The organism is Leuconostoc falkenbergense, assembly GCF_045801155.1.
GTDB classification, from domain to species: Bacteria; Bacillota; Bacilli; order Lactobacillales; family Lactobacillaceae; genus Leuconostoc; species Leuconostoc falkenbergense.
This window is the reverse complement of sequence record NZ_CP174386.1, coordinates 1198963-1429648: the sequence shown is the minus strand read 5'-3', so window position 1 is coordinate 1429648 and position 230686 is coordinate 1198963. Positions and strand designations below refer to the sequence as shown.

At 38.6% G+C, this 230686-nt stretch carries 222 protein-coding genes, 2 tRNA genes, 1 pseudogene, 2 riboswitches and 2 other annotated features (2 of these 229 running past the window's edge); of the genes and pseudogenes, 188 read left to right on the top strand and 37 right to left on the bottom strand.

The features are described 5' to 3' along the window. From rplT to ACI3ES_RS07040, 8 genes are all read left to right on the top strand, one after another. Nucleotides 1-201, top strand: the 3' end of a protein-coding gene (gene rplT, locus ACI3ES_RS07075) for a 50S ribosomal protein L20 (protein ID WP_004914648.1). The gene continues 219 nt to the left of window position 1, outside the view; only the last 201 of its 420 coding nucleotides appear in the window; its start codon lies off the left edge, out of view; it ends in the stop codon at nt 199-201. 363 nt (nt 202-564) lie between these two features. Continuing rightward, nucleotides 565-1917: a branched-chain amino acid transport system II carrier protein gene (gene brnQ / locus ACI3ES_RS07070; RefSeq protein WP_114666814.1), complete on the top strand. Its 1353-nt coding sequence runs from the start codon at nt 565-567 to the stop codon at nt 1915-1917. Nucleotides 1918-2056: 139 nt separating this feature from the next. Continuing rightward, nucleotides 2057-2686, top strand: coding sequence for a uracil phosphoribosyltransferase (gene upp, locus ACI3ES_RS07065; RefSeq protein WP_010296403.1), 630 nt, complete (start codon nt 2057-2059; stop codon nt 2684-2686). Between the two features lie 120 nt (nt 2687-2806). Next, nucleotides 2807-3769 carry an LCP family protein gene (locus ACI3ES_RS07060; RefSeq protein WP_004914642.1) on the top strand — a complete coding sequence of 321 codons (963 nt, stop codon included), beginning with the start codon at nt 2807-2809 and terminating at the stop codon, nt 3767-3769. A gap of 84 nt (nt 3770-3853) precedes the next feature. Then, nucleotides 3854-4642 carry a type I methionyl aminopeptidase gene (gene map / locus ACI3ES_RS07055; protein WP_142511635.1) on the top strand — a complete coding sequence of 263 codons (789 nt, stop codon included), beginning with the start codon at nt 3854-3856 and terminating at the stop codon, nt 4640-4642. A gap of 133 nt (nt 4643-4775) precedes the next feature. After that, nucleotides 4776-5366 carry a sugar transferase gene (locus ACI3ES_RS07050; protein ID WP_114666812.1) on the top strand — a complete coding sequence of 197 codons (591 nt, stop codon included), beginning with the start codon at nt 4776-4778 and terminating at the stop codon, nt 5364-5366. Nucleotides 5367-5368: 2 nt separating this feature from the next. Beyond that, on the top strand, nt 5369-6448 hold the full coding sequence (locus ACI3ES_RS07045) for a glycosyltransferase (RefSeq protein ID WP_317212406.1): 1080 nt from the start codon (nt 5369-5371) through the stop codon (nt 6446-6448). Between the two features lie 63 nt (nt 6449-6511). Continuing rightward, entirely contained in the window at nt 6512-7483 is a 972-nt protein-coding gene (locus tag ACI3ES_RS07040; RefSeq protein ID WP_407631957.1) for a stealth family protein, read from the top strand. On the opposite strand, the gene ACI3ES_RS07035 is transcribed toward ACI3ES_RS07040, so the two are convergent. Further along, nucleotides 7431-8351 carry an IS30 family transposase gene (locus tag ACI3ES_RS07035; protein WP_012268558.1) on the bottom strand — a complete coding sequence of 307 codons (921 nt, stop codon included), beginning with the start codon at nt 8349-8351 and terminating at the stop codon, nt 7431-7433. The genes ACI3ES_RS07040 and ACI3ES_RS07035 overlap by 53 nt on opposite strands. 633 nt (nt 8352-8984) lie before the next feature. Here ACI3ES_RS07035 and rfbA point away from each other — a divergent pair. The 22 genes from rfbA to ACI3ES_RS06925 all read left to right on the top strand — a co-directional run bounded on the left by rfbA (nt 8985) and on the right by ACI3ES_RS06925 (nt 32216). Then, entirely contained in the window at nt 8985-9857 is an 873-nt protein-coding gene (rfbA, locus tag ACI3ES_RS07030; RefSeq protein WP_010292140.1) for a glucose-1-phosphate thymidylyltransferase RfbA, read from the top strand. Between the two features lie 5 nt (nt 9858-9862). Next, nucleotides 9863-10456 (top strand): dTDP-4-dehydrorhamnose 3,5-epimerase family protein, encoded by a 594-nt coding sequence (locus ACI3ES_RS07025; protein ID WP_114666809.1) that lies wholly within the window; start codon nt 9863-9865, stop codon nt 10454-10456. Nucleotides 10457-10470: 14 nt separating this feature from the next. Further along, nucleotides 10471-11508 carry a dTDP-glucose 4,6-dehydratase gene (gene rfbB, locus ACI3ES_RS07020; RefSeq protein WP_010291266.1) on the top strand — a complete coding sequence of 346 codons (1038 nt, stop codon included), beginning with the start codon at nt 10471-10473 and terminating at the stop codon, nt 11506-11508. 39 nt (nt 11509-11547) lie between these two features. Further along, on the top strand, nt 11548-12381 hold the full coding sequence (gene rfbD / locus ACI3ES_RS07015) for a dTDP-4-dehydrorhamnose reductase (protein ID WP_114666808.1): 834 nt from the start codon (nt 11548-11550) through the stop codon (nt 12379-12381). 292 nt (nt 12382-12673) lie between these two features. Further along, complete coding sequence (locus ACI3ES_RS07010; RefSeq protein WP_258551964.1) at nt 12674-15232, top strand: GBS Bsp-like repeat-containing protein; 2559 nt, start codon at nt 12674-12676, stop codon at nt 15230-15232. 11 nt (nt 15233-15243) lie between these two features. Continuing rightward, nucleotides 15244-15687 carry a hypothetical protein gene (locus tag ACI3ES_RS07005; protein WP_080519147.1) on the top strand — a complete coding sequence of 148 codons (444 nt, stop codon included), beginning with the start codon at nt 15244-15246 and terminating at the stop codon, nt 15685-15687. Nucleotides 15688-15809: 122 nt separating this feature from the next. Further along, nucleotides 15810-16790, top strand: coding sequence for an ABC transporter ATP-binding protein (locus ACI3ES_RS07000; protein WP_114666806.1), 981 nt, complete (start codon nt 15810-15812; stop codon nt 16788-16790). A 16-nt stretch (nt 16791-16806) separates the two neighbouring features. Next, entirely contained in the window at nt 16807-17625 is an 819-nt protein-coding gene (locus ACI3ES_RS06995; RefSeq protein ID WP_235193500.1) for an ABC transporter permease, read from the top strand. A 12-nt stretch (nt 17626-17637) separates the two neighbouring features. Further along, nucleotides 17638-18741: a glycosyltransferase family 2 protein gene (locus ACI3ES_RS06990; RefSeq protein WP_114666805.1), complete on the top strand. Its 1104-nt coding sequence runs from the start codon at nt 17638-17640 to the stop codon at nt 18739-18741. A 12-nt stretch (nt 18742-18753) separates the two neighbouring features. Then, nucleotides 18754-19890 carry a polysaccharide pyruvyl transferase family protein gene (locus tag ACI3ES_RS06985; protein WP_114666804.1) on the top strand — a complete coding sequence of 379 codons (1137 nt, stop codon included), beginning with the start codon at nt 18754-18756 and terminating at the stop codon, nt 19888-19890. Between the two features lie 37 nt (nt 19891-19927). Further along, nucleotides 19928-20542, top strand: a complete 615-nt coding sequence (locus tag ACI3ES_RS06980) for a sugar transferase (RefSeq protein WP_080519151.1) — start codon at nt 19928-19930, stop codon at nt 20540-20542. Further along, the gene (locus ACI3ES_RS06975; RefSeq protein WP_114666803.1) at nt 20542-21309 is read left to right on the top strand and encodes a DUF4422 domain-containing protein; all 768 of its coding nucleotides are present in this window, start codon (nt 20542-20544) and stop codon (nt 21307-21309) included. Before ACI3ES_RS06980 ends, ACI3ES_RS06975 begins: the two co-directional genes overlap by 1 nt. Beyond that, nucleotides 21309-22499, top strand: a complete 1191-nt coding sequence (glf, locus tag ACI3ES_RS06970) for a UDP-galactopyranose mutase (RefSeq protein WP_114666802.1) — start codon at nt 21309-21311, stop codon at nt 22497-22499. The genes ACI3ES_RS06975 and glf overlap by 1 nt, the downstream gene beginning before the upstream one ends. Nucleotides 22500-22550: 51 nt before the next feature. Next, entirely contained in the window at nt 22551-23504 is a 954-nt protein-coding gene (locus tag ACI3ES_RS06965; protein WP_114666801.1) for a glycosyltransferase family 2 protein, read from the top strand. Further along, nucleotides 23504-24466, top strand: coding sequence for a glycosyltransferase family 2 protein (locus tag ACI3ES_RS06960; RefSeq protein ID WP_407631956.1), 963 nt, complete (start codon nt 23504-23506; stop codon nt 24464-24466). The genes ACI3ES_RS06965 and ACI3ES_RS06960 overlap by 1 nt, the downstream gene beginning before the upstream one ends. Next, nucleotides 24429-24869 carry a GtrA family protein gene (locus ACI3ES_RS06955; RefSeq protein WP_080519155.1) on the top strand — a complete coding sequence of 147 codons (441 nt, stop codon included), beginning with the start codon at nt 24429-24431 and terminating at the stop codon, nt 24867-24869. Before ACI3ES_RS06960 ends, ACI3ES_RS06955 begins: the two co-directional genes overlap by 38 nt. Continuing rightward, entirely contained in the window at nt 24859-25719 is an 861-nt protein-coding gene (locus tag ACI3ES_RS06950; protein ID WP_114666799.1) for a glycosyltransferase, read from the top strand. The genes ACI3ES_RS06955 and ACI3ES_RS06950 overlap by 11 nt, the downstream gene beginning before the upstream one ends. Nucleotides 25720-25742: 23 nt before the next feature. After that, nucleotides 25743-27926 carry a hypothetical protein gene (locus ACI3ES_RS06945; RefSeq protein ID WP_114666798.1) on the top strand — a complete coding sequence of 728 codons (2184 nt, stop codon included), beginning with the start codon at nt 25743-25745 and terminating at the stop codon, nt 27924-27926. Nucleotides 27927-28136: 210 nt separating this feature from the next. Then, complete coding sequence (locus ACI3ES_RS06940) at nt 28137-29951, top strand: LTA synthase family protein (RefSeq protein WP_242029721.1); 1815 nt, start codon at nt 28137-28139, stop codon at nt 29949-29951. A gap of 1 nt (nt 29952) precedes the next feature. Next, nucleotides 29953-30828, top strand: a complete 876-nt coding sequence (locus tag ACI3ES_RS06935) for a fucose 4-O-acetylase (RefSeq protein ID WP_407631955.1) — start codon at nt 29953-29955, stop codon at nt 30826-30828. Between the two features lie 9 nt (nt 30829-30837). Continuing rightward, entirely contained in the window at nt 30838-31773 is a 936-nt protein-coding gene (locus tag ACI3ES_RS06930; RefSeq protein WP_114666795.1) for a glycosyltransferase family 2 protein, read from the top strand. Beyond that, nucleotides 31761-32216 (top strand): GtrA family protein, encoded by a 456-nt coding sequence (locus ACI3ES_RS06925; RefSeq protein WP_114666794.1) that lies wholly within the window; start codon nt 31761-31763, stop codon nt 32214-32216. Before ACI3ES_RS06930 ends, ACI3ES_RS06925 begins: the two co-directional genes overlap by 13 nt. Here the strand turns inward: ACI3ES_RS06925 and ACI3ES_RS06920 are convergent. Then, complete coding sequence (locus ACI3ES_RS06920) at nt 32187-32639, bottom strand: flavodoxin (RefSeq protein ID WP_004911776.1); 453 nt, start codon at nt 32637-32639, stop codon at nt 32187-32189. The two genes, ACI3ES_RS06925 and ACI3ES_RS06920, sit on opposite strands and share 30 nt — an antisense overlap. A 266-nt stretch (nt 32640-32905) precedes the next feature. On the opposite strand from ACI3ES_RS06920, the gene larD reads away from it, so the two are divergent. From larD to brnQ (ACI3ES_RS06900), 4 genes are all read left to right on the top strand, one after another. Further along, the gene (gene larD, locus ACI3ES_RS06915; RefSeq protein WP_004911774.1) at nt 32906-33625 is read left to right on the top strand and encodes a D/L-lactic acid transporter LarD; all 720 of its coding nucleotides are present in this window, start codon (nt 32906-32908) and stop codon (nt 33623-33625) included. 211 nt (nt 33626-33836) lie between these two features. After that, nucleotides 33837-35132, top strand: a complete 1296-nt coding sequence (purB, locus tag ACI3ES_RS06910; RefSeq protein ID WP_114666793.1) for an adenylosuccinate lyase — start codon at nt 33837-33839, stop codon at nt 35130-35132. Next, complete coding sequence (gene hpt / locus ACI3ES_RS06905; RefSeq protein WP_004911768.1) at nt 35129-35692, top strand: hypoxanthine phosphoribosyltransferase; 564 nt, start codon at nt 35129-35131, stop codon at nt 35690-35692. The genes purB and hpt overlap by 4 nt, the downstream gene beginning before the upstream one ends. Nucleotides 35693-35749: 57 nt before the next feature. After that, nucleotides 35750-35997, top strand: a binding site (T-box leader). Between the two features lie 143 nt (nt 35998-36140). After that, complete coding sequence (gene brnQ / locus ACI3ES_RS06900; protein ID WP_114666792.1) at nt 36141-37532, top strand: branched-chain amino acid transport system II carrier protein; 1392 nt, start codon at nt 36141-36143, stop codon at nt 37530-37532. 11 nt (nt 37533-37543) lie between these two features. Here brnQ (ACI3ES_RS06900) and fni read toward each other — a convergent pair whose 3' ends face one another. Genes fni through mvk form a run of 4 tightly spaced genes read right to left on the bottom strand, consistent with a single transcriptional unit; the run spans nt 37544 to nt 41489 of the window. Beyond that, nucleotides 37544-38599: a type 2 isopentenyl-diphosphate Delta-isomerase gene (fni, locus tag ACI3ES_RS06895; RefSeq protein ID WP_114666791.1), complete on the bottom strand. Its 1056-nt coding sequence runs from the start codon at nt 38597-38599 to the stop codon at nt 37544-37546. 1 nt (nt 38600) lies between these two features. Beyond that, nucleotides 38601-39620 (bottom strand): phosphomevalonate kinase, encoded by a 1020-nt coding sequence (locus ACI3ES_RS06890; RefSeq protein ID WP_114666790.1) that lies wholly within the window; start codon nt 39618-39620, stop codon nt 38601-38603. After that, nucleotides 39613-40575, bottom strand: coding sequence for a diphosphomevalonate decarboxylase (mvaD, locus tag ACI3ES_RS06885; RefSeq protein ID WP_181809832.1), 963 nt, complete (start codon nt 40573-40575; stop codon nt 39613-39615). Before mvaD ends, ACI3ES_RS06890 begins: the two co-directional genes overlap by 8 nt. Continuing rightward, nucleotides 40557-41489 carry a mevalonate kinase gene (mvk, locus tag ACI3ES_RS06880; protein ID WP_004913227.1) on the bottom strand — a complete coding sequence of 311 codons (933 nt, stop codon included), beginning with the start codon at nt 41487-41489 and terminating at the stop codon, nt 40557-40559. The genes mvaD and mvk overlap by 19 nt, the downstream gene beginning before the upstream one ends. 155 nt (nt 41490-41644) lie before the next feature. Here mvk and ACI3ES_RS06875 point away from each other — a divergent pair, with 155 nt between their 5' ends. The 5 genes from ACI3ES_RS06875 to ACI3ES_RS06855 all read left to right on the top strand — a co-directional run bounded on the left by ACI3ES_RS06875 (nt 41645) and on the right by ACI3ES_RS06855 (nt 47880). Further along, nucleotides 41645-44038: an exonuclease domain-containing protein gene (locus ACI3ES_RS06875; protein WP_114666789.1), complete on the top strand. Its 2394-nt coding sequence runs from the start codon at nt 41645-41647 to the stop codon at nt 44036-44038. Nucleotides 44039-44104: 66 nt separating this feature from the next. Then, the gene (locus ACI3ES_RS06870; RefSeq protein ID WP_004913220.1) at nt 44105-44632 is read left to right on the top strand and encodes a hypothetical protein; all 528 of its coding nucleotides are present in this window, start codon (nt 44105-44107) and stop codon (nt 44630-44632) included. Nucleotides 44633-44647: 15 nt separating this feature from the next. Further along, nucleotides 44648-45838, top strand: a complete 1191-nt coding sequence (locus ACI3ES_RS06865) for a pyridoxal phosphate-dependent aminotransferase (protein ID WP_114666788.1) — start codon at nt 44648-44650, stop codon at nt 45836-45838. A gap of 7 nt (nt 45839-45845) precedes the next feature. Then, entirely contained in the window at nt 45846-47153 is a 1308-nt protein-coding gene (gene asnS, locus ACI3ES_RS06860) for an asparagine--tRNA ligase (RefSeq protein ID WP_142511627.1), read from the top strand. 91 nt (nt 47154-47244) lie between these two features. Continuing rightward, nucleotides 47245-47880 carry a DnaD domain protein gene (locus tag ACI3ES_RS06855; RefSeq protein WP_114666786.1) on the top strand — a complete coding sequence of 212 codons (636 nt, stop codon included), beginning with the start codon at nt 47245-47247 and terminating at the stop codon, nt 47878-47880. Here the strand turns inward: ACI3ES_RS06855 and ACI3ES_RS06850 are convergent, their stop codons facing one another. Continuing rightward, complete coding sequence (locus ACI3ES_RS06850; RefSeq protein ID WP_242029719.1) at nt 47881-48159, bottom strand: hypothetical protein; 279 nt, start codon at nt 48157-48159, stop codon at nt 47881-47883. A 22-nt stretch (nt 48160-48181) separates the two neighbouring features. Between ACI3ES_RS06850 and ACI3ES_RS06845 the strand changes: the two genes are divergently transcribed. The 4 genes from ACI3ES_RS06845 to ACI3ES_RS06830 all read left to right on the top strand — a co-directional run bounded on the left by ACI3ES_RS06845 (nt 48182) and on the right by ACI3ES_RS06830 (nt 51960). Then, nucleotides 48182-49315, top strand: a complete 1134-nt coding sequence (locus ACI3ES_RS06845; protein ID WP_114666784.1) for a class I SAM-dependent RNA methyltransferase — start codon at nt 48182-48184, stop codon at nt 49313-49315. 115 nt (nt 49316-49430) lie between these two features. Continuing rightward, nucleotides 49431-50633 carry an aminotransferase class I/II-fold pyridoxal phosphate-dependent enzyme gene (locus tag ACI3ES_RS06840; RefSeq protein WP_114666783.1) on the top strand — a complete coding sequence of 401 codons (1203 nt, stop codon included), beginning with the start codon at nt 49431-49433 and terminating at the stop codon, nt 50631-50633. A gap of 56 nt (nt 50634-50689) precedes the next feature. After that, entirely contained in the window at nt 50690-51220 is a 531-nt protein-coding gene (locus ACI3ES_RS06835) for a GNAT family N-acetyltransferase (protein ID WP_114666782.1), read from the top strand. A gap of 134 nt (nt 51221-51354) precedes the next feature. Further along, entirely contained in the window at nt 51355-51960 is a 606-nt protein-coding gene (locus ACI3ES_RS06830) for a nitroreductase family protein (RefSeq protein WP_114666781.1), read from the top strand. A gap of 13 nt (nt 51961-51973) precedes the next feature. Here ACI3ES_RS06830 and ACI3ES_RS06825 read toward each other — a convergent pair whose 3' ends face one another. Next, nucleotides 51974-52357, bottom strand: coding sequence for a ribonuclease HI family protein (locus ACI3ES_RS06825; RefSeq protein WP_080519167.1), 384 nt, complete (start codon nt 52355-52357; stop codon nt 51974-51976). 167 nt (nt 52358-52524) lie between these two features. Here ACI3ES_RS06825 and ACI3ES_RS06820 point away from each other — a divergent pair, with 167 nt between their 5' ends. From ACI3ES_RS06820 to ACI3ES_RS06795, 6 genes are read left to right on the top strand one after another with little or no spacing between them, the layout of a single operon-like run. Then, nucleotides 52525-52914, top strand: coding sequence for an EbsA family protein (locus ACI3ES_RS06820; protein WP_114666780.1), 390 nt, complete (start codon nt 52525-52527; stop codon nt 52912-52914). Beyond that, nucleotides 52904-53842 (top strand): RluA family pseudouridine synthase, encoded by a 939-nt coding sequence (locus tag ACI3ES_RS06815; protein ID WP_114666779.1) that lies wholly within the window; start codon nt 52904-52906, stop codon nt 53840-53842. Before ACI3ES_RS06820 ends, ACI3ES_RS06815 begins: the two co-directional genes overlap by 11 nt. Further along, nucleotides 53832-54359, top strand: coding sequence for a bifunctional pyr operon transcriptional regulator/uracil phosphoribosyltransferase PyrR (pyrR, locus tag ACI3ES_RS06810; RefSeq protein ID WP_004910867.1), 528 nt, complete (start codon nt 53832-53834; stop codon nt 54357-54359). The genes ACI3ES_RS06815 and pyrR overlap by 11 nt, the downstream gene beginning before the upstream one ends. A gap of 59 nt (nt 54360-54418) precedes the next feature. Then, on the top strand, nt 54419-55498 hold the full coding sequence (locus tag ACI3ES_RS06805; RefSeq protein WP_036067859.1) for a carbamoyl phosphate synthase small subunit: 1080 nt from the start codon (nt 54419-54421) through the stop codon (nt 55496-55498). After that, nucleotides 55479-57992: an ATP-grasp domain-containing protein gene (locus tag ACI3ES_RS06800; protein ID WP_142511625.1), complete on the top strand. Its 2514-nt coding sequence runs from the start codon at nt 55479-55481 to the stop codon at nt 57990-57992. Before ACI3ES_RS06805 ends, ACI3ES_RS06800 begins: the two co-directional genes overlap by 20 nt. After that, entirely contained in the window at nt 57973-58269 is a 297-nt protein-coding gene (locus ACI3ES_RS06795; protein WP_114666777.1) for a hypothetical protein, read from the top strand. The genes ACI3ES_RS06800 and ACI3ES_RS06795 overlap by 20 nt, the downstream gene beginning before the upstream one ends. Nucleotides 58270-58301: 32 nt before the next feature. Here ACI3ES_RS06795 and ACI3ES_RS06790 read toward each other — a convergent pair whose 3' ends face one another. Continuing rightward, on the bottom strand, nt 58302-59513 hold the full coding sequence (locus tag ACI3ES_RS06790) for an MFS transporter (protein ID WP_114666776.1): 1212 nt from the start codon (nt 59511-59513) through the stop codon (nt 58302-58304). A gap of 342 nt (nt 59514-59855) precedes the next feature. Here ACI3ES_RS06790 and ACI3ES_RS06785 point away from each other — a divergent pair, with 342 nt between their 5' ends. Both ACI3ES_RS06785 and dtd read left to right on the top strand, forming a co-directional pair. Next, entirely contained in the window at nt 59856-62093 is a 2238-nt protein-coding gene (locus ACI3ES_RS06785) for a bifunctional (p)ppGpp synthetase/guanosine-3',5'-bis(diphosphate) 3'-pyrophosphohydrolase (RefSeq protein WP_114666862.1), read from the top strand. Between the two features lie 221 nt (nt 62094-62314). Next, complete coding sequence (dtd, locus tag ACI3ES_RS06780) at nt 62315-62761, top strand: D-aminoacyl-tRNA deacylase (RefSeq protein ID WP_114666775.1); 447 nt, start codon at nt 62315-62317, stop codon at nt 62759-62761. Nucleotides 62762-62767: 6 nt separating this feature from the next. Here dtd and plsY read toward each other — a convergent pair whose 3' ends face one another. Continuing rightward, complete coding sequence (gene plsY, locus ACI3ES_RS06775) at nt 62768-63385, bottom strand: glycerol-3-phosphate 1-O-acyltransferase PlsY (protein ID WP_114666774.1); 618 nt, start codon at nt 63383-63385, stop codon at nt 62768-62770. A 177-nt stretch (nt 63386-63562) separates the two neighbouring features. On the opposite strand from plsY, the gene parE reads away from it, so the two are divergent. The 19 genes from parE to ACI3ES_RS06680 all read left to right on the top strand — a co-directional run bounded on the left by parE (nt 63563) and on the right by ACI3ES_RS06680 (nt 83364). Beyond that, nucleotides 63563-65629 carry a DNA topoisomerase IV subunit B gene (parE, locus tag ACI3ES_RS06770; protein ID WP_114666773.1) on the top strand — a complete coding sequence of 689 codons (2067 nt, stop codon included), beginning with the start codon at nt 63563-63565 and terminating at the stop codon, nt 65627-65629. 51 nt (nt 65630-65680) lie between these two features. Further along, nucleotides 65681-68119 carry a DNA topoisomerase IV subunit A gene (gene parC / locus ACI3ES_RS06765; RefSeq protein ID WP_407631954.1) on the top strand — a complete coding sequence of 813 codons (2439 nt, stop codon included), beginning with the start codon at nt 65681-65683 and terminating at the stop codon, nt 68117-68119. Nucleotides 68120-68168: 49 nt separating this feature from the next. Continuing rightward, entirely contained in the window at nt 68169-69077 is a 909-nt protein-coding gene (locus ACI3ES_RS06760) for a manganese-dependent inorganic pyrophosphatase (protein WP_114666771.1), read from the top strand. Between the two features lie 161 nt (nt 69078-69238). Beyond that, the gene (gene rpmG / locus ACI3ES_RS06755; RefSeq protein WP_002815032.1) at nt 69239-69388 is read left to right on the top strand and encodes a 50S ribosomal protein L33; all 150 of its coding nucleotides are present in this window, start codon (nt 69239-69241) and stop codon (nt 69386-69388) included. Further along, nucleotides 69388-69657 carry a 30S ribosomal protein S14 gene (rpsN, locus tag ACI3ES_RS06750; protein ID WP_004910882.1) on the top strand — a complete coding sequence of 90 codons (270 nt, stop codon included), beginning with the start codon at nt 69388-69390 and terminating at the stop codon, nt 69655-69657. The genes rpmG and rpsN overlap by 1 nt, the downstream gene beginning before the upstream one ends. Nucleotides 69658-69916: 259 nt before the next feature. Then, nucleotides 69917-70393 (top strand): ribosome maturation factor RimP, encoded by a 477-nt coding sequence (gene rimP, locus ACI3ES_RS06745; RefSeq protein ID WP_114666770.1) that lies wholly within the window; start codon nt 69917-69919, stop codon nt 70391-70393. Nucleotides 70394-70416: 23 nt separating this feature from the next. Continuing rightward, complete coding sequence (gene nusA, locus ACI3ES_RS06740) at nt 70417-71517, top strand: transcription termination factor NusA (RefSeq protein ID WP_004910886.1); 1101 nt, start codon at nt 70417-70419, stop codon at nt 71515-71517. A 57-nt stretch (nt 71518-71574) separates the two neighbouring features. Then, entirely contained in the window at nt 71575-71871 is a 297-nt protein-coding gene (gene rnpM / locus ACI3ES_RS06735) for an RNase P modulator RnpM (protein WP_010295225.1), read from the top strand. Beyond that, nucleotides 71861-72181 carry a ribosomal L7Ae/L30e/S12e/Gadd45 family protein gene (locus ACI3ES_RS06730; protein ID WP_114666769.1) on the top strand — a complete coding sequence of 107 codons (321 nt, stop codon included), beginning with the start codon at nt 71861-71863 and terminating at the stop codon, nt 72179-72181. Before rnpM ends, ACI3ES_RS06730 begins: the two co-directional genes overlap by 11 nt. Then, entirely contained in the window at nt 72182-74689 is a 2508-nt protein-coding gene (gene infB, locus ACI3ES_RS06725; RefSeq protein WP_036067849.1) for a translation initiation factor IF-2, read from the top strand. It abuts the gene before it with no gap. 44 nt (nt 74690-74733) lie between these two features. Next, the gene (gene rbfA / locus ACI3ES_RS06720) at nt 74734-75087 is read left to right on the top strand and encodes a 30S ribosome-binding factor RbfA (RefSeq protein ID WP_114666768.1); all 354 of its coding nucleotides are present in this window, start codon (nt 74734-74736) and stop codon (nt 75085-75087) included. A gap of 93 nt (nt 75088-75180) precedes the next feature. Continuing rightward, nucleotides 75181-76368, top strand: coding sequence for an aminotransferase class I/II-fold pyridoxal phosphate-dependent enzyme (locus ACI3ES_RS06715; protein ID WP_036067847.1), 1188 nt, complete (start codon nt 75181-75183; stop codon nt 76366-76368). Then, nucleotides 76365-76904 carry a PTS sugar transporter subunit IIA gene (locus ACI3ES_RS06710; RefSeq protein ID WP_114666767.1) on the top strand — a complete coding sequence of 180 codons (540 nt, stop codon included), beginning with the start codon at nt 76365-76367 and terminating at the stop codon, nt 76902-76904. The genes ACI3ES_RS06715 and ACI3ES_RS06710 overlap by 4 nt, the downstream gene beginning before the upstream one ends. Then, entirely contained in the window at nt 76882-77790 is a 909-nt protein-coding gene (truB, locus tag ACI3ES_RS06705; RefSeq protein WP_114666766.1) for a tRNA pseudouridine(55) synthase TruB, read from the top strand. The genes ACI3ES_RS06710 and truB overlap by 23 nt, the downstream gene beginning before the upstream one ends. Nucleotides 77791-77792: 2 nt before the next feature. After that, on the top strand, nt 77793-78740 hold the full coding sequence (gene ribF / locus ACI3ES_RS06700; protein ID WP_114666765.1) for a riboflavin biosynthesis protein RibF: 948 nt from the start codon (nt 77793-77795) through the stop codon (nt 78738-78740). A 121-nt stretch (nt 78741-78861) separates the two neighbouring features. After that, entirely contained in the window at nt 78862-79887 is a 1026-nt protein-coding gene (gene hrcA / locus ACI3ES_RS06695; protein WP_114666764.1) for a heat-inducible transcriptional repressor HrcA, read from the top strand. A gap of 17 nt (nt 79888-79904) precedes the next feature. After that, the gene (gene grpE / locus ACI3ES_RS06690) at nt 79905-80465 is read left to right on the top strand and encodes a nucleotide exchange factor GrpE (protein ID WP_004910909.1); all 561 of its coding nucleotides are present in this window, start codon (nt 79905-79907) and stop codon (nt 80463-80465) included. A 79-nt stretch (nt 80466-80544) separates the two neighbouring features. After that, the gene (dnaK, locus tag ACI3ES_RS06685) at nt 80545-82392 is read left to right on the top strand and encodes a molecular chaperone DnaK (protein WP_142511623.1); all 1848 of its coding nucleotides are present in this window, start codon (nt 80545-80547) and stop codon (nt 82390-82392) included. A 66-nt stretch (nt 82393-82458) separates the two neighbouring features. Continuing rightward, nucleotides 82459-83364, top strand: coding sequence for a DnaJ C-terminal domain-containing protein (locus ACI3ES_RS06680; RefSeq protein ID WP_114666762.1), 906 nt, complete (start codon nt 82459-82461; stop codon nt 83362-83364). Nucleotides 83365-83429: 65 nt separating this feature from the next. Here the strand turns inward: ACI3ES_RS06680 and def are convergent, their stop codons facing one another. Next, nucleotides 83430-84008: a peptide deformylase gene (gene def, locus ACI3ES_RS06675; RefSeq protein ID WP_114666761.1), complete on the bottom strand. Its 579-nt coding sequence runs from the start codon at nt 84006-84008 to the stop codon at nt 83430-83432. 55 nt (nt 84009-84063) lie between these two features. On the opposite strand from def, the gene ACI3ES_RS06670 reads away from it, so the two are divergent. The 5 genes from ACI3ES_RS06670 (at nt 84064) to ACI3ES_RS06650 (ending at nt 87763) form a co-directional block, all read left to right on the top strand. Further along, nucleotides 84064-84336 (top strand): UPF0223 family protein, encoded by a 273-nt coding sequence (locus ACI3ES_RS06670; RefSeq protein WP_114666760.1) that lies wholly within the window; start codon nt 84064-84066, stop codon nt 84334-84336. Further along, entirely contained in the window at nt 84333-85118 is a 786-nt protein-coding gene (locus ACI3ES_RS06665) for an inositol monophosphatase family protein (protein ID WP_004913991.1), read from the top strand. The genes ACI3ES_RS06670 and ACI3ES_RS06665 overlap by 4 nt, the downstream gene beginning before the upstream one ends. Nucleotides 85119-85180: 62 nt before the next feature. Beyond that, nucleotides 85181-87019, top strand: coding sequence for a translational GTPase TypA (typA, locus tag ACI3ES_RS06660; RefSeq protein ID WP_004913990.1), 1839 nt, complete (start codon nt 85181-85183; stop codon nt 87017-87019). 50 nt (nt 87020-87069) lie between these two features. Further along, nucleotides 87070-87158 (top strand) — tRNA-Ser (locus tag ACI3ES_RS06655). 329 nt (nt 87159-87487) lie between these two features. Next, complete coding sequence (locus ACI3ES_RS06650; RefSeq protein ID WP_004913014.1) at nt 87488-87763, top strand: hypothetical protein; 276 nt, start codon at nt 87488-87490, stop codon at nt 87761-87763. Between the two features lie 209 nt (nt 87764-87972). Here the strand turns inward: ACI3ES_RS06650 and ACI3ES_RS06645 are convergent, their stop codons facing one another. After that, nucleotides 87973-88629: a DUF4767 domain-containing protein gene (locus ACI3ES_RS06645; RefSeq protein WP_114666759.1), complete on the bottom strand. Its 657-nt coding sequence runs from the start codon at nt 88627-88629 to the stop codon at nt 87973-87975. A 636-nt stretch (nt 88630-89265) separates the two neighbouring features. Beyond that, nucleotides 89266-89339: transfer RNA gene (locus tag ACI3ES_RS06640), tRNA-Arg, on the bottom strand. A 98-nt stretch (nt 89340-89437) separates the two neighbouring features. Between ACI3ES_RS06640 and ACI3ES_RS06635 the strand changes: the two genes are divergently transcribed. Further along, nucleotides 89438-89956 carry a hypothetical protein gene (locus ACI3ES_RS06635; RefSeq protein WP_004910802.1) on the top strand — a complete coding sequence of 173 codons (519 nt, stop codon included), beginning with the start codon at nt 89438-89440 and terminating at the stop codon, nt 89954-89956. Between the two features lie 58 nt (nt 89957-90014). Here ACI3ES_RS06635 and ACI3ES_RS06630 read toward each other — a convergent pair whose 3' ends face one another. Continuing rightward, entirely contained in the window at nt 90015-90182 is a 168-nt protein-coding gene (locus ACI3ES_RS06630; protein WP_181809831.1) for a hypothetical protein, read from the bottom strand. A gap of 383 nt (nt 90183-90565) precedes the next feature. Between ACI3ES_RS06630 and ACI3ES_RS06625 the strand changes: the two genes are divergently transcribed. The 8 genes from ACI3ES_RS06625 to ACI3ES_RS06590 all read left to right on the top strand — a co-directional run bounded on the left by ACI3ES_RS06625 (nt 90566) and on the right by ACI3ES_RS06590 (nt 96083). Further along, complete coding sequence (locus ACI3ES_RS06625; protein ID WP_004911530.1) at nt 90566-91144, top strand: TetR/AcrR family transcriptional regulator; 579 nt, start codon at nt 90566-90568, stop codon at nt 91142-91144. Nucleotides 91145-91196: 52 nt separating this feature from the next. Next, nucleotides 91197-91280 (top strand) — a sequence feature (ribosomal protein L21 leader region). Nucleotides 91281-91291: 11 nt separating this feature from the next. Then, complete coding sequence (gene rplU, locus ACI3ES_RS06620) at nt 91292-91591, top strand: 50S ribosomal protein L21 (RefSeq protein ID WP_004911533.1); 300 nt, start codon at nt 91292-91294, stop codon at nt 91589-91591. Nucleotides 91592-91622: 31 nt separating this feature from the next. Then, entirely contained in the window at nt 91623-91940 is a 318-nt protein-coding gene (gene rpmA, locus ACI3ES_RS06615; protein ID WP_002814840.1) for a 50S ribosomal protein L27, read from the top strand. A 73-nt stretch (nt 91941-92013) separates the two neighbouring features. Further along, nucleotides 92014-93108, top strand: a complete 1095-nt coding sequence (locus tag ACI3ES_RS06610) for an aminopeptidase P family protein (protein WP_407631953.1) — start codon at nt 92014-92016, stop codon at nt 93106-93108. 1 nt (nt 93109) lies between these two features. Beyond that, on the top strand, nt 93110-93556 hold the full coding sequence (locus ACI3ES_RS06605; RefSeq protein ID WP_004911539.1) for a hypothetical protein: 447 nt from the start codon (nt 93110-93112) through the stop codon (nt 93554-93556). A gap of 24 nt (nt 93557-93580) precedes the next feature. After that, nucleotides 93581-94198, top strand: coding sequence for a metallophosphoesterase family protein (locus tag ACI3ES_RS06600; protein WP_080519234.1), 618 nt, complete (start codon nt 93581-93583; stop codon nt 94196-94198). Between the two features lie 10 nt (nt 94199-94208). Then, the gene (locus tag ACI3ES_RS06595) at nt 94209-95549 is read left to right on the top strand and encodes a bifunctional UDP-sugar hydrolase/5'-nucleotidase (RefSeq protein WP_114666758.1); all 1341 of its coding nucleotides are present in this window, start codon (nt 94209-94211) and stop codon (nt 95547-95549) included. Between the two features lie 3 nt (nt 95550-95552). After that, nucleotides 95553-96083, top strand: coding sequence for a YutD family protein (locus ACI3ES_RS06590; protein WP_114666757.1), 531 nt, complete (start codon nt 95553-95555; stop codon nt 96081-96083). 28 nt (nt 96084-96111) lie between these two features. On the opposite strand, the gene ACI3ES_RS06585 is transcribed toward ACI3ES_RS06590, so the two are convergent. Both ACI3ES_RS06585 and ACI3ES_RS06580 read right to left on the bottom strand, forming a co-directional pair. Beyond that, a complete protein-coding gene (locus ACI3ES_RS06585; RefSeq protein ID WP_114666756.1) occupies nt 96112-96549 on the bottom strand; it encodes a pyridoxamine 5'-phosphate oxidase family protein in 438 nt (145 codons plus the stop codon). Nucleotides 96550-96654: 105 nt separating this feature from the next. Beyond that, on the bottom strand, nt 96655-97698 hold the full coding sequence (locus tag ACI3ES_RS06580) for a branched-chain amino acid aminotransferase (RefSeq protein WP_004911548.1): 1044 nt from the start codon (nt 97696-97698) through the stop codon (nt 96655-96657). A 156-nt stretch (nt 97699-97854) separates the two neighbouring features. Here ACI3ES_RS06580 and ACI3ES_RS06575 point away from each other — a divergent pair, with 156 nt between their 5' ends. From ACI3ES_RS06575 to ACI3ES_RS06520, 12 genes are all read left to right on the top strand, one after another. Further along, nucleotides 97855-98799 (top strand): NAD(P)-dependent oxidoreductase, encoded by a 945-nt coding sequence (locus ACI3ES_RS06575; protein ID WP_114666755.1) that lies wholly within the window; start codon nt 97855-97857, stop codon nt 98797-98799. A 92-nt stretch (nt 98800-98891) separates the two neighbouring features. After that, nucleotides 98892-100184, top strand: a complete 1293-nt coding sequence (locus tag ACI3ES_RS06570; RefSeq protein WP_114666754.1) for an alkaline phosphatase family protein — start codon at nt 98892-98894, stop codon at nt 100182-100184. Between the two features lie 151 nt (nt 100185-100335). Then, nucleotides 100336-101661, top strand: a complete 1326-nt coding sequence (locus ACI3ES_RS06565) for a folylpolyglutamate synthase/dihydrofolate synthase family protein (RefSeq protein WP_114666753.1) — start codon at nt 100336-100338, stop codon at nt 101659-101661. Continuing rightward, nucleotides 101661-102251 (top strand): non-canonical purine NTP pyrophosphatase, encoded by a 591-nt coding sequence (locus ACI3ES_RS06560; protein WP_114666752.1) that lies wholly within the window; start codon nt 101661-101663, stop codon nt 102249-102251. Before ACI3ES_RS06565 ends, ACI3ES_RS06560 begins: the two co-directional genes overlap by 1 nt. A gap of 72 nt (nt 102252-102323) precedes the next feature. Next, nucleotides 102324-103439: a tRNA-dihydrouridine synthase gene (locus ACI3ES_RS06555; protein ID WP_114666751.1), complete on the top strand. Its 1116-nt coding sequence runs from the start codon at nt 102324-102326 to the stop codon at nt 103437-103439. Between the two features lie 207 nt (nt 103440-103646). After that, nucleotides 103647-105110, top strand: a complete 1464-nt coding sequence (gene murE / locus ACI3ES_RS06550) for a UDP-N-acetylmuramyl-tripeptide synthetase (protein WP_181809834.1) — start codon at nt 103647-103649, stop codon at nt 105108-105110. Between the two features lie 101 nt (nt 105111-105211). Then, a complete protein-coding gene (locus tag ACI3ES_RS06545; protein ID WP_114666749.1) occupies nt 105212-106222 on the top strand; it encodes a lipoate--protein ligase in 1011 nt (336 codons plus the stop codon). Continuing rightward, entirely contained in the window at nt 106215-107351 is a 1137-nt protein-coding gene (locus ACI3ES_RS06540; RefSeq protein WP_114666748.1) for a thiamine pyrophosphate-dependent dehydrogenase E1 component subunit alpha, read from the top strand. The genes ACI3ES_RS06545 and ACI3ES_RS06540 overlap by 8 nt, the downstream gene beginning before the upstream one ends. A 1-nt stretch (nt 107352) precedes the next feature. Continuing rightward, the gene (locus ACI3ES_RS06535; RefSeq protein WP_114666747.1) at nt 107353-108333 is read left to right on the top strand and encodes an alpha-ketoacid dehydrogenase subunit beta; all 981 of its coding nucleotides are present in this window, start codon (nt 107353-107355) and stop codon (nt 108331-108333) included. Then, nucleotides 108326-109624, top strand: coding sequence for a dihydrolipoamide acetyltransferase family protein (locus ACI3ES_RS06530; RefSeq protein ID WP_142511619.1), 1299 nt, complete (start codon nt 108326-108328; stop codon nt 109622-109624). The genes ACI3ES_RS06535 and ACI3ES_RS06530 overlap by 8 nt, the downstream gene beginning before the upstream one ends. A gap of 2 nt (nt 109625-109626) precedes the next feature. After that, nucleotides 109627-111036, top strand: a complete 1410-nt coding sequence (lpdA, locus tag ACI3ES_RS06525) for a dihydrolipoyl dehydrogenase (protein ID WP_114666745.1) — start codon at nt 109627-109629, stop codon at nt 111034-111036. A 62-nt stretch (nt 111037-111098) separates the two neighbouring features. Continuing rightward, nucleotides 111099-111884 carry an alpha/beta fold hydrolase gene (locus tag ACI3ES_RS06520; protein ID WP_114666744.1) on the top strand — a complete coding sequence of 262 codons (786 nt, stop codon included), beginning with the start codon at nt 111099-111101 and terminating at the stop codon, nt 111882-111884. A gap of 20 nt (nt 111885-111904) precedes the next feature. Here the strand turns inward: ACI3ES_RS06520 and ACI3ES_RS06515 are convergent, their stop codons facing one another. The 5 genes and pseudogenes from ACI3ES_RS06515 to ACI3ES_RS06495 all read right to left on the bottom strand — a co-directional run bounded on the left by ACI3ES_RS06515 (nt 111905) and on the right by ACI3ES_RS06495 (nt 118310). Then, nucleotides 111905-112048 (bottom strand): hypothetical protein, encoded by a 144-nt coding sequence (locus tag ACI3ES_RS06515; RefSeq protein ID WP_010294197.1) that lies wholly within the window; start codon nt 112046-112048, stop codon nt 111905-111907. Nucleotides 112049-112067: 19 nt separating this feature from the next. Next, nucleotides 112068-113711, bottom strand: coding sequence for a glycoside hydrolase family 13 protein (locus ACI3ES_RS06510; protein ID WP_407631952.1), 1644 nt, complete (start codon nt 113709-113711; stop codon nt 112068-112070). 18 nt (nt 113712-113729) lie between these two features. Beyond that, nucleotides 113730-115361 (bottom strand): annotated as a pseudogene (locus ACI3ES_RS06505) (glycoside hydrolase family 13 protein). A 10-nt stretch (nt 115362-115371) separates the two neighbouring features. Next, nucleotides 115372-117156, bottom strand: coding sequence for a glycoside hydrolase family 13 protein (locus tag ACI3ES_RS06500; protein WP_407631951.1), 1785 nt, complete (start codon nt 117154-117156; stop codon nt 115372-115374). Between the two features lie 50 nt (nt 117157-117206). Beyond that, nucleotides 117207-118310: an ABC transporter ATP-binding protein gene (locus ACI3ES_RS06495; RefSeq protein WP_260353967.1), complete on the bottom strand. Its 1104-nt coding sequence runs from the start codon at nt 118308-118310 to the stop codon at nt 117207-117209. 356 nt (nt 118311-118666) lie between these two features. On the opposite strand from ACI3ES_RS06495, the gene ACI3ES_RS06490 reads away from it, so the two are divergent. The 9 genes from ACI3ES_RS06490 to pgmB all read left to right on the top strand — a co-directional run bounded on the left by ACI3ES_RS06490 (nt 118667) and on the right by pgmB (nt 129811). Next, the gene (locus ACI3ES_RS06490) at nt 118667-119899 is read left to right on the top strand and encodes an extracellular solute-binding protein (RefSeq protein ID WP_142511563.1); all 1233 of its coding nucleotides are present in this window, start codon (nt 118667-118669) and stop codon (nt 119897-119899) included. A gap of 61 nt (nt 119900-119960) precedes the next feature. Next, the gene (locus ACI3ES_RS06485; protein WP_287078985.1) at nt 119961-121322 is read left to right on the top strand and encodes a carbohydrate ABC transporter permease; all 1362 of its coding nucleotides are present in this window, start codon (nt 119961-119963) and stop codon (nt 121320-121322) included. 2 nt (nt 121323-121324) lie between these two features. Beyond that, the gene (locus tag ACI3ES_RS06480; RefSeq protein ID WP_114666737.1) at nt 121325-122173 is read left to right on the top strand and encodes a sugar ABC transporter permease; all 849 of its coding nucleotides are present in this window, start codon (nt 121325-121327) and stop codon (nt 122171-122173) included. A gap of 62 nt (nt 122174-122235) precedes the next feature. Further along, entirely contained in the window at nt 122236-123231 is a 996-nt protein-coding gene (locus tag ACI3ES_RS06475; protein WP_114666736.1) for a LacI family DNA-binding transcriptional regulator, read from the top strand. Next, nucleotides 123225-124181 (top strand): LacI family DNA-binding transcriptional regulator, encoded by a 957-nt coding sequence (locus ACI3ES_RS06470; RefSeq protein ID WP_114666735.1) that lies wholly within the window; start codon nt 123225-123227, stop codon nt 124179-124181. The genes ACI3ES_RS06475 and ACI3ES_RS06470 overlap by 7 nt, the downstream gene beginning before the upstream one ends. Nucleotides 124182-124391: 210 nt before the next feature. Then, entirely contained in the window at nt 124392-125744 is a 1353-nt protein-coding gene (locus tag ACI3ES_RS06465) for an SLC45 family MFS transporter (RefSeq protein ID WP_114666734.1), read from the top strand. Between the two features lie 94 nt (nt 125745-125838). Further along, complete coding sequence (locus ACI3ES_RS06460) at nt 125839-128097, top strand: glycoside hydrolase family 65 protein (RefSeq protein ID WP_114666733.1); 2259 nt, start codon at nt 125839-125841, stop codon at nt 128095-128097. A 56-nt stretch (nt 128098-128153) separates the two neighbouring features. Beyond that, a complete protein-coding gene (locus ACI3ES_RS06455) occupies nt 128154-129137 on the top strand; it encodes an aldose epimerase family protein (protein WP_114666732.1) in 984 nt (327 codons plus the stop codon). Nucleotides 129138-129139: 2 nt separating this feature from the next. After that, nucleotides 129140-129811: a beta-phosphoglucomutase gene (pgmB, locus tag ACI3ES_RS06450; RefSeq protein WP_080519216.1), complete on the top strand. Its 672-nt coding sequence runs from the start codon at nt 129140-129142 to the stop codon at nt 129809-129811. Between the two features lie 50 nt (nt 129812-129861). Here pgmB and ACI3ES_RS06445 read toward each other — a convergent pair whose 3' ends face one another. After that, nucleotides 129862-130854 (bottom strand): LacI family DNA-binding transcriptional regulator, encoded by a 993-nt coding sequence (locus tag ACI3ES_RS06445; RefSeq protein ID WP_114666731.1) that lies wholly within the window; start codon nt 130852-130854, stop codon nt 129862-129864. 116 nt (nt 130855-130970) lie between these two features. On the opposite strand from ACI3ES_RS06445, the gene ACI3ES_RS06440 reads away from it, so the two are divergent. The 6 genes from ACI3ES_RS06440 (at nt 130971) to ACI3ES_RS06415 (ending at nt 140052) form a co-directional block, all read left to right on the top strand. Further along, a complete protein-coding gene (locus tag ACI3ES_RS06440) occupies nt 130971-132647 on the top strand; it encodes an alpha-glucosidase (RefSeq protein ID WP_114666730.1) in 1677 nt (558 codons plus the stop codon). 70 nt (nt 132648-132717) lie between these two features. Then, nucleotides 132718-134061, top strand: coding sequence for an SLC45 family MFS transporter (locus ACI3ES_RS06435; RefSeq protein ID WP_114666729.1), 1344 nt, complete (start codon nt 132718-132720; stop codon nt 134059-134061). A 15-nt stretch (nt 134062-134076) separates the two neighbouring features. Then, nucleotides 134077-135759 carry a glycoside hydrolase family 13 protein gene (locus tag ACI3ES_RS06430; protein ID WP_407631950.1) on the top strand — a complete coding sequence of 561 codons (1683 nt, stop codon included), beginning with the start codon at nt 134077-134079 and terminating at the stop codon, nt 135757-135759. Between the two features lie 349 nt (nt 135760-136108). Continuing rightward, on the top strand, nt 136109-137410 hold the full coding sequence (gene hisS / locus ACI3ES_RS06425) for a histidine--tRNA ligase (protein WP_114666727.1): 1302 nt from the start codon (nt 136109-136111) through the stop codon (nt 137408-137410). After that, complete coding sequence (gene aspS / locus ACI3ES_RS06420; RefSeq protein WP_080519213.1) at nt 137407-139182, top strand: aspartate--tRNA ligase; 1776 nt, start codon at nt 137407-137409, stop codon at nt 139180-139182. The genes hisS and aspS overlap by 4 nt, the downstream gene beginning before the upstream one ends. 3 nt (nt 139183-139185) lie before the next feature. Continuing rightward, nucleotides 139186-140052: a YitT family protein gene (locus ACI3ES_RS06415; protein WP_004910034.1), complete on the top strand. Its 867-nt coding sequence runs from the start codon at nt 139186-139188 to the stop codon at nt 140050-140052. Nucleotides 140053-140097: 45 nt separating this feature from the next. Here the strand turns inward: ACI3ES_RS06415 and ACI3ES_RS06410 are convergent, their stop codons facing one another. Further along, nucleotides 140098-141516, bottom strand: a complete 1419-nt coding sequence (locus ACI3ES_RS06410; protein ID WP_114666726.1) for an amino acid permease — start codon at nt 141514-141516, stop codon at nt 140098-140100. Between the two features lie 98 nt (nt 141517-141614). Beyond that, nucleotides 141615-143162, bottom strand: coding sequence for a PucR family transcriptional regulator (locus tag ACI3ES_RS06405; RefSeq protein ID WP_114666725.1), 1548 nt, complete (start codon nt 143160-143162; stop codon nt 141615-141617). Nucleotides 143163-143296: 134 nt separating this feature from the next. Here ACI3ES_RS06405 and ACI3ES_RS06400 point away from each other — a divergent pair, with 134 nt between their 5' ends. From ACI3ES_RS06400 to ACI3ES_RS06325, 16 genes are all read left to right on the top strand, one after another. Next, entirely contained in the window at nt 143297-144571 is a 1275-nt protein-coding gene (locus ACI3ES_RS06400) for an MFS transporter (RefSeq protein WP_114666724.1), read from the top strand. Between the two features lie 42 nt (nt 144572-144613). Then, nucleotides 144614-146116 carry a carboxypeptidase M32 gene (locus ACI3ES_RS06395; RefSeq protein ID WP_114666723.1) on the top strand — a complete coding sequence of 501 codons (1503 nt, stop codon included), beginning with the start codon at nt 144614-144616 and terminating at the stop codon, nt 146114-146116. A gap of 78 nt (nt 146117-146194) precedes the next feature. Beyond that, nucleotides 146195-146380, top strand: a complete 186-nt coding sequence (gene rpsU / locus ACI3ES_RS06390) for a 30S ribosomal protein S21 (protein ID WP_004899901.1) — start codon at nt 146195-146197, stop codon at nt 146378-146380. A gap of 105 nt (nt 146381-146485) precedes the next feature. Next, on the top strand, nt 146486-146935 hold the full coding sequence (locus ACI3ES_RS06385; RefSeq protein ID WP_114666722.1) for a GatB/YqeY domain-containing protein: 450 nt from the start codon (nt 146486-146488) through the stop codon (nt 146933-146935). Between the two features lie 58 nt (nt 146936-146993). After that, complete coding sequence (locus ACI3ES_RS06380; RefSeq protein ID WP_114666721.1) at nt 146994-147857, top strand: S1 RNA-binding domain-containing protein; 864 nt, start codon at nt 146994-146996, stop codon at nt 147855-147857. Continuing rightward, complete coding sequence (gene xerD, locus ACI3ES_RS06375) at nt 147854-148750, top strand: site-specific tyrosine recombinase XerD (RefSeq protein ID WP_114666720.1); 897 nt, start codon at nt 147854-147856, stop codon at nt 148748-148750. Before ACI3ES_RS06380 ends, xerD begins: the two co-directional genes overlap by 4 nt. Before the next feature lie 3 nt (nt 148751-148753). Further along, nucleotides 148754-149128 carry a hypothetical protein gene (locus ACI3ES_RS06370; protein ID WP_036066185.1) on the top strand — a complete coding sequence of 125 codons (375 nt, stop codon included), beginning with the start codon at nt 148754-148756 and terminating at the stop codon, nt 149126-149128. Beyond that, a complete protein-coding gene (locus ACI3ES_RS06365) occupies nt 149095-149862 on the top strand; it encodes a ScpA family protein (protein ID WP_142511681.1) in 768 nt (255 codons plus the stop codon). The genes ACI3ES_RS06370 and ACI3ES_RS06365 overlap by 34 nt, the downstream gene beginning before the upstream one ends. A gap of 2 nt (nt 149863-149864) precedes the next feature. Next, on the top strand, nt 149865-150449 hold the full coding sequence (gene scpB / locus ACI3ES_RS06360; protein WP_114666718.1) for an SMC-Scp complex subunit ScpB: 585 nt from the start codon (nt 149865-149867) through the stop codon (nt 150447-150449). Between the two features lie 8 nt (nt 150450-150457). Next, complete coding sequence (locus ACI3ES_RS06355) at nt 150458-151207, top strand: pseudouridine synthase (RefSeq protein WP_114666717.1); 750 nt, start codon at nt 150458-150460, stop codon at nt 151205-151207. A gap of 28 nt (nt 151208-151235) precedes the next feature. Further along, nucleotides 151236-151376: riboswitch (FMN riboswitch) on the top strand. 90 nt (nt 151377-151466) lie between these two features. Next, on the top strand, nt 151467-152054 hold the full coding sequence (locus ACI3ES_RS06350) for an ECF transporter S component (RefSeq protein WP_142511682.1): 588 nt from the start codon (nt 151467-151469) through the stop codon (nt 152052-152054). 75 nt (nt 152055-152129) lie between these two features. Further along, nucleotides 152130-152672 carry a peptidoglycan-binding protein LysM gene (locus ACI3ES_RS06345; protein WP_407631949.1) on the top strand — a complete coding sequence of 181 codons (543 nt, stop codon included), beginning with the start codon at nt 152130-152132 and terminating at the stop codon, nt 152670-152672. 12 nt (nt 152673-152684) lie between these two features. Further along, on the top strand, nt 152685-153362 hold the full coding sequence (cmk, locus tag ACI3ES_RS06340) for a (d)CMP kinase (RefSeq protein ID WP_114666714.1): 678 nt from the start codon (nt 152685-152687) through the stop codon (nt 153360-153362). 95 nt (nt 153363-153457) lie between these two features. Next, the gene (gene rpsA, locus ACI3ES_RS06335) at nt 153458-154651 is read left to right on the top strand and encodes a 30S ribosomal protein S1 (RefSeq protein ID WP_004910088.1); all 1194 of its coding nucleotides are present in this window, start codon (nt 153458-153460) and stop codon (nt 154649-154651) included. A 72-nt stretch (nt 154652-154723) separates the two neighbouring features. Further along, nucleotides 154724-156034, top strand: a complete 1311-nt coding sequence (der, locus tag ACI3ES_RS06330; protein WP_114666713.1) for a ribosome biogenesis GTPase Der — start codon at nt 154724-154726, stop codon at nt 156032-156034. A 176-nt stretch (nt 156035-156210) separates the two neighbouring features. After that, nucleotides 156211-156486, top strand: a complete 276-nt coding sequence (locus ACI3ES_RS06325) for an HU family DNA-binding protein (RefSeq protein ID WP_004910092.1) — start codon at nt 156211-156213, stop codon at nt 156484-156486. A gap of 294 nt (nt 156487-156780) precedes the next feature. On the opposite strand, the gene ACI3ES_RS06320 is transcribed toward ACI3ES_RS06325, so the two are convergent. Continuing rightward, the gene (locus ACI3ES_RS06320) at nt 156781-157893 is read right to left on the bottom strand and encodes an AraC family transcriptional regulator (RefSeq protein ID WP_114666712.1); all 1113 of its coding nucleotides are present in this window, start codon (nt 157891-157893) and stop codon (nt 156781-156783) included. A gap of 492 nt (nt 157894-158385) precedes the next feature. Here ACI3ES_RS06320 and ACI3ES_RS06315 point away from each other — a divergent pair, with 492 nt between their 5' ends. The 6 genes from ACI3ES_RS06315 (at nt 158386) to ACI3ES_RS06290 (ending at nt 166668) form a co-directional block, all read left to right on the top strand. Continuing rightward, on the top strand, nt 158386-161025 hold the full coding sequence (locus tag ACI3ES_RS06315) for a SpaA isopeptide-forming pilin-related protein (protein ID WP_407631948.1): 2640 nt from the start codon (nt 158386-158388) through the stop codon (nt 161023-161025). Beyond that, entirely contained in the window at nt 161022-162113 is a 1092-nt protein-coding gene (locus tag ACI3ES_RS06310; RefSeq protein ID WP_114666710.1) for a prealbumin-like fold domain-containing protein, read from the top strand. The genes ACI3ES_RS06315 and ACI3ES_RS06310 overlap by 4 nt, the downstream gene beginning before the upstream one ends. Continuing rightward, nucleotides 162110-163636: a SpaH/EbpB family LPXTG-anchored major pilin gene (locus ACI3ES_RS06305; RefSeq protein ID WP_114666709.1), complete on the top strand. Its 1527-nt coding sequence runs from the start codon at nt 162110-162112 to the stop codon at nt 163634-163636. The genes ACI3ES_RS06310 and ACI3ES_RS06305 overlap by 4 nt, the downstream gene beginning before the upstream one ends. A gap of 136 nt (nt 163637-163772) precedes the next feature. Then, nucleotides 163773-164951: a class C sortase gene (locus tag ACI3ES_RS06300; RefSeq protein WP_114666708.1), complete on the top strand. Its 1179-nt coding sequence runs from the start codon at nt 163773-163775 to the stop codon at nt 164949-164951. Further along, nucleotides 164944-166137, top strand: coding sequence for a class C sortase (locus tag ACI3ES_RS06295; protein ID WP_317211607.1), 1194 nt, complete (start codon nt 164944-164946; stop codon nt 166135-166137). Before ACI3ES_RS06300 ends, ACI3ES_RS06295 begins: the two co-directional genes overlap by 8 nt. Before the next feature lie 189 nt (nt 166138-166326). Further along, nucleotides 166327-166668, top strand: a complete 342-nt coding sequence (locus ACI3ES_RS06290; RefSeq protein ID WP_114666706.1) for a hypothetical protein — start codon at nt 166327-166329, stop codon at nt 166666-166668. Nucleotides 166669-166899: 231 nt separating this feature from the next. Here ACI3ES_RS06290 and ACI3ES_RS06285 read toward each other — a convergent pair whose 3' ends face one another. Beyond that, a complete protein-coding gene (locus tag ACI3ES_RS06285; RefSeq protein WP_114666705.1) occupies nt 166900-167304 on the bottom strand; it encodes a type II toxin-antitoxin system death-on-curing family toxin in 405 nt (134 codons plus the stop codon). A gap of 3 nt (nt 167305-167307) precedes the next feature. Next, on the bottom strand, nt 167308-167523 hold the full coding sequence (locus ACI3ES_RS06280; protein ID WP_114666704.1) for a hypothetical protein: 216 nt from the start codon (nt 167521-167523) through the stop codon (nt 167308-167310). Between the two features lie 82 nt (nt 167524-167605). Between ACI3ES_RS06280 and ACI3ES_RS06275 the strand changes: the two genes are divergently transcribed. Continuing rightward, nucleotides 167606-168010, top strand: coding sequence for a hypothetical protein (locus tag ACI3ES_RS06275; RefSeq protein WP_371866760.1), 405 nt, complete (start codon nt 167606-167608; stop codon nt 168008-168010). 248 nt (nt 168011-168258) lie between these two features. On the opposite strand, the gene ACI3ES_RS06270 is transcribed toward ACI3ES_RS06275, so the two are convergent. From ACI3ES_RS06270 to ACI3ES_RS06255, 4 genes are all read right to left on the bottom strand, one after another. After that, the gene (locus ACI3ES_RS06270; RefSeq protein WP_114666703.1) at nt 168259-169149 is read right to left on the bottom strand and encodes a GIY-YIG nuclease family protein; all 891 of its coding nucleotides are present in this window, start codon (nt 169147-169149) and stop codon (nt 168259-168261) included. Nucleotides 169150-169360: 211 nt separating this feature from the next. Further along, on the bottom strand, nt 169361-170281 hold the full coding sequence (locus tag ACI3ES_RS06265; protein ID WP_012268558.1) for an IS30 family transposase: 921 nt from the start codon (nt 170279-170281) through the stop codon (nt 169361-169363). A gap of 122 nt (nt 170282-170403) precedes the next feature. Beyond that, nucleotides 170404-170739, bottom strand: a complete 336-nt coding sequence (locus ACI3ES_RS06260; protein WP_114666702.1) for a hypothetical protein — start codon at nt 170737-170739, stop codon at nt 170404-170406. Continuing rightward, nucleotides 170732-171031: a type II toxin-antitoxin system RelB/DinJ family antitoxin gene (locus ACI3ES_RS06255; RefSeq protein WP_198913092.1), complete on the bottom strand. Its 300-nt coding sequence runs from the start codon at nt 171029-171031 to the stop codon at nt 170732-170734. The genes ACI3ES_RS06260 and ACI3ES_RS06255 overlap by 8 nt, the downstream gene beginning before the upstream one ends. Before the next feature lie 622 nt (nt 171032-171653). Between ACI3ES_RS06255 and dnaG the strand changes: the two genes are divergently transcribed. The 6 genes from dnaG (at nt 171654) to ACI3ES_RS06225 (ending at nt 178941) form a co-directional block, all read left to right on the top strand. Then, entirely contained in the window at nt 171654-173516 is a 1863-nt protein-coding gene (gene dnaG, locus ACI3ES_RS06250) for a DNA primase (protein ID WP_114666953.1), read from the top strand. Nucleotides 173517-173550: 34 nt separating this feature from the next. Continuing rightward, nucleotides 173551-174849, top strand: a complete 1299-nt coding sequence (gene rpoD, locus ACI3ES_RS06245; RefSeq protein ID WP_010295445.1) for an RNA polymerase sigma factor RpoD — start codon at nt 173551-173553, stop codon at nt 174847-174849. 102 nt (nt 174850-174951) lie between these two features. After that, on the top strand, nt 174952-175509 hold the full coding sequence (locus ACI3ES_RS06240) for a QueT transporter family protein (protein WP_114666954.1): 558 nt from the start codon (nt 174952-174954) through the stop codon (nt 175507-175509). Then, a complete protein-coding gene (locus ACI3ES_RS06235; protein WP_181809838.1) occupies nt 175509-176243 on the top strand; it encodes a 3-oxoacyl-ACP reductase in 735 nt (244 codons plus the stop codon). Before ACI3ES_RS06240 ends, ACI3ES_RS06235 begins: the two co-directional genes overlap by 1 nt. Nucleotides 176244-176372: 129 nt before the next feature. After that, nucleotides 176373-177374 (top strand): alpha/beta hydrolase, encoded by a 1002-nt coding sequence (locus ACI3ES_RS06230; RefSeq protein ID WP_114666956.1) that lies wholly within the window; start codon nt 176373-176375, stop codon nt 177372-177374. 160 nt (nt 177375-177534) lie between these two features. Next, nucleotides 177535-178941: an NAD-dependent succinate-semialdehyde dehydrogenase gene (locus ACI3ES_RS06225; protein WP_114666957.1), complete on the top strand. Its 1407-nt coding sequence runs from the start codon at nt 177535-177537 to the stop codon at nt 178939-178941. Nucleotides 178942-178999: 58 nt separating this feature from the next. Here the strand turns inward: ACI3ES_RS06225 and ACI3ES_RS06220 are convergent, their stop codons facing one another. Further along, nucleotides 179000-179833: an aldo/keto reductase gene (locus ACI3ES_RS06220; RefSeq protein WP_114666958.1), complete on the bottom strand. Its 834-nt coding sequence runs from the start codon at nt 179831-179833 to the stop codon at nt 179000-179002. 233 nt (nt 179834-180066) lie between these two features. Here ACI3ES_RS06220 and ACI3ES_RS06215 point away from each other — a divergent pair, with 233 nt between their 5' ends. From ACI3ES_RS06215 to ACI3ES_RS06145, 15 genes are all read left to right on the top strand, one after another. Further along, entirely contained in the window at nt 180067-181116 is a 1050-nt protein-coding gene (locus ACI3ES_RS06215) for a 2,3-butanediol dehydrogenase (protein ID WP_114666959.1), read from the top strand. A gap of 142 nt (nt 181117-181258) precedes the next feature. Next, complete coding sequence (locus tag ACI3ES_RS06210; protein WP_407631947.1) at nt 181259-182176, top strand: aldo/keto reductase; 918 nt, start codon at nt 181259-181261, stop codon at nt 182174-182176. Nucleotides 182177-182362: 186 nt separating this feature from the next. After that, a complete protein-coding gene (locus ACI3ES_RS06205) occupies nt 182363-183139 on the top strand; it encodes an EAL domain-containing protein (protein WP_051000479.1) in 777 nt (258 codons plus the stop codon). 91 nt (nt 183140-183230) lie between these two features. Next, nucleotides 183231-184289 carry a GGDEF domain-containing protein gene (locus tag ACI3ES_RS06200; protein ID WP_258552010.1) on the top strand — a complete coding sequence of 353 codons (1059 nt, stop codon included), beginning with the start codon at nt 183231-183233 and terminating at the stop codon, nt 184287-184289. Between the two features lie 81 nt (nt 184290-184370). After that, nucleotides 184371-185144, top strand: coding sequence for a Firmicu-CTERM sorting domain-containing protein (locus ACI3ES_RS06195; RefSeq protein WP_242029700.1), 774 nt, complete (start codon nt 184371-184373; stop codon nt 185142-185144). Nucleotides 185145-185276: 132 nt separating this feature from the next. Continuing rightward, nucleotides 185277-185735, top strand: coding sequence for an exosortase family protein XrtG (gene xrtG, locus ACI3ES_RS06190; protein ID WP_407631946.1), 459 nt, complete (start codon nt 185277-185279; stop codon nt 185733-185735). Next, nucleotides 185732-187078, top strand: coding sequence for a TIGR03111 family XrtG-associated glycosyltransferase (locus ACI3ES_RS06185; RefSeq protein WP_407631945.1), 1347 nt, complete (start codon nt 185732-185734; stop codon nt 187076-187078). The genes xrtG and ACI3ES_RS06185 overlap by 4 nt, the downstream gene beginning before the upstream one ends. Further along, nucleotides 187071-187451, top strand: coding sequence for a 6-carboxytetrahydropterin synthase (locus tag ACI3ES_RS06180; protein ID WP_114666963.1), 381 nt, complete (start codon nt 187071-187073; stop codon nt 187449-187451). Before ACI3ES_RS06185 ends, ACI3ES_RS06180 begins: the two co-directional genes overlap by 8 nt. A gap of 17 nt (nt 187452-187468) precedes the next feature. Then, nucleotides 187469-189052 carry a TIGR03766 family XrtG-associated glycosyltransferase gene (locus ACI3ES_RS06175; RefSeq protein ID WP_114666964.1) on the top strand — a complete coding sequence of 528 codons (1584 nt, stop codon included), beginning with the start codon at nt 187469-187471 and terminating at the stop codon, nt 189050-189052. 107 nt (nt 189053-189159) lie between these two features. Beyond that, entirely contained in the window at nt 189160-189615 is a 456-nt protein-coding gene (locus tag ACI3ES_RS06170) for a Fur family transcriptional regulator (protein WP_114666965.1), read from the top strand. Nucleotides 189616-189852: 237 nt separating this feature from the next. Beyond that, entirely contained in the window at nt 189853-190758 is a 906-nt protein-coding gene (locus ACI3ES_RS06165) for a metal ABC transporter solute-binding protein (RefSeq protein ID WP_114666966.1), read from the top strand. Nucleotides 190759-190762: 4 nt separating this feature from the next. Continuing rightward, nucleotides 190763-191446, top strand: coding sequence for an ATP-binding cassette domain-containing protein (locus ACI3ES_RS06160; RefSeq protein WP_114666967.1), 684 nt, complete (start codon nt 190763-190765; stop codon nt 191444-191446). Beyond that, on the top strand, nt 191439-192227 hold the full coding sequence (locus ACI3ES_RS06155; RefSeq protein ID WP_114666968.1) for a metal ABC transporter permease: 789 nt from the start codon (nt 191439-191441) through the stop codon (nt 192225-192227). The genes ACI3ES_RS06160 and ACI3ES_RS06155 overlap by 8 nt, the downstream gene beginning before the upstream one ends. A 139-nt stretch (nt 192228-192366) precedes the next feature. Then, nucleotides 192367-192849 (top strand): MscL family protein, encoded by a 483-nt coding sequence (locus tag ACI3ES_RS06150; RefSeq protein ID WP_114666969.1) that lies wholly within the window; start codon nt 192367-192369, stop codon nt 192847-192849. 104 nt (nt 192850-192953) lie between these two features. Then, the gene (locus ACI3ES_RS06145) at nt 192954-193949 is read left to right on the top strand and encodes an AI-2E family transporter (RefSeq protein ID WP_004914052.1); all 996 of its coding nucleotides are present in this window, start codon (nt 192954-192956) and stop codon (nt 193947-193949) included. 46 nt (nt 193950-193995) lie between these two features. Here the strand turns inward: ACI3ES_RS06145 and ACI3ES_RS06140 are convergent, their stop codons facing one another. After that, nucleotides 193996-195606, bottom strand: coding sequence for a ParB/Srx family N-terminal domain-containing protein (locus ACI3ES_RS06140; RefSeq protein WP_407631944.1), 1611 nt, complete (start codon nt 195604-195606; stop codon nt 193996-193998). Nucleotides 195607-195897: 291 nt separating this feature from the next. On the opposite strand from ACI3ES_RS06140, the gene ACI3ES_RS06135 reads away from it, so the two are divergent. From ACI3ES_RS06135 to ACI3ES_RS06035, 21 genes are all read left to right on the top strand, one after another. Next, nucleotides 195898-196326, top strand: coding sequence for a PTS sugar transporter subunit IIA (locus ACI3ES_RS06135; RefSeq protein ID WP_004914059.1), 429 nt, complete (start codon nt 195898-195900; stop codon nt 196324-196326). 14 nt (nt 196327-196340) lie between these two features. Beyond that, nucleotides 196341-196835: a PTS sugar transporter subunit IIB gene (locus ACI3ES_RS06130; RefSeq protein ID WP_114666971.1), complete on the top strand. Its 495-nt coding sequence runs from the start codon at nt 196341-196343 to the stop codon at nt 196833-196835. A gap of 24 nt (nt 196836-196859) precedes the next feature. Beyond that, nucleotides 196860-197720 (top strand): PTS sugar transporter subunit IIC, encoded by an 861-nt coding sequence (locus ACI3ES_RS06125; protein ID WP_084013703.1) that lies wholly within the window; start codon nt 196860-196862, stop codon nt 197718-197720. 1 nt (nt 197721) lies between these two features. Then, the gene (locus ACI3ES_RS06120; RefSeq protein ID WP_004914067.1) at nt 197722-198564 is read left to right on the top strand and encodes a PTS system mannose/fructose/sorbose family transporter subunit IID; all 843 of its coding nucleotides are present in this window, start codon (nt 197722-197724) and stop codon (nt 198562-198564) included. A gap of 17 nt (nt 198565-198581) precedes the next feature. Continuing rightward, nucleotides 198582-198866, top strand: coding sequence for a PTS sugar transporter (locus ACI3ES_RS06115; protein ID WP_114666972.1), 285 nt, complete (start codon nt 198582-198584; stop codon nt 198864-198866). A 204-nt stretch (nt 198867-199070) separates the two neighbouring features. After that, entirely contained in the window at nt 199071-199781 is a 711-nt protein-coding gene (locus tag ACI3ES_RS06110; RefSeq protein ID WP_080519353.1) for a hypothetical protein, read from the top strand. A 196-nt stretch (nt 199782-199977) separates the two neighbouring features. Further along, nucleotides 199978-200844, top strand: a complete 867-nt coding sequence (locus tag ACI3ES_RS06105; protein ID WP_080519354.1) for an ABC transporter ATP-binding protein — start codon at nt 199978-199980, stop codon at nt 200842-200844. A gap of 1 nt (nt 200845) precedes the next feature. Continuing rightward, entirely contained in the window at nt 200846-201712 is an 867-nt protein-coding gene (locus ACI3ES_RS06100) for an ABC transporter permease (RefSeq protein ID WP_407631943.1), read from the top strand. Nucleotides 201713-201733: 21 nt separating this feature from the next. Then, on the top strand, nt 201734-202189 hold the full coding sequence (locus tag ACI3ES_RS06095; protein ID WP_114666974.1) for a LytTR family DNA-binding domain-containing protein: 456 nt from the start codon (nt 201734-201736) through the stop codon (nt 202187-202189). Nucleotides 202190-202199: 10 nt separating this feature from the next. Further along, nucleotides 202200-202604 carry a DUF3021 family protein gene (locus ACI3ES_RS06090; protein WP_114666975.1) on the top strand — a complete coding sequence of 135 codons (405 nt, stop codon included), beginning with the start codon at nt 202200-202202 and terminating at the stop codon, nt 202602-202604. Between the two features lie 183 nt (nt 202605-202787). Further along, the gene (locus ACI3ES_RS06085) at nt 202788-203090 is read left to right on the top strand and encodes a DUF2316 family protein (RefSeq protein ID WP_114666976.1); all 303 of its coding nucleotides are present in this window, start codon (nt 202788-202790) and stop codon (nt 203088-203090) included. A 22-nt stretch (nt 203091-203112) separates the two neighbouring features. Next, complete coding sequence (locus tag ACI3ES_RS06080) at nt 203113-204540, top strand: deoxyribodipyrimidine photo-lyase (protein WP_114666977.1); 1428 nt, start codon at nt 203113-203115, stop codon at nt 204538-204540. Nucleotides 204541-204668: 128 nt separating this feature from the next. Next, a riboswitch (TPP riboswitch) is annotated at nt 204669-204757 on the top strand. A 104-nt stretch (nt 204758-204861) separates the two neighbouring features. Then, nucleotides 204862-205560 (top strand): hypothetical protein, encoded by a 699-nt coding sequence (locus ACI3ES_RS06075; RefSeq protein WP_114666978.1) that lies wholly within the window; start codon nt 204862-204864, stop codon nt 205558-205560. Nucleotides 205561-205681: 121 nt separating this feature from the next. Continuing rightward, complete coding sequence (locus ACI3ES_RS06070; protein ID WP_114666979.1) at nt 205682-206176, top strand: NUDIX domain-containing protein; 495 nt, start codon at nt 205682-205684, stop codon at nt 206174-206176. A gap of 37 nt (nt 206177-206213) precedes the next feature. Beyond that, nucleotides 206214-206735: a 2'-5' RNA ligase family protein gene (locus ACI3ES_RS06065; RefSeq protein WP_188353863.1), complete on the top strand. Its 522-nt coding sequence runs from the start codon at nt 206214-206216 to the stop codon at nt 206733-206735. Between the two features lie 235 nt (nt 206736-206970). Then, nucleotides 206971-208617, top strand: coding sequence for a peptide ABC transporter substrate-binding protein (locus ACI3ES_RS06060; RefSeq protein WP_114666981.1), 1647 nt, complete (start codon nt 206971-206973; stop codon nt 208615-208617). Further along, a complete protein-coding gene (locus ACI3ES_RS06055; protein WP_181809839.1) occupies nt 208607-209434 on the top strand; it encodes a serine hydrolase in 828 nt (275 codons plus the stop codon). Before ACI3ES_RS06060 ends, ACI3ES_RS06055 begins: the two co-directional genes overlap by 11 nt. After that, nucleotides 209418-210068: a M15 family metallopeptidase gene (locus ACI3ES_RS06050; protein WP_114666983.1), complete on the top strand. Its 651-nt coding sequence runs from the start codon at nt 209418-209420 to the stop codon at nt 210066-210068. Before ACI3ES_RS06055 ends, ACI3ES_RS06050 begins: the two co-directional genes overlap by 17 nt. A gap of 19 nt (nt 210069-210087) precedes the next feature. After that, the gene (locus tag ACI3ES_RS06045) at nt 210088-211518 is read left to right on the top strand and encodes a Sapep family Mn(2+)-dependent dipeptidase (RefSeq protein WP_114666984.1); all 1431 of its coding nucleotides are present in this window, start codon (nt 210088-210090) and stop codon (nt 211516-211518) included. Continuing rightward, nucleotides 211515-212615, top strand: coding sequence for a dipeptide epimerase (locus ACI3ES_RS06040; protein WP_114666985.1), 1101 nt, complete (start codon nt 211515-211517; stop codon nt 212613-212615). Before ACI3ES_RS06045 ends, ACI3ES_RS06040 begins: the two co-directional genes overlap by 4 nt. Continuing rightward, nucleotides 212605-213408, top strand: a complete 804-nt coding sequence (locus tag ACI3ES_RS06035; RefSeq protein ID WP_114666986.1) for a serine hydrolase — start codon at nt 212605-212607, stop codon at nt 213406-213408. The genes ACI3ES_RS06040 and ACI3ES_RS06035 overlap by 11 nt, the downstream gene beginning before the upstream one ends. A 56-nt stretch (nt 213409-213464) precedes the next feature. Here ACI3ES_RS06035 and ACI3ES_RS06030 read toward each other — a convergent pair whose 3' ends face one another. Further along, the gene (locus ACI3ES_RS06030) at nt 213465-214061 is read right to left on the bottom strand and encodes a hypothetical protein (RefSeq protein WP_114666987.1); all 597 of its coding nucleotides are present in this window, start codon (nt 214059-214061) and stop codon (nt 213465-213467) included. Between the two features lie 175 nt (nt 214062-214236). Here ACI3ES_RS06030 and ACI3ES_RS06025 point away from each other — a divergent pair, with 175 nt between their 5' ends. The 9 genes from ACI3ES_RS06025 (at nt 214237) to ACI3ES_RS05985 (ending at nt 225393) form a co-directional block, all read left to right on the top strand. Continuing rightward, nucleotides 214237-217239 (top strand): mucin-binding protein, encoded by a 3003-nt coding sequence (locus ACI3ES_RS06025; protein ID WP_188353864.1) that lies wholly within the window; start codon nt 214237-214239, stop codon nt 217237-217239. A gap of 69 nt (nt 217240-217308) precedes the next feature. Beyond that, complete coding sequence (locus tag ACI3ES_RS06020) at nt 217309-218682, top strand: class II fumarate hydratase (RefSeq protein WP_114666989.1); 1374 nt, start codon at nt 217309-217311, stop codon at nt 218680-218682. 15 nt (nt 218683-218697) lie between these two features. Then, complete coding sequence (locus tag ACI3ES_RS06015) at nt 218698-220305, top strand: malolactic enzyme (protein WP_114666990.1); 1608 nt, start codon at nt 218698-218700, stop codon at nt 220303-220305. A 113-nt stretch (nt 220306-220418) separates the two neighbouring features. Beyond that, the gene (locus ACI3ES_RS06010) at nt 220419-221270 is read left to right on the top strand and encodes an NAD(P)H-binding protein (RefSeq protein WP_114666991.1); all 852 of its coding nucleotides are present in this window, start codon (nt 220419-220421) and stop codon (nt 221268-221270) included. A gap of 89 nt (nt 221271-221359) precedes the next feature. Then, nucleotides 221360-221794: an Rrf2 family transcriptional regulator gene (locus tag ACI3ES_RS06005; protein WP_114666992.1), complete on the top strand. Its 435-nt coding sequence runs from the start codon at nt 221360-221362 to the stop codon at nt 221792-221794. 308 nt (nt 221795-222102) lie between these two features. Continuing rightward, the gene (locus ACI3ES_RS06000; RefSeq protein ID WP_004913832.1) at nt 222103-222225 is read left to right on the top strand and encodes a hypothetical protein; all 123 of its coding nucleotides are present in this window, start codon (nt 222103-222105) and stop codon (nt 222223-222225) included. Nucleotides 222226-222369: 144 nt separating this feature from the next. After that, nucleotides 222370-223743: a sugar porter family MFS transporter gene (locus tag ACI3ES_RS05995; protein WP_114666993.1), complete on the top strand. Its 1374-nt coding sequence runs from the start codon at nt 222370-222372 to the stop codon at nt 223741-223743. A 24-nt stretch (nt 223744-223767) separates the two neighbouring features. After that, complete coding sequence (locus ACI3ES_RS05990) at nt 223768-224799, top strand: polysaccharide pyruvyl transferase family protein (RefSeq protein ID WP_114666994.1); 1032 nt, start codon at nt 223768-223770, stop codon at nt 224797-224799. Nucleotides 224800-224943: 144 nt separating this feature from the next. Then, nucleotides 224944-225393 carry a GNAT family N-acetyltransferase gene (locus tag ACI3ES_RS05985; protein WP_114666995.1) on the top strand — a complete coding sequence of 150 codons (450 nt, stop codon included), beginning with the start codon at nt 224944-224946 and terminating at the stop codon, nt 225391-225393. 25 nt (nt 225394-225418) lie between these two features. On the opposite strand, the gene ACI3ES_RS05980 is transcribed toward ACI3ES_RS05985, so the two are convergent. Both ACI3ES_RS05980 and ACI3ES_RS05975 read right to left on the bottom strand, forming a co-directional pair. Continuing rightward, a complete protein-coding gene (locus ACI3ES_RS05980) occupies nt 225419-225988 on the bottom strand; it encodes a GNAT family N-acetyltransferase (protein WP_114666996.1) in 570 nt (189 codons plus the stop codon). Between the two features lie 107 nt (nt 225989-226095). Then, nucleotides 226096-226626: a GNAT family N-acetyltransferase gene (locus tag ACI3ES_RS05975; RefSeq protein WP_114666997.1), complete on the bottom strand. Its 531-nt coding sequence runs from the start codon at nt 226624-226626 to the stop codon at nt 226096-226098. A gap of 125 nt (nt 226627-226751) precedes the next feature. On the opposite strand from ACI3ES_RS05975, the gene ACI3ES_RS05970 reads away from it, so the two are divergent. Beyond that, nucleotides 226752-227954 (top strand): ATP-binding protein, encoded by a 1203-nt coding sequence (locus ACI3ES_RS05970; protein WP_181809840.1) that lies wholly within the window; start codon nt 226752-226754, stop codon nt 227952-227954. A gap of 77 nt (nt 227955-228031) precedes the next feature. Here ACI3ES_RS05970 and ACI3ES_RS05965 read toward each other — a convergent pair whose 3' ends face one another. Then, the gene (locus ACI3ES_RS05965; RefSeq protein WP_114666999.1) at nt 228032-228712 is read right to left on the bottom strand and encodes a YjjG family noncanonical pyrimidine nucleotidase; all 681 of its coding nucleotides are present in this window, start codon (nt 228710-228712) and stop codon (nt 228032-228034) included. Between the two features lie 90 nt (nt 228713-228802). Between ACI3ES_RS05965 and ACI3ES_RS05960 the strand changes: the two genes are divergently transcribed. Together ACI3ES_RS05960 and ACI3ES_RS05955 are read left to right on the top strand one after the other, a co-directional pair. Next, a complete protein-coding gene (locus ACI3ES_RS05960) occupies nt 228803-229477 on the top strand; it encodes a cyclic nucleotide-binding domain-containing protein (protein ID WP_114667000.1) in 675 nt (224 codons plus the stop codon). 436 nt (nt 229478-229913) lie between these two features. Further along, a protein-coding gene (locus ACI3ES_RS05955; RefSeq protein ID WP_114667001.1) for a zinc-binding dehydrogenase crosses the window boundary here: on the top strand, nt 229914-230686 show its 5' portion. The gene runs 241 nt beyond the window's last position; only the first 773 of its 1014 coding nucleotides appear in the window; the start codon lies at nt 229914-229916; its stop codon lies off the right edge, out of view.

Below are 230686 nucleotides of genomic sequence, written 5' to 3'. Positions count from 1 at the left end.
TCATACTCAAAGTTGATGCATGGTTTGACATTGGCCGGTGTTGAATTGAACCGTAAGATGTTAGCTGATCTTGCTGTTTCTGATTTTGACACATTCTCAAAGTTGGCTGAGCAAGCAAAGTCTGCATTGTCATCAGAAAATGTTTTGGTACAAGAACGTACTGCAGCAACAACTGAAACGACAGTAGCCGTACAACGCTAATTTAAAAAAACGCGATAAGCGTTTTTTTTTGACTAAAATTAGAGGTTGACAAAACAAATGATATTTGGTTTAATATTGTTAATAAATAAATGAGAAAATAATATGACAAATCAATTCGCAACAACAAAACAAATTATTATCAGCATTATTATCATTAGTTAGTGATAAGTGCTGAAATTTTTTGCGCCTATCAGATAAAACATGATAGGTAGCTGATTTGATATGTTGAAAGACTAGCTGCTAAAAAATTGTAGCTAGTCTTTTTTATTTTCATCATACAGAGGGAAGAGGAATTGGTATGAATATTCAAATGATTTAGTGAGTAAATTGAAGCAATAACGTATACTACTAGGGAGAAAAGAAATGGACGAAAAAAAATTAACGTGGCAAAAGTTAGTATTAGTGGCGTCACTAATATTTGGAATGTTTTTTGGAGCAGGAAACTTAATTTTTCCTGTCCAGTTAGGTCAATTATCAGGTGGTAATTGGTTACCAGCGACGGTTGGATTTTTGATTACTGGTACTATCGTGCCATTTTTGGCAATGATGGCGGTGAGTGTCACCAATAGTCAAAGTGTTTACGACATTGCCAGACCAGTCGCACCTTGGTTTGGAACAGTATTTTTAGTTGCAATTCACATGACAATCGGACCTTTTTTTGGAACACCGCGTACAGCAGCAACGGCGTTTTCAATGGGCGTATCACCATTTGTGCCTGTTAAATATCAAGGATTAGCAATGTTAGTTTTCTCGGCTGTCTTCTTTGGATTGGCTTACTTCCTAACAGTTAAAGAATCAGGCTTATTGAAATGGGTGGGACGATATCTTAATCCGCTATTCTTGGGACTATTGTTATTAGTGTTGGTATTATCGTTAGTTATGCCAATGGGTAACACGCATCAAACGGTATCTGCGGCGTATCAAAGTAATGCCGCTTTTCAGGGAATTTTAGATGGGTATAATACAATGGATGGCATAGCCTTGTTGGCATTAGCCGTTTCAGTTGTATATGCTGTCAAAGGCTTAGGATTCCACAAAAAGCAAGTATCGACTGTATTAGCAAAGGCTGGTTTGTTAAGTATTGTCGCGGAAGCGGTGATTTACGCAGCACTAGTTCTGGTTGGCACTAGTAGTTTGGGATTGTTCAAACCATCAGCAAATGGTGGTGATGCCTTTGCTCAAATTGTTGGTCATTATATGGGTAACTTTGGGACGGCGTTGACTGGTGTTATCGTGACCTTAGCGGTTTTCACAACAGCTATGGGACTGTTCGTCTCATTCTCACAAGATATGCACCGTGTTTTTCCAAAAGTGAGTTATCTTTGGTGGTTGCGTGTCATTGCGTTTGGATCATTTGTCACAGCTAACGCAGGTTTGACCAATATCGTAGCTTGGTCAGTACCGATTTTGATGCTATTGTATCCATTTGCTTTGGTACTTATCTTATTGTCGCTATTCAGCAAATATTTCAAGCAATCAGCGCTAGTTTATCGTTTTGTTGTGGCTGCTGTCACTTTACCTGCTGTTTTAGATGCCCTTGCTAGCTCACCTTTAGTGTCGTTGGCTAGCGTACAGCGTGTTGTGAATGGATATCATCAATTTGTGCCATTTGCCTCACTTGGCTTTGGATGGGTTGTACCAGCTGCTCTTGGTGCACTTGTAGGTTTAGGAGCCTATCTTGTTACTAATCATCAAAACGCAACTGTGCTTGATTAATTGTCCAATCTTCTTGTGAATGATATTTTTATCCGGATAACGTTATTTTTTGGTATAATTTAAGATAGTAAATTGAATTGGAAGGAAATAATGAATACGGCGTTTTCAGTCGATTCGTTTGTGTTCATTCAAAACTATCATGGGAAAATTTGTTGAAATGGATCATCCGTTGATCCAACATAAGCTCACAATGATTCGTAACAAGAATGTCGGCACTAAGGACTTTCGAGCACTAGTGGACGAAATCGCGATGTTGATGACTTATGAAGCCAGCCGCGATTTGCAATTGGAAGATGTTGTTGTTGAGACACCAGTAGCAACAACAACTAAAAAGCAATTAGCAGGTAAAAAATTAGCTGTCGTCCCAATCCTACGTGCTGGATTGGGAATGGTCGATGGTATTGTACAATTAATTCCAGCAGCCAAAATTGGTCATATTGGTATGTATCGTGATGAAACAACCCTCGAGCCAGTTGAATATTTCATTAAATTGCCTGAAGATATTGATCAACGTGACGTATTGTTGGTTGACCCTATGTTGGCAACTGGTGGATCAGCTAAGGATGCTATTTCTGCTTTAAAGAAGCGTGGTGCTAAGCATATTAAGTTAATTACACTGGTGTCAGCTCCAGAGGGTGTTAAAGCAGTTCAAGATGCACATCCAGATGTTGATATCTATACAGGATCATTAGATGAAGGACTGAATGAACATGGCTATATCGTTCCGGGTCTAGGGGATGCGGGTGACCGTTTATTTGGTACAATGTAGTATTTATACCTAATGAAGAGTTCATGTGTTGTGGACTTTTTTGTATGGATTGATTATTAAGATTCATTTTGTGTTATACTATTTTACAATTATGTAACAAACAACAAAGGGGAATTGCTCATGCAAAGGCGTTCAAAAATGCGTCCAAAAAAGCGACACACAGTACGAAATATTATTTTAACGATTATTGGACTACTCGTAGTTGGGGGAATTGCAACAGGTTCATACGCGTACTATAAAGTTAATAGCACAATTACGAAAATGCAGAAATCGTCCAAAACGACAAAATCTGCTGACAAACTTACCAGTAGCAAAAAACCAGTTTCTTATTTATTGCTTGGAACAGATACTGGCGAACTTGGTCGTAACTACAAAGGTCGTACAGATACAATGATCGTCATGACTATTAATCCCAAAACTAATGTCACGACAATGACATCAATCCCACGCGATACGTTGGTAACAGTCAGCGGTCAACAAATGAAGATTAATGCTGCATATGCCTATGGATCAGCTGATTCAGCGGTGTCAGCTGTTGAAAATCTGTTAAATATTGATATTAACGGTGGTTATATCTTGATTAACATGGGTGGTTTGGTTAAAATGGTTGACGCCGTTGGTGGTGTTGATGTCACATCACCTTTGACGTTCACCACGACAGGTGACACAACACAAGCTGATTCTGAGAGTCAATATTCATTTGTTTCCGGTAAGACTTATCACATGGATGGCAATGAAGCATTGGCGTTCTCACGTATGCGACATGAAGACCCCAATGGTGATTATGGTCGTCAAATGAGACAGCAACTCGTTATCAAGGCTGTCTTGAAAAACTCAGCTAAAGTTGGCACATTGTTTAATGATTCACTGCTAACGACAATTTCTAACAATGTTCAAACAGATGTTTCAACAACTTCTATGAAAAATCTTGCCCTCAGCTATCGTAAAGCATTCGGAACGGTTAAGCAGGATCAACTAAAAGGAACCACCCAAAGTATTAGTGGGTTAGGGTCAACTGAAGTGATGAGCCAAACAGAGATTGAACGTGTTCACACATCAATAACACAACAAATGGCACAGTAGTAGACAGCACTCAATTGCGTGCTTTTTATTTTGGGGTGAAATGCTATAATAAAATGGAGTATTAAAAATGGAAAGAAGTCAAAAATGATTCAGTTAAAATCACCACGAGAAATTGAAGCAATGCGTCAATCAGGCGCTATTATTGCCGGCATGCACCTCATGTTGCGCGACTTAATTAAGCCAGGTATCGATACTTGGGAAATTGAAACAAAATCGCGCGAGTATATTGAAAGTCATGGTGGCGTGCCACTTCAAATCGGTTTTGAAGGATTCAAATATGCCACGACAATTAGTATCAACAACGAAGTTGCCCATGGATTGCCTCGCAAGGGCTTGAAGCTCAAGAATGGTGACTTGGTGAAGGTGGATACAGTTGTCGGTTTGAATGGTGCCGTGTCAGATTCAGCTTGGTCTTATGCAGTCGGTGAGGTCACACCAGAGATTAAAGACTTGATGGCTGTTACTAAAAAAGCAATGTACTTAGGCATTGACCAAGCCGTTGTTGGTAATCGCATTGGTGACATCGGGAATGCAATTCAACAATATACAGAAGTTGAACATCATTATGGTGATGTGCGTGAGTATATTGGTCATGGCGTTGGTCCAACAATGCATGAAGAGCCAAATGTGCCACATTATGGCACGCCAGGTCATGGCGTTCGCTTACGTGAAGGCATGGTAATTACAATTGAGCCAATGATTAACATTGGTGGCTGGAAAGTTAACACAGATCATACCGAAGAAGATGGTTGGACTGTTACGACGGCTGATGGTTCATGGTCAGCACAATATGAACATACTTTGGCGATTACTAAAGCTGGCCCAAAAATTTTGACTAGTCAAGATCCTGAATTTGATACAAAATACCTTTAAAATTATAAAAGTAATATATATATATATATATATATATTACGACAATAATGTGAATTTTATGATAGAATAATAAGGAATTAGTATATCCTCTGGGGAGAGGGAAAATTTAGGATTTTAGGAGATTGAGAGAAGTTTGTATAGAGAACATGTAAAGCCAATTTTAGACATTTTCTTTGCCTGCTTTTTAGTGATTCTTTTTTTACCTACATTTATTATTATTGCGTTTTTGTTGAAAATCACGACGCAAGACAGCGTAATCTATCAACAGCAACGTATTGGTAAAAATGGGCAGGAATTCAATATATACAAATTTCGTTCGATGACAGGTGATGCACCAATATTAGTAGGTGCAGAGAGAGCAGCTATTCGCAAAAAAGTGACCAAAGTTGGACGCTTTTTGCGTAATACGTCATTGGATGAATTGCCACAATTATTCAACGTGTTACAAGGTGACATGAGTTTAATTGGACCGCGACCAGTGGTGGCAGATGAGCAAAAACTCTTGGATTTGCGACGTGAATCAGGAGTGGATAGCTTAATGCCTGGAATTACAGGTTTGGCACAAATAAACGGCAGAAAAAAGTTAACAGATGAACAAAAAGCGGAGTTCGACGCAGAATATGCACGAGAAGTCTCGCTATTTTGCGACCTGTCAATTATTTTCAGAACAATACCTGTCATTATTGTGAGAGAAGGTGTTCAAAAATTATTCAAAAAGCACTAATTATGGCCTCAACGGCCTCTTTCATCGCACAATTTAATCATCGTAACATCAAAATATTGCAGAGTATGGGTTATGAAGTGCACGTCGCAGCTAACTTTACCCATTATGGCACCTTGTCTGCTAAGAGTAATCAACAATTCATGGATTGGTTGGCATCCAAAAAATTTGTTATACATAATATTCCAGTTGAACGTGGTTTGGGGAAGTTTCGCCAAAATGTTGCAGTGTTGTTTCTCTTGAATCGTTTAATGAAAGAAAATCAATTTAAAATTATTCATGTTCATACACCGATTGCTTCGGTATTAGGACGATTGGCAGCTTTGAAAAATCATGTGCCAGTCGTTTATACAGCACACGGATTTCATTTTTCTAAAACGAGTGCTTGGATAAATTGGTTGATTTTTCCTATTGAATGGTTATTCTCATTTTGTACGTCTGAGTTGTTACTGATTAATCAGGAAGACTTTTTATTAGCTAAACGTTGGTTACACGCTAAAAATACGCAATATGTGCCAGGGGTGGGAATTAATTTCAGACTACTGGATCAATACAACCTCTCAGATCATCTGTCGGCCAAGCAAGAATTGTTAGCAACATATCACTTACCTGAAAAAAGTCGGATTTTAATTTCTGTTGGTGAACTATCAAAACGGAAAAATCATCGTATTGTGATTGAAGCGCTAGCAATGCTTGATTTGCCAGATATTCATTTCGTGATTGCCGGTCGTGGTTCACAAAAAAAGAATTTAACCGATTTAGCCAAACATTTGGGTATTGAGAACCAAATTCATTTTTTAAATTATACAAAAAATATTCGACATCTACATTTGGCAGCTGACCTAGCTGTGCTACCGTCACTGAGAGAGGGCTTATCGCGTGCCGGTTTGGAAGCAATCAGAGATGGTGTCTATCTACTCGGAGCCGATATTAGAGGCATCAAAGATTACATTCTAAATGAGGAAATTGGACGTGTATTTGATCCCCTTGATGCTAAAGCATTATCAATATTGATTAAGAACAATATTCAGCGGCCAAGACAGAATCTGACTAATACGACCGTACAAACGTACAAAGGCTTATGATGTTTGATAGGGCAGCGGTTGATAAACAAATGAGAGAGATATACCAAAGCATAGGAGAATAATATGCCGATTGACTTTGTGTTGTTATGGGTAGACGGTCAGGACGAAACTTGGCTGAAAGAAAAAAATAAATACGCTATTCATGATGACACATTGAATGGGGATGAACGATACCGAGATTATGGGACGTTAAAATATTGGTTCCAAATGGTCGCGACAAATGCACCGTGGGTAAATCACATCTTTTTGGTGACTGACAATCAAATTCCAGAGTGGTTAAACCAGACACATCCCAAATTAACCATTGTCAGACACGCAGACTTCATGCCTGCTGATACATTGCCAACGTTTAATTCCAACGCGATTCAAATGTATATACATAAAATTAAAGGTTTGTCAGAACATTTTGTATTGTTCGATGACGATATGTTTATCAATCGACCCATTAAACCTTCTGTTTTTTTCACACAAGCAGGTACACCACGTGACATCTTAGGCTTTAATGTCATCAATCCGGTAGACCAATTTGCACATTTGTTTGTAAATAATTTAGCCTTAGTCAATCAAAATCATCAAAAAAAGGACCTCCTAAGGCAACATTTTTTCAAATTATTTAATTGGCGTTATGGTGTTCTTAACGTTCTCAACTTATACTTATTACCTTGGCGGTCGTTTACCCGATTCTTTGATCCACATCTGCCGTATGCCTACTTGAAGTCAGAATATCAAATGGTGATGGCAACTTATAGTCAGCAGCAAGTTGAAACAGGGCAGCATCGTTTTCGTGAAATTAGCGATATTAGTCACTGGTTAGTGAGATACGAGCGATTAGTGACAGGTAATTTTAGTCCGATGAGTCGTAAAATTGGTGCGTTGGTTTACTTAGGTGACCCTATTCCTGAGCAAAAAGCGTTGATTACGATTGGTGATAAATCACTTTCACGGTCACAATTTGAACTTAGAATACGGCAGATTGCAAGAATCATCCGAACACCGCATGTTTCTGAAAGACTTTTCGTGGTGATTGCCAGTTGAGCGTTTTCATTGGCCTGGCATTAATCCAATGATTAATTTGATCTAATTCTTTCTGACTGATGGTTTCAATTTTGCGTTCTTTTGGGATAAAACGACGGACATATCGATTTAGCACTTCATTACTACCACGTTCTTCTGGTGAATATGGGTGTGCAAAATACATCGGTATGCCTAGCTGTTCTTCTATTTCATCATATTTTGCAAACTCTCGACCGTGATCAACTGTAATTGATTTAGCATTTTTTATACCCTTGAAAAACCTAATAATAGCTGGTGTCACTGCCTGACTATTGCGCCCACTGACATGTCTCATGATATGTTGTCGACTCAATCGTTCTGTGATGGTCACTAAAACATCGCCACGTGTTTTACCAGATTGCATCGTATCAACTTCAAAATGACCAAATTCTTGTCTTAATTGGACAGCTTTTGGTCGTTTTTCAATTGAACGGCCATGAGCAAAAACACGTCTACGGCCGTCAGATTGACGTTTACGTCGAATACCTTTATCAGGTAAATCTGATAACTTAATTTTAAGCAAACCATGATGAATCCAGTTGTAGATGGTCTTGAAAGCAATACCCAATACATGAGCAGCCGTTTCTGGTGACCACTTCAAGATACCAATGTGATGGTTCAAAAAAGCTGATATTTCAGGTGTTAGGGTCGGATGGCGACCGTGTTTGTGCCGATTACACTGGGCTAAATGATGAGCCTGTTGTGCATTGTATGGTTTAATTCGATTTAACTCGTAGGTAATAGTTGCAGGAGAACGCTTTAAGAAACGGGCTATTTCTCGAGTTGAATGATTAAGTTTGATCATTGTTTCAATGACAGAACGTTCGTGAGCTGATAAACTAGAAGACATAAGCTGCAGATCCTTTATGGTTGATTTTAGTCAATTACCATTAAAGTCTCTGCAGTTTTTTTATGCAAGGTGTTCGGTTTAATTTTACAATCTGCCATACTCAAAATCAGGCAATATTTTCAGAATAAATATTCAAAGTCTGATTTTGAAAAATAGTTGTAACACGTTTATGGCATAATAAAACTACAATTATTCATTCGTCATGGTATACCGCCGGTAGGAAACACGAGGCGGTTGTGCCCACGAATCACAACAACTATTGGGAGTTAAGCACCAAACCCGAATATCATTTTTTTCACTGTACAGGAAAATAATACTACGTTAGCAGTTTAACAGCCGGCAGTTAATCTCAAAACATACAACGATCAATTCCGTGTTATTGTTGATTATCGGTCGATGAGTGGTAAGCGTGACAAATTCGCTTGGACTCGTGAGTCGACAGATTATTATCAAGATAACAGTGATTTTACTTAAATAATGTAAAGAATTGGCAGCTCGCAAGTTTGATACTTGCGGGTTTTTTTGGTGATATCACAGATATGTACAAAATATAGTATTTATATACGATATAAATACGCTATAATATTAAACGTATATAGTTTGTAACTAAAAAGCATGAAAAGGAATTACAACATGAAAGGCATTATCCTAGCCGGAGGGTCCGGCACAAGACTTTATCCAATTACCAAAGCAACTAGTAAGCAATTGGTGCCAATTTATGACAAGCCAATGATTTATTATCCGTTGTCTGTTTTGATGTTAGCGGGTATTACGGATATTTTGTTAATTTCGACGCCAGAATATGTTGGACAATTTGAAGAATTATTCGGTAATGGTCATGATCTTGGGTTAAAGATTGACTATGCCATTCAAGAAGAACCTCGTGGCTTGGCCGATGCATTTATCGTTGGTGCTGACTTTATTGGCAATGATTCGGTAGCGTTGGTACTGGGCGATAACATTTTCTACGGTGCTGGGCTATCAGAGAAGTTACAAGCAGCCGCTTTGAAAACAACTGGTGCGACAGTGTTTGGTTATCAAGTGAAAGATCCAGAACGTTTTGGTGTGGTTGACTTTGATCAAGCTGGTAAGGCAATATCGATTGTCGAAAAGCCTGCACAGCCGCAATCAAATTATGCGGTGACTGGTCTTTATTTCTATGACAATGACGTGGTCGAGATAGCTGCCAATGTGAAACCATCAGCGCGTGGTGAAATTGAAATTTCTGATATTAACCAAGCTTACTTAGAGCGTGGTGATTTGGATGTTCAGGTCATGGGTCGTGGTTATGCTTGGCTAGATACTGGCACACATGATTCTTTGTTGGAAGCTTCCTCATTCATTGCCACAATCCAAAAGCAACAGAACTTAAAAGTGGCTTCCTTAGAAGAAATTGCTTACCGGATGGGGTATATCGACATCGCGCAATTAGAGAAGCTGGCGCAACCATTGAAAAAGAATGATTATGGCCAATATTTGTTAAGAATTGTGGCGGAAGAAGGATAAATTTGATGAGTGATAATTTTTTTGAAAAAGCGCTAGCCGGCCGAATGACTGACGCGATTCCCGGTATGATAGAATTTGACATTCCAGTTCATGGTGACAATCGTGGCTGGTTTAAGGAAAACTTCCAGAAAGAGAAAATGTTGCCTTTAGGCTTTCCGGAGTCTTTCTTTAAAGAGAATAAGTTACAAAACAATGTGTCCTTATCAAGAAAAGGTGTGCTACGTGGTCTACACGCCGAACCTTGGGATAAATATATTTCTGTCGCTGACAACGGTCGTGTTTTGGGGTCGTGGGTTGATTTACGCGAAGGCGCTTCCTTTGGTCACGTTTACCAAACTGTTATTGATGCTAGTAAAGGCATTTATGTCCCACGTGGTGTTGCTAATGGTTTCCAAGTATTGAGTGACACCGTGTCATACTCATACTTAGTTAATGACTACTGGGCACTAGATTTAAAGCCTAAGTATGCTTTTGTAAATTACGCCGATCCTGCTTTGGGTATTGAATGGGATGATGTTGAAAATGCTGAGGTGAGTGAAGCAGACAAAAATCATCCTTTGCTCAAAGATGTCGTGCCACTAACAAAAGCACAATTGTAATTGGGAGAAACAAAATGACTGAATACAAAAATATTTTAGTAACCGGTGGCGCCGGCTTCATTGGTGCTAACTTTGTGCGCTATATTGTAGCGGAACACCCAGACGTGTTTGTCACGGTGCTTGATAAGTTAACTTATGCCGGTAATAAAGAGAACTTGGCTGGATTACCAGCAGACCGTGTCAAGCTGGTGGTTGGCGACATCGCTGATGCGCCATTAGTTGATCAATTGGTCTCTGAAACCGATGCGGTGATCCATTATGCTGCCGAAAGTCATAACGATAATTCACTGAAAGATCCATCACCATTCGTGCAAACGAACATCATTGGAACTTATACATTAATTGAAGCAGCACGCAAGTACAACAAGCGCTTCCATCATGTTTCAACTGATGAAGTGTATGGTGATTTGCCCTTACGAGAAGATTTGCCCGGACATGGTGAAGGTGTCGGCGAAAAGTTTACGCCTGAATCACAGTATCGACCATCAAGTCCCTATTCATCAACCAAGGCTAGTTCTGATTTGTTAGTCCGTGCTTGGGTGCGTTCGTTTGGTTTGCAAGCCACGATTTCTAACACTTCTAACAATTATGGTCCTTACCAACATATTGAGAAGTTTATTCCGCGACAAGTTACCAATATTATTTCTGGCATTAAGCCTAAATTATATGGTTCTGGGAAGAACGTCCGCGATTGGATTCACACCTATGATCATGCCACAGCTGTTTGGGCAATTTTGACTAAGGGTACAATTGGCGAGACTTATTTGGTTGGCGCCGACGGTGAAAAGGATAATATCACGGTCCTCCATGCGATTTTGAAAGACATGGGTAAGGACGAAAATGACTTTGAGTTTGTTCAGGATCGCTCAGGTCATGACTTGCGTTACGCCATTGATGCTACAAAGATTCGTGAAGAATTAGGTTGGGAACCAAAGTATACGGACTTTGCGACTGGCTTAGCAGATACGATCAAGTGGTATGAAGACCATCAATCATGGTGGCAAGCGGAAAAAGCTGCAGTAGAAGCGAAATACGCGCAGAATAATCAGTAACTAAAGGTCAGCGGAAGCGGCCTTTTTTTCGGAGGGAATATGAAATACTTAATAACAGGCGCGCATGGACAGTTAGGTCAAGAATTGCAAAAGTTGTTACGCGAGCGTGGGTTAACATTTGTTGCCTATGATTCAAAGGCGTTAGATATTACAAATCGTGAAGCAGTGATGGCAACTTTTAAAGCAGAACAACCGGACGTTGTGCTCCATGCGGCTGCGTATACAAAAGTGGACTTGGCCGAAGATGAAGGACGCGCCATGAATTGGCAGGTTAACGTAACAGGCACCAAGAATATCGCCGACGCTACCAAACAATATGGCGCCAAACTAGTGGCAGTGTCGACAGACTATGTTTTTGATGGGCTGAATGTTGGAGAATATCGCGAGACAGATCCAGTTAATCCAAGAAACGCTTATGGGCGTGCCAAATTAGCTGGTGAATTAGCTGTCATAGAGAGTGGGGCAGCAGCGTATATTGTTAGAACGAGTTGGGTGTTTGGCGAATTTGGAAATAACTTTGTCTATACGATGCAACGATTGGCAGAAAGCCATCCTAAACTGACGGTAGTTAATGATCAATTGGGCCGACCAACGTGGACCAGAACATTAGCCGAGTTCATGTTGCATTTGATAGCGGTCGAGGCGACATACGGAATATATCATTTGTCGAATGATGAGACTGCGACATGGTTTGACTTTGCAAAAGAGATCTTAAAAGATACCACAGTGGTGGTCGAACCAGTGACTAGTGCAGAATTTCCACAAAAAGCGTATCGGCCAAAGCATTCAGTGATGAATTTAGAGAAGGCAAAGGCAACAGGATTTGAGATAGCAAGTTGGCGCGAGACATTGGCGTTGTTTTTGAAGCGATAGAGGTGAAGAATAAGCTTTTCAGTGAGAGTGTGAGAGTTAACGGACTTAGTTAGACGATTGCATGATAAGGCTTTATCAAAAGTAAATGTTGTAACGGAGAAAGTAAATAGTGAAGAGAAAAGTCAGAACTTTTATAATAATATTTTTGGCCAGTTTTTGCGTTGGCATAAATCATATTAGTGCAGATAGTGCGGTGAATAACTACATTTTAAACAATAATATCGCACCTGCAAAAGAACAAATTAACTATAGAATCAACATGCAAGACGCTTCGAAAAATGGTGGTATTAACATGAATTTTTCTAACGGTAAGCCACAGTTAGTTATTATTCATGATGTAGGAGTCGAAAATAGTAAGATTGACAATGAAATCAATTATATGGTCAGAAATCAAACTAGTGCTTTTGTGCATAGTTTTGTTGATGGCAGCCAATTAAAAACAATCGCTGATACTAGTAAGATTGCGTGGGGGGCCGGGCCATTTGGTAATCGCTATGCGGATCAAATTGAGCAAGTGCGGGTCAATAGCAAAACTGAGTTTGCTCACCAAATCTCCTCTCTTGCTAATTGGACGGCACAACAAATGATAAAATATCAAATGGGTGCGCCTAAGCTAATTTCAACAAAAAGTAAAAGCTTGGATGGGAACTTAGCAAGTCACGAAAATATTAGTTATAAGTGGGGAGGAACAGACCATGTTGATCCAGTCGAGTATTGGAATAAACGTGGCAGAAACTATTTTGGTCAAGCCTACGATATGGCACAATTTAGGGATTTAGTAGCAGTTTATTATGCGAGAAGTCAAGCACCGAAAATTACCAGTGCAACGATTGTAGGTAATCCAAGTACTGGACGATTTGATGTCAATGTTAAAACGACTGGTCTAGCTGGTGAAACAGTAAAAGTACCTATTTGGTCGGATGCAAATGGGCAGGACGATATCATTTGGTATTCTGCTGAAAAAATAAAAAATGGTCAATATATTGCCCATTTTAATGTGAACGAACACCACAATGAAATGGGTCGATATCATGTAAGAGTCTACGCTTATGCAAACAGTCAGACATCTGAAGTAGCAATAGCAAATGATAATTTGAATGTTAATGTTTCAACGAATCCAAATGTTAACTATAATACACAAGTTCAAAATATTGGATGGCAAACGTATGTTCAAAATGGGCAACAATCAGGTACTACCGGCCAACAAAAACGACTGGAAGCTATCAAAATGTATATTACAGGAGGTGTGTCAGGCGGCATAACTTATCAAACACACGTACAAGACATAGGTTGGCAGTCCCCAACTTCGAATGATAATGTTTCAGGTACAGTTGGACAATCAAAAAGACTGGAGGCAATCCGAATCTCATTAACAGGTAGTTTGGCGCAACAATATGATGTTTATTATCGTGTTCATGCGCAAAATTACGGTTGGCTTGATTGGGCCAAAAATGGGGATTCAGCAGGTACTGCAGGTATGGGTCTTCGGCTAGAAGCTATCAATATTAAATTAGTTAAAAAAGGAGATTCAGCTCCTGGATCTACCTCACGTCCATATGTTGAAGCTGCACCCATTATTCAATATAATTCACATGTTGAAAATTCTGGATGGCAATCTCCAGTTGACAATGGGCAACAATCAGGTACTACCGGCAGTGGCTTGAGGTTGGAAGGTATTAAAGCGGCTATTAAGTCTTCTGCAATATCGGGTGGTGTTTCATACCAAACGCATGTACAAAATATTGGTTGGCAAAATACAGTCAAGGATGGTCAGTTAAGTGGCACAACTGGTAAATCCTTAAGATTAGAAGCAATAAAAATGAGTCTCACTGGTCAGTTAGCTCAAGAATATGATATATATTACCAAGTTCATGCACAAAATTATGGTTGGCTAGGATGGGCAAAAAATGGTGAAGTGGCTGGCACAACTGGATTAGGCTATCGACTAGAAGCTATTAAAATACAACTTGTCAAGAAGGGTACTGCGTTTAATGCTGGTGGGCCGAGTTCAGTAACAGAAGTGACACCACAAATTTTAAAAACTTCAATCACTGGTACACCGGAACGCGGTAAATTCAAAGTCCTCGTTGAGACAAATGTGTCGGATGTAATCACTGTTAAAATACCGGTTTGGACGACAAAAGGTGGTCAAGACGATATCAAATGGTACAATGCAACTAAAACAGGACCTGGGCAGTACGCTAGTGATATTGATATTGTGAATCACAACAATCAAACTGGTCAATATCAGATTCATGCTTACGCTTATAGCCTTACCAAACAAACTTGTCAGGTGGTTAATAATAATTTGATGGTTGCGACCAAGCCAATACTAAATGGTGTTAATACAAATCAACTTACTTGGTTTAATAGTATTAAGAGTTCATTAGTTGATTTGGCAAATAAGAACGACATATTTCCTTCAGTAATGCTTGCTCAAGCAATTACTGAAAGTTCTTGGGGGCAAAGTGAACTAGCACAGAAAGCAAATAATTTGTTTGGAATCAAGGCTACTAGTGACTGGAAAGGAGATATATACAAAGTAAAAACGCAAGAGTTTTCTGATAAAGATCAATATGTAATTGATTACACTGGGCAAAAAATATTTGTTAAAAAAGGGCAAGGCTACTATGTATATGCTAACTTTAGAAAATATGCATCCCAGTTAGATAGTCTAAATGACTATGTAAGAAAAATTAGAAATAATTACGCTGCTTCGTTACGTAGTAATTCTCATACTTATCAAAATGCTATCTTTTTGCTGCAAAAGAATGGATATGCAACCGATCCTAACTATGCCAAAAGTATGATTGCTAGAGTTCAGAATTACGTCTTAGAATCACTTGACTAGGAGAGATACACATGAAAAAATACCTCAAAATATTTTCAACGCTACTAATATTACTAATAATAGTAGGTTCAGTTTATTGGTTATGGTCAAGTGATTCTACTTCAAATAAAGATGGTGTTGCCATTTCGTCTAAAAAAATAAAAAGTAGTACAACGTCAATGACTTCTGAAAAGTCCTCAAGTAGTGACAATGCATCTTCAAAAGAGGAAGAGGCAATGTCAAGTAGTTCTTCTTCAATAAGTTCCAATAACGGACATCAAAGTGAAGAATCAGCAATTAATAGTACTGCGAGTGAAGCGGCCAAAATTATGTCAGTTGATCAAGCACGAAATTTAATGAGAGATTCAGGAATTAGCGATGGTGCGTTTTCAAACAACGACATTAACAAATATATAATTGAGGCTAACAAAAAGCATAAAGACTTTATTGAATATTTAAAAAGTCTTGGATTTTAAAAACGTAGAAATTTTCTACGTTTTTTTTTTGTGATTTACTATAAGTCGTAATCGGACTTTTATGAGAGAATATGGTAATATAGTACTATGTGGTTTTCACTCTCACCACAATTAGGATAATTATGGATAATACAAAAAAACAATATATGGTTAGCGCCAAATCAATTACTAAAAATTTTCAATTATATGCTAACCAATCAGAAAAGCTTAAATCAACTTTTTTAGGAAACACTGCAGATGCTAATTTCTGGGCATTACGTGGACTGTCATTTGATGTTGAGCCAGGTGACGTTGTGGGTATTGTTGGCACCAATGGTTCCGGTAAATCTACTTTGCTAAATATTTTAAGTGGTGTCATTCCACAGACATCTGGTACTTTGGAACTAAACGGTAGCATTGGTGTTGTAGCTATCAATGAAGGCCTGAATTGGGATCTTACTGGGCGTGAGAATATTCGTTTGAAACAACTGATGATGGGGAAAACGAATAAAGAAATCGATGAGGCAATGCCTGATATTATTGAATTTTCAGAGCTTGGTGAATTTATTGATCAACCAGTTAAAGACTATTCCAACGGTATGCGAGCCAAATTGGGATTTTCGATTGTAACACATAACGATCCTGATATTTTGATCGTTGATGAGGCTTTGTCAGTTGGTGACTCTAACTTCTCAAACAAAGCACTTAGTAAAATACGCGAGTTTATTGCCGAAAAAAAGACAATTTTTTTTGTGTCTCATGACTTAGAGCAGGTTCGTGAATTTACTAATAAAGTCATGTGGATTCAGTATGGTGAATTGCGTGATTTTGGCCCAATGCAACAAGTTACGGATGAATATGAAGCGTTTGTCAAAAAGTTAAACGCGATGTCAGATGAGGAACGTGATAGTTTTGTGTCTGATCAAAAGCATAACCAACAAATTTTTACGTTAGCGCAATTGCAAGATAAATTGTCATTGAATGGTCATAACAAAGAAGATGTTGAAGCAAGAACTGCAATCAGAAGTTTTCAAGGGTTTAAGGCGCTACCGCTCTATTCTGCTTTAGTAGTTTTGTTTGGTTTAATGGCAGTAGTTGTATATAACTATTTGTTGAAGGGATGATAGCTCGATGTGGATAATGATCAAATCAATATTTAGTTTAGTTGTTGAGCAGGTTAACTACTTAGGTATGGCCATTAGGTTAGCAATTTATGACACCAAGGCTAACAATGCGCACAAATACCTGGGTAATTTTTGGGAAATTTTGGACCCTTTATTTCAAGTTTTAACTTATGCGATTATTTTTGGTGGCGGATTTCGGCAATCAGCGCCTGTTGAAGGGACACCCTATTTTGTGTGGATGTCAGTTGGATTTTCTGCTTGGTATTTAGTCAACCAAGGATTTAGTGACACTATCCGTTCTATTCAGACACAAATTTTTATGGTGAAAAATGTTAAATTTCCGGTTTCTGTGTTGCCAACAATTCGTGTTTTACAGGTCTTTCCTGCAGTTTGTTCAATTTCAATTGTTGCATTTATTAGTATGGCTTTGACAGGACATTTTCATGTCTCTATCTACTGGATTCAAATCATCTATTATATGTTTGCTGCGCTGGTGATGTTGTTTTTCTTGGGAATTTTTAGTGCAACAATTAATATCTTAATTCCGGACTATGATTTAGCAATTCGACAAGTGCTGCGTTTGCTTTTCTTCGTTTCAGGAATTTTATTCGAACCTGCAAAAGGTAATGCATTTAATTCATTAATTTATTACATTTCTCGTGTTAATCCGTTCTATTATATTGTTAATGGTTGGCGTGATACATTTCTGTTCGATCGATGGTTTTGGAATTCACCACTGCAATTAACAATGTTTTGGTTAGAAATTGGTATATTTGCTATAATAGGTACCCATCTGTACTTGAAGTTCAAAGATCAATTGATTGATTTTATTTAAAATGGAGATATTATGACTGGTAAAAAAGTGTCGGCAGCGGTTGTTACATACAATCGACTAGATTTGCTGAAAGAATCTTTGGGTGCCGTATTAGGACAAACAAAGTATTTAAATCATGTTATTGTAATTAATAACAAATCTAATGACGGGACAAAAGAGTATTTATCATCTTTAACAGATGAACGACTCGTTGTTTTCAATTCGGAAGACAATTTAGGTGGCGCTGGTGGATTTAATCAAGCTGTACGCCTTTTCGCTGAAAAAACAGACGATGATTACGTTTGGCTGATGGATGATGATACAATTGTGCAACCTGATGCGCTTGAACACTTGGTGGATTTTGCTGAAGAACATGATCATGTTGGATTCGTGAACTCCCAGGTTCGTTGGGGTAGTCTCGAGGGAAATCCCTCATGGATGAATGTACCAGCACCACGTGGCTTTACATGGCAAATGTATATGACGCAGAAAAATCCCGCTGTCGAGGTTGTAAATTCAACATTCGTTTCGGTAATGTTTTCTCGCAAAATGGTAGCAATGATTGGATTGCCACAAAAGGAATACTTTATTTGGGGCGATGATATGGAATATACTAATCGTATCGCTGATGTTGATCGTGGTTACACAGTTTTAAACTCAATTGCCGTTCACAAATCAAAAGAAAACTCAATGCCTGGTGATATTGTGAAAGAAAAAGATGAATCACGTCTTTGGCGTTACGACTTTGAATTTAGAAATCGTGTGCTGACTGCAAAACGTATTTCAAAACATGAATACATGCGAACTATCATCAATGCCTTTATATTTGATTTAAGATTTGTGTTGTTTAATAAGAATGTTAAGTTCCGATTTACTAAAGCAAAAATGATTATTCGCGGTATTTTCAAGGGAATGCTCTTTAATCCAGAAGTTGAGTACGCAGACGGCCTTTCGAGAGTACCAAAACGATCAATTAATGCGCTATTTAAAGCGCGTCATCTTGCAATGCCAACAGATATATTTACTTTAGATGATGACATAAAAGTTATTCATGAATCGAAATTGACTGATTTCAAAGGACACACAGTTGCTGCAGATAGATTTATTGAACAGCAGATGGGTGATTTTCGACAATAAGTTGAGGATTTTATGGCAACACACTATTTAATTTCCACTGCTGGATTTCCAAATTATGGTGATGAGCAGATAGTGAGAACATGGCTTGCTTTTTTTAAAAAGGTGCATGCACATGACCGAATTATACTTGATGTTCCATTTCCATCACGGGCGCAGTTTCTTTTTAAAGATGAATTTCCAGATTTACTAATAGTAGATACTATTTGGAATTTGATTTATTTGGCTGAATCAAAGGGTATCACTTTGGACGATACTAATTCATTGTTTGAACTATTGCATGGTGGTGATCCGCGCAATGCTGTTCCTATAAAAGCAATGTGCGATGCTGATTCGCTGCACTTACTAGGTGGAGGCTATTTTTCTGTTGATCATATTGAGTTTAAAAGAACTTTTTATTTTTTTGCCTTATTGTCAATTATCAAAGATAAAAATCCTAAAACCAAAATTTTTGCAACAGGTTTAGGCTTGACGCCAATTAATTCGGATATAGTTTCTGCCATTAAAGAATATGTAGCGAATTTCGATTATTTTGGGGTGCGAGATCGAGTTAGTGATCTTTTTCCAAATGCTACATTGGAAGTCGACGATGTATTCTTGTCAAAATCTTTAAGGGCGATTAAAATAAACAAAGCTGATGACAATCCCGATATCCTAGTATCAATACAACCAATTTTTGATGATAAGATTCGAAAAGTAGTTATTGAAAACTTAATATTTTTCTTGAAACAGCATAAAAATGCTAAAATAGGTATACTGGAAGCTATGGTTCCGGACGATAATTGGCTATATTTCGGAGATGTCTTTAATCAAGAGCCTGACATAAAAGAAAGATTGATATTTTATGATTTTTGGACCCTTTGGACGGATGGTATTCCTTTCAAAAAAAATCAACTTTGGATTAGCACTCGTTTTCATTTTCATTTAATTGGTGCATTATTGGGTGCTAAGGGAACTGCCATTTCTATAGGGACACAATACTACGATGTTAAACATCAATCCTTAATTGATTGGGGTACAGGATGGCAATTTCAAAACTTTACAAAAAAGTATTCGGTAATTGAACCAAAAATCAATTGCTTTTTCCAAGTGAAGTCCAAACACTTGGCAGAACAAAAGATAAAACGAGTTGAACGGATGTTGTATCCGTAATTTAGAGAAGGAGGGGCATACTGTGGCTAATAGAAGTATGGGTTACACTATTTCTAAAAAAATATTAGATTTGTCAGTGTCTTCATTTGCTTTGGTGTTTTTGTCACCACTTTTTCTGATTATTGCGGTTGTCATTAAATTTGATAAAAAAACGAGTCGTGTTCTTTATCAGCAAGAGCGCGTTGGTAAATTTGGAAAAAAGTTTAAAATTTATAAATTTCAAACGATGGTTGATAATGCTGAATTAATTCTAGAGCAAGACGCAAAGTTACATGCGGAATTTATTAGCAATGGTTATAAATTAGCGACTCGTGAGGATCCTAGAATCACAAAGTTTGGCGTCTTTTTGAGAAAAACATCACTTGATGAATTACCTCAGTTTTGGAATGTGCTAATCGGTGAGATGAGTATTATTGGACCACGGCCTGTCGTTGAAGACGAATTGCAAGAATATGGTGATCAGGTTGACAAGTTTTTGTCGGTGACTCCGGGAATTTTTGGTCTCTGGCAGGCAAGTGGACGAAGTAATATAGTGTACCCAGAACGGGCGCATATAGAATTAGAGTATGTGGATAAGGCCAACTTGAAGTTTGACTTTTACGTTTTGTTTAAGAATGTTATTGCAGTGTTTAAGCAGGATGGTGCGTTTTAATGATATATATCGCAACACACAAAAAATATGTGATGCCACCATTTGATGGCTATCAACCCATTCTTGTTGGCGCGGCACGTCACTCTGAATTGCCAAGTGGCTATATGTCTGATGCAACTGGTAAAAATATATCTCTGAAAAATAGTAATTTTAGTGAAGTAACAGCTATCTACTGGATCCGATATAATACTGATGATGAAGTTGTTGGTTTAATGCATTATAGAAGGTATCTGGGGTTAAAAAAAAGTCATAGACTTGAAGATATTCTTCAGAATCAGCAAATAAATCATTTGTTAAGCAAATATGATATTATTTTGCCTAAGAAAAGAAATTATATCATTGAAAATCAAAAAGACCATTATTTGCATGCCCATTCGACAGAACCGTATGTTATCATGAAACAGGTGATTACAACGAAATATGTTGAATATTTACCAGCATTTGAGCAGATGGAAAGTTCTACGTCGGCACACTTATTCAATATGTTTATTATGCCAAGGAATTTGTTTGATGATTATGCTGATTTTTTGTTCGGTGTCCTTGAAGAAGTTGAGAAAAACATCGATATTGAAAAGCTTGAAGGACAAGAAGTAAGGGTCTATGGTTTCTTGTCAGAGCGACTGATGGATACTTGGGTAAATACAAAAAGACTATCCGTGGCTGAATGTCCTGTGATAGGACTTGAGCGGACAAATTGGTTGGATAAAGGGTATAATTTTCTTAAGCGGAAGTTTTTTCCAAAATCAAAAAAAAAGGTACATTTCTAATGACAAAAAAATACAATACAAAGAATTATGATTATCTTGTAGTCGGTGCTGGGCCATTTGGTATGATTTTTGCATACGAGGCAGCCAAACGGGGTAAAAAATCTCTGATTGTGGAGAAACGTCCATATATTGGTGGTAATATGCATACGCATACTGAACATGGTATCACAGTGCATGATTTTGGCGCACACATTTTCCACACTGATAACAAGGAAGTATGGGATTATATTCGTCAATTTGCTTCTTTCAATGGTTATCAAAACCAAGTTGTCGCAAATTACAAAGGCACATTGTATAATCTTCCCTTCAATATGAATACTTTCTACCAGATGTGGGGAACGAAAACACCTGACGAAGCACATGCAAAAATTGAAGAACAAAAGAATGCGGCCTTGAAAGATCTGGGTGATCGACAACCTCGTAACTTAGAAGAACAAGCAATTAGCTTAATTGGTACAGATATTTATAATAAGTTGATTAAAGGTTATACGGAAAAACAATGGGGTCGTAAAGCAACAGAATTACCCGCTTTCATTATTAAGCGATTGCCAGTGCGCTTTATCTATGATAACAATTATTTCAACCACCGTTATCAAGGAATTCCAGTCGGCGGTTATACACAGATTTTTGAGCGCATGTTGGAGCAGTCAAATGGACTGGTCGACGTTTTAACCGACACAGATTTCTTTGATGACAAAGAAACATTACTATCAGAATTTCCTCGTGTGTTATACACGGGTATGATTGATCAGTTCTTTGATTATAAGTTTGGTGAATTAGAATATAGATCTTTGCGATTTGAGCATGAGGTGATTGATTCAGACAACTATCAAGGTAATTCAGTAATCAATTATACTGACGCTGAGACGCCATATACACGTGTTATGGAATGGAAACATTTTGATGGATTAGCCGATGAGGGTAAGACAATTATCACTAAAGAATACCCACAAGAGTGGGATCGCTCAAAAGAGGCATATTATCCTGTCAATAATGATGAGAACACACGAATTTACAAGGCTTACGCCAAAGAAGCACGTGACAATCATCCAGAAATTATTTTTGGTGGCCGCCTAGGCAAATATCGTTACTTCGATATGGATCAAGTATTTAATGATGCTTTTAATACTGTCCGCCAAGAATTTGATATCAATCAAAATTTTAATTTTGCTCACGATGAAGTTAAATAAACATGCCCGTTAGGGCGTACATAATATTATTTATAGGGAGTCACAGCAGTTTTGGAATTGCATAAAAACAATTTAAAAAATACGTCATTATCTATTGTGGTACCAGCGCACAATGAAGAAGACTCTATTCAACCTTTTTATGATGCAGTGACAGAACAAATACAAAATATAGATGCAATCGTATACTTTCACTTTATCGATGATGGATCAACAGATCATACGTTAGATAAAATCAAATATATATCTGACAAAGATAGTAATGTTCATTATGTTAGTTTTTCTAGGAAGTTTGGTAAAGAAGCTGCAATGTATGCCGGGATGCAACAGGCATCTGGCGATTATGTTGCAATAATGGATGTGGATTTACAAGATCCTCCTGAATTATTGCCCAAAATGTTTGACATGGTGTCTGGCGAGGATTGGGAAGTCATTGGCACTAGAAGAATTAATAGGGGTAGTCGGTACAAATTGCGGTCCTTTTTTGCTAAATTATTTTATAAACTGATTAACAAAGTAAGCGAAAGTCGCCTTGTTGCTGGAGAAAGAGATTATCGTATAATGAAACGCAATGTTGTCAGCGCAATTTTATTACTGGGTGAAAGCCAAAGATTTAGTCGGGGTATATTTTCTTGGGTGGGATTTCGTACTAAGTATCTGGCGTTTGATAATATTGAAAGATATAAAGGCAAGACCTCATGGACATTTTGGGGATTAATCAAATATGCGATAGATGGTATTGTCTCTTTTTCGACACTACCGCTAGCATTTGTGACGGGATTGGGGTTGTTTTCTTTCACCTTATCACTACTAGGTGCGTTGGTGATTATTGTGAGAGCTATTGTGGATAAAAGTACCAGTGTAGCTGGTTGGCCATCAATGGTCACAATTATGCTGTTTATTAGTGGCATTCAGTTGCTAAGCTTAGGGGTGATAGGCAGATATATTTCTGCAGTATTTTTGGAAGTAAAGCATCGCCCTATTTATATAAAGAAAGAAGAAAAGTGATGTCGAAAAAATTAGTTATTGTTATTCCAGCTTATAATGAAGAACCTGTCATCGAAAAAACGACAGCAATTTTATTGTCTATTTTGTATAAATTAATTAACGATGATAAAATTAATGCAGAAAGTAAAATATTGTATGTTGATGATGGTAGCAAAGATAACACTTGGTCAATGATTGAGAAATTGCATGAACAAGATGGTCACGTGGTTGGTGCTAAATTAGCACATAATGCCGGTCATCAAAACGCATTGATTGCTGGGGTCGAAATTGCAAGGGATTCAGATTATATTGTTTCAATTGATGCTGATTTACAAGATGATCCCAATGCTATCATAGAAATGGTAAACCAAGCAAATAACGGTAAAAATGTGGTGTTTGGCATACGCAATAATCGTGATTCAGATACGTGGTTTAAGAAAACAACGGCTGGTGCATTTTATAAAGTTATGAACTTGCTAGGGGTAGAATCCATACCCAATCATGCAGATTTTAGACTAATTGATCAGCGCTTGATACAAGCTTTTCTTTCGTATCCAGAGCGTGAAATGTTTTTGAGAGGAATTTTTCCACAAATTGGTTTTCAGCAGGGAAAGGTCTTTTATGCTCGAGCTGAGCGGGAAGCTGGTGAAACTAAATATCCTTTGCGAAAAATGCTTTCTTTTGCCATGGATGGCATTACCAGCTTTTCAATTGTACCAATCAAGATGATCAGAAATTCTGGTTTGATTATTGCGTTTATTTCATTCTTGTTCATGATATGGGCTGTCGTTGGTCGATTGTTCGGACATACGACATTGGGTTGGCCATCTATTATTATCTCAATTTGGCTTTTTGGTGGTTTACAGTTAGTGGCACTGGGCGTAATAGGTGAGTACATTGGCCGAATATTTATGGAAGTGAAACATCGTCCAAGGTATGTTTTAGATGTTACTAATTATTCACAAGAGGGCGAAGATGTTTAAAAAGTTGATGGACTATCAAAAGTTTAGATTTATGGTTGTTGGCGTATTAAATACTGGCCTCGGATATATTATTTATCTTGGTATGAATCACCTTTTGCATAATATCAGATTTGGATATATGATAGCTTATACAGCGTCCTATATTTTATCATTAGCGTTCGCCTTCGTGTTACATAGAAGCTATGTGTTTAAAGATAGTGGTAACATTCTAATTGCGTTTTTAAGGTTTGCATTAGTTAATGGTATGAATTATGGCATTAACTTGATTTTATTGCCTTTTCTAGTCGAAATTGTAAAAATAAATTCAGATTTAGCACAACTCCTCATAACTTTTTTGACGTTGTTTGTGAGTTATTTTGGCAATAAATATTTTACATTTAGGAGACAACAAAATGGGAAGTGAAGTACTTGTATCAATAGTTATTCCGACATATAAAGGGGAAAAATTTATAAAACAGACAGTTGAGTCGGTTATGAACCAAACTTATAGTAATTTTGAATTGATTATTGGTGACCAAAATCCAGATGACGAGACAAAAAAAATTCTGAAACCATTTGAACATGATAGTCGAGTAAAAATTGTTAATGTGCCCAAGGGAGATGGTGCCAGTACAAACTGGAATTATGTTTCTGAGTTGGCTACTGGCGAATATTTTAAATTACTACCACATGATGACATACTTAAAAGTGATATGATACAGCGTCAGGTAGAATTGTTAAATGTTAATCCTAAAGTTGGAATGACATCTTCGAAGAGAGAAATAATTTCTGATCATGGCGAGATACTGAAGAGCAATTGGGGCTTAGACGGTATTAAACATTTAACTGACGGTCGAGAGGTTGTCAGAGAAACAATTAAAAAAGGTAGAAATGTAGTTGGCGAACCAGGATCAGTCTTAATGCGTAAGAGCATATTTGACAAGATTGGAGGTTGGGATTTTTCACATCCTTATGTTGTTGATTTGTCTACATTTTTTCATATTTTAATGGTATCGGATTTTATTGCTGATGATTATAATGGCGTCCAGTTTAGGGTTAGTCAAACGCAATGGAGTAGCGTATTACGTGATTCACAAAGCGAGGATGTAATTGCATTGAATCATCAAATTGCGGAAAAACATCCTAAGTTTCTGAGCAAAAAAGAGTTGTTTATAGGTGATAATAAGGCAAAATTGATGGCATCAGTAAGAAAAGTATTTTTTATTGTCGATTCTTTGAAACAAAGAAGCAATTTGAAATTACGCTATAAGTAATAATTTAAATAAGGACATGATTAATGCAAAAAAGTAATAGAATAAATCATTTTATTGGCATACTTATTGTTACTTTAATAGTTTTGATTACCGCTGTTATTCCACTTTTCTTTAATGAACATTATTATTTTATTGATGATACCCAGAATGGCGCAATTGGACAATGGTTCGAGTTAGGAAAAAGTTTGGTTCATGGTAAATTTCCTATTCTTAATTTGTCAGCTCAATCAGCGGGGAACTACATCATGGAGGGACAGTGGGGAGTTGTAAATCCTCTCACTTGGGTTGTAGCAATTTTTGTTTACTTGACGCCAAACTTCCTAATTTCTGCAACAATCATCAAAATCTTTTTTTTGTTGCTATTAGGAGTGGGGACGTTCGAACTAACAAGAACTTTTACTAAAGACGTTAAGTTGCAAATTTTAGCTGGTGCGATACTACCAACCGTTGCTTTCACGGCATACATTGATGCAAGCTCTTGGGTCACGGGATTAATTGTATTTGCATTATTACCGTGGTTTTGGTGGTCTTTCAGGATGTTTTTAAAGTACCAAAAGGCCTATATTTTTGTCGTGTTTGTGGTTGGATATTCTCTAATCGCAACAGGATATGTCTACGGGACTATTTATGTTGTTTCGATACTAGTTGGATCCTTTATACAAAATCTGTTAGAAAAAAATTGGTCAGTGTTTTTACGGGTTACTTTGATATCTATAGTATTAGCGGGAGTTACTTTCGCAATATATTTACCAGGTATATTAACCAGTGCTGCTGGCATTACAGCGCGTGATTCTGGATTAAGCAATAATGATTTCATGTCACCAAATATGTCGAGTTTGTTCAACTCATTTATCCCAAACGCGCTCGGTGATGTGACAAACTATTGGGGTGGGGATATATGGGGAGCTCCGGTACTGTATATATCTTGGATTTTACCAATTGTTGCGTTTATCGACTTTAAACGTAATCCGTTTACTAATATTAAAAATTCATTTACAGGTGAATTGATTGCAATGGCTGTTGTTTCAATATTTTTGACTTTTGCTCCCTCAGAAATGGGACCAATTAGATTTCCAATTAGAAATTATAGCTATGTGGGATTTACCGTTATCATCTTAATTATTTTCCTACTTAGTAAAGGCAAAATAAAATTCAATAAAACACGAATTATTCTTTCTGGAACTATTATTCTTTTTGGGGTATACCTTTCATGGTCTCAAGTCCCTGGAAATGGATTATCGTTTCTGAAATATGGTATTTTTATTTTTCTATTAATAAATATGTTGGTTTTTGTTGCCGTAAAACGCAGTGAAAGGCGAATGCTATTTGTTGCTTTAATTGTGATGGGACAGATTTTTATAACAATTCAACAACATAAGCAATTATCAGTTTCCACAATGGGGGATCAACAGAGTTTACAAACATATACTGCTGTGAAAAAAACAACTTCAGTATTTGGCAAAAATCCCGGAAATGTTTGGATTGCTGGCAGTATGAATCCCAGCAGTTCGTGGAAGTATACACTGTACTCAAATTATTGGTATATTGGTAGCATAAAAACCGGTGCCGTTTACACACCAATTGGTTACGCAAAATACAACACGGATTTAAAGCGTCAATGGGCTCAAGGAACGTTTGCAATTCAATCTGTTGATCGCTTGTTCACTGTGGATAAAACTACTCACATGCGTATTGTGGATTTGCTTTCTATTGATACGATTCAAATTATCAAGAGTGGTGATAAACAGGATATAAAGGACTATAATAGAATAACTAAAACTACCCCGACTGGTTGGCATCTGTATAAAAAGGAAAGCCAATATGTTATATGGAAGAAAGATAAGATTACAAAAAAAGTAGGGTCAGTTGTTTGGCACAGCAATAATATTTCAGTTCGTCAAGTAGTAAATACTTCACGAACGATTAAATTGAAAATTGAGAAGCTGCGTGGGAAGAGTGGTAAAGTAGTATTGTCTCGGCTTTCATGGCCAGGATATGAGATTAAAAATAGTGGTGCAAAGAGTCGTATATCTACTCCTTTGAGAGGATACTTACTGAAAACTATTATAAACAAAAATGATGTTGGAAAAACAATCACGATACATTTTACGCCACCATTTTTTAATATAGGAATAATGTTGATTTTCATCGATATTGTTATTATTACTGTTTGGACAATTTTTAGCTTTAGAAGAAAGTTTATGTGAATGTAAAGTTTATATTGTTATTCTTTACATTTAGCATAAAATTTATGCTAAAATATTGTTTATGAATAAATACGGAGAGGGAACACTTTTTAGTGTCCCTTTTTATGTTGGAATAGCTGGTGTCATATGAAAAAAATAAAATGGAACAAGCCTTTAAATTTTTTAAAAATAAATTTTTTATTTCTTTGGTTTGCAATAATAGGCGTTATTGTGATTCAACTTGGTATTTACTTAGCTGAATACATGGGTTACGGTCAAACCCCAACTGCTAATTTGTTGGCGTTTATCAATAATACATCAGCCGCAGGAATTAATGTATTGTTCATGATGTTAATTATGTGGTTCATAACTATTGTAAGCAATCGACTTCCAGTCACTTTAATTTTGACGACTGTGCTATCGTTGGTGTGGTCAGTTGCCGAGTATCAAGTAATAGTCGATCGACAAGAAGCTATTACTGAAGCAAGCTTGCAAGAAGTCACCGCTATTGGTTCACTATTAAAAATGATAGACACTAAAGTGCAGGTGTTTGCTTTTGTATTGATAGTATTAACAATATCTTTTTTGTTTGTGATTTATCGGCGTTCGCGGTGGAGTGTTTTTAAATCTATACGTTTCCGATCACTGGCGTTGATAATTAATATACTTCTGCTAGTTCCATTTTTGGAGGTGAATTCTGATAGTTATAGTACGTCATTTCAAAAACTTGGAAATTCTCCAAAATTATGGGATTCATTATTTGATGCTAGCTCTAACGGTGGTATTTTAGCTGTTTTGAACTCGAGGACAACCGATGCAATGGTTGAGCCCAAAAATTATAATGAAAAAGCCATTAAAAATTTGGTTATAAAGTATAAAAAACAGGCTTCAGCTATTAATCAGACACGTCAAAATAGCAACTTTAAAAAGCAAACCGTTATTTACACATTAAGTGAATCGTTGACTAAACCTAGTTATGTTCCTGGCTTAACAATTAGCGATGATCCACTTTCTAATATCGGTAGTATTATGGATAATACAAGTTCTGGTCATATGGTATCATCTGGCTATGGGGGCGGAACAGCGGGAATTGAATATTCAACGCTTACGGGTTTTAATATTACTGCCTATAAACCAACTATTACAATGCCTTATTCACAAATGAGTAGCAGTATCAACAAAAAAGCAACGGTTATGGGACAATTTGATAGTAAAATTGTGCTGCATCCATATGTGGGGTCGTTTTACAATAGAAGAGCAGTGTACAATAATATGGGAGTTAATTATTTTTACACAACGGATAGTAAAGTTCCAATTAGATATCAAAGATCGGTTGATAGTGGATCTTATATCAGTGATGAATCTGCCTATAAAAATGTTCTAAGTAAAATTAGTAAAAAGAATAATAGTCAGTTTATTCAACTGCTAACAATGCAAAATCACACGCCCTGGACTTTTAAAGGGCGAGATTATAATATGATTGAACCAACTAATTCTAATGCTGATGAAAATACAATTGAATCCTACTTGCAAGGGCTTCATTATACTGATGAGGCAACTCAAACGTTTTTGGATAAGTTGAATGATTTAAGCCGTCCGATTACATTGGTTTGGTATGGGGATCATTGGCCAGGAATATTTAACTTTGTCAATACCACTACGGATGCCTTATCAGCACACTCAACACCTTACTTTATGTGGCAAAATGACGCTGCGAAGAAGGCGAATGGGACCGTCAATGTCTCGGCCAACTATGCTGACCCATCTGACTTCACGGCCATGATGATGAAAATGAATGGTATGAAAGTTGATGCTTATTGGGCACTGAAAACAGAGATGTTAGAAAAAGTGCCAACAATCAACAACTACACACGCGACGATAAAGGAAAATTGACATTTCTTGATCAACGGGGTAATAAAATTGACGAAAAGTCGTTAACCAAAGAGCAACGAGAAATTGTTAACGACTTTAAATTAGTACAATATGACATTACAACGGGTAAAAGTTATCTGCTCAAAACTAATTTTTTTCAGAAAGTGAAATAACATGGCGACAAAGAAATATTTAAGTGCATTTTTGATGTCACTAGTAGCACTTGTGGGTGTGCTTTATTTGACTAAAGTGCAAGGCGATTTGCATGCACATTTTGGTGCCGGAAAACTTGTTATCTATTTTGCATGGCCATTACTTTTGGTTGGAGTCAACAAATTGCTGAAAATTGAAAAGCGTAAAACGGGGACACTATTTGAAGTTTATTTAATGATATCGACATTTTTTGCCTTTTTAGGTTTTATAACTGTGTTAGAAGTTATAAAAATCTCGGCACCATTTCAATTTTCAATGGGAAATTGGTGGGACGCCATTACAGCAGGAGCAATAGGTAATGAAGGAAATATGAAGACACCATTAGGTGATATTTGGACGAATTACCGAGTTGGCTGGTTTTTGATGATGGCGCCGATCGCCATTAAACTTTCTGATTATATTGATCACAAAATTACAACGAAATGTGTACGGATTTTAGTTGCAATTATTTTGATGATTTTACCACAATATATTAGTCGCATTATTGATTTACCATTTAGTCTTAATGCTGCCATGCTTGGTGCAGGGCTAGTATCAATCACCAGTTTAATTACCATAGATTCAAAAAAGTGGCGTCTATTATGGATTGGCTTTGGTGCCGCTGTTGTGATTATTGCTGCTAAAATTAGTGGTGTGTACTTTAGTTACGGTAACGCAGAAAATATATTTGTTACAATCATTGGTTTGATCATTGCAATAAAACTCATAGAATTTTTATTAGATTTTGTATTAGTTCGTGTACAATGGAAACAATCGAAATTTTCATTACTTGCAATTATATTGTTTTTATTGTCAGTAGTCATATTATTAGCAAACTTAACTGTTGTATTAAACTAAGAGGAATATATGAATCAAAAGGTCAGTGCGGTAATTGTAACCTTCAATCGGCTTACATTGTTGAAAGAAGTAATTGAAAGTTTGAAGCAGCAAGAAACCACGATATCACATCTTATTGTAGTGGATAACGCCAGTGAATCAGATACACAATCTTATTTGGAATCATTGGGCAGTCAAATTGAGTACGTTCGTTTACCAAATAATATTGGTGGTGCGGGGGGGTTCAATGCAGGAATACGTTACTTTATGGCGCATACTAATGACGACTTTGTATGGTTAATGGATGATGACACAGTGCCACAAAGTGATACATTATCTCAATTACTTGCGTTTTCTAACGTTAAAAAACATTTTGGATTTTTGGCTAGTGATGTACGATGGACTGATGGTCATCGCGCCCTTATGAATCGGCCAGCTCCAATGAATCGGCTTAAAAAAGTACCTGAAGATTTAACTGAACCGATACAAGTCCAGAATGCAACTTTTGTTTCCTTATTGATGAGAAGGTCTGTTGTTAAACAAATTGGTTTACCAATTACCGATTTTTTTATTTGGGGTGATGATATTGAGTATACTGAGAGGGCTGCCCGTGTAGCACCGGGATATTTTGTACCCAGCGCGAAAGTGGTTCATAAAATGGCTACAAATGTTGGTAGTAGTTTATTAAATGATGTGTCGGAACGAACCCCTAGATATTTTTATTCTTATAGAAACAAAGTTTATTATGCTAGGAAAAGAGACAGTTATCGCAAATATCGCGCGTTTTTGCGTATATTTTTGGAATATTTACAAATCAAGTTTTCTAGAACTGAAAGAAAGCAAGAAAAATTATCAACTCTTAAACGTGGTGTATCAGCAGGATGCCGATTTAATCCGAATATAGAGTTTGCAGACGATTTTAATGACAATACTACTAATAGCGAGGAACTTTCATGGAAAAAATAAAAAAACTACTCATTCAGTATCAAGCAGCCATTTTATATTTGATTTTTGGTGGTTTGACGACCATCGTAAACATTATTATTTTTGCAATATGTTACAAAGTTTTGCATGCTGATTATTCGTTTTCTTATGCTGCTTCGTGGTTTTGGGCTGTATTATTTGCTTATTTGACGAACCGTAAATGGGTGTTTCACTCGACAGCTACTAATGTCAAATCAGTGATAAATGAGATTTGGCAATTTATTGTTGCGAGAATTTTGACAGCATTACTCGGTTATGCTATTTTGTCTCTTGGCGTTGTGATCCTAAAACAAGATGCGCAAATTTGGAATTTAATTCAAAATGTATTTGTTATTGTGACCAATTTTATTTTAAGCAAATTAGTGGTATTTAAAAAGAAGGCTTACGCCTTCTTTTTAATGTCTTTCATTAGCAACCTGAATTAGATCAGATACAAACTTATTTAAGGTAACGACATCATCAGCATCAGGACTAAGGTTGATCTTAACGCCCTCAGCTCCTTTAATACCGCCTGTCTTCGCAAATTGTGCTTCAAATTTTGGTACTGCCAAGCCAAAATCGCTGAGATAATAAGTGTCACCAGAGCCAGCCACGCCATATACAACACCTGTTAAATCGTCATGAGCAAGGTCTTCAAAAAAGTCTAGACCTTCATCTGGAAGTGAACCCTTATCATACGTGTACGGGACAACGATGGCGATGTCAACATTTTCTAATTCATCAGCCTCGGTTTGGCTAATTTCTGTTTTTTTGACTGATACGTTTGCTGCGACTAAGGCGTCAACAATGACGTCAGCGACTTGTTCATTGTTACCCGTGATAGTTGCATACACAACTTGTGCATTCATTTAAAAATCCTCAATTCATTATCTTCAATACTATTATAACGATTTATTGACACATTGCACAGCATTCGTTTGTGCAAAATGTAACGAATTGTGACGGTTTCTTGACAAAACAACAAAAACGCTTTACTTAGTGGGTTAGTGGCCTTATTATATTAAGAGTATTCGAAATAAAAACCGCAATACAATGCAAATTTTCAACTGCCACTTGCGTGAATTAGTTGTTTTATCACAAGCATAATAACTAGCACGCCAATAGGAGATTAAAAATGATACATCAGTTGTTGGCTGAATTCATGGGTACAGCACTCATGATAATTTTTGGGGTTGGCGTTCACGCCGACGAAGTGTTGAACCGTACAAAATATCACGGTTCTGGGCATATTTTTTCGATTACAACTTGGGGATTCGGTATTGCCATGGTGTTGTTCATCTTTGGGGATGTCTATATCAATCCGGCGATGGCTTTGGCACAGTATGTTTTGGGGAACATTGATTTACCTTATTTTATAATTGTCAGCTTTGTAGAAATTTTTGGGGCTATTATAGGGTCATTGATTGTATACGTTATGTATGCTGATCAATTCAAATTATCAGAAAAAGATATTGATCCAGTTATTGTCCGTAATATCTTTTCGACGGCACCAGCCATTCGTAATTTGCCACGTAATTTTTTTGTTGAAGCATTTGCCACGTTTATCTTTCTAACCGGTATTTTGTCTATTTCTGCTCATGCGGGTGATGTGCCAGGAATGGTGCCATTAGGTGTTGGTTTTCTTGTTTGGGCAGTCGGTATGGGATTAGGTGGTACAACCGGATTTGCAATGAATCAAGCACGAGATATGGGACCAAGAATCGCATATACAATTATTCCATGGCAAAAACGGACTACGAGTGATTTTAAATATGGTTTGCTCGTTCCAGGTATTGCACCATTTATTGGCGCCATTTTTGCGGCGCTATTTGCTAAATTCTATCTCGGAATTTAAACGCTTAAAATCCTAACGTTCGTTTTTGTTTCTCATAAATCAGCTTTTGTTCGGAATAACCGAACTTTTTTTTGTTTTGTGAGAGAAGGTTAATATGATTACGAACGCATTGACTGCAATAACTGGTAAACTAGATATTGGAAACAGTTATTCATTTTCCATCAGGACAATCGCGGGTATTGTCTAAATTCACTTTAAAAGGACAGAAATTATGCTTGAACGATATTCACGACCAGAGTTGCGCACAATATGGTCATTGCAAAATCAATACCAAACATGGCTTGATGTAGAAATTGCGGTTGATGCTGGTTGGGTTGCAGAAGGGCACATACCAGCCGATGATTTGGCTAAGATACGCGCTAATGCGACTTTTGATGTTGACCGTATTGCCGAAATCGAATTATCTACACGTCATGATGTGGTTGCTTTTACACGTAATGTGTCTGAATCCTTAGGTGATGAACGGAAATGGATTCATTACGGTTTGACTTCAACAGACGTCGTTGATACTGCGCAAGCCTTACGTTTGCGTCAGGCAAATGACATTATTAAACAAGATTTACATGATTGGCGCGAAGCCATTAAAGTTCTAGCATTAAAATATAAAGATACAGTCATGATGGGACGTACTCATGGTGTTCATGCCGAACCCACAACATTTGGTTTGAAAATGGCTCGTTTTTACGCTTCAGCAACACGGGCAATCGAGCGTTTTGAGCGTGTGGCAAAAGAAGTTGAAACTGGTAAATTATCTGGCGCAGTTGGTACTTTTGCTAATGTACCACCACGAGTTGAAGAAGTGGCAATGGCTGAATTAGGGTTAACACCACAACCAATCGGTTCACAAGTCCTGCCAAGAGACTTGCATGCCGATTATATCCAGACCATTGCTTTGATTGGTACGCAAATGGAAGAGCTTGCTACCGAAATCCGTTCATTACAACGTTCAGAAATTCATGAAGTCGAAGAAGGCTTTGCTAAGGGTCAAAAAGGATCCTCGGCTATGCCACATAAACGTAATCCAATCGGGGATGAAAATATTACCGGATTAGCTCGCGTATTGCGTGGTTACGCAGTAACAGCGCTGGAAAATGTGACATTGTGGCATGAGCGTGATATTTCACATTCATCTGCGGAACGTATTATTTTGGCTGACGCAACTGCTCTCATTGATTATATGCTGCACCGCCACACTGGTATCTTAACTAATCTTGGTGTTTTCCCAGATACAATGCGTAAGAATATGGACCGGACGTACGGCTTAATTTATTCGCAAAGATTGCTATTGAGCTTAATTGATGCGGGGCTTTCACGTGAGCAAGCCTATGATACTGTACAGCCATTAACAGCACGTTCATGGGATGAGCAACTCATGTTCCGTGATCTGGTTGATGCTGATTCGACGATTCAGGCTAATTTAACGCCTGCACAAATTGATGATGCGTTCGATTATCACTATCATTTGCGTCATGTGGACGAGATTTTTAAGAGAGTAGGCTTAGCATGAACAACTTGATTAGTCATCCAGCGATAAAAAAAGTGCTTTTAACTGAAACGGACATACAGGCACAAGTTCAGCGTGTTGCCAATGAATTAACAGAAAAGTTTCAAGATAATGAACAACGCCCAGTATTTATAGCTGCTTTGAAAGGTGGGGTTATTTTCGCCACAGACTTGTTGCGGAAAATGCCCCTTGATGTGGACTTTGACTTTATTGATGTTAAAAGTTATAGTGGCTCTGCTTCCACTGGTCAAGTTAAAGTCGTGCATGATGTGAATATGGATTTAGCCGGACGTGACGTGGTTGTCATAGACGACATTATTGACACAGGTCGTACGATGCAATGGCTTAGTGATTATTTCGCTCTTAAAGGTGCCAAATCAGTCACCACTGTTGCCTTAGCTGATAAACGTGAAGCCCGAGTAGTTGATTTTGATGTTGACAACTACGGTCTCATTGTACCCAATGAATTCGTTGTCGGCTACGGTATGGATTATAATAATTATTTCAGAAATTTGCCAGTCATTGCCGTTATTGATTTTGACAAATTGAATTTAATTGGTTGATAAAAAAATTATAAAGTAAGTGTTGTTATTATTTTATCATTTGTTTATAATATAAATAAGATTTCAGTGAAAGAAAGAGTACATTACTTTTTAATGATATAGAAAGCGCTAGTTGATGAGAAAGCGTCATTAAAAGTATTGGAAAGTAGTTCTGGAGAGAATCAGTGTTTTGGATAATGAAGCATTGATCGGTCACGACCGTTATATCGTATGGCTATCGGCATTGCGCCCGTAGTTAAGATAGAGATAGCTAGTTTAGTTTTGCTAGTTAAACGACGGTGGTACCGCGAGAATTCGCCCGTTAATTGTTATGATAACAATTAGCGGTTTTTTTATTGGAAAAATTAGTGAGGATGACAATATGGAAAATTCAGTTGGTGGCTTGTATCGAGTCAGGCACAATAGCACATAATCACAAATAGCATTTAAACGTAATGGAGAGAACAGTATGACAACAAAATTAGATATTAAAAAGACTTTATTATTAGCATCATTGATTTTCGGCATGTTTTTTGGCGCAGGTAACTTAATTTTCCCTGTTCATTTGGGCCAGTTAGCTGGTCTGAATTGGGGCCCCGCCACGATTGGTTTCTTACTTAGCGCAACTGTTATTCCGCTAATGGCACTCATCTCGCTATCACAAACGCGGGCGTCAGGTATTTATGACTTGGCTAAGCCGTTGGGACGTGGCTTTGCGATATTTTTCCTGATTGCTGTCCATGTTTCGTTGGGGCCAATGATTGCCACACCTCGTACAGCAACGGTTGCGTATTCATTAAGTTTCGCTAACTGGATTCCGAGTAGTTGGCAGTCAATTGCGCAGTTAATATTTTCAGCAATTTTCTTTGGCATTGTTTATTTTTTGGGATCGCGTGAACAAAATTTGACGAAATATATTGGTCAATATTTAAATCCCATTTTCGTTATTTTGTTGGTTTTGATTTTTTTGTTAGCGATTTTCAATCCCATGGGCACTCTAAATCATACGGCTGAAGCTGCTTATCAAACAAAAGCATTCTCATCGTCATTTATTGAAGGTTATAATACGCTTGATGCCATTGCAGCTCTAGCATTTGGCATTACGATCGTTCGTGCTATTGAAGCCATGGGCTTTAGTGGCCGTCGACAAATCGCGCAAATCACTGTAAAAACCGGTTTTATTGCAATTGCTGGTATTGCGATTGTGTATATTGGTTTAATCTTGCTAGGCGCTACGTCGTTGTCGCATTTTAAATTATCAGAAAATGGTACAACTGCTTTGATGCAAATTACAAATCATTATCTTGGTTCCTTTGGAGGCGCGTTCTTGGCTGTGATGGGCACAATAGCTGTTTTGACAACAGCGATTGGATTAACAGCAAGTTTTGCGCAAGACTTTCACCGTATTTTTCCAAAGATTAGTTATAAAAAATGGTTGATTTTGACGATTGGACTTTCGTTCATGGCTGCAAATTTTGGATTAGATAATATTATTGCTTGGGCTGTGCCAATCCTCATGTTTTTATATCCAATTGCAATTACGCTGATTTTGTTGGGATTATTATCACCATTGTTTAATAATGCAAGTGTCGTTTATCTATCAACAATGATTTTTGCAATGATACCAGCAATCATGGATGGTATTGCTAATTCACCATTTGCAGGATTATTCAAAGGGTTGGTTGGATATCATGACGCCAAAGGAGTACTGCATTTTGGTGCTTATCAAAATTTGTTGCCATTTGCAGACATGGGTTTTGGTTGGATTACGCCAACGATACTTGGATTTTTGATTGGATTTACCCTGTATAAAATTAAGTTAAATCATATATTGAAACCTGTTAGTGATACAATGCAGTAAAAAAAGCGATCTTAAGATCGCTTTTTTTGTTGGCTGATAAAATTTTGTAAACTGTCTGAATAAAGCGGGTGACTTTGTTGCAATTCGGCAATATTTTTTGCGCCCAATAAAGTGAATAATCGTGGTAGTGCTTGTTGCCAGTCTATGATTTGTTTGGTCAAATCTGATTCCCCATGATCCACCAAAGTTTGTAGCATGAAACCGGCACTTGAGGTCAAATTTGCGCCAAGCATTAGACTTGTCATAATATGATTAGCGTTTTGAATGCCACCAGTTGCTATGAGTGGTAGCGTATTTTGTGCTAGTCGTGCTGAAATAAGGCTTTCAACTGTGGAAAGACCATAATTGTCTAAATTAAATGAGTCGTCGTTACGATTACGCCGACGTTCAATGACCGCAAAGTTTGTGCCATTTGCGCCCCCAACATTGATTGCGGCGGGATGGAGTTGTGCTATTGTTTGATAAGTCGCAACGCTCATACCGAAGCCAACTTCTTTAATAATGACTGGAACAGGCGATTTTGCAATGACTTCGGCTAAATTATCAAGCCATTTAAATTGGCGATCTCCTTCAGCCATAACAAGTTCTTGTGCAACGTTAACGTGCATTTCAATGGCATTAGCATCAATCATGTCAATCGCATCTCTGACATTTGCAATAGGGTGATCAGCACCTAAATTTGCAAAAATGAACCCCTCGGGGTTGCGTTGTCGTACAATTTTAAACGTTGGCGCTTTTGAGGGTTCTTTAAGTGCAATTGATTGGGAGCCAACTGCCATTGCCAGACCAGTATTAGCGCTAACAGTAGCCAGCTGTCCATTAATACGACCAGTCAGAGCAGAACCGCCAGTCATAGCCTCAATATAAAATGGCCAATTAAATTGATGTTGGAAGAGATTGGTAGTCATATCGACCTCTTCAATGTCCATTTCAGGAAAAGTATTTGGCAACCAACGGATATCGTCAAAGGAAGCGCCAATTTGTTTTTTGGTCGTCGTATCACGCCATAAACTGACCCCAAGGGATAAATGTTCATCTTTTCTATGTGCTTGTGGCGATTCAGTCATATTAACCTCGATTCTGTGGTGCAATGTTAATCATGTGGACGTCGATACCTGCAGCTAACCATTGGTCACTAATGGTTGACGGTGAGTTAATGACGGCGAAACCATTGTCACCAAAGCCAGCGCCACTAATTTTGCCAGCTGTATGATTTAGCGTGCTAAGTAAGTACTTTAATTTAGGTGTGATATAGCCTTTAGGTAGTGTACGTGTGAGCAAGTCTTGGTTGTTATGTAATTCTTTAGCAAATTCATGATAATTTTGGTGTATTAAGTTAACAATGACTTGTTGTACAATTGCTTGACTTGTTTTTAAAAAACGTGAATCAAGGGTGTTATTAGCGACTGCTTTAGCCGTATCTGCGCTTTCATGTGTTGCGCCTAAAACCAATTGCCAATCAGTTGGCCAAGGTAGTGGGGTGATGCTTAATAATGGCCATGATTTGTCGACAAAGACTGGATTCAACCATTGATGATTATTGTCATTCAATGACGATAAATTTGGGCTTGTGTAAGCAATGGCACCACCAAAAGTAATCGCAGCAACATCACCTAGTGAGCCATTTTGTTGGACATGCAGATGTGCGAGTGCTGCTAATTTAAATTGTGTGAGTAGATCCAATTTTAAATCGAAATGTTGGGTGATAGCTTTGACAACTGCAACAGTGACTGCTGCAGATGAACCGAGTCCTAATTTTCCGGTTGCAATATTTAGGTCGCTCGAAATCGTTATATTGATGTTATTAAAGTTTGCAATTAAATCATTGAGATAAATGTAATCATGCATGATTTGGATGGCAGCACGGACAAAACGCCATTCATCATGATAATCATGAGATAAATGGTCAATATCAAAAACGAGCGGGGTTGCTATAATATTTGACTTTATGATTGAATTGTCGTTTGACGTTTCGATTGTAATTGTCAGTCCGGTTTCGACAGCGACAATAAGTGCTAAATTACCAGGTTGTGTAATCGCATATTCGCCAGCTAAAAATAATTTTCCAGGAACAAATATTTTAGTCATAAGTAATACCAGGTCCACTATGTGCAACATCAAGTTTGAGTTGCGGTAAGTGATCATGAAGCAATGCCACAATTTCAGGTGCTTGGGTTATCGTCGTGACGATTTTGACGTTTGGACCGGCGTCTAGTGTTGCATAGGCCAGTATACCCTGACGTCGCATGTCTTTGATTAAGGACAAAATCAATTGTGTTTCATCTGTAAAATAGGTGAATGGTTGGCGGGTGGCAGTTAAATTGAGCGTGTGCATGGCCAAGGCATTTTTTTCGGCAATAGCACCAATTTTTTCGATATCTGCATTTGCCACGGCAGCAGTCATATCATCAAATTGATTTGCAGATTGCTTGATCCAATCATCATAATTGGGTGAAGTCATTGCGCGCATCATACCTTCAGAGGAACCAACTTTTTTACTCTGACCGGATACTTCGGCAACAATCAGGGCAATCGGCATATCAGGTGCCTGTAAACTTTCAGCAAAAGATGAGTCATCGTCCACGCCTTCATGCCAAACTGCAAAGTGACCAAAAAAAGACCGGCTAGCAGATCCAGATCCACGTCTTGCTAATCGTGAAAGTGTTTCGTTAGGCAAATCAAGCCCTAAATGTGTAACAACCGCACCCGTCAAAGCTGCAAATGCCGAAGCAGAGGACGCTAGACCAGCACTTGTCGGCACATGATTATCAGATGAAACATGTAAAGCTGGGAAATCACCTAATTGGGTTCGTAATATGTTTAAAAACGTGTGCACGCGCGTAGCGTCAGAAACTTGATTGTTTAAAACAAACGTATCTGTACCAGCGTCAGTTGGTGTAACACTAGTCGTTGTATAAAAACGATCAAGTGTTAATGAGAGAGAACTGGTAGTTGGTAAATTAAGAAATGAATCTTTTTTTCCCCAGTATTTAATGAGGGCAATATTGGTGTGTGCAGTAGCTGTCATAAAGGTTGAATCCATGTATTCTGAGCGCCAGCTTTTGTTAGCGCATTAGCAATAGTAATCGCGTCATTATTATTTTTGGCTAAGGCAAACATTGCACCACCGATACCAGCACCTGTCAATTTAGCACCAAGTGCGCCGGCGTGCGTCGCTGCGTTTACCAACTTATCCAATTTTGGGTGAGAAATGCCCAATGATTGCAGTTCATGATGAGCTGCAGTGAACATCATGCCGAGATGTTCAGGATTATTTTCAGAAATATCAAGCCGAATTTTTTCGGCAATTTGTCCAAGATGGGTGATTGATGCCCAAGCACGATCATGATCTGTCAACAAAAATTCTTTGACAATACTGATGGCGTGGACTGTTTGTCCGTGAATACCAGTATCAGCCAAAACAAGCGTACCCGTTAAATTCATACCAAAAGTTGTCATGCCTTTATTCTTAATAAACCAAACGGGATTATCAGCATTAACTGTCGTCGTATCTAAGCCGGATGGAGAGCCGTGTGAAATCACTTCTTCGATATTGGTAAAGTAGGCTAACTCCTCATCGCTCAAATCCGTATCAAAATAATCAAAAAAAGCTTTTGTAATTGCTGTTGCTAAAGCAGCAGAAGCGCCGAAGCCACGTTCTTGCGGAACGTTTGAGTCAATCGCTAGATGAAAGGGCGTATTAATCATATCGAATTTATCTAATAGACGTAGTAAGAGTTGCCGTGCCCCCTCAACATTGGCACCTAACTCACTTAAATCGCCGTGGAATTCGGCCCCGTCAATCGTCTGACCACGAAATGCAGGACGTAGGGTGGCTGTAACAGTCATATTTGGCAAAGGGATTGCAATCGCAGGTTCACCATAAACAACGGCATGTTCGCCAATCAAAATCGCTTTTGCGTGGGACTTACCAACACCATTCATTTGACTTAACATAATTTCCTCCAGATGTTCTTTACTATTGTACCGCACGAGGGCATTTAGTGTAAAATATAAAGAGAATGACGTTGTTTAGTGCATGTAATGCATGTAGTAAACAGCGCCATTCAAAATATAAAGTGCTAATGAGCACACCGAAGAAAGGTATTTTTATGAACGCCAACAATACATTTGTGGTTTTGGATCTAGAAACCACAGGACAAAGTGTGGCAAAGGGCGGGCGCATTATCCAAATTGGCATGACATTTATTCGGCAAAGAAAAATTGTTGACCATTTTGAGTCTTTTGTGAATCCAGGACAGTTGATTGATCGGCAAATTCAACAATTGACACATATTAGCCAAAAAGATGTACAACATGCGCCGTATTTTGATGAAATCGCGCCAATGTTGCAGAGTTTACTATCAGATGCTGTGATTATTGCGCACAATATTAATTTTGATTATCCTTATTTAAACGACGAATTTGAAAGAACTGGTTTTCCTACTTTACAGACTTCAGCAATTGATACTGTACAGTTAGCGCAAATTTTGCTGCCGACCGCACCTGGATATCGTTTACTGGATTTGACAACGTATCTGGATATTAACTTGGTGAATGCCCATCGCGCCAACGCTGATGCGCATGCCACAGCTTTACTTTTCTTAGAAATGTGGCGTCGTGCTGAACAGTTGCCGTCTGTGGTATTACAGCAATTACAAACTGGAGATTGGCCACTTTTAAGGCAAACCCAGCAGTTTTTAAAGTTAGTTCGTCCTAAAGGCACCCAGCAATTTGATGTTCAAGACAAGGTGGCGTTGCAAATTAATCAACAGGTTTCATCTGCAAACCTTAAAGATATCCAACCGATTGACTATCCAGTGAGTGTGGCTGAAAAGCGTACCTTATTTGGTGAATGGCTAAGTCAAAATGAAGCGCAAGAATTTCTAATGGATCGAACACATCGTTTTTTAACAAAGCGATCCGATGGCTTATTAACGGTTTTGACAGCACCACGGATGGGCAAAACAATTGCCTATTTAATTCCGGTCATTTTAAGCCAACAAAACACTGTGTTACTCACAAATGATGATAGTTTACAAATGCAACAATTAGCCTTGCTAGAAAAGTTATCATCTCTATTTGATGTGCCATTTAGAAGCGCTATATTATACGATCCTTCTGCTTATATTGATCTGCCAAGTTTCGTTAAAACGTTAGCTGTTCATGATTCATCACAAATACAATTAGCCAAAGCTCGGTTGTTAGTTTGGCTAACTCAAACTAAAACGGGATTATTGCAAGAAATCAGTATTGGATTGCATAATTTAGACATTATTCAAGACATTCGTGGCAATGAAAAATCTGAATTTTTCAAAAGGGCGCGTCAAAATGCGGATGTCGCTAATGTGTTGATTATGAACTTTCAAACGTTTTTCACTCAGGATCAATCACTACGTCAAAAAAGGCATATTCAACAATGGCCATTAGTTGTCATGGAAACACCAGCGCAATTTGTTGACGATTTGCGTCAATATTTCCATGTGTCATTTAATGTGACCGCACTCAAAAATGACTTAAAAGGCATTGCACATCAAGAAATTACTGGATTGACACATAAACAACGATTGTTTATTAGGCAAAGTACGAGTGAAGCACTCAAAATTCTGAAACAATTGACACAATCAGAGAGCATTAAAACTAACTTGAAACGGGCTGAACGTTTAGCCTTGGTAATTTCTCATATTAGTCAATTGCTTGCTCTGACAGACGCCCATTTACCACAAGAATTCCAGTTACTTGAAAGTCAGCTGGATAAAATTACAAGGCTTCAGGCGCAAGACGATGTGGTGAGTGGCAGCGAGCAGATTTCTGAAAATGGTCAGTCACAAACAATATTGAGTTTTGATGTGTTAGAACGCGCCATTTATCACAAAAAATTTGTTGCACATATTCGTAAACTATTAGTAGTAAGTGAATTTTTACCCACTGCTGTGACAGACTTCTTGCGTGATGTGCCAGATACGTGGACAATGGAGCGAGATTTTGTGCATGACGACCGCAAACCAGTCCAATTAGTCCAATTACAAAAAAAGTCGCCCATTCTGCATTTGCAGGCGATGACTCAAGAGGATGTTGGTGAAATTATGATCATTGTGCCAACTGAAGAGCGTGTGAACCACTGGTATCAAAAAATAAAATATGCTGTGACAACGAATTATAATATCGTAGCCGAGGGTGTTACTGGTTCTTTGGAAAAAATTCAACGTCAAAGTCAAACAAACCGCCAAAATATTGTGATTGTAACGCCAAAAATTTTTGGGACAATGTGGCAGCGAGATCAGGAGTTGCCAGCAATTGTGCTCGTTCCAGAGCGTGATGTATGGCAGCCCGTTGCAAGACTTGCTTCCGTATTAAACCAAATGCAAAGGCACCAATCAGCTATGTTAGTGACACAATTAAATGCCATGCAGCGTAATCGATTCAAACAACAGCTATCAATAGTGCCCTTTGATGTTGATCATGATTTAGTGACGCAATATCATGAAATTTTTAGTCATCGTTAATTTTCACGGCCAAGGGCGACATTTATTTGGTACAATATATTTGTATGTGCGTAAAGGAGTAACATCATGATGCAATTTAAGGACGACATTCGAATTCGTCAGCGTCGCCGTCAAACTCGCATTCATTGGGCAAGAGTTTGGTTTTTAATTATTGGTGCTGCTATTGTGTTGGGGACATTGACACTTGGCTATTTCTATCTGTCTTTATCACCAATGCGGCAGGCGGAATCACGTATCGAAGCACTGGTTCGTCAGAAATCAGACATTGTTACCGTAACGCAAGTTTCAGTTGATTACCGGGACCGTACGACCTATGCAGCGTCAGGTGAAACTGCCAGTGGTGCGAAGAAAGTTGCAATTGTACAAGATAACAAAGTAAAAACTTATAGTCGTTCTGAAGGTATGTCAAATGCGCAATTACGATCACTGTTGCTTAAAACTTATCACCCAAAAAAATTATATAGTGCTAATATTAGCCGCTATAAAAAAGTTTTAGTCTGGGAAATCAGTTACAAAGCGCAAAATAATAAGCTCAACTATTTAACGCTAGATTTTAAAACAGGTAAGGTGTATCGCGCCATATCTGGCATGTAATTAAGGAATGATGAAATGAATTTATCAGATAGAGTAACAGCTATTACCGCATCACCAACATTATCAATGAATGCTTTGGCAAAAGAAATGCAGTCACAAGGCATCGATGTCATCAATTTGGGTGTTGGCGAACCGGACTTTCAAACGCCTCAAAATATTGCCGAGGCGGCAATTGCGGCAATAAAGGCAGAAAAGACAAGTTTTTATACGCCATCAAGTGGCTTACCTGCACTGAAACAAGCCATTACGGATCGTATGTACGCTCGCTATCAAGTACGCGTTGGTACGGAAAATGTGACGGTTACTACTGGCGCAAAGTTAGCATTATATACGTTGATGCAAACTTTACTCAATCCTGGAGATGTTGTTGTAACTGCAGCGCCAGAATGGGTGAGTTATGTTGAGCAAGTTAAATTAGCTGGTGGAAAGTTGTTAGAAGTTCATTCTAAGAATGATGCTTTAAAGTTGACTGTTGCAGATTTGGTAAATCTTTCTGAACCAGTTAAGGCAGTTATTATTAATTCACCTACTAATCCAACTGGTCAAGTTTATTCTCGCGAAGAAATTCAACATATTCTTGATTGGGGATCAGAAAATGATGTATTTATTATTCTAGATGAGATATATGGCCAATTAGTTTATAATGGCGTGACCTTCACCTCCGGGCTCCAATTAGCTGACATTCACACAAGTAATATGATTATTGTAGATGGTGTTTCAAAAGCCTACGCTATGACAGGGTGGCGGATTGGTTGGACAATTGCTCAGCCAAAAATTATTCAGGCAATGAATAAGTTGCTTGGACATTTGACATCGAATCCTACGGCTGCAGCACAATATGCTGCTATTGAAGCGCTCAATGGTGATCAAACAACAGTTGAAACAATGCGACAGGCATTTGAAAACAGATTAAATAAAACATTTGACGAGCTGAATCGTGTGCCAGGTCTGCATGTTGATGTGAAACCCCAAGGCGCGTTTTATCTGTTTCCAAAGGTTGACGCACAAGCGTTATTGGCTGTTGGTGTTGCTAATACGACAGAATTATCCACTAAAATTTTGCAAGAAGCACACGTGGCGGTGCCTGCAGGAGAAGGATTTGGTATGCCTGGGTATTTCCGTTTGAGTTATGCTAAGGATCAAGCGACTTTAGATGAAGCAATAAATAGATTAACCGATTTCTTTAAAAAATATATGAAAGAATAAGAGACAGATGACTGAAGAGATTCCGACAATTCAAATTATTGATGCCAAAAACTATGTTGGCAAGACCGTTAAAATTGGGGCTTGGTTGCGCCAAAAAAGAGGTAGTGGTAAAATTGCCTTTTTGCAATTGCGTGATGGGACTGCTTTTTTTCAAGGTGTTGTTGCTAAAGCGGATGTATCAGAAACTGTTTTTGAAACCGCAAAAGGGTTGAAGCAAGAAACAAGCTTGTACGTTATTGGAGAAATTCATGAAGATTCACGGTCATCATTTGGTTATGAAATAGCCATTTCTAATCTTGAAGTGATTGGTGAAAGTCATGATTATCCGATTACACCAAAAGAGCACGGTACGGATTTTTTGTTTGATGAACGACACTTGTACTTGCGTCATTTAAAGCCATTCGCAACATTAAAAATACGTAACACATTGATTGCGGCTTCTTATGAATTCATGAATCAAGAAGGATTCACAAAATTGGATGCGCCATTTTTGACAGGTTCTGCCGCCGAAGGGACAACTGAACTATTTGAGACAGACTACTTTGGCGAATCGGCGTTTTTGGCACAAACTGGTCAATTATATGCGGAAGCTGGTGCAATGGCATTTGGTAAGGTCTTTACTTTTGGTCCAGCTTTTCGTGCAGAAAAGTCAAAAACGCGTCGTCATTTGACTGAGTTTTGGATGATTGAGCCAGAAATGGCGTTTATGCACCAAGAAGAAAGTTTGGTATTCCAAGAACGGTATATTGCCTTCTTGATTTCAAAAGTACTTGAGAAAAACGAGCAAGAATTGGACATTCTTGAACGTGATAAGGACGTTTTGCGTTCCTATACACAATTGCCTTATCCGCGTGTGAGTTATGATGACGCAATTAAGCTTTTGCAAGACAATGGTTTTGATGTTGAGTGGGGTGTTGATTTTGGTTCACCTGAAGAAACATTTTTGGCCAATCATTTTGCTAAACCAGTGTTCATCATTAATTATCCAAAAGCAATTAAAGCGTTTTATATGAAAAAGCACCCAACGCGCGATGATGTGGTGATTTCTGCTGATTTGTTAGCCCCTGAAGGATATGGTGAAATTATTGGTGGGTCTGAACGTGAAGATGACTACGACACATTGAAAGCTCGCATTGAAGAGCAAGGGTTAGACATGTCTGAATATGAATGGTATTTGGATTTGCGTCGCTACGGTTCAGTACCACATTCTGGATTCGGACTTGGCCTTGAGCGCATGGTCACATTTGTTACGGGTGAGGAACATATTCGTGAAGCAATTCCTTTCCCACGTATGACAAATCGTTTGAGACCATAAAAGATGATATCAATAGTGTATAATTATGGTACACTATTGATGAAAAAGAAACGTCCAAGATATTCTTGGACGTTTTTAAAACAGAGGGAATATGACGTTAGAGCAAAGACTACAACAGTATATTCAGGCTGGTAACAGCAGTATAAGCAATGAATTATTACAGCATTATCAAGACATTGGGCTGGATAATGACGATCTCGTGCTGTACCTTCAAGTTCAGAGAATTCAAGATCGTGGTGATCAGGCGACGCCCGCTGCTGTGGCGCAGATTATGCACACCACTGAAAAAGTAGTGATTAAACGTTTACAAAGTCTGATTAAACGTGAGTTGATGCAAGTAAAAGGTGGCGCTATTCAAACTGAAGTTTACGATTTTACACCGCTATTTGATAAATTATTAGGTGGTAAAATCGTTGAACATAATGAATTGCTATCAGATGGTAAAAGCACCCGCCGGCAAATCATGCAGACACTTGAATCAGAGTTTGGCAGGCCACTATCACCAATGGAAATGCAAACAATTGGCCATTGGTTTGACCAAGATCATTTTGAGCCAGTTATGATGATGCTTGCTATTCAAGAAGCGGTTGCTAACAACGCCCGAAGTTTACGTTATATTGAGACTATCTTGATTAATTGGCAACGTGACAATATTACAACGCCTCAGGCGGCTGAAGTTGCAAAACAAAGGCGTCGTGGCGTCACATACACTAATTTTATTGATTGATTATTTAAAGACGATTTGATAACGATCATCTAAGTGAAAGCCAAATATTGGCTGTTTGTTTGGTGCTAATAATGTCGTGTGAGATGATGAAGCTTTTAAACGGGAAAATAGCTGTCCCAAAGTCATTGATTTACTGCCTAAAACAAATAACACCTTCTGATGGGTATCATCGGCGTAAGCTAATGTTGTGACTGGATAACGATTAGCATCGTTTTCCCAAAATAAGCGTGTTTTGGTTGACATGTAGCGTGTTAAATCTTCTAAGTCTGATAATTTCATAAATTCATTATAAAGGAAAATCATGGAAAAAACATATCATTTAATGGCGACTGCAGCCGCCGGTCTAGAATCACTGGTTGGTAAAGAGTTAGAAAGGTTGGGATACGACCACCAAGTGGAGAATTATCGCGTCAGGTTTGATGGCACGCAGCGTGATATTTTAAATACCAATATCTGGTTGCGTACTGCGGATCGGATTAAAATTATCGTAGGTGAATTTGATGCCACGACATTTGATGATTTATTTGAAAACGTTAAAGCGCTGCCTTGGGAAGACTATCTCAATTATGATTCTGAATTTCCTGTGGCCGGCCGTTCCAAAAAGTCAGAATTATTTAGTGTACCGGATGTTCAAGCGATTACCAAAAAAGCGATTGTGAATCGTTTGCAAGATGCCTATCATATCAGAACTCGTTTGCCTGAAAATGGTTATTTTGCACAATTAGAAGTGATGATTGATAAAGACCATGTAATTGTCACGTTGGATACGACAGGGGAATCATTATTCAAACGTGGTTATCGTGTGAACAAGGGTGGTGCGCCATTAAAGGAAAACTTTGCTGCTGCACTAGTTTTGCTGACTAATTGGCACCCTGATCGACCATTTGTTGACCCTACTACTGGTTCCGGAACAATTGCAATTGAGGCTGCATTGATTGGGCGCAATATCGCTCCGGGCTTGATTCGTGACTTTGATGTTGAGCAAATGGATTGGTTTGATAAGTCTCTGTCAGATAGTGTACGTGATGCGGCCGAAGCCCAAGCAGACTACGACAGAACGCTAGATATTGAAGGCTTTGATATTGATGAAAATATGGTAGCAATTGCCACAGAAAATGCGAAACATGCGGGTCTTGGTCATGACATTACGTTCAAACAATTGGCAGCTAAGGATTGGACGACAGACAAAGTTAACGGTGTATTAGTGGCTAATCCGCCTTATGGGGAACGTTTAGGAGAATTAGATGCTGCTCGAGAACTATACCAACAAATGGGGGACGTTTATCGCAAACTACCAAGTTGGAGCAAGTATATTTTGACTAGTGATCTGGAATTTGAACAAAGTTATGGTGAAAAAGCCACAAAGCGTCGCAAGTTATATAATGGTGCTTTACGCGTTGACTATTTCCAATATTGGGGTAAACGTGTGAAATAAAAAACAACGATTGTGCACAATGTATAATCGTTGTTTTTATTTTTGTTCATAGTTGGCATGACGTGCTATCATCTCATTGTTAAAATAAATTAATAATGAAATGAGGATAATGTTAATGATTGAAAAAAATATTGATGCTAGCAAACTTTTCGCCAGCGCGCTTGCAGATGTCAAGCCAAGTCCGATTCATGCTTTTGATGAAAAAGTGAGTGATTTACCAAATATTCTGAAATTGACGATTGGTGAACCAGATTTTTCAGTGCCAGATCATATCAAACAAGCTGCGGTGGCAGCCATTTTGGCAGATGATTCTCATTATTCTGTTTCTGCTGGGACAAACCAGCTGCGTCAGGCTGCTAGTCACTTTCTAGCAGATAGATATGACATTCATTATGATGCCAATACTGAAATCTTAACGACAATTGGTGCTACCGAAGGACTTTATGCTATTTTGTCAGCTATTTTAGATGAAAATGATGAAGTGATTATTCCAACGCCAGCTTATCCCGTTTATGCTGCAATGACAAGATTAAATAAAGGTAAGCCGCTATTAGTTGACATATCGCAAGATGATTTTATATTAACGCCTGATCATCTCCGTGATATTTTGGCAAATCACAATCATGTCAAGGCACTTATTTTGACTAATCCTTCAAATCCCACAGGCGTGACTTATTCTGCAGAAGCCTTGTCGGATCTTGCTGACGTTTTGCGTGGCACAGATGTTTTGGTAATATCTGATGAAATTTATAGTGAATTGCGTTACGATGATCACCATGTGTCAATGGCAACATTTTTGCCTGACCAAACATTAGTCATTAATGGTGTGTCAAAATCTCACGCAATGACAGGCTATCGTATTGGTATTATTGCTGGTCCGGCCGCTTTAATCACACCAATCAACATGGTTCACAGCTTTATTATTATGACGCCATCCAATCCAGCAATGGCAGCGGCAACGGAAGCTTTTGATAGTAGTTTGAGTGAAAGTGATACTGAAACAATGAAAAAAGCGTACCGTGATCGACGTGATTTTTTGGTCTCGAAAATGAAAGCGCTTGGTTTTGAAATGGCGACACCAAATGGCGCTTTCTATATTTTTGCTAAAATTCCTGAAACTTTGAATCAAGATGATGTGGCTTTTGCGTATGATTTAGTTGATCAAGAAAAGTTAGCAGTGGTACCTGGATCAGGATTTGGTCCTGGTGGTGAAGGCTATGTCCGCTTGAGTTATGCAGCTTCAATGGCAATGCTGACAGATGCCATGGATCGATTATCGTCATACTGTGCGAATAATAGTGCAATAAAAATAAGTTAGTTTTATCTGTGGCAGTTATGATAAAATGAATAATTATAACTAAAAGGATAATGACTATGACAACAGTTTTCATGCGGCCAGCCATCAAGTCAGATTTAAAAGCAATTGCAACTCTTATTGATGGCGCCCGTCAATTTCTCAAATCGCAAGGCCTATCACAATGGCAATCTGGCTATCCAAATGAAGAAACCGTTGCAACAGATATCGCATTAAATCGTGGCTATGTATTGGTTGTGGGCAGTGAAGTAGCTGGGTACACAGCATTACTTGCAGGAACAGACCCAGTATATGAAGCAATTACAGATGGCCAGTGGCTTTCTGAAGCTGACGATTATATCAGTATTCACCGTTTTGCTATCTCGGATGGTTTTCGTGGTCAAAAGTTGGCGCAACGCTTTATGACAGCTATTTTGACATTATGCTATGACAAGAAACAATTCGATGTGAGAATTGATACTCATCCAGGAAATCATCCGATGCAGTCCGTTATTACAGGCAATGGTTTTGAAAAACGAGGCGTTGTCTATATTAATGAAGGGCAAGAAATTAATGGTGAACGATGGGCTTATCAATTGATTTTGTCATGATGATTAACCATAAAAGTGCCACACGTCTCAAAACGTGTGGCACTTTTAAAATGTAAAAAATTCATATTTGCTATTTACTTACTTAAAATAAGCGGTTATAATAAAACTATATTAATTTGATAAGGGGTCAACAGATGACATCATTTACAGAATTACAACAACAGCGGCGGACAATTTACGGACTGGGTCGAAATGTTCAGCAAACACCAGAAGAATTATTTGACCTCGTCAAGTCAGCAGTTCGTCAAGCGCCAACTGCATTCAATAATCAAACGGTGCGCAGTATTGTTTTGACTGGTGATGCCCATGAAAAGCTTTGGGACATTGTCGCAAAACGTTTAAAACAAGAAGTACTCGATGAAAGCGCTTATCAAGCAACTTTAGCAAAAATTAATGCGAGCTTTAAGGCTGGATTTGGTACCGTATTGTTTTTCACAGACACTTCGATTGTGAAGTCATTTGAAGAAAATATACCACTTTACTCAGAAAATTTTCAGGATTGGTCTGAACAAGGTCATGGTATTGCGGAATACGCTACTTGGTTAGCATTAACAGAAGCAGGATTGGGCGCTTCCTTGCAACATTATAATCCATTGATTGACGATGAAGTGGCCAAAGCTTTTGATGTCCCTAGTACATGGCGTTTACGTGCGCAATTAGTATTTGGATCTATTGAAGCACCAGCTGCTAATAAAGATTTTGTCGAAGATAATGAGCGTTTTAAACATTATAGTAAGTAAAAAAGCAAAACGATTAGCGTTTTGCTTTTTTTAACGCTTGCATTGCGAGCTGATGAGCGCCCTGATTTTGCTTTTCAGGTATCCAATTGACTAGAACCAAAGGATATTCAGTTAATAAGGTCATAATTTGATCAACATAAGACTGATAATGTTTGGCGTATTTTTTTTGAATGGCGTCAGCGACGATTTTTGAATCGGTATAAATCTGTAAATTATCAACCATAGGTAGCTGTTTGATACTCCAGATAAGTCCCATAAATTCGGCTTCATGGTTATCAGCGCTTTGAGGTAAAGCCTTTTTGAGTTGTTGCTGTTGTTTGTTAATAATTAAAACTGCGCCAACTGCTGATTGTCCGTCATGCACGTTTCGGGCGGCGTCAACATAAAGTGTCATCATGTCCAAAATCCTCTAAAATTGTTTACAATCCCTAGTATAACAGAAGTTAGGTGTCTAAAAAATTATCGCTTTGATATTGGCGAGCTAACTTTTGTTTGTCATCATTTTTTTAATATCAAAAATCTGGTAGAATAGGTTACGAATACGTTTATAGAAAAGAGTTTCACATGGTACCAAAACGCGGTTATTTTCAGCCAATTGATTCTGTCGGCCTCATGAGTTGGTTATGGTGGGGCGTATTTTTAATGTTAAGCTTCATTATTTGGAATGAAATTGGCTTCAAGTTTGATATTTTTCCAATTGCTAGCATTTTAGTAGTGGTCTTAGTGGGCCTGTTAATGATTATTCGTAGGCGCGTTTATTTGGCCGGCTCACAAATTTTTTTGAGGCGTATTTTAATGGCTGAATACGAAAAAGTTAAGTTAGAAGATATTGATAATTGGCAAATAAAGGGACGAATTTTGTCTTTTGAACGCGCAGATCGCAAAAGAAAATACCTATTAAGTCGCAATGTTGCAGAACAAATTAAAGGATATAAAGATACGAATGGTAGATAACATAACGATTAACATTGTTGATCAGGTTGGGCGTATTGATGGTGTTTTGGCAAAAGAAACGTTACCATATTCTAGGACAACACTTTCAGAATGGCTGGTAAATGGCAATATTTTAGTCAATGGCAAACAAGTGAAAAGATCTTACAAAGTATCTTCAGGTGATGTTGTCACAATTACGCCGCCAGAAACTAAAGACACTGAAATTTTGGCTGAAAATATACCGCTTGATATTGTATATGAAGATGATGATTTGTTAGTCGTTAATAAACCACAGGGCATGGTTGTGCATCCGGCTGCCGGCCATACAAGCGGTACCTTGGTGAATGCTCTAATGTATCATTCACCACTGTCTACTATTAATGGTGAATTGCGGCCGGGCATTGTGCACCGCATTGACCGCGACACCAGTGGTTTGTTGATGGTTGCTAAAAATGATGTTGCTCATCAAGCACTGTCAGCACAATTAAAGGCTCATAAAAATCAACGTATCTATATTGCACTAGTTCGCGGCGAATTTCAGGAAGATACTGGCACCATTTCGGCACCGTTAGCGCGTCATAAAGTTGATCGTAAAAAGCAGGCTGTGACTGAAGGCGGACGAGAAGCCATTACACATTTTCAAGTCTTAAAACGGTTTGTCGGCTATACACTATTGCAAGTTCGTTTAGAAACCGGACGTACACATCAAATTCGTGTTCACATGACTTATATTGGGCACCCTATTGTCGGTGATCCGGTGTATGGTAATGCACAAAAGTTAGCAAATGTTACACTGAATGGTCAGCTATTACATGCAAAGACCTTGTCATTAACGCAGCCAACGACAGGTGAACAGTTAACGTTTGATAGTGTACTCCCAGATTATTTTGATAAAGCGTTAGCAACATTAACACCTATTATTCGAAAGGATGAAAACAATGGCAAATAAAGAAGTTTTAGATAATGCCTCTTTGCAAAGAGCGCTAACTCGTATTACATATGAAATCATTGAGCGAAACAAAGGTGGAGAAGACCTCGTTTTGGTTGGTATTAAAACACGCGGTGAGTTTTTGGCACATCGCATTGCCGATCGACTAGAACAACTTGAAGGTGTTCGTATACCAGTGATGGCGATTGATATTACTAATTTTCGTGATGATATCCCAGATCATCATGATGATCTGGGACTGAATCAAGCTGAACGGTTAAACATTTCTGAAAAAAATATTGTGCTGATTGATGATGTACTGTTTACTGGACGAACAATTCGTGCAGCATTGGACGCCTTAATTCATATTGGTCGTCCAAAAACGATTGCCTTGGCTGTTTTAGTGGATCGTGGTCACCGAGAATTGCCAATTCGTGCAGACTTTGTTGGAAAAAATATTCCAACAGCTCAGAATGAAAAAATCAAAGTATTTGTACAGGAAATTGATGGCAAGGACGCCGTGGAAATTGTCCACTAAATTGTAATTTGTTGGTTATCTTGATGTTAGATCATGACAACTTTGGAGTGTGGTATTTTATGAAAAGACATTTAATCTTAGAAGACGGGACTGTTTTTGAAGGTCTTGGTTTTGGTGCACCTGCTACGACGTTTGGTGAAATCATCTTTCATACTGCCATGACTGGTTATCAAGAAATCATTACAGATCCGATATATGATGGTCAAATGATTGTATTTGCTATGCCTGTTATTGGTGCGGCAGGTATTCATGCTGAAGCTTATGAGTCTGTCAAGCCCGCCATCAGGGGAATGATTGTGCACGATTTGGCGGAAGTTTCGGTTAATCGACAGCGCCGTATGAATTTAGACCGTTTTTTGAAGCAACATAACATACCTGGTTTATATCAGGTTGATACACGTAAATTAATTCGTCATTTGCGAGAGACTGGCCCACAAAAGGCTACCATCGTTGATTTTGCAGACGATCACGCGGTGGATCAATTGGTCGCTACGGTGTTGACAAACAAGCAAGTACAAAATACGGCAACACTCAAACCTTATGCTAATCCAGGGCGTGGACGACATATTGTTGTCATTGACTTCGGTTTAAAACATGGCATTCTGAGAATGTTGGGTGATTATGATGCCAATGTTTCTGTATTGCCATATACAACAAGCGTTGACGAGGTGCTCACACTGGATCCTGACGGTATCATTTTGTCCACGGGACCTGGTGATCCGCGCTCATTACCAGATAGTGTATTGACACTAATTCGCGTTTTGCAAACAAAGGCACCATTACTAGGCATCGGGTTAGGTCATGAGTTATTTGCACTAGCCAATGATGCCACTTTGGCACCGCTATCGTCGGAACATCATGGGATGAATCATCCAATACAAGAAATCATTTCGAGACAGATTTTCTTTGCGATGCAAGGGCAAGGTTATGCTGTTGATAATGACTCAATTGATCGCAAAAAGTTATTTGTTACTTATCGCGATTTAGTAGATGGCGCCGTGCAAGGTTTGAGACATCGTGAATACCCCGCTTTTAGTGTACAATTCTTCCCTGATGCAGCGCCTGGCCCCTTAGAAGCCACAGCAGTCTTTGCAGATTTTTTTGAAACGGTGGAGGACTATGTCGAACATCACAGCTAACAATGTATTATTTATCGGTGCAGGTGCTAACGATTTTGGTCGTGAAGCAGAGTATGATGCAGCCATTTATCAAGTCATGCCAGAACTGCGTGGTCATGGCGTTAATGTCTACCTGATTGATGAAAACCCTTACTCATTGTCGTTGGAAAGTCTTGCGGCAACGGCTATTTGGCAACCTCTAACTGTTGAAAACATTAAGGCGGTCATTAAACAGTATCAAATTGATACTGTGTTACCACTTTTCGGTGGTGAAAGGGCGTTACGTTTATGGTCGCAAACAGTGCAGGCGTGGTCACATGGCGATGGCCCAGTTCCTCAAACACTTGGACTAACCATTGACATGTTATTGCGTGTTAATAACGTGGCCGTTTTGACAAGTATGATGGCCGATGCTGGTTTACCGGTAATTACGAATCACGTTGCCAAGGCACAAGAAGACGCTAACGAACTATTACGTGAAATCAAGTTACCATTGATGGTACGTGCCTTGCACCCAAATCAGGCCAACACACGACAAATTGTTGAGCGATTAGATGAATTTGAAACGGCTGTCAAGAGTGCTAAGAGTCAGTCAATGACACAAGAAATCGTGATTTCAAGAGCTATTAATGGCATGAAAGAAATCAGCCTTGAAGTGTTACGAGATTTTCGAGGCAACAAAATGCAAATTGGAGCTAGTGAAGATATGGATCCAATTGGGATTCACACTGCTGATTCCTTGAGTGTATCACCGACACTAACGCTTTCAGACCAAATTTTAGAAAAAATGAGATTTTATGCCTTTCAGGTTGCCGATTTATTGGAACTAAGGGGTGTACTGCATGTCCAGTTTGCTGTTGATGATTTGACGAATGCTATCTATATTATCAAGATATCACCTTATATAGATCAAATGGCCAGCCGCATGGCGTTGGTAACAGGATACCCTGTTATGCTGGTTGCAATCAATTTGGCAATGGGTGTTGCCCTTGAAGAAATTGTTTTATCCCATGATTTTGGCAAAAAAATGGCGATGATGGAACCGATGATGGATCACGTCACTGTTAAATTACCGATTTTTCCCTTCGGTGAATTGGAACAAGCAGGCGTTTCAGTTAATCGTCAGCTCAATAGTATTCAAAAATCTGTCGGATCGACAATTGGTTTTGGACGAACATTTATCGAAGCGCTTGAAAAAGCCATTCGTTCAGCCCACTTTAATAACGCAAGTTTTTCACCAACCAATATGAGTCATAGCTCAGATGATGCATTGATTCAACAATTGATTCATCCGGAAGACAATCGTGTTTTACTCTTAGTTGAAGCCATTAAGCGTGGTTATGAAATTGATGAATTGGCTGAATTAACTAATATTGACGAATTCTTTTTCTACCAATTACGCCATTTGTTAAAGTTAGAATTAGAAGTTGAACAACAAGTTGAAAGTGTTGAGGCGTTGCGACGTGCGAAAAAATATGGTTTGTCAGACGGCTTGTTAGCACGATTCTGGCGGACTAATTTCAAAAATATTGCAACATTAGCACTCGAAAATCATATTGAACCAACTTTCAAAGCATTAGAACCATCTGCTGGTGAATTTCCAGAAAATGCCAGACAATATTATTCAACTTATGAAGAGGAAAATGAATCATTGCCAGTTAGTGAAGATACTGTCTTAGTGATTGGTAGTGGTGCATTCCGAATGGGTGATGCCGCCGCTGGTGGTTATGCAACCACGATTGTTTTGTCGGAATTAAGACGTTTACAATATCACACCGTGATTATGAATAATAATGCAAGCGATGCCACCTTACTACAAAATCTGGCTGACAAGCAGTATTTGGAACCCTTAGAAATATCAGATGTTATGAAAGTAGTGGCACTTGAAAAGCCAATTGCTATCATTGTGCCTGGCAATCGACGTAAATTGATTGATGCCTTAGCTGATTTGAAGCAAAATGTTTTAATTTTGCCAAAAGAAAAGCACGTACCGAATGGACCAGATGACACTGAAACGGAATTCGCACTAAATGTCTTTTCCGATGGGCATAACATTTATCCAATCAATATTACGCAACACATGACTGGTGAGCTACGTATTGTACCAGAAATTGCGCAACTGCCGATTCAACTGGCGCAAACACATTTAGAAAATCCTGGTGTTTACCAAGTAATTTGGTATCAGGATACTTCAGAATGGGTAAAACATGTTGATGTGCCTGATATTTCACATGATACATGGTTGCGACCAATGCCATTTGGCCAAATGGCATTCATGAGTAAGGTGATGCAGGTGCAATGGTTGCGTATGACAGTGAGAGCATTGTTGGCAAGAATGACGTCGCAGGACAGTGAACTATTAACTAATGTCAATAAATTAACTTTACAAGCAGATGTTGCTATGATTGCTTCAGACATTAACTATGCCTTACACTTGCAGCCAACACAGATGATTGATGGCACGCGTTTTGAGATTGGGGTAGGTATTAAATACGATGAGCAAATCAAAATATGAGACATACTTATACACAGGTGTTTTAGTTGAACAGGATGCTTCTGGACGATACATGCCAAAAAATGGTGCCAAGCCAAATATTTGGCGAACAGGTAAGCATACAAAGGGTAAATATGCTAATTTTGGACAAGTTTTTTTGACTGAAAATAACCAAACTATCGCTGTTATAGCAGTAGAAAAATTACCTTTCAATCAACGTCATAATTACACGCCAATGCAACGATGGACATCAGAAACTGTTGATAGCGATTTGTTATTACCATACAAAAAAGCGTAAACACGACATGTGTCTACGCTTTTTTTGAAGTCTCATTTTTTTTGAGTAATTTTGACGTTAAAATTAAATAAAATAGCATTGAGGATAATTAGTAGGGCACTGAAAATAAAAATGCCTCGGTAATCAAACATACTAGCAATCAGGGCACCAAACATAGGGCCCATCACACTACCAAGAGCTTGAAAGCTTTGATTATAACTGAAAATGCGGCTAGTCATGGCCATTGGTGAATTTTTAGAGAGTAGCGTTTGTACGGCAGGCAACATCGTAGCATCACTAATACCGACAATAAATCGAAAGACCATTAACATAAAAATACTCGTGACAAATGCTGTTGGGACAAAGGCCACAACGGCAATCATGAACCCGATTTTAATCATGCGGTCAGTACCGACACGATCACCAATTTTACCAAATTGCGGGGCGGCTATAACCGTTGCCACACCAGGCATGGCCGCGACCACACCAGCTATGAACGTTGTATTAGAAGCATTATGAGTTAATTCACGAACGAACAAACTCACAATAGGATTAATTGACGTGTTCACAGTTTGAACTAACATGGTCGTAATGAACAAACCTAGAATGAGTTGTTTATTTGGAACGGCGTGCCAAAGTTGTGCTGTGGAAGCACGAGCGGTTCGAGGCGATATTTTAACAGGTTCTTCCTTGACTAAAAATAGTGTCAGTAGAAAAACGAGGAATAAAATGACACCTGTGATGTGAAATGACATGCGATAAGAGACTAGCGAAGCTAACGTGCCACCAAACAATGGACCAAGTAAGTTACCAGCTGTCATACCAGTAACTAAAATACCTAAAGCGTGACCAGCATGCTCTTTTGGCGTTTGGGTGGCAATCAAAGCATTTGAGTTAGAAACAAAACCACCCATGACGCCTTGCAACGCCCTTAAAGCAAATAGTTGCCAAACATTACTGACATAACCCATCAAAAATAATACAATTGCCATACCTAGCGCAGCGCGCAGCATCATTAGTTTTCGACCTTTGCGGTCTGCTAGTTTTCCCCAAAATGGTGACACAACTGCCGTTACCAAAAAGGTTATAGCGAAGACAGCACCAGAGTAAAACGTGAGCTCATTTTTGTTAAAATCACCTAATGTGTCAATGTATAAGGCCAGAAACGGTATTACCTCGCTCAATGCAATGCCAGTCATGAAGACGCCAAACCAGAGAACAAAGACATTACGCTTCCAAAGTGTACTTTCAGAATTTTCAGACATAAATATTACGCGAACTAATAGTAAATTTAAGCGATTAATACTATTAAAAACGATGTGTTGTTAAGGGTGAACCTTAGATGTAACATCATCGATACGCGACCTCCTTAACTTAGTATGTTATAAAATGATATAAACTATTATTCCATTTTATCCCTAAATGTTAAAATGTGCACATTTTAAACCTTGACTTGTGAATAAATTAAATTTTGACTATAATTGATGTACGTTTAAAAAGCGTTATTAAGGTATTTTGCGGTTTTAAAAATAGTGAAGTATCTTCCTGATTATATGAAGGGAAATGAGCGCGAAAAGTGATATTATTTGCGCTTACAAAGTAATGATATGGCAAGAACAAAAGATTATACTGGACAAGAAGTGCTTGATATGGTTAATGAATACATGTCAAGCGAAGATGCTCAAAAAGTTAAAGCGGCTTATGAATGGGCAACAGATTTGCATAAGACACAAAAGCGCAAATCAGGGCAACCTTACATTATTCATCCAATTCAAGTTGCGGGAATCTTGGCTGAATTGAAAATGGATACCGCCACAGTTATTTCAGGTTATTTACATGATGTTGTCGAAGACACGCCAGCGACATTGGCAGATGTACAAGAACGTTTTGGTGATACGATTGCTCAAATCATTGATGGTGTGACCAAAATTAGTAAAATTCAATACCAAAGTTCACAAGAACAATTGGCCGAAAATCATCGTAAATTACTTTTGGCAATGTCAAAAGATATTCGAGTGATTATTGTTAAGTTAGCTGACCGTTTGCATAACATGCGGACACTTGGCGCCTTGCGTGATGATAAGCAAAAGCGAATTGCTAATGAAACGCTTGACATCTATGCACCTTTGGCTGATCGTTTAGGAATTAGTGCAATCAAGTGGGAATTAGAAGATTTATCATTAAGCTTTATCAATCCTGAACAATATCATCGCATTGCTTCTTTGATGAATATGAAACGTGATGAGCGCATTAGTTATGTCAATGAGGCTGTTAAAGAAATTGAAAATGCAATTCATGAATTAGAATTACAAGATGTGGACGTCAACGGACGACCTAAGCATATTTATTCAATCTATCGTAAAATGACTGACAAACACAAGGCGTTTGAAGAAATTTATGATTTGTCAGCTGTCCGAATTTTAACCGATTCTATTCCCGATACCTATGCAGTTCTAGGTGCTATTCATTCTAAATGGACACCAATTCCAGGCCGATTTAAAGACTATATTGCGTTACCTAAAGCCAATGGTTATCAGAGTTTACATACCACAGTAATTGGACCTGGTGGACGTCCATTAGAAGTCCAAATTAGAACGCATCATATGCATGAAGTTGCTGAATTTGGTGTGGCTGCTCATTGGGCCTATAAACAAAACAAAGGTTCTAACAAAGAAGCTAACGTCAAGGATAAAAACCAGCAAACATTAAATGTGATACAAGGTATTCTAGAGCTTCAAGAAAATGCCAAAAATGCTGAAGACTTCATGGATAGTGTGCAAGGCGACCTATTTTCGGATCGTGTGTATGCCTTTACACCTCGAGGAGATGTTTTTGAACTGGCCAAAGGTGCTGGACCATTAGATATGGCCTTTTCAATTCATACAAACGTGGGCATTAAGACCACGGGTGCTAAAGTTAATGGTCGCATTGTACCGCTTGATTACAAAATTAAAACTGGTGACATTATCGAAATCACCACGTCAGCTAATGCCAAACCAAGTCGCGATTGGCTGGAGTTAGTGTCAACACGTCGGGCTCGTAATAAAATTAAGCAGTATTTTAAGCAGCTTGATCGTGATGATAATATTGAAGCAGCTCGAGAATTATTGAGTAATAGCATTAAAGATGGTGGTTATAATGTCAATGATATATTAACGGCAGACAATATTCAGGAAGTCTCTGAAAAAATGCACTACCACTCATCGGATGATATGTTAGCTGCGATTGGTTTTGGTGATGTTGCCTTACCTGGTGTTGTCAACAAACTTACGGAAAAAATACGTGAGGCGCAGCAAGAAGCAGCGGCACAAGAGCTACAACGTGAAATGCTTGAAGAAGGACATGGCATTAAACGTGATGAAACAGCCTTTACTAAGCGTCAAAAAGCCTCTGCCGATGATATTGTCATTGCAGGCGTTGATAACCTGTTGGTTAGATTAGGACGTTGTTGTACACCAGTTCCGGGGGATGCTGTAAAGGGTTATATCACTAAAGGACGTGGCATATCTGTTCATCGACTTGGTTGCCCCAACATTCGTGCTGCTGAAGCACAGGGACAACGGCTAGTTGATGTCGCATGGGAAGATGATTCTGGCTTGAAACCTAATTATGACGCTGATCTAACTGTTCGTGGAGAAAATCGTAATGGCTTGCTGAACGATGTTTTGCGAAGCGTCAATGGTCGTACTAAATATGTTAACTCAGTTAATGGTCATGTGACAAAAAATGGTATGGCACAGGTCGCGTTATCATTAGGTGTGCGCAATGTTGAGCAGTTAACCATTATTATGGATGCACTCAATAATTTACCTTCTGTATATGATGTTGAACGCGCATTTCATTAATGAGTTCGTTTTGTAACGCGATAAAAAAGATTTATCTGCAGATAAATCTTTTTTTGCTATAAATGTGGTTAATGTTCTTTGTAATTTTGTGTGATTAAAATAAGACACTGGATGCTTTATTAATAACGGCACATGCTGCCTTATTATGATGGCGCTTGAAACACAACGCTATTTCACGTATCATGATAACAATAAAAGATATACTTAAAAATGGAGACAATATGAGAGTAGTAGTACAACGGGTTAAGCAAGCGGTCGTAGCCATTGATGGTCAACCAACTGGTCAAGTTGGGCAAGGATTTGTCCTTTTAGTAGGTATTAGTGATCATGATACAGAGGCTGAAATTGATTACCTTGTTCGTAAGATTACAAATTTACGCGTTTTTAGTGATGATAATGGTCAGATGAATTTGAGCCTTAAAGATATTAATGGTGGCATATTGTCAATTTCACAATTTACATTGTACGCAAATACCAAAAAGGGTAATCGACCAAGTTTTACTGACGCCGGTGCACCCGATTTTGCAGAGAAAATGTATGAACTGTTTAATGAGCGTTTATTGACAACCGGTGTATCAGTCGAAACGGGTACATTTGGTGCTGATATGCAAGTAACGTTGACCAATGATGGCCCGGTAACAATTATTTTTGATACCAATCAAAAATAAAAACGCTCATTTCTGAGCGTTTTTTTTGTGATGATAGTACCAACCAATCGAAACAAGACTTTCAGTGCCATTTTTAATACGTGATAAGTTAGCACGATGACGATAGAAAACAAAAATAGTTAATACGATAGCAATCAGTGTTAATATCCAATCATGAAAGTAAAAGGAAACCACCGTTGCAAATCCAAATCCAATCATAGAACTCAGAGAAACCATCGAACTAATTAATAGAGCGATGACAAACACTGCAGAGACCATTAAAAAGAAAGGTGGATTATAGGCTAGTAGTACGCCGGCCGAAGTTGCGACCGCTTTGCCACCTTTGAAACCAATCCAAAACGAATAGGTATGACCAAGAATCGCACCTAATCCAATTATCATTGGATTAATGTTGCTTTGAAATAATAGAGGCAGTAGTCCAGCTGCTGTTCCTTTAAGTAAATCAAGAATCAAAACAGTGATACCTGCTCGAACGCCTAAAACACGGAATGAATTTGTTGTGCCAATATTTCCGGAACCTTCGTCACGAATGTCTTTATGATAAAAAATTTTGCCGACCCAATAGCCTGGCACTAAAGAACCTAATAAATAGGCCAAAATAAACATGGTAATGGTGGTTAACATAACTTAACTCCTTTAACTAAAAACCATTTATTAGTTTACCATAAAAGCACTTAGTATATGCCATAACTAATCAATTTTAAAATATTACTACTTGTCAGAATACATTTTTTAATCTATTATAAAATAGATTGACATTAACGCACGAACACTGGTTCGTGTTTTTAAGGATAAATAAACATGCCAGAAAAAAATCATTATGATTCAGATTCAATAAAAATTTTAGAAGGATTGGAGGCCGTTCGAAAAAGACCAGGGATGTATATTGGCTCAACTGACGGTCGCGGTTTACATCATTTAGTGTACGAAATCGTTGATAATGCGGTTGATGAAGCTTTAGGTGGCTTTGGAAATGATATTCGTGTGACGATTCACCCTAACAATGCTATAACCGTGCAAGATTTTGGCCGTGGGATGCCGGTAGGTATGCATGAATCAGGCAAACCAACACCAGAGGTTATTTTGACAGTTTTGCATGCCGGTGGTAAATTTGGGCAAGGCGGTTATGCGACATCAGGCGGTTTACATGGTGTTGGGTCATCAGTTGTGAACGCCTTATCGGAAAGTTTACAAGTAACGATTGTCCGTGATGGACACAAATGGGAAGAAGACTTTATTAATGGTGGGAATCCTGTTGGCACACTGCGTGATTTAGGTAAAACAAAAGCGCATTCTGGTACAACAGTAACCTTTAAGCCTGATCCAACGATATTTAGCGCCACTGTATATAAGTATGAAACGTTGTCAGAACGGTTACGTGAATCAGCCTTCTTAATGAGTGGTGTTAAATTCACATTGACAGATGAGCGAGTAGATCCAGTTCGCGTTGAAGAATATCATTATGAAAAAGGGTTAGAAGCATTCGTTGGCTTTTTAAATGAAGACAAAGAAACCATCGGACCAGTCATGACTTTTGAGGGTGAGCAAGAAGGTATTGTGGTTGATGTTGCTGCCCAATATAATGACGGCTACTCAGAAACCTTGCTGTCATTCGTCAACAATGTGCGAACTCAAGATGGTGGCACACATGAAGTCGGTTTTCGAACTGCATGGACAAAAGCATTTAACGAATATGCCCGAAAAGTTAATTTGTTGAAAGATAAAGATAAGAATTTGGAAGGGACAGATGTACGTGAAGGCCTAGCCGCCGTTATTTCATTGCGTGTGCCAGAACAATTCTTACAGTTTGAAGGTCAAACTAAGGACAAGTTAGGTACACCGGAAGCTCGTGGCATCGTTGATGCGGTTGTCAACGAAACGCTAGGTCGTTTCCTGATGGAAAATGGTGACTTTGGGCAAAGCTTGATTCGCAAAGCAATCAGAGCGCGTGAGGCACGTGAAGCAGCACGTAAGGCGCGTGACGAAAGTCGTACTGGCAAATCAAAGGGTGCTAAAGATCGTTTGTTGTCAGGTAAATTAGCACCAGCACAATCAAAAAATGCCGACAAAAATGAGTTGTTTTTAGTTGAGGGTGATTCGGCCGGTGGCTCAGCTAAACAAGGTCGAGACCGTAAGTTTCAAGCGATTCTACCCTTACGTGGTAAAGTCTTAAATACTGAAAAGGCGAAATTAGCCGACATTTTGAAAAACGAAGAAATATCAACGTTAATCTATGCAATTGGCGGTGGCGTTGGAGCTGATTTTAAAGTAGATGATGCCGCATTCAGTAAAATTATTATCATGACTGATGCTGATGATGATGGGGCTCATATTCAAACTTTGTTACTCACCTTTTTCTACAAGTATATGCGGCCATTGATTGAAGCAGGTCGCGTATATATTGCGTTGCCACCACTTTATCGCGTTAAATATTCATCTAAAAAGATTCCCGATCAATTTGCATGGACCAACGATGAACTTGAGCAAATTACCAGCAAACGTGAGGCACGTTACGAACTGACACGTTTTAAGGGATTGGGTGAAATGAACGCAACATTACTCTGGGAAACAACAATGGATCCTGAGTCAAGAACATTAATTCGTGTCAAAATTGATGACGCTGTACTTGCTGAAAAGCGGGTAACGACCTTGATGGGTGATAAAGTCGAACCAAGACGTGACTGGATTGAAGCTAATGTCCAATTTACATTGGATGAAGCTGGTTCTATTTTGGATACAGTTGAAGGGGATACTAAGTCAAGCGATGTTTTCGAAAAAGCACGTCATCATGAGTCGCCAAGTAGTGAAACAATTACTGCAGCCAAGGAACAGGGACCGGTGATTACATCATGGCAAAATGACGATTAAGTCACGCAGTCGTTATTTTTACAGTTATAAATCAAGGAGAACCAAAGTTAAATGGCAGATCGTATAACTGATCTATCACTGGAAACAGTGATGGGAGAACGCTTTGGGCGTTACTCCAAATATATTATTCAAGAACGCGCATTACCAGATATTCGTGATGGTCTAAAACCAGTTCAGCGACGTATCTTATTTGCGATGGATCAAGACGGCAACACGTATGATCATCCATACCGTAAATCGGCAAAATCGGTTGGTAATGTGATGGGTAACTTTCATCCACACGGGGATTCATCAATCTATGAGGCGATGGTTCGCTTATCTCAAAGTTGGAAAGTGCGTGAACCATTAATTGATATGAACGGTAACAATGGTTCAATTGACAATGATCCAGCTGCTGCCATGCGTTACACAGAAGCACGTTTATCCAAAATTGCCGGTGAGATGATGGCTGATTTGGGACAAGAAACGGTTGACATGGTGTTGAATTTTGATGATACCACCTATGAGCCAACAGTTTTGCCGTCACGTATTCCAAGTTTATTTATCAACGGTGCGACCGGTATTTCTGCTGGTTATGCGACTGAGATTCCGCCACATAATCTCAAAGAAATCAATTCTGCGTTGACTTACTTGCTGGATCATCCAGAAGCAACGTTATCACAATTAATGCGTTACGTTAAAGGTCCTGATTTTCCAACAGGTGGCATTATTCAAGGCTTGGATGGTATCAAAAAAGCTTATAAGACTGGACGCGGTAAAATTGTTGTTCGCGCTAAAACAGCTATTTCAACGCTGAAAGGCGGGAAACAAAAAATTGAAGTTACTGAATTGCCATACGAGGTTGTCAAATCAACATTAGTTTCTAAAATAGATGCTATTCGACTTAATAAAGAAGTTGCTGGTATTGCTGAAGTGCGCGATGAGTCTGATCGTGAAGGCATGTCCATCGTCATTGAACTTTCAAAAGATGCGAATGCTGAAGGTATTTTAACGTATTTGTTCAAAAAGACTGACCTACAAATATCGTATAACTTTAACATGGTCGCCATTCATGATCAGCGACCTGTTCACGTTGGCCTAAAGGACGGTTTATCTGCTTTCTTGGACTTCCGAAAAGAAGTTGTCCTAAAACGATCTGCATATGAATTAGCAAAAGCTCAGGCGCGGCAACATATTGTTGAAGGCCTAATTCGCATGCTATCAATTTTGGACGAGGTTGTGGCGACGATTCGTGCTTCAAAAAATCGCAAGGATGCGACGCAAAACTTAATCGACAAGTTTCAATTTACGCAACCACAGGCGGAAGCAATTGTTACCTTGCAGTTGTATCGTCTAACAAACACTGATGTCACGCAATTAGAGGAAGAATTTGCGCAATTAAATGACAAAATTGCACGACTGAACTTGATTTTAACGGATGAGAGTGCACTAAAAGATGTGATTCGTGCTGAGATAGCGGCTATCACGAAAGGATATGCTTCTCCTCGTCGTAGTGAAATTGAGGCAGAAGTTGAAACGCTAGTGATTGATACAGCGGTTACGATTGCTGAAGAAGATGTCCGTGTATTGGTCTCACGAAATGGCTATTACAAGCGTTCATCGATTCGTTCATATAAAGCTTCAGATAACGAAAATGGCTTGGCGGATGATGATTTAACAATATTTGAGGGAACCCTCAATACCACGGTGCATTTGCTGATGTTCACTAATAAAGGGAATGTCATTTATCGACCAGTTCATGAGTTACCTGATACCAAATGGAAAGATACAGGTGAGCATTTTTCTCAGCAGCTTTCTAATTGGGTGAGTGACGAGTATGTCATCGAAGCAATAGCACTTACGGATATTGACCAAGGTGGCGATTTCTTATTAGTAGCCAATGATGGTTATATTAAGCAAACGTCAGTTTCAGATATTGTGCCGAAATCATATAAGAAAAAGTCAGCCATGGCGATTAAACTAAAACAGGAAACGAGTTATTTAGTGAACGTTGCTTATGTTGATAAGGTTGCTAAACAGGACGTATTGTTACTATCTCATAATGGTGTGGGATTGCGTTTTGCATTGTCTGACGTACCAGAAATTGGTGCGCGAACGGCAGGTGTCAAGGCGATGGATTTGCGTGATGGAGACACCATCAAAGCAGCACTATTAATTACTGATAACCAACAAAAAGTTGCAATAGCCGCAACAAATGGGGCGTTTAAGTATATGCCCGTTTCTGAAATTAGCCGTTCAAAGCGTGCCAACAAGGGACTGCTGATTTTCACTCAAAAGAAGACAGTAGCTTATCATGTGGCAACAGCAACAATTTTTGACGAGACAGTCACTGCACTGTCAATCCTGACAACGCGCTATCAAGTTCAAGAAATTCAATTGAGTGATTACCGACCATCTCAACGGATAGGAAATGGTCAGTATGTTGTAGATGTTGATAAAAATGGGAGACCATGGATAATGACACCGCTAACATTGGTAACGACAAATTGACAATTTTTTGTTAAAATGAAACTATATTAATCTAGGAGATATAAAATTCATGGCTAAGACTTTAGTTTTTGGGCACAAAAACCCTGATACAGACACAATTGCTTCGGCGATTGCCACATCTCATTTGTTACGTCATCTATACAACTGGGACACAGAAGCAGTTGCACTAGGGACACCAAACGAGGAAACAAAGTTCGCTTTGAGTTACTTTAAACTAGAAGCACCTCGCGTCATTACAATTGCTGATACCGATGATGTTGTCTTAGTCGATCACAACGAGGCAGCGCAATCAATTGATAATTTAGCTGATGTGACAGTAGCAGCTATATACGATCACCATAAATTCAATTTTTCCAATAGCACGCCACTTTATATTGTGGCTAAGCCTTGGGGTTCAGTAGCTACTATTTTATACTTTGAATTTAAAAATAATGACGTTACAATTCCAGCTAACATAGCTGGTTTGATGGCATCGGCTGTCATTTCAGATACTTTGTTGCTTAAAAGCCCAACGACCACTGAAGCTGATAAAGTTGCTTTGTCAGCTTTGTCAGAAATAGCTGGTCTTGAAGACTATGAAAAGTATGGTTTAGATTTGTTGAAGGCAGGGACTGACCTTTCTTCACGTACTGATAAAGAGTTGATTGATGGCGATGCAAAGTCATTTGACATGGCTGGTCACCAATTCCGCATTGGACAAGTGAACACTGTTGATATTGATGACGTTTTGGCACGCCAAGCGGGTATTGAAGATGCCATCAAGTCTGAAGGCTACGAGGACTTCTTGTTTGTCATTACAGACATTTTGAATTCTAATTCAAAAGCAATTTATCTAGGGGATGCAAACGATGCCATTGAAAGTGCCTTCAATGCGAAATTAGCAGGCAATGTCATTGATTTACCAGGTGTAGTGTCTCGTAAAAAACAAGTTGTCCCACCACTTGAACAACAATTTTAAGATTTTTTAAACATCTTAAGCTGAGATATAAACTTTTACGAACAAAATTTCGTCAAGTTAGAAAAAAGGGCTTTACAGTGCCCAATAGTTCATGTATAATAGTTATTTGTATTGACAAGCAAATAAAAATTTTTAAGAAAACACACTAAGGAGCAAGGATTATGCGTATCCACGTCGTTTTAGGAAATGATGAAACTGGTGAGCGTATTTACTTGACGTCTAAAAACCGTCGTAATACGCCTGACCGCCTCGAGTTGAAGAAGTACTCACCAAAACTTCGTAAAGTAGTGACATTTAAGGAGATTAAGTAATGGCAAAAAAGTCAAAAATTGCTAAGGCACAAAAGCGTGAAGCTTTAGTTGCAAAGTATGCTGAAAAGCGTGCTGCATTGAAAGCATCTGGTGATTTCATCGGTTTGGCTGCTTTGCCAAAAGATTCATCTCCAGTACGTGTTCACAATCGTGATTTGATTGATGGTCGCCCTCATGCTTACATGCGCGAATTTGGTATGTCACGTTTGAACTTCCGTCAATTGGCACACAAGGGTCAAATTCCTGGTGTGCGTAAGGCTTCTTGGTAAGCACTTATATATTATTTAAAAAAAAGCCGGCTTGCGGCTTTTTTATTTGTGAAAACAAACAGTGAATTTGCATTTTTTTCATAAATAAGCTATAATCGAGATAGTTAATTTACATAGCAATTGTAAATGAGCGGGTCACTTTGTAAAAAGAGGCCGGCTCATTTTTTATGAGATTAGCGCTTGCTGTCAATACACACGAACAGGTATTCAAATGTGTACCAAAAATAGTAGTCTGAATTTAGTCGAAAGGAGAAAGCAAATGACCAGTAAAACGGAACAAGTTGTTATAGACTTGATCACACCAATTTTAAAGACTCATGATGATTTGCTGTGGGATTTGGCGATCACTAAAGAAGGTGGTCAAAAGATTTTACGCATACTGATTGACAAACCTAACCATGAATTTATTACGATGGATGAGTTAACAACTTTTACACAAGATGTTAATGAATTATTAGATACGGTTGATCCAGATCCAATACCTGAAGCATACATGTTAGACATTTCTTCACCCGGAGCCGATCGTCCATTGAAAGAGAATTGGCATTTTGAATGGGCGAAAGAAGCAAACGAGAACATAATAGTGTCTCTATTCACCAATAAAAATGGTCAAAAGAGGTGGCAAGGTAAAATTCAGTCGCTTGATCAAGATGGCTTAGTCTTAAAAACTGAAAATGGTGATTTGCCTTTGACTTTCGATGAGATAGCAAAAGCGATATTAGATGTTCAGTTTTAATCGGTAAAAAATGGAGAAATCGAATGAGTAAAGAATTAGTAGATGCACTTGATGCTCTTGAGGCAGAACGTGGTATTGATCGTTCGGTTGTTGTTGATGCTTTAGAGGATGCCCTAAAAGCAGCTTACAAAAAGCAATACAACACCGCCGATAATGTTGAAGCAACGTTTGACGATAAAAAGGGTAACATTAGTATTAAGCAAGTGAAAAACGTCGTCTTAGATGATGATTTGGAAGATGATGAAACTGAAATTTCATTGTCTGACGCTTTGGCTTTGAATAGAGCCTATGAAGCTGGTGACGAAATTCGATTTGATGTCACACCTAAAGACTTTGGTCGTATGGCTGCACAAGCAGCCAAACAAGTGATTGTCCAAAAAATGCGTGAAGCAAGTCGTCAAGCGGTTTATAATAAGTTTGCTGAATATGAAAACGAAATTATTACCGGTGAAGTCGATCGACAAGATTCACGTTTCTTGTATGTGAACTTGCCAGGTAATCAAGAAGCTGTCATGGCCCCCAATGATCAAATGCCAAATGAACGTTACCACATGGGTGATCGTATAAAGGTTTTGGTTAATAAAGTTGAAAATAATGCCAAGGGACCACAAATTTTTGTTTCACGTACAGCCCCTGACTTGGTTAAGCGTTTATTTGAACAAGAAGTGCCAGAGGTTTACGATGGTACGGTTGAAATTATGTCGATTGCACGTGAAGCAGGTGATCGTTCAAAAATCGCTGTTTACACGCATGATGGTGATTTAGATCCTGTGGGCGCTATGGTTGGTCAACGTGGTGCACGTGTTCAAAGCGTTGTCAACGAATTAGCCGGCGAAAATATGGACATTGTGGAGTGGGTTGAAGACGAAGCGCAATACATTGCGAACGCTTTGAATCCTTCTGAAGTCACGGACGTTATTTTTGATTCCGAAAATGACCGCGCAGTGACCGTCATTGTTCCTGATAATCAATTGTCATTAGCAATTGGTAAAAAAGGTCAAAATGCACGTTTAGCAGCTCGCTTGACAGGATTTAAGATTGACATCAAATCAGAAAGTGAAGCGGCCGAATCATTGGCGCAAAAGCCATCTGACGACACACCGGTTGACGAAAGCGAAGAATAATTTGAAAGGATACATGGTGTGTGAAATCACAGATCCCACACCTAATGTTTTAAAACTATGAAACCTCGTAAAATACCAATGCGAAAAGACATTGTGACAGGTGAAATGTTTCCTAAAAAAGATCTCGTTCGTGTCGTTCGCGACAAAGAAGGTAAGGTCACTTTAGATCCTACAAGCAAGGCAAATGGCCGTGGTGCATACATTAGTTTAGATGTGGCCGTAGCGGAAAAAGCTAAACAAAAGCGTATCTTTGATAAAGCGTTTGAGGTGAAAGTGCCTGATCAGTTTTATGACGAACTGATAGCATACGTTGACCATCAGCAAGCGCGTCGGGAGTTGTTCGGTGATCAGTAAGGACGAACAAATCTTAAATTTGCTAGGTTTGGCAATGCGTGCTGGAAAATTAGTGTTGGGAACGGCACCAACTCTTGCAGCTATTCGTGGACAAAAAGTGTCATTGGCATTTTTTCCAAGCGACGGTGGCGCAAGCCAAGCTAAAAAATTAGCCGACAAATCATCGTTTTACAATGTTAGATTAATACAAGACTATACTAAACAGCAATTGACAGATGCCATCGGTGTTAATCGGAGTGTGTTTGCAGTTGCGGATCATGGTTTTAGTCGCAAAATTAAACAATTAATATCAGAAAAGGAGCGGAACTAAATGGCAGAAGAAAAGAAATTCTCAGGCTCAAACCGTCCTGCAAGAAAACAGGCAGTGCCAGAACGTAAGGAATTGCCCGCATCGCAACGACGCCATGCGGCTAAGTTAGCAGATGGTGCAACACCAGCTCAAAATAGTTCACGTCCAGCACGTCAGGGACGTCCAAATAACAATAATGGTCAAGGTCACCAAAACAACGGTAGCCAAGGTCAAAAGCGTACTACATCTCAGAATCGACCAAATAATAATGGTCAGAGTCGTTCAAATACAAACAACGCTAACCGTAATAGTAGCCGACCAGGTTCACGAGTGGCCCCATCTGAAGGCCGTCCAATGGTTCGTGAAAAGAAAAATTGGTCAACCAAGCCACGTGCCGGACAAGTAGATTATTCAGCTAAACCTGATAATAGTCTCAAACAGTACGTGAATGAAAACGAAAAAAAGCGTCAAGCCTCTGAAGCAGTTAAACATCCCAAAAAGGCTGCTGCTAAACCAGCAACGCAACCTAAAGCGCAACCTGCAGCCGCAGCACAACCAGCAACTCCTGCCGCTGGAACAGGTAAGTTTGGTGGTGCACTAGCTTCTGGTAATAACTCTGCGCGTAATAATTCACGCAAGCGTAATACTAATGGAACTGGACAGCAAACGCCACGCCGTAATGATCGACCACGTGGGTCTAAAAAGTCACGTCGTATTGCCGCAAAGCACCAACCAGCAGCACCAGTGACTGTTCGAAAGGAGCAGCCATTGCCAGAAGTTTTGGAATATCGTATTGGCATGAACGTCCAAGATTTGTCAAAACTTTTGCATCGTGATACAGCAGAAATTATCAAAAAGTTGTTCTTGTTGGGAATTGTAACAAATCAAAACCAAAGTTTGGACGAAGATACAATTGAAATTTTGGCTGCAGATTACGGTATTGATGCTAAAGTTAAAGAAGAAGAAGATGTTGCCAATATTGATCGTTTCTTTGATGATGAAACGATTGATGAAAGCAAATTAGTGCCTCGACCACCTGTTGTTACAATCATGGGTCACGTCGATCATGGTAAAACAACTTTGTTAGATTACTTGCGTAATTCGCACGTGACTGAGGGCGAAGCTGGTGGTATTACACAGCACATTGGTGCTTATCAAACTCGTTTGAATGATAAGTTAATCACTTTCTTGGATACACCAGGGCACGCAGCCTTTACAGAGATGCGCGCGCGTGGTGCTAACGTGACGGATTTGACAATTTTGGTGGTTGCTGCTGATGATGGTGTTATGCCACAAACAATCGAAGCGATTAACCATGCCAAAGCAGCCGGAACACCTATCATCGTGGCAGTTAACAAGATTGATAAGCCTGGTGCCAATCCAGATGATGTGATGAACCAATTGATGGCATATGATTTAGTGCCTGAAGAATACGGTGGTGACACAATCTTTGTTAAGATTTCTGCCAAGTTTGGACAAAATGTTGATGAGTTACTGGAAATGATTTTGCTACAAGCTGAAGTGCTTGAACTTAAGGCCGATCCTGATATGCCAGCTCGTGGTTCAGTGATTGAAGCACGTTTGGATCGTGGACGTGGACCTGTTGCGACTGTGTTGGTGCAACAAGGTAGTATGCATGTTGGTGACCCAATTGTTGTAGGTAATACTTATGGTCGTGTTCGAACAATGACTAACGAGCGCGGTGTTGAACTAGAAGCTGCGCTACCAGCAACACCAGTTCAAATTACCGGTTTGAATGATGTACCGCAAGCTGGTGATCGTTTCATCGTTATGGCTGATGAAAAAACAGCTCGTGCAGCTGGTGAAGAACGTGCAAAGCGTGCGCAAGAAGCCATTCGTAATTCAGGTTCAGTCGTTACACTTGATACTTTGTTTAATACAATGGCAGAAAAGGCCATGAAGACTGTTCCTGTTATCGTTAAGGCTGATGTACAAGGTTCAGTTGAGGCACTTTCTGGCTCACTGAAGAAAATTGAAGTTGATGGTGTTCGTGTTGATATTATTCACACGGCTGTTGGTGCTATCAATGAATCTGATGTGACATTGGCCGAAGCATCTGGGGCTGTTATCATTGGCTTCAATGTACGTCCTACGCCATTGGCTAAATCTCAGGCTGAAACGGAAAAAGTTGATATTCGTTTCTACAACGTGATTTATAACGCTATTGATGATGTCGAAGCAGCTATGAAAGGCCAACTTGAACCTGTATTTGAAGAAAAGATTATCGGCCAGGTGGTTGTTAAAGAACTCTTCAAGTTCTCTAAAGTTGGTACCATTGCCGGTGCTATGGTTGAAGAAGGTAAAATTACCAAAGAATCTAAAGTTCGTGTCATTCGTGATGGTGTTGTCGTATTTGATGGTGAGGTTGGCTCACTTCAACGTGGTAAAGATGCTGTGAACGAAGTCAAAATGGGATTTGAATTCGGATTCACTGTGGCCAAGTACAACGATGTTCATGTGGGCGATGTTGTTGAAGCCTATGTGATGCAAGAAGTAAAGCCTAAGTAACCTGGAAACAAATATAATCAATTAAAGAAAAGAGGCATGCAGTTATGGCTAATCCACAGCGCGCAGGTCGTCTTGCTCAAGAAGTTCAACGTGATGTAACAGATCTATTGCTCAAGCGAATCAATGATCCTCGTGTACAAGATGTTACGGTCACAAGTGTTGAATTGACAGGTGATTTGCAAATTGCAACAATTTATTATTCAATCTTGTCTGATTTAGCAAGTGATGCTAAAAAAGCACAAGCAGGATTAGAAGCCGCTAGTGGTTTAATTCGGAAAGAATTAGGTTCGCGTTTGACGGTGTATAAGATTCCTGAATTAAAATTTGTGCGTGATAATTCCGTTCAATATGGTAATCATATTGAGGACTTAATCCATCAGTTACACAAAGAAAATTAATAAGTTGTGAAGAAAAGACTCTCCCCCATTTGGGGAAGAGTCTTTTGTGTTAAAATAGGATTATCAAATTATTTTAAGAAAATGAGCTAATACATGACTAAATTGACACAACCAATCAACAGTGCTGTTGCAGAGATGGCGGCAGATAAATTGCTGAACTTTCAATTGATGATTCGCGATATCCCTGGCATTCTTCGTCTTACTTTTGGAGAACCGGGTTTCGATGTTGACGATAAAATTAAACAAGCGACAATTAATGCGATTAATCATAATCGATCGCATTATGCTGAGAGTCAAGGTGAAACTAATTTGCGACAGGAAGTTGTCACCTACTTCAATGAAAAATATCATTTGAATTTTAAAAACGAAGATAATGTTATTGTGACGCAAGGTGTGAGCGAAGCCGTTAACGTCGTTTTTCAAACACTATTAAATGTTAATGATGGTTTGATAATTCCGGAACCAGCCTATGGTCCTTACTTTGCTTCACTTGATTTGGCGCGTGGGACCAGAATTAGTATTGATACAACACCAAATCACTTTAAATTGACACCGGAAATGGTTGACAAAGCAATTGCTGAAGCAACAGTACCGGTAAAAGCTATTCTGATGAATTATCCTACCAATCCTACTGGGGTAACATATTCACGTGAAGAATTAGAAGCGCTGGCAGTAACCTTTAAAAAGCATCATCTCTGGGTGATTTCTGATGAAATTTATTCAGTTTTGACCTATAACAAAGAGCATGTGTCTTTGGCTGAAATTATTCCTGAACAAACAATTTATATTAACGGTTTGTCGAAATCACATGCAATGACTGGTTATCGTGTTGGCTTTATTTTAGCGCAAAAAGAAATTATTGATGAAATGCAGAAAGTGCACGGTGCGCTTGTATTTGCGCTACCAACATTCGTTCAAGATGCAGCGTTAGTTGCTTTACGTGACGTGACAGAGGCACCGGTATTGATGCGTGATACTTATCAAAACCGTCGCGACAACTTGCTGGCACAATTGCAAGAGTTGGGATTTGAGGTTGTTGAACCTGAGGGTGCTTTCTACCTATTTGCAAAACTACCTGCAGATTTAGGTAACGATGGGGATAGCTTTGCATTAGAATTGGCGCAACAGGGCAAGGTTGCTGTGATTCCGGGATCAGCATTTAGTCACGGTGAAGAACCTAACCCATATATTAGAATTTCGTACGCTGCGTCTGATGCTGATTTAGCTGAAGGCATGAAACGTATAACAAACTATATTGAAAAGGTACGCAGTTCAAAATGAATTTTTGGCAACGAATTTTTCGCTTGAAGAAAAAACAAACACAAGTAAATGCGACTGGGCGGCTCAATGCTATTAAAATGGCAAAGAAAACGGGGACGCTTGTTTTGGTGGCACCAGCCACTGGACAATTACGACCTATTAAGGAAAGTCATGATGAGCACTATCAAGCGGCCAATGGTATTATGTTGATTCCAAACGGCGGAAATTTAATGCTACCCGTATCTGGAATTGTGAGTGAATCGACAACGGAAAAGTTAATGATTACTGATGGTCTTGACCAAAGCGTGACAATGAGCTTAGTTGGACAAGGCGAAGCTGCTCGATTAGCGCGTTATAGCGCTGGGCAACAATTACATGCTGGTGATGTTGTGGGAACAGCTAGTCAAAAAATCCTAGCACAAAATACTGAAGCTGTTCGCATATATGTTGTTTGGTCAGAACATCAAGTACCCAAAGTTCGTTTTGGTTCAGTTTATGCAGGGCAAAACATTTGGCAATCCGAGGACGACTTTAATGACAAACAAGCAGATGATTGATGGCGTTCTGGTTGTCGATAAACCAAGGGGTGTTACTTCTTTTGATGTTGTTCGGCAGGTGCGTCGGCTGTTTGGGCAAAAAAAGGTTGGGCACGCTGGTACATTAGACCCATCTGTGGCAGGCGTGTTAGTCGTTGCGCTTGGCAAAGCGACTAAATTAATTGATGAGCTCCAAACTAGGCCAAAACGCTATATTGGTGAGATTACGCTTGGCTTTGCTACGGAAACAGAGGATTTGGATGGTGCTGTTATTGCCAGAAAAACCATTGATACACCAATTGCAACGACAACAATTGATGCTGCAATAAAAGTTTTAAATGGCGCAATTAAACAGATTCCACCGATGTATTCAGCTGTGAAAGTGAACGGTCGTCGTCTCTATGACTATGCCAGAGCAGGTGAGATAGTGATGCGCCCAGAACGCGATGCAATGATTTATGATTTTCATCGAACGTCAGATGTTAATTTTGAAAATAATGTCCAAAAATTTAATTTTGAGGCAACTGTATCTAAAGGAACCTATATCAGGACGTTAGCTTCAGATACTGGCAAAGCACTTGATATACCAGCAACTATGACGAGTCTAACACGGACGATGGGCAGTGGCTTCACATTGATCCAAGCTCATGATCTAACAGAGGTTGAAAAGCTTGCACCAGATGATTTGCTTCAAATTATTGTTCCAATCAAAGACATTTTGACTTGGCCGACTCACATTCTCTCAGATGATGAATGGTTTGCCGTTAAAAATGGTCAAAAAATTGCCCACTGGGAACCAAGTACAAATTTTAAACAACTTTATTATAACGATAAATTAAAAGCGGTCTATCAGTATGATAACAGTGAACAGGTTTGGCGTTCGCGTTATGTATTTGATAATCAATAAATATGACAGATATAATTAAACTTCACTATCCAATTCAAAATGATGTCGAGCCAACGCAACAAGTTGTTGCGATGGGCTTTTTTGATGGTGTTCATCAAGGGCATCAATCAGTGATTAGACGTGCTAAACTTGAGGCTGAAAAGCGGCACGTGTCACTCGCTGTATTAACGTACGACCCTCATCCGATTGTCGCTTTCAAAATGTTAACACAGCCCTTGCGATATCTTACGCCATTGGATCAAAAAATTGAATTGATGTCAGATTTGGGTGTTGATCGTGTGTACGTCATGCGTTTTACATCTGTTCTTGCGCATTTAACAGCACAACAATTTGTGGATGAGGTGTTAATGCATTTAAATCCAGTGGCAGTTGTTGCCGGATTTGATCACTTGTATGGTCCGGCACATACCAATAGTGACATGACGCATTTACAAGGTTATGCTGGCAAACGATTTGAAGCAATTACTGTGCCAAAATTCAGCTTAGACGATCAAAAAATTGGTTCTTCACGAATCAGGAAATCACTCGACGACGGTGATGTTGATGAGGCAGCGAGACAATTGGCCCGGATCCACACGACAACGGGGATGATTGTTCATGGCGAGGCGAGAGGGCGAGAACTAGGTTTTCCAACGGCTAATATTCAAACACCAGAACAAGAATGGTTACCAGGAATCGGCATTTATGCTGTCAAAATTAAAATTGCTGGTCAGTGGTATATTGGCATGGCAAGTATTGGTAGAAATGTCACTTTTGGCGAAAATAGACCAGTGACTGTGGAAATTAATATTTTGAATTTTCATAATGAGGTCTATGGTGAGGCAGTTAAGGTTGCTTGGTATCATCGTTTGCGCGGTGAGATTAAATTCAATAATGCTGAGGAACTAATTGAGCAACTTGTTAAAGATCAAACGGCGACGCAACAATATTTTGAGACACTTGAAAAATAGTCAAGTGTCTTTTTTGGCACTCTAATAAAAAGAGTGCCAAAAAGGGTTGCTTTTTTGAAAAATTAGTGTATCATAATAGATGTTAGCAGTTAAAAAAAAGAGTGCTAAAAGGAGTGATGAGATGGCACTGACCGACAGACAAAAGTTAATTTTGAGTGCTATCATTTATGAATATACTCAGACTGCTCATGCGGTTGGTTCAAAAAGCCTGCAAGAGCAACTTAATATTAAAGTAAGTTCTGCTACTATTCGTAATGAGATGGCAACACTAGAAGCTGATGCTTTTATCAAAAAATTACACACTTCTGCAGGTCGAGTACCATCTTACGAGGGATATCGTTATTATCTTGATCATTTGATGGTTACTCGTAATGCATCCTCACAAGATGTTCGTGCTGTTATTCAATCGTTCCGAGGTAATTTTCATGAAATTGATGATTTGTTGGATGAAACAGCGAGAACACTTTCTGCACTAACTGGCTATACGGCTTTGATTCTTAAGCCTAAACGTTCGGACATTAAAGTTTCTGGGTTCCGTCTCGTACCATTAGAGGGACATCAACTGATTGCGGTTCTTGTTACTAATGATGGTAAGGTGACCAGCCAAACTTTCAAACTGCCAAACGAAATGGCGATTGAATCATTGGAGGGCATGGTTAAATATATTAACGAGCAGATGGTTGGTAGACCAGTTAATGATGTTCTAAAAATGATGCAATCTGATGAGTTACCGACTCAAATGAGTCGTATGATTAAAACACCGGCTGCATTTTTACAATTGTTTGGTGATGTATTAGCCCGCTCGGTCGGTGATAATGTTCACATTGGTGGCAGACTCAACGTCCTTGATTTCAGTGGTGAAACTGGTGTTAACAATATTAAGCAATTACTGGAGTTCCTCACTAATGCGAGAGCAGTTAGACAAATTGTGGCACCCTCGGCACAAGTACAAATTAAAATTGGTCGAGAAATTGGCGAAAAATTGCTTTCCAATTTTAGCTTAATCACGCGAGAGTTCGTGGTGCCTAATCAAGGTAATGGTGTTATTGCCTTACTTGGTCCAATACCGATGGCGTATAGTAAAAATGCGTTACTAATGGACGCTTTCGGTGAAGCACTAAGTCAAAAGATGATTGAATATACATAATTTAGGAGGTCACACCTGTGACAGATAAAAACGAAGAAGTGGTTGAAGAACAAGTTGTTGACGACGAAACGACAACACAAGAAGTTGAAGCTGATGTTGATGATTTGGATACTGATGTTGATCCCAAACAGGTAGAAATTAACGAATTAACCGCAAAGGTAACAGAATTAGAAGATAAATTACTTCGATCTCAAGCAGAAATTCAAAATATTCAGCAACGTAATGCACGAGAAATACAAGGCATTCGCAAATATGACGGACAACGTTTGGCGACATCAGTTTTACCAGCAGTTGACAACTTAGAACGTGCTCTAGCAGTCGAAGCAGATGACGCAGTTGCAAAACAAATTAAAACTGGTGTTGATATGACACTTAAAACTTTAACTCAGGCGTTAACGGACAATGGTATTATTGCAACAGGTGAAGTTGGCGAGACATTTGATCCCACTAAACATCAAGCAATTCAATCAGTTGACAGTGATGATGTTGAATCAGATCAAATTGCACAGGTTTTGCAAAAAGGTTATATGTTACAAGATCGAGTATTGCGGCCAGCAATGGTTGCTGTTGCGAAATAATTATTATGGTGATTCAGCGCTGGCACCACACCTTAAAAAGACTAACTAATTAATTAAAAAGTAAAGGAAGAATATATTCATGTCAAAGATTATTGGTATTGATTTAGGAACTACAAACTCAGCTGTTGCCGTCCTTGAAGGTGGCGAACCAAAGATTATTACAAACCCAGATGGTGGTCGCACCACACCTTCAGTTGTGTCATTTAAAAATGGTGAAAGCCAAGTTGGTGACGTGGCTAAGCGTCAAGCTATTACAAACCCAGACACAATCATTTCAATTAAGTCACACATGGGTGAAGCTGGTTACAAGGTTAAAGCCAATGGTAAAGACTATACACCACAAGAAATTTCAGCAATGGTTTTGCAATACATCAAAGGATATGCTGAAGACTACTTGGGTGAAAAAGTTGACAAAGCAGTGATTACAGTGCCTGCCTACTTTAACGATGCCCAACGTCAAGCAACTAAAGACGCTGGTAAGATTGCTGGCTTGGAAGTTGAACGTATCATTAACGAACCAACTGCTGCTGCTTTGGCGTACGGCTTAGATAAATTAGACAAAGATGAAAAGATTTTGGTTTATGATTTGGGTGGTGGTACATTTGATGTTTCTATCCTTGAATTAGGTGACGGTGTCTTTGAAGTTTTGTCAACAAACGGTGATACACACCTTGGTGGTGATGATTTTGATAACAAAATCATTGACTACTTGGCAGCGCAATTTAAAGCTGAAAATGGCATTGATTTGAAAGATGACAAGTTGGCTTTGCAACGTTTGAAGGATGCCGCTGAATCAGCAAAGAAGACGTTGTCTTCAGCTAACGAAGCACAAATTGATTTGCCATTTATTGCTTCAGGTGATCAAGGTCCATTGCACTTGCAAACATCTTTGACACGTGCTAAGTTTAATGAATTGACAGCTGATTTGGTTAAGAAAGCGGAGCAACCAGTTTTGAATGCTTTGAAGGATGCTGGCTTGTCATTCTCAGATATTGATGAAGTTATTTTGAATGGTGGTTCAACACGTATTCCAGCTGTTCAAGAATCAGTTAAAAAGTTGACTGGTAAAGAACCAAACCATTCAATTAACCCTGATGAAGCTGTTGCCTTAGGCGCTGCTGTTCAAGGTGGTGTGATTACGGGTGATGTTAAAGATGTTGTTTTGCTTGACGTGACACCTCTATCATTAGGTATTGAGACTATGGGTGGTGTCTTCACAAAGTTGATTGATCGCAACACTACTATTCCAACATCAAAGTCTCAGGTCTTCTCAACTGCGGCTGATAATCAACCTGCAGTTGATATTCATGTTTTGCAAGGTGAGCGTTCAATGGCTGCTGATAACAAAACGTTAGGACGCTTCCAATTATCAGATATTCCAGCTGCAAAGCGTGGTGTACCACAAATCGAAGTGACATTTGATATTGACCGTAATGGTATTGTAAATGTCTCTGCTAAGGATTTGGGCACTCAAAAAGAGCAAAAGATTACTATCCAAGCCGCTGGTGGTTTGTCTGATGAAGAAATTGAACAAATGATGAATGATGCCAAGGCCAACGAAGAAGCCGATGCTAAGAAGAAAGAAGCGGTTGACACTCGCAACGAAGCTGACCAACTCATTTTCCAAACTGAAAAGACTTTGGAAGAAGTTGGCGACAAGTTGGGTGATGACGATAAAAAGCCAACTCAAGATGCTTTGGAAGCTTTGAAAAAGGCCAAGGAAGATGCTTCTGCTGAGGATGCTGACTTAACTGATTTGAAAGCTAAGTCAGAGGAATTGACAAAGGTTGCTGGTGAATTGGCAATGAAGCTTTACCAACAAGCAGCACCAAAAGATGGTGCTGAAGGCGAAGCGAAGGCAGCTGACGATAATACAGTTGATGGTGATTTTGAAGAAGTTGATCCCAAAAAAGACGACAAGAAGTAATTATTAATCATGCAAACCGCATTCGTTGAGTGCGGTTTGTGTACATAAATTAGAAGGAGCGGGCACGTGAATAACACAGAATATTATGACCGTCTCGGCGTAGATAAGAACGCTAGTCAAGATGAAATAAAAAAAGCATATCGAAAGTTATCAAAAAAATATCATCCTGATTTGAACCATGAACCAGGAGCTGAAGATAAGTATAAACAAGTCCAAGAAGCTTTTGAAACCTTGGGTGACGAACAAAAGCGGGCACAATATGATCAATTTGGACCAGCTGGCGCGCAAGGCGGTTTTGGTGGACAAGGTGGCTTTGGTGGTTACCAGCAACAGGGTGGTTTTGGTGACTTTTCTGACCTGGGAGATATTTTTAGCCAAATGTTTGGTGGCGGTTACGATCCTAATCGGCCAAGAAAAGGACAAGATTTACAGTACCGTATGCGTTTGACATTTGAGGAAGCTATCTTTGGTAAGGAAACGACGATTAAGTTCAAACGTGGCGATGGTTCTCAACATGAAATTAAAGTGACCGTGCCTGCTGGTGTTGAAACTGGACAACAAATGCGTTTGGCTGGTCAAGGTGAAGAAGGCTTTAACGGTGGACCACATGGTGATTTGTTCGTTGTCTTCCAAGTATCTGCTTCGCGTGACGGATTTGAACGTGATGGTGCTGATGTCTATCTTGAACAAAAAATTAGTTTCGTGACGGCTGCATTGGGTGATGATATCCAAGTGAAAACTGTGCACGGAGAAGTTAAGTTACGTATTCCCGCTGGTACACAGACCGGTAAACGTTTCCGCTTGAGTGGGAAGGGAGCGCCTCGTTTGCGCGGCAATGGAAATGGTGATCAATTCGTGATTGTTACTGTTGATGTGCCAACGAAGCTCAATAAAGAGCAAAAGAAGGCGTTAGAAGCCTTCCAAGAGGCAACAACGGGCACAAAGCGCAAAGGTTTCTTCGATAAATTGTAGAATATATAATAAAATGAACTTCTTGAGTTGCTTTTATAACTCAAGAAGTTCATTTTATTTGATGATTATTCAATATATTTAGTATCATCATCAATTTGCCATGGGGCTTTGATGTCAATATGATCATAATAAAGATGACCATGCAAATGATCAATTTCATGTTGGAAAACAATGGCAGGGTAGTCACGCAGTTTAATTGTTTGTGTCTTGCCGGTCTCATCTTGATAACGAACAGTGATTCGGTCGGCGCGCGGGACAAATCCAGGCACGTCTTCATCGACAGATAAGCAGCCTTCACCAACGTCCAGTGCGGCACGTTTGACTGACTCAGAAATAATCACAGGATTGAATATTGTACCTTTAAAATAGGGTTCATCTGGGTGCTCGTGTGGATCGAGTGATGGTACCAAAATTGACGCCATTCTTAAAGAATAACCAACTTGTGGCGCAGCTAAACCGACGCCGGGACGAAGACCATATTTTTCATTTTCGGTTTCATCTTGAGAAACAACCAAATAGGTCATCATATCCCTAGCCAGCTGAGCGGTCTCATCGCTGAGCGGAAATGCAATATCTTTAGCTGTTTGGCGCAAGACAGGATCGCCGTCCCGCGTTATTTTATCCATTGTAAATCTGATTGTCATGTTTTTTACCTCATATTCTAGTATATCAAACGTTTGAACATGTTAAAATAAGATTATGAGTGAAAATTATACTTTACCAATTGACGGTAATTGGACAACTGAAGATATTGTGATTGTTTCAAATTTTGTTGACGCTATTTTAAAGGCTTATGAAAGCGGTGTTTCAAGGGATGAATTGGTGCAACGCTATAATGATTATCGCGCTGTTATGCCTTCTAAAAGCGAACAAAAGCGTTTTGACAAGGACTTTGAGCGACAAACGGGACATAGTATTTATCAAGTAACTAAGTTATTGCAGACGAGCACAGAAAAGCGGGTGCGGCTATGACGATGAGTCAGTTTGAAGTTCAAAATATTGATCAAACGGTACTTCTGTGGCTTGATGAGCTACAAAAGGACACAATCAGTGCAATGAGGCAACATTTACAAGTTGGTACAAAACGTGACGAGCGTGATTTGGTTACCAATGTGGATAAGGCCAATGAACAAAAAATCAATGCGCTTATTAGATCTTTTGATACTAATGCACAAATTGTGAGTGAAGAGGGATTTGGTGATAAGCCAACAGATATGAATGGGCACGTTTGGTTTGTTGATCCCATTGATGGCACAATGAACTTTGTCAAAGAGCATACTGATTTTGCTATCATGATAGCATTGTATGTAGATAATCAGCCAGTCCTCGGTTGGATTCTGGATGTGGTTGACAATGTTGTATATCATGGTGGGCCAAAAATCGGCGTGTTTGCGAATCAGCTGCGCATTCAACAACCGGAAGACGACAGCTTGGCGGAAGGCGTGGTTTTGCTTAGCGGTGCCCGCTTGCTGTATGGTATGTTTGGCTATGATCAAATTGCTAAAGCTGCTCTAGGATACCGAGTTATTGGCGCAGCCGGCCCCTCATTTATACGGGTTATTACAGGGCAAGCAGTTGGTTATTCCTCAAAAATGATGCCTTGGGATTTTGCTGCGGGCCAAGTTTTAGCGAAAACTTTAGGTTTAATTGTTTCAGATATTGACGGGCAAGTACTGGATATGTTATCATCAAACATAGTATTAGTTGCTACGAAACGAGCGCATCGCGACATTGTCGAGTTGCATAAAAGCTAGGGAATACGGATTCCCTAGCTTTTGTATGTGAGTAGCATTTAAATTAAAGGAGCACTGGAAAATTGGCAAATCGCGAAGACATTCGTAACATCGCTATCATTGCCCACGTCGATCACGGAAAGACGACGCTGGTTAACGAGCTTTTGAAACAATCAGACACTTTGGACTCACGCAAGGAATTGGGTGATCGCGCCATGGATACCAACGATATCGAAAAAGAGCGTGGTATCACTATCTTGTCAAAGAACACAGCCGTTAAGGTTGGTGACAAGCAAATTAACATTTTGGATACACCAGGTCACGCGGATTTTGGTGGTGAAGTTGAACGTATCATGGGTATGGTTGACGGTGTTTTGTTGGTTGTTGATGCCTTTGAAGGCACAATGCCACAAACTCGTTTCGTTTTGAAAAAAGCTTTCGAACAACACTTGACACCTATCGTGATTGTCAATAAAGTTGACCGCCCTGGTGCTCGCCCTGAAGAAGTTGTTGATGAAGTTTTGGATTTGTTCATTGAATTGGGTGCTGACGAAGAGGATTTGGATTTCCCAGTTATCTTTGCTTCAGCTATGAATGGTACATCATCATTATCACCAGTTGTTGAAGATCAAGAACACACAATGAAGCCAATCTTTGATGCTGTTTTTGCAACAATTCCTGCGCCAGTCGATAATTCTGATGAACCACTTCAATTCCAAGTGGCAATGTTGGATTATAACGACTTCGTTGGTCGTATTGGAATTGGTCGTGTTAAGCGCGGCACAATCAAAATCGGTGATAACGTTGAAGTTTTGAAGTTAGATGGCTCAACACAAAGTTTCCGTGTAACGAAATTGTCTGGTTTCATTGGCTTGGATCAAGTTGACATTGAAGAAGCCAAAGCCGGTGATTTGATTGCTGTGTCAGGTATGGAAGACATTTCTGTTGGGGAAACAGTTGCTGATCCTGCTCACCCAGATCCATTGCCAATCCTTCGTATTGACGAACCAACTTTGCAAATGACTTTCCGTCAAAATGATAGCCCATTTGCTGGTAAAGAAGGTAAGTTTGTTACCGCACGTCAAATTGAAGATCGTTTGCGCCGCGAATTGCATACTGATGTTTCTTTGCGTGTTGAAGATACTGATCAAGCTGGTGCTTGGTTAGTATCTGGCCGTGGTGAATTACACTTGGCCATCTTGATTGAAACAATGCGTCGTGAAGGTTTTGAATTGCAAGCATCGCGTCCACAAGTTATTTACCGTGATATCGACGGGGTTCAGTCAGAGCCTTATGAATCCGTGCAAATTGATACACCTGATGAATATTCATCAACTGTTATTGATTCATTGAACCAACGTAAGGGTGAGATGGTTAATATGGAGTCTGTCGGAAATGGTCAAACACGTTTGACTTATATGGCACCTTCACGTGGTTTGATTGGTTATTCAACAGAATTCATGTCAGCTACAAGAGGTTATGGTATCTTTAACCATACGTATGCTGAATATCGTCCAGTTGTACGTAACTGGGAGCCAGGACGTCGTAATGGTGCCTTAGTTTCAATTAACCAAGGGGCAACTTCTAACTACGCTATTATGGGTGTTGAAGACCGTGGTCAAATGTTCGTTGGTGCCGGTGTTGAAGTATACGAAGGTATGGTTGTCGGTATGAATGCACGTGACAATGATATTTCAGTCAATGTCACAAAATTGAAGCCACAATCAAACGTTCGTTCTTCAAACAAGGATCAAACTGCTTCAATCAAGACACCTCGTACAATGAATTTGGAAGCGTCACTTGAATTCTTGAACGATGATGAATATGTTGAAGTGACACCTGAAAATGTTCGTATTCGTAAAGCTATTTTGAACACAGCTGAGCGTGAAAAGGCTGCAAAGCGCCGCAAAGCATCAAAGTAATTTTTATACGCTTGAAGTAGTGTAGGTATATATTCTAACTGCTTCATGATGGAGCTATGGCACAATCTGGTACTGCAACGGACTCGAAATCCGTCGAGCCGCTCTTGGCGGTGTGCGGGTTCAAATCCCGCTAGCTCCTTAGTTAGTAGATTTATATATAGCAAGTAAGACAGCAGAGAAGCTGTTTTTTTTTGCTTATTTCAGGTGTGTCAAGTGTCTCAGTCTGATAAAATTTTTAAGTTTTGGAATGTATTCCAAACTATTGATTATGGTATGCTAAAAAAATAATAAGACAAAAAGATAGCTGTTAATTACAAAAGTACTAAAAAGTTCAAGAAGTGGGCGATATTTTGAAATTGGATTAATGATAGCTGTCAATATTTTTATGTTGTAAGAAGTAAATTGATGTTTTTAAATTTGAAAAATTATGATTAATACTGTAAGATGGTGAATTAAAGGAGTATTAAATTGAAAAAAGATAATAATCATTTTGTCGAGCTGTTACAAAATCTGTCATTGAATGATGAGGAGCAATTTTTTGTTAATAACGCAATTCACCAATTGAAGGATAATCATGAACGAGAAGATTTGGTCATTAGAAATTTAATTGGCGATTTTCGACCGCTTGCTTTGCAACAAAAATTATCACCACAAGGTTTGCAATTTTTTACGGAGTTGGTGAAACCAAATTTCAAAGAGGATATCTCACTATGGTTACCAATTTGGTTAGGAACGATTCACTGAGATAGATTGAGACAGGGTGTAGTTAATCCATTTGAACAAGTTTGGATAATAAAAAAGGTCAGCAATGTCGCTGACTTTTTTATTATTAACTTCTAACTAACAGGTGAATATGTTTTATTAAATTATATCTTGTAAAGATATTTGATTGCTATCTTTAATCACCAACTCTACCAATACTGACAGACCAAGACGCGTTTGTGTTGTTAACCTCAATTGCTGTTGTATATTTGACTGAAGCCATCTTTCAATGCTGTATTTTGCGTTTCTGTAAAATATAGATTCTCACCGTTTGTTGTTTGTGAAACATACACTTTTGGTTGCTTTTCTTGCGCTATAAACAAGTAAAGGATTCTGTTGTAGCCATTTGATGATGTTTGGCCGACCGCAACAGCGAGCACTTGATTTTTAGCGCTGCTATTAGCATTTGGTGACCACTCAACTGTTGTGTTTTGATTGTCAAACTTGATGTGACCACTGAGTCTACCGTTTTCTAATGCAGTTGGAAATGAAATGCCATAATAATCAGGCTTTTGGCCATCATAGGTGCCTGAATAGGTTTGGTTCATTTCTGTTTGCCATTGGCTCATGAAAGCACTTAATTGCTTATTTTTAGTAGTATTCCAAGCGCTTTTTAATTTCACATCACTGCTGCTCGAAGATTGACTTAAGCTGCTGGTACTGGATGATTTAACAGATGATGATGAACTAATCGAAGAATGGCTAGTTTTTTTGCTAACAGTTGTTTGATTTTTGGTTGTTCTATTGCGTGAACTAGCGCCATATATAATTGTGGCTAGAATGACTGCAATAATGACTAATATGATGATCGGCCAACGGGTCGATCTGGGTGCGTGTTTTCCTCTCATACAATTCTCCCTTGAAATGACTGTTCTTCATCTAATATTATACCAAATGTCAATATTTTGCGTTTGGTTCCCGAACTAAGTAATCAAAAGGCTATCTGAACGCAAAATTGAATCGCCATCATACCTGTAAAGGGGGTGGTTACGAAGAATAAAAAATGTTTCTCTACGGTTTAGCGCCTGTTTATTTTTATTTTAAACTTGCTTATATGAACTACAATTTTGTGTTTGCATTTTAGTACAAACGCGAAAAAATTTTTAGCTTTTGTATTACTGGTAATTTTAATTGGAATTAACCAGACTGAAATATCTACTAATAGCGCACAATTTTTTGTTGCCAAAATAATCAGCTTATCGTATGATAAGTATGTACACAGATTGTGTCGAAACCTCAGTCGGTTAAATGATTGCAAAAATAAGCTTTCACACACAAAATCAATCTAAACTTATTGAGGCTTTTTTATTTGATTACAACGCTAACAATTGATATATTTCATAGTAAAAGTGCCGGCAAGATTGATTTCTAGTCGGTTTTTGTATTGCCAATTTGTAACATAAAAAGCTTGACTTAGATACTGACATGTCACGTTTTTTAAAATAAAAACCATTCTCTCTACAGTTGTGAGAAAATGGTCAAAATGCGTTGAGGGGGAGTCGAACCCTCGACCTGCCGGGTAGAAACCGGCTGCTCTATCCAGCTGAGCTACCAACGCGTACTTTACTATGATACCATTTTAGAACGATTCATGAAAGAGTTTTTTTAATTCGTTATTTGATTTATACTAGAATAAGATAAACGTGGAGATTATTTATGAGAAAAGCATTTATTGCATTAGCAGCAATTATTGTTGCACTACTTATTGCATTTATAACATTCAGTCAACAACCAAAATATGCCGGCGTATCAATGCCAAAAGATGACTATCAGCATTTGAAAACGTCACGTTCTGACATAAAGGCGTTAATTAGTGATCTGAACAAATTTAATTATAAAAAGCAGGCAACGATGTCGGCTATTGAAAAAGATGCTGACAAAATTATAAAAAGTAACAGTGGTAATTTAAGCGAGGCTGATGCCCAAACATTGCGTGATGCATTGTATGGTAAAAATGGTATCGTTACAATTGTGAAAGCAGCTCAAACAGGTAAATATAACATTGACGGCAGTGTGGCGTCACGTTTTCACGACAAGTTTGATACCATTATTTTAATGTCAGTTAACGCAATCAACAAAAGTTCAGCGCAACGAGCAGATATTGTAGCACAAATGAAAAGTGATTTGAATATCGAACAGGCCATTTATCAAATTGGCGCCAAACATGAAGAATAGTTGAAATATAATAAAAGTGTTGTGACCTAGATTTGTGAGGTTCATAGCACTTTTTTAGCTACATGTAGGGCACAATAAAATAGCACAAGTAGATTAGCATTGCAACTTGCACACAAACGCCAATTATACCTGCGATAATCATGTGACTATTATGAATAACGATGCCAATAACCAAAATCACAATTAGGATTAAGGTGTAGACAAATAATAATGTGAATGCTGACATGATTCTCCCCATACGCGCTATATGGAGATATTCTAACACAATTCATATTAATTAGCTGACACCAGATACTTGACCATTGAGTTGACTATAAATTAAAACTTAGAAAATGGACAATGTGAACTAAATTATGTATGAAATTTGTGATGTATGCACATAGATTAATGTGACTGGCATGATATGATATCACTTAAGGTGACTCCGCAACACAAAACATTCTAATTCAACTATTCCTTTTCATAATTCTGAGTTTGAAAGACGTTTACCCCAAAAACGGGAGCCACCGTACATAGTTTTAAATCATTATCATAGGTGTGTTACTTTTGGTTAGTGTCAGTTTAGAGATGGTATAATAAAATTAAATGCTACAAAGGAGGATTAAAACTGTGCCCAAGAAAATTGACGCTCGAATTGTGCGTACTCGGCAAATTATTCAATCAGCCACCATTGCATTATTGACAACACAGCCAGGATTTTCAATCACAACATTACTATCGCGTGCCAATATCACACGGGGAACCTTTTATAAGTATTATGAAAATAAAGAGCACTTGATCTCTGAAGTCAACGATGTCATATTGAATGATTTATTGTTACATACAAAAGACACGTTCCTTGTTGCTGAAATGATTGCTAGCGTCAGTCGCCAAGCGGCATTTTATAATGCTGTGCTGAATCATCATGCTGATCCTTCTTTCCGACATGCGCTATTTGATCGTCTCCGGACACAAATGCAAACTAAAGTGAGTGATTCAACTCAGGATGTTAACCGACGATTACAGTATCAATGGGAGACAATTAACGCCGGTTTCTGGGCAATGATTGCACGGTGGTTAAGCGACGATATGAATATGACGCAAGACGATTTGCTTCAAGAATTCGCAGTTTTATGGCGTGGCAATCCAACCGTTATCAAGGAAACGGGATTAGGTTTATATGATTTCACGCCCAAAGTTGCAAAATAGCGCATTAGATTTGACTAATGTATTTTCAACTGGTAAAATATAAAGGTTGTTAGCAAAGCTACAACCACTCAGATCAGGTTAAAGCATGTTTGGGACTAGGGCCCGACCGCCTGTGATGGTGAGTCTAAGTATAAGGAGAATTCAATAATGGCATATGCAATTATTGTAACTGGCGGCAAACAATATAAAGTCGCTGAAGGTGACACAATTTTCGTTGAAAAGTTGGATGCAGCTGAAGGTGAAAAGGTAACTTTTGACCAAGTTGTTCTGACTGATTCAAAGATTGGTACACCATTTGTTGATGGTGCAAAGGTCGAAGGCACAGTTGAAAAGCAAGGCAAGCAAAAGAAAGTTGTTACTTTCAAGTACCGTGCCAAGAAGCATTCACATACTAAGCAAGGCCACCGCCAACCATATACACGCGTGAAGATTGATTCAATCGCGTAATCATTACTACTTGTAAAGGAGAAATAGACTTATGTTGATGAATCAAGAAAACTTGCAAATGTTCGCTCACCACAAAGGTGGCGGATCCTCAGCCAACGGTCGTGACTCAGCTGGTCGTCGTTTAGGCACTAAAGTTGCTGACGGACAAGATTTGACTGCTGGTTCAATCATTTACCGCCAACGTGGTACGCATATTTATCCAGGCGTAAACGTTAAAAAGGGTGGCGATGACACATTATTTGCTTTGACAGATGGTGTTGTTAAGTTTGAACGTAAAGGTCGCGAAAAGCGTCAAGTATCTGTTTACACACGTGAACAATACAATGAAATCGTTGCTGCTGCAAAGTAAGTAACTAGTCTAAAGACTGACTTGGGTCAGTCTTTTTTGCTATAATGAAATCAGAACGAGAAAAGAGATTAATATGACAAAATATTACGAAGCACGGCTCAAAAAGCTACAAGCACTGCTGACTAAATTGGATTTAGACGGTATGATTGTATATCAAGGTTTTAACACAAAATATTTAACTGGTTTTGAGGGTGGAACAGGTGATGGTGTTGTCATTGTTAGCCTAAATCAAGCACGATTAATTACAGATGCACGATATGAAGAAGACTATAAGAACCGTTTGCCTGAAGGGGTTGATTTAAAAATAACCAGAGCATACTATGAAGATGCAGTTGCAACTGCCCAAGAATTTGGCATCAAACACTTGGCTTTTGAAGCAGACTTGCCATATAACATATATGATTATTTAGATGAACTATTACCTGCAAATATTGAATTTGATGCACTACCAAGTGCTATTGAAACTTTACGAGAAGTAAAAGACGAAAGTGAATTAGCTGCGCTTAGACTTGCAGCAACAGCTTCTGTCAAAGCTTTTCAGGATCTAATACCATTTATTCAACCAGGTAAAACAGAGCGCGAAGTAGCCAATGAGTTAGATCGTTTACAAAAAAAATATGGCGCTGAAAAAGCTTCATTTGACACAATTGTTGCTTCAGGGTACCGGTCAGCTTTGCCACATGGTGAAGCGACAGATAAGGTAATAGCTGATGGTGAATTGGTAACGATTGACTTTGGATATTATGTTGATGGTTATACATCAGATGTCACACGAACTATTGCTGTTGGCCAAGTCAGCGATGAATTAAAAGAAATTTATGATATTGTGAAGCAGGCTAATGAAAATGCCATTGCCATTGTTAAGCCTGGCATTTCAGGTAGCGAAATTGATAAAGTCGCTCGTGATTATATTACTGAACACGGTTACGGTCAGCAATACAATCATGGTGGTGGTCACGGTGTAGGACTTGATATTCACGAAGGGCCTGCAATTAGTCCGCGCTCTAGTGATGAAATGCAAGTCGGTCATTTATTGACAATTGAGCCTGGCATTTACCTTGGTGATAAGGGTGGTGTTCGCATTGAGGATGATGTTATTGTGACTGCAGACGGATATGAAAATTTGACAGCAGATTTGTCAAAAGACTTTTTAATGATTGGAGCTTAATATGGCACAAACACGATTAGATTTTTTGGTGTTTTATCGTGGAAATTTAGTCAATGGGTTTGATTACGTTTATATTAAGCGCCATGAGGGACATGCTTTTTGGCAAAATGACAACAAATCTCAGGAAGCTAAAGATATTTTGGATCCTGAATTTGATTTCTATAATCCCCACTATAACGCTCAAGGGGAGCCCTTTAATTGGCGCTATCGTGAAAATTGGGTTGATATGACCAATGTGTGGGACCATTTTTCTCAAGAAGCCATGGCCTATATTAAAACATGGTTAACTGAATATCGTGGACCATCCTATGATGATCCAAGTCGTAACGATGAGTGGGGCGTTCGCTACCAAGTACCTGGTCAACCAGAGCGTCTCATTTGGGGATTAAATGCATTTCCAGCAAACTTGGATGACTTTTCAGAGTTTGTCTATCGTTTTGGTAAGTAGTTGGTGGAGAAGTTTTTGTAAACAATGAATTTTTATACAGCAGATACCCATTTTTATCATGATAGTTTACTAACTAGTCAAATTTTTTCACCACGCCCACAATTTTTGACAGTGGCTGATATGAATGAAACTATTATTAATAATTGGAATGCCAAAGTGAAGCCTAACGACACCGTTTATCATCTTGGTGATATTGCGATGAAATATACTAAACCAGCCAGCTTGATTATGGCACAAACTTTTGATATTTTATCGCGTTTAAACGGTCATATCGTGCTGATTAAGGGAAATCATGATAGCAGTGCATTGTTTAAATATTTGGCTAAACAGCAACTTCATAATCAGAATGGTCAACTAAAATTTGACTTTCATGAGGTTGGTGTCAGATTGAAATTTGATCATCATGAAGTGTTTTTGACGCATTATCCGATGATGTTAGGTTTAACAAAAAATCAAATTAATCTGCATGGGCACATTCACAATTACAGTGTTCACGCTAAGGAAAATATTAATGTCGGCGTAGATTCACCTGATATTGATTATTTGCCCAGTGATAGTGTGCCATTTGGTGCGCCGTTAAGTGAAAATGAAGTGATTACCATTATTGCTGGAAAAAAGAAAGACTATTTGCAGCGCGTTTAGGAGAGGTGTTATGGAAACAATTCACATATTACATACAAATGATATCCATTCACATCTTGAAAATTGGCCACGCATAGCACGATTCTTACATGAGAAACAGATGTCTTATAGTGAAGCGTTTACTTTTGATATTGGCGATGCGATTGACCGGTTACATCCCCTCACGGATGCAAGTATGGGCTGGGCAAATATTGAATTGATGAACAATTGTCATTATGATGGGGTAACAATTGGTAATAACGAAGGGCTTGTGTTGTCTCATGAGGCCCTTAATCATTTATATGATAAAGCAAATTTTGATGTCTTACTAGCAAACCTTAAAGAATTACCCAATGATAGTCAACCAAAGTGGGCGCAGAAATATAAAATTCTAACAACGGGTTTAGGCACAAAGATTGGTGTTTTGGGTCTAACAGCACCTTATGAACTAACATACCCGCCGCTAGGGTGGCGACCACATGATGTCGACGACACACTAGATTATTTCCTACCAATACTGAGAGATAAAACAGATGTTGTCATTTTATTGTCTCATTTGGGGTTGCCAACAGATGAGCGACTAGCTAGAAAGTATGACATTGATGTCATACTTGGTGCGCACACACACCATTTGTTACCCCACGGAAAAATGATTAATCAGACGATTTTAGCCGGTGCAGGACGCTATGGTGAAAACATTGGCGATGTTACTCTAACGCTGGAGGGCCATCATCTTGTTAATCAAACAGCTGTGACAACACCAGTTTATGAGTTGCCAGAGTCTGTTGACGACTTCAATTTAATTAAAGGGTGGCTTAATGCAGGACGTCATGAGCTAGAATCACAGCATGTCGCAGTTTTGCCAAGAACAATTGGTACTGATGAGCAAGCCTATGATGCCTTGAGGGCTTTAAAAAGTTTCTATCAAGTGCCTGCTGCACTTGTGTCAACGGGCATGTTTGTGGAAGATCTGCCTAAGGGTGAACTCAGTCGTTATGAGTTATTAGAAAGTATGCCGCACGCCATCAACCCGATGCTGATTACACTAACTGGGGCACAAATTAAAAACTTGATGATCAGCATTGAAAAACAGACATCTGAATTGGCCAACTTTCCTATGAAAGGGAGTGGTTTTAGGGGGAAAGTGTTTGGTTACATGCGTTTTGATGGCATTGATCGGCAGCAAGATGGTCAAATTTTATATCATGGTGAGAACCTAATAATGGATCGAACCTATCAAATTGCTACTTTAGATCATTATAAATGGATTCCTTTTTTTCCAATTATTGCTGACGCACCAAGTGAAATTACATTAAACATTATTTTACGTGAATTAATGGCAAACTACTATACTGACAAATATAAGGGATAACTAATGGATCACGAAACACTTAAAGAAAAAACGATGGCACAGCAAGCAGAGCGAAAATCAGTTTATCGTGTGACGCGTCGTGGAGATGAAATTGAAATAGACCGTCTAACGCTAGAACTAGTTGATAATTTTAAAGACGCTTTTGATGTGGACAAATTAGCCATTCGATATACACCATTGTTGGCACAATACGATTATATAGTGGGTGATATTTCAGCTGAACAATTACGGTTAAAAGGTTTTTATCACAACGATAAGCCCGTGGCGAACCAAGATAAAATACAAACCTTACAAGACTATTTATATGAGTACGTTAATTTTGGTGCGCCTTATTTTGTGTTAGAAAATATTAATCCTCGAGTCAGAGAGCCACGTGAAAACACCTCACATAAACCAAATGCTAAGCCAAAACGTGAATCCAAAGATAATAAACAGCGTCCAAAAACAAAATCAAAGTCAAAGTCCAAAAATGGAAAACCAACGGCCAAAAAGCCATCAACTAAAAAGCGTTCATTTACGATTAAACAAAAATAAGCTTAACCAATCTGGTTAAGCTTATTTTTTAATCATCTTCTGTTTCAGGAAAATAGCTGACACCATCTTGTGAAACAATCATCGCTGATGCAAAAGTTATTTTAATGACTACCCAATCGTTACTATCTAAATCACCGACTGTATTATGCCAGCCATCAATTTGATCTTCAAATAAGTGAGAAACTGTTTGAATAGGTGTGTCTAACATTTCAGCAATGGCGTCATTTGATCCAACCCAAGCATTCTTTTCATCGCTTGGCGCAGTTGTGAATGACACATGTGGGTTCTTTTCAATTTCTTTTACTTTTGTAGATTGACGGAAAGTTGTTATGTAAAAAAAGTTTGTCAGTGTTTCAGGTAAAGCATAGTAAGTAAATCGATTTGATGGGTGTGTGCCATCGAGACTTAAGGTAGCAATATTAACAACATGAACGCCAAGGCGTAGTGCTTCTTCAACTGGGGACATAAGATACCTCACTATTCGTATTCTAATACTATTATAGCGATTGAATGTGAACAAATTGTGAACATAGCCAAAATAAAAAAGCGCGAACCGCGCTTTCTCTCAATATTAGTCAAGTGGTACATCAACTGCCCAACCTTCAGGACCTTCTTGATCACCATATTGGATCGCAGTCAAACGATCATATAGCTTTTGAGTCCATGGGCCAACTTCAGTTTCAGAATAGAAGACATGCTTGTTGCCTTGGTGTGTAATTGATCCAACTGGTGAAATGACAGCAGCAGTTCCCATTGCACCAGCTTCAGCAAACTGATCAAGATCATTGATCGATATTGTTGTTTCTTCAGCTTCCAAGCCAAGTTCTTGGGCCACAGCAAGCAAAGAATACTTTGTGACTGAAGGCAGGATAGAAGGTGATTTTGGTGTTAAGAAGCGACCATCTTTTGTAATACCAAAGAAGTTGGCTGATCCCAGTTCTTCAATATTTTCATGAAGACGTGGATCAAGATAAACGACATCTGAGTAACCAGCTTTATGTGCTTCATCACCAGCCAACATTGAAGCACCATAGTTACCACCAGCTTTGGCCGCGCCAGTACCACCGTGTGCTGCACGATCATAATGATTTGTGACGTAAGCGGTGGGTGTCAAGCCACCCTTATAATAAGCGCCAACAGGTGTTGCATAAACTTCAAAAACATAATTGTCAGCTGGATGAACACCAACCACTGGGCCACCACCAAATTCAAAAGGACGCAAATAAAGCGTTGCACCAGTTCCGTATGGCGGAATAAAGTCTTGGTTAGCCTTTGTTACTTCTTTTAAAGCGCGTAAAAAGAGTTCTTCTGGTACAGGCGCCATCATCAAACGGTCAGCGGAATTTTGCAGGCGCTTGGCGTTGCGGTCAGGGCGGAACAAGTTAGCACCACCATCTTTTCGACGGTATACTTTTAATCCTTCAAAAATATTTTGGCCATAGTGAAGGCCAGTTGCAGCTTCATTAACTGGAATGTTGGCATCTGTTTCAAGGCCACCTTCACTCCATTTACCATCTTTATAATAAGCTCGGAAACGATAGGGAAGATCATGATATTCAAATCCTAAGTTATCCCAATCAAAATCTTCGGGTTTTGCTTTCTGTTGTTCAGACATTGTCCATCCTTCTTTCTTAGAGAAATATGATAAAACTACTATAACGCTTAGAAACAAATTGTGCAACCCTTCATTTTTTAATGGTGACATGTTCAGCCTAAACAAATCATGTATAATAAGGTTATAATAATGGGGTTAACTAGAATTGGAGACAAAATGACATTACTACTCGCAGTTAAAGCATTGACGCAAGAAAACAGAGATTTTCTTGCGCAGTATGATATTGATGTTGTGACACCTGACACAGTAACTGATGATCAACTATCAGAAGTAGTCATTAGCTATGCTTGGGATAACACCATCGGGAACAAAATATTAAGTTTACCAAATACTAAATTAAAATGGATTCAGGCACAATCAGCTGGTGTGGATTATTTGCCATTGCCCTTGTTGGCAAAACGTGGTATCACTGTGACCAATGCTAGTGGTTTGAAGGCATTACCAATTGCTCAAACAGTATTGGGTTATTTGCTATATTTTGCGCGAGGATTAAATGTTTATGCTACTCGTACACACTGGGAGCCATTTACTGATCAATACTTAATTAGTGAATTGCCTGTTTTAGTGTTTGGTACAGGCCGAATTGGTCAACAAATTGCGCATCATATCAAGGCATTTGGTGGCAAAGTCTATGGTGTCAATACGAGCGGACGACCAGTAGCTGGTTTTGATGAGACATTTCCAATTACAGACTATCAAGCTGGTTTAGCTAAAGCACAAGTCGTTGTCGATGGGTTACCTGGGACTAAAAATACAGAAAATTTTTTTGATGATCATTTTTTTGCACAATTTAACCAACTATTTTTGTTTATAAACATTGGTCGTGGTACTACTTTGAACCAATCTGCCTTGCTAGAAGCGATTGATGATTCACGTGTTAAGTATGCTGCGTTAGATGTGACAACACCTGAGCCATTACCTCATGATCATCCACTGTTTGAACGACCTCAAATTCTACTAACTCAACACACAAGTTGGGGAGAAAATATTAACGCGGGTCGGGTAGGTGGCTTATTCCGATTATTTGAAAAAAATGTGCCTAGTTTTATGAAAGACCAAACCTTCATCCAAAATGTGGTTGATTTGAACAAAGGTTACTAAATAGAAGGTTAGCATGATGAAAAAATGCTAATTTAAAAGAGATTGTTGATAAAAATGACGTCCAATCAGCGCCAGTAGAGAGGATTTTATTCATGGTTTTAACACATCCACTAGTGATTGTGTCGTTTGATGCATTGGGCGCAGAAGATGTCGCTCAGCATCTCGATATGATGCCCAATTTGGCGCAATTAATACAGCGTGGGGCTCATGTCAAAAAAGTGGAAGGCATTTATCCAACTTTGACCTATCCATCGCATACGTCAATTATGACAGGTGTTTATCCAGCAAAGCATGGGATTGTTAATAACACTAAAATACAGCCAGAACGTGGCGATTCACCGGATTGGTATTGGTATGCTAAAGATATTCAAGTACCTACTTTGTTTGATTTAGCACACCAAAAAGGACTGAAGACGGCGGCATTTTTGTGGCCGGTTTCGGCAAAAGCACCGATTACTTGGAATATCGCTGAGATTTTCCCAAATCGCATTTGGACGAACCAAGTTTTGGTTTCATTTAATGCCAGTACGCCATACTTTATGTTTGATATGAACCGACGTTTTGGTAAGTTACGGAACGGAATTAAGCAACCCAATTTGGATAATTTTATTACTGCTGCCGCGGTTGACACGATAAAAAATAAAAAGCCAGATTTGTTGGCCGTTCATTTGGTTGATATGGACGCACATCGGCATCAGTTTGGCGTGCGTTCATCAGAAGCATACGCAGCTTTAAAACGCCTTGATGCGCATCTTGGCGAATTGATTGCAGCCACAAAAGTTGCTGGTAATTTTGAAGACACAAATTTTGTTGTCCTTGGTGATCACTTCCAAATTGACGTTGATCATATGATTCACCTTAATCAGTTGTTTGCTGAACAAGGATGGTTAGCTGTTACAGAAAAAGGCTTAATTGATGGTGATTGGCGCGTGTTAGCTAAGACCACTGACGGGTCGACATATGTTTATATCAAAGATGATAGTTTACAAGGTAAAGTGCGGTCAATTGTTAACCAAGTCCAGGGTGTTGAAGCAATTTATCAGCCAAGTGATTTGATAAAATGGCATATCAATCCGGATGCTGCTTTCATTGTTGAAGCACAAAATGGTTATTTCTTTACTGATGAGGTGAACCGTTCAGCGGTTGTTGAAGCGACAAACGATGCTGATTTAGGCACAAGTGATCGTTATAAAGCGGTTCATGGTTTTCGACCTGATAAGCCTGATTATCAAACAACACTAGTATTAGCGGGTCCAGATATTGAACATAATACGATTGATGATGCGCGTTTGGTTGATGAAGCACCAACTTTTGCTAGATTGTTGGATGTTGAATTTGAGAATGTGTTAGATGGCATACCTTTAGAAAAAGTCATTAAAAGATAGGCATAATATGAACAACCTCTATCTTGAAACATGTTATGCCTTGTTGAAGCACCACATTCGGTGCTTTTTTGATGGTGTATTCGTTCAAATCAATTTAACACAGACGTGATATATGTTAAGATATATTTAAGTTATTTTTCGGAGAAGTCAAGTGGATAAACAATTAGAAAAACGTGAAACCAAAATTTTTGCCCGTTATAAAAGGGTGATTAAAAGTTTTGACAAAACATGGCGCGTGATTGACGATACACGTGTGCCTATTTTACGCGAGGTTCTCAGTTGGTTAGACCATCCTGACACTAAACTCAAAATCATTCAGATTGCTGGTACGAACGGTAAAGGGTCAACAGGTGCCATGTTAGGTGCTGTTTTGAAAGCCAATGGCTATACTTATGGCCATTTTTCTAGTCCTTTCATCATGGATGATCGTGAACAGATTCGTATTAATGGCGAAATGATTACTAAACATGATTTTCTGACGTACTATGATCAGGTTGTTGCAACATTTGCCGCCCACGGACATGCAATTGATTATTTATCGTATTTTGAATATTTGACGATTATTTCACTATTGGCTTTTGTGGACAATGGCGTTGACATTGTCATATTTGAAGCTGGTTTAGGTGGCTTGCGAGACGCTACAAATGCGATTGAGGCACCAATGTTGACGGTTTTCACCAAAATTAGCATTGATCATCAAAATTTATTGGGTCACAACATTAAAGAAATAGCCGAGAATAAATCAGCGCTGATTAAATCAGGGACATGGGTCATTAATTATGCTGGTCAAGATATTGACGCTACGAAAGTATTGAAAGCGCGAACAGATGCTGTTGGCGCCCGATGGTTCGAGCACAAGCGTGATGAAATTATAATCTTAAATACAACACCAGCTGGATTAGATTTAAGTATTAATGGTGAAAGCGGCTATTTTCTAAGTATGTCTGGTGCCTTTCAGGTTCACAATTTTAGTATTGTTTTACAAATAAAAGCAGCGTTAATTGAAAAAGGGATGGTCTTTGACCGCGCAAAAACAAAACAAGGATTGGCGAATGTCAGAATCTTAGGTCGCATGAATTATCATGAAGATACCAACATTTTGTTTGACGCAGCTCACAATGTTGATGGTATTAGAGGGCTGGTATCGGCGCTGAATGCTTGGCATTTGAAAATCAAGCCAACATTGATTTTGGGTGTGTTAAAAGATAAAGACTATCATGAAATGTTGGATGAAATCGTACCTTTTGTGCAACGGGTCATTACGGTTACGCCTAATAATAAAACACGCGCTTTATCAGCAGATGAACTGGCAGCCGATATTTTGTCAGATTATCCAAATATTGAGGTAGAGATTGCCAACGATGCTTCGGCAGCAATTTCACTGGCTATGAGGGTCCGTGAGTCTTCAAAAGCATTAATTGTGGTAACTGGTTCTTTTTATACCTTAAGCGCTATTCATAGAGAAGGAGGCATTTAATGCGATTTGTTCTAGCTTCAAATAATACTGCTAAAACGGAAGAAGTGGCCGTTCTAGCGCAAGCGATGGGACATCAAGTAGAAAATTATCGAAATGTTCTAGGCGAAACATTAGTTTTCCCAGCGGAAACCACGACTTCTCAAATTGAAAATGCTCGTGTTAAGGCGCAATTTGTCCATCAGTATTTACCTGATGAATACGTTTTATCAGATGATACTGGCTTATATTTGTCAGCTTTTCCGGATCGCTTTGGTGTTGTGACAGCGCGAGAGTTCAAAGCTGAGGGTATCTTAGGAACTGAAGCAGAGCAACAATATATTCTTGATTTATTACGTCAACCATCAATAGATCGGTCAGGTTATTTATTGGCTGTGATGGGCTTAGCAACGCCAGACAATCGTTTGTTAACGGCACAAGGCAAAGGTGGCGTTCGAATTGCAGAAAATAGTCGACGAGGTGATTACATTGATGGCTTAGACAATATCGTTGAAGCTGAAAATGGATTGACTTTGTCAGAAATGTCAATTAATGAAGTAATTGAGTATCACGATCGTTCACGTGCTTTGCAGGCACTTGTGAATCTTTTGTGAAAACATCTAGCCCGTGGTAAAATGGGAGAGATGTTTTTTTGTAGATAATATAAAATAATGAGGCAACACAATATGTCAAATTCAATAACAACATTGCCATTTTGGGATGAAGTCGTGGCAAATGCACAAATGGGTCACAATCAAAAGCAACCTTTTTTTAGTATGGCACCTATGGAAGCAGTTACTGATACTATTTTCCGCCGAGTTGTTGCTCAGGCAGGCGCTCCTGACGTCTATTATACTGAATTCACAAATGCCAGTTCCATGATTCACCCAAAGGCAAAATTTTCAGTACAAGGTCGTCTAGCGGTAGCGGAAAATGAACAGCAACCGATTGCACAAATTTGGGGCGGACGTCCAGACGATATCGCTGGCGCTGCTAAACTTTTACCCTCAATGGGTTACCGAGCAGTTGATATCAATATGGGTTGCCCTGATGCAACGGTCATTAAAAACGGCGCGGGTTCGGATTTGATTCGTCATGAAGATTTGGCACGACAGATTGTGGCTGCGGCGAAGCAATCTGGTCTACCTGTTTCGGTTAAAACACGGCTAGGCTTCTACAAGACTGAAGAATTTAGGGAATGGTTACCCATCATTTTGCGGCAAAATGTGGCTGTGCTAACAGTGCATTTGCGAACGCGACAGGAAATGTCAAAAGTACCGGCTCATTTTGAATTCATCGATGAGATTTTGGCGATGCGCGATGATATTGCGCCACACACTTTAATCCAAATTAATGGCGACATCAAAACGCGTCAACAAGGATTGGACTTAGCAAAAGCTCATCCAGGATTAGATGGTATTATGATTGGACGGGGTATTTTTGAGAATCCTTATGCGTTTGAAAAAAGTCCACGCCAACACACTTTGACAGAATCAATTGATTTGTTAAATTTGCAGTTAGATTTATTCGATGAGGTCAATGCGACCGTCACCCCAAAACATTTTGAGGCGTTGAAACGCTATTTCAAAATATACTTGCGTGGATTCGCGCATGCTTCTGCTTTACGTCAAATGCTGATGGAAACGCATTCGACTGATGAAGTACGGACTGTTTTGGCACGTGAATTAGCTAAAGTTTATGATGCTGTTGCTAATGACAAACATATTTACCGAGATAATGCTGCTGCAAGCGCAGATATGGCAGCGGCGACTGCTCGTAAGCTTGCCAGTGAAACTGATTAACGACAATATATTCAAACGCAAACCTTGAAACAATGCGAGGTATTCTTGTGTTTGAATTTTTAATTTTCAGTTAAAAATGACTTTTTAAGGTTAATTTTTAGCGATATAGCGTATAGATTGCCCTAGGATTCTGCGCGAAGATGGTATAATTGTAATCAGTATTATAGCGTTTGCCAATATGAAAAAAGGTAAAAATAATTGAGACAAATAAAAATAACATCGCAACAAATTGAAGATATTTTAAATGAACATCATTTGTTAATCAAATCGGCTGATGTCAACGCGACATTTGACTTTTTGCATTATGATACACGCCAAGTACGTAATAATACATTATTTGTCGTGAAAGGTGCCTTTAAGTCAGAGTATTTAGCCGATGCCCAAGGTGTCACCGGATTGATTGTTGAGCAACCCCTAGCAATAAATTTGCCACAATGGCAGGTCACAAACGTCCAAAAAGCATTATCATTATTGTCAATGGCTTTTTTTGACTATCCTCAAAAATCTCTTTGGATTGCTGCTGTCACTGGTACAAAGGGAAAGACTACCGCAGCTTATTTTGCATATACAATGCTTAAAGAAGCAACAAACAATCATACGGCACTTTTTTCAACCGTTGATCGTATTACGGGTCCAGAACCTCAAGATAAGAAAAAGTCTGATTTAACGACACCTGAGTCTTATGAATTATTTAAAGATATGCGCCGAGCGGTCGATAATGGCATGACACATTTGGTTATGGAAGTCAGCTCACAAGCCTATCTGAAAAATCGTGTCTATGCGTTGCGGTACAATGTCGGTGCGTTTTTAAATATTTCACCAGATCATATTGGGCCAAACGAACATCCGACTTTTGAAGATTATTTAGCGCATAAGATGATGTTATTTGATCACTCTGATGAGGTGATTGTTAATTCAGAGACAGACCATTTTGATACAATTTATGCACATGCTAAAGCCGAGCATGATAAAGTGTATTTGTACAACCGTAGCATGATAACAACACAAGAAAGTGCCATTCATGAGAGCCGATTTACTGTAACAAAAAGCGATTTTCCAGAAATGATTGGGCAATATCGTCTGAATTTACCTGGTGACTTTAATGAATCAAATGCTTTAGCTGCGATGATGATGGTCGCGTTTGCTGGCGTTAAGCATGAGGCAATGGTCAAAGGTTTGGACGAAGTGTTCATTCCTGGTCGCATGTTGAGCCTACCAATTCCAAATCACGGCATTGCATTTGTGGATTATGCTCATAATTACGCGTCCATGAGGGCCTTGTTACAGTTTGCTCAGTCGCAATCACCCGAAGGTCGCGTCATCGTGGTAGTGGGTTCGCCAGGCAATAAAGGGGTGTCACGACGTGCTGATTTCGGTCGTGTAGTGAGTGAATTGGCTGACGTTGTTTATCTAACGGCTGATGACCCACAATTTGAAAATCCGCTTGACATTGCTCACCAAATTGCTGAACACATTGATAATCAATTATTAGTCGTTCATTTTGAAATGGATCGGATTAAGGCAATTCACAAGGCCATTTCGAATGCTGGGCAGCATGACATTGTGATTGTGGCGGGAAAAGGCGAAGATCCTTATCAGAAAATTAACGGTGAAGATGTGCCTTATATTGGTGATTATGCCGTCGTTAAACAATTTAAGATGCAACTATAAAATCCAATAGGATTTTTTTTTGTCAAAAAATGCCGTCATTTTCTGAAAACAGGCGTATAATATAAGTGTAATATGTAAGCGGTTACAAAAGGAGAAAAGTTATGCAATTCATCAATTATTTTGGTAATGATGCCTATACAAATATTGCCATGGATGCTTGGTTACTGAAAAACTTGCACCCAAGTGAGCCAGTTTTTGCTCTGTGGCAGAATAAACGGGCCATCATTGTCGGCGAGAACCAGAACACGTTTGCGGAGGTTAATCAAGATTACGTTGATAGCCATGATGTTCAAGTTGTGCGTCGCGTATCAGGTGGTGGCGCGGTTTATCATGATTTAGGTAATATTTGCTTTACATTTTTTGTACCGGTTGCAAATAGTGCAAATGTCAATTTTCACCAATTTGTTAAACCGATGGCTGATGCCTTAGAGTCAGTTGGTATTCCGGTAGAAATTTCCGGCCGAAATGATTTGGAAATTAACGGTAAGAAGGTATCTGGGAATGCGCAACGTTATGCGGGTGGTTACCTGATGCACCACGGTACTTTACTTTGGAATACTGATGTTGAAGCGATGGTGAGGGCACTAAATGTTGCGGATGAAAAATTTATTTCTAAGGCAGCTAAGTCGGTACGTGCTCGTGTTGGTAACATCAAAGATTTTGCACCTGAATCGTTGACAATTGATGACTTCATTGCCAAATTACAATATTATTTGAGTGATGAGGGTCGTGATGGTGAGTATCAATTAAGCGACACGCAAAAAAAGGCTATTTTGGAAGCTCGGGATCAAAAATTCTCACAATGGTCATGGAATTATGGCAAGAGTCCAGAATTTATGTATGATAATCATGCAAAATTTGACGGAGGTGCGATTGATGTTCAGGTCAATGTTAATGATGGTCGGATTACAGACATTAACTTCACTGGCGATTTCTTAGGTGTTCGCGACTGGCGCGAAATCAAGCCAGCATTAGTCGGAATACCATTTACACCTGAAGCTGTTTCGACAATACTTGACCAAAAACGTGACGGACAATACTTTGGTAGCATTACAAATAACGAACTATTGGCAACTTTTTTCCAGAAAGATGAGGTAAAAATTCATGAGTAATCTAACAGCAACAAACCAGCAGATTCTGGATTTTCAAGCACAATTAGAAGCACAAGACACGTCATTTCCGATGCTGTCTGTATTAAATAATGATGGTCAAATTGTTGATGAAGAAGCACTGAAGCGCGCTGATTTATCAGATGAAGATCTTGTCAACATTATCAAAAGAATGTTGCTCAGTCGGCAATTAGATATCCGTTCAACTAAATTAGCTAAACAGGGTCGATTCGGATTCTTTGCGCCAACTGCTGGTCAAGAAGCTTCACAGATGGCATCGTCCTATGCTTTTAATGATGATGATTGGTTGATGCCCGGCTATCGAGACATTCCAGAAATTGTGGTTAAGGGTTGGCCAATTTGGAAAGCAATTTTGTGGTCCCGTGGACATGCCTTAGGAAACGAATTTACCACAGAAGAGGGTAAACCTGTTAATGCATGGATGCCACAAATTATTATTGGTGCGCAGTATGTTGAAGCAGCCGGTATTGCTTTGGGACTGAAGAAAAGAAATAAAGATGCCGTTGCCTATGCTTATACTGGTGATGGTGGTACGTCGCAAGGTGACTTTTACGAAGGCATGAATTTTGCGGGTGCGTACAAGGCGAATGCCGTCTTCTTTGCACAAAATAATGGTTATGCGATTTCAACGCCCCGTTCGTTGCAAACAGCCGCCACGCATTTGGCAGCAAAAGGATGGGCAGCCGGTTTACCAAGTATTGTCGTTGATGGTAACGATCCGATTGCTGTTTACTTAGCAGCCAAAGAAGCCCGTGCATGGGCAACGAGTGGTAAAGGGCCTGTCTTTATCGAGACACTAACAGATCGTCTAGAACCACATTCAACAGCGGGTGATGATCCACTACGATATCGGACACAAGCAGATATTGATGCTTGGTGGCAAAAAGAGCCACTGATTCGTATGCGCAAGTTTATGACTGAAAAAGGTATTTGGTCTGAAGAGCAAGAAAGTTCATACATTGACGAAGTTAATGCGCTAATTGATGAGCAAATTAAGATCGCCGACAAAGTAGACAAGCAAAAGATTTCTAATTTCATTAAGCATACATTGGAAGTTCCCGGACAGGCAATGACCGAACAAATCAGCAAGTTTGAAAGTGAGGGAAAGTGACATGGCTGTTAAAAGTTATATTGACGCAATTCGTGAGGCAATGGATTTAGCGCTAGAGAAAGATAACGATGTTGTTATTTTTGGTGAAGACGTTGGTGAAAATGGTGGTGTTTTCCGTGCTACTGATGGTTTGCAGGCTAAGTATGGCGAAGAGCGCGTTTTCAATACGCCGTTAGCTGAATCTGGTATTGGTGGTTTAGCGATTGGCTTGACTACGCAAAATTACCGCCCGATTATGGAAATTCAGTTTTTCGGATTTGTTTTTGAAGTGATGGATTCCATTGCTGGTCAAATGGCTCGTAACCGCTTCCGCTTCAACGGCACGCGCCAAATGCCAATTGTTGTGAGGTCACCTTATGGTGGCGGTACCAAAACACCAGAAATGCACGCAGATAATTTAGAAGGTATGGTGGCACAAATTCCAGGCATTCGTGTTGTAATGCCAGCTAATCCAGCTGATGCCAAGGGATTATTGCTGAGTTCAATTGAATCTAACGACCCTGTCGTTTTCTTGGAAAATTTGCATTTGTACCGTTCATTAAAAGGGGAAGTACCCGAAGGATATTACACAACACCGCTTGACACAGCAGCTGTGGCGCGTGAAGGCGAAGATGTCTCTATTATTTCGTATGGTGGCGGTGTACCAGTAGCACTAAAGGCTGCGGACGCCTTAGCCAAAAACGGTGTGTCCGCAGAAGTGTTAGATTTGCGCACTGTATCACCATTGGATATCAAATCAATTGGTGATACGGTGACAAAAACTGGACGTGTTGTTATTGTGCAAGAAGCACAACGGATGGCTGGCATTGGTGCCAATGTAATGGGTGAGATTTCCGAGCGCTTTATTTTAAGCCTAAAAGCACCAATCGGTCGTGTTGCAGCACCTGATTCAGTTTATCCATTTGGGCAGGCAGAAAATGATTGGATGATTAAGCCTGATGATGTTGTTGCAAAAGTGATGGAGGTTGTTAATTATGACTGAGATTTTTAAAATGCCAGATATTGGCGAAGGCATGGCTGAGGGTGACATCACGTCGTGGTTAGTTAAAGTTGGTGATACTGTGGCTATGGATGACCCAGTCGCGGAAGTTCAAAATGATAAGCTGATTCAAGAAATTTTATCGCCGTACGCAGGTACTGTCACCAAGCTGTTTGTTGACGCAGGCACAACTGTTTCTGTTGGCGATTCATTGATTGAATTTGATGGTGACGGTAGTGGCAACAGTGGTGATGAGAGCGCTGAACCAACAGCCAACGATACAGTTGAAGACACATCAGTTGATACAACCACTTCAGTCACACCGCAAACACCGACAGCGACTGAATTACCACAAGTTGTTAATGGACATGTTTTGGCTATGCCATCAGTGCGCCATTTAGCCTTTGAAAAAGGGATTGATTTGACTAAAGTTCCGGCGACGGGTCGTCATGGACATGTGACATTAGCTGATGTCACGGCATACCAAGCAACGGATACACCAGTAGCTGCAATTTCAAGTGAGGCATCTAATGAAACAACTGCCTCAGCCACAGCGGCAGTGACCAAAGATGTTGAAGTGGCTGAACCTGTACGCGAAGGTCGCCAACCAATGTCAGGCGTTCGCAAGGCAATTGCTAAAGCAATGGCAACACAGAATGCAACTATTCCAACGGTTACTAATTTTGATTCGGTTGAAGTTAGCAAATTGGTCGCTCATCGTCAAACATTTAAGACGCAATTGGCCGATCAAGACATTCATTTGACTTATTTGGCTTATGCGGTAAAAGCTTTAGCTGCAACGGCTAAAAAGTTCCCTGAAATCAACGCAAGTCTAGACATGGATACTCAAGAAGTTGTCTATCATGACGATGTCAATATGGGCATTGCTGTTAATGCGCCAAGTGGTCTTTATGTGCCAGTCATTAAACGGGCCGACCAAAAGTCAATTGTGACAATAGCTAAAGAAATTGCTGAGTTAGCAACCGCTGTTCGTGAAGGAACAATTAAGCCAGCGCAAATGCAAGGCGGTACGATTACAATTTCTAACCTTGGTTCGGCACGTGGTACTTGGTTCACACCAATTATTAATGGTAAAGAAGTCGCAATTCTTGGCTTGGGATCAATTCTGAAAGAACCCATTGTTGGTTCAGATGGTGAATTGGCGGTCGGTCAAAATATGAAATTGTCATTGAGTTATGATCATCGTTTGATTGATGGCATGTTAGGACAGTCAGCTATTAATTATTTGAAGCAACTGTTGGCTGACCCAGCCTATATGTTGATGGAGGTGTAATCATGGTTGTTGGTGCACAAGCACGTGAAGTAGATACAGTTGTTATCGGATCAGGTCCTGGTGGCTATGTAGCAGCTATTCGCGCTGCTGAATTGGGTCAAAATGTGACGATTATCGAACGTGATCAAATTGGTGGTGTTTGTTTAAATGTCGGTTGCATTCCGTCAAAAGCCTTAATTAATGTGGGACATCATTATCGTGATGCTATATCAGAAAATCCTTTTGGTTTGACACAAACTGATGCAAAAATCGATTGGTCAAAGACACAATATTGGAAGCAGAATACTGTGGTCAACACGCTGACCGGTGGTGTTAAAATGTTGCTCAAAAAGCATCATGTTGATATTATTCAGGGTGAAGCATCATTTAATGACAATGAAACATTAAATGTTGTTCAAGAAGATGGCCACGAATTGCTGCAATTTAACAATGCTATTATCGCGACTGGCTCTAGCCCAATCGAAATTCCGGCTTTTCCATTTGGAAAGCGAATCGTTGATTCTACTGGTGCCTTGAGTTTACCTGAAATACCTAATAAGCTAATTATTGTTGGTGGTGGTGTGATTGGTTCTGAACTTGGTGGTGCTTATGCTAACCTAGGCTCTCAGGTCACAATTATTGAAGGATTGGATCACACGCTAAATGGATTCGACGCAGAAATGGCTAAACCAGTCATAGATGATTTCACGAAACGTGGTGGGGTTATCGTTACCTCAGCCATGGCAAAAAGCGCTGTCCAAACTGAAAACGATGTGACATTGACTTATGAAGTAGATGGGCAAGAACAAACAGTTTCTGGTGATTATTTGTTAATTGCTGTTGGTCGACGCGCTAATACCAATACGCTTGGTCTCAACAACACTGATGTCAAATTAAGCGATCGTGGCTTGATTGAAATTGCTGATAACATGCAGACAACTGTGCCTCATATTTACGCCATTGGGGATGTGACAGCCGGACCACAATTGGCACATAAGGCAAGTTTTCAAGCTAAAATTGCTGCAGCTGCAATTTCTGGGGATGTGCATGCTCGTGACTTGCACTATTCCTTACCAGCAGTTGCCTATACAAATTATGAATTAGCAACAACAGGCGAAACACCGGAGTCAGTGACTGAAAAGCAGTTAACGGCTACAATTTCGAAGTTCCCATTTGCTGCTAACGGTCGTGCCATTTCAATTGATGAAGCAGTTGGCTTTATTCGTTTGATAAGCGATAAGACAACTAAAGCGCTATTGGGTGCACAAATTGTTGGTCCGGGTGCCTCGGATTTGATTTCTGAATTGTCATTAGCTATTGAAAATGGTCTAACGACGACAGACATTTCGCTAACGATTCATCCACATCCAACTTTGGGTGAAGCCATCATGGATGCCGCTGAAGTTGCGGATGGCTTACCAATTCATATATAATAAGCTTGACATAAACAAAGTTGCTTTTTGTAGCGACTTTGTTTTGATTGGAGGAACAGATTTTGTCAACAATGATGACAAATGATGGTGTGAGACTCGATTATCAAATATTTGGTACAGGTCAGCCCATTATTTTGGTTGAAGGGTATTCAGGGAATCAAGCAACGTGGGTGATGCAGGTTGAACCACTTGTAAACGCCGGTTTACAGGTAATCACTTATGATCGTCGAAACCATGGGAAAAGCGACACGGTTGACTACGGTATGCGAATGGCACGGCACGGGCAAGATTTAGCTGAATTAATGGCACAATTGAGGCTTGAAAAGCCAATATTGATGGGACATTCAATGGGTGCCAGCACAATTTGGGCTTACTTATCCTTATATGGGGATGCCAACGTCAGAGCTATCATTACTGAAGATCAGCTTCCAAAGATATTGCGAGATGATAGCTGGCCGTATGGCATTTTTAACGCTGATTTGACGATGATTTGGACAGCAGCGACAAAACTACCGCATACAAAATTAACGCGAGTGAAACTGTCAGAAACAGTCAAACATGCGTTGGCTGATAACTATCAACCATTTGACTTTCAGTACAATGAACCACTACTATTAGACAGCTTAATGCAAGATTGGCGTGATGTGTTACGTCGTGAGCAGGTGAAGCACTTATTCATTGCTGGTCAAGACTCGCCACTTTGGCCGTCGGTACATGTTGAAACAGTTGTCGCCATGTCAAAAAATGGTCAAGGTATCACTATTGATAAAGCGGGACATATTCCTCACATTGAGGCACCAGATCAATTTAATGATGCAGTCCTAAATTTTGTTAGAACGATTATGTAAAAAGCAATCCAGACGTATATTTAACGTTTGGATTGCTTTTTGTTAGCGACCATTTTTGCTCTAATTTCGGCAATTTTGTCAGCTTTCGTTGTTTGTGTTTGTTGGCCCGATTTGTATTTAGCATCGGCTTGTTTTTGTTTAAAATCAATTTGATATCTACCCATGATCTGCTCCTTTAAAACGTTAATTATACCAGATAATAGATTGAAAAGGTTGCAAGTGGATAGATTGTGATATTTCTGGAATAGGATTAATAGTCGCTATCAATGGCTGCCAGCCTTTATTGAGTAGTTGTTCGGGTAGGGAAATTGTTTGAGGGGTATCTGACAAGTTGATGACAATTAATCGTTGGCTATCTGTTGAATTTCGTGTAAATACTAAAATGTTAGTTTTTTCCATAGTGATTAACTTAAAATCACCTGATTTTAATGTGTCATCATGTCGACGGAGATCGATTAAGCGACGATAGTAATTCAGTATTGAGTCAGGATTTTCTTTGTCTTCTTGGTAATTACGCGTTGTCGTGTTAGGATTAGTCACTAGCCATGTCTTTTTAGAATCTGCTGCATTGTCGGAAAAGCCGAATTTCGTCCATTGCATGGGGGTTCGAGCGTTGTCACGCGACCAACTTGTTGCTTTTTTTAAAGCTAAATCTGTTGCAATACCAGCCGACTTGAAGCGTTGAAAATCATGATAAGTTGGTGGATCATCAATTTGGTCTGGCGAGGTAAAGGGTATATTGATCATGCCTAATTCCTCACCTTGATAAATAAAAGGTGTGCCTCGCAATGTGAGCAACAAAGTTGCCAAGCTTTTTGCTGCTAAAGGATTGTTGTCACCATAAACAGTCAATGATCTAGGCTGATCATGATTTTCTAAATAGATGCCTAGCCAGCCCTGTGAATTTAGTTGTTCCTCCCACGTTGTCAAACTAGAAAGTAAATGATTGATGTCGGCGCGCGGCGGTACATCTGATTGACGGGATTGATGTTCTAATTCAAAAATCATGTCAATGAAACCCTGTGGCCCCGTCCAATTTCTAGCAGTGTCAGCATGAACACCACCAGCTTCACCAACAGTCATCAAATGAAGTGATTTAAAAGTATCATGCAAACGTTTTAAAAATTTTTCGATGCCTGGATTATTAGCAAAAATATCAAATTTATGTTCACCAGTGGGTTGTGGTATCTCAAATGAAACCTTTTTAAGATGACTGAGCGCATCCAGACGAAAACCATCAATATTTTGTTCAGACCACCAAGTAATCATATTGATAATTTCGGTTTGTACAGATGGATTTTCCCAATTTAAATCAGGCTGTTCTGGCGCAAACAAGTGGAAATACCATTCATCAGTTGCTTGATTATAGGTCCAAACACTATCTCCAGTAAAATTAGTCCAATTGTTTGGTGGCTGGTGATTATAATTTGGTTGCCAAATATAAAAATCGTGGTAAGGGTTAGTACGACTGGTTTTGGCTACTTTGAACCAAGCATGCTGGTTTGATGTATGGTTGACAACTAAATCCATAATGACGCGGATATCTTGTTTGTGAGCAGCTGCAATAAGCGTTTTGAAATCAGATAACGTACCATACTCTGAAGCGATATTTTGAAAATCAGCAATGTCATAACCGTTGTCGACATTTGGTGAGGTATAAATTGGATTTAGCCAAATAAAATCAATACCAAGCCATTTAAGATAGGGTAGGCGCTTAATAATACCCTGCAAATCGCCGATACCATCATGATTTGTATCCTGAAAGGAGCGTGGATAAATTTGATAGCCAATCGCTGATTGCCACCACGGTGGATTATTTTTTGTCATCAATAAATACCTCCAAAATTACAATTTTGTCGTGACTTGAACCACAAATGCTTCGTAAGGTTGAAGTGTTTTATTATGCAAATTTTTGGGTTCGTCATAATTTGCAATTATGGTAGCTTCTATGTGATCTTCACTTGTAAACGTATTGGTCTGATTACTGAAATTCGTCACAACTAGCCAAGTTAGATCATGATAGTGTCGGTAATAGGCAAAAACTTGATCAACTGTATCAATGAGCTCAAAATCACCATAGACAACAATTGGGTTTTGATGTCTAAGCGTAATTAATTTTTGATAAGTGTAGAAAATACTGTTGGAATCATTCAAGGCAGCTTCAACATTAATATCAGGGTAATTGCTATTGACATCAATCCAGGGGTCAACATCAGAGAAACCACCGTTTAGGCTGTTGCGCCAAGGCATAGGTCGTCTTGCATTATCACGACCTTTATGATTAATTTGATCAAGTATCACATCAGCTGATAAATAGCCATCCTTAAGTGAATCATGGTAATAGTTTAATGATTCAATATCTCGTAAGGCAGAAATATCTTTGACGGGTGTATTGGTTAACCCAATTTCTTCACCTTGATAAATGTAGGGTGTGCCTTTCATCATGTGCAGTAAAATTGCTAACATTTTTGCTGACACCACGCGGTAAGTTGTATCATTACCCCATCGCGATACAATCCGAGGTAAATCATGATTGTTCCAAAAAAGTGAATTCCAACCATCATCACTGTTGAGCTGTGTTTGCCATTTGGTCATGACAACCTTGAGTTTGTTAACATCTAATGGAATATAAAACCATTTGTCTTGACCAGATTCTTGATCGAGAGTTATGTGTTCAAATTGAAAAACCATTGATAGTTCTTTTCGGTCAGGACGCGTATATAATTTGGCGATGTCAGGTGTCGCACCCCAAGTTTCGCCAACTGTCATCAAATCATGATTAGCAAACGTTGCTTGGTTCATTTCTTTTAAGTAGTCATGGAGCTTAGGCCCATTAGCGGTTATTTTGTCATCTGGTATTTTACCAATCAAATCAATGACGTCTAAACGAAAACCACCAACGCCTTTGTCAATCCAGAAATTAATCATGTCATAGATTGCTTGTCTGACGTCAGGATTGGCCCAATTTAAGTCTGGTTGTTTTGGACTAAATAGATGTAAATAATATTGATTCGTGAGTGGATCTAATGTCCAAGCACTACCGCCAAATGCAGAATGCAGGTCATTTGGTTCAGTATTATAATTACCATCGCGCTAGATATAATAATCTCGATAATCATTATCACGACTTTGCTTTGATTCAATAAACCAAGTATGTTCATCAGAAGTATGATTTAATACCAAATCCATCACGATTTTGATATTTCTTTCACGAGCATCATGAATTAAAGCTTCCATGTCGGTCATGGTACCAAATTCAGCCATGATATTTTCATAATCACTGATATCATAGCCGTTATCATCGTTTGGAGAAGCATAAACTGGTGACAACCATATTGCATCAACGCCTAGTTTTTGCAAGTAGTCAAGATGTGAAATAATGCCTCGAAGATCGCCGATGCCGTCATGATTAGTGTCTTGAAATGAACGGGGATAGACTTGATAAACAACGGCTGATTGCCACCAAGGTGCTGTCATAAAAAACTCCTTATTGATTAAAAATCGTCACAAGAAAGCCGTTAGGCTGAATGATGTGCTTGTTGTATAGCTGCTCTGAAATGATGTGAGATATATCAATTGATGTTGGTATTTCATAATTTGTATTCCCAGCATTAAATATTGCGAATATCTTTGTTTTACCTAGCTGACGTGTGAAACCAACAATGTTTTTTTCATCATCGGTCTTCCATGACAGTGTACCTTCAGACAAGACAGTTTGATAATCATGACGTAGCTGAATCAGTTGCTTCAAAAAAGCATACATCGTTGCATCTTGTTGATCACTTTGCCAAACCATAGGCTTACGGTTATCTGGATCTTGTTGACCAGTCATGGCATATTCACTACCGTAATAGATATCAGGCGTACCTTGCTGTAAAAACATAAAAGTATACATTTGTTTCACAATTGCCTTATTATTATTAGCTACGGTTAGAATGCGTGGCGCATCATGTGAGTCAAGTAGATTAAACATCACCTGATTGGTTTGATCACGATTTAGCATAAGTTGTGCATTGAGTTTATGGACCATCTGGGATGGCGAAATTTGTTGTTTGGCAAAAAAATCAACAATTGATCCTGTGAAAGCATAATTCATGACGGCCGAAAATTCATCGCCCTGCAGCCATGATTGTGCACTTGTCCAAATTTCACCAAGTATATAAATATCAGGTTTGATGGCCGTAGTTGCTGCGCGGAATTTTTTCCAGAAATGATGGTCAACTTCATTCGCCACGTCCAAACGCCAGCCATCAATATCAAATTCTTCTATCCAGTAGGTCGCGATGTCAATCAGATAATCTTGTACTTCTGGATTAGCGGTATTAAGTTTTGGCATGTGCGGCGTAAATGCGAATGTGTCATAGTTTGCGTCTGCAGTATATTCGAAATTATCCGTTGGCGTATAACGAACAGGGAAGTCATGAATATGAAACCAATCAGCGTATTTTGATTGACGACCATTAGCAATAACATCTTGCCATTGAGGACTTTGGTCACCGATATGATTGAACACGGCATCAAGCATGACTCGGATTCCTGCCGCATGGGCTTTTTCTACCAATAATTTAAAATCTTCTTTTGTACCAAAATGTGGATCGATTTCAAAATAATCTTGCGTATCATATTTATGATTAGTGGGTGCTTTAAAAATGGGTGTGAGATACAAGCCGTTAATACCAAGTTGACTGAAGTGATCTAAATGCTTGATGATACCTTGCAAGTCCCCGCCATAAAAACTTTCAGCGGTGGGATGATCACCTGACCGCCAAGGTAATGTTCCAGATGGATCATTTGATGTGTCACCATTGGCAAACCGTTCAGGAAAAATTTGGTACCATACAGTTTTTTTGACCCATTCTGGTGCTTTAAAACGATCAATTTCTTGAAAATAGGGCATTTTGAAATAATTATTAGCACCCATCAAACTGTTGTCATCATTTGAAGAGGATGTGAGTGTTTCAAATCCTTGATCACCATAAAAAATGGAATCGCCGAGACTGTCAGTTAAAATAAAGCCATAGTTTAAGCGATTGAAAGGCGCTGTTAATGATGCTTGCCAATATTGATGTGTTTCAGTGACAAGTGTTTTTTTCATGACGACATTGGCCGATTTTTGCCAAGTACCGTTCTGCCAATTATAAGGATCTCCAGCAACGACGCTAATTGATTGAATATCATTTTTTGCTGTTCGGATGCGTAATCTTAGTTCATCTGCTGTATATAAATAAGCGTATTCAGATTCAGGGCGGTGATAAATTGCTGCTTTATTCATAAATAATTGCCTCGTTAATGGATTAAAATGTCAGGGGATTTGCGACAGTCTTAGACAATACGCTGTGTCGTATCGGCATCAAAAAAGTGTCCTTTATTAGTGTTAATAGCGAGTTCGACTGAGGCACCAGGTTGATTGTAATCGCGGGCATTGACGCGAGCAATCAGTTGTTGTGAACCAACTTGCGTATACAACATTGAGTCGGCGCCCATTAGTTCTGCAATGGTAACAGTTGCTGTTACTTTACTTTCGGGATAGGTGTCAAGTGCTACTTGCTCGGAGTGAATATCTTCTGGTCGGACACCAAAGACAACTTGTTTGCCTTCGTAGCCAAGGGCAGTGAGTTGTTTAGCCATACCAAGCGGAATTTTCAGACTAAAGCCATCTTTTGTGGTCAATATATCATCACTGAACTGACCAGAAATCATATTCATTGATGGCATACCAATGAATGTGGCAACAAAAATGTTAGCAGGTTCATTGTAGAGTTCTTGCGGTGTACCGACTTGCTGAATGTCACCATGGTCGATAATAACAATGCGATCAGCCAGTGTCATAGCTTCTGTCTGGTCATGTGTCACATAAATAGTAGTGGCACCAATTCGCTTGTGAATCTTAGTGATTTCTGCTCTAATTTCAACACGTAATTTTGCATCGAGGTTAGATAGTGGTTCATCCATTAACAAAATTTTAGCATCGCGGACGATTGCGCGACCCATCGCCACACGTTGCCTTTGACCACCAGATAAATCAGCGGGTTTGCGATCAAGGTAGTCTTCAATGCCAAGAATTTTCGCTGCGTCATGAACACGCTGTGTGATTTCAGCTTTGGGTACTTTTCTCAATTTGAGGCCGAAAGCAATATTATCAAACACGCTCATATGTGGGTAGAGGGCATAATTTTGAAAAACCATCGCAATATCTCGGTCTTTAGGTGGAACATCATTCATTAATTTATTGTCAATGAAAAATTCACCACCAGATATTTCTTCCAAGCCGGCGATCATGCGTAAAACAGTTGATTTACCGGAACCAGACGGACCGACAAACACAATAAATTCTTTATCGTGAATTTGAAGATTATAATCTGCCACGGATGGCGTTGTCATGTGTGGATATGTTTTATTGATGTGTTCCAAACGAATTTCAGCCATTTTTTCTTCCTCGTTTTTTAATATCGGGTATCGCAACTATAAAAAAATGATAGCGCTTACATAAATTAGATTAGCATATTTAAAAATAAATGCAAGCGTTTCCACAAAAGTGTCATACCAAAATTTATATGCTTGTGAAAAATATGATTAAGTTAGTAATAAAATCACAGATAATTCATACTTAATAAAAAAATACTTCTTTAATATGCTCAATTATTATCAATAAAAATATCATAGCTTGTCTAGACCAATTCTTAAAAAAATAAAAATGTAAGCGCTTGCATTAATCGGGTAAATGTTTTATGATGATTGCGTAATCAAAAATACAAAGAGAATTTTTCTGGAGGAAAAACATCATGAGAAAAATGATGAGCGTGACGACTGGCGCAATGGTAACATTGCTGACGGCTTCAACTGCCGTTGGATTATTAAGTGTTTCAATTGACACACCGACAGTAAGTGCTGCCAAGACGAAAAAGTTAAAGTTGTGGGTGGACACGGATACAAAACCAACCTACGTTCAGGCTGTCAAAGATTTTGAAAAAGCGAACCCTAGTGTCAAGGTCACTATTAAGTACACGAGCTCAACAGATGCATTGAAGAATTTGCAAAAAGACCCATCGGCTGCTGCAGATGTATTCATGTTTCCACATGATCAAATTGGATCGCTAGCTTCTCAGGGATTAATTTATCAAAACACCAAATATGCTAAAAGCCTTAAATCGACACAAATTTCTAATGCGATGAAAGCTGCAACCTATAAGGGCAAGGTGTACGGCTATCCTTACGGTATTGAGTCACAAGTCTTGTATTATAACAAAACGCAACTCGGTAATGATGATATTAAATCTTGGACTAGTTTGACATCCAAGGGTAAGATGGGTACCAATTTAGCCTCAGCCGGTGCTAACTACATTTTCTCACCACTGTTTTACACTGCCGGAGACACCTTGTATGGCGCTAATGGTGAAAAAGCAAAGGGTACAAATATTGACAATAAAAAAGGTGTATCCGTATTGAAGTGGATGAAAGCTCAAAAAGACAATCCGGGTGTTGTTCAATCCAGCACGAACACATTAAGTTTGCTACAATCAGGTAAAATTTCGGCAACTTTGTCTGGCCCATGGTCATACAATGACTATAAAAAAGCACTCGGGGACAACTTAGGCATTGCACCATATCCAACAGTTGACTTGGGTTCAGGTGAAAAACAGATGCAGGCGTTCTTGGGTGTTAAGCTGTTTGGTGTTAAACAAGATACTAAGCAACCGTTGGCAGCGATGAAGTTAGCCAAGTACTTGTCAAGTGACAAGGTACAAAAGCTTGGTTTCAAAAATTCGCACTACATTCCATCATCTAAAAAAGTTCAAGCATCTCAAGACATTCAAAATGATGCGCTTGCTAAGGCGGTTGTTGATATGTCGAAGAAAGGTTATTCAACACCAATGCCTAAATCACCAGCGATGGCTAACTTCTGGACATCATCTGATGCCTTGTTTAATGACACATACAAGGGCAAGATTTCAGACAGTCAAATGTTGCCAAAGCTAACCACTCTGGTTAAAAATGCCTCAAAATCAGTTAAATAAAAGTAAAGCAGTGAGTGGCTATCACTCACTGTGTACATACTTATGAAGGATGGAAAGAAAGATGTTTAAAAGAAAAAAGCATTCGACTTTTGAAGAGCATATACCACTAACAAAGTTATTTAAAAAAGCAGATGGGGCAACTAAGGCTTCTTATATAATTATGGGAGCTGCCAACATTGCCAATAAGCAATATTTCAAAGGATTCATCTTTTTATTACTAGAAATATCTTGGGTGGCGTGGTTATTCACGACAGGATTAAAAGCTTATCACAACATGATAACGCTGGGAACACATGCACAAGGTCTGGTTTATGACAAAAAATTAGGTATTTCTGTACTAAAAGCGGGTGATAATTCAATGCTTTTGCTACTTTGGGGCATGTTAGCGGTTATCATTACGATACTCTTTGTTCTCTTATATCGTGCTAATTTGGGATCGGCGCGTAAAATATGGGAATTGAAACAAGCCGGTGAGACACTGCCGACGTTGAAGCAAGACTTAGCGTCCTTGCTTGACGAAAAAATGCATGTGACTTTGATGGCAATTCCGATGACAGGCGTTTTGTTCTTTACCATTTTGCCATTGATTTATATGATTGCGATTGCTTTTACATCATACGATCACAACCACTTGCCACCCAAAAATTTATTTAGTTGGGTCGGATTTGCGAATTTTGGTAATGTTATTTCAGGGCAAATGGCCAATACCTTTTTCCCAGTATTGGCTTGGACGTTAATTTGGGCCGTTGCCGCAACAGTAACCTCATTTTTCTTTGGCGTTATCTTGGCAATGATGATTAATGCGAAGGGCATCAAAGGTAAAAAAGTTTTTCGAACTATCTTCATTTTAACAATGGCAATTCCAGCCTTCATTAGTTTACTGATTATGAACAATATGTTTGCTGACGGCGGACTAGTTAACACATTATTGATCAACTCTGGTCTGATTAAAACATCGTTACCATTTTTCACAAATCCATTGTTTGCCAAGTTTACAATTATTGTTGTCAACTTATGGATTGGTATTCCAGCTACAATGTTGGTGACAACGGGGATCTTACAAAATCAATCCGAAGAACAAATTGAAGCAGCAGAAATTGATGGCGCTAATAAATTTCAAATTTTCAAGTCAATCACATTTCCGCAAATTGTGTTTGTGATGGCACCGAGTTTGATTCAACAGTTCATTGGTAATGTGAACAATTTTAATGTGATTTATTTGTTAACAGGTGGCGGACCAGCTAACTCTAATTATTATGGTGCTGGATCAACAGATTTGCTGATTACTTGGTTATATAATTTAACTTTGAATACTGCTGATTATAACTTAGCTTCGGTAATTGGTATCTTAATCTTCATTTTGTCCGCAACATTCTCGTTGATTGCTTATAAGAAAATATCAAATTCTGGAATGGAGGCATAACAATGCATAGTTTAAAAGGCGTAAAACGTCGTAATACAATGATTTTGTATGTATTATTGACTGTGATGGCAATCATTTGGGTCGTGCCCATTCTCTGGATTATATTGACTAGTTTCCGTGGCGAAGGTGGCGCGTTTGTAAACTATTTTTGGCCAAAAACCTACACCTTTCATAATTACGTACAACTTTTTACCAACTCACAATATCCTTTTGGTCGCTGGTTCTTGAATACGTTATTTGTGTCGATTGTGAGCGGCTTTATTTCCACAGCTTTAGTGTTAGCAATGGCATACTCATTGAGTCGCTTACGATTTAAGTTAAAGGGCCCTTTTTTGAAAGTTGCTTTAGTGTTGAACATGTTTCCGGGCTTTATGGCAATGTTTGCTATCTATTATATTTTGAAAGCAGCTGGTTTGACGCAAAGTTTATTTGCCTTAATATTAGTTTATGTGTCCGGCGCTGGTTTGGGATTTTACATCCAAAAAGGATTTTTTGACACGATTCCATATTCATTGGATGAAAGTGCTATGTTAGATGGTGCAACCAAATGGCAAATTTTTACCAAAATTACACTGCCATTATCTAAACCAATCATTGTCTTTACGGCATTGACAGCGTTTACTGGTCCTTGGATGGATTTCATTTTTGCTCAGGTTATTATGGGTGACAATGTTAAAAACTATACAGTTGCAATCGGATTATATTCGATGATGACTAAAGAAACGGCTAATTCATTGTTCATGAGTTTCGCTGCGGGGGCAGTGATTATTGCAATCCCAATTACGATTTTGTTTATTGTGTTGCAACGATTCTACGTTTCTGGTGTGACAAGTGGCTCGGTCAAAGGTTAAAAAAGATTGGGGCGTCAGTCCCAATCTTTTTCATGTTAAAATAACGTGTACAGGAGGTCGCTATGGTAACAATACAAGATATTGCAAATAAATCCGGAGTTGCTATTTCAACGGTTTCGCGCGCGTTGGCTGATTCACCGAAAATTAGTGTTAAAACAAAGGAACGTATTAAAAAAATTGCACAAGATATGGGCTATACGCCAAATTTTGCTGCAAGGAACTTAACACAAAGTGAAAGTAACACGGTGGGGGTTGTTTTTCAACCACAAGCCGCAGGTAGTGCTGAAAATGATTTTGCCATGCAATTACTGTTTGGGATTAATTCTCAACTTGTTGCGCGACAATATTTGTTGACCACTGCGACGGGCAGCAATTGGTCTGAAGTCTATAATGCCGTTAAAATGATGGTGGAAGCCGGACAAGTTCGCCGTTTTATACTACTTTACACTGTTGAAAATGATCCGATTTCTGAATTATTACGAGAAAACAACGCCCGTGTTGTTGTCACTGGTGAGCCGGAGCAAGCTAATGATGTTTTATATGTTGATAATGATAATCGACGAGCTGGGGAAGAGGCAACTAGACAGCTAGTTGATCAATTTAATCTAAAAGCACCACTTTTTGTTCGCACGTTGGCTGATTGGCGTTATGAGCGAAATCGTGAAATTGGATTTCATCTTGCACAGCCAGACGGTCAAGTCTTATCATTACCAATTGATTTTCATGCTCAAAAGCAGGTGTTGGAGAGCTACTTTGAATTGCATCATGAAATCGACGGCATTATTGCTAGCGATGACAAAATCGGTTATCTGGCACGTAATCAGGCACAAGCGCATTTGCCCACACACCCAAAATTGCCAACGATAGCTTTTAATCGTTCTGAATATGCACGACTTGGTGGTAAGGATTTCTATTCAGTTGATGTGCTACCACGCAGTTTGGGCAGTGAAGCGGTCCGATTATTGTTTAACGATCAGCGTTCTGTGCTGGAGCAAACTAAGGCAACAAGCGTGATTGTGCCGTATCGTTTACCTGAATTTGGTGATGAGACATGGTGAATTTAAACGATGTTGCGCGAAAGGCGCATGTCTCAAAAATGACAGTTAGCCGTGTAATTAATCATCCAGATCAAGTATCACCTGAAGTGATGACGCTAGTACAACAAGCAATTAAAGCAGTCGGCTATGTGCCAAATCAAGTCGCACGGGCATTAGTTAACAAACGTCATTACGTCATTCGTTTCTTACTTTTAGAAGATGTTGCAACAGTTGAACCGAATTATGCCAAATTATTGATTCGATTAGCTCAAAATCTACAACAAAAAGGCTACACGCTGGAAATTAGCTTAGATATTACGGCAGAAACGAAAAGTATTGACGGTATCATTGTCAGCGGCTGGCGACAAGAAGATTTGTCGAAATTGCAAGCGCTTGACGTACCAGTCACACTTTATGGCGCAGCGCCAACGAATTGTCCCTTATCATCTGTTGACGTGGATAATCAGGTTGGGATTGAAAAAGCAACTGAATATATGTGGCGGCAGGGATATCGTGATATTTATTATATTGGTTTATCGTTAGATTTACCCTTTGCTAAGCAACGTGAAGCTGGCTATCGAGCAGTTATGGCACAAAAAGGCGGTCGCGTTAGCGTTTATCAAACCGAAAATCATGCCCACTTAGCGGACACATTAGTAACGAACTTAATGCACAATTTTCAATTACCAACTGCGATTGTTTGTGCGACTGATCGGATTGCACTTGGTGTGTTACGTGCGGTTCAGCGTGTTTATCATATTCCGCGTGAATGTGGCGTAATCGGATTCGACGGTGTGTTCATTGATCAGCTGACTCAGCCACAATTAACCACTGTGAGACAACCGTTTGCCTTAATTGCTGAAAAAATTGTCGCACAAATCATTTCTCAGATTGAATCGGAAACTACCTTAGAAACAAACAATGTCAGCGTTTCGCCAGATATTGTTGTTCGGGAGACAACAAGTCTGTGATGATGTTACCGTTAACATTGTGCAAACGCTTCCATTAATTATTAAAATGTTTTATACTATAAAATGTAAACGGTTGCATATAATGTTGTTTCAAACATGTGTCCAAATTCTACTGAAGAAGATACAATTTGATCGCGAATTGTTCAAAGAATTGGTGCATGATTAGAGCAAACAAGTTATGTTTCAAAATAATTTTTGGAGGAAGTAATTATGGCAGATAAGCAAAAAGGGCAGGGGCTGCCCAACTTGCCGCTGAGCACCATTTGGATGCTGAGTTTTGGATTTTTGGGCGTGCAGATGGCATTCTCATTGCAGAGTTCCCAAATGGGACGTATTTTTCAGACATTGGGTGCTGATCCCACTAAGTTAGGATTTTTCTTTATCCTACCACCGTTGGCAGGATTGTTCGTACAACCACTTGTTGGTTATTTCTCAGATCGCACATGGACAAAACGTTTTGGTCGTCGTATGCCTTATTTATTGGTTGGCGCTCTTGTGTCAGTCATCGTGATGTTCTTGTTGCCTAACTCAGGTAGTTTTGGTTTTTCAACTACTGCTGGGTTATGGTTTGGGGCTATCACAATTTTGTTCATGGATTTGAGCTCTAACGTTGCGATGCAGCCCTTCAAGATGGTTGTTGGTGACATGGTTAATGAAGACCAAAAGTCATACGCATACTCAATTCAAAGTTTCTTATCTAATACAGGATCTGTGTTGGCAACCATTTTTCCATTCTTGCTGACAGCGATTGGTGTTGCTAACACAGCGCCTAAAGGTCAAGTGCCAGCATCTGTAATTATTTCATTCTATGTTGGTGCAATCGTCTTAGTTGTCTTTTCACTGATTGCGGTCTTTAACGTAAAAGAATACGATGATGCCACTTATGAGTTATATCATGGCTATGCTTTGAACACACCAAATGATGGTGAAGGTGGCTTCTTAACTTTGTTAAAGCGCGCGCCAAAAACATTTTGGATGGTTACTTTGACTCAGTTCTTCTGCTGGATGGCATTCCAATATTTGTGGACCTACGGTACTGGTGCTGTGGCAGACAATATTTTCCATGCAACTGATCCAACAACGGCTGGTTACCAAAATGGTGGAAACTGGTTTGGTATCATGTCAGCGGTTTATGCCATTGCAGCCGTCGTGTGGTCGCTAGTATTATCAAAGATTCCAGCAAACAAAAACAAAACAGGTTATGCTTTGTCACTATTTTTGGGGGCAATTGGGTTCACATCAGTGTTCTTTATTCACTCACAGTATTTGTTGATTGGCTCATTTATTTTAATCGGTATTTCATGGGCAGGTATGATGGCATACCCATTCATTATGGTAACCAACGCATTGCCTGGTGATCACATGGGGACTTATCTAGGACTGTTTAACGGCTCAATTTGCTTACCACAAATTGTAGCCTCGGTTGCTAGTTTTGCACTATTCCCCGCACTTGGTTCACATTTCCCATCAATGATCTTAGTATCCGGAATTTTAATGTTAATTGGTGCTGCTAGTGTTGGGCTTATCAATGAAATTCACAGTAATCCAGTAGATGCACAATAATGGCTAACGCTTCGGCGTTAATATGTGCGATCGGTCATCGTAGATATTAGCGCTGAAGCTAAGCATTAGAAAAATTGAAGAGGTAGAAAGTCTTATGAAACGAATTTTTGAAGTTGATCCTTGGACAGTTACATCACATGATTTGAATCCCGAAGATAAACGTCTCCAAGAATCTATGACGAGTTTGGGCAACGAATACATGGGCATGCGTGGCATGTTCGAAGAAGTCTATTCCGGTGACACACATCAAGGAATTTACGTTGGTGGTGTTTGGTTCCCAGATAAAACACGTGTTGGTTGGTGGAAAAATGGTTATCCACTTTACTTTGGAAAAGCTATCAATGCGCTAAATTATGTCAAAGCAGACATTTACGTTGATGGCAATCAAGTTGATCTAGCTAAGAATGATGTGACTGATTTTGAAGTATCATTAGATATGAAAAATGGTGTTTTGAATCGAACGTTTACTGTGTTTGGCGTAACGTTTAAAATCACGCGCTTAGTTTCAGCAGCAGTGAAGGAATTGGCAGATATTCACTATGAGTTGTCATCTGCTGATGGTCAAACGCACACAATTCGTTTTGATGCTAGTATCGACGCTGACGTTGTCAATGAAGATTCAAATTATGATGAAAAGTTTTGGCAAGTTTTGGATGCAGGGAATGACACTAATTCATCATTTATCGCTACGCAAACGATTGAAAATCCGTTTGGTGTGCCACAATTTACAGTTGTTGCCCGTCAGAGCTTTGTTGGCGGTGAAAAGCATGGTGTGAACCGCTCTGAAAAAGAAGTGACTGATAACTTTGACATTGAAGTACCAGCTAAAGGTTCAGTTAGTTTTGAAAAGCGCGTGATTGTGACAACTTCGCGTGATTATGATAGCCTAGCTCAAGTGATTAAAGCAGGTGAAACACTAACTGCGGATCTTGCCGCACAAACATACGACGATATCTATACTGCACATGCGCAAGAATGGGCTAATCGTTGGGAAAAAGCTGATGTTCAAATTGAAGGAGATGATGCGGCGCAGCAAGGTATTCGCTTCAACTTATTCCAGTTATTCTCAACTTACTATGGTAATGATCCACGTTTGAATATTGGACCAAAAGGTTTCACTGGCGAGAAGTACGGCGGTGCCACGTATTGGGACACCGAAGCATTTGCCATTCCTGTTTACCTTGGTGTTGCTGATCCGTCCGTGACCCGTTCATTGCTACAATATCGTTTTGATCAGTTGGATGGTGCATTCCACAATGCCAAAGAACAAGGCTTAAAGGGTGCTTTGTACCCAATGGTGACCTTTGATGGTATTGAGTCACACAACGAGTGGGAAATTACTTTTGAAGAAATTCACCGTAATTCGACAATTGCTTATGCGATTTATAATTATACAAACATCACAGGAGATCACTCATGGCTTGACGGTGATGGCGCACAAGTTTTGTATAATATTGCACGTTTCTGGGCAGATCGTGTCCACTATTCTGCCCGAAACGATCAGTACATGATTCATGGTGTTACGGGTCCCAACGAGTATGAAAACAATGTTAATAACAATTTCTATACAAATTGGATGGCTAAGTGGGTTTTGCAATACTCACTTGAACACTACGATGAAATTAATGCTGATGAAAAAGCTAAGTTGGCTTTGACGGATGAAGAATTAGCAAAGTGGCAAGAAATTGTTGATAAAATGTATTTGCCAGAGGCTGATGTTGAAACCAAGACAGGTAAGAAGCATATCTTTGTTCAACATGATACATTCTTGGATAAAGATTTGACACCAATTGCTGATATGCCACAAGACATTCGACCAATTAACCAAAACTGGTCATGGGATCGCATTTTGCGCTCGCCATATATTAAGCAATCTGATACATTACATGCTATGTTCTATTTCCCAGACGCGTTTACAGAAGAAGAAAAGCGTAACAACTTTGAATTCTATGAACCATTGACAGTGCATGAGTCATCATTGTCGCCTTCTGTTCACTCAATTTTGGCTGCTGACTTACAAATGGAAGATAAAGCAGTTGAAATGTACGAACGTGCGGCTCGTTTGGACTTAGATAATTATAATAATGATACGTCAGATGGTTTGCATATAACCGCTATGACAGGTTCATGGTTAGCGATTGTGCAAGGATTTGCTGGTATGCGTGTTCGTGATGGTAAACTCCACTTGAAGCCATTCTTACCAAAGAATTGGACAAAATATGCTTTCCGTTTGGTATTCCGCGGTCATGTTTTGGAAGTGTCAGTCGATGGTCAAGGTGCACATGTTGACTTGATTTCAGGTGAACCATTAGTGATTGACCTATCAGGGCAAAATGTCGAATTGACAAAGTAATAAGCATGATGATGAGCGAGGAATCGCTCATTTGCTGTATAGCAGGAAAGGATATCATGAAAGTAGTAGAGAAGGATTTTGGGCAATTACCTGACGGAAAAGTCGTGACGGCGTTTACCCTAGAAAATATCAATCACACACAGATTACTGCGATTTCATACGGGGCAACTTGGCAATCGTTTTCCGTTGAACGTGATGGTGTCAAACAAGAATTGTTAGTACAATTTGATGATTTAGCCGCGTATTTAGATAATCCATTCCATTTTGGAAATACAATTGGTCGAGTTGGTGGTCGTTTATCACAAACTGATTATGATATTAATGGGGCACATTTTACATTAACGCCAAATGATCATGGCAATGTTTTACACTCTGGCATCAATGGTTTTGACGCGGTTAATTGGCACGGTGAAGCAAGAAATTTGGGTACAGCGGCGGAAATTAATTTCACACGAACTTTTGATGATGAGTTTGCTGGTAAATTAGCTGCCCAAGTGACTTATCGATTGGACGATGAAGATCGTCTAGATATTATATTTAGTGGCGTTTCAACCGAGAATACATTGTTCAACCCAATGACGCACGTATACTTTAATTTAGTTGGCAAGGATCAAGATATTAGTCAGCATAAATTACAAATTGCGTCACGTCAACATCTTGAAGTTGATAACAACACGATTCCAACCGGTAACGTGATTGATAATCAAAATACAAAATTTGATTTTGCGCATTTACACGCCTTGGGACAAGAGCATTATGATGATGCTTGGGTATTAGATCCAAGCCGTCAAGGGGAAGGTGTAGGACTAACTTCACCCGATGAAAGTTTGACCTTGACAGTGGATTCAGATCGCAATGGTGTTGTTGTATTCACTGCCAATCCTGACGATAGCAGTGACATTAAAACAGCGCTTGCTATTGAGATGCAGACTTTGCCTGATGCGGTTAATCATGAAGGCTTTGGCGATATTGTTTTGCCAGCAAATGAAACAAAAACATATACTGTAACTTACCAAATTAAAAAAAGTGAGGATAAATAAAAATGGCTAAATTTTCAGATATTAAAGGTTTTGCCTTTGATTTAGATGGAGTTATTGCTGACACGGCGCGCTTTCATGGTGAAGCTTGGCATCAAACAGCTGATGAGGTTGGCACAACTTGGACACCAGAATTGGCTGAAGGTTTGAAGGGCATCAGTCGCATGGCTTCCTTGCAAATGATTTTGGATGCTGGAGATCATGCCAATGATTTTTCTCAAGCAGATAAAGAAGCATTAGCAGAAAAGAAAAATCATAATTATCAACAACTCATTTCAACATTGACTGAAGATGATATTTTGCCTGGCATGAAAGATTTCATTCAATCAGCTAAGGCAGCTGGCTATACAATGTCGGTGGCATCAGCTTCTAAAAACGCACCAATGATTCTAGATCATTTGGGATTGACCGAGTATTTTGTTGGCATTGTTGATCCTGCCACTTTGACAAAGGGAAAACCTGATCCTGAAATCTTCGTTCGTGCTGCAGAGGTCTTACATTTAGATCCAGAAAATGTCATTGGATTGGAAGATTCAGCTGCTGGTATTGCGTCAATCAATGGGGCAGGTGAGACATCACTAGCCATTGGTAACGCAGATGTTTTGTCAGGAGCGGACTTGAATTTTGAGTCAACTTCAGAAGTGACGTTGGCAAATATTGAAGCTAAAATGCAATAGATGATGAAAAGAGTGTCAGTGTTTTTATACACTGACACTCTTTTGTTGTTTTAATTAATGTTTGCCACTGTACCACCTTGTTTAATTGTGATATCAGTAAAAGTGACGGTATGCGGCGAGAGGGTGTGATCAGCGAGAGCCATAATAGCTAATTCTCCCATTTGTGCAAAGTTTTGCTGCGCAGCCGTTAAGATAGGACGTGTTAATTGAGTTAATTCTGTCCCATCGATGGTCACAATTGATAGATCCTGAGGGACAGCAATGCCAGCATCTTTTGCACCATTGAGTAAGCCAATGCTAATAATGTCCGCTGAGCCAATAGCAGCAGTAAAAGGTAAAGGCGCGCCGAATTTTTTGATAGCATCTAAGCCAGTTTGATAATCATTATCAACGCCCCAGATGAATTCTGGATTATAGGTAATACCATGATCTAACAGTGCATCAATAAAACCTTTGCGCCTTAAAACTGCAACAATAGGATCTGGATTGGACGCGCCAATTAAGGCCATTTTGCGGTGTCCATGATTGTATAAATAATCCACGATAGTGTGCATCATGGCGTAGTTATCTGAGGAAATAGAAGGAATCACATTATTGAGTTGGTTAGAGACACTCAGCAAGCGTACGTCAGCCTTTGTTAAGACCTCGAAAACAGGATCTTCGATATCAATGGCTAACATGACAACCGCTAATAGTTGCCGGGAAAGCAATGATTTAACAGTTTTGATTTGCTGCTGGCTGTCCGTTTCAACGAAAGCAATCAACAGTTCATAGTCTAATTCGAAAGCCTTTGCTTGCATGCCTTTAATGATTTCATCAGCAAAGTTAGTATGCGTGGTTGGCACTAATACACCAATGACGCGGCTTTCTTTTTGTGATAAATCGGCGGCTGATTGATTCTTATAGTATCCCATTTCGTGAGCTAATTGCCGAACACGTTGTGCTGTTGCCTCACTAAAACGCCCACGATTAGTTAAAATACGTGAGACGGAAGCGGCTGAAATACCAGCTTTATTTGCAATATCTTTGATTGTAATAGCCATAAGTTATATTATAACCCAAAATAAGTTGACAAACGAAATGAAAGCGGTTACAATATTAATTGCGTAAACGTTTACTCAAATATTAAAAAGGTAATTAGGAATCATGAGGCATGATAATGAATCAAAATAAATGGTGGCAAAAAGCAACCGTCTACCAGATTTATCCGCGCAGTTTTCAGGATAGTAATGGTGATGGTGTTGGCGACATTCCGGGCATTATTCAACGACTCCCATATTTAAAAGAACTAGGGGTGCAAGTCATCTGGCTAAGTCCGATTTACCAATCACCAAATGATGATAACGGATACGATATCAGTGATTATCGCAAAATCTTACCAGAATTTGGCACGATGGCGGATGTGGATGAAATGATTACAATTGCCCATGAGTTGGGCCTAAAAATCATGATGGACTTGGTTGTCAACCACACATCTGGTGAACATCATTGGTTCCAGCAAAGTCGTCAGTCACGTGATAATCCGTATCGTGATTATTACATTTGGCGAGATCCTGTTGATGGACACGAGCCCAATAATTGGCTGTCGGATTTTGGCGGATCAGCTTGGGCGTTTGATGAAAAAACAAAACAATACTATTTACATCTTTTCTCAAAAAAACAGCCTGATTTGAATTGGGAAAATCCAGCGCTACGTGAAGCAATCTATGAAACAATGGCTTGGTGGTTGAACAAAGGGATTGATGGATTCCGAATGGATGTCATCAATCTTATCTCAAAACAAACAGGATTGCCAAATGATCCTAATGTGAACGCTGATAATCACGGATCGTCAATGACATTTGTTGCCAATGGACCAAAGGTACACCAATATTTGCAGGAAATGAATGCTAAGGTGTTGTCACGCAACGATATTATCACTGTTGGCGAAACCCCCGGCGTGACAACGTCAGATGCGATTCAGTATGCTGGGTTTGATAGTCATGAATTACAAATGATTTTCCAATTTGAGCATACGGAGATTGACAATAGTCGTGAAGGCTTAGGAAAGTGGAGTGATGAGCGATTTAATTTAGTAGATTTGAAGCGAATTTTATCTAAATGGCAAACAGCACTGGATGGCAAAGCTTGGAACAGTCTTTATTGGAACAACCACGATCGACCACGTGTGGTATCAAGATTTGGTGATGATTCTGAAGCTTATCGCGTTGTCTCTGCAAAAATGTTAGCCACAACATTGCACTTTATGCAGGGAACGCCCTACATTTATCAAGGTGAAGAAATCGGCATGACAAATGTTGATTGGTCATCAATTTCACAATACCAAGACATTGATACTTTAAATGCCTATCAAGATTTAGTGGTTGAACAGCAACGTGTCTCACCAGAACGAATGATGACTTATATACACCATTCCTCACGTGATAATGCTCGGACGCCAATGCAGTGGGATGATAGTAATCAGGCTGGTTTTACAAAGGGAAAACCTTGGCTAGCAGTTAATTCGAATTATGAAACAATTAACGTGGCACAAGCATTAGCTGACCAACAATCCATCTTTTATTTCTACAAAAAAATTATTGCATTACGACAGCAAATGCCACTCATCACTAACGGACATTATCAGGTACTGGACATGGCAGATTCAGAAGTCTATGCTTACAAGCGAATTGGTGTTGATTCTGAATTATTAGTCATTAGTAACTTTACGAATCAAACCTTGACGCGTCATTATACATTGAACGATGGCGCGAATATGATTTTAAGTAACTATGATGATGATCAGGGGGATACCTTACGACCTTATGAATCAAAAGTGTACTTTGAAGGTACATAATGGCATAAAATGTAAGCGGTTACTTTAAAATGGCGTGTGTAAACTAAAATCACTTAAAAGGAGAGTGAATATGTTGAATAGTAAGACACAAAAAAAAGGTCAGCTCCCCATGCTGACCAGCATGCAGTTATTCTTAATGACTTTTGGTTATGCTGGTGTTCAAGTTGCATTTTCAGTACAAACTGGTAACATGGGTCGAATCTTTCAAACGTTAGGTTCAGATCCAACAAAATTGGGGTTTTTCTTCATTTTGCCACCATTAGCGGGCATGATTACCCAACCATTAATTGGTTTGTTTTCTGATAAAACTTGGCTACCTAAGTTAGGTCGACGAATGCCTTATTTGATTGGCGGCTGTTTGGTTTCCCTAATTGTGTTATTGCTTTTGCCAAATACCGGATCATTTGGTTTTGGGTACGGATCATTGACAGCGCTATGGTTTGGTGCAGTGACAGTGTTATTCATGAACCTATCGGCCAATGTCTCTATGCAGCCGTTCAAGATGATTATTCCTGACATGGTTAATGAACAACAAACCGATAAAGCGTGGAGTTTGCAAAACATTTGGGGTAGCTTAGGGGGCGTGATTGCTTTCGTCTTTCCGTTTATTTTGACCTCATTTGGGGTGGCCAATACTGCTGCCCGAGGTGTTGTCCCAGATTCTGTTAAAATTTCATTTTATGTGGCAGCGGCTATTTTGTTAATTTCAACTGTCTTTACTATTATGAATGTTAAAGAATACGATCCAGAAACACTGGCTTATTACCATGGCTATAACGCCGAAACAAAGCAGCATGAATCATTTATCACAATTCTAAAGCACGCACCAAAGGTATTTTGGACACTAGGTGTGGTTGAATTCTTTGTTTGGTTCGGTATTCCATATATGTGGACATACTCAACTGGTGCTTTGTCAGAGAACATTTGGCATGTTTCAGATCCTGCATCTGCAGGTTATCAAGCGGCTGGTAATTGGTTTGGTATTTTACAGGCTGTTTACTCAGTTGTGGCAATTGTGGTGGGAATTTTATTCCAGCGTTTGAATAATAAAACGCGCAAAGGTGCTTATTTTCTCAGCTTGATTGCTGGTGGCATTGGCTTTATTGTTGTTGCCTATGGCCATACACATCTTTCATCACTGATTGGATTCATTTTGATTGGTATTGGTTGGATTGCGTTAATCTCTATTCCGTTTACCATCTTGACGAATGCCTTAGATGGTAAGCATGATGGCATCTATTTGGGATTGTTCAATTGCTTTATCTGCATTCCGCAAATTGTGGCGTCAGTTGCTAGTTTTGCAATTTTCCCAGCAGTGGGTAAATCAATGGCACACATGTTAGCAATTGCCGGCGTCTTCTTGATGATTGGTGGTTGCCTAATCTGGACCGTAAAAGAAGAAAATCGTAATTAAAAAAGGAGAATTATCATGACAGAAACAATTAAATGGTGGCAAAAAGCAGTTGTATATCAAGTTTATCCTAGGTCTTTTCAAGACGCTAACGGAGATGGTATCGGTGATTTACAGGGTATCGAGCAACGCCTTGATTACATTAAAAAATTAGGTGCCGATGTTGTATGGCTAAATCCTGTCTATGCATCACCAGACAAAGATAATGGTTACGATATTTCCGATTATGAAGATATCAATGCCAAATTTGGTACAATGGCTGATTTTGATCGCTTGCTAGCAAAAGCGCATGATAAGGGCATCAAAATTTTGATGGATTTGGTTGTTAATCATACCTCAGATCAGCATAAATGGTTTATTGAAAGCCGTAGTTCAAAAGATAATGATAAGCGTGATTTCTATATTTGGCGTGATCCAGTGGATGGACACGAGCCTAATAACTGGGGCTCATTTTTCTCTGGTCCAGCTTGGAAATTTGATGAGGCGACAGGGCAATATTATCTACACTTGTTTGTCGAAGGTCAACCTGATCTAAATTGGGTTAATCCTAAAGTACGTCAATCTGTCTTTGATATGATGAACTTCTGGGTTGATAAGGGCATTGATGGTTTCAGAATGGACGTCATTTCCCTCATTTCTAAGCCAGATGGCTTGCCTGATGGTGAAGTACCAGAGGGGGGTGAGTATGGGAATTCAGATAAAGCCGTTGCCAACGGTCCGCATGTCCATGAATACTTGCAAGAAATGCGTCAACAAGTCTTAAACAGGGCTGATATGATGACCGTTGGTGAAGCCTCAGGTGTTGATATTGAAAATGCCGTTAAGTATGCCAATCAAGACAACTCAGAATTGAACATGGTCTTCCAATTTGAGCACATGGGGCTTGACAATAATCCTAATCCCGCGCTTGGAAAATGGTATGACAAAAAAGTTTCCCTCGTTGATTTGAAAGAAAATCTCTCAAAATGGCAGAATGATTTGGCTGGTAAAGCATGGAATTCACTTTATTGGGATAATCATGATCAACCACGTGCTGTGAGTCGTTATGGGGATGACCGTCCTGAATATCGCGTTGTATCTGCTAAAATGGTAGCCACTTTACTTCATTTCATGCAAGGAACGCCCTATGTTTATCAAGGTGAAGAAATTGGCATGACCAACGCCTATAATTTGCAACGTGATGATTTTGATGATGTTGAAATTAAAAATGCTTTCAAATACTTGATTGATAAAGATCACTTAACTGATGAAGCAACCATGCTGAAGTATGTACATGCCAAAGGTCGTGATAACGCTCGTACACCAATGCAGTGGGACGATAGCAAAAATGCGGGCTTCACAACCGGCACACCATGGTTAAAGATGAATGATAATTATGACACCATTAATGCCAAGGCTTCGTTAGCAGACTTAAATTCAACATTTTATTACTACCAAAAGCTCATTCGCTTACGCCACGAATTACCAATCATAACGACAGGCACATACGAATTGTTGGATCCTGAAGACGAACAAGTTTACGCTTACCGTCGTGTTGGTCAAAATGAGTCGTTATTGGTAATCAATAACTTCACCAGCGAAACGTTGACGCGTGACTATCATGTGCCAGATAACGCGTCAGTCCTCATTAGTAATTATGAGGATGACGCTTTGACAACACTTCGTCCTTATGAAGCAAAAGTATATCGTTTTGATAAGTAATTTTGTCTTGTAATTGGCTTGACTTTGAGGTGAGATAACTATATCATTAAGGCATATATTAAAGCCGATGAATTGGAAAAATTACGCTCTGGACCATCAGAAATTTTGCGGGTGATGCAAGCAAAACGATGACGTAATTTGTGACACCTTGGAGGACACTGTTGTATAAGGCAGTGCGTGGTAGCGCGATAAGCAATCTAAGTGATGTGTATGCATCAACATCTAAGGTGGTACCGTGCAATTGCGCCCTTAACGAATAATCGTTGAGGGCGCTTTTTCAGTTTTAATGTCAAAAACAGAAGGAGAACAACTGACTTGTCATAACATGACTGTCAGCAATTAAAATACGATGGCAAAACCACTTTTCCAGCGCCCTAAGGGTACTGCTGATTTATTACCAGATCAAACAAGCCAATGGCAACACGTTGAAAATGTTGCGCGTTTATTATTTGGTGACTATAATTTTAAAGAAGTTCGAACACCAATATTTGAAAATTTTGAAGTTTTTTCTCGTTCAGCAGGTGATACATCAGATGTTGTCACTAAGGAAATGTATGATTTTCATGATAAAGGTGATCGCCATATTGCCCTACGACCAGAGGGAACAGCCGGAATTGTCCGCGCGTATGTCGAGAATAAATTATATGGGCCAGAATTTGATAAGCCTTATAAATCATTTTACATTGGACCAATGTTCCGTTATGAACGTCCACAAGCAGGGCGTATGCGCCAATTTCATCAAATTGGTGTAGAAGCTTTTGGCTCCTCATCACCAGCACTTGACGTCGAAGTTATTGCGATGGCAATTGATTTGTTCCAAACCCTTGGTTTAAAGAATTTGCGTGTTGCAATTAATACTTTGGGTGATAAGCAGTCACGAGATGATTATCGCCAAGCATTGATTGACTATCTTACGCCACATCGTTCTGAATTATCTGCCGATTCTCAGGCGCGTTTGGAGAAAAATCCACTTCGCATTTTAGATTCAAAAGATCCACGAGATCAAGTTTTTGTGGCTGACGCACCTTCAATTTTGGATTATTTGTCTGAAGCCTCACAACAGCACTTCCAAAAAGTTCAAGAATTGTTGACGGCTTTGAATCTTGACTTTGAAATTGACCCAACAATGGTTCGTGGTTTGGATTATTATAACGATACAATCTTTGAAGTAATGACAGTTGATGAGCAATTAAAAGGTGCTGCAACAATTGCCGGCGGTGGTCGCTATTCAGGATTGGTATCTGTTTTTGGTGGTCCTGAAACAGCTGGCGTTGGTTTTGGTATTGGCATGGAGCGTTTGGTGAGTTTGTTAAACGCGCAAGGTGTTGCACCAGAAGTCGATAATGACCTTGATTTTTATGTTGTCAACATCGGTGATGAAACAGATATTGCAGCTATGCAAATCGTGCAAGCAATCCGGTCATTTGGTTTCGTTGCTGAACGTGATTATCTGGATCGCTCAGCAAAAGCACAGTTTAAAACAGCGGATCGTCACAATGCTAAGTACGTCGTGACTGTTGGGGAAAAAGAGTTAGCAGCACACGCTGCTAATATTAAAAACATGGCAACTGGTGAACAGCAACTTGTTAAATTGGCTGATCTTTATACAGATTTGCCAACAATTATTGATGCACAAGGAGACGAACAATGAAACGAACAACATATGCAGGTTTAATTGACGAAAGTTATCTTGACCAAACGGTGACGTTGAGTGGTTGGGTGCAAAAGCGTCGTGATTTTGGTGACTTGATATTTGTTGACTTACGTGATCGCGAAGGCATTGTGCAATTAACATTCAATGCTACTAACCAATCAGCTTTGACTGTCGCCGAAGATATGCGAAGTGAATATGTTGTTGCTGTGACTGGTAAAGTCATCAAACGTGATGCTAGCCAAATTAACGATAAAATTAAGTCTGGTGCCGTTGAAGTTGATGTGACATCAGCCAAAATTTTGGCAACGTCAAAAACACCACCATTTTATATTGAGGATAACGTTAATGCTAATGAGGAACTCAAGTTGCAGTATCGTTATTTAGACTTGCGTCGACCAGAAATGCAAAAGAACCTACGCGTTCGGTCTAAAATCATGTCCAGTGCCATGCACTTCATGGATACACATGATTTTATTAACATTGAAACACCAATTTTGGCTAAGTCAACGCCTGAAGGTGCCCGTGATTACTTGGTGCCATCTCGTGTTTTCCCAGGATCGTTTTATGCGTTGCCACAATCACCTCAACTATTCAAGCAACTATTGATGGGGGCTGGATTTGATCGCTATTTCCAAATCGCACGTGCGTTCCGTGATGAGGACTTGCGTGGTGATCGACAACCTGAATTTACACAAATGGATGTGGAAACATCATTCATGACTGCTGATGAAATTCGGGAACTGGTCAATGAATGGGTCAAAGCAATGATGAACGATGTCGTGAACTTTGATCTTGATACGACCACCATTCCGACTCTAACATGGCAAGAATCAATGGATCGTTTTGGTACGGACAAACCTGATTTGCGAATTGCTTATGAAATTCATGATCTTTCTGATACCGTTTCAAATAGTGAATTTGGTGTGTTTGCCAACGCTGTTAAAGCTGGTGGTGTTGTGAAAGCCATCGCTGTACCGGGCGGTGCCGATCACTATTCTCGTAAAGACATCGATAAATTGGCACAATATATTGAACGATTTGGTGCTAAAGGTTTGGCATGGTTAAAGGTAACTGATGACGGACTAACTGGTCCAATTGCCAAATTCTTTAAACCAGAAGATAGTCAAGCTTTGATAGCTGGCGTTGGTGGCCAAACGGGAGACTTGTTGTTATTCGGTGCTGGTCGTAATGATGTTGTGTCGGCTACTTTGGATTATCTCCGCCGTCAAACAGCTGCTGATCTTGATTTGGTGGACAAAACAAATCCTTGGGCATTTGCATGGATTGTTGATTGGCCATTATTTGAATATTCAGAAGATTTCGACCGTTGGATTGCTGCCCACCATCCATTTACAATGCCAAATGAAGAAGATTTACACTATCTTGATGATGGTGAAGATCCACATAAAGCGCATGCGCAAAGTTATGATTTGGTCTTGAACGGTTATGAGTTAGGCTCAGGATCAATCCGTATTCACCGTATGGACATTCAGGAAAAAATGCTTAAGGCACTTGGTTTTACACCTGAAAAAGCGCATGAGGCATTTGGTTTCTTGCTTGAAGGCATGGAATTTGGTTTCCCGCCAATGGGTGGTATCGCGCTTGGACTAGATCGTTTAGCAATGTTATTGGCCGGGCAAGAAAATATTCGTGAAGTCATTGCTTTTCCTAAAAATTCACGAGCAACTGAACCGATGACGGAAGCACCAACGCGTGTTGAAACAAAACAGTTGAATGAATTAGGTTTATTTGTACCAGAAGCCGAGTGATTGATGCAAAAAATATTTCATAATTTCATGAAAAATCAATACGCGAGTCGTGTTGGTGGTGCTATATTTTACGGTGTGATTGTTGCTTTTGCAATGAATTACTTCTGGCATCCTGGTCATATCTATTCATCAGGGTTTACTGGATTTGCCCAGTTAGTTTCAACTTTAAGTGGTGAAAAAATTCCGGTTGCGCTCGCATTGGCGTTGGTTAATTTACCAATGTTGGTGATTGCTTGGTGGCAGTTGTCTTGGCGTTTTGCTACTTTCACCACGTTGGCTGTACTTCTCAGTTCAGCCTTGATGCCACTGTTTGATACAACTCGCGTGTTAACGCCAGATCCTTTAATTAATGCCATGTTTGGTGGTGCTTTAAATGGTATGGCTGTTGGAACGGCATTACGATATGGCGTAGGAACCGGCGGATTAGATGTCATTGGCATGTTAGTTAAAAAACACTTTGGCTTCAAAATGGGACCCATTAATTTGGCGTTCAACGCCCTTATTATGATTGGTGCTGGATTAACTTATGGCTGGAAATATGCGCTGTATTCAATTGTCGGTGTCATTATTAGTTCACGTATGATTGACGCTTTTTATACCCGTCAACAACAGATGCAAGTCATGATTATTACGACGAAGCCGGACGAAATGGTTGACGGTATTCAGCGTAAAATGCGTCGCGGTGTCACTATTATTAACGATGCTCGCGGTGGTTATACTGGTCAAGAACGTTCAGTACTGCTGACAGTGATTACGCAACAGGAACGCTTTGAATTGCGTGAAGCAATGAAAGAAGTTGATGAACACGCGTTTTCATCAACATGGAAAATTGAGCATACTGTCGGTCGCTTTTACGAACCGGAACTATAAACATATTAAAAGGGATCCAGTAATGTTGGATCCCTTTTAATATGTTTATGACGCTGTTGACGTTGAAGTCGAAACTTTTGATGAAAACTTACGATGTGAGAGATAACCAAAAATGATAGTAAAGACAATGGCACCAATAGCTGACATTCGTGAATCAGCTTGGAAGAACAAACTGATGTAAATTGCTGCGAAGAATAGCAATGTCAAGGGACTGGTCCATTTGTAACCAGGCATGACGAACCCGTTTGGCATAAAGTCAGTTGATTCACGGAACTTACGATGAGCGTACATTGTCATCGCATAAACGATAATATACATGTTTGACGAAATTGATGTGATAAATCCAAAAGCACTAGTAATTTGTGGAATTGAATTAATAACAGGTGACAACAGTACTAACACGGCAGTCAGAATAATTGCTTTAGCGGGAACACCGTTTGATGATATTTCTCGGAAATTCCCCATGAGCTTGGAATCAGACTCTTCGGCCAGTTGATAAAAGTGTCGACCTGCTGAATAAATAGCAGAATTGAGTGCCGAAGCGGCTGATGTTAGAACAACAAAGTTGATAACTAACGCGGCGGCTTTGAAACCAGCTAATTGAAAGACCATAACGAACGGACTTTCATCAGGTGTTTTAGCAATCACATGCCAATTAATAATGGACATGATGATAATCATAGCACCAAGATAGAAAATCAAGATACGGAAAATAATCGTGTTAATCGCTTTTGGCAAAACCTCACGTGGGTTTTGTGTTTCAGCTGTTGTGATACCAACGAATTCCATGCCTTGGAAGGCGAAAAATACCATTGGAAAGGCAGCGAAGAACATACTTGCACCATTTGGAAATAGTGTGAAGTTAGAAAATACATTGCCAAATGAGGCAACCGTGTGGCCACCACTAGCAGGGGCCTTGAAGCCTGTTGCAATCAAGAATAATCCTGTTACAATCATGGCAACAATGGCGATGATCTTTATCATCGCAAACCAGTATTCGGTTTCTCCAAACAGTTTAACGGCGATGAGGTTAATCATTGTCAAAATGAAGAGAAAGGCAACTTGAATGATCCATGTTTGCCAGTTGGGGAACCAAAATTTAACATAAGTAGAGACCGCTGTTAATTCAGCCATTGCAACGAAAACAAGACCAATCCAATAAGACCAACCTGCAAAATAGCCTGCACCTGCGCCCACATACTTACTGATAAAGGAGACAAATGTATGTTGCGACGGGTCAGCATATAACATTTCGCCAATGCCTCGCATCATCATGAAGAAGAAAGCGCCTAATACTGCATAAACAATCAGAATTGAAGGACCTGTCTTCGCAATTGAATTACCTGCTCCTAAAAATAATCCGGTACCAATTGTGCCGCCAATGGCGATCATTTGAACGTGCTTCTTTTTGAGACCACGAATGGTACCGTCGTGGTTCACCGCTAGATTTGTGTATTCGATCATATGTAATGCCTCCTTGATTGGAAACAATTTTATCATGTTTATCATCAAATACTAATTTTTCTTTGCACAAACTTATTTTTGTGATTTATGCAAAGTGACTAATTAATTAACAATAATGACAGCTGAATATCCACTAACACATCGGGCATTTCTAAATTAACATCTAACAGCTCCGCAATACGCTTCAAGCGATAATTGATTGTATTACGGTGTACAAACATTGCGCCAGCTACTGCTGTAACGTTTTGATGTAAAAAAATATATGTTTCTAGTGTCTTGAGTAGTTCAGGATTGTCCAAGATAGGGCCAAGTGTTTTTTCAACAAAGGCGTGGCTTTCTTGTGGTGGTAGTAGATGAAGCAGTTCAAGCGCACTTTTTGGTCTAAAGCGCATAATGGGGTGGGTTTTAGTTGTTAATTTCAAAGCGTTATTTGCTTGCTCGTAGAGCTCCGCTAATTGTTTCATTTCACCAGTAACGCGTGAAAAGCCAATGGTAAAATAATATTCTAGTTTATCTTGTTCAGTTAAAAAATCATATAATTCTTGCAAAAAAGAACGCGTGTCAATGGTCATATTAATCAGTAAAACAAGCTGTTGTTTGTGAGAAAAGATTAATACGGACCAATTTGATTCCCGAATGAACCACCGAGTGAGTGCTTGAAGAATTTCAAATTGCCGTGTTTCAATGACTGTTTTCTTTGTGGTAAAGTCTAATACTGCAACACGATAGCGTGCCGTAACGTCAATATTGGCATCGTTCAAGTAGTGACTGATTGCTTCTTGGCTTAGGCCTGATTCCATGACATTCAGAAAAAAACCAGAGCGATTACGGAATTCTGTTTCATTAATGAGATCGGTGCGAGAGTTTGCAAATCCCAATGCGTTAATGACTTGTTCACGTTTCAACAATTGAAAGTCAGACAATCGATCTTCTGAAGTAGCAATTGCCACGAAAGCTTTATTTTCCTTTAAGGCAGAAAAAATGGGCAAAATATCAAAATTTTGACCTTTAAAAGTGACACGAACTTTCTCTTGAAGATTCAGATAAGCAATCCCGGAAGATTCGCGTAAAAATTTAGTGAAAAAATCACGTTCCTTGAGTAAAGATGTACTGGCATATATTGCTGTAAAGTGAGAATCTAATAATAAGAGTGGCGCTTCTAAAATTTGGGCACTTAAATCAAGCAAGTGTTGATAAGTATTATTATGGTTGATTGCCGATAATTCTTGATTGATTTTCACAATTTCATGTAATTCACCCGTATGTTTACTCAAGATAACGTCATTTAAATTACGAATTGTAATAGAAATTACTTCATCAGCAGGGGTCCATATAATAGGAATTCGATGTTTATTGGCTAAAACAATCACATCACGCGGTAATTCTGTGAAGTAACGATTGTATTTAATGCCTAATCCAGCAGCGTTGTGTTTATCTAGTTCAATAATTAAACTACGTAATAGTGGTAAATTATCATGGAAGAGGTAACCAGTTGTTAAAATTAACTGTCCGGGTAATAAATATTTTTCAAAATCCGGCGCGTCAACAACACCAACCTGACTAACCTCTCGAGATAATCCTTCTTCACCAGCTGCGACAGTATATTGACCCATCAAAGGTTCATTTAATAACGATTTAAACTTCATAGTTTGCCTCCAGAAAATTACCATTATTATGGCACAACTTAACATATTGTACAAACAAAATGATTTTGTTTGTGCAAACCGACGGTGAATAGTCATTCGGATTTCGTTACAGTAAGGAAAAAGGGGTGAATCGTATGCAAGTACAACGTTCAGAACGAGAGATTATTAGCAACATTTTAAAAGGATCGCTTGGTAATTTGATAGAGTGGTTTGATTGGTATGTTTATGCTTCATTCGCTGTTTATTTTGCGCCATCATTTTTTCCAAGTCATGACAAAACAGCTGAATTGTTAAGCACAGCTGGGGTCTTTGCGATTGGTTTTTTGATGCGCCCATTAGGTAGCCTCATTTTGGGAAAATATGCTGATCAGCACGGTCGCCGAGCGGCTTTGACATTATCAGTTCTCATTATGGCGAGTGGTTCACTGGTGATTGCTATCACACCAAGTTATGCTCATATTGGTATTATTGCGCCAATTATTTTAGTATTAGCACGTTTGTTTCAGGGACTATCGTTAGGTGGTGAATACGGAACCTCAGCAACGTATTTGTCAGAAATGGCCAGTCGAAATCATCGTGGTTTTTACGCTTCATTCCAATATGTGACGCTAATTAGTGGTCAGTTAATTGCATTAGGTGTCCAAATTATCTTGCAAATGACATTGTCAAATGAGCAGTTGATCCAGTGGGGATGGCGAATTCCATTTATTATCGGTGCCCTTGGGGCAATAATTGTGTTGTTCTTGCGATTGAGCATGGCAGAATCTGACCAATTTGCTTCACAGAAAGCGAAGTCAAAAGGTAGTCTGAAAGAATTAATGCGTTATCCAAAGGCTGTTCTGACAGTGGTTGGCTTGACTTTAGGCGGTACAATTGCATTTTATACGTATACAACATACTTGCAAAAATTTATGATCAATTCTGTGGGATTACCAACCCAGTCAGTCACACGAATTAATTTTCTAGCGTTACTTATTTTTATGATTTTACAACCAATCGCGGGTGCAATTTCTGATAAAATTGGACGACGGCCATTACTATTTTGGTTTGGTGGACTAGGAACAATTTTTACCATACCAATTTTTGTGGCCTTGCAACATGCTACAACGAGTTGGGAGGCGTTTTGGCTCATGTTAGCAGGCTTGGTGATTGTGACAGGCTATACCTCAATTAACGCCATCGTCAAAGCAGAAATGTTTCCAACAGAAATCCGCGCTTTAGGTGTTGGCTTACCTTACGGACTGACGGTCGCTATTTTTGGTGGTACAGTTGAATATTTGGCGCTCTATCTCAGAAAAATTAATCATGAAAATCTATTTTTTATTTATGTTACAGTAGTGATTTTTATTAGTTTATTAGTTTATTGGCGTATGACTGATACAAAAACGACTTCTAAATTAGATAAATAAGTGATAAAATTAATAATATTTAATTGGAGAATGAGGTAAATCATGACGACGCAACAAGACTTGTTTGATTCCGTTAAAGAACAGACATTATTATCTGAAATTGCAGCGCTTTCTGGCTGGGATGCTTTGACTGGTATGCCCAAAGATGCTGGACATTTTCGCGCTGATGTTGATGCTTACTTAGCGCAGAAAATATTTACAGTCAGTACAGGAGAACAACGACAAAGCATATTAAAAGCGCTCTCATCTGACACGAGTCAATTGGATGAACTTGGCCAATTGGTATTAAAAAAAGCACAAAAAGACTATGATATGACGGGCAAAATCCCAGAACAAGATTTCATAGCCTTTGAAAAAACGTTGTCGCAGGCACAAGACTATTGGGCGCAAGCTCGTGAAGCTAACGACTACAAAATTTTTCAACCTTATTTAGAAAAAATTATTGGCTACTTAAAGCAATTTATCCCGCTATGGCAAACAAATGAGGCAACACCTTATGATGTTTTGCTCAATCAATACGAACCGGGATTGACAGTGGCTAAATTAGATGCAGTTTTTGCCCAAGTCAAAACCGGTGTGACTGAATTGCGCCAACGTCTGGCCAAAGAAGGCACGACGCCAGAAGACTCATTTTTGAAGAGACGGGTGACGAAAGAACAGCAACGACAATATGCAATGTCAGCTGTGCAACGGTTAGGTTATAATTTGAACAAAGGTCGACTTGATGACACGATTCATCCTTTTATGGAAGCTTTGAATCGTGATGATGCTCGCATTACGACACGTTGGGATGATCATAACTTTCAAATGGCTGTTTTAGGTATTTTCCACGAAGCTGGTCATGGACTGTTTGAGCAAAATGTTGATCCCAAATATGATGATTTTCGTTCTGTTTTGCCAATTAGCATGAGTATTCATGAGTCCCAATCTTTGTTTAATGAGGTCATGGTTGGACGTTCAAAGGCCTTCTGGGAAACAGAATATCCTCAGATGCAACAAGCTTTTGAGGGGGTTCTTGATGACGTTGATTTTGAAACTTTTTATGCAGGTTGGCTCAAAACGCAAGCTTCATTCACACGGACAGAAGCCGATCCTCTTACGTATCCATTACACATTATTATTCGTTATGAAATTGAAAAGGCAATTTTCAATGACAATATTGATGTAGCCGATTTGCCAGCCCTCTGGAATGCAAAATATAAAGAATACTTGGATTTAGATACACCGGATGATTTAACAGGTATTTTGCAAGACATTCACTGGGCAGGTGGCTCATTTGGCTACTTCCCAAGCTATGCATTAGGTCATTTGTATGCTGCACAGTTCCAAGCAACTATGGCAAAATCATTGGATTTTGAAGCAATTTTTCAGTCAGGTGATTATTCACCAATTTTTGAATGGCGAAAAGAACATATTTGGCAATATGGTGGTGCAGTTGATCCACAAGTTATCTTAAAACAAGCAACGGGTGAGTCACTTAATCCACAATACTGGCTTGATTTACAAACAAAGCAGTATTTAAAGGCTTATGGTATTGACGATTAGTTAAAAGTCTGTCATAATGAATAAGTATTTAGTGCATGTCGTTTAACGAAATAAAATGCGAGAAAGGAGGGTTATCAAATGGCAAAGGTCATCGTACGTAAGAACGAATCTTTGGATGATGCATTGCGTCGCTTTAAGCGCGGTGTTTCAAAAGACGGTACTCTCCAAGAATACCGTAAGCGCGAATTCTACGTTAAGCCTTCAGTTGCACGTAAATTGAAGTCTGAAGCGGCACAAAAGCGTAACAAAAAGAAGGGTCGTTAATTCGACGCTAAACGTCACATCAGTGGCGTTTTTTTTATGGTAGAATGATATCAGGAAGGTCGGATTGTCACCGACAATAATTTTAGTCACGAAAGAAGAGAAATAATGTCATTGTTAGAAACTTTGAATGCTGATATGAAACAAGCGATGAAGGACAAAAACAAAGATGCTTTGTCTGTTATTCGCATGGTGAAATCAACCGTCATGAATGAACAAATCAATTTGGGACATGATTTGACTGAAGAAGAAGAATTAACTGTGCTGTCACGTGAAGTCAAGCAACGCCATGAATCGCTTTCAGAATTTGAAAAGGGTGGACGCGACGATTTGGCAGCAGGTATCAAATCCGAACTAGCGATTTTGGCGAAGTATTTGCCAGCACAATTGAGTGAAGATGAAGTGATTGCGATTATTAAGGCTGCAATCTCAAAAACCGGTGCGACAACGCCAAAGGATATGGGTAAAGTTATGGGTGTTGTGACACCACAAGTCAAAGGTAAGGCTGATGGGAAGTTTGTTGCTAATCAAGTAAAATCTCTACTAGCAGGCCAGTAATTTATCCGCTAAAGCCCAGTATTAGTGCGTGAAGTAGCGCGCATCAAAGGAAAATGATATGAATCCAACAGTTGGTACCACAATTAAAGCACAAGTCACTGATGAAAACAGTCAGTTCTTTTTTGCGCAAGTCGATGGTTTTACTTATGAGATTGATAAGTCAGAACTTCAAAAGCCTCTCAAATTAGGTGGCTTTGTCACTGGCTTTGCCTATGAAAATGAAGATCATAAGTTACAAATTACCAAAATTGTGCCCACAGCACAAAAAGATGTGTACGGTTGGGGGACTGTTGTAGCTAACCGTCATGATTTGGGTGTCTTTGTCGCAATTGGCTTACCAAATAAAGACATTGTGGTTTCATTAGATGATTTGCCCACTATCACGTCACTTTGGCCACAAAAGGGTGATAGGCTTATGATTGCAATCAAAGAAGACAGCAAGGGACGTTTGTGGGGTGAAATTGCACAGCAAAATATCATTAACGCTGTTTCGCGTCGTGCACCTCAAGAAATGAAATCTAAACAGATTAAGGCAACCGTATACCGAAATAAAATGGCTGGCACACTTGTTTTAACTGAGGATTACTATTTGGGATTCATTCATCCTTCTCAACGTGATGATGAACCACGTTTAGGCGAAATAGTTAATGCTCGTGTAATTGGCGTACGTGATGACGGGACACTTAACCTGTCGCTGAAACCTTTAGCATATAAAACCATGAATGAAGATGCCACTTTCTTGTTGTTACAGTTGCAAAGACGTTCCGATCACTTCCTACCATTCAATGATAAAAGCAATCCTGAAGCGATCAAACGCCAATTTGGTTTTAGTAAAAGCCAATTTAAACGTGCGCTGGGTCACTTATATAAAGAGCGTTTGATAGAGCAAGTCGATGGCGGCATCAAATTAGTTGAACAATGACACAAGAAGTTGACAACGCAATTGTAGATTATTTGCATTATATTCGTATTGAGCGCGGTTTATCCGACAATACCATCAAAAGCTACCATCAAGATTTGGTTCGTTTTGGTAAATATCTTAATGTTGAAAAATTAACATTGCGCCAAGTCGATCATATTGTGATTTTAGCGTGGTTAAATCAGCTGCGCCAAGAAGGAAAATCTAATAGTTCTGTTATTCATATGGTGACATCGCTACGTAAGTTTTTTGGCTATTTGACCCAAGAGAAAATAGTGGCTCATAACCCGATGAGTGACGTACGCCCACCAAAAAAAGCAGAACATTTGCCAGCTGTGCTAACGCTTGAGGAAATTGACAAGTTGCTTCAAGTAGCAGTTGAAGATACCCCTCTAGGCATTAGAAATCGGACGCTGTTAGAAGTCATGTATGCCACAGGTCTTCGTGTCAGTGAACTGGTCAACCTTAAAATGAGTGATTTACATTTGGAGTTGGGTTTAATTCAAACAATTGGAAAAGGTGACAAAGAGCGTATTATTCCGATTGGTGAAGTTGCTATTGATTGGCTACAACGTTATTTTAAGACAAGCCGAATTGCCTTATTAAAAGAGCACGAGTCACCATATGTGTTTTTAAACGATCGAGGTCATCAAATTACTCGGCAAGGTATTTGGAAAATTATCAAAAAATTGGTCTTGAACGCCGGTATCACGAAAGATGTTTCACCGCATACATTGCGTCATTCCTTTGCGACTCACATTTTAGAAAATGGTGCAGACCTTAGAATTGTCCAAGAATTATTGGGTCATGCTGATATTTCTACAACGCAAATTTATACCCATATTTCTAAAAAGAGATTAAGTGAAGTTTATGATGAGTATCACCCGAGGGCCTGAATGATGATTATATTAGCCAGACAACAAAATGAAAAAACAGTAATGGGCATTTTATCCCTCTTGCCCGGCTTGCGTGAAATTCCGCATTTAAAAGCTGAAATAGCATGGTATCACAATAGTGACACGCGAGAACTTTATATTTGGCAATCAGAATCACAAGGTCAGGTTCAAGGGGTCCTAGGTGTTGAAATTTATGATGATGAGATTACCATTATTCGGCATGTTGCTTTATCGCCTGAATCACGCAGTGTAAAGAATTATTTTGCAATGCTTTCAGACTATCAGTCCCAACATCCTGACGTTTTTTTGATGGGAACTTTAGATAACCAAAAATTGATTAACAAATGGAGAAAGTCGGTATCGAAAACAACGGCTTAACAATTAAATTAACTGATTTTGAAGGACCTATTGATTTATTACTTCATCTTATTAAAAAGTCAGAAATGGATATTTTCGACTTGCCAATTGCCGAAATTACAACACAATATTTAGATTTCATACGTACACAGCAAGCGATGCAGCTAGATGTTGCCAGCGAATATTTGGTTATGGCAGCAACGTTACTGCAAATCAAATCCTATGATTTATTGCCAAATGATCCAGTAGAGACTGATTTTGAAGATGATGAGTATACTGATCCACGTGAAGAATTGATGTTGCAATTATTAACCTATAAACAATTTCAAGTAGTGAGTGAAACGCTTCGAGAACGTGAACAATCGGATCAACAATCTTTTCCACGACTGCCAATGATGGCACCAGAAGATGTTGACCAAGAAATTGGCTTGGCACCGGGATTAGGACTAGTGGACTTGCAAATGGCATTTACGCATCTGCTGGCAAAAAAGCGGCAACAACAGCCAATCAGTCGACGCGTGGTCACTGAAAAGTATACAATTACTGATGCCGTTTCCAATATCCATCGTCATCTATTGGGGCAAAAGGTTGGTGATATGATTGCCTTTACAACATTCTTTGATGATGTTTATGAACGTGAACCGTTAGTCATGACGTTTTTAGCCTTGTTAGAAATGGCAAAAGCAGAGAAAATATCGTTACATCAGATGGATTATGAACACGAAATTTTTGTAGAAATTGAGGATTTGGATTAAAAATGAATAATTTAAGTCAAATCGAAGCGTTACTCTTTGTGGCTGGAGACGAAGGTATTTCTTTGCCGGATTTAGTCACGATGACCGGATTTGAGCAGACTGCGGTGATGGGGATTATAGATGACTTGGCAGCGAAATATGACAATGACTTAAGCTGTGCATTAGAAATTCGAGAAACCGATGGGAATTATCGTTTAGTGACTAAGCCGATGTTGGGAACAGTTGTCAAACAGTATTTTGAATCGCCAACTAATGCCACTTTGTCACACGCACAATTAGAAACGCTTGTTATTGTTGCCTACCGCCAGCCGATTACGAGAATTGAAATTGACCAAATCCGTGGGGTTCAATCCTCTGGCACATTACAAAAATTAGCTATGCGACATTTAATTACAGAAGTTGGACGTAAAGAAGAACCAGGTCGACCAATTTTATATGGCACAACGGTCGACTTTTTGGACTACTTTGGTTTAAAAACAATTCAAGATCTGCCACCGCTACCGGATTTGGACTCTTTGGACATTAATGATGATACTGAGGGAGAATTATTTGCGAACCCATTTGCAGTTGAACCAGAAAGAAAGTGAATTTTGATATGCTTGAAGAACCACAACGATTACAAAAAGTGATTGCCCAAGCGGGCTTAGCGTCGCGTCGCGGTGCTGAAGAGATGATTAGTCAGGGGCGGGTGCAAGTTAACGGGCAAACCGTCAACACATTAGGTGTTAAGGTCACACATGGTGATCACATTCAAGTTGATGGTGCACCTATCGAAGGTAGAGAGAAGCTCGTGTACTACTTGCTTAATAAACCCCGAGGTGTCGTGACCACAAATGACGATGAAAAAGGTCGCAAAACAGTGCTTGACATTCTGGCAGATGTTGATCAACGCGTATATCCAGTTGGTCGTTTGGATTATGACACGACCGGGGCTTTGCTGCTGACAAACGATGGTCAAGTTGCTAATCAATTGATGCACCCAAAGTCTCAAGTTAATAAAACTTATATGGCCAAAGTCAAAGGTATTGCTACGGAAGCACAGCTGGCACCCTTGAAGAAAGGTGTTGTGATTAAGGGCCGTAAAACAGCACCAGCCCGCGTTGCAATCACACGAGTTGATCATGATAAAAAGACGAGCATGGTGCGATTGACAATTCATGAAGGTCGTAATCATCAAGTTAAAAATATGCTAGCAAAAGTTGGTTTACCTGTTGAAAAATTGAAACGTGAGCAGTATGCTTTCTTTGATTTGGTTGGGTTACAACCTGGTGAATATCGTAAATTAACAAATGCTGAAGTGAAACAACTGCAAGCACAAGATTATCGGATGTTGCGACGCAAGTAATTTCGTGGTATCATTTACTCAAATTAAATATAAACTTCAGGGTCAGGTGTAAATCCTAACCGGCGGTGAGACATAGTATTTTAAAAATGGTAAGCCCGCGACCTGCGCAAGCAGTTGATTTGGTCAAAATCCAAAGCCGACCGTACAGTCGGGTATAAAGAAGTCTAAAAAGAAAGTGAAAACTGCCTTTTTGTTGTACCCTGACAAATTGCGCAGTTTTTTGATTTGGTCAATAAGCACCAAGTTAAGAGGAAAAAATATGTTACTAACAACAACACCAGTTCAACGTGTACAACGTTTAACTTTGATTGCAATTTTAAGCGCTATTTCTTTTGGGTTAATGCTTTTTCCACAATTGCCCTTAATACCCGGTGCTGATTTTTTGAAACTAGACTTTTCAATCGTTCCAATTATAATCGCACTAAGTTGGTTAGGCATGACCGCAGCAATTTGGGTTGTATTTTTAAGAACAATCTTAAAACTCATTTTAGCAAATGAGGGTGTCAACACTTATCTGGGTTTGCCTGTTAATGTGGCTGTCGTGTTAACTTTTATTCTGGTCTTAGGGTTAATGATGTCACAGAAAATGCAATGGCATCAAAAATTAATTGCTATGGTAATCAGCGTGACTGCAATTACTGTTGTAGCCATGATCATTAATTGGTTGGTTGCAATACCGTTGTATGCGACTTTTGCGAATTTTGACATTAATCGTCTGATCGGTATCAAAACTTATTTATTTGGTATGGTAATGCCATTTAACCTGATTCAAGGCATTATTTGGTTTGTAACAGGTGAAATTGTAAAAGCCAGTTTGACGCCTTTATGGCAAAAAATTGTTTCTTAATAAAACGTTATCAAAAAACAATGTGGGGATGTGGTAAAATCTTATTTGAATGAATAAATATGGAGGTCGTTTAATATGAACGATTATGACCCAAATAACATGAGCCGATCCAATCGGCCCAAAAATAAAAAGATTGAACCTAAGTTTGCGAGAACATCTGATTCAAAGTCTGAAAATAAAGGGCTGCGAGTTGCCTTAATTGTATTGGGTTTGGTCATTCTATCAGCTTTTCCAGTTTATGGCTTCTTCAGCAACCACAAAGGTTCTACGCCGCAAACCGTTTCGTCATCAAGTCAACACAAATCCTCAACCAAAAAATCATCCAGCAGTAGTTCTACCTCTTCTGAAACAACTTCTTCTGACAGTAGTGTTTCCAGCGCTTCACAATCAGAAGCAAGTAGCAGTTCCGAAAGTACAACCGATGATGAAACTGCCGCTTCATCATCAAGTTCAGCATCATCAAGTGCTACCACTACAGCCGTTTTGGGCACCAGCCAAACATTGTATAATTTTGCAGTCACACACGGTCTAACAACTGATCAAGTTATTGCTTTGAATCCTGGTTTGACGGTTGACAACTACACGCAATATGCTGGCACTGTGTTGAATATTCAATAATTAAGGATGACGATGATGACAAATATTCAAATTGCAATTGACGGACCAGCATCAGCAGGAAAGTCGACAATTGCTAAAATTCTAGCAAGTAACTTGAAATACGTGTATGTTGATACAGGGGCAATGTATCGCACTATTACATTGGCTGCCAAGCAAGCCGGAATTTCTTATGATGATGAGCAAAGTATCACCGAACTGCTCGACACTACCGATATTCGTTTCGAGCCGGGTACGCCTGTGCAACATGTATTCCTAAATAATCAAGAAGTCACATCATTGATTCGCTCAACAGAAGTAACGAATAATGTGTCACTCGTTTCTTCATACGCCGCTGTTAGAGAAAATTTGGTTGAGCGTCAACGAGCTATTGCCAGCCATGATAACGTTATTATGGATGGTCGTGACATTGGTACAACTGTATTACCAAAAGCGCAAGTCAAAATCTTTTTAGTAGCTAGTGTCGAAGAACGTGCCCAACGCCGCTATCGAGAAAATGTTTCCAAGGGAATTGCGACCGATTTAGATACACTGAGAAAAGAAATAGAAACGCGCGATTATAAAGATTCTCATCGCCAAATAAGTCCTTTGGTTCAAGCAAAAGATGCAATCCTAGTCGACACAACTGGACAAACGATTGAACAAGTGGTTGATGAAATTACAAAAATCATCAAAAATTCATTGAACTTATAATTTACACGGTTTAAACCGTGTTTTTTACTATACAAGAGTTGAAATATTTGGTACACTATATTCATAGTGTAAATTGTAGGAGGACGTTTGACGTCATGAGTGAAACAAACAACGAGCTTTTAGCAGCTCTTGAAAGTGCAGATCAAATTAAGGTAGGAGATGTCGTTACTGGTGAGGTATTAGCCATTGATAACGATAACCAAGCAGTTATTGGTTTGCATACCGGTGAAGAAGGAGTTGTGCCAGCACGTGAGTACTCAGACGATCGTAACATCAACCTGGCAGACGAATTAAAAGTTGGGGACAGCGTTGAAGCTGTTGTCATCTCTAATGTTACAAGCGACAAAGAAGGTGTTGCATACTTGCTATCAAAGAAGCGTTTGGAAGCACGTAAGGCATGGGAAAACTTGTCATTTGCTGAAGGGGACACTGTTGATGCAAAAGTTATCAATGCGGTCCGCGGTGGCTTAATTGTTGATGTCAATGGTGTTCGTGGCTTTGTCCCAGCATCAATGGTTGCTGATCGTTTCGTTTCAGATTTGAATCAATTCAAAAATAAAGATATTAAGGCGCAAGTTATTGAGATTGATGCTTCAAAAGCACGCTTGATTTTGTCACGTAAGGCTGTTGCTGCACAAGAACGTGCTGCGCAATTAGCAGAAGCATTTGCTAAGTTAACAGTTGGAGAAGTTGTTGAAGGTAAAGTTGCTCGTTTGACTGACTTTGGTGCTTTCGTTGACTTGGGTGGCGTTGATGGCTTGGTCCACGTATCAGAAATTTCACATGATCGTGTTAAGAACCCAGCGGACGTTTTGACAAAGGGTGAAGTCGTTAACGTTAAAATCTTGGCATTGGATTCTGAAAAGGGTCGTATTTCATTGTCAATCAAAGCAACACAACCTGGTCCATGGGACAAGGTTGCCGAAGAAGCACCAGCCGGTACTGTACTTGAAGGTACAGTAAAGCGTGTTAAAGACTTTGGTGCCTTTGTTGAAATTTTCCCTGGCATTGAAGGTCTTGTCCATGTGTCACAAATTTCACACAAGCGCATTGAAAACCCATCAGACGTTTTGAAGTCAGGTGATAAGGTTAAAGTTCAAGTGCTTGATGTTAAGCCTGCAGAAGAACGCATTTCATTGTCAATGAAGGCTTTGGAAGAAAAGCCAGAACGCGAAGATCGCGGTAATGCAAACGATGGTTCAGCTTCACGTGCCGATATTGCTGCTTACAAGCAACAAGAGGACGATTCAGCTGCAACTTTGGGCGACATTTTTGATGGTAAGTTCTAAGAATTCTTATTGAAAAGAACTGGTTCGCCAGTTCTTTTTTTATGATAATGCAATATAAAAGGAGGTGCTAATATGGCTGCACCAATAGTAGCGATTGTTGGTCGTCCAAATGTCGGAAAATCAACTATTTTTAATCGTATGGCTGGAGAACGTATCGCTATCGTAGAAGATATGCCTGGCGTGACCCGTGATCGACTTTATGCATCAGCTGAATGGTTGAATTACGATTTTCGAATGATTGATACTGGTGGTATTGAAATTGGTGATGCACCGTTTCTAGCTGAAATCAGGGGCCAAGTTGAATTGGCTCTGGATGAAGCAGACCTTATTGTCATGGTTGTTTCTGGTAGAGAAGGTTTGACAGAGGCGGATGAAGTTGTCGCTAAAATGTTATATAAAACCGACAAACCTGTTGTTCTAGCGGTTAACAAGGTTGATAATCCAGAAATGCGTAATGATATCTATGATTTTTATGCACTCGGTTTAGGGGATCCATTCCCAGTTTCTGGTTCTCACGGTATTGGTCTTGGTGATTTATTAGATGAAGTAGTTAAACATTTTCCTGATGAAGCTGCTGAACAAGAAGATGAAGCCATCAGATTCAGTATTATTGGTCGTCCAAACGTCGGAAAATCTTCAATTGTAAATGCAATGCTGGGCGAAAAAAGAGTCATTGTGTCTGACATTGAAGGCACGACACGTGACGCTATCGATACCCGTTTTGTGACACCAGATGGTGATGAATTCGTGATGGTTGACACCGCTGGTATGAGAAAACGTGGTAAGATCTATGAAAATACTGAAAAATATTCAGTAATGCGAGCGATGAAAGCCATTGATGATAGTAACGTTATCTTAATGGTACTTGATGCTGAAGCTGGTATTCGAGAACAAGATAAGCATGTGGCTGGCTTTGCACATGATGCTGGCCGTGCGATGATTATTGTTGTAAACAAGTGGGATGCAATTGAAAAAGATGATCACACGATGTCTGATTTTGAAAATTTGATTCGGGATGAATTCAAATTTTTGGACTATGCACCGATTGTTTTTGTGTCAGCCAAAACGGGACAACGTTTAGACAGATTGCCTCAGTTGGTAAAGGATGTCGATGATAACCATCGAAAGCGAATTGGATCGTCAACCTTGAATGATGTCATTATGGACGCTATTGCAATTAATCCGACGCCTTCGGATAATGGTAGACGCTTGCGTGTTTACTATGCGACACAAGTAGCAGTTCAGCCACCAACATTTGTTATATTTGTTAATGATGTTGAGCTAATGCACTTTTCTTATGAGCGTTTCCTTGAAAATAAAATCCGAGAGGCCTTTGACTTCACGGGAACACCGATTAAGCTAATTGTTCGTGCAAGAAAGTAATTTGATTTCATTAATATTGAAATTATGTAACGTAAGTATTACGAAATGCTGAAAACCCTTGATAACACTACACATAAGCGCTTTCTTGTGTTATTCTAAGTACATGAAATAATGTTTCGACAAATTTCACACGGCGCTTTGCGCCAATCATAAAATAACTCTCAGGAGAAAAGAACATGGCAAATAAGCAAGAATTAGTAGATTCAGTTGCAAAGGCAACTGGTTTGACAAAGAAAGATGCTGTCGCATCAGTTGATGCTGTCTTTGCATCAATTGAAGCAGCTTTGAAAAAGGGCGAAAAGGTTCAATTGATTGGCTTCGGTAACTTTGAAGTTCGTGATCGTGCAGCTCGTAAGGGCCGTAACCCACAAACTGGTGAAGAAATCGAAATCGCTGCTTCAAAGGTTCCTGCATTCAAGCCTGGTAAAGCCTTGAAGGACGCTGTTAAGTAATATATATCCCAATTAAAAAGAGTAAGCTTCTGGTAAGCTTACTCTTTTTTATATGAAAAATATTGTTAAGTCGTGTGTCCATGAAACTATTTTGGTAAAAAAATAGCTGCATTCACAGTGTTGTCTTTGATTCAATTTAGACCGAAGCTGCTATAACTTTAAAGTAACTAAGATAAATATCTAATATGATACCGTAACTTATTGTATGTAGCTGATTTATAAATTCAGTCGAATTATGATATATTCCAAACGCATTTAGTTTAATCTGAATGCGTTTTTTGTGGTCTAGTATCTTTAGTCGTCGAGCGGTCTAGTAATAAAATGTTTTCTGAAATGATTTGGTGTGACACCGGTCACTTTTTTAAATGTTTTGACAAAATAGGTAGCTGTTGAGAATGATAGCAATTCAGCAATTTCTAGTAGTGACAGATTGGAAGCAATCAAGAGTTCTTTGGCTGTTTCGACTTTAGTCTGTCGAATAAATTGTGTGATTGTGACACCGTATTCTTTTTTAAAAGCAGGATTTAGTGTTTTTTTCGAAGCATTTAATCCAGTAGCAATGTCGTCTAGCGTAATATTTTCTCTGATATGTTGTTTAATGTATTGCTTAATTCTTTGGTGTAATGGTAGAAAATTATTGAATCGATATTGTTTAATCACACTGAAATAGTGCCATGAAATTTCCTTAATGGTTTGAAAAAAGTTTAAAAATTGTGGTGATAATTCGACTTCCTGCACTAAACTATATTGCAATTGAAAAGCTAATTTAGCTGGGTAACCCCATTGGATAATTGCACGATTTAAAATTGATATGTAAGAAATAAGAGTATTCTTCTCTCCTCGAATAATATTGTTAGCTGTTAAATGTTCAGCAACTAGATTAAATTCTGCTAAGCTGTCCAATGCTGTGCTCAATTGATCTTTTTTTGAGTACACAATTGCTTTAATAATGTCAGTTTCTGTGTCAAAAAATAATTGTGAATCAAATGGTACAAAATGACGAGTCTTAACAGGTTTTTTGTTATCAATTTTTAAAATATAAATGTCTTCATCGGGCGCTTCCACAGTGTTGTACATTGTAAAAATGATTTGTGCAATCGTTTTTAAATTCTGTAATGAGTGTAAATGTATTAGTTCGTTGTTATCAGTGAAGTTTTTTTTGTATAAAAATGAGAAGCAGATTAATTGAGTTGGATTAATTTTACATACAACAACGTGTCCTAAATCATAATCAACTGACGTATACGAATGGGATAACACTAAATCTAGTTTGTTCAATAAAAAATCATGAATATCATTATTGGAATCACGATTATTTTTGTATAAAAAGGTTGTAGTATGCTGGACACTATCCAAAAAGATGACATCAGCATTTAATATTTTTGCTAGTTTTGCAATGTTATTCATCAACACTCCTAGTTTATTCATTTATAATGACCAGAAAATTGAAACTAAAAGATATGTATTCTTAAAAATTTCGTTCTTTAGATACTCGTGAATTATTGTATAAAAAAATTAATAAAAAAATAACCATATGCCGGTTTATGGATTTGAATTTGCTATAAAATACCTTTTTGTATCATGAAAATATTAAAAAAGTAATAGATAATATTAATAGCCATGAAGAGAATTGTAGTACATTTTTGTCCAATTTAGGAATGGGGGGATTATGAAAAACTTACACTGCCTGTGATAGTTCAAGTTTTCATTGCATTTAAAAAAAGTAAATATTTTTTAAATTATACACACTTCACAAACATTAGAGTGAATTTTATAAAGATTATAAAAGTGAAAGACAAGTTCGCGCTACAGCTCATGGTGAGAAAGAATAAAATTTCTCAGGTGTTGTGAATTAATTTTTATAAAAAAGAACAGTTAATGTTCTTAGAGAGGAGAGTTATGAAAAAAAATATTCACAAGAATCTGCGCAACAAATTTGTTCATTTCTTGGGAATTGCTTTATTGATGGGATCGATTGTTACGAGTTCATTTTTACAGCCAATGCTGACTGCTTCTGCAGCAAGCGACATAACACCGCAATATACCAATAACAGTAGCGGTGTTTCACCAACTAACTCTTGGACAATTCCAGGGCAAAACACTGTAATCAACCATCAAGGTGGGGATACTACTAATGGCTGGGACAAGAACAGCAGTTGGAATGGTGATTCATCTGATACATCAAAATCATATTTGAAATTTGGTACCGATACTAGTAACCCAGATTACCAAATTCGTAAGTATGCTAAAGAGACTTCAACACCTGGGTTATATGATGTTTATTTAAATGTTAAGGGGAATGAAGTTAAGAATATTAAACCCATTGATATTGTGTTAGTTGTTGATATGTCGGGATCAATGAACTCATCTTTAAATGGTGGGAATGATCGAGTTGGTGCGACTCGTCAAGGTGTTAAAAATTTCTTGAAAACCATTAACGATGCCGGAATTGGGAAGTATGTTAATGTCGGTGTAGTTGGATTTTCCAGTCCAGGTTATATAAGTAGTTCAGGAACACTGTCTGAAAATATTGATTCATCTGATAATCAGGCACATATAACGAGAATTAATGATTTATTAGCTAACGAATTTAAAGGTGGAACTTTCACACAATTAGGAATTCGTACCGGTCAAAGCATGCTTGCTAGTGATAGTAATGATCATAAGAAAATGATGATTATGTTAACTGATGGTGTTCCAACTTTTTCCTATAAAGTATCGGCGTTAACAAACATTGGTGGAATTGATTATGGTACTGCTTTTGGTACTAAGCGGGACGAGCCTGGAAATACATCTCAACTAAGTAGCAATTATTACGTTTCCAATGGAAATGGCATCGTTAAAGACACGTGGACTGCGACGTTAGGAGAGGCAAGAATAGCCAAAAATTCTGGAACGGAACTCCATGCTTTAGGTATTCAAATTGGGGCAGATAAAAATTATTTAACGAAGGATCAAGTGAGAGATAAGATGCTGTTGCTTGCGTCGTCGGGACTTTACCAAGATGCCAACAGTGCTTCGGATGTTACTACCTACTTAAATAATCAGGCGAAAGATGTCTTAAGCCAATTCAACACCGTCAACCAAGGCACTATTTCAGACCCACTAGGTTCTCAATTTATATACGGTGATGATACACCAACAGTCAAAAGTGTTGGAAATAGTGTTGTTCAGAATTTACCAACAGTGACTAAATCAAACGGAAGTATCACCGTTAGCAACATGAACCTCGGTAAAGACCAAGAAGTTCAAATTCACTATCAAGTTCATTTGAATACCGAGTCGGATAATTTCCAACCAGATTACTGGTATCAGATGAATGGTAAAACAACCTTCACACCGACAAAGGATAGTAATGCTGTCGAATTCGGGGTTCCTTCTGCTAAAGCACCTGGAACGGCGATAAAGGTTACCAAGCAATGGCAAGAGTTGGTTGATTCATCGAAGCGACCAGATAGTATTAACTTTAATGTAACACGAACTGTGAACAACCAATCAACTAATTGGCAAGCTTCTGGTATTTTGAGTAAAAGTGATGATTGGACAAAAACGTTTAAGCAATTGACTAAAAATAACCAATCTGTTTGGTTGCCAGCGTATGACAATAATGGCAATACATTTAATTACCAAGTTTCTAGTGAAGCTACGGATGGCTATATTTCAAGCATTACTAACAAAACAAATGAGTCAACAATCACAAATACACAGTATGGTTTGATTATTGATAAGTATGCAAGTAATTCAACAAATAAACTCACTGGCGCTGAATTTATTGTTAAATCATCAGATGGCAAGCAATCATATACATTAACAGATAATCAGTTACAGCAACTGACACCAGGGGATTACACCATTCAAGAAACTAAGAGCCCAAAGGGGTATCAACTTGATTCTACGGTTTATCCAATAACATTATCGCAGGATGGTAAATGGTCAAGCAGTGGACAGGGTATTAGTGTGACATCACCAACCACGGATGGTAATGGCTATAAAGATGGTTTTTCTATTGCGACTGATACATCAAACAATCCTGACAAGAATAATGTTGTTAGATTTGTCAAAAATGATGCTCTCAAGAAGTTTGATCTGACAGTTAATAAAGTTGATAAAACTACTGGCAATGCGTTAAAAGGTGCTAAATTCACATTAACTGACTCTGCTGGCAAAACATCATCTTATAAAGAAACCGATCCAACAGCGACGTTTACTTTTGAAAATCTTTCATCAGGAACATATACTTTGAAAGAGACAAAAGCGCCTGATGGCTACATTACTAGTCAAGACGTTACAATAGTAATTTCAGATGATGGCAACGTTAATGTAACTAACAATAATGGCGATTGGAAATCAACTTTACAAAATGATGCAGGTAATAATCAGATTAGCCTAACGGTTAATAATACCAATAAAACTGTCTTTCCATCTACTGGTGGATCAGGTAATGAACTTTATTTGATTGTCGGAGGTATTTTTATATTAATCGCGGCACTTGCTGGTGGCTATTATGTTTTCAGAATTAAGCGAGGTTATCGATCATGATTAAAAAAATGATGATTTCTATTGTAACAATTCTATCAGCTGTTCTGTTAAGTTTTAGTCTGTCACACAAAAACGTCGAGGCGGATTTATCTAGTCCGGTAACCATAAAACTTAACCATCAATTAAGTGTTTATGGTTCAGATCCAATGGCTTATATGCCGGGCGCAAATGTCACTTTTAAATTATACGATTTAACCAATGATTATCAAAAACATCAAAATGATGAAAATTATTTTCAAACACTAAAATCACTTAATCAAGGTATTGAAAAATATATTAAACAAAACAATATTCAATTGGTTGAGACTGAAAGAACTGATGAAAATGGACAAGCAATCTTTCATGCCGATAAAAGCATTGGTAAAGCCTATTTAATCGTTCAAGAGCAGGTGAAACATTTTGATAACAATGGGTTAGTTTATGAACAAATGACCGATCCAATTGCTTTTGTGCCAGCTGATCAAAAAGTGCATCAAGATATTTTAACAATTGATACTAAGTCTGCGATTGTTACAAGAGTGCCGTATTTTTTCAAATATGGTCGAACATTAGATCAAAAAGAAACGCCATTAGCTGGGGTGAAATTTGTCTTTTATAGATTAAATAATAATCGGAGAGAATATCTTACAAACGACAATAGTTGGCAAATTGTAACTGATCCGTTACACGATAGCGCAATTAAAAAAATAGTATCTGATGAGAATGGCTTAGTTGCTTTGAATGATACTAAATTAGTTGCTGGAGAATATTATTTTGAAGAGGTTGCAACATTAAAAAACTTTGAAATTTCAAAGTTAGCTCAGCAAATTAAAGTCAATATTCCTGCAGTTAACAGTGTCAATGACGTTTTGCCAATTACTGTTAATGGGCAACCATTATCAAAAGTCTCGGCTGGGACTATGCCAGACTATGTTATGAAAAATGCGCAACCACGCATCTTGAATTACCAAAAAAAGCCGACTGTACTGCCAGCTTTACCAGCCACGGGTGTGGCGATTGGTTCTATTTCTGTTATTGGTTTGGTGATGGTGATATTAGTTTTGTTTATGAAACAGAGAAATAGGAAGAAAAAGGGAGAATACAAATGAAGCGTAAAACATGGTCAACATTGGCCAATACAATTTTACTAGTGCTACCATTACTGCTTTCAGCAGTTTTGGGTGTTGCTAATGTATCAGCAGATTCAACTGACACAGTTAATGTGACATTACACAAGCGTGTGTTTGACGAAGGCCAAGTGCCGGCAAACAAGACAAACACAGGTGATGTTGATAGCAGTTTTGGTGGCACACCACTAGCTGGTGTTACTTTCACAGCTTATGATGTTACAGATCATTATTTGGCGTTACGTAAAGATGGGCAAACTGCTGAAGAAGCTACTCAAGCTGTTCAAAAAGATGCTGTTGATAAAGCACCAAGTTATGCAAATCAAGTGGGTCAAGATGTCACTAAGGGTGATGATGGCACAGTGACTTTCTCAAATTTAACTTCTAAAGATGGCGATAAAGATAAAGTTTACTTATTTGTTGAAACAAATTCACCAACGGATATTACACAAAAAGCTGATCCAATTGTATTGGCACTACCTATCTATAAGACAGGATCTGATTCAGAGATCAATACTAATATTCATGTTTATCCAAAAAACGAAAAATCAACTGCTATTACAAAAGATTTGAATGATAAGAGCAAGACTGCTTTAGAAGTTACGCTTGCTGATGGTACAAAGGTATACAATGCTACATTTGGTCAAACATTTGGTTATCAACTACAAATTGCTGTACCTTGGAACATTGCTGATAAATCAACATTTAACGTTGTCGATACACCTAATTTAGGTATCGATGATGATGCGTCAACTGTTCAAGTTGCAGGACTAACAAAAGGCACTGATTATAAGGTTGAAGCAACTGCTGCTAATGACCAAAATGGTAAGGGCTTCAAAATTACCTTTGATACAAGTACTGCCGCTGTGAAAGCAGCTGCAGGAAAGAAATTAACCATTACTTATGATGCAACGCTAACTAACGCTGCAGTACCAGACAAGGCTTTAAACAACACGGCGACACTTAATATTGGTAATGGTACTGACGTTACTTCAACGCCAACTCAGGGACCAGAAATTTATACTGGTGGCATTAATTTTGTTAAGCAAGATAAGCAAAGTGGTAAAACACTTGCTAATGCAGAATTCCAGTTGGTTAAGTTGAATGCAAATGGTGATAAGGTTGCTTATGCAACACAAGCTTCTGATGGGTCATACAATTGGGCCGCAACAGCTGATGGTGCTACAACATATACTTCAGATTCGAAGGGTGCGATATCACTAAAAGGATTGGAATATTCAACTAAGTTGTCAGATGGCCAAAGCTACGCCTTGGTTGAAACAAAAGCACCAGAAGGCTATGCACTTTTGACAGCACCTGTTAAGTTCACAGTGACAAAGGGAAGCTTTGGTGCAAGTCAGTTGATTACAATCACGAACATCAAAAAAGGTATTTTGCCATCAACAGGTGGTTCAGGTATTTATTTGTTCTTAATAATTGGCGCATTGATGATGGGTGCTGCTTATCTTTGGAACAAGCGTAATAAGAAAGAACAAAACATTTAATTCATCTCTAGAAAGTGCAAATCATGATAATGGTGCGCGCTTTTTTTATCAAAGTAGTATCAGATTAAATGTGACATTCTACTCAGAAATACCTCGGTGGCGTTTAGTTTGGCAAATTATAAAGGGGAATAAGAACATGTCAAAGATAAATCATAATAGAACGAATATTTCATTGAAGTTGTTTATTGCCATTATGTTTGTGATTGGCTTTATGATATTTATGTACCCTTTTTTTGCCAATGCTGTTAATAATTATGTTGCTCAAAGAGAGGTTAATTCAGTTAACCAGATTAATCAAAAAGCAAGTGATAAGAAGTTAAAAGAACTAATCGCAGCGAATAAGAAAAAGACTGAAGAAAATCAGCAATTAGGAATTTCTCCAGTAAAAAATATTCTTGGTACATCTTTAAAAAATGTGCCAAAGGAAGATCAGTCTTATTATAGGCAACATGCCTTAGGTAGTATATTTATTCCTAAAATATCACTAAGTTTACCAATTTTTGATACAACCACTGAAAGTTTATTGCAACAAGGTATTACATTGTTGCCCGGCAGTTCATATCCGGTTGGTGGTAATAACACTCATACTGTGCTTTTAGGTCACAGTGGTTTGACTAGTCAATTGTTGTTCACCAATTTACATAAGCTAAAGATAGGTGATAAGTTTTTTTTCAAAGTGTATGGCAAGCGATTAGCTTATCAAGTAGTTAGTAAGAAAGTTGTGTTGCCGTCGAATTTAAATGATGTTGGTATAAAAGCAAACGAAGATTTGGCAACTTTGGTGACGTGTACGCCATACATGATTAACACTCACCGGCTGTTGATCACTGGTAAAAGGGTTCCCCTCAGCAAATCAGCATTTGACCATCAAGAAAAGCAAACTTCGCAATACCAAGCCAAACATCTGTTAGTCTTATTGGCACTACTTGTGACTGTTCTTGCGATTATTTGTTATATTTTGAAACGAGAAATAATTGAACTGTTAGCTACCAAACGCTATTATTTATTGCGATTCTATGTTTATCAAAATCATCTTGCAGTGCCAAATCTATCTTTTAGATTGGTTCAAAAAAATGGAAAACCACTTTTCAATCAGCAGGGGGATATGTATCGAGCAATTAGTGATAAAAACGGCCAAGTTAACTTTGGTAAATTGTCTGGTGGACAGTACAAAATTTTAATTGAAAATTCTATGACAAATGAAAAACCATTCTGCGCTTATGTAAAAAAGTTGACTAATAAACGATTTTATTTAAAAAAGACAAAGCGAAGTAATTATCAAATCATAATGGAAAGTAATCAAAAAAATGACTAAAAAGAAGAGAACAAAGCAAAATTTTATTTTAAATCTTATTTTTTTAATCGGATTTTTGGTTGCGTTGTATCCATTTTATGTTGGAGCGCTTAATCATTTTATTGATGAACAACGTATTAAGACCTTACAATCTCAAACAAATAAAAATATTTTGTCTAAAGAAGCCAGTATGCGTAAGAAAAATGCAAAATTACGTCAAGACGGTATCGTGGCAGGTAGTGATCCTTTTTCTGGATCCACTTATAATGAGCACGTCGATCTAAAAAAGCACTTAATCGGAAAAATTAGTATTTCAAAAATCGGATTAGATATACCTCTTTTTGATACTACAAATGAAGAAACACTCAATTATGGCGCAACAGTATTGCAAGGCACTTCTTTTCCAATTGGCGGGGAAGGAACGCATAGCGTTATTTCCGCTCATCGTGGATTGGCATCGCGGGTTTTATTCACAAACCTCAATAAAGTTAAAAAAAATGATGTTTTTGTTTTAACAGTATTGCATAAAAAATTAGCCTATAAGGTTTTTAAAATTCAAATTGTTAAACCTGAGGATTATCAAGGATTAAAAATTGAACCAAACAAAGATTTAGTTACGCTTTTGACATGTACACCATATATGATTAATTCTCATCGACTGTTGGTGACCGGATATCGGGTGCCATACACAGCAGATATGACAAAAAAAATTGATACCGCCAATAAGTGGCATACTCTGAAACAAGGTATAATTCTGATTGGTGTTGTTTTGTTGCTAATTGGTCAGTTCTTTTTACTTTATCGAAAAATTGTGATGATGCAATTATCAAAAAAGAAATTCAATTTTTCTTTTTACCGACTTAACAAAAATGGAGAGCCTATTGCTGATATAGGTTACCAATTATTCTCCAAAAATGGAAAAGTGACTCTGAAGAGAGATGGTGCGCCGTTAATTCGTTATTCTAATTTGGATGGGCAAGTCGTATTTGATAATTTACCGGGTAATGTGTATGTTATGAAGGAGTTGGGAATACCTAATCAAAATAAAGTTAAGATAGGTGTTAAAAAAATAAGTGATAGGCACATGTCATTTTATCCCAAAAAACAAGATCGATTCTATTTTAATTCCAAGAATGACGAAAATTGGATTAAAATGTGTAGTCGTATTTTACTAAATTCGCTTGACTTCGAAGATCAATTAGTATAAATTAAAGTCAACAATTAAATCACGTGTTATATCAAGAGCTAGTGAGTGGTTACACACTTTGACCTAGCAGCAACCTGCCAATTGGTAAGGTGCTCCACTGTAAACGGATATACGTCACTTAACCGTGTTCGTATATCGAGCGCGGTTTTTTTGTGACAAAGTCCAAGTGACGTTAAACAGGAGAAATAAATGTCAAGTATACTAGATGAGCAACTACGATTCACGGCGCTGGAACAAAATGGTCTCATGAAATCAATTCTAACTTTGGGAATATCTGAACGGGATTTAACGTTAATCAGTCAGAAAACAGAAGATGAACAAATCAAAAAGATAGCTAATTTAAAAATTAAACAACTTAATAGTGAGGCGATCAATGAAAATATAAATATCTTCAAAAAATTTGCCCATTTAAACGGGCTGGCGGCTTCAATAGCGAGAAGAAAAAGTAGCAATGAGCTAAAACAAAGATATTTAGAAGCGAGCGATATTGAAAAACATAAAATTTTGATGATTTTAAATGGTAAAGATTAACACGTCGTGACATCTTTACCATTTATGATGACTAATTACCGGCGTTTAGTGGCATAATATATAATGTGTATATATACGGATTATATACGATCAATATACTAAATATATACCAAATCCACTTAATGTAGAGAACAAAAAGCGAAGCTTAAAATGAAAAGATTTAATAACACTACCAATCGCGTCATTGATGATTTGAAACAAGAAATCAAGTCACGCAGCAAAAAGTTCTAATTACTTAGACTTCTGATGTGTACCTTCCAACCATTCGGCAATTTTTAGCATGATTGTTTCATTATCGGGTGAGGTGGTAACTGCCAAGACAAATTCCTCTGAATTATTGATTAGTTCATCGTCAATGGGGTGATACCCATTGATATTCAAAAAAACTAAACTTGCCATGATGGCAGTACGTTTATTGCCATCAGAAAAAGCATGTTTCTTGGCTGTTTTTTGGAGAATGTACGCTGCCTTTAACCAAATCGAAGGGTATAGTTCGCGACCAAAAACGATTTGCTTGGGCTGCTCGACTATTGCCTCTAAGGAGGCATCGGAAATCACCCCAAAGTTAGTACCACCAACTTTTTTGACAACGTGCTCATTTAGGTAAATAAAATCAGATTTTGTGAGATAGTGCATATTTTATTTATCCTTGAGCTTTTCGAGCAAAGGGGCGAAGCGATCAACGTAGTCATCAATAGCTGATTTGGCGTCAGGTTGAACACCTTTATCCGCTACGTAAGTTGCCACCGCTTCGCTCACAAAGCTTGAAATGGATTGGTTGTTCATTTGGCTGTAAGCCAAAATCGTGTCATATAAATTGTCATCAAATCGAATACTTGTTGCTTTTGCCATCATAATGCCCTCGTGTATTTAATGTTAAATACATTCTACCACGTGGTGTATTTAAAAACAAATACAAAATTCAAAGGAGAAACCAATGACTGATACACCTGAAAGTGTCAATCTGTCAGATATCAGCTTGCGTAAAGTTGACACTGAATTATTAAATGAACTGCGGGACTTATTCGACCGTGCCGAAGACCAAAAAGAACGCTATGACTTTACTTGGAATGGTAAAGCCAAGGCGTATTTTGAAGCAGCAACACCAACAACCAAGACTTTACGTCCTCAGCCTGAGGAAAGTTACATATACGCTGATGATGATTATAAGGAAAAGGTGAATACATTCAATGATTCTGAAAATCTGTTCATCACTGGTGACAAGCTAGAAGCTCTGAAACAATTACAGGCGTCTTACTTAGGCAAAACTGACATGACTGATATTATTATAATCATTTTGAAATTGATACAAAATGAAAGCATTAAAATAGATTGTTATTAAGGGCTTTCACTCTTTTTTATGAGTGGAAAGTATTTTGTTGTTTTTGTTGGTGGTAATGATAACAAGAGTTGCGTAGATGATTTGAAACAAAGGATTTTGAAAAATTATTGGGGAGTTGCAACTTTCAGGTTTTTGGGAATATATTAGTAAAGAGACTTTGATAGTTTGCTAGGTAAATCGTATGACGGTAGATTGGGTGGATTGTTAGAATGCAAAAAGGCAGAGATAGTTATCTTCTGCCTAGATGATTATTCTGATTTTTCAATTTCGTTTAGGGAACGACCATGCTCATCCTTCCATGCATTCTTGCCGTTGATATGGCCTCCAATTACAAACGCAGCAGCATATGTAGGTGAGGTGAATAGAGTATTTTCTTGAAGAATACCATCAATGACTAGATTATCTTTTTGACGCATTTTCCGAATTTTCTCAGGAATAGAGGTAGAGTCAATGATTTCGATATGGCTTCCCTTTAATAAAACAATACCTTCGCTCGTTTGTTTTGCAGATGCCTCGATGGATTTTTTGCTTTTTCGACTTTTCTGTTTGAAGTAAAGCAGTAATTCCTTGCTAGAGGGTTCAATGAATTCTGATGGACTATCGTCAACTATAAGAGGCTCAAATACGCGATACCCTAAAGAACCAATGACAATTTTGGTATAGTCGATAAATTCCTCGAGTTCTGATTCTTTTTCTTCTGTAACGTGACCAAGGTTAGGCTCGTTGCTATTTTTCACTATATAACGTTTGCTATCACGTGCAAGATTGGTAAATTGATTTTCAAGATAACTGATTTCAGTTGGTCCGAAAGCATTATTAGTTGTGGTGAAAGCAACTGCCTCTGTCCAATAATCTTTATCTGGATTACGTTTATGTTCTTGAAGGCGATTTAGGATACCTTCACCATTTTTACGATTTCCTGCTTGCCCAATGTAGACTATGTTTTCTTGTGTTTCATCTGAAGTACTAAACAAGAAATAGACTCCACTTTGTTTCAAGTAGTCGATTGACTTAGCCTTGTCAAGCTCAATTCTAGGTATCTTATAAGCAATTCCAGTCCAGTTAGCCAGCGTGCACTTTATACGCCCCTTTGGAACGCCATCTATTAGATATAGTTGTATTGTTTTACTTCTTGTCACTGCAAAACCTCCTAAATAATGATTGTTAATCCCAGTATAGCAAGGATAGCTATACTGGGGATAATTTGAACGATAAAGTTTGTGATTGTTTGGTGCAAAGTATAATTTTAATTTAACTAAGCGATATTTTCAAGAAAAATTATATTCCGAAGAAATTGAGAACAGTGATATCTTGATTATGAAAAATAGAATTAATGGCAGATTGCAAGAATCATCCGAACACCGCATGTTTCTGAAAGACTTTTCGTGGTGATTGCCAGTTGAGCGTTTTCATTGGCCTGGCATTAATCCAATGATTAATTTGATCTAATTCTTTCTGACTGATGGTTTCAATTTTGCGTTCTTTTGGGATAAAACGACGGACATATCGATTTAGCACTTCATTACTACCACGTTCTTCTGGTGAATATGGGTGTGCAAAATACATCGGTATGCCTAGCTGTTCTTCTATTTCATCATATTTTGCAAACTCTCGACCGTGATCAACTGTAATTGATTTAGCATTTTTTATACCCTTGAAAAACCTAATAATAGCTGGTGTCACTGCCTGACTATTGCGCCCACTGACATGTCTCATGATATGTTGTCGACTCAATCGTTCTGTGATGGTCACTAAAACATCGCCACGTGTTTTACCAGATTGCATCGTATCAACTTCAAAATGACCAAATTCTTGTCTTAATTGGACAGCTTTTGGTCGTTTTTCAATTGAACGGCCATGAGCAAAAACACGTCTACGGCCGTCAGATTGACGTTTACGTCGAATACCTTTATCAGGTAAATCTGATAACTTAATTTTAAGCAAACCATGATGAATCCAGTTGTAGATGGTCTTGAAAGCAATACCCAATACATGAGCAGCCGTTTCTGGTGACCACTTCAAGATACCAATGTGATGGTTCAAAAAAGCTGATATTTCAGGTGTTAGGGTCGGATGGCGACCGTGTTTGTGCCGATTACACTGGGCTAAATGATGAGCCTGTTGTGCATTGTATGGTTTAATTCGATTTAACTCGTAGGTAATAGTTGCAGGAGAACGCTTTAAGAAACGGGCTATTTCTCGAGTTGAATGATTAAGTTTGATCATTGTTTCAATGACAGAACGTTCGTGAGCTGATAAACTAGAAGACATAAGCTGCAGATCCTTTATGGTTGATTTTAGTCAATTACCATTAAAGTCTCTGCAGTTTTTTTATGCAAGGTGTTCGGTTTAATTTTACAATCTGCCTAATATATTAAAATACCTCACGGTATCTAATCATCAGAAAGTAACGAACCAACATTTTGTCCTCTTACAAAAACATGTGTGACGTAAACTTTATTCTCACTACTATCAACATAGAAAATGCCAAAATAGTGCTGATAAGGCATAAAATATTGATAATCATTTACAACTTCTGTCAGTTCAAATCGATTTTTGACGAACGGAAAACTGTCTGCTGAAAAGCGCAACTTATTAGCACCTTTTGCAATATTTACCATTGTTTTTCTAGCAGTATCTGGACGCTTGAATTGATCGTTGATGTATTGACCAATAGCTAGAATTTCTTTTTGAGCGATGGCTGTGATAACGACTTCATAATCAGTCAAAATGATAGTCCGCTAATTCTTCAGCAACTTGTTGAACGGGTTTGGCCTGATCACGATTATATTTGAGTTCACGGTCAGAGATGGTAAGCATTCGATTAAGTTCTTCAATGGCTGCTTCACGGTCAAACGCTTGAGGCACCGTCGTATCAAACGGCAATCTGTTTTGCGCCACAAGTTGCTTAGACGCCATGACAACAAAAGTATTGAAATTCATACCGAGTGCATCAAGTTTAATGTTAACTGCTTTTTTTAAATCATCATCCATGCGGATGCTGGTAGCTGATGTAGTCATAATGATACCCCTTGTAGTTTGTTAACTATATTTTAACATACAATAGAAACAGGAGACACAATGAAACGCCAATATAAAAAATCAACAATTCCAACTAGACGCAGTCAACATCGCTTTATAAAGGTCCTTAAGCAATCATGTCAAATATAATTGGATTGATGAAATTTCACAAAATGTTCGGTTGCTTCGCAAAACAGTGGGAAAGATTCAAGCAGACATTGATGAATCTCAATTCAGTAAATACAAGTCCGACCTAGAAAGTTTTACATCATACTAAACAATTTAACAAAACTGATTACTTGTTGACTATTACTGTCTTACTTCTAGGTATGGGGATGTTTAGTGTTTGAATCGTAACAATGTTAATATTGATTTTATGTCAAGAATATTTTATGGAGTAAGGGACAATCGTTCGGCTTGGGGTTGACATCTCCAAGGCCTCACTAAGTTAACATAATATCCTAAATTAAAAATCCTGATATGGCTCAAACGTTGCTATAAAGCGATTTAATAAAAATAAAAGGGCTTGACAAATTAAAATATTGAACGTATAATTTTAGATACGAAGATTAGGTCGCGAACGACGTCGTTTGCGACTTTTATTATTTGGAAAGGGGTGTGCATGGCGAGTAGAATTCCGCAATCATTCATTGATGAAGTACGGTCGAAAGTAAATATTGTTGATGTTATTGGTCAGTACACGCCGCTCGCCAAAAAAGGACGTCAATGGAATGGTTCGTGTCCATTCCACGAAGACAAGCATCCATCACTTTTTGTTGAGGAAAACAAACAAGTTTTTAATTGTTTTTCTTGCGGTCGCTCGGGTTCAGTTTTTTCCTTTATTATGGAGAAAGAAGGGCTATCTTATCCAGAGGCTGTCCTGTTTCTGGCTGAGAGTGTTGACATGCCGATTGACAGTAGTATTTCAGCGACGGCCACGCACCAAGTAGATGCGACGACTCAAGCAATTTATCAATTGCACAATGACGCACAGAGGTTATATCAGCACACGTTGCTTAATACGACCTCAGGAGAAGCCGCACTTCAGTATCTTCACGACAAACGTCATCTGACAGATGATATTATTAAAACATTTGGTATAGGCTTTGTACCTGACGATAATTTGTTGTTGAGTTACGCAAAAAATCAGAATCTATCGCCATCGCTATTATCAGCCTCAGAATTATTTCTCACCAATAGTGCCGGAGAACAGCGTGACCGCTTTGCTGGTCGAATTGTCTGGCCAATTAAAACTGAGCGCGGTCAAGTGGTTGGATTTTCTGGTCGTGCGCTGGATAAAGACAATTCAATTAAATATATGAATAGCCCTGAGAGTCCTTTTTTTATGAAAGGACGAATCTTATATAATTTTGATCGTGCGAAAAATGTCATCAGACAGACTGGCACAGCGATGATATTTGAAGGTTTCATGGACGTTATTTCAGCTGACATGGCTGATCAAAAAGTTGGTGTAGCGACTATGGGAACTGCGCTAACAAGCGATCATGTCCACCAATTAGCAAAAATTGCCAAACGAATTTTGCTGGTGTATGATGGTGATGATGCCGGTCAGACAGCTGCACGACGCTCGATTGAGTTGATTACGAACAACACTAAATCACTTGAAATTGGCGTGGTGCATTTACCTGATCATCTTGATCCAGATGAAGTGCGGATTAAATTAGGGTTACCCCAGTTAGCACAATCTTTGACGCAAAGTATCCAAACGCCGATTGAATTTTTGGTTGATGATGCTAAACGTGATAAAAATTTAAGCAATCAATCACAATATTTGCAATTTTTAAAAGAAGTGATGATAATACTGGGTCGCGCTACGCCAGTAGAGCAAGATTTGCAGTTAACTCGAATTTCTAAAGAGTTCGGGACTTCTAAGCAAGCGTTGCAAGCGCAATTGGCACAAACACTTCAGCAGAAGTCAAATCAGTCACAAGTGCAATCACAGCGTTTGACGACTAGGGATGATTTTTATGGCGAGCCGCCACAAGATAATTATTATGATCAACTTTATGAGGCTAACCCACAGTTTAAAAACACGGTTTCCAAGGTAGAGTTGGCTGAGCGTGCCTTAATTATGGCAATGATTAAAGATCCGCAAGTGATGCGTCGGGTTAAGTCTACTGCCGGTTTTGCATTTGTTCATTCAGATTATCAGTTATTAATGATGTTAGCTGAAGTTTATCAGCGAGATCATATTGGCAGTTTCGACATTGCAGAATTTATGGATTTTTTGCAAAAGCCAGAGCTGAACCAAAAAATAATGGCCATAGATCGTTTGTTTGGTGATTTGGAAGTTAAAGACGAAGCGGTTAGCGATTATTTACGTTTAATCATAAATGATGCCCCAAAAATGTCGAAAATTGAAGAATTGCAACGACAAATTACCGTTGCAAAGCAACAACGTGATGACACGAAGCTAGTACAATTGACAACCGAATTGATTAACATTAAGAAGCAACAACAGTAATGGAACGCACTTTTAGTGTAAAAAGGAGTTAAGCATGACAACTGTTTCAAGTTCAAGCAAAATTTTAGATATCAAAGCATACCTAGATGAGAACAATATCGCTTACAATAGTCGCGCTAAGAAAGCTGAATTATTGGCTTTAGCACAAGGTAAGACACCTGAACAAGCTGCAGCAGCGGGTAAAGCATCAAAGCCAAAGTCAGCCAAAAAATCTGGTCCACTTAAAAATCCAGAATATGATAAAGCCACAAAGGCATTGATTGCTGAGTTTAAGACTGCTAAGTCAATTACTTATGCTGATTTATCAAAACGCTTGGCAGAGCCGTTCAACTTAGATGAAGAAAATATCGAACGTTTGATGGAAAAGGTTGAAGATGCGGGCATTGCAATTGTTGATGACAATGGTGACCCCGCACCAGAAGTGTTGAAAGCCAAACAAAATAAGCCCTCAGCAGAGGAGTTAGCCGAAGCAGAAGAAACACCAGCCGGAATCAAAATCAACGACCCTGTTCGCATGTACCTCAAGGAAATCGGTCGTGTTAACCTCTTGAAAGGCGACGAAGAAATAGAAATCGCCAAGCGAATTGAAAACGGCGATGTTGAAGCCAAGCAAGAATTAGCCGAAGCCAACTTGCGTTTGGTTGTGTCAATTGCTAAGCGGTATGTCGGTCGCGGTATGCAATTCTTGGATTTAATTCAAGAAGGTAACATGGGTCTTATGAAAGCTGTTGACAAATTTGATTACACCAAGGGCTTCAAATTTTCAACTTATGCCACATGGTGGATTCGTCAAGCTATTACACGCGCTATTGCTGATCAGGCACGTACAATTCGTATTCCAGTTCACATGGTTGAAACAATTAACAAATTGATTCGTATTCAGCGTCAATTACTGCAAGATCTTGGACGTGAACCACTACCGGAAGAAATTGGTGCCGAAATGGATTTGACGGCCGACAAAGTCCGTGAAATTTTAAAAATCGCGCAAGAACCTGTTTCACTTGAAACACCTATTGGTGAAGAGGATGATTCACATTTGGGCGACTTCATTGAGGACAATGAAGCCGTTTCACCTGCTGATTCAGCTGCCTACGAAATGTTGCGTGAGCAGTTGGAGTCAGTTTTGGACACATTAACTGATAGAGAAGAAAACGTGTTGCGTTTGCGCTTTGGCTTAGAAGATGGACGTACGCGCACGTTGGAAGAAGTAGGTCGTGTATTTGGTGTAACACGTGAGCGTATTCGCCAAATCGAGGCTAAAGCTTTGAGAAAGTTGCGCCACCCAAGCCGTTCAAAGCAACTTAAAGATTTTATGGATGAAAGTACGAATTAATCAAGACACTCAATGATCGTTGATAAAGCATAGGAATCAACGTGACAATGAAAACAGCGGTTCATCTACCATCCCGCTCATCAAAACTAGGAGAATTTATCAATGCAAAAATCTATGACAGTTTCAGAATCAAGCCGTACGCGCAACATTACTATGGTAGCAATTGTCGCTGCTTTGTATGCAGCGATTACTATTGTTGTTGCACCAATAGGATTTGGTCCAGTTCAGTTACGCCTGTCCGAAGGGCTGAATCATTTATCAGCTTGGAACAAACGTTATGTACTAGCGCTTGGATTAGGTGTATTAATCGCTAATTTGGTCTCACCTTTAGGGTGGATTGATTGGGTGTTTGGCACTTTAGGGACTGTTATTATGACGGCTGTTACTTATTTATTAACAAAAAAAGTAAAAAGTGCGATCGTAAAAATTATTATTAGTTCGGCTGTTGTTTCAACTATTGGCATGGCCATTTTGGCTGCTGAATTTACGTTTGCTTTCAGCATTGGCGCGAGTGGTGCCTTTGCCTCTGGTGCAAAAGGCGGACTCTTTGCACAATGGTTGGCGTATTACATTAGCGTAGTACCCGGTGAACTTGTTTCATTAATTGTGGGTGGCATTATTATTTTTTCACTTAGTAAAATAGTTGATTTGAGTAAATAATGACAAAGACATATACAAATAAGAATATTTTGATTACCGGTGCCGCTTCTGGCATCGGTTTTTCTCAGATGATGAGTTATTTAACAAACGGTGCTCGTGTTATTGCAATCGATGAACAGCTCATAGACATACAGCATGAAAGGCTAGTTACTTATCAACTCGATATCAGTCACCATGACGAGCTAATTAATTTACTAACCACTATTACAGACAAGGAAAGTATTGATATTTTAATCAATACGGCTGGTATTTTAGACAATTATCAACCTAGTTTGGAAACGAATTTTGAGAATTGGCAACATGTTCTAGACGTGAATGTTACACCCATGTTTATTACAGCTAATGCAGTGTTGCCCGGTATGATTGCAAGAAGTGGTGGCCACATTGTGAATATGGCTTCTATCGCAGGATTTTCCGCGGGTGGAGGTGGTGCTGCCTATACAACAAGCAAACACGCGATTATTGGTTATACCAAACAACTGGCATTTGACTATGCTCAAAAGGGTATTCACATTAACGCGATTGCTCCAGGAGCTATCAATACGCCGATGAATGCAGCGGACTTCGCGGGAGATGGCGCAATGGCTAAACAAGTGGCTGAACAAACACCTGCAAAACGTTGGGCGACACCACAAGAAGTAGCTGATCTAACTTTATTTTTAACTAGTCCACAAGCTGACTATATCAATGGCGCAGTAGTGCCAATTGATGGTGGTTGGAGTTTAGGACATTAATAGATAAATTATGTTGTAGTCATTAAACCTTTCCAAATCCTAACGGGTTTGGTTTTTTTGTGTTCATACACATGATATGATAAAAGTAATAGTAATTTAAAAGAGCGAAATATGAGTAGGTGATGGTTGATGTGGCGAAGAATTAGAAGGTGGCTTTTCTGGTTGGTTGTTTCCTTATTAGTCATAATATTGACAACTTTGTTAGCATTTAGTTTGTCTCCAAGACCAAGTACATATTTGATTAAACGTATGTTTGACGGGCCAGTAACGATTACGGATAAAAGTGCTTTTAAGTCGGCTTCTAAAAATGTCACGGTGACCGGTAATGTCGTTTATCCGTCTCATTATCAAAAAAACACTTTAGATATTTATCAACCAAAAAATGTAACAAAATCTAAAGCAACACTTGTCTGGGTTCACGGTGGTGGGTATGTGGGTGGTGACAAAAGTGGCATGAAGGAATTTGCCACAAAAATAGCTGCTGACGCCAAATTAACAGTCATTGCAATTAACTATCAGTTGGCGCCCACCGCGACTTATCCAAGCCAACTATATCAGTTAAATGACGCAATAAATTATTTAAAAGGTCAATCAAATTTGAATACATCTCAAATAATTGTTGGCGGTGATTCGGCCGGTGCACAAATTGCCCTGCAATATGCAGCATTGGCAACGAATAAAAGCTACGCCAAAAGTATGAAATTTCAAACAGCTATTCCAAAAGATACTGTTAAAGGCGCGATTTCATATTGTGGCCCAGTTAATCTCAAGCAAGTATTAGATCAAAAAAGTGATTCATTAATATTAAAATGGTTCGTTCATTCAGTTGCTTGGAGTGAATTAGGAACACACCAATGGCAAAAGTCAGTTGAGCTAAAGCAAGCTTCTTTAGTTGATCATGTCACAACTGAATTTCCACCAACCTATATCACAGATGGCAATGCTTATTCTTTTCAAGATCAAGGTTTGGCGTTTGAAAAAAAGTTAAAACAACTAGGGGTTCCAGTGACGAGCCAATTTTTTAATCATACCAGTAAGTCCATCACACATGAATATCAATTTAATTATCAAACTAAAGCAGCCAAAAAGTGTTATCAGCAAACTCTAGCTTATATAGCCAGTGTTGAATAGTCAGCATGATCAATTGATGATCATGTTTTTTTGTGAATAATATTACATATTATTTGCATATAAAATCACAAGTTAAATACTTTTGTAATAATTTGAACGGTGTTATAGTAATGATGTTGTTAGTTATACTCACTCTGTATCAAACGAAAGGTCGAATAAAATGAGCTATCAAACAATTAATCCATTTACAGATGAAGTGATTAAAACATATGACAATCATGATGATGCCTATGTCGAAAAAGCAATTGCAAAGGGTCATGCACTGTATAAAAAATGGCGTAATGATCCTGTTGAAAGTCGTGCCGCAGCGTTGAATAAAGTGGCTGACGTGATGGCAGCACAAACAGATGAGTTAGCCAAAGTCTTGACCCTTGAAATGGGAAAACGTTTCGTAGAAGCGCAAGGCGAGGTTGCTATTTGTGTATCAATTGCACGTTATTATGCCAAAAATGCAGCGGAATTTTTGAAACCAGAGCCAATTGAATCATCAATCGGACCAGCCCAAACAATCTCAAGACCAACAGGTGTCTTGATGACAGTTGAGCCTTGGAACTTCCCATACTATCAAATTATGCGTGTCTTTGCCCCTAACTTCATGGCAGGCAATCCAATGTTATTGAAGCATGCTAGTAACACGCCAATGGCAGCTGGTGCTTTTGAAAAAGTTGTTAGCGAAGCAGGTGTACCAGACGGTGCCTTCACTAATCTTTACGTTGACTATGATCAAGTTAATAATATTATTGCAGACGATCGTGTTCAAGGTGTGGCGTTGACAGGATCAGAGCGCGCTGGACAACTTATTGCCGCAGAAGCTGGTAAGAACATGAAGCAGAGTTCTCTTGAACTCGGCGGCAGTGATCCATTTATTGTTTTGGAAGACGCTGACCTTTCAGAAATTAAGAAAATTATTGGTGGCGCACGTTTGTATAATGCTGGTCAAGTCTGCACGTCATCAAAGCGCTTTATCGTGACAGAAAAGAACTATGATGCGCTGTTAGATATGCTCAAAGAAGCCTTTTCTGAAGCAAAAATTGGTGACCCAATGGATTCAGATACCACTTTGGCACCACTAAGTACTTCAAAAGCTAAGCAGAATCTGACAAAACAAGTTAAAGCGGCAGTCGATGCTGGCGCAACACTTGCGTTTGGTAGTGTTGAACAGAACTTGCCAGCTGCACAATTCGAGCCAGTTATTTTGACCAACATCACTAAGGAAAACCCAGCATTTTATCAAGAATTCTTTGGTCCAGTTGGACAAGTTTACAAAGTCAAGGATGAAGAAGAAGCAATTGCTTTAGCCAACGATTCCCACTATGGCTTGAGTGGCGTTGTGTTTGGTGGTTCGGCTGAACATGCAACTGAAGTGGCATCACGCCTAGAAACTGGTGCAGTCTTTGTCAACAGCTTTGGTGGTACATTACCTGAATTGCCATTCGGCGGTGTTAAAAATTCCGGCTACGGTCGTGAATTGGGTCGCTTTGGTATTGAAACATTCGTCAACAAAGAAACAATTGTTACGAAGCATGAACCAATTGATTTGGATGATGTATTTGGTGGATTCGTTTAAAATCTGATCAAAAGAAAAGCTTTTAATCTCTTATTATTGAAGAGATTAAAAGCTTTTTTTAGAATTCTTGATAAACGGCAGGGTCTTGGTTATTGGTTCGACCATCAGGTTTTGACAGTGCGTTAATACGTGCCATGTCGTCCTCTGTGATGTCAAAATCAAAAATATCCAAGTTGCTAACTTGACGGGCAAAGTGAGTGGCTTTTGGAATAGGGAGAACACCTAGTGATACTTCCCATTTCAAAATCAATTGACCAACATTTTTGTGATATTTTTTAGCGATATCAACTAGGGTTGGGTTAGTCAATAAATCGCTTGCTCGGCCTAGGGGACTCCAAGCCTCAGTTAAGATATTGTTTTCAGAATTATACGCACGCATTTCTGCTTGATTAAAGAAAGGATGTAATTCGATTTGATTGACTACCGGTAAATGACCCGTTTCTGTTTGTAGTCGTTCTAGGTGTTCAGGTAAGAAATTGCAGACACCGATTGATTTTACTAATCCAAACTTCTGTGCTTGAATTAGCGTATCCCATGCTTCAACATAATGATCATCAATCGGATTTGGCCAATGAAGCAAGTACAAATCAAAGTAATCTAATTTGGAACGAAATAAGGATTCTTGAATCAAATCAATTGATGCCTGTTGATCACTATAATATTTACCCGGCAATTTCGAAGTGACAATCAGTTCATCACGTGAGACATGGGAAGCCTTGATTGCTTGTCCCACAGTGCCCTCGTTTTGATAGTTGAAAGCAGTGTCTAATAAACGATAACCAGCTTTAATTGCTGAAGTGATAGCATGAGCACCTGTGATACCGTTGAGTTTATAGGTACCAAAACCAACTGCTGGCAATTGCTGTCCGTCACTTAATTCATAAAATGACATTTGCATTTTACTTCTTTCTTAATTGATAACACTTACATTAAACGATAAATACGGCCGATGCAAAAATATTGCTTGTAAAATATCCTACAAGCATGGTTGATAAAATCAAATGATGGTTGAATTTAATCATTATTTTCAGGTGATTTTTTACACAAAGAAATAAAATAAGCGTTATAATATTACTAAAGACATATAGTCTTTAAAAACTTACTGTCATCAAAGGAGACATAATAATGAAAGCAGCTGTATGGCATGGTGTGAAAGATGTTAGAGTCGAGGATGTTGCGTTAAAGCCAGCAAAGTCCGACGAAGTTGTTGTACGTGTAGCGTATGCCGGAATTTGCGGCAGTGACTTACATGAATATTTGGAAGGACCCGTCTTTATTCCAGTTGATGCACCAGACACTTTAACTGGTGGACAAGCACCATTAACAATGGGACATGAATTTTCTGGTGTGATTGAAAAAGTTGGTGCTGATGTTACCAAGTTTAAAGTTGGTGATCATGTTTCGATTAATCCAACAGTGACTAAGGGAATTTCACCTGATAATCTTGATGTTTATGATGGCTATAGCTTCATTGGTTTGAGCACAGATGGTGGCTTCACTTCGTTTGTCAATGTCCCAGAAGAGAATCTTTATCATCTTCCAGAAGACTTTTCATTGAAATTAGCTGCAACAATTGAACCAACTGCTGTTGCGGTTCAAGCCGTTAAAGAAGGTGATTTGCGATTTGGCGAAAAGGTTGTTATTTTCGGTGCTGGACCAATTGGTGTTTTGGTTGCTGCGGCTGCAAAAGCTGCTGGCGCAACTAAAATTGTTGCGGTGGACTTGTCAGAAGTTCGTTTGAAGAAAGCATTGGAAATGGGCGCAACAGACGTCATTAATCCTAGCCAAGTGCCAGACGCAATTGCTGCGATTAAAGACATTATTCCAGGTGGTGCCGATGTATCATTTGAAGTTGCTGGTGTACAACCAACGTTTGAACAAGCAATTGACGCGACACGTCCACGTGGTAGTGTTGTTATTGTTTCAATTTTTGCTAAGCCAATTAGCTTTGATCCAATGCAATTGATGAACGCTGGTGTCAAGTTGACCACAACGATTGCTTATTCTAAGGAAACATTCCAACAAACGGTTGATTTGGTAAGTAGCGGTCAAATTGATGTTCAACCAGTTATCACTGATACCATTGAATTGGATAACATTGTTAATGATGGTTTTGAAGCGTTGACACGTGATAAGTCACAAGCTAAAATTTTAATTGATTTGAATCAAGCATAATTTAGTATATTTTGGAGCACACAGTAGCGTGTGCTTTTTTTGTGGTTAAAAATAGCAGTGTCATTTGCAAACAAATCATTTGGTTGCTATCTGCTTAGGGTTTATAATTATAGTTATAAATAGTAAGTAGGAGGAGACGCAAATGATAGATAAAGACGTTGTAAATCAACTAAATCATAAGGCTGCAAAGTTAGGTATTGGCACAAATAAAGTCGGTGGACACAATTTGTTTGACGGCCTTCGTGATCAAGATGGTTATGACCTTGTAAAAGAAGCATTAGATTCAAATATTCAAGTGATTGATACGGCATTTATGTACGGATTGGGTCGATCCGAAGAAATCATTGGGGATGTTTTACAAAATTATCCGCGTGAAAACTTTAAAATTGCGACTAAAGCAGCGCAAGATCCTAATCACGATTTAAAAATTAATAACACGCCAGCTTTTTTAACACAAGCTGTTGATGATGCTTTGACACGTCTCAAAACAGATTATATTGATTTGTTTTATATCCATTTTCCGGATGACGATACGCCTAAAGATGAAGCAGTAGACGCTTTAACTAAGCTAAAACAAGCTGGCAAAATCAAGGCTGTCGGTGTTTCTAATTTTAGTTTAGAACAAATTAAAGAAGCCAATAAAGATGGTGGCGTTGATTTTGTAGAAGATCATTACAACTTAGTTGATCGTGAAGCTGAAACCAGGTTGTGGCCATACCTAAAGGAAAATAACATTCAATTTGTGCCATACTTTCCATTAGCCTCAGGATTACTTACGGGTAAGTATCAGCCAGAAGATAGTAGCAAGTTTAAGCAATTTTCAGCAGATCAATTTCATAAGATAATGACTGGAATAGATGTGGTCAAACAGATTGCTAGTAGTCATCAAGCTACTGTTGCCCAGACTGTTTTGGCGTGGTATATCAAAAATCCTGATATTGCTGTTGTGATTCCTGGTGCCAGACAACCGCAACAAGTGGCCGACAATGCTGCTACGTTAAAAGTTGACTTGTCAGATGATGACTATCAGACGATTGATCGTGTATTTAGTGGTATTTAATAGTCAAAACGAAAACGCTAGCCGAATAGGTTAGCGTTTTTTGTCTACATAATAGGACTTATTAAAGTATAAAAGGTGTGATAAAATTAAGATATTATTACATAAATTTAAATATAATGTTCTTCGTTAAAATAGTAAAGATTTTTAATTGACATAAATATTTGAAATTAAAGGAGCGATAGTGTTTTGAATACTATTATAACTGATGCAATTAAAAATTTTTACTTCGTAGGACAACCAATTCGACATTTAAAAAATGAACAGATAATAGAATTTGAATTACTTTTACGTAATAATATTGTCTCAGGTTTTCCCAAAGATGAGTATGCGTGGATGACAAAATCGGAAACAATCCATGCCAAATTTTTGAAGCATATTGTGCAGGAAGTGAACCGTATTTTAGTTGATAATCCAGAAATACATTTTTCGTTGAACCTTGATCAACAAGAAATTGAATACGAAACGACTTTCGAAATTATGAAGAATATTTCACAAGAAAATCGGTCTCGCTTAATTTTAGAAATCACTGAAATTCCAACGTTAAGACGTTATGGTCAGTATGGTGAAACGATTAATGTTTTGGCGTTTAAACGCTTAAAAAAATTGGGTTATCGACTAGCGTTGGATGACTTAACAACAGGTAATAATTCATTAGGCAATCTTGAAATTACGATTCAATATCTTGATCGTCTCAAGATTTCTTATCGTCATCTTGAGAAAATGATGACACCAGACGAGATTGTGCTGCAAATTCATTTGTTACAGTCGATTGTTGGTAGGCATGACATGGATTTAGTTGTTGAAGGGGTTGAGACGGAGAGTGTTTCTGACAACTTACAAACATTGGGCGTAAGCTTGCAACAGGGATTTTTGTTTAAAACCAATGCTTGTCCGACTGATTGTAAAAAACATGTTGAGAGGAATAAGCGTGATCAAAATGACGATCATTTCAGAATTTTTTAGCATATTCTTTGGCCTTTTTAACTTAACTAGTGTTTTTTCTTTTTTTATTGTCGTCGGCATTATTTCATTGTGCTGCATGATTTTAAATGCTATGGCATCAGCATTTCAGACAAAAAAATACGAAAATTTTCTACACTTCATTCGCTCCTTTGTACCGCTGTTTAGCATATTTATGTTGCAAAGTTATTTGCTTTCGATTGATAGTTATACACAATGGTTGACCGAATGTAATTTACAAGTTTTGTTGTGGTTTTATTTTCTATTAATGCTAAATGAACGGGGTCAAGTTTACATTTTAACCTTGGTTGCAACCATATTTTTTATTAACTTCAATTTTAATAGAGGTATTCATGATATCACGCCACTTAGCCTTGCAATAGCTGTAATAGGTTTGCTAGTCATCGCTGTTTCTGCCTTTGTTATTCAAAAATATTCAGTGGCAATTATTGAAAACAAATTATTATTTGTAATTGCAATGATTGTATTTGCTACGTCGTGGGGGTTATTGATTTTACCTAGTCAAGAACTTGATGTGCTCCTGTTTATTGCTCTGATTTGTAAGTTGATTGTTTATATGACCTGCATTCATTTGGTTAATAGCGTCGGTCGTATACAATATGAAGCTTTGATTGAACGTATTAATACTGATTTTTTGACGCAATTGAGTAGCCGTACCGCCTTTGAAAAAAGTTTTGACCAATCGTTTAAAGCGGCAAAAAATAAAACAATTCAACTAGCGTTTATCATATTGGATATAGATAATTTTAAGCTGGTTAATGATACTTATGGGCATTTAATAGGTGATGCTGTTTTAAAAGAGGTATCACACGCTATCAGGGAAAATATTGTTAACTACAAAGGTGCGGAGCTATTTCGAATTGGCGGCGAAGAGTTTGGCACTATTCTAGAAAATACAGATTATGCTGAGGCACAGAAAATGTCTTTAAATATTTTAAAGGCCGTCAATGAGCTCTCTGTGAATACTGATAAAGGCACTTTTGGCGTCACAATCTCAATTGGCGTTGCCGAGTGGCATGAAAAAGATAAAACCAAGGAAATGTTTTACAATCGCGCCGAGTCTTATCTATATTTTGCCAAAAACAATGGCAAAAATGCAGTTACTGTGGACGGCGTCATCGTGAACCGTTAAATAAATATTAGTGCAACGACAGCTTAGAAAGCCATCAATCATGACGATGGGGATTATACAATAGCGAGGATTATAGCAAACATGAAGAAAACAATGTTTACCATATTAGTATTAGTGATATCTCTACTCTTTGTCTCAACTCATTTAGTCGAAAGGGTATCGGCTGATTCCAGCAGTATTCAGATTGATGGCAATTTTAATGACTGGGATAACGTACCAGGGACTAAGTTGAATTCCAGCCAACCAGCTGATATTAACGGCACCCAAACTGATTTTCAACGTGATATCAAACTTTCATACGATGAGCACTATATTTACGTTTATATTGACAGCTGGTATGACTTAAATGCTGACATGTCAAATCATTTCAGTACATTAGACAAGTATGCGAATTTTCATCAACAGTATTATATATTTATTGATGGCAAACCCTATCAAATTCAACTCGGCAATGGCTCAGTAACTAATGGTGAGGGACACGCTTTTTCTGTTGATGTTTCACAAGCTTTTGGTGATTGGCAGCATTTAGTGCATGATACGCAAGGTGGCTATGTTGACGTAGAAACTGTTAAAGGTGATGAATCCAAGTTTAAATATGTCTATGAATTTCGAATTAGTCGCAAAGATTTAGCTGTTACAATTCCCGAAAATTCAGAAATTTCACTCACATCAAGTGGTGAGTATGATGATTTTGAAGGTAAAGATGGTCAATATTTTAAAGGCAAAGCTTCAATCACGTATGTGGGCGCTTCATCTGGGCCTTGGATTATTGCGTTTCTAGGTCTTCTCATTGCCTTTTTTGGATACCGATTGCGACTAAAGCGTCAAACAAAAGAAAAAAATACGGGTGTATAAAATGTTGATGAAAACAATCATTTTAATAGTAGTGCTCCTTTGGATATATAGCCTGTCAGTTTTTAAGCGTGCTAAACTAGATGCATTTTATTTTTTGATGGGGAGTTTAGGTTTATTTATTGTTTTAGTATTATGGAGCAAACCATACGCTATTTGGCTATTTTCAACCATTATGACGTGGGGTGTTGGTTTAGTTGCGCCTTTTTTGGCATTTTTAGTACATTACCTTTGGGTCATGTGATTCAAGTGCTATATCATGAACGAATTATTTTGATGAATGTTGACTACGAATGTTCTGGCATTGTTGAAACAGCAGCTTTTGTGAGTCTCATTTCGTTTTATCCAGTGTTTAAAGTGCAACAAAGATTGTGGCTTGCATTGACTGGTGTCGCTTTTATCTTTGCTGCAAACATTGTGCGATTAACTTTTGTGGCCACAAGTCTCCATCTTTTTGGCAGTGGTAGTTTCTTTCTAGCTCACTCCATTTTGGGAAGGCTCTTATTTTACGTACTAATGTTGACTTTTTACTTTACAATTTTCACTCGTGGGCAATTAATCCAAGTGGCATCGCAAAATCGGGAGACAACATGAATACATTTATCAATCAATTAATTCATCAGTTGGGTTTTTGGGCAAGTTGGTTGTTAATTCCAATACTATTTGAAATTATTCCGACACTTTGGCATTCTTTTCGGACCAATTACAGTAAAATATTGAATCAACCTTTATCCATACCGCAAAAATTACCGATGATTTCTATTATTTTACCTGTCTACAATTCGGAAAAAACATTATTTGAGTGCATTGAGTCAATTGTGAATACAACTTATCCAAAAGATTTGATACAAATGACGATTGTAAATAACAATAGCCAAGATAATAGTTTTCGTGAATTTGGTCGTGCGCAAGTTGCTTTTCCCAACGCACTTTTGCAATGGATTGACGCTGATCAAGGGAAAGCAAAAGCGTTGAATTCCGCAATTTATAATAGCATTGGTCAGTATATCATTAATCTTGATACAGATGGTATCTTACAGCCTGATGCATTACGTAATTTAGTGCTATATTTTGAAAATAATCCAGATATCGATGCTGCTGCTGGCGCCGTTTTGACTAATAAGAAAATGATTCAGGATACAAAAAAGTGGCAGGAACGGGTTTTAAGAGTTAATGAGTACTTCGAATATTTACAGGCATGTATGTTTGGTCGAAGCATGGAATCAGCTAAGAATCAGCTATTTACAATGTCAGGGGCTTTCTCTGCTTTTAAACGTGAAACATTAGTCAGCACCTATATGTATAACGTCGATACAGTTGGCGAAGATACGGATATGACGTTTCAAATTCGTGAGCGATTAGGAAAAAAGGTCGGTTTTTGTTACAAAGCGATTTTCTATGTTGAACCCATTGATGGCGTTTCAGAACTTTACACGCAGCGACAAAGGTGGCAACGTGGACAGTTTGACGTTTCGTCAGACTTTTTGGCAGAAGATATGCACATCGGCAATTTCTTCAAGAACTTCATGGTGAGTCGTTTAATGGTTGATCATACGTTCCTGTTTCCTCGTTTGATATGGACGATTGGTTTATTTGTCTTAGTGTTTTATGGTTATTCAGCTGTTCTAATTTTGGCGTCCTTTGTGTTAATGTATTTACTTTATGTGCTATTTTCGATTTTAATTTATTGGCAAGTAAACAGAATGTTGACTGATTTCAAACAAGAAAAAAAGTATCTTAAAAGAAAATGGTGGGTTGTCTTAACGTTACCGCTCTATAACATGATTGTATCAATCATTAGATTCATTGGTATCATCAACATGATTACAAACTCTGCAACGTGGCGCACAAATAATTTTAAAAATGAACTGAAAGTCATTAAACAAATCATTTTGGATGACTTATCTCGGTTTAAGAAAGGCAAAACAGATGATTAAAAAAAATTATCAATATAAATTACGCACCTTTATTAACGCGAGCCACGCCATTCGTTGGGCTGATGGGCAAGGGACGATACATCCTCACACTTGGGAAGTAGTGCTAAATATCATACCACCTGTTGCGTCAACATCTGAAGTTGTTAAATTTGAAGATATTGAGTTACTAGTCCAAAATTATTTACAGAAATATGCGGGGCAAACGCTAAATGATATAGCACCGTTTAGAACAATTAATCCGACATTAGAAAATTTCGCTGATGTGTTGTTTGATGAATTAACAGCTGCACTAGATGTCATTCATTTTCAATTAGTGCAATTAGATTTGGGTGAATCGGCAAAACGATTCTATTCAATTTCTCTTGCTGATTGAGAAGAAAGGCTTAAACATTGACAAAATTTAAATTGGCATTTTTTAAATTTGGGAATCATCTGATTGATTATCTATTTTACTTTTTTATTTTTATTTCTCTATATTTTGCTTTGATGTCGCCAAATTTGACGCTTGGTGACACATTAACACCCCAAACATTGGGTGAAGGCACAACGTGGGTGACCATTGTATTTTTATTGTTGATGGTTGGTATTGCGTCAGCTTTCTTTGTGTTTAAAAAATTTCGGTTATCGATGTTATGGCTGTTTAAGGATAAAGGCAGTATTGTTGCACCAATTATATTATCTCTAGTCATACTGATTCAAGTGATATTTGTGTTGCATACGCATCCAAGTATCGGATTCGATCCGGGTGCCATACACGAAGGTCTCCTGCCTGATCATAGTAATGAATTGAAAGCATACTTTAGTATGTACACCAACAACTTGGCTTTGTTGTTATTGCAACATCAAATTGCCGTATTTTCAAATAGTACATCTTGGCTATTATTTGATATTGTTAATGTCATTTTCCTTGATGTTGCAGTTTTACTAAATATTTTGATAGTAGCTTTAATTGATCGCCAGAAAGTAATCGCCACCATATACATGCATGCTATTTGGATTTTGGTATTTCCTGTGATTTTAGTACCATACTCGGATGTCGTTGTCATGCCCTTGGTTTCTGGATTAATCTTGACATATGTCATCGCACAAAAGTCTAATTTTAAGTTAGTGTGGCGTTTATTCGCCACGTTGGGAAATGGCTTTTTCCTAACGGCAATTTATTTTATAAAGCCATCGGCTATTGTGCCTATGATAGCTATTGTGGCGGTTGAATTTCTTTATCTTTTTAGAAATTCAGTGGGAATTGACGTTCAGTGGCAAAAACTTAAAAGTATTATGATAGCACTATTGCTATGTGTGGGTGTCGTTACAAGTTATGCTTATGTTAATCATCAAATAGAGTCACAACAAGTGATTGAAATTGCACCACATCGCACTGTGCCAGCAATTCATTTTATTAATATGGGTGTGAGTGGAAATGGGGGCTATAATGCTAAAGACGCATTGGCAATGGGTAGGCAGCCCAGTCAAAAAGCAATGGTTGACTACTCAAAAAAACATCTTATTGCAAGATTGAAAAAGCGAGGTTTTTTTGGTTATATTAAGTTTCTTATTTCTAAACAAAATAGGAACTCTTCAGATGGCACTTTTGCATGGCTAATTGAGGGAAACTTTATGACTGCTAAGCCTACTGGAGCAGGATTGACGCGACTATTTGAAGATTTTGTTTATCCGGAGGGAAAGTATTTATCTGATTTTCGATATATTGCTCAAGTTGTTTGGATTTTATTACTGTCTATGATTGCATTAGGCTGGCGTAGCAAAAATAAATTGACTCAAATATTAAGACTGTCTATTGTTGGTTTATTCATGTATCTCTTGATATTTGAAGGTGGCCGTTCCCGTTATTTAATTCAAGGACTGCCAGTTTTTTGGTTAATGGCTGCACTAGTGTTACCTGATACAATGGCAATGTTACGGTCCAAATTAAAATGGCTCCAAAAAGATGTGCCAACGCAAACAATGAAAAAATAATTATCTAACAGATAGACACTAAGCAAAAGAATTGGACTATTTTCGTTTTTTGAAGCATAATAGCTTATGTAATGATTAAGTGACATGTCGATAGAGGTTTAAAGTAGATGGCTGATAACATAGCACAATATGATAAGGGCTTAGCAATACTGGAAAAAAGTGACTTGCGGACAACGAAGCAACGCAAAGATTTGTTGAAATTTTTGTCTGATTTTGAAAATCGTTATGTGTCAGTGACAGAGGTTGATGATTATATGCAAAGCATTTACCCAAATGCCAGCCATACGACGACATATCGCAACATCAAAGAATTCACGGATCTTGGTATTATTGAGCAACGATCTGAAAATGGTCAGTTAAAGGTTAAGTATCAATGTGACTTTGTGTCACCACGTCATGGTCACTTCTTTTGTCAAAATTGTCATCGTGTGATTAAGATAGATTCGACATTGTCGCCGCAATTACAGTCTCAATTGCAACAATTTTTGGTCTTAAACGTCAAATTGGAGATATTTGGATTGTGTGACATTTGCCAACAGGAACGTGAAAAAAATAACAATTAAAAGGCAACTACCACAGTGTAGTTTTTTTTTTGTGCCCAAAATAAAAAGTAATGATTACTTTTAATTGACTTAAATAGTAATCATTACTATAATTGTAAACGTGCTAGTATTTTTGAACAATCAATCGTTTGTCCGGAGAATGGTTGTTGCTTGAAATATTAACATATAATCGTTCTGCTAATGCGGAAATGTAAAATTTGTAGACAATAGAATATTTTGAAAGATGGGTAAAAAATAATGAAACGACGTGTTACCATTGGCGCAATTATTGTTGCCATTTTGGCAGTAATCCTTGTCATTGTGTGGGGTCAACAGACAAAGCAGGCAAAAAGTAGTCATCAAGATGACAAAATAAAAGTTGTTTCTTCAGTTGATTTTTACGGTGAAGCTGCCAAAGCAGTACTGGGCAAATATGGTTCAGTAACATCAGTCATTACAAATCCCAACGTGGATCCTCATGATTATGAACCAAGCGCCAAAGTAGCAAAAGAAGTTGCCAATGCTGATTTTGTTGTTTACAATGGCATTGGTTATGATTCATGGATGGCAAAGTTAGCAAAAAATGACAAAATCACTTCCGTTCGCGTTGGTGAAGATGTCTTAAACAAAAAAAATGGCGATAATCCGCACTTATGGTATCAAAGTCAAACAATGCCAAAATTAGTGACTTATCTGTCAAATAAGTTCGCCAAAATTGATCCAAAACATGAGGCGCAATTCAAAGCAAATGCCAAAAAGTACATCTCCTCACTCAAACCAATTACAACAAAAATTGATGCATTAAAAGCTAATTCAGATAATAAAAAAGTTGATGTGAGCGAACCTGTTTTCGATTATGCACTTGCAGAACTAGGCTATACCGAAAATAATACTCATTTTGCTAAGTCAGTCGAAGATGGCACAGATCCATCACCGAAGGATATCAAAGCGATGCAAGATGATATCAAAAATCGTCGAATTACCTTTTTTGTCCAAAATACTCAAGCAAGCGACAAGACGGTCATAGAATTAGTTAAATTGGCAAAGCAATATTCTGTACCAGTGTTAAAAGTAACTGAGACAATGCCCAAAGGGAAGACTTATAGTCAATGGATGTTAGCCCAATATCAGCAATTGGCAGACATTCAAAAATCAGAAAAATAGGCAAATGGTTGAAAAAATTTTAAGCGTTAAAAATTTAGACGTTAGTGTACCCAATAAAACATTGATTAAATCATTGTCTTTTGAGGTGTTCACTGGTCAAATATTATGTATCACTGGAGATAATGGTGTCGGGAAAACCACTTTGCTAAATACTTTGCTGGGGGAATCAAAAAAAGTTAAAAAGATATCGAAACACGTTGATTTTAGTGTTTCATTTGATGCCATTCAAGTTATTCCACAATTTAGAGAGATTGATGATGATTATCCGCTGAGTGTTGAAAATTTTATGACACTGAACTTGACACATCGCTTAAGTCCTTGGTTGTCACATTCTGAAAAAGCATTACGTGCCCAAGTGGCTGAATGGACGAATTTAAACCAAATTTTGAAACAACCAATGGGCAAAACATCTGGTGGTGAGAAACAACGTGCGTACCTTGCTCAGGCTTTGATGGCAGAACCTCAGTTATTGATTTTAGATGAAAGTACTTCTAATTTAGACCGTGATTCACGAATTGAGTTATTACGTTTAATTAAAGAGATAAGTGTTAGTGAAGATATAACAGTGGTTTTTATCACGCATGATCCAGAGCTTGTTGCCATGTTTGCTGACGTTGAACTGCATATTCAAAACCACAAGGGTGTCATCAGAAAAGCAGAATTAGAGAAAGGAATTGCCAATGTTTGAATATGCTTTCATGCAATATGCTTTTATTGCTAGTTTCTTTATCAGTCTGATTTGTGCGGTGATGGGCGTGTTTGTCGTTGCCCGTAAAACTGCTTTTTATACACATACTTTATCCGAGATTAGTTTTTCAGGGGCGAGCTTTGCTATCTTTGCCGGGCTTTCACCAATAACTGGTATGCTAATTTTTACGATGACAAGTTCAGTTTTTGTTTCCTTAGCGGGGCGAAAAATCAGTCAGCGTGAATCTTCGGTTAGTGTTTTTTCGGCAATTTTTATAGGGCTAGGTGTTTTATTTTTATCATTGTCTAATAAGCAATCAAGCTATGCGACGAGCATTCTATTTGGCAGTATTGTTGGTATTAGTCGTGACAATCTAACTGAGTTGTTAATATTAATTGCGATTATAGGTGTTATTTCAGTTTTGCTATTTCGCAAGTTGAAATACATTACTTTCGATCCAGCTGGGTCTGGCTATAATTCAAAATTTGCGGTTTGGATTTCCCTCATTTTTTTGATGTTAGTTGCCTGTACGGTCAGTGTCACGGCGCAAATAGTTGGCTCGCTGTTAATCTTTTCGTTATTAACAATTCCAGCTTCATCAGCTAAATTTTTAACCACTTCAGTGCATAGTATGATTGGGTTATCCTTTATTTTTGCGCTGTTTGGTACATGGATGGGACTGTATTTAAGTTACATCACAAATTGGCCAGTAAGTTTCTTTATCACCGTCATTGAGGGTGTGATTTATGGTGTCAGTTTGATGATTGCCAAGATGTCTTGAAAAATAGAAACTTGATATTAAATGACGTTACGAGAGTAACGTTTTTTGTTGATTAAGGCAGTTGAAAAAAGCAAGATATCATGGAATAATAGCAATTAGTAATGAAAAAATGTTAACTCAAAACGTTTAAGGGGATGTCATGGGTAAAATTAGAATCAAAATTAAAGATAATCTTGCAACGGAACAAGCGGATCAATTTCGAAAATTCATTACATCACCTGCCATTATTCAACTATCAATTGGTGTTATCGTTGGTGGTAGCTTAACAGATTTGATTAAGAGTATCATTAGTCTTGCTTCAAATATCTTTTACTTTTGTTCAGTTATATTGGTGTCCAAGCAACATACCGCCGATATCTACTTAGTCCTGAATCCATTGCGGGTAGTTTTTGAAAACGTTTTGACATTATGTGCGATTGCTGCCTGTGTATTTTTCTTTGTTAAATTAGTTAACAAATTCTTAGTGAAGGAAGCGTCAGAAGCCTTTGGTTACAATGCGCAATTGGAAGAAACGAAGCAATTACGCAAAGCACAAGAGGCGACGAATGAGTTGTTACGCCAATCATTGCACATGCAATCTGAAATGTTAAAAAATCAGCAAAAAGAGCAGGAAAAAAATTAATATCAGACTATCCTTTGTGTTAAATAGGGGAAAATAAAAAAAACAGTTATAAAACAGCAATATTTCATATATAATAGATTCATATATATTAATTGGGGGATTTCATGGATTTATTAACATCACTAAAAAAGCGCCCGTTGTATCGGTACTTTGTTCTTTTTGTCATCATTTTGTTGATTGCTTGTTTGAAACAGTTTATGACATTACTCTTGTTGACGATAATTTTTGCTTATTTAGCAATGAACGCTGGAAAACGCGTTTCTCATTTTCTAAAATTATCACGATCTTTGTCAATAGCACTGGTTTATGTTGTCTTTATTGGGGTGATAGCGTTTGCTATTGATCGAGGCGCTAACACAGTGATTCATCAATTTGATAGTATGGTCAAGTTGGCAACTAATCTTAACTGGCATTCGAATTCGTTTTTAGAAACGATATATAAGAATTTTCATCAATATATTGCTTCAGTAAATACTAGTCAGTTGATTTCACAAGGTTTGACACAGCTCAATCAAGTTGGTCATGTCCTCTATGAATTGATTTTAGCCTTACTATTTAGTTTTATTTTTAGTATGACATATCCGCAACTGCGGTTATGGTCAATGAATTTTTTGCACAGTCCTTATAAAAAATTCTTTGGTGAGTTTTATATTATTGTTCACCGTTTTATCATCATATTGGGAAAGTTGTTTGAAGTACAATTGATGATCTGTTTGATTAACACAGCCATTATGATGGTTGTGTTGGCATTTTTACAGTTTCCATACTTGTTAGGCTTTACCGTCATGATTTTCATTTTGGGTTTGATACCAGTGTTCGGTGTCATTATTTCTTTGATTCCATTGACTATTACAGCGTTCATTATTGGAGATTGGAATACAGTTATTATTATTTTGGTTGCGATTGCTTGTATTCACTTTTTTGAATCATATTTCTTACATCCACATTTCATGTCACACCGTACACATATGCCGATTTTAGTCATATTGCTGAACTTGATTATTATGGAAAAAATGTTTGGTGTATGGGGACTGGTGATTGGTTTACCAATTCTGACATTCTTGCTTGATTTCTTCAGAATTCAAAAATTTAATAATTAATATAACATAAAAAAGAGTAAATTATTTTACTCTTTTTTTGTGGTTATTAAAATAATTTAAAACGTTTATAGCTAAAACTAACACTCGCCATCAATACCAAGGCTATCATGACAGGACTGATGATAATTGGTTGTTTAACCATAGTTCTTGGCAATTCAAGGTGTTGCTTGTGATTATGTTTTGGTGACGTATTGGTTGCTGTTTTGACTGATGATACGGGTTTTAGTGCGTCAATTTTTGCTTGTAGTGATTCAACTTTGGTATTTAACTCATTTTGTGTACCATGGTTTGTAATCAAGGCTTGTATTTCTGCGATTGCATTTTTGATGCTTTGATAGTGGGTTGAATCGTATTGTGTGGCTGTTAATTTGTTGAAGCGGGTTACTTGTTGCTCAAATTGTGTTGTATCTAATATTTCAGTTGTTGGTACTTTGACTAAGTTGCGCAATGCTTGCTCAATTTGTGACGTTAAACTATCTAAATCTGTTTGTGATCCATTGTTAGATATGAGTTCATTTGCTTTTGTTATCAAATCATTGACCTTCTGATAACTGTCTTTTGTGTAGTCTGACGCCGATAGTGATTTGAAAGTGGCAACTTGTTTTGTCAGTTGTTCTGTATTGAGATCAAATAATGTTGTATTTGAAGTAGCTAATGCCGGTGTATTGGTTAAAAAAGCAAGGGCCTCGGTTAATTTTTGGCGTTGTGCCGCTATTTTTGTGTCGTCAAAAGTTGATTGAATGCCAAGCATTGATGGTGTCACGCCATATGGTATGGTGAGCACTTTGTTGAATAGTGCAGTGTAGGTGGTGTCACCATTAATCAGCTTTTGCAAAATAGCATTTCCTTTGTTAAAAGCAGTGAGATAATCGTCTTGGGATTCAAATGACAAGCCTTTAAATTCGCCAGTACTTGTCAAAAACATGCCTAAATAAAATTCAGCAAAGTTTGCGGTGACGTTATCTTTGTCAATAGCACTTTTCCGCCAAAAGTAGGCAAGGCTTCGAAATGGGTCGTTAACAAATTCATTAGCATACATATGCGTTGGTAGTCGATCAAGGCTAAATGACTGATACTCACCAGTTTTGACATTGAATGCCATAGGCAACACTTGATTGTTGTTGATTAACTTTTTATAAAAATCTGCCATAGAAAGTGAACTGTAATCTGCAATTACTTCCACGTTGATGGTATCAAACCCTAAATTGTACTGTTGTTTGATAAATTCGTATGTGGTTGAGCCGTGATGACCATCAGTTGCGTACAAAGTGCCACCCGGTCCTTTGATAACTGGTACTTTTGCTGTACTGTCGTTGGTTAATTTCGCATCTGGAATAACTGATTGAATACTATTAGTTTTATAGGTCGTTTTGTCTGTCTGTGAAACACCATTCAATGAGTAAAGGCCATTGGTATAGCCATTATCATCATTAAAATCATTGTAATAATCTTTAGTTAAGGCACCATTTTCAACGTAAGTTGATATTTTCGAAGCAATTTGGGCTTTACCAACTGCCGCTTGAGTGGAGTGAATGGTAGAAATTGGCACATTATATTCAGTTTTATTGTCTGCGCTGACATTGGCGACACCAACAAAAATGGCTGCCACTAATCCAGCAACAGTTGCTGAAATTTTGGAAAAACGTGTTGTGATCATAATCTTCCTCTGAAATATTTATTATTAAGATAATGGTAAACCACTGAATTAAAAGCACTGCAAAGAACAGGTAAAGATGTTGTATGTGAGAAAGAGAAAAATTTCAAAAATGGTCTAGTAACAGGATTGTATTATTTAAAATGATAACTTTTGTAATTTTGTATTGTATTTTTTAGTGTGCAAGAGTAAAATATTATTTAGGTTATGGAAGCGCTTACATTTAACCCTGTAAAAAATGATATGATGTCGAAACATGATTTCATTTTGTTCATGAAAGTTAGGAGAAAGAGAATGAATTATCTCATTTTGGTGAGTCATGGTCGATTTTCGGAGGGCTTGAAAGATGCTCTTAGTATGTTTATTGGCGATGAAATAAAAACGGTGAAGGCAGTGGGGATGCATTCTGGTGAAGACACGGCAAAATTTGAAGAGCGGTTTAAAGCACTTTTATCAGAATTGGAGCCTGACGCGAATTTGATCGTACTTGGCGATATTATTGGCGGGAGTCCTTTAACAACTGCAATCAACATTATTCACCAAAGTGGTCAATTGTCGAAGACAACGATTCTTGGCGGCATGAATTTCCCGATGGCGTTAAATGCAGCCATTTTAAAAGACAGCCTTGATCCAGATAATTTGACACAAGCTGTCTTGACCGAAGCTACCACAGCTGTAAAAAAATTTGAGTTATCAGCAGATGATGACGATGATGAAATTTGAAAGGAAGAACAATTATGAGTATTTCATTTGTAAGAATTGATGACCGCATTATTCATGGTCAAACAGTGACACGTTGGGCTAAAGAATATCCTTGTGATGGTTTGATTGCCGTTAACGACGCAGCAGCAAATAACCCAGTCTTGAAGGATGCTTTCAAGAGCGCCTCTGAAAAGAAGACGTTTGTTTGGACATTGGCACATTTTAAGGAAAAGGCACAGAAAGTGCTTGACTCAGACCGCCGATATTTCTTGATTACAAAAACACCTCAAGATATGAAAACAATTTTGGTAGATTATGGTTTTTTGCCAAGTAGTGTCGATAAGGTGATTGTCGGGCCAGCCAACGATAGACCTGACGCTGTTAAACTGGGAAATAATCAGTCGATTACACCCGCTGAAGCCAAGGCACTTGATGCCATTCAGACACAGGGTTATCAAGTCAAATTCCAGCTTTTGCCCGATGTGTCAATCGGTTACTGGAATGATTTCAAAGGGAAATTTAATTTGTAAACTAACATCAAAGGAGTTAGGAATATGACAATTAGTTGGATACAAGCAAGTATTCTGGGCATTTTCGCTAGTTTATCGTCAATGCCTGGTATGGCTGGCTCAACTATCGGAAACTATACATTAGGTCGTCCTTTAGTAGGTGGTTTAGTCTGTGGACTTGTGTTAGGTGACTTGAAAACTGGTATCGCCGCAGGTGTGGCAATGCAATTAGTATATATCGCTTTGGTGACACCGGGTGGTACGGTGTCTGCTGATTTGCGAGCGGTCTCGTATATTGGTATTCCACTGGCAATGGTGGCAATTCACTCGCAAGGTTTGGCGGCTACTTCGACAAACGCGGCTGATTTAGCCAAGTCAATGGGTACATTGGTTGGAACTGTTGGAACTGTTTTGTTCTACGGTACGGCAACAATGAACTTGGTTTGGCAGCATATTGGTTGGCGAGCAGTTGAAAAGGGTGATTTCAAAAAGCTTTATGCGGTGGATTGGGGTTATCCTTGGATTTCTCACTTTATCTTTTCATTCATTCCAACACTGTTGATGACACATTTTGGATCAAGTGCCGTTACTGCGCTGAAAACAGCACTACCAATGGATGGCATTCCAATGAAAACGTTATTCACTGTTGGTGCACTACTACCTTGTGTGGGAATTGCAATCTTGTTAAAGCAAATTGTTGATAGCCCACTTGATTTTATTCCGTTCTTTGTTGGCTTTACTTTTGCTGCTTCATTGCATTTGAATTTAGTCTCAGTCACAGTTGTTTCGTTGATTTTCGCAATGATTTTCTACAAGTTGGACATGGCTATCAGTACTAATCGACAAGCGGTTCCGTCAGGGACAACATCGACCATCGATGATGATGAGGAAGACGAGGATATTTAAAATGGATAACACAGAAAAAAAGACAATTTCTCGTAAGACATTAAATAAGTCATTCCATCACTGGTTTTACGGTCATCTCACAGTGTTTTCACAAGAGCATATGCAAACCTTTGGTTATTTGACTTCAATGTTACCAATTGTTGAAGAATTGTACGATAACAAAGAAGATCAAGAAAAAGCCATGAAGACCTATACAGCGTTCTTCAATACAGAACCACAGTTGGGTACAGTGATTGTTGGTGTGACAGCAAGTTTGGAAGAAGCACGTGCAAACCATGGTAATGTGGATGATACAACAATTAACGGACTTCGTGCCGGATTAATGGGACCAATTGCTGGTATTGGTGATTCTTTGGTGGTCGGCACACTGATTCCAGTTATTCTAGGTATTGCTTTGGGTATGTCTGATGGTGGATCGCCATTGGGTGCCATCTTCTATATTATTGTATGGAACTTGCTTGGATACTTTGGTATGCGTTTTGCCTACTTTAAAGGATACGAGCTGGGTGATAAAGCTGTTGGTATTTTAGTTGGTGCGCAAGGAAAAGCTATTCGACGTGCAATCGCTACTGTTGGTGGTATGGTCGTTGGTGGTGTTGCCGCAACTTGGGTTACAGTCAAAACGTCATTTAAATTAACAAATTCATCTGGCAAGGCCTACCTTGTCCTTCAGGATAAGTTGGACTCTGTCTATCCCGGTTTGTTGACGGCGCTGTTTATTGTGGCGTGCTGGTGGTTAATGGCTAAAAAGAATATCTCACCCATCAAGGTGATGTTGATTTTGGTAGTCGTTGCTTTGATTGGTGTACTCCTTGGTTTCTTCAACCCAGGACTAAGTTATTAATAAAAGAAAGGCGTTTCATGAAGATGAGCACACAAGATTATAATAAAAACTATCAAAAAGAAGTGTCTTATCAAAAGACAATGCTCAAGAATCTATCACGCTGGCAGTCATTTTTCTCAATGCTAGTTGGGATAAGCATTTTGATGATGTACTTCTTTGTCAAGCATAACTGGTGGTTGTTTGGCACTGGTGTTGTTCTTGGTATTTTGAATGTTGTGGCAGTCTTCACAGTTGGTTACGCTATCTACCGCGGCAAACAAAATTTGGCCAAGGTCATACAGTATTACGGCCATCAAAAGTAAGAAATGAAAATGGTTGTCCTTGTGATGGGACAACTATTTTTTGTTGTAGAGATTAAATAACTGTGGAAAATGCGATTTTTTAAATTGTTTTCAAATAACCTCAAAAAGAAGTCAATGTCAAAGAAACTAATATTACATTTCTTTTATATTAATATTGGTGGTATACTTTACTTTGTTTGAAAATGAGAAAGTTGAGGGGATAGAATGGAAACTATTTTAGGAGCTGCAGTATTACTGTTTTTGCTAACTTTTGTCGTGTTTTTAGTTTTGGCAATCGTGCAACGTAAACAACACTTAAAAAAGTGGTTACTGTTTTCTTTTGGATCATTGATTTTAGTTATTATTTTTGCACTCATTCCTAGTGATACAAAAACTAAAGATAACACTTCTGAAAAAAGCAGCGCGACAAAATCTAGTCAAGCAAAAGATAAAAGCATGGTACTTAACAAACCACTACAATATAAGGGTTCTGTTAATGGCGTTGACCTAAGTATTACCAAAGTGGTTATTAAAAAAACGGATAAAAGAGATACTAATGACTACACGGACGCGGAAGAGAATATTAATAAAAATGAACTTCCCAAAGAATATTATCGCGTCTCGCTTTTTTATACAATAAACAATACGACAAATAGAGAAATTGATACTAGTTCTACAAATGGCGGAGATTATTTAAAAGTAATTGATGGCAATAATATGACCTATTCTAGTTCTGGCACATTTGGTGCTTACGAATTTGACAATTATCTTGGTAAAATAGAGCCACATACCAGCATTAAGTCTTCTATCGAAATTTTGACCAGTAATAAAAATTTTAATTTGCAAAACTTGCGAGTTGTTGTTGATCATACTGGCGTCACGCCTGGAACAGATTCAGATGATTTTGCACCCGGTGGCACAATAACATTTAAATAGACAAATACTAATAGATAAATTAAAACCGATAACTTCAGCAAACTAATGTTTAGAAAGTTATTGGTTTTTTTATGTTTAAATAGCTAAATTATTTTTATTAATTTTTACCGCTTACCAAACGAATTCAACCGGTTGGCAGAATTTGAATCAATGTTGAATCGTACTTTGTTATACTCATTGTTGAGGAGGTTAAGTCATGATATTGAAAACAATTAACTTAACACAAAAATATGGTAATCATATCGCTGTTGATGGTATTAACATGAATATTGAAAAAGGGAGTTTAACAGCTGTCCTAGGGCCAAATGGTGCGGGAAAATCAACTACAATGAGGATGTTGACCGGTATTCGCAAGCCTAGCTCGGGTGACATAATATATGCACCAAATACGACGATAGGTGTTGTTTTTCAAAATAGTGTGCTTGATGATCAGCTGACTGTAAAAGAGAATTTGATGATTCGGGCCAAACAGTATCGAAATGTCGGTTTGAAGCAAGTTGACATTTTGATTCACGATTTGGGATTGACTCAGTTTTCCGGTCAATTATATGGGACACTGTCAGGCGGTCAAAAAAGACGTGTTGATATTGCTCGAGCACTGTTAAATAGTCCAGATATTTTGTTTTTAGATGAACCAACAACTGGTCTTGACATTCAGACAAGACTAGCAATTTGGCAATTACTGTATGACTTGCAGCAGAATCGTCAGTTGACAATTGTACTGACAACGCATTATTTGGACGAGGCAGATCATGCTCAACAGGTCTATATTGTTGATCATGGACAAATTATTGCCAGCGGTTCTGCTGATGAGATCAAGCAGCGCTATGCCAGCAATCAATTAACATTATTTTGTCCAAATGCAAAACAGTTGAATGAAACATTATCACCAGATATGGTTAGCCAAGTGATGAACGAACATGAGTTACTTATCAAAACTGCCAGTATCACAGAGGCAATTTCGCTAATCACACAACATCAGTCAATTTTAACCAATTTTGAATATCGTTTAGGTACGATGGATGATGCGTTTGTGACATTAACTGGAAAGGAGATGCGTTAATATGTTGGCTATGGTAAAACGTAACATGATGTTGTATTTTAGAAATCGTAGCGGGGTAATTTTTTCACTTCTTGGCGCACTCATTTCCTTTGTTCTCTATCTAGTCTTTCTAAAAAAAGGGATTTCATCTAATTGGGCGGGCATTAGTCATAAAAATCAATTGTTAGATACTTGGTTAATAAGCGGAACACTTGCCATTACAGGTATTACAACGACTTTAACGGCACTCTCACAAATGGTAAAAGATAAAGAACAACATGTGCTGGAAGACTTGTCTTTAACCGATGCTGGCCCATTGTCAATTCATTTTGGCTATTTGATAAGCGCGACTTTTATTGGGTTTATCATGCAATTAGCCATGTTAGTTGTCATGGGGTTATATTTTGTGGTAACTGATAAAATATCGTTTCAAATATCACAAGTTGTGCCGACATTAGGTATAATGGTGTTGAGCGCTATATTGGCAACGTTAGTTAATGCTATATTAGCCAGTCGTTTTCAAACAGTCGATAGTTTTGGAAAACTGGCAACCATTATTGGTACTGCATCAGGATTTTTAGTTGGTACTTACATTCCAATTGGATCACTACCAACTTTTGCACAAACAATCATGAAAATGACACCGGCCTCTTATATTGCCTCGCTGTATCGCCAAGTATTGATGAACGATACGATCAAAGATACGTTTCAACAGACTAATGCTATCCGATATTTTAATCGTTTAATGGGCGTTCAAATTAAATGGTCATCACTGTTGAGTTTAGTACAGACTTATAGCATTGTCGGTGCACTGATTCTGGTTGCATTTTTAATTGTTTTGCTACCAAGCTTTATTGCACAAAAACAAAGACAAAACTTACTTAATTAAACAAACGAGGTTAAGGCAAATATGAAAATTGTCTTTCAAATCAGCACAGAAGTTCCTGATGAGCAGCCAATGGTAATCGTCCGAGCAAAAGAAAATAGCTTAGAAACGCAACGTTTGATGGCTTACATTCGTCAATATCAGTCAGAGACTGCCAATCTTGTGACGGTTAAGGCGGAAGATGAGATAATCGTTTTGAAGGTTGAGACAATTATTTTGCTTGACGTTGTTGATGATGAATTATTAATTTATACAACAGAGCGACTAGTATGTACGAAAGAAAGGTTGGTTCATTTTTGCCAACGCATTAAAAATCAATACTTCGTTCAAATATCCAAACACGCTGTCATCAATATTAATCATTTACAAAGCCTCTCGGAGAGTTTTGCAGGCAATATGACCGCGCACTTAACTCAGGATAATCAATCTGTGGTCAGTCGGCGATATGTAAAAGACTTGATTGCTCGTTTGTCGGTTTGAGGAGATAGAAATGATCAAAGAAATTTTGCGTCACGTGATTCATGGGTTTGGCTATGGGTCGTTCATTTACATGATTTGTATTATCTTTTTTTCTGAACCAACACATGTTGATCCTATCAACACGTTAATTGTACTAGTGATGAGCGGCTTAATTGGTATTTTATCAATGATTTTTGACATTGAACGATTTTCATATCTTGTCGCTCTCATACTACATTTTATAGGTACGCTAATGATAACTTTAGGTGCTGCGTCGTTAACTTTGGGGCTACCTGAAGTTTTGTATGAGCCCACCTTTTGGTTGAGCTTTTTGACAATCTATATTGCGGTTTGGATAATTATCAAAATCAATTTGCATTTGAAAGTTGAACGCGTTAATGAATCCATTGCTAAATTTCATAAACGTTCAGATTAATCATTAGAAATGCGCCAAATATTGGCGTTTTTTTGTGTGCTTTGCAGTTAAAATCAAATTTCTTTACGTAAAAGTGTGAAAGCATTATACTCGTTGTATTACATAAATCATAATTATGTTGGTTTAACAATTGATAATAGCTTTATTAACATCGTGAACTGAACAATGAAAGGGGGGAGTGACATGTCTCTAAATTCTACTGAGCGTTTCAATACAAGTAAGGAACTCAAGGAAAATCTCAAAATGAGCCATTTAGCAATTGAGGATGTGGCAGCCGCGTTAAACACTTCTGTTTCAAAAATCAATCAGATATTAGAATTGGATCACGTTGCGCCCGAAGACCCTTGGATTTTGAAAGAGTATTTGTCGGAACAATTATGTCAACAAGGACTAACGGGTTATCCATATTCAAAATTAGTGGGTGATTTTCGTAATTATTGGTTTTTGAGTACCAGAAAAATTTACAAGCGACAACTGTCAAAATAATTTAAATGTGAGGGGTATTTTTGTGACTAAGACAAGTGTGATGTGGTTTAGAAGAGATTTAAGATTAGCAGATAATACAGCTTTGTCAGCTGCTGTTGCCAATAGTGATCATCTTGCTTTAGTATTTGTTATTGACCCAGAGCAAATCGCGTCTAGTGGCAGTGTCAATCAAAGTGCTTTTTTTGCCAGTGTGTCTCATTTTAAATCAGTTTTAAAAGCAAAAAAAATCAGCTTGCATATTTTCTCAGGAAATGTCACCACTGTGTTTACAGCATTAAAAAAAGAGCTGCCGGATTGGCAAGATTTGTATTTTAATTTTGATGAACGGGGTTATGGTAGAAAACGAGATCAAGCAATTGCAAAATATTGTCGTGATGAGTTGCAGGTAACGCCACATCCTTTTTTAGATTTTACATTGCACAGTGCGTTCGATATTAAAAAACAAGATGGTACTGGATACAAAGTATTCACACCATACTTTAAGCAATGGATACAACGACCTAAAAAATCACCAAATTATGATCAAAGGCATTCGGAAATTGTCAAAAAGCAACTGGTGCTGCCAGACAATGACGCAACAGCTGAGCTTAAAAAGCTAATCCGTCCATGTGACAGTTATGCTTACGAAAACCAAATTGGAGAGTCGGTTGCCAAACAAGTTTTGATCGACTTTGTGTCACATAAACTCGCTGACTATGATAAAAATCGTGATATACCAAGCCTTGATGCTACCAGCCATTTATCACGATATTTAAGGACCGGTGAAATTTCAATTCGGACAGTTTATGATGCTGTCAGGCAGGAACCGGAAAGTGACGGTCGTACGACCTTCATCAAAGAGCTGTGTTGGCGTGATTACTACAATATGATTTATGCTATGTATCCAGATCAGCAAGAAAAGGCAATCAAAACATCATTTCAAAATGTTGTTTGGCAAAATAATGAGGATCATTTTAAAGCATGGCGGACAGGGCGCACTGGTTTTCCAATTGTCGATGCTGCCATGCGTCAGCTAAATGAAACGGGTTGGATGCACAACCGCTTGAGAATGGTTGTTGCTTCTTTTTTAACCAAAGATCTATTAATTGATTGGCGTTGGGGTGAGAAGTATTTTCGAGAAAAATTAGTTGATTATGATTCTGCAAGTAATATTGGTGGTTGGCAGTGGGCTGCGTCGACAGGTACAGATAGTGTGCCATATTTTAGAGTATTTAATCCGACAATACAGTCAGAAAAATTTGATCCTGATGGCGCGTTTATCACGCAATATGTTCCGGAATTGAAATCTATCAAAAGCAAAAAAATACATCAGCCTAATCAGTTAACTGATGCGGAACAAAAAGCTTATGGTGTGAAATTAAATGATGATTACCCTCAGCCAATTGTGGATCATAAAGCTGCGCGATTAAGAGCAATCGCGGTGTATGAGCAAAGTAAGAATAATTTTTAAAAGGGTTTTGTGAAAAGCATCCAATAACTTGGCTGGTATGGCACATTTTCGCTTTTAGCTGATGAATCAATTGCATATCCTTAAAATTTATTACTGTTTTAATGAATACGTGTGTTATAATTTTTTATGTAAGATATCTGGGGTGCCTTGAGCTGAGATCATACCCATTGAACCTGAAGCAGTTAAGACTGACGCAGGAAGATATTATATTAGCCACATCAATATCATGATGTTGTATTTTACGATGCTTTTTGGCGACCCCAGCTCAATTTCAGTGAGCTGGGGTTTTTAGATATTTTATAAAAAAGAATGGAGAATATCATGAAATTTAGCGAATTAGCACACGAAAAGTCAACTTCACTTTGGCTGTCAAGCAAGAATCATCCCTTTATTAAGGGCATTGAAGATGGGACGTTACCTTTGTCTGCCTTTAAGGCATATTTGATACAGGATAATTACTATGTCAAAAATTATTTAGCAATTTATGATAAAATTTTGGCGACAAGTCAGGATTCACAAGTTATTGATGCTTTAAAATCAGGCATTCAGGCAATTACAGCTTATGATGTTGACCAGCAAAATGGGATATATCAAGGTCTTAATATGACTGATGACGAGATTCAACAGGCTGAAATTTTACCAACAACTTATCACTATACTTGCCACATGCACCATGCCTTTGATAGTTATGGGGAAGTTCATGCATTAGCAGCGTTACTACCATGCCCCTGGTTATATCTAGAAATTTTCCAAGAAATGTTAGCAAGAAAAGATTACTTAAAAGGCACGCAACAAATTTATATTGATTTTGTTAATTCGTACGCTGATGAGACATTTCAAGGTTACGTTCATGAGATGATTCAATTATTAGATGACTTAGTGAATAAACATCAAGATGAACTTGATATGGATTTGTTGTTGCAACAATTTATGTATAGTAGTGCAGAAGAATTACGTTTCTGGCAAATGACATTATTGCCAGAAAAATGGGACAGCTTCACTACTGCGCAATCCAAATAAATCGAAATTTGACCCAGATTTTTTTGTGATCACCGAATATCATTATTTTCATAATTAATACGTCGTAGTGCTATAATGAAAAGTGATTTGTTGCACAAAATTTTGATTAAGGGGTTACATCATGAATAAGAATTATATTGCGCGAATGCGGGAGAAAGTTGGTCATGAGGGCATGATTTTTGTTTCTGCGTTTGGTGTTTTATGGAATGACACTCACGATGCTATTTTGTTGGAAAAACGTTGGGATTCAGACGCTGGCTGGGGATTTCCTGGGGGGTATCTTGAATATGGCGATTCTCCAATGCAAGCGGTTGTACGGGAATTTAAAGAAGAAACGAATATTGACGTTAGCGTAACCAGAGTCTTGGGTATCGCCACAAATGTGACGGACAAAAATTCTTGGGGGGATGCACAAGAGACTATTGGTATTGGTTTTGAAGTTGAACAGGCTGGGGGATTTTTGCAAAAAGATGGCACAGAGACATTGGATTTGCAATTTGTACCCATTCATCCGGAGCCAAAAATGTTTGTGCCGCAAGCGCAACAAACTCTGCATCGGATTATCACTGAAAATGAAGTTAGCGATCGACCATGGCTACGCGAAAATGGTGATTAATCTGTTTATCTGATGTGCAATAATAAAAGGAGTGGCGATGAAATATCGGTCCGTTTTGATTTTTCCAGACTTTAATTCAGTTGATCAAGCAACCATTCAGTCGATTCGACAAAAACATGATAGCTTATATACACATATTCGACCTCATGTATCGCTTATGTTTCCTTTCAAAAGTAATGCCTCGGATACGAGTATTTGTGATGCGGTGCAATCTGTTGTGAAACGTCTTGAGTCGTTCACTCTAACACTGAATTGTGTTGGAGGCGACACGGATAACGGCTACGTTTGGTTATCCGTTGCGCAAGGCGCAGACATAATCAAAATGATACACGACAAGCTTTATGAACTGGATAATTTTAAGCCTTTTTACCGTCGTGATATACCGTATCAACCACACGTTACAATAGGACAATCCTTACAACCCAGTGAAGCGCGTCAACTCGTTAAGACACTAAATGAATCACAATGGCATATAACAGCTAAGATCAAATATGTTGCTATTGAAAATATTCTTGCTAATGATGACTCTGAAATTTTGGCTTCATTTGAATTGGTGTGAATGTTTTTAGGATTTTACAAACAGTCAATTATAGTGATTGACTGTTTTTTTGTGCGTTGTGCACAAAAATCTAGTTATAATATAGAGGTTTTTCAAAAATGTTTAAAAGACCGTATGCTATTATATTTAGTATCAAATTAAAAAAGTTATATTCAAATGAAAAAGTGCTAATTTAAAAAGAGATTTATCTTAATAACGCTTTGATGAGAGAATAACAGAGAGATGAGAAATATATATGGTAAAACGGAATACAATCATTTTTGGTACCATCGGCGCTATCGTGGTCATTGCGGCAGGAACGCGAGTTACCGGTGTGTGGGGAACCAGTGGTAGTTCAAGCGATGCAACGATCAAAACCTATATTAGCACTGATCTAACGACGCAGGATTTGTCAAAAATGACCGATACTTATGCGTTTGAGATTGCTGGAAATACACAAGAGGGACTGTTAAGTAAAAGCGCAAGTGGTAAACCGGTTGCAGGTCTTGCAAAAAGCTGGACCACATCAAAAGATGGTTTGACATGGACATTCCATTTACGTAAAAACTTGAAATGGTCGAATGGTACAAAATTGACTGCTAAAGATTTCGTTTATGCTTGGCGTCGGACGGTTAATCCTAAAACAGCTTCACAGTATGCTTATATTTATTCTGGCATTAAAAATGCGGATGCAATCAGTGCCGGAACGGATAAAGATGTCAATTCACTGGGAATCGTTGCAAAGAATGCTTCAACAGTCGTTGTGACACTAGATTCGCCGCAGCCGCAATTTGCTAGTCTCATGTCATTCCCTAGTTTTTACCCACAAAATGAGGCATTTAATACGAAAGCAGGCAAGAAACTTGGTACTAAATCAAGTGAACAAATTTATTCTGGACCATATAAATTTGTTGGCTGGAATGGTACGAACACGTCGTTTAAGTTAATTCCGAATAAAAATTATTACAACGCCAAAAGCGTCAAAAACGCTGGTGTGAATTATAGTGTCATCAAAAATCCTGCAACAGCTGTTCAAGAATACAAACGAGGTAGTTTAGACTTGGCTGTTTTGAGTACGACTGAATTACAAACGGCTAATAGTAAGCGTAAAGATTACAAAGCTGTTCCATTGGCAGCAACATCATATTTTGAGTACAATCAGACGGGTAAAGTTAAAGGCTTGAACAATCAGAAAATTCGTCAAGCGTTGAATTTAGCAACAAATCGTTCCGAAATCTTGAGCTCAATTTATAATAGTGTTGGTAAAGTACCAACAGGTATGACACCCGCCGGACTATCAAAAACGGCTAGTGGTAAGGATTTCGCATCAACAGCCAAACAGGATTACAGCTACGATCTTGAAAAAGCTAAGCAGTTATTTGCAGAAGGTATGAAAGAGGAAGGATTAACCAAACTAAATCTGACATTGGAACTGACTGCAGATGTGCCACAAACTAAGCTTGTCGGAGACTTTATGAAAGATTCATGGCAGAAATTATCCGGTTTGACGATTTCAGAAAAATTTGTGCCATTCAAGCAGAGATTAAATGATCAAACTGACCAAAACTTCGATATTATCTATGTCAATTGGTATGGTGATTACGCTGAACCGACAACCTTCTTGAATTTGTTCACAACGTCATCACCAAATAACGATGGTAAGTGGTCAAATACCAGTTATGATGCCGCTATCAAAAAGGCACTATCGACCGATGCACAAAAGGGAAGTGCACGCGATAAGGATGAGCAATTAGGCGAGAAAATTTTGTTCCAAGATTCAGCTGTCAACCCAGTTATTTGGGGCCAACAAGTTCAATTATCTAATCCAAAAGTGTCAGGTATTCAATACTTCACAACGGGTGCCGGCACAATTTATAAGAATGCTGTCAAACATGATAAGTGAACCAATTGAGACTTCGGCCCAAGCCTATATTGTATTTTCAGTTACTGATGACAAAGTCATTGCCAGTAAGAATGACAATCTAAAATGGCCAACTGCCTCTCTAGCAAAACTAATTATTATTTATCAAACGATGTCAGCGATTCAACAAGGTAAGCTCGATTATCATTCAGTTCTACCAGTCACAGCAAATGTTGCTGCAGTGGGTTCTAACCCTGATTTGGCAGATATTCCAATGACTGTACCACAGGGTTATGAGGTCATTGATTTACTCAACATGACTTTGCTGATATCTGAAAATCAGCCAGCGCTTCAATTGATGCTGACCTTATTTGGTTCTTTGTCAAATTGGCGTCATCAAACACAATTATTATTGGCGGCGATGAAAATTGATGGCGACATTAGTAATCCAACTGGTCTAGATGATGAGGATCTTGCTGATTTCTTCATTAGTCAGCAGGTTAGCGACAAAAAAGTCACAAAAATGTCTGCCAACGCGTTGTTATTATTGACAAAAAAGCTTATTTTGAATTTTCCTGATGTCTTATCATTAGCGCAACAAGCGCAAATGGTAATTGAAAATAAAATTTGGTTAAATCGTAATCCAAAAATTGCTAATCCCTCACATGATATGACTTGGGCAGGGTTGAAAACTGGTTTTACTGACCGTGCGAAACAGAACCTTATTGCAGTTATTACACATCAGCATAAACGATATATTGTGGTGCTTTTAGGCTTTGATGGGGCTAATCATTTTGCCAAGTTCGATGAAGCTGAAAGGCTCATAAGGGAGGCAACAACGAATGAATTTTCCAAATAGCGGTGCATTAGACAATCCTAATTTGATTGTTGTTAATCAGCAACATCCTATTCAAGAAGAAATGGCGTTTGAACGGTTCTTAATTGGGAAAGAAACGATTAACACTAGTATTGTAGATAGTTTATCTAGTTTGTTTTCCGAAGCTGAGAAAAATGGGTTTCGTTTTACATTAGTCTCTGGTTATCGCTCGATCGCGTATCAAAAAAGCCTATTTGATCAATCTGTCCAGCGTCACCGCAATGCCGGTTATTCACTGGAACAGGCGCAAAACATGACGTTAGCTTATTCGCAACTGCCGGGTTCAAGTGAACATCATACTGGTTTAGCTGTTGACATAATAGACACAGCGTTTTTAAATGACAGACAGGATTTGTATGATGATGTTGATCAGCTTATTTCACAACAGTGGCTGATAAATCACGCTGTTGACTATGGTTTCATTTTGCGATACCCCAAGGCAAAAGTAAACTGGACGGGTATTAATTATGAACCGTGGCACTTTAGATATGTTGGTCAAGAAAATGCCGTTTATATGACAAAAAATGGGTTATCGCTAGAGGAGTATATCGAACGCTTAACAACTAATTCAAAATCACATTTGTGGTTTCGAACTCAGTATAATGATCAACGATGAAATAAAGTAGAGGTTTAAGATGAGCGAATCTTCTTGGCAAAAAATAGTGCCAAACTATTACGAGCAATGGCTAAAAGATCTCAAAACGTTAGTTAAAATTCCATCAGTGAAAAGCACACAAACAAGTGACAAAAGTCATCCGTATGGTGTTGCAGTCAAACAAGCATTGGATCAAATGCTGAGTTTTGCTGCGCGTGATGGTTTGCGCTTTGGATGTGTTGCGGAGCGTGTTGGGTATATTGAATATGGTCCAGAGGCAGCGTCGGTAACCGTTGGTATTCTTGTTCATGTCGATGTTGTTCCGGTGGGCGATGGCTGGACGTCATCACCATTTGAACCAGAACAACAGGGACATTTTCTGACGGGTCGTGGTGTTGATGATATGAAAGCCTCGACAATGCTGAGTTACTACGCCATCAAACTGATTGCTGATCAACAGCTTGCTGTTAAAAATAAAATAAGATTAATCATTGGCACAGATGAGGAAAATGATTGGTCAGATATGCCTTATTATTTCCAAAAAGAGGGGGTGCCTGACATCGGTTTTTCCCCTGATGGTGAATTTATTGTGGAAAATGCTGAAGCAGGTATTGCCAACTTTATGGTGTCATTTTCAGATACTAAGCAAGGTCAAGATAATGTAACATTATTAAAATTTGACGCCGGAGTTGCTGGCAACGTCGTACCCGGCTTGGCTGTTGCTACAATAACTGGAATTGATGAGCCTATTGTAACCGAAAAACTGGACTATTTTTTGAAGCAAAATGCTGATGTTGGCATGAAAGCTACTGTCCAAACGCTAAGTAATGGCCTTGAAATTAAAATGATAGGGAAACAAGCGCATGGCTCAACACCTGATGTTGGTTTAAATGCTGGGACTTATTTGGCTAATTTTCTGACGAAATTTGACTTTACTGGTGAAGCCGCTTCTTTTTTACAAATTTTAGGTCGTACAGCACATTTAGATTATTTCGGCAAAAAAATGGGTTTGGCCTTTAATCAAGCTGAAATGGGACCGTTGGTCGTAAATTATGGTTTACAGAAATTTGCCAGTGGCGGGGATGGTTACTTTAGTATCAATATCAGATATCCAATTGGTATTACTGAAAAACAAATGTTTGCCATTATTCAACGAAGTGTCAAAGCCTTGCATAGTAGCGTGACAGTCAAAAAGGATGAATTGTTACCACATTTGACGCCTAAAAATGATGCTGTGATTGCAACTTTGTTGGCAAGTTATGAAACAGTGATGGGTCAACCCACGGTCCTGCATTATTCAACTGGTGCGTCTTACGGTCGATTAATTAAGCGTGGAGCTGCTTTTGGCACACGATTTGCGTGGCAAACAACAACGGCTCATCAAGCAAATGAAAAATATGATTTAGAAAATTATCCAAAAGCAATGGCTATTTTAGTGGAAAGTATCTACCGATTGGGAAATATAAAATGATTATTGTTAGTGACATTAAGTTAAAAAAATACACTGTTAAGTTAAAACGGCCATTTGTGACTAATTTGCATCGGCAGGATAATGCAGAAGGTATCGTGATTGCAGTGTCAGCGAAAACGGAGACCGGCATTATTTTTACAGGTTATGGTGAAGCGGTGCCATCACTGAAAGTAACTGGTGATACTTTGACAAGTATTGTGGCGGTCATCAATGACATTGTAAAACCAGCCATTGTTAATCAAACTTTTCAAACACCGGCAGAAGTTGATGAATTTGTTCATGGTTTAATTGTGTTTAATTCTGCAGCACGTTTGGCAGTCAGTGAAGCCGTCTATGACATTTTTGCTCGTATTGCAGACTTACCGATTGCTGAGTATTTAGGTGGCACGAGTCAACCGGTAGTGACCGATTACACACTGAGTATTAGTCAAAAAAATCAGATGTTACAAGACGCTGATGATATTGTCAGCCGAGGTTTCTCAGCTTTAAAAATTAAGGTTGGCGGCGATACTATTGTGAATGAAATTGATAAAATTGCACAATTAAATCATCGATATCAAAAAATACATTTTCGAATTGATGCGAATCAGGCTTGGACAGTTGCACAAACAATGCAATTTATTGAAATGGCACTTACCAAAGAATTGCCAATTGATTTTATTGAGCAGCCATTGAAAGTCGGCTTTGAACACCAGCTTAAAGCGCTAGTTGTCAAGTCTAAGATACCGATCATGCTGGATGAAAGTGTCTTTAATCATCACCAAGCGTTTCAATATATGCACGAAACCGCTGTCCGTTTGATTAATGTTAAGCTGGAAAAAGCAGGCAGTATTACTGAAGCGCAAAAGATATTCCAAACTGTTAATGATTTTAACGGACAAGCTATGATTGGTTGTATGATTGAATCAAAAATCGGTATTGCATTTGCTGTCGCTTTAGCTAACACAAATAAAACTGTCAAATACGTTGACTTAGACGCACCGTTTATGTTTAACTATGACCTTGTTCCTGATGGTTTGCGGCTTGATCAAACGCAATTGATACCTTCAAATCAGTCAGGATTGGGTATTGCGCAGAGGAGTTTTGATGGCATTTAAGATACAAAAAATTGAACAATTGCTGTCGGATTTTGAAGGTCAGACTGCAATTGTTTTGTCACTTGATGGCAGTGTTTTGTTGTCGTTGCGGTCAAATTTATCTTTTCCATCAGCCAGTATAATAAAGTTACTGATTTCAGATTATATTATGACTGAAAACCCAGAAGCCTTAGCCAACAAAGTGTCGCTAATTAATTCGGATTTTGGGTTGGCTGAGGATGATGTTTGGTGGACGAAACGAAAGCTAACGCATTTTGGAGCAGGTATTTTAGATATATTGTCGGGCAATAATCAGACTGTCACGGTGGCGCAATTGCAAGCGCTAATGTTGACGATTTCAGATAATTGGGCCGCAAATGCGTTGATACGTTATTTTGGTATGGCAGAAATCAATCACTTTGCGAGCTCACGTTATACAAACACTCACTTGCGTCGCCAATTCATGGCACAAACCAAGTTAGATAACGAAACAACGGCCGCTGATAGTTTATCAATGTTAAAAAATGTTCTGGAACATTCGGCTACCAACTATTTATTGACGCGTCAACAATCGCAATATAAGTTGCCGGTGACGTTTATTGAAAACACATCAGCGCCATTTCAAGAACTCACCATTTTCAATAAAACCGGTGAAGGGGCGACAGTTGATCATGATGCTATGAGTATCGTATTTGATGATCACCAATTAGATGTTGCGCTGTTAACAAAAACAATCGCCAGTCACAGATTTCAGCGACTGGCGTTGTTTAACAATATAAGTCATGTTTTGTGGGAAGAAATGATTTTGTTTTAGAAAAAATAACTTGTGGACTCACAAGTTATTTTTTGCGACCAAAATACCTCACTTTATTATGGCCAAACCATCTGATTAGCCCACAAGTTTTCAATAACTTTGATAAATTCCTCGGGTGTTTCTGGATTCTCGCTTGTAATCCAAGTGCAGATTAAGGCGAATAGTTCGTTTTTGAAGAAGACTGCTTGTCGCTCTGAAATATATGATAGTCCAGGAACATGTTCGGATTGCTGTTCAATACGATAAATTGTGAAGTCCCGACTCTGCAGTCCTAATTTTAGCTGGTGAAAGAAATAGGCAGCTGTATGGCCACAGTATATAAACAACTGACGTAGTTCGTTTTGAAAATCAAACAGAACGCGTAATTGGTTGAGCATTTGAGAATGTGAATAAATGTTGGGATCATACCATTTCTCTGGACCAATCTGATAAGATAAGTGGACTCTCTCAAGTAATTCCTTTTGAAATTCTTCAAAAAAAGCATCAGGTGTTGCATCAGGCTGGATATATTTTTTAATGGTGGCGCGATTCAGATCAGTCATGTTTGCTAAATCAGTATTTTTAATTTTGTTAATGGGGGTATCACGCGACAAGGTAATGATTGCTAAAAAAATTTTTCGTTTTGTCTGCATAACTTTTAAATTACGATTCATAATTCATTTCCTTTGAAATTAAATGTATTAATAAAAAACGTTACTATACTCAAGTCAACAATATCAAGTATTTGTGAATAATTGTCTATCAATCTATTGAAGAATTGATGACCGAAAATAAATATTATGGGTAGATAATAGTGAGCGTAGTAATAGATAGAGAAGGAGAGAATTTATGAAATTAAATTATGACAATCAGGAAAATAGTAAAAGATTCAAGAGGTACAAGGCAGGAAAACTATGGCTCTTAGCTGGACTTTCTGTTGGATTCATGGGAGGAACAGTGGTGTTAACCGGCACTGTTGCCCATGCAGATACTGTGAACACCACTGATTGTTTGCCAGTAAACAAAAATGTCAGTGATAATCCGGACTCTAATCAGTCTTTAAAGCAAGACAAGGTAACTCAAAATAGTAGTTTTCAGTCTAGTGAGACGAGCACAAACATGCCATCTCAGGGTACATCTCCAATTAGTGACGACAGCGAAATGGTAAATGACACTAGTGACACGACTAAAAACAAAATGGCTGATGGGTCACTAACTAACGTCCAAGATACAGAAACTGGCACACAGAATAATGATGGCAATACTGCACGCGGACAAAAAACTGATGCTTCGGAGCCAGATAAGTTATCAAACACTGACGAACCTGATAAAAACGCAGCTACTGATAACTCAGAGACAACTATTGTACCTGCACCATTAACGCCGGAACAAAAACAAGCCGTTACGACAATATCACCAAATAAGATTACTGATTATCCTATCCAAATTCAGGACTCGAATGGAAATGCATATCGCGTTTTTTCAGATATTCAAGGATACAATGGGATGCAATTTAGTTCAGCTCCGGCGACTAAGCATCTATATGTTGGAATTAGCACAGACTTGAAAAGCATTGTATTACAACAAATTAATGCTAAAAACCAACTGATGAAAACATATGTCATTAACAATTCGGAAACTTCTGATCAAGGTGTAGCGCTTGATTTTTCATTTGATAATGAATTTAGATATGCAATTAATAGTCACGGTGTAATATCGTTTATATCATTACCTCATCGAATAGAGATGACGCTACCAAAACAAACTGAACAAGAAGTTCATTTTTCAGTCGACACAAAACAAAAAGATGAAAATGGAAACGAAATTTATGCCGATTTGACAGAACCAGTCATTACTCCAGCAGTAACTAAAATTTATTCCTATCACACGACTAATGTCATTGACGGCAAGCCACTTGACTTCCCAGGTTATTATTACGTCAAAACGATTGGTGCAGAAACAGGTGAGGTATCCGAACAAAGTAAAGCCTATACTGAATCACAACTAAACGATGGCTTCAACGATTTTATAAACGGTAAGATTGATACAAAAAATATCCGGCAAGATGCCCATGGTGCTTATGCATTTGCTGTATGGCGCGTGATTCAAAATGAGAACGGCGACTCAAAGTCTTATGTTGCAAACTTAAATCAACCAACCACGTCATTAGATGAAGCTGTTAGAGCCTTTAATCAAGGTAATTTCTACTGGTTAAAATCTAAAGATGGACAGAATCAATTTGATGACAATGGGCGACCATTTGTTTACCAAACTGTTGGACAAATTTACCACTACACACTCTTAGTATCTGATCCTAATGATCCTGGGTTGATCAGCGCACACAAAAATGGTGGTAATGCAAACTTTAGTTTGAGTAATAAATTTGTTCCCTCTACATTAGTACGATACGTTTATGCGCCTTATGAGCGTCCAGAGACACCAGGATTAAGTAGCTGGACAATTGTGAACAAGCCAGAAAATCCAGGCAATCCTGGGACGATCATTGATCCGAAGATACCAAATGATCCCCAGCAACCAAGTGGGACAGATAAAGCCAGTTTGGAAAAGGTCATTACCAAGACGATCCACTATGTGGACGAACAAGGCAAGCAGTTATTAGCCGATAAGGCATATCAAGTGACGTATACACGCACCGCAACTTATCAGGTGAATAACGCCGGAGAAGTATCAGCGGTTGAATATAGTGATTGGCAAACCGAAAATGATGACTTGGGTAACAATGGGGAACCAAGTATTAGTGATTATTATGTTAAGGTAGCGGAACCAGACGCGATTAGGGATAATCATGTTAAGGCAGACGCCAGCAACATTGAGACGAAGATTGTTTATGCTCAAGTTCAAATTAAGACAGCTGTTGACGTACCCGAGGCGCACGGCTGGGCGGTTGATGTACCAGAACCAGTCTACGTGAAAACAGCGGTTGACGTACCGGAGGCGCACGGCTGGGCGGTTGATGTACCAGAACCAGTTTACGAGAAGACAGCTGTTGATGTACCGGAAGCTCACGGTTGGGCGGTTGATGTACCAGAACCAGTTTATGTGAAAACAGCGGTTGACGTACCAGAACCAGTTTACGAGAAGACAGCTGTTGATGTACCGGAAGCGCACGGTTGGGCGGTTGATGTACCAGAACCGGTTTATGTGAAAACAGCGGTTGACGTACCCGAAGCGCACGGCTGGGCAGTTGACGTACCAGAACCAGTTTACGTGAAGACAGCTGTTGATGTACCCGAAGCGCACGGTTGGGCAGTTGACGTACCAGAACCAGTTTACGTGAAGACAGCTGTTGACGTACCCGAGGCGCACGGCTGGGCAGTTGATGTACCAGAGCCAGTTTACGAGAAAACAGCTGTTGATGTACCCGAGGCACATGGTTGGGCGGTTGATGTGCCAGAACCAGTTTATGTGAAAACAGCTGTTGACGTACCCGAGGCGCATGGCTGGGCAGTTGATGTGCCAGAACCAGTTTATGAGAAGACAGCCGTTGATGTACCCGAAGCGCACGGTTGGGCGGTTGATGTACCAGAGCCAGTTTATGTGAAAACAGCGGTTGATGTACCTGAGCCGATCTACATTAAGACAAAAGTTGATATACCAGAGCCTGGTAAATTAACCAAAACAGAAACTAAAATTAACAACAAAAAAATTGTCAAAAACGCTTTTGAAAAACCAACTCTTCAATCAGAAATTGAGCAAAACAATTTTAAGAAGCAACTACCACAAACCTCTGCAACGCCTAAAAAGTCAGGAAGCTCTATAATTGCAGTATGCATAACGCTAGTTTGTTCACTTTTGCTGACGTTAAAAAAATTAAATCACAAATTTTTTTAAAAAATGAAAAAAAACGTAACGTTGTTATTTAGTAAAACGGTTACAATAAAGTAAAAAGGGGGATTTAGCATGGCATATCATATTGAAGAAGACGCTATTGGTCCAGTTAAGGTTCCAAATGATGTCTTGTGGGGGCCACAAACACAACGGTCACACGAAAATTTTAAAATCGGTGGGCGAATGCCATATCCAGTCATTAAGGCAATTTTGCACATCAAAAAGGCAGCTGCTTTAACGAATGCTAATCTTGGGGAATTATCACAAGCCAAAGCTGATTTGATTGTGAAGACTGTGGACGAGTTATTGACGGGCAAATACCAAGATCAATTTCCATTAGTCGTTTATCAAACAGGGTCAGGCACGCAAACTAATATGAACGTGAATGAGGTCATTGCGCATCTGGCCGCTAAAATACAACCGGATTTGCCTTTACTACCAAACGATGACATCAATCATTCGCAAAGTTCAAATGATACATTTCCTACTGCAATGGCGATTGCCGCGTTCTTGGAGACAGTCAAATTGTTGCCCATTCTTAAACATGTCAAAGCAACATTTGATCAGAAAGCGCAGGACTATAAAGATGTCATTAAAATTGGGCGCACACATTTACAAGATGCAACACCGATGACCGTCGGACAAGAAATTTCTGGCTGGGCATCGGGTATCCAGCATAACATCGATTATTTAGAATTAAATTTACCAACATTGCTTGAATTACCAATTGGGGGAACAGCGGTAGGGACGGGGCTAAATACGGCGCCAGATTATGATGTTGAAGTTGTTAAAAAGCTTGCTGAACTTTACGGCGTTTCGTTTGTGAATGCACCGAATAAATTTCAAGGCATGGCTGAACATTCCGGCCTCAATATGGTTCACTCAGTCTTAAAAACGTTGAGTGCTGATTTAGTCAAAATCGGAAATGATATTCGTTTTTTGGCATCAGGACCTCGTGCCGGATATGGTGAATTTAATATTCCAGCCAACGAGCCGGGTTCTTCTATTATGCCTGGTAAAGTGAATCCTACACAAATTGAGGCGCTAACAATGGTTGCTGCTACCGTGTTTGGACATGATGCCACAATTAACTTTGCCGCATCACAAGGCAACTTTGAAATGAACGTCTATAAGCCTGTCATCATTGCAACATATCTTGATTCTGTGAGTTTGTTACAAGAAAGTATTCAATCATGGGACGATAAATTAGTAGCTGGGTTGACCATTAATGCTGACAGAATGAAGGCATTAGTGGATCAATCGTTGATGACTGTTACGGCATTATCACCGCATATTGGTTATGAAACATCAGCACATATCGCTCAAAAAGCACAAAAAGAGGGAACTACACTGCGTGAAGCGGCAATTGCTTCTGGTAAAATTACGGCTGCGGATTTTGATAAATGGGTTGTGCCAGCTGACATGACACATCCGCGTATAAAGTGAAAAGGGGATCAGGACATGACAAATATTTTAAATGATGCTTTTAAAAATAAAGGTACAGCCTTTACCCAGGCAGAACGTCAACAATATCATATTGTTGGTCAATTGCCACCGGTTGTTCAGACAATTGCACAACAAGCTGCGCAGGTATACGCACAATATCAAACTAAGACATCAGATATTGAAAAACGCAAATTTTTAATGCAAATTTTTGACACGAATCGCGTGTTGTTTTACAAAGTTTTTTCGCAGCACGTTGTTGAATTTATGCCAATTGTTTACGATCCAACAATTGCTGAATCAATCGAAAATTATTCAGAAAATTATGTTGATCCACAAGAGGCAGCATTTTTGGATGTCAACCATCCTGAAGCGATTAAAGAAACTTTACTTGGTGCAGCAAATGGCCGCGATATTAAATTAGTTGTTGTCACCGACGCTGAAGGTATTTTAGGTATTGGTGATTGGGGTGTTAACGGCGTTGATATTTCAGTCGGCAAGTTGATGGTATACACCGCTGCAGCTGGTATCAATCCGGAAAATGTGTTGCCAATTGTGATTGATGCTGGTACAAATAATCAAAAATTGCTTTACGATCCACTATACTTGGGCAATCAGCATGAACGTGTTCGTGGGGCAAAGTACGATGCTTTCATTGCAAAATTTGTTGATGAAATTGAAGCCGCATTTCCAAATGTTTATTTGCACTGGGAAGACTTTGGACGTTCAAATGCAGCACGTATTTTGAAACAATACCAAGATAAAATTCTAACATTTAATGATGATGTTCAAGGCACAGGCATTATCGTTTTGTCAGGTGTTTGGGGGGCAATGAAGCTGACAGGTAAAAAACTAACTGATCAAACTTATGTCACTTTTGGGGCCAGATCAGCTGGCGCTGGGATTGCAAACCAAGTTTATACTGAAATGGTTAAACAAGGATTGAGTGAAGACGAAGCCCGCAAGCACTTCTACATGGTTGATAAGCAAGGTTTGTTGTTTGATGATGATGACACATTGACGCCTGCGCAACAACCATTTGCTCGTTCACGCTCAGAATTTACTAATGCTGACGAACTCACCAATCTCACTGCGGTGATTAAAACAATTAAGCCAACCATTTTGGTGGGCACGTCAACCCAACCAGGAACTTTCACCGAAGAAATTGTTCGTGAAATGACTAGCTACGTTGATCGGCCAATTATTTTCCCATTGTCTAACCCAACCAAGCTCGCTGAAGCAAGTGCGCAAGATTTGATCAAATGGAGTCAAGGTAAAGCATTAATTGCCACTGGTATTCCAGCCGCTGATGTGACTTTTGAGGGTGTAACTTACCAAATTGGGCAAGGCAATAACGCTTTAGTTTATCCAGGTTTGGGATTAGGCGCGATTGCAGCACATGCAAAAGTATTGTCGCAGGGCATGATATCAGCGGCTGCGCACGCATTAGCTGATACATTAACAGATGATAGTACGGCTGTTTTGCCACCTGTTTCCCATCTGGATGAATTTTCACAAATTGTTGCTGTTGCCGTAGCGCAAGTTGCTATTGATGAAGGCATTTCACAAGGCGTGACTGATGCTAAGACAGCGGTTGCAGATTTGAAGTGGTTGCCAGAATATTAAATAGATCGTATTAAAGACCGTTATGGTCTTTTTTTTTGACAACTTGTTGCTTAAAAAACAACAAGTTGTGTTATAATAAATTATAAACTTTTTTATTACGAAAGGAATTTATCATGGTTAAATATGCAATTACTGCTGCTACTGGTCGATTTGGCCGCGCAGCTGTGTCACACTTACTAACGCTTGTTGATAAAAAAGACATTGTACTAGTCGCGCGCAACGCGCAAAAGGCTAAGCAAACCTTCAAAGATATCGAGTTACGTGAGGCATCTTATGATAGCGAATCAGCTATGACAAAGGCGCTGTCGGGTATTGATCGTGTGTTATTTATTTCATCGCAGCCTGGTGGGAAAGTGCCACGGTTAGTACAACATCAAAATGTTGTCAATGCTTTGACAACTAATCATGTGTCATTTGTTGTTTATACTAGTTTTCCTCATGCCGATGAATCTGAGAATTTCTTAGCGCAAGACCACCGTGGGACGGAACAAGCCATTGTGTCGGCCAAATTATCACACGCATTTTTGCGAAATAACTGGTATTTAGAAAATGAAACGAGTTTTTTGCAGGCTGCTGCTAGTGATGCTTCTGCTTATTATTGGGCAGACAAAAAAGTAGGGTGGGCATTAGAACGTGAATATGCAGAAGCTGCAGCGAACGTCTTAGCTAATGGTGCTGAACGAGAAATTTACGAATTGTCTGGTCCTTCGATTAACTTTGCAACACTTGGCGAGACAGTTAAGAGCACTTTTAATGCGTCATCTACCATTCAGCAAGTTTCTGAAAGTGAATATACGTCACAATTAGAAAAAAATGGTTTAGATCATGACACAGCACTTATGGTAACATCATTTCAAACACCCATTGATGATGGCTCATTAGCACATCCTAGTGATGACTTGCCTCAACTCCTGGGACATGATGTGACGCCTTTATCTGAAGCGTTGAAAGAGATTATCAGATAATTGGCAAGCTGTCTATAAAAAATGACATAACAACCTGTGTTATGTCATTTTTTATGCGATACTTATTAGGAAGGGAGTGAGGTCAGCTGATGCGATTTTCATATAAATTAAGTGATGCAATACATATCTTAGCGTTCCTAGATATTTATCGGGATGGCGATTTATCTAGTAAAATGATCGCGGCCAGCATTGGTGCCAATGCTAGTGTTGTCCGCAATTTAATGAGTGAGTTACGAGAAAGTGGGTTTATTACCACAAGGCAGGGCGCGGTAACACCGATGTTAGCCAAATCACCATCAGAAATCAGTCTGTATGATGTCTATATTGCGATTAGTATCGATCACAATTTATTGCATATTGATCCAAAAACTAATCCAGACTGTATTGTTGGTGGCAATATTCAACAAACACTCAATGGTATTTATTCAGAAATAGAAACGACAGCGTATGATCGCATGAAGAGTATCAGCATTAGTGATGTGATAAAAGATATTTTGGTGTTACAGCAATACAAAACGAAATAGAATCTGAATCAATCCCGACGAAAAAAATCAGTCATTACAACACTATTCGGATTGAAATTAAACCAACAAATGCAAAGAGGCTCAAAAATTGTGTTAAACCAATTTTTGAGCCTTATTTTATTGCTTATTTAACCAAAGTGGTATTATTAATGTAATCGCTACTACAAATGGAAGGAGACATGAGTTTTATTTGAAACACGAATTGTTGTGGTGACTGAATAATTGGCAGTGAATGCGATCACCGCTAATTAATAATCACCTGTTACAAGAATTATTGATTTCAAGCTTGATGAATGGAGAATATTTGTATGTCTGAAGAAGAAAAAATTGATGTTAAATCACAAAACAAGAAGGACGATCCTGAGTCAACTGACAAAGAAAATGTCTTTGACCATAATCCTAAAAACGCTGATTACAAGAAGGCGGATTAGGCTTAATTAGAATAACTTAGTAACTAAGTCTTTAATTTGTTTCATACAAAGGAGGCTTTTTTATAAACACTTTTTGACATCTCGCTGTTGATAAGTGATTAGATAGGAAAAAGCGAAGACAGATAAAGGACAGAGTTGAGAAGTATGCAAAACAAAACGAATAAAAAAGTTAAACTTAATTTTTTGAATTACTGTGTTTATGTTATTTCCTTAGGTGGCTTCTTATTTGGTTATGATACTGGTGTGATCAATGGCGCTTTAGCCTTTATGAGCCGATCAGACCAACTAAATCTTACGCCATCATTGCAAGGCATTGTTTCAAGTTCACTAGTGATTGGTGCCTGTATTGGTGCACTAGGGTGTGGTAAAGTAGCTGACAAATTTGGTCGTAAAAAAACGCTGCGATTAATTGCGATTATTTTTACGGTGGCAACTGTATTGTGTGCAGCTGCTGTGAATTTTTGGTCCATGTCAATCTTTAGATTTGTGCTAGGTATTGCGGTCGGTGCGGCTTCAAGTTTATCACCAATGTATTTGGCAGAAATTTCTCCAGATAATTTACGAAGTGCAAATGTTAACAAAAATGCTATTTTCATTGTGCTTGGGCAACTATGTGCCTTTGTTGTCAATGCTATTTTAGGCAATATTTGGTCTGATTGGGGACCAATCTGGCGTGTAATGGTTCTGTCAGCGGCTGTGCCATCTGTGATTTTATGGATTAATTCATTTCATATTAGTGGTAGCCCACAATGGCTGTTATTCAAACGACGGTTTAATCGTGCCAGACAGTTGTTCCGTCGTTTGGGATTCAAGAATACAAATTCACTGATTAAAAATGAGACTGAAGCGATTGAAAAATCGGATGACCAAGAATTCAGCTGGTCGCGCGCATTGCAAAATAAAAAATTATTATACCTGTTAATCACTGGTATCGTAATAGCATTAATTCAGCAAATTTCAGGTGTCAATACGGTCATGTATTATGGCACTATTTTACTTGAAAAAGTTGGTATGGGCGAGGGCGGTTCGCTGTATGCAAATATCCTAATTGGTGTTGTGTCTGTGATTGCAAGTATTTTTGGGACCCGAATGATTGAAAAAACCAATCATCACCGAATATTGATTATTGGTTTAATTGGTAACGTAGTTTTTTTGGCGTTGTTAGGGGCTATCATGAAATCGACTATGTTTTCTCAAACAGTCACAAATGCATTGGTATTGATTGCATTGACACTGTTTTTGGCTAATCATCAAGGTATCGTCAGCCCTGTAACTTGGTTGTTATTAGCAGAAATGTTTCCCGGAAAAGTTAAAGCACAATTCATGTCTGTGGCGACAGCGACAACGTGGATTACTAATTTTTTCATTAGTTTAATTTATCCACAATTGATTGCGTGGTTAGGAACAGCCGTTGTCTTCTTTGTGTTTGCACTAACAAATGGTATTAGTATTGTATTATCTATTTTATTTGTTAATAGTCGCAAGATGTCGGATGCTTATCAAACTGCAAAATTATAATATATCAAAGGAGTAATCAGTCAAATGGCAAATTTTTACGTTGATACGACCACAGTTGTCCACGAAATTCCTGACAATAGTCGGCCAAAGTTTTATATGTTTGGTGTACCAAGTTACACCAACATGGGCGATCAAGCTGTTTCGTTAGCAGAGCGCCAATATATTGAAAATGAATTTCCAGAATATCAATACATTGAAATTCTGGAAGAGGATGACGATTACGCTATCCCAGTCATCCAAGAACATTTACAACCCAAGGATATTATCGCTTTTACTGGTGGTGGTAACATGGGTAATTTGTATCATAATCATGAAGAAGCGAGACGTAAAGTCTTTTCCACTTTTGTCAATAATTTGACGATTTCATTTCCACAGTCAATCCATTTTGAGGAAAATGAAGACGGTGAAATTGAAAAGAAAAAAAGCCAGTCAGCATATCGGAAAAATCCAAATCTTGTACTCGTTGCACGTGATGCACAAAGCTTTCATCGCATGCAAACCACTTTCGATAATCCAGTGATATTTACACCTGACATGGTGCTATATATGAATGCTGTTGATCTAAAATTCAAACGTCACGGCGCCTTGTTTGTGCTGCGTCATGACTCTGAGAAAGTGGTTAAGCAAAGTACAATTGATAATATCAAAGAAATGCTTGGGACAGAACGGCCAATTGATCGTGTGGATACTGTTTTAGATGAACCACAAAAAATAACACCAGTTACGCGTGAAGCTTTATTTGACGCAGAACTTGAGTTGTTTTCACATCAAGAAATGATTATCACTGACCGTTGGCATGCGATGGTTTTTTCTGTATTAACAGGTACGCCGTGCTTACTATTTGGTAATAGCTATGGCAAAGGTAAACATGCTTACATTGACTGGTTAGAGCATGTAAACTGGATTGATTATACTGATGAAACTGATATTGACCGTATTAAAGAACTCATGCGTTATCTTGTAGCACAAAATCGGCATGATTATGATGTTAAAAAAGACTTTAGGCAACTACGCGATGTGATTACAGGTTATGCGCACAAAGGACAAAATGATTGAGACGTCTCCGTTCAAATATTGTTAGTTTAAAAGCGTTAATGCGCATTAAACAAACGAAGAGTATCTTCTTGCCAAATTAAATATTGTTGATTATTTTTTCGTTGTATATGATAAAATAAAATAATAGAACAGGAAATTATTTTAGTGACCAACGAGCCAGTTTTTCAAAAATTTTTAACAACGAACAAGCAACTTTATCAACAAAATATTGATTTGAGAAACGCTGTGTTAAGGGGTCCTCTCGGCAAATTAATTACACCTGAAGAAATGATGATTGAGCAAAATAATCAGTTTTATGGCATTACGGTGACTGATGTGTTGGTGGCAACATTTTCAACTTACCAAAAAGACGCTGAAACCCTACGATTAGTATTTTTTGCGGTCGATACGTCATATCAACATCAAGGACTTGGATCACGATTGTTTCGCTGGGCACTTGTTGATTTCAAAAAGCAAGGCTATCAACGTGTCAGTTTGTCAGCGCGCGCCTCAGCTCATGAATTTTATTTGAAACAAGGTTTTAAAGACACGGGGAACTCAACGACAAATCAATATCTTGGCGTAGTAGATTTTGATATGCAGTATATGATTTAAGCACGAAAAAAAGCAAAGAATAATTTCATTCTTTGCTTTTTTTGTCCTGTTTTTCCCACTCCGAACGTAATAATGACCACTCGTTCATATCTGCAAATTGACCATTGTTGTATAAGATGTCCTCACGTTTAGTACCATCCAAATGACAGTTTAATTTTTGAGCAACGTGATTACTTGCATCATTATTAACGTCGACATTAATAATAATTTTACGTAGGTTATATTCTGTGAAGCCAATTGTTAGTAAAGCTGTGACGGCACGATGCATGATGTTCTTGTGGTGCCATTGATTGCCTAGCCAATATCCGATTTCGGAATGCTGATGTTCTTTATTAATTCGATTAAAACTGACCATACCAACTGGCTGATTACGATAACGGATCACACAATTTAAAGAATCCCCCGTGCCGAAGTGAGTTAGCGTTGTTTTCAGAAACTCTTTTTCATCATCTGCAGAGCGAAGCTGATCAGCCCACGGTAACCATTGGGCCAGGGTAGTACGGCTGTCTTCGACCAGCGCGTACAATGCTTCTGAATCCTGATCTGGTAAGGACAATGATAGACTAATATCATCGTCATATTTAAAGCTGAACACAAATAAATCTCCTTAAATTAAAATTTTATTTGAAATACATAGTATCTGTCATTATAAACTAATAAAAGTTGCTTGTAAACTTGAAAATAAAAGGCGACGGCCACTCTTTATAGTTCGCTTCTTAAAATACCGTACTTAACTGAATCATAATATTGATTATGCCAATACCTTACTTTTCTAATCACACCTTCTTTTGTCATGCCCACTTTATCACCCAGTTTTTGCATACCGATGTTACCCGACCATGTCGTAAAACCAATATGGGGTAAGTAGTCAAAAAGCGCAAACATTTCGTTGAGCCACTGCTTTAAAGCAACTGCGCCAATGCCCAATCCCCATTTACTGGAATCGTAAATCACAATACCAACCTCTAACCACTGTTTTAGTTTGCCATCATCCCAGTACGCTGATACCAATCCAACAATTTCACCGTTATAAATAATGAGTTTTACCATCGGGTTATTAATGTTGGCCGGATAAAAGCGCTGATAAAAATCTTCCCAATTCAGGACAGGATCTTGGAAGTACGGACCGTTTAAGCCCATCCATTTCAAGTCAGCGGATGGACCATAGCTGATTTGCCAAAAATATTGTAAATCTTGTGTTTCAATTGGTTTTAACGTGATGTCAGAAGCCATAGGTTAATTCTCCACTTATTATCACTGTTATCTATTTTACACTATCTCTGAAATTAATCGTTTGCTGTTTTTTTTTATTGCATATAATGGTACGATTACCTTGTTTTAAACTAAGGGGGCAACCAGTGGAAACAAAATTTGAAACATTATTTTTTAATCGCGTTAATCAACAATATAAGCCGGTTAAATTGGACAATTTGTTGGCGCAACACCTTTTGATTACTGGTGTGACGGGTAGTGGAAAGTCTACAACGGCACTATCGATTATGATGGGAATGAAGGCGTTCCACCAAAATTTAATTATTCTTGATCCAACTGGAGAATATCAATCAATCCCGAATTCACGACGAGTAGTGCTTGGACGGGATAGTTTTTTGGATGTTAATCATCTGAATGCCAATGAAATTGGCAAAATGTTAGACATCACTCATCCCCAATTATTATCAAAATTACCACTTGCGATTGAAAGCCTGCAAATTTCACGTAATGTGTTAAAGTCGACAGCTGTTTATAAGAAAATCGATAGAACAAGAGATAATCATCAATTTAACCTTAAACGATTGCGCATTGCTAATAAAGACTTCGATCTCAATTTGATTGCTGATCAGTTAATTGAAGAATTTGTCATCCCCAGAAATGATGATAAAGCCGATTTCACGTTACTCGGCCAGCAATACGATCAAGACACGATACAGAGTGTTTGGTCTGATTTAGAAACACTACGATTGGCATTGCGATCATTAAAAGTGACTGAATTACCGGAAGACAGCAGTGATAACCATATTGTTCACTATGATGTTGGCTATTTAATTAATTTGTTTGTAACGCACCGAGCTTCAGAACAAAGCCTAATTATTGATTTATCTGAATACGCAAACGACATACATTTGAGCCAAACTTTAATAGATATTTTAACGCGTGAAGTGATGATTAATCGGCAACGCTTCCCGAAGAAATTTCCGGTTGTAGTTTTTATTGATGAAGCACATCGGTACTTGCCCAAGGTAATCGCATCGGACAATGGCATTTTTTCAATTTTACGTGAAGGGCGCAAAATTGGCGTTGATTTGATGCTGAGTACACAAAGTCCGTTAGATTTGTCCGCAAAACTAATCGGACAATTTGGTAGCTTCATTTGTCATCGTTTATGCAGTCCAGAGGAAGTTGACGTGTTGCCACCAGCACTACAAAAATCTCGCCTAGAATTAATGGCATTACCAGTTGGGGAAGCGTTTTTAAAAACGGCAAATTCATCTGATGTTACGTTAGTTCAAATTACACCGGCTAGTGTCGAGCATAATACAAATAATATCTCATTTGACATTTAAAAACAGCTAGTGGTGAAACGCTTAAAGGGGTTCCACCACTAGCTGTTTTTAGAGTTGATAAGCATTTTGGCTTACAATTACAATATTAAATTTAAAATATCCTGATAGTCGTTTGCGATGTAGGTGGGAGCTGCTTTGCTTGTTGCTTGGTTTTGATGGGGATTGTACCAGATACTTTTCATACCAACGGCATTAGCCCCTACAATATCGGCTGAAAGGCGATCACCAACCATCACAGTATTGCTGATGTTTCGGTCAGGATTATTGTTTAAGATTGTTTCGAAAAATTGAGGCTCTGGTTTTCTGTAACCAATTTCTTCAGAAATAAAAATTTCATCAAAATAACTGTTGATTCCTGAACCAACTAATCGCTCATGTTGTGTTTTTGCGACACCGTTTGTGCCTACAATTAGTCTGAAGCCATTTGATTTGAGTTGTTTTAATAAATTTGTGGCGCCGGGAATAACATGAAAATTATGGTTAAGATGTTGACGATAAATTCGCTCTAATTGTTGACCGTCGGATTTAATATTTAACAGATTTAGCGTATCAGAAAATCTGCGATTTAGTAGTGGCTGTGCTGCCTCACCAGATTCAATTTGCTGCCAAACATTGGCATTGATTTGACCATATATTTTGAAGGCTTCTTCTATATCGGGGGCACCGGCGTTTTTTAAAATACTACGAACACCTTCATATTCACCACGTTGAAAATCTAGTAAGGTGTCATCTAAATCAAATATGATGTTTTTAATCATGATTATTCTCCTAAGTGATTGACGTTATTTTTAGTATAACCAATGTGATATAATCCAAATATGCTAAATCGCACATTATGGAGGTGAATTATGATTACATCAACCATGATTGATCAGTACAATTTAAAAAGTTTACCAGCGGACGTGTACAAAAATAGTGAAATTCATTATTTTAAGAATGGCGATATTATAACTAGTTCTGAAGAAAATCAAACACAAAAAAGGCTTCTATTATTACTTCAAGGACGAGCCAAGGTCATTTTTTTATCCAATGACGGTGAGAGCACACTGCTAGAATTTTTGAATAGAAATGATTGGATTGGTGAGTTAGAGTTAGTCGGAGTCACTACTAGCTACAAACAGGTAGTATCTTTAGGAAGCAGCGTTTGTTTAGCAATTCCGCAAGCAATAGTAACTAAATATTTGATTAATGATGTTGCTTTTTTACAACAATTTAATCATTATTTGGCTAATAAAATTATCAAACGTACTGATTTGATGTTGACTGCTAAAGCGTATTCATTTAAGGAAAGATTAGCGACTTTTATGCTGAATGACGCTTATAACTCTGAATATAGTGAACCCCATCGACTTGTGATGGAATATTTAGGCATCAGTTATCGACATCTTTTGTACACCTATAACCAACTTGTAGATGAAGGATTTATTGATAAAATTGGTCGTAATAAGTACAAATTAAACATGCAACGTATAGAATCGCTCAGTATTACTGCAACAACAAGTGATCATGCCGAGTTGCAATAATTCAAAATGGTCATTTTAGTAGCAAAAAATAATGTGCGCAGACTTGGGTACTAAGATATGTACGTCGAGGTATTAGCTGAAAATGATGCCTTGGCATTTTACCGTAAATATGGTGGGGAGATTGTTGACAGCTGTGATATTAATAGTGCGCATCAGGAAAAAATAAAAGCATATATACTAAAATTCTCGATTTTTGAGTAAAACTATAACCTATTTTTATTAAATGATTAATATTACAAATCTTCTTTGGGAAAGTGGTTGATCAGCTTGATAGTATGTTGGTGAAAGCGTCGTTTAAAACCATGACAACATCAGGTGTCATGGTTTTTTGGTGTAGAAAAAGGGCTACTAGTTCAATTAATTGACAATAGCTAATGCTTGGTATATATTTTATTTGTAATTACGTAAGCGCTTACATAGAAAAGGAGAATTTTTGATGAAAGCAATCGTTATTTCTGGCAAAGAAACTATTGATTTGAAAGACTTACCCACACCCGAAAAGAAGTCGGGAGAAGTCATATTTAGTCCCAAATATATTGGCATTTGTGGATCGGATCTTCACTATTTAGCTGATGGTTCGGTGGAACAGTCAGTTATTCGTGAACCATTGATTCCAGGCCATGAAATCAGTGGTGTGCTAGATGAAACAGTTATAGTCAATGGCGAGACTATTCCGGCGGGTACCAATATAACGGTGCATCCAGCGACGTTCGGTGACAAACAAGACCGGCTTGCAGAACGTCCTGAAATTTGGCCAAATGGGCGGTACTTAGGCTCTGCACAATATCTGCCACATACACAAGGCGGAATGGTTGAAAAAATGGCTATTCGTCCAGATCAAATTCGTATCGTGCCAAATAACGTGTCATTAAAATCAGCTGCTTTGGCAGAGCCATTGGCTGTTGGGTTGCATGCTATCAAGTTGGCGGGTGGTGTGAAAGATAAACGCGTCTTGGTTTCAGGTGCTGGTCCGATTGGTTTGTTAGCCGCCGGTGGCGCAGTTGCATTAGGTGCTAGTAATGTCACAATATCTGATGTTTTAAGCGCGCCGTTAGAACGTGCTGAAGCTTTAGGTGTGAATCATACGATTAATGTTGCGACAGACAATTTACCAGATAATGAATTTGATTTAATTTTAGAATGTTCGGGCGCTTCACCCGCCATCAGTGCTGCTTTTAAATCAGCGGCGTTAGGTGCAACGATTATGCA

Coding starts and splice junctions, on each gene's coding strand:
- brnQ (WP_114666814.1), top strand. CDS start 565: ATGGACGAAAAAAAATTAACGTGGCAAAAGTTAGTATTAGTGGCGTCA.
- upp (WP_010296403.1), top strand. CDS start 2,057: ATGGGAAAATTTGTTGAAATGGATCATCCGTTGATCCAACATAAGCTC.
- ACI3ES_RS07060 (WP_004914642.1), top strand. CDS start 2,807: ATGCAAAGGCGTTCAAAAATGCGTCCAAAAAAGCGACACACAGTACGA.
- map (WP_142511635.1), top strand. CDS start 3,854: ATGATTCAGTTAAAATCACCACGAGAAATTGAAGCAATGCGTCAATCA.
- ACI3ES_RS07045 (WP_317212406.1), top strand. CDS start 5,369: ATGGCCTCAACGGCCTCTTTCATCGCACAATTTAATCATCGTAACATC.
- ACI3ES_RS07040 (WP_407631957.1), top strand. CDS start 6,512: ATGCCGATTGACTTTGTGTTGTTATGGGTAGACGGTCAGGACGAAACT.
- ACI3ES_RS07035 (WP_012268558.1), bottom strand. CDS start 8,351: ATGTCTTCTAGTTTATCAGCTCACGAACGTTCTGTCATTGAAACAATG.
- rfbA (WP_010292140.1), top strand. CDS start 8,985: ATGAAAGGCATTATCCTAGCCGGAGGGTCCGGCACAAGACTTTATCCA.
- ACI3ES_RS07025 (WP_114666809.1), top strand. CDS start 9,863: ATGAGTGATAATTTTTTTGAAAAAGCGCTAGCCGGCCGAATGACTGAC.
- rfbB (WP_010291266.1), top strand. CDS start 10,471: ATGACTGAATACAAAAATATTTTAGTAACCGGTGGCGCCGGCTTCATT.
- rfbD (WP_114666808.1), top strand. CDS start 11,548: ATGAAATACTTAATAACAGGCGCGCATGGACAGTTAGGTCAAGAATTG.
- ACI3ES_RS07010 (WP_258551964.1), top strand. CDS start 12,674: ATGAATTTTTCTAACGGTAAGCCACAGTTAGTTATTATTCATGATGTA.
- ACI3ES_RS07005 (WP_080519147.1), top strand. CDS start 15,244: ATGAAAAAATACCTCAAAATATTTTCAACGCTACTAATATTACTAATA.
- ACI3ES_RS07000 (WP_114666806.1), top strand. CDS start 15,810: ATGGATAATACAAAAAAACAATATATGGTTAGCGCCAAATCAATTACT.
- ACI3ES_RS06995 (WP_235193500.1), top strand. CDS start 16,807: ATGATCAAATCAATATTTAGTTTAGTTGTTGAGCAGGTTAACTACTTA.
- ACI3ES_RS06990 (WP_114666805.1), top strand. CDS start 17,638: ATGACTGGTAAAAAAGTGTCGGCAGCGGTTGTTACATACAATCGACTA.
- ACI3ES_RS06985 (WP_114666804.1), top strand. CDS start 18,754: ATGGCAACACACTATTTAATTTCCACTGCTGGATTTCCAAATTATGGT.
- ACI3ES_RS06980 (WP_080519151.1), top strand. CDS start 19,928: ATGGGTTACACTATTTCTAAAAAAATATTAGATTTGTCAGTGTCTTCA.
- ACI3ES_RS06975 (WP_114666803.1), top strand. CDS start 20,542: ATGATATATATCGCAACACACAAAAAATATGTGATGCCACCATTTGAT.
- glf (WP_114666802.1), top strand. CDS start 21,309: ATGACAAAAAAATACAATACAAAGAATTATGATTATCTTGTAGTCGGT.
- ACI3ES_RS06960 (WP_407631956.1), top strand. CDS start 23,504: ATGTCGAAAAAATTAGTTATTGTTATTCCAGCTTATAATGAAGAACCT.
- ACI3ES_RS06955 (WP_080519155.1), top strand. CDS start 24,429: ATGTTACTAATTATTCACAAGAGGGCGAAGATGTTTAAAAAGTTGATG.
- ACI3ES_RS06950 (WP_114666799.1), top strand. CDS start 24,859: ATGGGAAGTGAAGTACTTGTATCAATAGTTATTCCGACATATAAAGGG.
- ACI3ES_RS06945 (WP_114666798.1), top strand. CDS start 25,743: ATGCAAAAAAGTAATAGAATAAATCATTTTATTGGCATACTTATTGTT.
- ACI3ES_RS06935 (WP_407631955.1), top strand. CDS start 29,953: ATGGCGACAAAGAAATATTTAAGTGCATTTTTGATGTCACTAGTAGCA.
- ACI3ES_RS06930 (WP_114666795.1), top strand. CDS start 30,838: ATGAATCAAAAGGTCAGTGCGGTAATTGTAACCTTCAATCGGCTTACA.
- ACI3ES_RS06925 (WP_114666794.1), top strand. CDS start 31,761: ATGGAAAAAATAAAAAAACTACTCATTCAGTATCAAGCAGCCATTTTA.
- ACI3ES_RS06920 (WP_004911776.1), bottom strand. CDS start 32,639: ATGAATGCACAAGTTGTGTATGCAACTATCACGGGTAACAATGAACAA.
- larD (WP_004911774.1), top strand. CDS start 32,906: ATGATACATCAGTTGTTGGCTGAATTCATGGGTACAGCACTCATGATA.
- purB (WP_114666793.1), top strand. CDS start 33,837: ATGCTTGAACGATATTCACGACCAGAGTTGCGCACAATATGGTCATTG.
- hpt (WP_004911768.1), top strand. CDS start 35,129: ATGAACAACTTGATTAGTCATCCAGCGATAAAAAAAGTGCTTTTAACT.
- brnQ (WP_114666792.1), top strand. CDS start 36,141: ATGACAACAAAATTAGATATTAAAAAGACTTTATTATTAGCATCATTG.
- fni (WP_114666791.1), bottom strand. CDS start 38,599: ATGACTGAATCGCCACAAGCACATAGAAAAGATGAACATTTATCCCTT.
- ACI3ES_RS06890 (WP_114666790.1), bottom strand. CDS start 39,620: ATGACTAAAATATTTGTTCCTGGAAAATTATTTTTAGCTGGCGAATAT.
- mvaD (WP_181809832.1), bottom strand. CDS start 40,575: ATGGATTCAACCTTTATGACAGCTACTGCACACACCAATATTGCCCTC.
- mvk (WP_004913227.1), bottom strand. CDS start 41,489: ATGTTAAGTCAAATGAATGGTGTTGGTAAGTCCCACGCAAAAGCGATT.
- ACI3ES_RS06875 (WP_114666789.1), top strand. CDS start 41,645: ATGAACGCCAACAATACATTTGTGGTTTTGGATCTAGAAACCACAGGA.
- ACI3ES_RS06870 (WP_004913220.1), top strand. CDS start 44,105: ATGATGCAATTTAAGGACGACATTCGAATTCGTCAGCGTCGCCGTCAA.
- ACI3ES_RS06865 (WP_114666788.1), top strand. CDS start 44,648: ATGAATTTATCAGATAGAGTAACAGCTATTACCGCATCACCAACATTA.
- asnS (WP_142511627.1), top strand. CDS start 45,846: ATGACTGAAGAGATTCCGACAATTCAAATTATTGATGCCAAAAACTAT.
- ACI3ES_RS06855 (WP_114666786.1), top strand. CDS start 47,245: ATGACGTTAGAGCAAAGACTACAACAGTATATTCAGGCTGGTAACAGC.
- ACI3ES_RS06850 (WP_242029719.1), bottom strand. CDS start 48,159: ATGAAATTATCAGACTTAGAAGATTTAACACGCTACATGTCAACCAAA.
- ACI3ES_RS06845 (WP_114666784.1), top strand. CDS start 48,182: ATGGAAAAAACATATCATTTAATGGCGACTGCAGCCGCCGGTCTAGAA.
- ACI3ES_RS06840 (WP_114666783.1), top strand. CDS start 49,431: ATGATTGAAAAAAATATTGATGCTAGCAAACTTTTCGCCAGCGCGCTT.
- ACI3ES_RS06835 (WP_114666782.1), top strand. CDS start 50,690: ATGACAACAGTTTTCATGCGGCCAGCCATCAAGTCAGATTTAAAAGCA.
- ACI3ES_RS06830 (WP_114666781.1), top strand. CDS start 51,355: ATGACATCATTTACAGAATTACAACAACAGCGGCGGACAATTTACGGA.
- ACI3ES_RS06825 (WP_080519167.1), bottom strand. CDS start 52,357: ATGATGACACTTTATGTTGACGCCGCCCGAAACGTGCATGACGGACAA.
- ACI3ES_RS06820 (WP_114666780.1), top strand. CDS start 52,525: ATGGTACCAAAACGCGGTTATTTTCAGCCAATTGATTCTGTCGGCCTC.
- ACI3ES_RS06815 (WP_114666779.1), top strand. CDS start 52,904: ATGGTAGATAACATAACGATTAACATTGTTGATCAGGTTGGGCGTATT.
- pyrR (WP_004910867.1), top strand. CDS start 53,832: ATGGCAAATAAAGAAGTTTTAGATAATGCCTCTTTGCAAAGAGCGCTA.
- ACI3ES_RS06805 (WP_036067859.1), top strand. CDS start 54,419: ATGAAAAGACATTTAATCTTAGAAGACGGGACTGTTTTTGAAGGTCTT.
- ACI3ES_RS06800 (WP_142511625.1), top strand. CDS start 55,479: ATGTCGAACATCACAGCTAACAATGTATTATTTATCGGTGCAGGTGCT.
- ACI3ES_RS06795 (WP_114666777.1), top strand. CDS start 57,973: ATGAGCAAATCAAAATATGAGACATACTTATACACAGGTGTTTTAGTT.
- ACI3ES_RS06790 (WP_114666776.1), bottom strand. CDS start 59,513: ATGTCTGAAAATTCTGAAAGTACACTTTGGAAGCGTAATGTCTTTGTT.
- ACI3ES_RS06785 (WP_114666862.1), top strand. CDS start 59,856: ATGGCAAGAACAAAAGATTATACTGGACAAGAAGTGCTTGATATGGTT.
- dtd (WP_114666775.1), top strand. CDS start 62,315: ATGAGAGTAGTAGTACAACGGGTTAAGCAAGCGGTCGTAGCCATTGAT.
- plsY (WP_114666774.1), bottom strand. CDS start 63,385: ATGTTAACCACCATTACCATGTTTATTTTGGCCTATTTATTAGGTTCT.
- parE (WP_114666773.1), top strand. CDS start 63,563: ATGCCAGAAAAAAATCATTATGATTCAGATTCAATAAAAATTTTAGAA.
- parC (WP_407631954.1), top strand. CDS start 65,681: ATGGCAGATCGTATAACTGATCTATCACTGGAAACAGTGATGGGAGAA.
- ACI3ES_RS06760 (WP_114666771.1), top strand. CDS start 68,169: ATGGCTAAGACTTTAGTTTTTGGGCACAAAAACCCTGATACAGACACA.
- rpmG (WP_002815032.1), top strand. CDS start 69,239: ATGCGTATCCACGTCGTTTTAGGAAATGATGAAACTGGTGAGCGTATT.
- rpsN (WP_004910882.1), top strand. CDS start 69,388: ATGGCAAAAAAGTCAAAAATTGCTAAGGCACAAAAGCGTGAAGCTTTA.
- rimP (WP_114666770.1), top strand. CDS start 69,917: ATGACCAGTAAAACGGAACAAGTTGTTATAGACTTGATCACACCAATT.
- nusA (WP_004910886.1), top strand. CDS start 70,417: ATGAGTAAAGAATTAGTAGATGCACTTGATGCTCTTGAGGCAGAACGT.
- rnpM (WP_010295225.1), top strand. CDS start 71,575: ATGAAACCTCGTAAAATACCAATGCGAAAAGACATTGTGACAGGTGAA.
- infB (WP_036067849.1), top strand. CDS start 72,182: ATGGCAGAAGAAAAGAAATTCTCAGGCTCAAACCGTCCTGCAAGAAAA.
- rbfA (WP_114666768.1), top strand. CDS start 74,734: ATGGCTAATCCACAGCGCGCAGGTCGTCTTGCTCAAGAAGTTCAACGT.
- ACI3ES_RS06715 (WP_036067847.1), top strand. CDS start 75,181: ATGACTAAATTGACACAACCAATCAACAGTGCTGTTGCAGAGATGGCG.
- ACI3ES_RS06710 (WP_114666767.1), top strand. CDS start 76,365: ATGAATTTTTGGCAACGAATTTTTCGCTTGAAGAAAAAACAAACACAA.
- truB (WP_114666766.1), top strand. CDS start 76,882: ATGACAAACAAGCAGATGATTGATGGCGTTCTGGTTGTCGATAAACCA.
- ribF (WP_114666765.1), top strand. CDS start 77,793: ATGACAGATATAATTAAACTTCACTATCCAATTCAAAATGATGTCGAG.
- hrcA (WP_114666764.1), top strand. CDS start 78,862: ATGGCACTGACCGACAGACAAAAGTTAATTTTGAGTGCTATCATTTAT.
- dnaK (WP_142511623.1), top strand. CDS start 80,545: ATGTCAAAGATTATTGGTATTGATTTAGGAACTACAAACTCAGCTGTT.
- def (WP_114666761.1), bottom strand. CDS start 84,008: ATGACAATCAGATTTACAATGGATAAAATAACGCGGGACGGCGATCCT.
- ACI3ES_RS06670 (WP_114666760.1), top strand. CDS start 84,064: ATGAGTGAAAATTATACTTTACCAATTGACGGTAATTGGACAACTGAA.
- ACI3ES_RS06665 (WP_004913991.1), top strand. CDS start 84,333: ATGACGATGAGTCAGTTTGAAGTTCAAAATATTGATCAAACGGTACTT.
- ACI3ES_RS06645 (WP_114666759.1), bottom strand. CDS start 88,629: ATGAGAGGAAAACACGCACCCAGATCGACCCGTTGGCCGATCATCATA.
- ACI3ES_RS06635 (WP_004910802.1), top strand. CDS start 89,438: ATGAGAAAAGCATTTATTGCATTAGCAGCAATTATTGTTGCACTACTT.
- ACI3ES_RS06630 (WP_181809831.1), bottom strand. CDS start 90,182: ATGTCAGCATTCACATTATTATTTGTCTACACCTTAATCCTAATTGTG.
- rplU (WP_004911533.1), top strand. CDS start 91,292: ATGGCATATGCAATTATTGTAACTGGCGGCAAACAATATAAAGTCGCT.
- rpmA (WP_002814840.1), top strand. CDS start 91,623: ATGTTGATGAATCAAGAAAACTTGCAAATGTTCGCTCACCACAAAGGT.
- ACI3ES_RS06610 (WP_407631953.1), top strand. CDS start 92,014: ATGACAAAATATTACGAAGCACGGCTCAAAAAGCTACAAGCACTGCTG.
- ACI3ES_RS06605 (WP_004911539.1), top strand. CDS start 93,110: ATGGCACAAACACGATTAGATTTTTTGGTGTTTTATCGTGGAAATTTA.
- ACI3ES_RS06600 (WP_080519234.1), top strand. CDS start 93,581: ATGAATTTTTATACAGCAGATACCCATTTTTATCATGATAGTTTACTA.
- ACI3ES_RS06595 (WP_114666758.1), top strand. CDS start 94,209: ATGGAAACAATTCACATATTACATACAAATGATATCCATTCACATCTT.
- ACI3ES_RS06590 (WP_114666757.1), top strand. CDS start 95,553: ATGGATCACGAAACACTTAAAGAAAAAACGATGGCACAGCAAGCAGAG.
- ACI3ES_RS06585 (WP_114666756.1), bottom strand. CDS start 96,549: ATGTCCCCAGTTGAAGAAGCACTACGCCTTGGCGTTCATGTTGTTAAT.
- ACI3ES_RS06580 (WP_004911548.1), bottom strand. CDS start 97,698: ATGTCTGAACAACAGAAAGCAAAACCCGAAGATTTTGATTGGGATAAC.
- ACI3ES_RS06575 (WP_114666755.1), top strand. CDS start 97,855: ATGACATTACTACTCGCAGTTAAAGCATTGACGCAAGAAAACAGAGAT.
- ACI3ES_RS06570 (WP_114666754.1), top strand. CDS start 98,892: ATGGTTTTAACACATCCACTAGTGATTGTGTCGTTTGATGCATTGGGC.
- ACI3ES_RS06560 (WP_114666752.1), top strand. CDS start 101,661: ATGCGATTTGTTCTAGCTTCAAATAATACTGCTAAAACGGAAGAAGTG.
- ACI3ES_RS06555 (WP_114666751.1), top strand. CDS start 102,324: ATGTCAAATTCAATAACAACATTGCCATTTTGGGATGAAGTCGTGGCA.
- ACI3ES_RS06545 (WP_114666749.1), top strand. CDS start 105,212: ATGCAATTCATCAATTATTTTGGTAATGATGCCTATACAAATATTGCC.
- ACI3ES_RS06540 (WP_114666748.1), top strand. CDS start 106,215: ATGAGTAATCTAACAGCAACAAACCAGCAGATTCTGGATTTTCAAGCA.
- ACI3ES_RS06535 (WP_114666747.1), top strand. CDS start 107,353: ATGGCTGTTAAAAGTTATATTGACGCAATTCGTGAGGCAATGGATTTA.
- ACI3ES_RS06530 (WP_142511619.1), top strand. CDS start 108,326: ATGACTGAGATTTTTAAAATGCCAGATATTGGCGAAGGCATGGCTGAG.
- lpdA (WP_114666745.1), top strand. CDS start 109,627: ATGGTTGTTGGTGCACAAGCACGTGAAGTAGATACAGTTGTTATCGGA.
- ACI3ES_RS06515 (WP_010294197.1), bottom strand. CDS start 112,048: ATGGGTAGATATCAAATTGATTTTAAACAAAAACAAGCCGATGCTAAA.
- ACI3ES_RS06510 (WP_407631952.1), bottom strand. CDS start 113,711: ATGACAAAAAATAATCCACCGTGGTGGCAATCAGCGATTGGCTATCAA.
- ACI3ES_RS06500 (WP_407631951.1), bottom strand. CDS start 117,156: ATGAATAAAGCAGCAATTTATCACCGCCCTGAATCTGAATACGCTTAT.
- ACI3ES_RS06495 (WP_260353967.1), bottom strand. CDS start 118,310: ATGGCTGAAATTCGTTTGGAACACATCAATAAAACATATCCACACATG.
- ACI3ES_RS06490 (WP_142511563.1), top strand. CDS start 118,667: ATGAGAAAAATGATGAGCGTGACGACTGGCGCAATGGTAACATTGCTG.
- ACI3ES_RS06485 (WP_287078985.1), top strand. CDS start 119,961: ATGTTTAAAAGAAAAAAGCATTCGACTTTTGAAGAGCATATACCACTA.
- ACI3ES_RS06480 (WP_114666737.1), top strand. CDS start 121,325: ATGCATAGTTTAAAAGGCGTAAAACGTCGTAATACAATGATTTTGTAT.
- ACI3ES_RS06475 (WP_114666736.1), top strand. CDS start 122,236: ATGGTAACAATACAAGATATTGCAAATAAATCCGGAGTTGCTATTTCA.
- ACI3ES_RS06470 (WP_114666735.1), top strand. CDS start 123,225: ATGGTGAATTTAAACGATGTTGCGCGAAAGGCGCATGTCTCAAAAATG.
- ACI3ES_RS06465 (WP_114666734.1), top strand. CDS start 124,392: ATGGCAGATAAGCAAAAAGGGCAGGGGCTGCCCAACTTGCCGCTGAGC.
- ACI3ES_RS06460 (WP_114666733.1), top strand. CDS start 125,839: ATGAAACGAATTTTTGAAGTTGATCCTTGGACAGTTACATCACATGAT.
- ACI3ES_RS06455 (WP_114666732.1), top strand. CDS start 128,154: ATGAAAGTAGTAGAGAAGGATTTTGGGCAATTACCTGACGGAAAAGTC.
- pgmB (WP_080519216.1), top strand. CDS start 129,140: ATGGCTAAATTTTCAGATATTAAAGGTTTTGCCTTTGATTTAGATGGA.
- ACI3ES_RS06445 (WP_114666731.1), bottom strand. CDS start 130,854: ATGGCTATTACAATCAAAGATATTGCAAATAAAGCTGGTATTTCAGCC.
- ACI3ES_RS06440 (WP_114666730.1), top strand. CDS start 130,971: ATGAATCAAAATAAATGGTGGCAAAAAGCAACCGTCTACCAGATTTAT.
- ACI3ES_RS06435 (WP_114666729.1), top strand. CDS start 132,718: ATGTTGAATAGTAAGACACAAAAAAAAGGTCAGCTCCCCATGCTGACC.
- ACI3ES_RS06430 (WP_407631950.1), top strand. CDS start 134,077: ATGACAGAAACAATTAAATGGTGGCAAAAAGCAGTTGTATATCAAGTT.
- hisS (WP_114666727.1), top strand. CDS start 136,109: ATGGCAAAACCACTTTTCCAGCGCCCTAAGGGTACTGCTGATTTATTA.
- aspS (WP_080519213.1), top strand. CDS start 137,407: ATGAAACGAACAACATATGCAGGTTTAATTGACGAAAGTTATCTTGAC.
- ACI3ES_RS06415 (WP_004910034.1), top strand. CDS start 139,186: ATGCAAAAAATATTTCATAATTTCATGAAAAATCAATACGCGAGTCGT.
- ACI3ES_RS06410 (WP_114666726.1), bottom strand. CDS start 141,516: ATGATCGAATACACAAATCTAGCGGTGAACCACGACGGTACCATTCGT.
- ACI3ES_RS06405 (WP_114666725.1), bottom strand. CDS start 143,162: ATGAAGTTTAAATCGTTATTAAATGAACCTTTGATGGGTCAATATACT.
- ACI3ES_RS06400 (WP_114666724.1), top strand. CDS start 143,297: ATGCAAGTACAACGTTCAGAACGAGAGATTATTAGCAACATTTTAAAA.
- ACI3ES_RS06395 (WP_114666723.1), top strand. CDS start 144,614: ATGACGACGCAACAAGACTTGTTTGATTCCGTTAAAGAACAGACATTA.
- rpsU (WP_004899901.1), top strand. CDS start 146,195: ATGGCAAAGGTCATCGTACGTAAGAACGAATCTTTGGATGATGCATTG.
- ACI3ES_RS06385 (WP_114666722.1), top strand. CDS start 146,486: ATGTCATTGTTAGAAACTTTGAATGCTGATATGAAACAAGCGATGAAG.
- ACI3ES_RS06380 (WP_114666721.1), top strand. CDS start 146,994: ATGAATCCAACAGTTGGTACCACAATTAAAGCACAAGTCACTGATGAA.
- xerD (WP_114666720.1), top strand. CDS start 147,854: ATGACACAAGAAGTTGACAACGCAATTGTAGATTATTTGCATTATATT.
- ACI3ES_RS06370 (WP_036066185.1), top strand. CDS start 148,754: ATGATTATATTAGCCAGACAACAAAATGAAAAAACAGTAATGGGCATT.
- ACI3ES_RS06365 (WP_142511681.1), top strand. CDS start 149,095: ATGGAGAAAGTCGGTATCGAAAACAACGGCTTAACAATTAAATTAACT.
- scpB (WP_114666718.1), top strand. CDS start 149,865: ATGAATAATTTAAGTCAAATCGAAGCGTTACTCTTTGTGGCTGGAGAC.
- ACI3ES_RS06355 (WP_114666717.1), top strand. CDS start 150,458: ATGCTTGAAGAACCACAACGATTACAAAAAGTGATTGCCCAAGCGGGC.
- ACI3ES_RS06350 (WP_142511682.1), top strand. CDS start 151,467: ATGTTACTAACAACAACACCAGTTCAACGTGTACAACGTTTAACTTTG.
- ACI3ES_RS06345 (WP_407631949.1), top strand. CDS start 152,130: ATGAACGATTATGACCCAAATAACATGAGCCGATCCAATCGGCCCAAA.
- cmk (WP_114666714.1), top strand. CDS start 152,685: ATGATGACAAATATTCAAATTGCAATTGACGGACCAGCATCAGCAGGA.
- rpsA (WP_004910088.1), top strand. CDS start 153,458: ATGAGTGAAACAAACAACGAGCTTTTAGCAGCTCTTGAAAGTGCAGAT.
- der (WP_114666713.1), top strand. CDS start 154,724: ATGGCTGCACCAATAGTAGCGATTGTTGGTCGTCCAAATGTCGGAAAA.
- ACI3ES_RS06325 (WP_004910092.1), top strand. CDS start 156,211: ATGGCAAATAAGCAAGAATTAGTAGATTCAGTTGCAAAGGCAACTGGT.
- ACI3ES_RS06320 (WP_114666712.1), bottom strand. CDS start 157,893: ATGAATAACATTGCAAAACTAGCAAAAATATTAAATGCTGATGTCATC.
- ACI3ES_RS06315 (WP_407631948.1), top strand. CDS start 158,386: ATGAAAAAAAATATTCACAAGAATCTGCGCAACAAATTTGTTCATTTC.
- ACI3ES_RS06310 (WP_114666710.1), top strand. CDS start 161,022: ATGATTAAAAAAATGATGATTTCTATTGTAACAATTCTATCAGCTGTT.
- ACI3ES_RS06305 (WP_114666709.1), top strand. CDS start 162,110: ATGAAGCGTAAAACATGGTCAACATTGGCCAATACAATTTTACTAGTG.
- ACI3ES_RS06300 (WP_114666708.1), top strand. CDS start 163,773: ATGTCAAAGATAAATCATAATAGAACGAATATTTCATTGAAGTTGTTT.
- ACI3ES_RS06295 (WP_317211607.1), top strand. CDS start 164,944: ATGACTAAAAAGAAGAGAACAAAGCAAAATTTTATTTTAAATCTTATT.
- ACI3ES_RS06290 (WP_114666706.1), top strand. CDS start 166,327: ATGTCAAGTATACTAGATGAGCAACTACGATTCACGGCGCTGGAACAA.
- ACI3ES_RS06285 (WP_114666705.1), bottom strand. CDS start 167,304: ATGCACTATCTCACAAAATCTGATTTTATTTACCTAAATGAGCACGTT.
- ACI3ES_RS06280 (WP_114666704.1), bottom strand. CDS start 167,523: ATGATGGCAAAAGCAACAAGTATTCGATTTGATGACAATTTATATGAC.
- ACI3ES_RS06275 (WP_371866760.1), top strand. CDS start 167,606: ATGACTGATACACCTGAAAGTGTCAATCTGTCAGATATCAGCTTGCGT.
- ACI3ES_RS06265 (WP_012268558.1), bottom strand. CDS start 170,281: ATGTCTTCTAGTTTATCAGCTCACGAACGTTCTGTCATTGAAACAATG.
- ACI3ES_RS06255 (WP_198913092.1), bottom strand. CDS start 171,031: ATGACTACATCAGCTACCAGCATCCGCATGGATGATGATTTAAAAAAA.
- dnaG (WP_114666953.1), top strand. CDS start 171,654: ATGGCGAGTAGAATTCCGCAATCATTCATTGATGAAGTACGGTCGAAA.
- rpoD (WP_010295445.1), top strand. CDS start 173,551: ATGACAACTGTTTCAAGTTCAAGCAAAATTTTAGATATCAAAGCATAC.
- ACI3ES_RS06240 (WP_114666954.1), top strand. CDS start 174,952: ATGCAAAAATCTATGACAGTTTCAGAATCAAGCCGTACGCGCAACATT.
- ACI3ES_RS06235 (WP_181809838.1), top strand. CDS start 175,509: ATGACAAAGACATATACAAATAAGAATATTTTGATTACCGGTGCCGCT.
- ACI3ES_RS06230 (WP_114666956.1), top strand. CDS start 176,373: ATGTGGCGAAGAATTAGAAGGTGGCTTTTCTGGTTGGTTGTTTCCTTA.
- ACI3ES_RS06225 (WP_114666957.1), top strand. CDS start 177,535: ATGAGCTATCAAACAATTAATCCATTTACAGATGAAGTGATTAAAACA.
- ACI3ES_RS06220 (WP_114666958.1), bottom strand. CDS start 179,833: ATGTCATTTTATGAATTAAGTGACGGACAGCAATTGCCAGCAGTTGGT.
- ACI3ES_RS06215 (WP_114666959.1), top strand. CDS start 180,067: ATGAAAGCAGCTGTATGGCATGGTGTGAAAGATGTTAGAGTCGAGGAT.
- ACI3ES_RS06210 (WP_407631947.1), top strand. CDS start 181,259: ATGATAGATAAAGACGTTGTAAATCAACTAAATCATAAGGCTGCAAAG.
- ACI3ES_RS06200 (WP_258552010.1), top strand. CDS start 183,231: ATGGCATCAGCATTTCAGACAAAAAAATACGAAAATTTTCTACACTTC.
- ACI3ES_RS06195 (WP_242029700.1), top strand. CDS start 184,371: ATGAAGAAAACAATGTTTACCATATTAGTATTAGTGATATCTCTACTC.
- xrtG (WP_407631946.1), top strand. CDS start 185,277: ATGGAGCAAACCATACGCTATTTGGCTATTTTCAACCATTATGACGTG.
- ACI3ES_RS06185 (WP_407631945.1), top strand. CDS start 185,732: ATGAATACATTTATCAATCAATTAATTCATCAGTTGGGTTTTTGGGCA.
- ACI3ES_RS06180 (WP_114666963.1), top strand. CDS start 187,071: ATGATTAAAAAAAATTATCAATATAAATTACGCACCTTTATTAACGCG.
- ACI3ES_RS06170 (WP_114666965.1), top strand. CDS start 189,160: ATGGCTGATAACATAGCACAATATGATAAGGGCTTAGCAATACTGGAA.
- ACI3ES_RS06165 (WP_114666966.1), top strand. CDS start 189,853: ATGAAACGACGTGTTACCATTGGCGCAATTATTGTTGCCATTTTGGCA.
- ACI3ES_RS06160 (WP_114666967.1), top strand. CDS start 190,763: ATGGTTGAAAAAATTTTAAGCGTTAAAAATTTAGACGTTAGTGTACCC.
- ACI3ES_RS06155 (WP_114666968.1), top strand. CDS start 191,439: ATGTTTGAATATGCTTTCATGCAATATGCTTTTATTGCTAGTTTCTTT.
- ACI3ES_RS06150 (WP_114666969.1), top strand. CDS start 192,367: ATGGGTAAAATTAGAATCAAAATTAAAGATAATCTTGCAACGGAACAA.
- ACI3ES_RS06145 (WP_004914052.1), top strand. CDS start 192,954: ATGGATTTATTAACATCACTAAAAAAGCGCCCGTTGTATCGGTACTTT.
- ACI3ES_RS06140 (WP_407631944.1), bottom strand. CDS start 195,606: ATGATCACAACACGTTTTTCCAAAATTTCAGCAACTGTTGCTGGATTA.
- ACI3ES_RS06135 (WP_004914059.1), top strand. CDS start 195,898: ATGAATTATCTCATTTTGGTGAGTCATGGTCGATTTTCGGAGGGCTTG.
- ACI3ES_RS06130 (WP_114666971.1), top strand. CDS start 196,341: ATGAGTATTTCATTTGTAAGAATTGATGACCGCATTATTCATGGTCAA.
- ACI3ES_RS06125 (WP_084013703.1), top strand. CDS start 196,860: ATGACAATTAGTTGGATACAAGCAAGTATTCTGGGCATTTTCGCTAGT.
- ACI3ES_RS06120 (WP_004914067.1), top strand. CDS start 197,722: ATGGATAACACAGAAAAAAAGACAATTTCTCGTAAGACATTAAATAAG.
- ACI3ES_RS06115 (WP_114666972.1), top strand. CDS start 198,582: ATGAAGATGAGCACACAAGATTATAATAAAAACTATCAAAAAGAAGTG.
- ACI3ES_RS06110 (WP_080519353.1), top strand. CDS start 199,071: ATGGAAACTATTTTAGGAGCTGCAGTATTACTGTTTTTGCTAACTTTT.
- ACI3ES_RS06105 (WP_080519354.1), top strand. CDS start 199,978: ATGATATTGAAAACAATTAACTTAACACAAAAATATGGTAATCATATC.
- ACI3ES_RS06100 (WP_407631943.1), top strand. CDS start 200,846: ATGTTGGCTATGGTAAAACGTAACATGATGTTGTATTTTAGAAATCGT.
- ACI3ES_RS06095 (WP_114666974.1), top strand. CDS start 201,734: ATGAAAATTGTCTTTCAAATCAGCACAGAAGTTCCTGATGAGCAGCCA.
- ACI3ES_RS06090 (WP_114666975.1), top strand. CDS start 202,200: ATGATCAAAGAAATTTTGCGTCACGTGATTCATGGGTTTGGCTATGGG.
- ACI3ES_RS06085 (WP_114666976.1), top strand. CDS start 202,788: ATGTCTCTAAATTCTACTGAGCGTTTCAATACAAGTAAGGAACTCAAG.
- ACI3ES_RS06075 (WP_114666978.1), top strand. CDS start 204,862: ATGAAATTTAGCGAATTAGCACACGAAAAGTCAACTTCACTTTGGCTG.
- ACI3ES_RS06070 (WP_114666979.1), top strand. CDS start 205,682: ATGAATAAGAATTATATTGCGCGAATGCGGGAGAAAGTTGGTCATGAG.
- ACI3ES_RS06065 (WP_188353863.1), top strand. CDS start 206,214: ATGAAATATCGGTCCGTTTTGATTTTTCCAGACTTTAATTCAGTTGAT.
- ACI3ES_RS06060 (WP_114666981.1), top strand. CDS start 206,971: ATGGTAAAACGGAATACAATCATTTTTGGTACCATCGGCGCTATCGTG.
- ACI3ES_RS06055 (WP_181809839.1), top strand. CDS start 208,607: ATGATAAGTGAACCAATTGAGACTTCGGCCCAAGCCTATATTGTATTT.
- ACI3ES_RS06050 (WP_114666983.1), top strand. CDS start 209,418: ATGAATTTTCCAAATAGCGGTGCATTAGACAATCCTAATTTGATTGTT.
- ACI3ES_RS06045 (WP_114666984.1), top strand. CDS start 210,088: ATGAGCGAATCTTCTTGGCAAAAAATAGTGCCAAACTATTACGAGCAA.
- ACI3ES_RS06040 (WP_114666985.1), top strand. CDS start 211,515: ATGATTATTGTTAGTGACATTAAGTTAAAAAAATACACTGTTAAGTTA.
- ACI3ES_RS06035 (WP_114666986.1), top strand. CDS start 212,605: ATGGCATTTAAGATACAAAAAATTGAACAATTGCTGTCGGATTTTGAA.
- ACI3ES_RS06030 (WP_114666987.1), bottom strand. CDS start 214,061: ATGAATCGTAATTTAAAAGTTATGCAGACAAAACGAAAAATTTTTTTA.
- ACI3ES_RS06025 (WP_188353864.1), top strand. CDS start 214,237: ATGAAATTAAATTATGACAATCAGGAAAATAGTAAAAGATTCAAGAGG.
- ACI3ES_RS06020 (WP_114666989.1), top strand. CDS start 217,309: ATGGCATATCATATTGAAGAAGACGCTATTGGTCCAGTTAAGGTTCCA.
- ACI3ES_RS06015 (WP_114666990.1), top strand. CDS start 218,698: ATGACAAATATTTTAAATGATGCTTTTAAAAATAAAGGTACAGCCTTT.
- ACI3ES_RS06010 (WP_114666991.1), top strand. CDS start 220,419: ATGGTTAAATATGCAATTACTGCTGCTACTGGTCGATTTGGCCGCGCA.
- ACI3ES_RS06005 (WP_114666992.1), top strand. CDS start 221,360: ATGCGATTTTCATATAAATTAAGTGATGCAATACATATCTTAGCGTTC.
- ACI3ES_RS06000 (WP_004913832.1), top strand. CDS start 222,103: ATGTCTGAAGAAGAAAAAATTGATGTTAAATCACAAAACAAGAAGGAC.
- ACI3ES_RS05995 (WP_114666993.1), top strand. CDS start 222,370: ATGCAAAACAAAACGAATAAAAAAGTTAAACTTAATTTTTTGAATTAC.
- ACI3ES_RS05990 (WP_114666994.1), top strand. CDS start 223,768: ATGGCAAATTTTTACGTTGATACGACCACAGTTGTCCACGAAATTCCT.
- ACI3ES_RS05975 (WP_114666997.1), bottom strand. CDS start 226,626: ATGGCTTCTGACATCACGTTAAAACCAATTGAAACACAAGATTTACAA.
- ACI3ES_RS05965 (WP_114666999.1), bottom strand. CDS start 228,712: ATGATTAAAAACATCATATTTGATTTAGATGACACCTTACTAGATTTT.
- ACI3ES_RS05960 (WP_114667000.1), top strand. CDS start 228,803: ATGATTACATCAACCATGATTGATCAGTACAATTTAAAAAGTTTACCA.